The sequence below is a fragment of the Curvibacter microcysteis genome, assembly GCF_028649455.1.
GTDB classification, from domain to species: Bacteria; Pseudomonadota; Gammaproteobacteria; order Burkholderiales; family Burkholderiaceae_C; genus Curvibacter; species Curvibacter microcysteis.
The window spans coordinates 681,638-905,285 of sequence record NZ_JAQSIO010000001.1 but is presented as its reverse complement, the minus strand read 5'-3'; the positions used below and the strand labels follow the sequence as shown (position 1 = coordinate 905,285).

Below are 223,648 nucleotides of genomic sequence, written 5' to 3'. Positions count from 1 at the left end.
TCACGCTGCCCAGGGGGTCGTACATGTAGGCCCGGCCATAGTTGTTGACGCTTTGCGCCGGGCTGAACACGGCGGCATTGCTCAGGCGCGCGTCGTAGTAAGAGATGTAGAAGTAGCCGCCATTGCCCCAACTGCTGCCGTATTGGTTCTTCAACAAGAAGGCGCCATCGCCGGGTGGGCGGGTGCTGAACTGGCTGGCTGGGTAGTTGTCGTCCCAGCCGATCAGGGTGACCGCGTGGTTGGCGCTGGCCGGGGTGGCGGCTGTGTAGTAGTACGACGCCGTGCTGGCATTCCAGTGGGCTGAGTTGCTGCTGATGTACATGGCCACCGCGGCCGCGCCGTACTGCTGCAGGGCGTACTTCCAGTTGGTGTTGTCGGTGGCGTTGGCGCGCTCGGGCAGGTACATCACCTGCTGCACGTGCTGGCGCGGCGACAAACCGGCCACCGAGGTGGCCGCTGTGGAGGTGTAGGGGTCGTCGGACTCGAACACCGGGCCGGCGGCAAAGCCTTCGGTGTTGCCCCAGCGCGTGAGGTAGGCCGCCGTGATCTGCATGTTCCCGCCTTCACAGACGGGGAAGTCAAAACCGTGGCGGACGTTGATGTGGTTCTCGGAGTAGTCGTAGGCGCCGGCCTGGGTGGCCAGCATGGTGGATTCCAGCGAGCCCGTGGTGGCAAAGGCGTAGCAATCGCCGCAGGCGCCTTGGTTGCGCACCGGCGAGATCCAGCCCTGGGTGCGCAGGTCAAAACTGCTGGGGAAAGTGGCCTTGAGCACGCTGCCATCGGCGCTGGCCGCCTTGGTCTGCAGCAGGTTTTGCACCTGCGTGGGGATCTGGCCCGTCATGTGGCTGCTGTCCATCGGGGAGGGCACCCAACCGGTGCCCTGGCCCGTGGCGCCCTCGCTGGGCACCGTGGCCTGCTTCAGCGTCCGGGTCGATTGGTAGTTCAGCCAGTCCGAGTTGACGGGCGCCAGCGATTGCGCTGAGGCGCTGCTGGCCAGGGCGCTCAATACGGCCATGCCTGTGCAGGCCCAGAAAGACATATTGCGTTTCACTTCTCACTCCTCCGATACCTACAACATCTTATCAATTCACGATTGCTTGATAAGAGGCGTATTTGTTTATCATTTTGGAGTGTTGTGCGCGCACCGCCGTCCGATTCGGCGCTTGCACCACGCCCTGGGTCGCCTGCTCTTTAGCGCGCGTAGGGTGAGCTGCGGTGAAGCTTGACGATGGCTTCCTGGGTTTTGCCCTTCAGCGCATCGGCCAGGCTGTACTGGTCCAGGGCGGCGTAAAACGCCTCTTCACCCTGGGACAGCAGCCCTTTGAGCGTGCACTGGCCTCGCAGGACGCAGGGGGGCTCGGCGCAGTCGATCAGCTCGTGCGATCGTTCGAGGGCACGCACGAGTTGGCCCAGTCGGAACTGCTCAGCCGGCTGCGCCAGGCGCATGCCACCGCCTTTGCCCCGCACGTTGACCAACCAGCCCTGTTGCCCCATGAATTGCACCACCTTGGTCAGGTGGTTGTGCGAGACGTCGAAGCGCTCGGTGACCTCGGCAATCGTGATGGCCTGCGGTGGCTCGGCGTGGCAGAGGTACATCAGCACCCGCAGGCCGAGGTCTGTGAAGCGAGTGAGTTGCATGGCGCGGTCTCGTCGAGGGGGAGGGAAGGGCTTTGGAGCATACAACCTGTCGCCCACGTCCCGCGCCTGCTCCCTCGCGGCGCCCTCAAGCCGCCACGCCACCGGTCCCGAAGGCTTCTGCATGGATGCGTTCAGCGGCCACGCCCTGGTCCTTGAGGGCGTGGATCTGGGCGCTCATGAAGCCCTTTGGGCCGCACAGGTAGTAGTCGGCGTCCGGTGGCAGCAAGTCCTGCGCGGCCAGGTGTTGGAGGTCGAGGCGACCCAAGGCATCAGGTTGCGCAGACGCGGGCTCGGGCCGCTGCGCCTCATGAACCAACCAGGCCTGCGCGTTCGCCATGGCTTGCGTCAAGGCGCGCACTTGCGGGGCGAAGGCCTGCACGCCCGCATGGCGTGCCGCATGGACGAAGCGCAGCGGTCGCTGCGGTGCCGTGGCTTGCAAGTGGGCCAGCATGGCCATCATCGGGGTGATGCCCACACCGGCGCTGAGCAGCACCACCGGGGTTTGGCGATCGGTGTGCAGGAAGAAGTCACCCGCCGGCGGCGCCAGTTCAATCACATCACCGGCCTGGACGTGGTCGTGCAAGCGGTTGGACACCATGCCCGCAGGGCGGTCGGTATCGGCGGCTTCGCGCTTGACCGAGATGCGAAGGTGAGCGCGTCCGGGGGCGTCAGACAAGCTGTACTGCCGAGGCTGGCGGTAGCCCAGTTCAGGCACCAGCAGGCGAACCGACACGTACTGGCCCGGCCGGTAGCTGGGCACCTGGCCGCCGTCGGCGGGCACCAGTTCAAACGAGGTGATTTCTTCGCTCTCCGCGCGCTTGGTCTGCACGCGGAAGCTGCGCCAACCTGTCCAGCCCCCCGCTTGGCTGGCGGCTTGGTGGTAGCCCTGCTGCTCCAGGCCCATGAGCAAGTCGGCGAGTTGGCCATAGGCCGCCGCCCAGGCCTCGATCAACTCAGGCGTCGCGCCTTCGCCGAGCACCTCCGAAATCGAGGCCAGCAGGTGGCGCCCCACGATGGTGTAGTGCTCCGGGCGAATGCCCAGGCTGACGTGCTTGGCGGCGACGCGCTCCAACACCGGCATCAGCACCTCGGGGTGGTCGATGTGTTCCGCGTAGGCGGCCACGGCCATGGCCAGGGCTTCTTGCTGCGATCCGCCGCGTTGGTGCCCCTGGTTGAACACCTCCCGCAGTTCAGGGTTGTGCTGGAACATGCGCGCGTAAAAGTGCCGGGTGAGGGTCACGCCGTGCTCCTTGAGGACAGGGGCCGTGGCTTTGACGAGTTGGCGGGTGACTGTGTTCAGCATGAAGGTGCTCCTTAGTGGGTTAATAAGTGCATTTTAAATGCATCTATTAAGACGTGGCGAATTGAGGGGCATTTCAGGTCGTGTCAGGAGGGCGGCTTGCCGCCGAGCGGGGCGCGTGGGGCGCCCCGTGGCGGCCGGCCGGCAGGCGAGGCCCGCGCCTCGGGTGGCGCCAAGTCCCGGGCCGCGCGGCGGCAGGCTCAGAGGCTGAAGTCGTAGCCGATGGTGATGGGCGCGTGGTCCGAGAACTTCTCGTCTTTGTAGATGGCCTCGCTGCGGGCCGTGGCAGCCAACGCGGGCGTGGCCAGGTGGTAGTCCAGACGCCAGCCCACGTTCTTCGCATAGGCCTGGCCACGGTTGCTCCACCAGGTGTAGCAAGCGTCGGTGGTGTCAGGCTGCAGGCGGCGGTACACGTCGACCAGGCCGCCGGTGGCGGCGTCGTCGGCCAGCAGCTGGGTCATCCAGGCGCGCTCTTCGGGCAGGAAGCCGCTGTTCTTCTGGTTGCCCTTCCAGTTCTTCAGGTCAGCCTCTTGGTGCGCGATGTTGATGTCGCCACACAGGATGAAGTCGCGCTGTGCTTTGAGCGCCATCAGGTGCGGGTGCATCAGGGCCAGGAAGCGGAACTTGGCCTGCTGGCGCTCTTCCCCTGAGGAGCCGCTGGGGAAGTAGCTGCTGATGATGGAGCGCTTGTGGCTCGGGGTGTCAAAGCGCAGCTCGACGTAGCGGCCTTCGGCATCAAACTCAGGGGAGCCCAGGCCAATGACGACATCGCTGGGCTCGTGGCGGGTGTAGATGCCCACGCCCGAGTAGCCCTTTTTCTCGGCAAACTGGAAGTGTCCGGTCAAGCCCGCCAGGCTTTCGAAGCGGCCCGCCATGTCCGGCGCCTGGGCTTTGATTTCCTGCACGCAAATACAATCCGGCTGTGTGGCCGCAATCCAGGCTTCGACGCCCTTGGTGGTGGCTGAGCGGATGCCGTTGAGGTTGAGGCTGGTTAATTTGAACAAGGATTTCCCCATGGTGGTTGAGAGCGCGCAAGGGTCTGGAGCAGCAGCCGGACAAGACATGCTGGCACAGGAGTTTGTGCGGTTTTCGGTGGATTCGGGCGTCTTGCGCTTTGGCGAATTCAAGACCAAAGCCGGTCGACTGAGCCCGTATTTCTTCAATGCCGGTCTGTTTGACGACGGGGCCAAGCTGGGCAAACTGGCCGAATTCTATGCAAAACGCCTGCTGGAAAGCGGCATCGAGTTCGACATGATTTTTGGCCCCGCCTACAAGGGCATCCCGTTGGCAGCGGCCGTGGCCATTGAGCTGGCCCGCCTGGGCCGCAACGTGCCCTTTGCCTACAACCGCAAAGAGGCCAAGGACCATGGCGAAGGCGGCACCCTGGTGGGTGCGCCGCTGCAAGGCCGGGTGCTGATCGTCGACGACGTCATGTCGGCCGGCACCGCCGCCCGCGAGTCGATCGCCATCATCCGCTCTGCAGGCGCCACCCCGCACGCGGTGGCCCTGGCGCTGGACCGCCAAGAGAAAGCCACGGAAAACGGTCAGGACGTGGCGCACAGTGCTGTGCAATATGTCCGCCAGCAGCTCGGTTTGCAGGTTTGTGCGGTCGCCAAACTGGCAGACTTGCTACAGTATCTGAATGCAAAGGGTGACGGTGCTTTGGCCGCCGATCACGCCCGTGTGCTGGCTTACCGTGAGCGCTACGGAGTCGATGAAGGATAAAAGTGACTAAATGGGGTGGGACGTGTGCATGGCTGGGCCTGTGGGTAGGCATGGGCCTGCACATCGGTGTGGCTGCGCAAGGCATCTTCACCTGCACCGATGCGTCTGGCCGGCGCATCACCTCGGACCGCCCCATCCCTGAGTGCCAGGACCGTGAGCAGCGCGAGCTCAACCCCAGTGGCACCGTCAAGCGCAAGCTGGCGCCGGCCCTCACCGCCCAGGAGCGTGCCGCGGCCGAAGAACGCCAGCGCCTGCTGGATGAAGAGCAGGCGCGCCTGAGCGAGGAGCGCCGCCGCGACCGCGCCCTGGCTGCGCGCTACCCCAGCCAGGCCGCGCACGACAGCGAACGCATCGAAGCCCTCAAGCAAGTGGACTCGGTGGTGAAGATCGCGCAAAAGCGCATCGACGAATTGCGCGAGCAGCGCAAGGCCATCCAGGCCGAATTTGAGTTCTACCGCAAAGACCCCAGCAAGACGCCGCCGGCGCTGCGCCAGAAGTTGCAGGACAACCAGCAGGCCGAAGAGGCGCAAAACCGCTTCATTGCCGACCAGGCGCGTGAGAAAGACCGCATCAACCAGCGTTTTGACCAGGAGTTGAAGCGCCTGCAGCTGATCTGGGGGCCTGGCCAGCGCTGAGGCCCTGGGCAGGTTCAACACAGGGCAGGCTGAGCGCGCCATCCCCGCTTCGCGCAGGCGGGGACGGGCGGGGTCTGAGGGAGGGCCTCAGGCCAGCTTTTGCTTCAGCAGCTCGTTGACCTGGCCTGGGTTGGCCTTGCCTTTGCTGGCCTTCATGATCTGGCCGACCAGGGCGTTGAAGGCTTTTTCCTTGCCGGCCTTGTACTGGGCCACGTTGTCGGCGTTGGCGGCAATCACCTCGTCGATGATCTTTTCCAGCGCGCCGCTGTCGTTCATCTGCTTCAAGCCCTTGGCTTCGATGACGGCGTCGACCTCGGTCGCTTCACCGCTCCACAGCACCTCAAACACCTGCTTGGCGGCGTTGTTGGAGATGGTGCCGTCGGCAATGCGTGTGATCAGGGCCGCCAACTGGGTGGCGCTGACCGGGGCGGTTTCGATGCTGGCTTCGCTGCTGTTGAGCCGGCGTGAGACTTCGCCCATGACCCAGTTGCTGACCAGTTTGGCCTGGCCGCAGGCCTTGGCGGCGGCTTCAAAGTAGGCCGCCATGGCCTTGCTTTGGGTCAGCGTGGTGGCGTCGTATTCGGGCAGACCGTAGTCGGCCACAAAGCGGGCCGCCATGGTGCGCGGCAGTTCGGTCATCGCGGCCTTCACGCGCTGCACCCACTCGTCGGCAATCACCAGCGGGGGCAGGTCGGGGTCGGGGAAGTAGCGGTAGTCGGCCGCGTCTTCCTTGGTGCGCATGGCGCGCGTTTCGCCCGTGTCGGGGTCGAACAGCACGGTGGCCTGCTGGATGGCGTGGCCGTCTTCGATCTGCTCGATTTGCCAGCGCACCTCGTAGTCGATGGCCTGCTGCATGAACTTGAAGCTGTTCAGGTTCTTGATCTCGCGGCGCGTGCCCAGCGGCTCGCCCGGGCGGCGCACCGACACGTTGGCGTCGCAACGGAAGCTGCCTTCTTGCATGTTGCCGTCGCAGATGCCGATCCAGGTGACGATCTTGTGCAGCTCTTTGGCGTAGGCCACAGCCTCGTCGCTGGAGCGGATGTCGGGCTCGGTGACGATTTCCAGCAGCGGCGTGCCGGCGCGGTTCAGGTCAATGCCCGACTGGCCGATGAAGTCTTCATGCAGTGACTTGCCCGCGTCCTCTTCGAGGTGGGCGCGCACCAGGCGCACGGTTTTCTTCTCGTCACCCAAGAAGAACTCAACCTCGCCGCCGACCACGACCGGGATCTCGAACTGGCTGATCTGGTAGCCCTTGGGCAGGTCGGGGTAGAAGTAGTTCTTGCGCGCGAAGATGCTTTTGGGCGAGATGTGCGAGCCAATGGCCAGACCGAACTCAATGGCGCGTTCGACCGCACCCTTGTTCATCACCGGCAGCGTGCCGGGCAAGGCCAGGTCCACCGCGCAGGCCTGGGTGTTGGGCTCGGCACCAAAAGCAGTGGGGGCGCGGCTGAAGATCTTGCTCTGGGTCGAGAGTTGGGCATGGGTCTCGAAGCCGATCACGACTTCGTAGCCTTGCACGAGTTTGTTCTTGCTCATGGTCAGATGCCCTCCGGACGACGGAGGTGGAAATCGGTGGCTTGCTGGAAGCGGTGGGCGGCGTTGAGCAGCTTGGCCTCGCTGAAGTAGTTGCCGATCAGCTGCAGGCCCACGGGCAGGCCGCCTTCGCCAAAGCCGGCGGGCAGGCTCATGCCGGGCAGGCCAGCCAGCGAACCGGGCAGGGTGAAGATGTCGGCCAGGTAGTTGGCCACCGGGTCGGCGGATTTTTCGCCCAGCTTCCAGGCCACGGTCGGGGCCACGGGGCCGGCGATCACGTCGCAGCTCTTGAAGGCTTGCTGGAAGTCGTCGGCGATCATGCGGCGGATCTTCTGCGCCTGCAGGTAGTAGGCGTCGTAGTAGCCGTGCGACAGCACATAGGCGCCGATCATGATGCGGCGCTTGACCTCGTCGCCAAAGCCTTCGGCGCGGGTCTTCTTGTACATGTCGGTCAGGTCGCCATAGTCCTTGGCGCGGTGGCCGAACTTGACGCCGTCAAAGCGGCTCAGGTTCGAGCTGGCTTCCGCCGGGGCGATGATGTAGTAGACCGGGATCGACAGCTCGGTGCGCGGCAGCGCGATGGGCACCAGCTTGGCGCCGAGCTTTTCGTATTCCTTCAGCGCAGCGTCGACCGCGGCGCGCACGTCGGGTGCCAGGCCGTCGCCAAAGAACTCGGCCGGAATGCCGATGCGCAGGCCGTCGATCGAGTCGTTCAGGCCGCGGGCGAAGTTCTCGGCCGGCAGGTCCAGCGAGGTGGAGTCACGGTCCGGGTCAGGGCCGCACATGGCCGACAGCAGCAAAGCGCAGTCTTCGGCGCTGCGGGCCATCGGACCGGCTTGGTCCAGGCTGGAGGCAAAGGCCACCATGCCGTAGCGCGAGGCGCGGCCATAGGTGGGTTTGATGCCGGTGATGCCGCAAAAGCTGGCGGGCTGGCGGATCGAGCCGCCGGTGTCGGTGCCGGTCGCGGCCGGGGCCAGGCGCGCGGCCACGGCGGCGGCGCTGCCGCCCGAGGAGCCGCCAGGCACACGGTCGCTGGCCCAGGGGTTGCGCACCGGGGCGGGCGCGTCAAAGCCCAGTGGGGCCACGGCCGAGTTCTCGTTGGCCGAGCCCATGGCGAATTCGTCGCAGTTGAGCTTGCCCAGGGTCACGGCGCCGGCGTCGGCCAGGCGAGTCACCACGGTGGCGTCAAAGGGCGAACGGTAGCCGTCCAGCATCTTCGAGCCGGCGGTGCTGGCAAAGTTTTTTGTAACAAAAATATCTTTGTGTGCAATGGGCACGCCGTCCAAAGCCAGGGCTTCGCCGCGGCTGAGACGCTCGTCGGCGGCACGGGCCTGGGCCAGGGTGGCCTCTTCATTGAGGGCCACAAAAGCGCCCCATTGCGGCGCGGCTTGGATGCGGCCGAGGAAATGGGTGGCGGCTTCGACGGCGGAGACCTGGCGGTCGCGCAGTTGGCGGGCCAGCTCGGCCACGCTCAAGTCGTGCAGGTCAGAGGATGCGGGGGTCGTCATGCGGAGCGGTCCTTACTCGATCACCTTGGGCACCAGGAACAGGCCTCGCTCGACGGCAGGGGCGCTTTGCTGGTTGGCTTCGCGTTGGTTGGGCTCGCTGGCGATGTCTTCGCGCAGGCGCAGCGCCACGTCCTGGATGATGGCCACGGGGTGGGCCAGGGGCTCCAGACCGGTGGTGTCCACGGCACGCATTTTTTCGACGATGTCGAAAAAGCCATTCAGTTGAGTGAGCATTCGCTCACTTTCGGCGGGCTGGAGTTCCAGCCGGGCCAGATTGGCAATCCGGCCGATGTCCTGAGGGGTGAGGGCCATAAAAATTGAGCAGGGTAAAGCGCAGATAAAGCTGCATTCCCGAAGGGCCGGGAAGAGTTATTCACAGGGGATCGGGTATTATCCCGTCTTTGTCGCGTTACCCCCCCATGTGCGGGTAATTGAGCCAAAAAGAGCCAATTTTGACCCCGTAATAAAAGGCGACGGCGGGCCGAAGCGCAGGCCGTGCCTGAGAGGAATTTGAATGTTTGGAGCCTTCCGTCGGTACTTCTCCACCGACCTTGCCATCGATCTTGGCACCGCGAACACCCTGATTTTTGCCCGTGACAAAGGCATCGTCTTGGACGAACCGTCTGTGGTCGCGATCCGCCATGAAGGCGGCCCCCACGGCAAAAAAGTGATTCAGGCGGTCGGCCGCGAGGCCAAGGCCATGCTGGGTAAGGTGCCTGGCAACATCGAAGCCATCCGCCCGATGAAAGACGGCGTGATCGCCGACTTCGTGATCACCGAGCAGATGATCAAGCAGTTCATCAAGATGGTGCACCCGCGTACCCTGCTGAGCCCCAGCCCGCGCATCATCATCTGCGTGCCTTGCGGCTCGACCCAGGTCGAGCGCCGCGCCATCAAGGACGCGGCCGAAGCGGCTGGCGCCACCGCGGTGTACCTGATTGAAGAACCCATGGCCGCCGGCATTGGCGCCGGCCTGCCGGTGTCCGAGGCCAGCGGTTCGATGGTCGTGGACATCGGCGGCGGTACCACCGAAGTGGGTGTGATCTCGCTGGGCGGCATGGTCTACAAGGGCTCGGTCCGCGTGGGCGGCGACAAGTTCGACGAGGCCATCATCAACTACATCCGCCGCAACTACGGCATGTTGATCGGCGAGCCCACTGCAGAAGCCATCAAGAAGCAAATCGGTTCGGCCTTCCCCGGCTCCGAAGTGCGCGAGATGGAAGTCAAGGGCCGCAACCTCAGCGAAGGCGTGCCGCGCAGCTTCACCATCTCCAGCAACGAAGTGCTGGAAGCGCTGACCGACCCGCTGAACCAAATCGTCTCGGCCGTGAAGAACGCGCTCGAGCAAACCCCGCCAGAACTGGGCGCCGACATCGCCGACCGCGGCATGATGCTGACCGGTGGTGGCGCGCTGCTGCGCGACCTGGACCGCCTGCTGGCCGAAGAAACCGGTCTGCCGGTGTTGGTGGCCGAAGACCCGCTGACCTGTGTGGTGCGTGGCTGTGGCATTGCGCTGGAGCGCATGGACCGCCAGGGCAGCATCTTCACCAGCGAGTGAGGACGGCTTGATTCCGTGAGCCGGCTTGGCCTGACGTCAGCCGGCTTTTTTCAATTCTGGTGAACCTGGTTCAAGCTCCACATGCCTCTGGGAACCCTGGATCGCAACCCCCCCCCGTTTTTCAGGCAGGGGCCGTCGGCCTTGTCCCGGCTGCTGTTTTTCAGCGCCTTGTCGCTGTTCCTGATGGTGGCGGATGTGCGCTTCCACATCACCCAGCCGCTGCGCGGTCTGGTGGACACCGCGCTTTACCCTTTGCAATGGGTGGTGCTGCAGCCCGTGCGGGCCGCCCAGAACGCGGGCGAGTACTTCGAGTCCCTGCATGCGGCCCAGCAAATCGAGCAGGACGCGCGGCGCAGTTTGGCGCAGCAGTCGCAACGCGCCAACCAGGTTGAGCAATTGCTGCAGGAGAACGCCCGCTTGCGCGAGTTGCTGGCGCTGAGCGAACGCTTCAAGGCGGAAGGCCAGGCGGCTGAGGTGCTCTACGACGCACCCGATCCCTACACCCGCCGCATCGTCATCGACCGCGGTCAACTCAAGGGCGTGGCCCTGGGCTCGCCGGTGATCGATGAAGCCGGGGTGCTGGGCCAGGTCACGCGCGTGGACCCGCTGCTGTCCGAGGTGACCCTGGTGGTCGACCGCGACTTTGCCATTCCCGTGTTGAACACCCGCACCGGCGCGCGCAGCGTGGCCTATGGCGATCCGTTGGCAGGTGGCGGCGGGCTGGAGTTGCGCTACATGCCCGCCAACGCCGATGTGCAGGCCGGCGATTTGCTGTCCACCAGCGGTGTGGATGGCGTCTACCCGCCGGGCTTGCCGGTGGCCCGCGTGGACAAGGTGGAGCGCCGTGCCGACTCGGCCTTTGCGCGCATCCACTGCCTGCCCTTGGGCCTGGTGGCCGCCTCGCGCCATGTGATGGTGCTCAATCCTTTGGGCGGTCAAGTGCCGCCCCGACCCCAGCCCGAGCCGATGGCCTCGGGTCGCAAGGGAGGCCGCAAATGATCGGCAAAGCCAGTGGGCAGCAGCTGCTGCTGCCCGCCAACCCGGTGTTCATTTGGGGCTCGCTCTTGGTGGCCTTGATGGTCAACATGCTGCCCCTGGGGCGCATGCCCGGCATGCCCGATGTGCTGCTGGTGCTGATGATGTTCTGGTCCGTGCACCAGCCCGCGCGGGTGGGCATTGGCGCGGCCTTTGTGTTCGGCCTGATCATGGACGTGCACCAATCGGCCTTGTTGGGCCAGCATGCCTTGGCTTACTGCGGCATGTCCTTCTTGTTCTTGATGATGCAGCGTCGTTTGCTGTGGTTCAGCGTGGCCTCGCAGACCTTGCAGGTCCTGCCGCTGTTCCTGGCCGCGCATGTGCTGGAGGTGCTGTTGCGGGTGGCACTGGGCGGCATCTTCCCAGGCTTCTGGTTCTTGCTGGCCGCTGGGCTGGAGGTGGCGTTGTGGCCGCTGGTGTCCTGGGTCTTGCTGGCCCCACAGCGGCGTCCGCCTGATCGGGACGAAAACCGGCCGCTATGACCGAACTGCGCAACGTCGAGGTCGACCTGTGGCGCTTCCGCACCCGCGTGGTGGTGGCGGGCCTGCTGGTGCTGTTTTGCTTTGTGCTCTTGGCGTCGCGCCTGGTCTACCTGCAGGTCGTGCGCCACCAAGACCTGGCCGAGCAGGCCGAGAACAACCGCACGGCGGTGGTGCCCATCGTGCCCAACCGGGGCTTGATCGTGGACCGCAATGGTGTGGTGCTGGCGACCAACTACTCGGCCTACACCTTGGAGATCACGCCCTCGAAGGCGGGGCCGTTGGATGAAGTCATCGACGGCTTGGCTGGGGTGGTCGACATCCAGGCGCGTGACCGCCGGCGCTTCAAGAAGCTGGTGGACGAGTCCAAGAGCTTTGAGTCCCTGCCCATCCGCACCCGCTTGTCAGACGAAGAAGTGGCGCGCTTTGCGGCGCAGCGCTTTCGCTTCCCCGGTGTGGAGATCAAGGCGCGCCTGTTTCGCAACTACCCGTTTGGTCCGCTGGCCAGCCATGTGATTGGCTACATCGGCCGCATCAACCAAAAAGAAAAAGAAGACATCCAGGACTCTGACGACGAGAGCAATTACCGGGGCACCGAGTACATCGGCAAACTGGGTGTCGAGCAGAGTTTTGAGCGTCAGTTGCACGGCGTCACCGGTGTGGAACAGATGGAGACCTCCGCTGGCGGCCGCGCCGTGCGCCGCCTGGCCAGCCACCCGGCCACGCCTGGCAACACGGTCATGCTGTCCATCGACATCAAGCTGCAAAAGCTGGTGGAAGACCTGTTTGGCGACCGCCGTGGTGCCATGGTGGCCATGGACCCCAAGACCGGTGAGGTACTGGCCTTTGTCAGCAAGCCCACTTTTGACCCCAACCTGTTCGTGGACGGCATCGACCAGGAGAACTGGCAGGCGCTCAACGAGTCGCCAGACAAGCCCCTGCTCAACCGCGCCCTGCGCGGCACCTACCCGCCGGGCTCCACCTACAAGCCCTTCATGGCCTTGGCTGCCTTGGAAACAGGCAAGCGCACCCCGCAGCAGTCGATCAGCGACCCGGGGTTTTTCATGTTTGGCAACCACCGCTTCCGTGATGACAAGGAAGGCGGCCACGGCACGGTGGACATGTACAAGTCCATCGTCCAGTCGTGCGACACCTACTACTATATGTTGGCCAACGACATGGGCGTGGACCTGATCCATGACGAGTTGCAGAAGTTCGGCTTTGGTGCGCTGACGGGCATTGACATCTTTGGCGAGGTGCGCGGGATCCTGCCTTCCACCGAGTGGAAGCGCAACGCGTACAAGCGCCCCGAGCAAAAGCGCTGGTACGCGGGCGAGACCATCTCGCTGGGCATCGGCCAGGGCTACAACAACTTCACCATGCTGCAACTGGCCCTGGCCACCAGCGTGTTGGCCAACAACGGCGTGAAGATGAAGCCCCACCTGGTCAAGCAGGTGGTGGATGTGGTGAGCCGCGAGTCGCGCGACACCCTGCGTGAAATCAAGGCCGAGCAGATTGCCAAGGCCAGCAACATCGCCGTCATCAACAACGCCCTGGTGGGCGTGAACGTGGAAGGCACCGGCGCGGCCAGCTTCCGTGCTGCGGGCTATGTGGCGGCGGGCAAGACCGGTACCGCCCAGGTGGTGACGATCAAGCAAAACGAAAAGTACGACGCGGCCAAGATGTCCGAGCGCAACCGTGACCACGCGCTGTACATGGCATTTGCCCCGGCCGACGCGCCCAAGATCGCCTTGGCCATGGTGGTCGAGAACGCCGGTTTTGGTGGGGCCGCCGCGGCCCCCATTGCACGGCGCGTTTTTGACTACTGGCTGCTGCAGCAATACCCCAGCGAACAAGACATGGCCGCGGTGCAGGTCGGGCAGGCCCAACTGCCCCTGGGCACGCCGCGCAAGGTGTCCGAAGTGCCGGGCCTGCCCGACCTGGCGCAGGGCCAGTTGCCCGCCCGCCCCAGCGGCCGCTGAGGCCCGTGCGCGCTCAGCGCAAGAAGGCGTCGTAGCCCGTCTTCAGGATCAGCGCCGATACCACGGCGATGAAGACCCAGCGCACAAACCCCGCACCATGTTTGAGCGCCATGCGCGTGCCCAGCACGCTGCCCAGCACATTGGCCACCGCCAGCGGCAGGGCAAAGTGCCACCAGACATGGCCCTTGAGGCTGAACAGGATCAACGCTGCCAGGTTGGTGGCCGTGTTGAGCAGCTTGGCCGACGCCGAGGCGTTCAAAAAGTCGTAGCCCAGCCAGCGCACCAGCAAAAAGACAAAGAAACTGCCCGTGCCCGGCCCGAAAAATCCGTCGTAAAAGCCAATGCCCAGGCCCACGGTGCTGGCGGCCAGCACCTCGGCGCGGCCCTGGAAACGCGGCTGGTGGACTTGCCCCAGTTCTTTCTTGGCCAGGGTGTAAGCCAGCACGCCCAGCAGGATCAAGGGCAGCAATTGGCGCAAGAAGTTGGGCGACACGACCGTCACAGCCCAGGCGCCTGATCCCGCCCCAATGAAGCCTGCCGCCGCCGCCGGCAGCAAGGTGCCCCAGCGCAGCGACACCCGGCGTTGGTATTGCCAGGTGGCCATGGCCGTGCCCCAAATAGAGGCACTTTTGTTCACGCCAAACAGGGTGGCCGGGTGGGTGGTGGGGTAGGTCGCAAACAGGGCGGGCACCAGCACCAGGCCGCCGCCGCCCACGATCGAATCGATAAAACCAGCCAGCAGCGAGGCCAGCGAAACGAGTACAAAGTCCATGGGCGGGATTGTCGCATCCGGTCCGGGACGGGCCTGGTGCAGGGGCTGTCCTTCGGGAATCGCTTGCCACAAAGAAAAAAGGCGCCCAGATGGGCGCCTTTGTCAGGTAGCGGCAGCTTCTTCGAGCACCGTCCAGAAATCGTTCTGATTCTGAGTAATTTGTCTCCTCGATCCCCCGCCCTGCCGGGCAGCTGAGGCCCGTTGCGAGTGCATGAAATGTAACGCGGCGATTCATTTCGGTGCATTGGGGGTTTCCCTCCCCCCTGCCCCCGGGCGTGCGCAGCGCGGAGCTGCCCTGGCATGAGTCCTGCACCAGTTGGGTATGACTGACATGGATGGAGACGACATGACATTTCCAAGGCGCAAGGGACTTCGGCGGGTGGGGGGTCTGGCGCTGCTGGGGGCCGTGGGTCCTTTGGCGGCCCAGGTGAGCGCTCCCTTGACCCAGCCGGGCCTGGTGCCCGAGGCCTCTTTGCAGGCGGCGGACACGGCCTGGATGCTCAGCGCCACCGCGCTGGTGCTCATGATGACCTTGCCTGGCTTGGCGCTGTTCTACGCCGGCATGGTGCGGCGCAAGAACGTGATCAACACCTTGGCCAGCCTGGTGGCGGTGGCGGCCCTGGTCAGCCTGCTGTGGTTTGCGCTGGGCTATTCGCTGGCGTTCACGCCAGGCAGCCCCTGGATCGGTTCACTGAGTCGGGCTGGTTTTGCCGGCATGGACTACCTCAAGGGCAGTGCCCAGGTGGCCGTCAGCCACATTGCGCCCAATGTGCCCGAGTCGGTGTACGCCATGTTCCAGCTGACCTTTGCCATCATCACGCCCGCCCTGGTGGTGGGGGCGCTGGTGGAGCGCATGCGCTTTTCAGCCCTGCTGTGGTTCACCGGCCTGTGGTCGCTGTTGGTCTATGCCCCCGTGGCGCACTGGGTGTGGGAGCCCGGGGGCTGGCTGGCCCGTCTGGGCGCTTTGGACTTTGCCGGGGGGGCGGTGGTGCACATCAACGCCGGCGTGGCGGGCCTGGTGTGTGCCTATGTGCTGGGTCCCCGCCAGGGTTACGGGCGCGAGCCCTTCGAGCCCTACAACCTGGGCCTGACGATGGCGGGTACGGGCTTGCTGTGGGTGGGTTGGTTTGGCTTCAATGCGGGCTCGGCCGTGGCGGCCGACGGTCGGGCCGGTCTGGCCCTGCTGTGCACCCATTTGGCGGCAGCCACCGGGGCCCTGGCCTGGATGTTCGGCGAATGGGTGCGTCGGCGCCGGCCTTCGCTGCTGGGCCTGTGCTCGGGCGTGGTGGCTGGCCTGGTGGCGGTGACGCCGGCCTCGGGCTATGTCAGCCCGGCCTCGGCGGCCTTGATTGGGGCGGTCGCCGGCCTGGCCTGCTACTGGGGGGCTACGGGGCTCAAGCGTTGGCTGCGCGCGGACGATTCGCTCGATGTCTTTGGCGTGCACGGCGTGGGTGGGCTGGTCGGCAGCTTGCTGACGGGCTGGCTGGCCAATCCTTTGATCGGAGGCGCTTCCGGGCACTGGGTGGTGCAGGCTTTGGGGGCCGTGGCGGTCATGGCCTACAGCGCGGTCGGCACTTGGCTCGCGCTGAAGTTTGCCCATTTCATGGTGGGCTTGCGGGTCGATGAGGCCAGCGAGCAGCTGGGTCTGGACCAGGCCCAGCACCGCGAGCACCTGGGCTCTTGAGCTTGCGTCGCGCCCCTTGATTGAACCGGAGAAAGTGTCCATGTTGCCCAGCGAAAAATTGGCCATTGCCGCCCACCTGCATGTGCTGCTGCGCCGCAAGGTGGGCCGGGTGACCGACACCGAATGGATGGCGGGCAATGCCGAGTACGCGGCGGCCATGGTGCGCCTGGCGCGTCAGGCCGCAGCCGAGGGCGGTCATGCCGACGTGGCCGAATGGGCCGACAAGCTGGCCGCCGCCTGGAACATGGCGCCGCTGCGCAGCGTGCCGGGCGTGGTCGCGCCCCCAGCACCCGTGCCGGGCCGCATGGACCCCGCCGGGCCCGAGCCCGATGCGCCGCGCTACATCGGCGGTTTGCGCTGACGCTGAGCTGGGCTCAGGCCGCTGCGGTGATCCAGGCCGCCACCCGTTCGGCCATCATCAGCGTCGGGCTGTTGGTGTTGCCACTGGTGATGGTGGGCATGGCGCCCGCGTCCACCACGCGCAGCCCGGCCACAGTGCGGCGCGGCTGACCGGCCTCGCCTGCACCGTCGAACAGGCGCAGGCGCGAGTCCAGCACCGCCATGGGGTCGTCGGAGCGGCCCATTTTGGTGGTGCCCACCGGGTGAAAGATGGTGGTGGCGATGTCGCCGGCCAGGCGCGCCAGTTCGGCGTCTTCCTGGTATTGCGGCCCGGGCTTGAATTCTTCGGGGCGGTAGCGGGCCAAGGCGGGCTGGGCCACGATGCGCCGGGTCAGGCGCAGGCTGTCGACGGCCACCTGGCGGTCGTCGTCGGTGCTCAGGTAGTTGGGCGCGATGGCCGGCGCGTCTTCAAAGCGCGGGCTCTTGATCTGCACCGTGCCCCGGCTGCTGGGGTTGAGGTTGCAGACGCTGGCGGTGAAGGCGTTGAAGTTGTGCAGTGGCTCGCCAAAAGCGTCCAGGCTCAGGGGCTGGACGTGGTACTGCAGGTTGGGGTGGGCCAGATCGGGGCGGCTGCGCGTGAAAGCGCCGAGCTGGCTGGGGGCCATGCTCATGGGGCCGCTGCGCTTGAGCGCGTATTCCAGACCGATCATGGCCTTGCCCCAGAGGCTGTTGGCCAGGGTGTTGAGCGTCTTCACGCCTTCCACTTTGTACACGGTGCGGATCTGCAAATGGTCTTGCAGGTTTTGGCCCACGCCGGGCAGGTCGATCACGGGTTGGATGCCGCGGGCGTGCAGCAGATCGGCCGGGCCGATGCCCGACAGCTGCAGAATCTGCGGGCTGCCAATGCTGCCCGCGCACAGCAGCACTTCGGTGTTGGCATGGGCATTGACCATCTCGCTGCCGGTCCAGACCTGCACGCCGGTGCAGCGGCGGCTGCCGTCGGCCTGGGGCTCGATCAGCAGGCGGGCGACCTGGGCGCTGGTCCACATTTCAAAGTTGGCGCGGCCATAGCAGGTCGGGCGCAGAAAAGCCTTGGCTGTGTTCCAGCGCCAGCCGCTTTTTTGGTTCACTTCGAAGTAGCCCACGCCTTCGTTGCTGCCCTGGTTGAAGTCGTCGCTGGCCGGCACGCCCGCTTCTTGTGCGGCTTGGGCAAAGGCGTCCAGCACGTCCCAGCGCAGGCGCTGCTTTTCGACCCGCCATTCACCGGTGCTGCCCTGGCTGCGGTGGCCATGCCATTGGGCAAAGCCGTCGGGCGCCTGGCCTGGCGTGTCGAGCTTCCAGTGGTCTTCGTGCTTCATGAACTGGGGCAGGACCTGGTCCCAACGCCAGCTGTCGTCACCGGTCAGCTCGGCCCACTGCGCGTAGTCGCGCGCTTGGCCGCGCATGTAAATCATGCCGTTGATGCTGCTGCAGCCGCCCAGGGTCTTGCCACGCGGGTAGCGCAGGGTGCGTCCGTTCAGGCCGGCGGCGGCTTCGGTTTGGTAGAGCCAGTCGGTGCGGGGGTTGCCAATGCAGTACAGGTAGCCCACGGGGATGTGGATCCAGTGGTAGTCGTCGCGCCGGCCGGCCTCGATCAGCAGCACCCGCTTGCCCGGCAGGGCGCTCAGGCGGTTGGCCATCAAGGCCCCGGCGGTGCCGCCGCCGATCACGATGTAGTCGAAGCGCGTGTCGCTGGCGGGTTCGTGCGCTGGGGGCGGTGTGGGGCTCATCGGGCGGTCTCCAGGGGCTCGGTTTTATTTGCTCACCTCATCGCGAGGTGGGGGGCTTGGGCGGCAGTTTGCGCGACTTGAGCCGAGCGATCCAATGATTTCTTCAAAACTGTCTTATAAACAAGTCAAATACCTCTAGGGCTTGTTGTGTCCTTACCGCCTCTCCCCGACCCCCAGGTGCTGAAAGCTTTTTTGACCGTGGCGCGCGAAGGCAATGTGTCGCGTGCCGCCGAGCGCTTGCACCTGTCCCAACCCGCGGTCAGCCTGCAGCTCAAGGGCTTGGCCCAGGCCACTGGATTGACCTTGTTCACCCGCACCCCGCACGGCCTGGCCTTGACGCCCGATGGTGCCGCCTTGCTGCCGCAGGCCGAACGAGCCTTGGGCGGCTTGCAGGACTTTGCCCAGGCCGTGCAGCGTTTGCAGAGCACGGTGCGCGGCACCTTGCGCATTGGCACCATCCTCGACCCCGAGTTCACCCGGCTGGGGGCCTTCCTGAAAGCCCTGACCGAGACGGCACCGCAGATCCACACCGAGCTGCGCCAGGCCATGAGCGGTGATGTCCGGACCGATGTGGCGCGCCAGGCGCTGGACGTGGGCTTTGACCTGGATGTTCCGGGGGCCTCGGATGACGGGACGCTGGCCCGCCTGCGCCTGACCCGTTTCAGCTACCGGGTGTTGGCGCCAGCGGGCTGGGGTCCGCAGGTGCTGGGGCGTGACTGGAAGGGCTTGGCGGCCCTGCCGTGGCTGGCCACGCCCACTGCCTCGGTGCACCACCGTTTGCAGGCCCAGGTCTTTGGGCCGGGCTCGTTGAGCGGACTGGAGCCGCGCCGCGTGGCCTTGGTCGACCAAGAGGCGACCATGCTGGATCTGGTCCGTTCGGGCGTGGGTTTGAGCCTGGTGCGTGATTCGATTGCCATCCGCGAAAGCCAGGCCCGTGGCTTGGTGATCGCTGACATGGTGCAACTGGAATGTGAATTGGGTTTCTTGTTCGCGCCGGGACGACGAGCCGATCCGTTGGTCAGCAGCGCCTTGACTGCTCTGGCCAGCGTCTGGCCACCCATGGTTTGAGTTGGGATGGTTGTAAATGCCAATATCGTTTGATTACATTTACAGCGTCGGCCAGTCCTTGGATCGGGCGTCTCCACGCTAGCATCAGGGCCGCTTCCACCCACACCACAATGGCTTCACCTTGACCGACACTTCGCGCACTTCCCCCAGCCTGGTGCTGCGCACCACGCCCGATGGCCGCTGCGTCGTGCCACAGGGCGACTGGACTGCCGCGGCGCTGGCTGACCGTGCATCGGCCAAGGCTTTGCTGGCGCAGTTGGCGCATAGCCAGGGCTCGGGCGAACGACCCCAGCGCTGGGATCTGCGCGAAATGCAGCAACTTGACCATGTCGGGGCCCAGCTGCTCTGGCGCCAATGGGGCCAGCAATGGCCTGTCGAACTGGCCAGCACCGAGTTGCAGCAGCCCTTGCTGGAGCGCGTGGCGCGCCTGGCCTTGAGCCCTGAGGCCTTGGCGGCCGCCCAGCAGCGTCCCGGGGGCTGGCGTTCGTCGCTGGACCAACTCGGTGTGCGGGTGATCGAGGGGGTGGCCCACGCCAGCGACTACGTGCGCATGCAGGGGCAGTTGTTGATTGATCTGTGCCGGTGGGCCCGTTCGCCTCAAGACGGGCCTTGGCGCGATGTCTCCGGGCACCTCTACCAAATGGGCACCACGGCCTTGCCCATCACGGCCTTGGTGGGTTTTCTGATTGGCGTGGTGCTGGCCTACCTGATGTCGCTGCAATTGAGGCAGTTCGGGGCAGAGGCGTTCATCGTCAACATCCTGGGCATTTCGCTGATCCGTGAGTTGGGGCCGATGCTGGCGGCCATTTTGGTGGCGGGGCGTTCGGGCTCGTCGATCACGGCGCAGATTGGGGTCATGCGGGTCACGGAAGAGCTGGACGCCATGCGTGTCATGGGCATCTCTCACGGTTTTCGACTGGTCATGCCGCGCGCAGTGGCGCTGGCGATTGCCATGCCGCTGGTGTCGGTGTGGACCTCTTTGTGTTCGCTCGCCGGGGGCATGCTGGCCAGTGACCTGGCCCTGAACGTCACCCCCGCTTACTTCATGCAGGCCCTGCCGGCGGCGGTGGACCCCGCCAACCTGGTGCTGGCCACGGCCAAATCGGCGGTCTTTGGCGTCTTGATCGCGATGGTGGGCTGCCACTACGGTTTGCGCATCAAGCCCAACACCGAGAGCCTGGGCCAAGGCACCACTTCCTCGGTGGTCAGCGCCATCACGGTGGTGATCCTGGTCGACGCCTTGTTCGCCATCTTGTTCCGCGACGTGGGGATCTGAGCATGACCGAGACCAACCAGTCCCCGCCCCCGAGCAAGCTGCCGGCGAGCCCTGCCGTGGTCGAGATCCGGGGCCTGTGGACCCAGTTTGGCCCGCCCGAGCGCCCGGTGGTCATTCACCGCGACTTGGCGCTGACCATTGAGCGCGGCGAAATGGTGTCCTTGGTGGGTGGCTCCGGCACGGGCAAGACGGTGCTGCTGCGGCAAATTTTGGGACTCGAGCATCCTGCCCGCGGCACCGTCACGGTGCTCGGGCAGCCCGCTGCCCAATTGGGGCGCCAAGGCGCCGCCAGCCGGGTCGGCATGCTGTTCCAGCAAGGCGCTTTGTTTTCGGCCTTCAGCGTGCTGGAGAACATTGCGTTTCCCCTGCGCGAGCTGGGCACGCTGCCGGACGACTTGGTGCGCGCCGCCGCCTACGTCAAGTTGCAGATGGTGGGTCTGGGCCCGCAGCACGCCCACAAAAAGCCGTCCGACCTGTCGGGCGGCATGATCAAGCGGGTGGCGTTGGCGCGCGCGCTCATCATGGACCCGCCACTGCTGCTGCTCGACGAGCCGACGGCGGGTCTGGACCCCCATGCCTCCGATGAGTTTTGCGAACTGCTCCACTCCCTGCATGCCGAGTTGGGCGTGACCATGGTGATGGTGACCCATGACCTGGACACGCTGTTTGCCTTGTCGTCGCGGGTGGCGGTGCTGGCCGAGCAAAAAGTGCTGTTCAGCGGCCCGCCGACCGAGGTGGCGCGCATTCAACACCCCTTTATTCACGACTTTTTCCAGGGGGAGCGCGGACGTCGGGCCATGACCCCGGTGGCCGCTGAGGTCCCTGGCCTTGCCCCGTCTCAGCCCTGATTTGCCAAGGATACGCACATGGAAAACAAATCTCACGCCATGGCCGCTGGCACTTTTGTGTTGGTGGTCACCCTGATGCTGGTGTCGCTGGTGATCTGGCTGACCCGCGACAAGGGCAAGTACCAAAACTATGAGCTGTCCACCCGGGACGCCATCACCGGCCTGCAGCCCCAGGCGGCCGTGCGCTACAAGGGCGTGGGCGTGGGCAAGGTCACGAGCATCAGCTTTGACCACCAAGCCAAGGGCAATGTGTTGATCCGCATCCAAGTGGAGGACAAGACCCCTTTGGGGCCCACCACCTACGCTACCCTGGCCTACCAAGGTGTGACCGGTTTGGCCTATGTGTTGCTGGACGATGCGGGCGCCCCTCAGGCCCGGCAAGAGCCTGGAGAAGACGGCTTGCCGCGTCTGCCACTGGTGACTTCGCAGCTCGGCAAAATGACCGAGCAGGCCCCTGAGTTGCTGGCGCAGATCAACGAAGCCACGGTGCGCATCAACCAGACCTTGTCGGACGACAACCAAAAGCGTTTGTCGCTCCTGCTGAGCAACCTTGCCAAGGTGTCTGAGAACTCGGCCCAGCTCACGGCCAGCCTGAACCAGACGGTGCAGACCCGATTGGACCCGGCCCTGGCCGCGGTCCCGGCCTTGGCCCACGAGGCCACCGTCACCTTGAAAGGCCTTCAAGGCACGGCGACCGACCTCGGGCGCATGTCCAACGCGCTGACGCAGACGGCCCAGCGCCTGAACGACAAGGACGGCCCCATCGACCGCATTGCCCAGAGCGCCGACGCCTTCTCGCACGTGGTCGACACCTTGGGCTCGACCACCTTGCCGCGCGTCAACCGGGTGGCGGAGGACGCTTCGCGCACGGTGCGTCAGTTGGGGCGCACCGCGACCGGGCTCAATGACAACCCTCAGTCGCTGCTGTTTGGGGCGGGCCAGATGCTGCCAGGCCCAGGTGAACCCGGCTTCACCCCGCCGCCCGTGGTGGTTCGGCCCTGAGTCCCGTTTTAGGAGTACAGATCCATGTCTTTGATTTCTTGCTTGTCTGTCTTCGATCGTTCAGGAGCCCGGTCGGAGCGGCGTCGCGTGGGGGCTGTCGGGGGCTTGCTGTTGCTGAGCCTGCTGAGCGCCTGCTCGGTCATCCCCGAACGACCTGTGCGGCCCACCCAGTACGACTTCGGCCCGGGCCTGAGCACCGCCCCAGCCACCCCAGCCAAGGCCAAGCTGCCCGTGCTGGTGCTGGCTGACTTGGAGCCATCCGGCCTGTTGGACAGCTCCAGCCTGGTGCTTTACCGCCTGGGCTATACCGGTGACCAGCAACTTCGACCCTACGCCCAAGCCCGTTGGGCCCTGCCGCCAGCGCAACTGGTGCGCTTGCGTTTGCGCGATCTCCTGGGCACCCAGCATGCGGTCCTGAGCGCCACCGAAGGCGCGGCGCTGCAGCGCAGCCCGGACCAGCCCCTGCGCGTGCTGCGCCTGGAGCTGGAAGAGTTCAGCCAGGTGTTTGAGCGCGCCGACCAAAGTTCGGCCCTGGTGCGTTTGCGCGCCACCTTGCTGGACAACCGCGCGGCCGGTGAGACCTTGCTGGCCCAGCGGGTGTTTGTGGCGCGCCATCCGGCCAGCAGCCCCGATGCGGCGGGGGGTGTCCTGGCCCTGACCCAGGCCACCGATCAGCTGGCCCAGACGCTGGCGCAGTGGGTGGATGCCGTGCCCGCCAAGCCCTGAGTGGTGTGATCACCGTGGGCGGCCCTCGCGCCGCCCAGGCCAGGGATTCATTTTTTCAAATTTGAAGCTGAAATCCAGGTGTTGCGTCAACCAACGGTTGGTGCGCTCCGTTGAGTGGCAAAAATGCGGCCGGCTTGGGGCTGGACCGCTTGGTCTGTCGATCTCATCCGGGATCGATCACTCACAGGGAGCTTCATGTCACATCCAAAACCAGGGCCCGCGAGCGAGTCCACCCAGCCCTCGGCTGATCGGCCATCCCCCGGCCAGGAGTCCGCTCCGCCGGCCCCCGCTGCGGCGCCGCGCGCTCAGCCTGTCCCCCCCGCCTGGGCGCAAGCGGCCGTGGCTTGGCCCTTCAAGGCAGCACCGCCTCTGGCTCCTCGCTCCCGGCCCAAGTCCTGAGGGGCGCTGAGCGCGAGGCATTGCGCAGCGCCTGACCTGGATCAAGCGCAGCCCGTGGTGGGCGGCTTAAGCTGCGGCGCTTGCCGTACCCGGAGAACCGCATGACCCAGCTCGAATGGAGCGACGCGCTGTCGCTCGACCTCCCCCTCATGGATGACACCCACCGTGAGTTTGTCGACCTGCTTGCCGCGGTCCGCACAGCGCCCGACGCGGACTTGCTCCAGCACTGGCAGGGGTTGATTGAGCACACCGACGACCACTTTGGCCGTGAAGACCGCTGGATGCAGGACACCCGTTTTTCGTCCTCCAATTGCCACAGCGTGCAGCACAAGGTCGTCTTGCAGGTGATGCGCGAAGGTGCCGTGCGCGGTGCTGCCGGTGACCTGGCCCTGGTGCGTCAGATGGCGTCCGAATTGGCGATCTGGTTCCCCCAGCACGCGCAGACCATGGACGCCGCCTTGGCCTTGCACCTGCGCCGGGTCGGCTACGACCCTGAAACAGGGCAGGTGGCGTCTCCAGATGCTTTGCCTGGGGCGGTGATCCACGGTTGCGGCGGTGCCACCTGCTCCGACAGCCCGGAAGACGCGCTCGCTGCGCACTGAGGGCTTGCTGCTACCGCCGCAGCCAGGGGCGCCTGACGCGGAGGGGCATGAACTGGGACGGCCCCCCGGCTGATGCCGTCTCATGTGTAAAGTGATACTCTTCAATTTTCAAGTTTGGGAGTATCAAAATGAGTCTGGGTTTGGGGAGTTGGCGGTTTTTTCTGGCCATGCTGGTCGTCGTGTCGCACCTGTATGCGGACATGATCCATGGCCCGGCCGCGTATGCGGTGTGGGGCTTCTTTGTCCTCAGCGGCTACCTGATGACCTTTGTGCTCAGCCAGCGCTACGGCTTTGAAGCTGCAGGCCTCAAACGCTACGCCTTCAACCGGTTCTTGCGCATCTACCCGTCGTACGCGCTGGCTTCCTTGGCCGGCTTGGCGTTGTTGTGGTGGCTGGTTCGGCAGGGGGTCAACCCGGCTGGGCTGAACCCGCAGTTCCAGGTCCCGCAGGGCTGGCGCAACTGGCTGGCCGTCCTCACCATGAACCCCTGGCTGCCCGCACCGGGCCTGCCGGTCCCGGTGGCCGGTGCCCTGTTTGTCGAGGTCTGGGCCTATGCCCTGATGCCTTTGTTTGCGCGCAGCCGCAGCGCGGCTTGGCTGGGTTTGGCCGTGGCGTTCTTTGCCAATGTGCAGTTCGGCTTCTCCACCGATTCCTTTTTGCCCCGCTATGTGGGCTTCGCCACGGGGCTGATGCCGTTCGCGGCGGGCTCCCTGGTCTGCCATTACCGCGAGGCGTGGCAGCGCGGGGCCATGCCCCGGCTCAGCGTGTTGATCTGGTGCCTGCACGCGCTGTACTGGTTGCGTGACCCCTATTGGCCCTGGACTTATGGCCTGGGCTTGTCCGTGTTGTTGTCGGCCTGGGTGGTGCTGTCGCTGGCGCGCCGTGCCATGGGGACCACGGACAAGTGGCTGGGTGATGTGTCTTACCCGCTCTACCTGGTTCACACCACGGTGGGGGCTGTCTTTTTGCTGCGCTGGGGCACCGACCGGCCGCTGGACTTTGCCGTGGTGTCGGTGCTGGCCAGTTTGCTGGTGTCGGCGGTCTTTGTCTGGTGGATTGACCGGCCGCTGCAAAAACTCAAGCTGCCTGCCTGAGCGCCACATCGCATCGAGGGCAGGGCGGCGCCAGGACGGGGCCTCAGGCGACTCGGCGCGGAGGCGATAAAAAAGCCAGCAGGCTTGCGACCTGCTGGCTCCAAACTGGGCGTTTGAGGCGTTGGTTTAGAAACGCCAGCCCAGACCCACACCCACCAGCAGGGGGTCCACCTTGAAGGTCCCCAACTTGCTGCCAGCGGCGCTCACATCCGTACGGATGTAAACCTTCTTGATGTCGAAGTTGACATACATGTTCTTGCCCACGGGAATGTCCACACCAGCTTGCAGGGCCGGACCGAAGCTGTTGCTGTCCACGCTGACACCGGCGGGCAGCTTGATGCTGCTCAGGCGGGTGTAGTTGATACCGGCGCCGACGTAGGGCTTGAAGCCCGGAGCGTCGAAGTGGTATTGCAGGGTCAGGGTCGGCGGCAGGTGCTTGAACGAGCCAATGGCGGTGCCCTTGGAATACAGCGTTTGGCTTTGCGGCACCGTCAGGATCAACTCAGCGGCGATGTTCTTGTTGAAGAAATAGGTGAAGTCGACTTCAGGCAGCCACTTGTTGTTGGTCGACAGGCCCAGGCCGGTCGTATCGCCGTTCGACGCTTGAAGGTTCACGGCACGGGCGCGGACCAACCAAGGGCCTTCGGTTTGCTGGGCGAAGGCAGCGCCAGACATCAGGGCACACAGGGCGGCGACAGCCATCACTTGCTTTTTCATGGTCTTCTTTCTTACATCACCGGGGACGGCCCCCGTGACTTGATTAAAGTCTTTCCCCTCCTTGGTAGCCTTGCGTCAAGTCAAGTGATTTGGGCCTCCAAGACGGACCATGCATCCTGTTTGCGCTAGGTCAAAGTCAGGGGGCTTGACGCGGCCGGGCCGGGGGCCGGGGCCGCTGGGTGGCGCGCTGTTCAGGTGCCAAGCAACGCTGGGTTCGGTCGGGTGCGGGCACCGCTGGGGCTCTGGCCCAGGGTGAAGCTGGCCACGGTTTGGGTCAGTCGTTCGGCCTGCTCACGCAGGCTCTGGGCGGCCGCCGCAGACTCCTCCACCAGGGCGGCGTTTTGCTGCGTCATTTGGTCCAGTTGGCCGATGGCCTGGTTGACCAGGGCAATGCCCTGGGACTGTTCCCCGGAGGCGTTGGCGATGTCGCTGACCACCGTGGTCACGCGCTGCACGGCGCCCACAATGTCTTCCATGGTGCGGCCGGCCTCGTGCACCTGGCGGGTGCCGTCTTCCACGCGCTCCACGCTGCTGGTGATCAGGCCCTTGATCTCGCGCGCGGCCTCGGCACTGCGTTGCGCCAGGGTGCGCACCTCGCTGGCCACCACGGCAAAGCCCCGGCCTTGCTCGCCGGCGCGGGCGGCCTCGACCGCCGCGTTCAGCGCCAGGATGTTGGTTTGGAAGGCGATGCTGTCGATCAGGCCGGTGATGTCGGCGATGCGGCGTGAACTGGCGTTGATGGCTTCCATGGTGTTGACCACCTGGGACACCACGGCACCGCCGTGCGAGGCCACCTCGGTGGCGTGCGAAGCCAGCTCGCTGGCACTGCGTGCTGCTTCAGCGGTATGTTGCACATGGCCGGTCAATTGTTCGATCGACGAAGCGGTGCTTTGCAGGTTGGTCGCGGTCTGCTCGGTGCGCACCGAGAGGTCGTGGTTGCCGTTGGCGATTTCTGCGCTGGCCGTGGCGATGTTGTCCGCAGCCTGGCGGATGCCTTGGATCACCTGCGTCAGCGAGCCCTGCATGGTGCCCAGGGCCAGCAGCAGGTGGCGCGATTCGTCGCGGGTGTCAGGGGTCTGGTTCGCGTCGCTCAGGTGGGCGGGCAGGGGGCTCAGGTCACCCGAAGCCACTTGCTGTGCGACGCGCAGCGAGCGGCTCAAAGGGGCGGTGATGCTGCGCGTGATCAGCACCGAGCAGGTGACGCCGGCCGCCAGGCACAGCGCGCCCAAGAGCCACATGGCGTGGCGGGCACGGTCATTGGCCTCGCGGATCGGGGTGGCGGCCTGGTCCAGCGCGCTGCGCTGCATCTCCAGCAGGGCTTTGACGCGATCCACGTAACGCGTGGCCGTGGGCAGGAAGGTGGATTCAAGCAGCTTGTCCGCGTCGGCGGCCTGGCCGTCGCGCTTGAGCCGGATCACCTCGTCGCGGGCGGCAACGTAGGTCTTACGCAAATCCGAAATCTCGGCAAACAACTGCTTTTCGGCGTGGCTGACCATCAGGCCTTCGACCTGCTTCTGGATGGCGGTGGTGGCCGCCGCCGATTCTTTTTGCTCGGTCGCAAAAAAGGTGGCCAGCGAGGGGTCGCTGCTCTTAGCGATGGCGGTGGTGCGGCGCACTGCGCTGTGGATCAGGCGGTACCAGTCTGAAATCAGGCGCTCTTTGCTCAGGGGCTGGTCGATGATGGCTTGGGTGGCCTCGGTGGCGGTTTGCAGTTGCCAGTTGCCCAGGCCGGTGTTGAGCAAGGTGAGTGACAAAAGGAGGCCGAACCCGAGCGCGAGCCGGGTGCCGATGGAGAGTTTCTGCATGAAAAAGGGTCCTGGAGTCGAGGGCACAGGCCCTGGCAGGACTCGGTGAGCCAGGGGCGCAGCCGCGGGGGGCTGGCCTGTCTGCGGGGGCCTGAAAACGATTCTAGGGAGGGCTCTGGACCCGCGCTGGCCTGCTTGGGAGTTCCTTGACCAGCATCAATAAGCGGCCGCGGTGGGGCCGCCTTGCGTTGACTTCAGCGGCTGAGCAGGACCGGGAACAGCTTGCCCAGGCCGTCGGCCATCACCTCGACGGACAGGGCCGCCAGGATCAGGCCCATGAGCCGGGTCATCACGTTGATGCCGGTCTTGCCCAGGAAGCGGGCGATGGGCTCGGCCAGCGAAAAGCAGATGGCCGTGGCCACGGCGATCACCGCGCCGTAGCCGACCAGGGCGGCGTGCTGCCAGAAGCTGTGGGCTTTGTCCGCGTAGATCACCACAGTGGACATGGTGGCCGGGCCGGTGAGCAGCGGAATGGTCAGGGGCACGACCGCGATGGAGGCCCGCGCGGCGGCGTCATTGACCTCATCGGCATTGGACTTGGCTTCCGCTGGCTGGGCGTTGAGCATGTTGATCGAACCAATCAGCAGCAGGGTGCCGCCACCGACCTGAAAGCTTTGCAGCGAGATGCTGAAGAAGTCCAGGATCTGCAGGCCGAGGATGGCGCTGATGGCGATCACGGCGAAGGTGCTGAACGACGAAATCAGGATCGTGCGCTGGCGCTGGGCCGGCGTGAAGTCCTGGGTGTAATGAATGAAAAAGGGCACGATCGCCAAGGGATTGACGATGGCCAGCAGGGTCACGAGGGGTTTGAAATCCATGGGCGGCAGTCTCGCACACCACCAAGGCTTTGTGGCCCGTCGCGCTGAGGGGGCTGCTCAGGGCTTCCCCTCTGTGCAAATCAGGGCGGTTCAGGCGTTGGTGGGCGCTTGGGCTGGCCCATCGGCCACAGGCGCACCGGGGTGACGGCGCCGGAACATGCCATAGCCTTCCATGTGCAGCACCTGCTCGCCGTGCTGGTTGAACATGGCCCACTGGGTGCGCACCAGGCCCACGTCGGGGCGCTTGCTCATGGGGCGGCTTTCCAGCACGGAGTGGCGCAGGTTCAGCGTGTCGCCGGGGTAGACCGGCTTGAGCCATTTCACCGACTCCAGACCAGGCGAGCCCAGGCTGGCCGCTTCGTGCAGGAAGTTGGTCACCATCAGGCGCATCGCCATGGCGCAGGTGTGCCAGCCGCTGGCGCACAGGGCGCCAAAGACCGAGGCCTTGGCGGCTTCATCGTCCAGGTGGAAGGGTTGCGGGTCGAATTGGCCGGCAAAGGCCAGGATCTCCTCGCGCGTGGGGCTGATGCTGCCGAGGTCGCGTTGCGAGCCGACCTGCAGGTCTTCCCAGTAGTAGCGGATGGTGGGTGTGCTCATGGTGGCTTGGGTCGGTGGGCGGTTTCAACGGCCGCCAGAAACATCCAGCAGCGACATGGTGGTGTAGCTTGCCCCGTCGGACAGCAACCAGACAATCGCCTGCGCGACTTCGTCGGCCGTGCCGCCACGCTGCATGGGCACCAAATGGGCCAGGTCACGCACCCGGTCGGGCAGGCCCCCACTGGCGTGGATCTCGGTCTCGATCAGGCCCGGGCGCACCGCGTTGACGCGGATGCCCTCGGCCGCTACTTCCTTGGCCAGGCCCAGGGTGAAGGCGTCGATGGCCCCTTTGGCGGCGGCGTAGTCCACGTACTGGCCCGGTGAGCCCAGGCGGGCCGCGGCGCTGGACACGTTGACGATGGCACCCCCCTCTCCGCCGTGGCGCCGGCTCATGCGCCGCACCGCCTCGCGCGCGCAGATGAAGCTGCCCAGCACATTGATGTCGAACATGCGTTTCCAGCGTGCCACGCTCATGTCCTCGACCCGTGCGCTCACGTCCACCACCCCCGCGTTGTTGACCAGGGCGGTCAGCCGCCCGAGCTTGGCGTCGACTTTCTTGAACATGGCTTGCACCTGGCCCTCATCGGCCACATCGGCCTGCACCGCGATGGCGGTGCCGCCTTGGGCGCGGATCTGGCGCACCACCTCGTCGGCAGCCAGCGAGTGGGCGGTGTAGTTCACAGCCACCGCATAGCCCTGGGTGGCGGCCAGCAAAGCGGTGGCGGCGCCAATGCCTCGGCTGCCGCCGGTGACGAGCAAAACCTTGTCCATGTCCCGATCTCCTCTCAGGTAAGCTAATTCAGTTAGAAAGTGCCTTGTGTTGCGGGCGCTCAGATTGTGCGTCCTGCTGCCGACGGCTGCAGTGGGACCCCGGGCGCCTGGCCCCGGGTGAGGCGTGCGCCTCTTTCGTTTTATTTCCAAGGAGATGTTTCATGGGTCAATTCACCGATCTGAAGGCGGCCGACGGCCAGGTTTTTCCCGCGTACGTGGCGCAGCCGGCGGGCACGCCCAAGGGCGCCATCGTGGTGCTGCAAGAAATTTTTGGCGTGAACTCGCACATCCGCTCGGTGGCCGACGGCTATGCCGCCCAGGGCTATCTGGCGGTGGCTCCGGCCACCTTCCAGCGTGTGAAGTCGGGTGTCGAACTGGGCTACACCGAGGCCGACATGGGCGAAGGCTTTGGCCTGAAGACCGCTGTTGAAGCCTTGCCGGCACCGGGCGTGCTGCAAGACATCCAGGCGGCGATCGACTTTGCCGCGTCGGCCGGCAAAGTGGGCATCGTGGGCTATTGCTGGGGTGGCCTGCTGGTCTGGCGTTCGGCTGCTGAGCTGTCGGGCCTGAGCGCGGCTGTGGCGTACTACGGCGGCGGCGTCACCACCCCGGCCGAGGTGGCGCGCAGCCCCAAGGTGCCGGTGCTGGCCCATTTTGGTGATCAGGACCACTGGATCCCCCTCGACACGGTCGAGGCCTTCCGTGCAGCCCACCCCGAGGTGCAAACCCATGTTTACGCGGCCAACCACGGCTTCAACTGCGACCAGCGTGGCTCCTACGACGCCACGGCCGCCAAGACCGCGCTGGAGCGTTCGCTGGCTTTCTTCGCTCAGCACCTGGCTTGAGCTGAACCCGGGCCCAGGGCCCCTTTTCTGGGATGAGGTCTTGCCATGACGGTGTCTGAGTTCAGCTCCCCACGAGGTGTTGAGGGGTGCCCTGGGCTGTGGCGGCGCTGGGCCCGCGCGGCGGTCGGTGCCCTGGCCCTGCTCTCTGGGCTGGCGGGCGCAGCGGAGCCCGCGCCCTACCGGGGGCCTTTGTTCGACGCCCACCTGCACTACAACACCGAGGCCTGGGACGGCCGCCACGGCCCCCACCCGCCCTCCGACGTGGTGGATCGCCTGCGCCGCAATGGCGTGCAGGCTGTGCTGGCCAATTCGCGCCCGAACGCCGGTACCCTGACCCTGGCCGAGCACGCACCGATGCGCGAGGCGGGCATTCAGGTCGTGCCCTTCATCCGCCTTTACCGTCAGCGCGCCGATTACGACAACTGGTTTCGCGACGAGTCGATTTTTGAGATGGTGCGCGCGGAGTACGCGCGCGGCACTGCCGCGGGGCCCTATCGGGGCATTGGTGAGTTCCATCTGTATGACAGCGCCAACGCGCGGGGGCCGGTGGCCGTCAAGCTGATGGCCTGGGCCGAAGCTGAACGCATGACGGTGCTGGCCCATGTCGACGATGTGGCCATTGACCTGCTGATGGCGGCCACGCCTTCTGGGGGGCAGGCTTTGCAACTGATCTGGGCACACACCGGGATCGGTGGCAGTTCACCCGAACGGGTCGACGCCTTGTTCGCCCGTTACCCCCGGTTGCTGGGTGAACTGTCCTACCGGCCTGGCCTGACTTGCGCTGACGGGCAGTTGTGCCCGGCCTGGCGGGCCTTGATCCTCAAGTACCCAACGCGTTTCTTGATTGGTTCCGACACCTGGGTCAATGGCCGTTGGCAGCAGTACGACGAGTTGATGCAGGGCTACCGGCGCTGGCTTGGCGGCCTGCCCCAGGAAGTGGCCCGGCGCGTGGCTTGGGACAACGGCGCTGCGCTTTTCCTGTCGCCGCGCAGCGAGGGACGGCCATGAGTTGGTCTGCTGACGAGGTGCTGCCGCTGTTTCCGCTGCAGACCGTGCTGTTCCCGGGCGGGACCTTGCCGCTGCAGATTTTCGAGGTGCGCTACCTCGACATGGTGGGTCGCTGCCACCGTGAGGGCCTGCCTTTTGGCGTGGTCACCCTGACCCAGGGCCAGGAGGTGCAAGGGGCGCCGGACGGCGCTTCGGGTGAGGCCTTCGCCCCGGTCGGCACGTTGGCGCACATCGTGGCGCTGGAGCGTCCGCAGTCGGGCCTCTTGCGCATCCGTTGCGAGGGGGGGCAGCGCTTCCGGCTGGGGGGCTCCCAGCGGCTGACCCACGGCTTGTGGGTGGGGCAGGTGGCCGAGCAGCTGGCGCCCGATGCGCCAGTCGCAGTGCCGGACGATTTGCAGCACGTCTCGCGTGCGATGCAGGACGTGCTGACCCAATGGGCCGAAGAGGCCGCGCGCCAGGGCTTGAGCCAGGCCGATCTGCCCGTGCGCGCACCTTACCAACTGCAAGACTGCGGTTGGCTGGCCAACCGCTGGTGTGAGTTGCTGCCCTTGTTGGCGGTTCAGAAGCAGCAGCTGATGGCGCTGGACAACCCTTTCCTGCGCCTGGAGCTGGTGGCCGATGTGCTGGAGCGCGAGCACGGCTTGCCACGCGCCTGAGGCGCAGCCCGCCCGCGTCAGCGCTGGGTGCGGGCCAGGTACTGCTTGCGCCAGAAGACCAGGATCAGCGCCAGGGCGATCAAGCCCATGCTTCCCATGGCCCACCAAAAGCCACTTTGCCGGTGTATCAAGGGGATGAATTCGAAGTTCATGCCGAAGATGCCTGCGATCAGGTTCAGGGGCAGGAACACGGCGGTCAGCGCCGTCAGCGTGCGCATGATGTCGTTGGTGCGGTTGCTCTGCGCCGAAAAGTGCATCTGCACCGCCGTTTCGGCACTTTGCTCCAGGCGGCGCACATGGTGCACCACGCGCTCGATGTGTTCCAGCACGTCGCGGCTGCGCACTTTGAGCAGGTCGCGCTCGCGTTGCTCGGCCAGCGTCTGAGCGTCGGGCCAGGTTTCCAGGGCGTCGATCCAGTCTTGCACCGCCGCGCGCTGGTCTTCGCAAATCTCGTCCAGGTGGTGCAGGGCCAGGCGGGCTTGCAGCAAGGCGTTCCAGTTGTTGAAGCGGGTGCCAGGCTTGAGCAGGGCGCTTTGCCAGTGGTCCAGCTGGCGCGTCAGTTCGCGGCGCAGCTCCAAGTAGCCGTCCACCATCTGGTTGACCACGCGCAGCATCAGGTCGGCTGGGCTGGCGGGCAGGCGCGCACCGTTGGGCCGCGCCTCGGCGCTGGCGGCATTCAACAGGCGCGCGGCAAAGGCCTCGCGCACCGAGCAATCGGCGGGGTGCACGGTCAGCAGGACTTGGTCAAACAAGGCAAAGCCCACCGGGCTGGTGTCGATGCGGTGCAGCACCGGCGGGCCGCCCCGAAGCAGGCTGTTGGGGTTGGTGCTGGCGTCTGGGCGGGCGCCGGCTTCGCTGCCACGGGTGGCGAGGCGGCGGAACACCAGCAGGTCGTACTGCGAGGTGTAGTCGTAGTGCGAGGGCAGTTGGGCATTGAGCAGATCCGAGATGTGCAGGTCCACCAGCTGGATGCCGGTCAGGGCCAGCAGTGAGGCCTGGATCAGCCCCTGCTGCTGCTCAAATTCCGAGCGGGCACAGGCCATCCACACATAGCCTTTGTCCGGCACCTGCGTGGGCAGGGTGTCGGTTTCCGAGATGTTCGATCCCTGGATGGTGAAGATGCGCATGGGGTGTCCGGTGCGGTGCTCAGGCCAGGGCGGGCTGGGCCCGCCGCTGGGTTCATCAGGCCTTTTGCAGGGCGCGGGCCGCGTCGATGGCGAAGTAGGTCAGCACGCCATCGGCGCCGGCGCGCTTGAAGGCCAGCAGGCTTTCCAGCATCACCGCGTCGTGGTCCAACCAGCCGTTTTGGGCGGCGGCTTTGATCATGGCGTACTCGCCGCTGACTTGGTAAGCGAAGGTGGGCACATGGAACTGGTCCTTGACCCGGCGCACGATGTCCAGGTAGGGCATGCCCGGCTTGACCATCACCATGTCGGCGCCTTCGGCCAGGTCCATCGCCACTTCGCGCAGGGCCTCGTCGCTGTTGCCCGGGTCCATTTGGTAGACCTTTTTGTTGCTCTTGCCCAGGTTGGCGGCGGAGCCGACGGCGTCACGGAAGGGGCCGTAGAAGGCGCTGGCGTACTTGGCGCTGTAAGCCATGATGCGGGTGTGGATCAGGCCTTGGGCCTCCAGTTGTTCGCGGATGGCACCGATGCGGCCGTCCATCATGTCGCTGGGCGCCACGATGTCGACACCCGCCTGGGCTTGCACCAAAGCTTGGCCGACCAGCACTTCGGTGGTTTCGTCGTTGAGGATGTAGCCGTTGTCGTCGAGCAGGCCGTCTTGGCCGTGGCTGGTGTAGGGGTCGAGCGCCACGTCGGTCATGATGCCCAGTTCGGGCACCTCGCGCTTGAGGGCTTGCACCACGCGCGGGATCAGGCCGTCTGGGTTCAGTGCTTCCTTGCCGTCAGGCGTCTTCAGGGCGCTGTCGATGACCGGGAACAAGGCCATCACTGGAATGCCCAACTGGGCGCAGGTTTCGGCCTGGCGCAGCAGCAGGTCCAGGCTGAGCCGCTCCACGCCGGGCATGGAGCCCACCGCTTCGCGCCGGTTCTGGCCTTCATGCACGAACACCGGGTAGATCAGGTCGTGCGCGTTCAGGCGGTGTTCCCGCACCAAATTGCGGGTGAACTCATCGCGGCGCAGGCGGCGCGGGCGGTTGGCGGGGAAGGGCGTGGGGTGGAGGAGGGGTGTGCTCATCCGAAAATTGTGCCTCATCGCGTCCAGACCGGTAAGTGAGGTGCTGCACTGAATTGATCACAAATATCAGTTGATTTTCAAAGTGATCGATTGAATCTTAAAAAAATGTCTATTTTTTACTGTTCCAACGAGTAAACCTGCATTTTTTTCTTGAAATCACTTCCTCACTTTGCTAAATTACGTCTGGGCAGCTTGCTGCTCCCCGCTTTTCCTCCCTGAGCGGGTGCCTTGATGTGTGACAGCAAAAAGGCTTCCTAACCCAGCCCGATGGCTGGGTTTTTTTTTGCCCCTGGGCGAACGCGTGCTTCTTGGGGGCATGGCACCACGCGACTTGCCTGGGCCTGTTCAGGCCCTACACTGAGGCCATGCTCTGGATCAAAGCCCTACACATCGTCTTCGTGGCCAGCTGGTTTGCCGGCTTGTTCTACCTGCCTCGGATTTTTGTCAACTTGGCTCTGGTGCAAGAAGGCTCCATTGCCGAACGTGAGCGTTTGCTGCTGATGGCGCGCAAACTCCTGCGTTTCACCACCCTGTTGGCCGTGCCCGCCTTGGTCTTGGGTGCGGTGCTGTGGCTGGGCTACGGCATTGGTCGAGGCCCGGGCAACGGCTGGATGCATGCCAAGCTCTTGGTGGTCCTGCTGGCTGTGGGCTACCACCATGCTTGCGCGCGGCTGCTGGGCAAGCTGGTTTCAGGCCAAAGCCGTCGCAGCCATGTGTGGTTCCGCTGGTTCAATGAAGTTCCGGTGGTCTTGCTCTTGATTGCGGTGGTGCTTGTGGTGGTCAAGCCCTTCTGAGGCATGGGGCTGGTGTTGTGTCCGAACACAAAAGCTCCGCCTGGCCGCTGGCGCTTTTCTATGCCGCGCTGATTGTTTATGCCAGCCTCTACCCGTTTGGCGAGTGGCGCACCCAGGGCATCTCACCCCTTGCATTTTTGAGTGCTGCGCTGCCGCAGTATTGGACGGGCTTTGATGTGCTGTCCAATGCCGTGGGCTATGGGCCTCTGGGTTTTTTGATCACCTTGGGCGGTTTGCGCACGGGGCGCTCTCGGCCTGTGCTGCGGGCTTGGATCGCTGCCTTTTTGCTGTCTCTGGGCCTGGAGGCCTTGCAAAGTTACCTGCCTTCTCGTGTGCCCTCGAATGTGGATCTGGTGCTCAACGGGCTGGGTGGCGGACTGGGCGCGGTGCTGGCTTGGGGGCTGGAGAAACTCGGTGCGCTGGATCGCTGGAGCCGATTCCGGGCGCGTTGGTTCATGCCTGATGCGCGCGATGCCTTGGTCTTGCTGGCGCTGTGGCCTGTTGGTCTGCTGTTCCCTGCGGCTGTGCCGCTGGGTTTGGGGCAGGTCATGGAACGGGTCGAGGATGGCTTGGCCGATTGGTTGGCTGACACGCCTTTGCTCGATTGGCTGCCGGTGCGTGATGTGGAACTGCAACCCTTGATTCCCAGCGCAGAGTTGCTGTGCGTGGCCTTGGGCGCCTTGGTGCCTTGCTTGCTGGGTTACAGCATCATCCGGTCGGTGCCGCGTCGGCTGGCCTGGTTGGTGCTCGCCTTGGCGGTCGGTTTGGGCACCACGGCCTTGTCTGCGGCCTTGAGCTATGGTCCCAGCCACGCTTGGAGTTGGCTCAGCCTGCCTGTGCAATTGGGCCTGCTGCTGGCCTTGCTGCTGGCGGTGTCCATGCTGTGGCTCAGCCGGCGAGGCTGCGCCACTTTGTGCTTGCTGGCCTTGGGCATTCACTTGTCGGTGCTCAACCAGTCGCCCACCAGTGCGTACTTTGCGCAGACGCTGCAGACCTGGGAGCAGGGACGTTTCATCCGTTTCCATGGCTTGGCCCAGTGGGTGGGTTGGCTGTGGCCGTTCGCGGTGCTGGTGTACTTGGTGCATCGTCTGTCGCGTCGGGAAGTGGCGTCTTCTGAGGCACTGGGCGCGTCGGGCTCCTAGAATTGAGCCATGTCCGAACCCACACCCGATTCCCCCCGTCCCGCAGCGGCCACGCCGTCGACTTCGTATTACGAGCGGCATGTCTTCTTTTGCCTCAATGAGCGCAGCAATGGCGAAGACAGTTGCGCCAACCACCGAGCCCAGGAAGGCTTTGAGCGCTGCAAGGCCCAGGTCAAGGCCGCTGGCTTGGCAGGCCCTGGCAAGGTGCGCGTCAACAAGGCGGGCTGCCTGGACCGCTGTGCCGGCGGGCCGGTCGCCGTGGTGTACCCCGAGGCAGTTTGGTACACCTATGTGGATGCCAGCGACATTGACGAAATCGTCGAATCGCACCTCAAGAACGGTCAGGTGGTCGAGCGCTTGCTGACCCCGGCGCACCTGGGGCGCTGAGCCTCATCGCCGTCACTCCATCGCTGCGTGGGACGCGGCGAAGGGTTTTTTCTCTCTTTCTTCAAGCGCCGCCTTCCCGGCGTTCGCCCCAGGAACTTTTGCTGTGAACGCACAGACTTTGAAATTTGACTTGCAGGGACCAGCCGGTCGCATCGAGGGCCTGCGCGACGCCGCTGCCTTGAGTGAGGGCGAAACCCGCCGGGGCGTGGCCGTGATCGCCCACCCCCACCCGCTGTTCGGCGGCACCATGGACAACAAGGTGGTGCAGACCCTGGCCCGGGCCTTTGTGCAGAGCGGTTGGGACGCCGTGCGTTTCAACTTCCGAGGCGTGGGCGGCAGCGCGGGCGCATGGGACGAGGGGCGGGGGGAGGTTGACGACTTTCTGGCGGTTTTGAGTGAGCAGGCGGCCGAGGGGCCGATTGCCATCGCGGGCTTTTCGTTTGGTGCGTATGTTGCCAGCCATGCGTTGCAGGCCCAATGGGCCGCCCGTGAGGTGCAACGCGTGGTTTTGGTGGGCACGGCAGCCTCGCGCTTTCAGGTGGCTGCGTTGCCTGAGGCCGCCCATGAGCACACTCTGGTCCTGCATGGCGAGCAGGACGACACCGTGCCATTGAGCGCGGTGCTGGATTGGGCACGGCCCCAGGCCTTGCCGGTCACGGTGGTCCCCGGTGTGGGGCATTTCTTTCACGGACAATTGCCGTTGTTGAAAAACTGCGTGCTGCGGCACCTGCGCCCCTGAGGCGTGGGGCTGCATGGTCTGCGCTGGTTGAACTTTGTGCGTCTCGTGCAAGTCCGACGGCAGGCCTTGTGTTGCACTGGCGGTGCGGTCCTGACAGGGCGCGCCGCTTCTTTTTTTGCTCTCTGTTCCCACGGTCTTCCGACATGAAACGTTTCTTCAAGACGCTGCTGGCGTCTCTCTCCTTGGCGGCCACGCTCACGGTGTCGGCGCAGACGCCGCAAGTGCCCGAAATCGCGGCCAAATCCTACTTGTTGCTGGACGTCACGGCGCACCAGATCCTGGCGGAAAAGGACATCGACAGCCAAGTCGAGCCCGCATCGCTGACCAAATTGATGAGTGCCTACCTGGTGTTTGACGCTCTCAAATCCAAGAAGCTTGATCTCAAGCAGCGCTTGCCGGTGAGCGAGCGCGCCTGGAAGATGCCGGGCTCGCGCATGTTCATTGACCCCAAGATGCAGGTGCCGGTGGAAGACCTGATCAAGGGCATGATCGTGCAGTCAGGCAACGATGCCACCATGGCACTCGCCGAAGGCGTGGGTGGCACGGCCGAGCGCTTCATTGAAATGATGAATGCCCAAGCCAAGGCACTGGGCATGAAAAACACGGGCTACCGCAACCCCGAGGGCCTGACCGAGCCCGGTCACACCACGACTGCGCGCGACCTGAGCATCCTGGCCACTCGCCTGATGCAAGACTTCCCGGAGTACATCGCCTACTACGCCATCAAGCAATACCGCTACGAAGGAACGCCGGCCACCAATGCCAGCAACCGCAACCTGCTGTTGTTCCGTGACCCTTCGGTCGATGGCCTGAAGACGGGGCACACCAACGCGGCGGGCTATTGTTTGATCGCCACGGCCAAGCGCGACTTTCCGCTGGTGGGCTCGCGCCGCTTGCTGACCATCGTGCTGGGCACCAGCAGCGAGAACGCCCGCGCCAATGAAAGCCAGAAGCTGCTGAACTGGGGCTACACGGCCTACGAGGCGGTCAAGCTGTTTGACGCTGGCCAGGCGGTGGTCACCCCGGCTGTCTGGAAGGGGCAGACCAGCACCGCGCGCCTGGGCCGCAATGAAGCCATCGTTGTGGCGGTGCCTGCGGGCAGTGCCAGCAAGGTGCAAACCCAGGTCACCCGCCCAGATCCGCTGGTCGCCCCCTTCACCCAAGGCCAAGCCCTGGGTACCTTGAAGGTGACGTTGGCCGACCAGCCCCTGTTGGAGCTGCCTTTGCTGGCGCTGGACGGCGTCGCGCAGGCAGGGCTCATGGGCCGCGCCTGGGACTCGATCCGGCTTTGGATCAAGTAACTCCGGGGGCGGCGGGGTGTGGCGTGGCGCCATGCCTGCCTCGCGCTGTCAAGCAGGGCTTGCCCTCAAGGGGCTGTCCTGCTACAGTAGAAGGCTTTTCGGAATTTCCGAAGGGATACACATTCACGCAAGAAAAGTGTTTGGGAGCGTTTTGATAGGCGTTCTCGGGCGGCGTGGGGGCTTTAGGGTCTGCCACGGATCTCGCGTGTCACGGGTGTGTAGCCGAATTTGTCGGCGTTTTTGTAATTTTTAAACGTTTAGGGACGTTTCATGCCAACCATCAACCAGCTCGTGCGTCAGGGGCGCGAGGTCGAAAAGACCAAGTCCAAGAGCCCCGCGATGCAAAACTCTCCTCAGCGCCGTGGCGTGTGCACTCGCGTGTACACCACGACGCCTAAGAAGCCTAACTCCGCTCTGCGTAAGGTCGCCAAGGTGCGCCTGACCAACGGTTTTGAGGTCATTTCCTACATCGGCGGTGAAGGCCACAACCTGCAAGAACACAGCGTCGTGCTGGTTCGCGGCGGTCGTGTCAAGGACTTGCCCGGTGTGCGTTACCACATCGTGCGTGGCTCGCTCGACTTGCAAGGCGTGAAAGACCGCAAGCAGTCGCGCTCCAAGTACGGCGCCAAGCGCCCGAAGAAGGCCTAAGCAGTTTTCTGCCAGGTCGCGGTTTCATTGTTGCCGCAAAGCGTCATGGCTTTGAAAAACATCGGTGTTTGAATCGCCTGGCTGGCGGTGCAAACGTAGTGACCCGAAAGGTGCCGTGTTGGCGCTGGGTCGAGTAAGTGAGATGCCCCATGGCACTCGCGGTACCTGCAATGGTGCCAACTGAAGCATAGAGGTGAAGAAATGCCACGTCGTCGCGAAGTCCCTAAACGTGAAATCCTGCCGGACCCGAAGTTCGGTAATGTCGAGCTGTCCAAATTCATGAACGTGATCATGGAAGGCGGCAAGAAAGCTGTTGCAGAACGCATCATTTACGGTGCCCTGGAACTGATCGCCAAGAAGCATCCCGATAAGGACGCTCTGGAAGCCTTCACCGTTGCCATCAACAACGTGAAGCCCATGGTGGAAGTGAAGTCCCGCCGCGTTGGCGGTGCCAACTACCAAGTGCCGGTGGAAGTGCGCCCGGTCCGTCGTCTGGCTCTGTCCATGCGCTGGATCAAGGAAGCCGCTCGCAAGCGCGGTGAGAAGTCGATGGCCCAACGTCTGGCCAACGAACTGCTCGAAGCCACTGAAGGCCGTGGTGGTGCCATGAAGAAGCGTGATGAAGTTCACCGCATGGCCGAAGCCAACAAGGCTTTCAGCCACTTCCGCTTCTAAAAACAACTCAATCCCCTCGCGTTGTAGAGCCCGCCCTTGTGCGGGCTCTTAGCGATTAACGGAGAAATTCCATGTCCCGCAAGACCCCCATCGAGCGCTACCGCAACATCGGTATTTCCGCTCACATCGACGCCGGTAAGACCACCACGACCGAGCGTATCCTGTTCTATACCGGTGTGAACCACAAGATCGGTGAAGTGCATGATGGCGCAGCCACCATGGACTGGATGGAGCAGGAGCAGGAACGCGGCATCACGATCACGTCGGCTGCCACGACCTGCTTCTGGAAGGGCATGGACATGTCTTTCCCCGAGCACCGCATCAACATCATCGACACCCCCGGCCACGTGGACTTCACCATTGAAGTGGAACGTTCCATGCGCGTGCTGGACGGTGCTTGCATGGTTTACTGCGCTGTGGGCGGCGTTCAGCCCCAGTCGGAAACCGTGTGGCGTCAGGCCAACAAGTACAAAGTGCCGCGTCTGGCCTTTGTGAACAAGATGGACCGCACCGGTGCCAACTTCTTCAAGGTCGTGGACCAGATGAAGCTGCGCCTGAAGGCCAACCCCGTGCCCATCGTGATCCCCATCGGCGCTGAAGAAAACTTCAAGGGCGTTGTGGACCTGCGCAAGATGAAGGCCATCATCTGGGACGAAGCTTCGCAAGGCATGAAGTTCACCTTCGAAGAAATCCCGGCTGACCTGGTGGAAACCGCCAAGGAATGGCGCGAGAAGATGGTCGAAGCAGCTGCCGAATCGTCGGAAGAGCTGATGAACAAGTACCTTGAAGAAGGTGACCTGACCGAAGAAGAAATCACCCACGGTCTGCGCACCCGCGCCATCGCCTGCGAAATCCAGCCGATGCTGTGCGGTACCGCCTTCAAGAACAAGGGTGTTCAGCGCATGCTGGACGCCGTGATCGAACTCATGCCCTCCCCGGTGGACATTCCCCCGGTCACCGGCACCGATGAGTCCGAGCAGCCGGTCAGCCGCAAGGCCGACGACAACGAAAAGTTCTCGGCTCTGGCATTCAAGCTGATGACCGATCCGTTCGTGGGTCAGCTGACCTTCGTGCGCGTTTACTCGGGCGTTCTGAGCAAGGGCGACACCGTGTACAACCCGGTCAAGGGCCGCAAGGAGCGCATTGGCCGTATCGTTCAGATGCACGCCAACGAGCGTCAAGAAACGGACGAAATCCGCGCCGGCGACATCGCTGCTTGCGTGGGCCTGAAGGATGTGACCACCGGCGAAACCCTGTGCGATCCCGATGACATCGTCATGCTGGAACGCATGGTCTTCCCGGAGCCGGTGATTCGCCAGGCCGTGGAACCCAAGACCAAGGCCGACCAAGAAAAGATGGGCATTGCGCTGCAACGTCTGGCTTCGGAAGATCCTTCGTTCCGCGTCAACACCGACGAAGAATCGGGTCAAACCATCATCGCCGGCATGGGCGAGCTGCACTTGGAAATCATCGTTGACCGCATGAAGCGTGAATTCGGTGTGGAAGCCAACGTGGGCAAGCCCCAAGTGGCTTACCGCGAAACCATTCGCAAGCAAGTGGTCGACGTCGAAGGCAAGTTCGTTCGTCAGTCCGGTGGTAAGGGCCAATACGGTCACGTGGTGTTCACCGTCGAACCCAACGAAGTCGGCAAGGGCTTCGAGTTCGTCGACGCCATCAAGGGCGGTGTGGTGCCTCGCGAATACATCCCCGCAGTTGAGAAGGGTGTGATCGAAGCCCTGAACAACGGCGTGTTGGCTGGCTACCCGGTGGTCGACGTCAAGGTCACCCTGACCTTCGGTTCGTACCACGATGTGGACTCGAACGAAAACGCGTTCAAGATGGCCGCTATCTTTGGTTTCAAGGAAGGCTGCCGCAAGGCCAGCCCGGTGATCCTGGAGCCCATGATGGCTGTGGAAGTCGAAACGCCGGAAGACTACGCTGGTAACGTGATGGGCGATCTGTCCTCGCGTCGCGGCATGGTTCAAGGCATGGACGACATGGTCGGCGGCGGCAAGGCCATCAAGGCTGAAGTTCCGCTGTCGGAAATGTTCGGCTACTCGACCACCCTGCGCTCGATGTCGCAAGGTCGCGCCACCTACACGATGGAATTCAAGCACTACAGCGAAGCACCGCGTAACGTGGCTGAAGCCATCGTGGCTGCCCGCGCCAAGTAATTGACGCCCACCCCGAGCCTGCTGGCAGGCCTCGGGGTTTCCTCTTTTTGTCTGCGATTCGGTGCCCTCTTGTTCCCGTGCGAGAGGAATCAGCAACCGGATGCAGACGTAAAACCACACACGGGAATGCTCTTTTTGGAGAATTGAAAATGGCAAAAGGCAAGTTTGAACGTACCAAGCCGCACGTAAACGTCGGCACCATCGGTCACGTTGACCACGGCAAGACCACGCTGACGGCTGCTATCGCAACCGTTCTGGCAGCCAAGTTCGGCGGCGAAGCCAAGGCTTACGACCAGATCGACGCAGCGCCCGAAGAAAAGGCCCGCGGTATTACCATCAACACCGCTCACGTTGAGTACGAAACGGCCAACCGCCACTACGCTCACGTGGACTGCCCCGGCCACGCTGACTATGTGAAGAACATGATCACCGGCGCCGCTCAAATGGACGGCGCTATCTTGGTGTGCTCGGCTGCTGACGGCCCGATGCCCCAAACCCGCGAACACATCCTGCTGTCGCGTCAAGTGGGCGTGCCCTACATCATCGTGTTCCTGAACAAGGCTGACCTGGTGGATGACGCCGAGCTGCTGGAACTGGTGGAAATGGAAGTTCGCGAACTCCTGTCCAAGTACGACTTCCCTGGCGACGACACCCCGATCATCAAGGGTTCGGCACGTCTGGCGCTGGATGGCGACAAGGGCGAGCTGGGCGAAGGCGCCATCATGAAGCTGGCCGAAGCCCTGGACACCTACATCCCGACCCCGGAACGTGCTGTTGACGGCGCTTTCCTGATGCCCGTGGAAGACGTGTTCTCGATCTCGGGTCGCGGCACCGTGGTGACCGGCCGTATCGAGCGCGGCATCATCAAGGTTGGCGAAGAAATCGAAATCGTCGGTATCAAGCCCACCCTGAAGACCACCTGCACCGGCGTGGAAATGTTCCGCAAGCTGCTGGACCAAGGTCAAGCTGGCGACAACGTTGGTATCTTGCTGCGCGGCACGAAGCGCGAAGAAGTTGAGCGTGGTCAAGTGCTGTGCAAGCCCGGCTCGATCAAGCCCCACACCCACTTCACCGCCGAAGTGTACGTTCTGTCCAAGGACGAAGGTGGTCGTCACACGCCGTTCTTCAACAACTACCGTCCTCAGTTCTACTTCCGTACGACTGACGTGACTGGCGCCATCGAGCTGCCGGCCGACAAGGAAATGGTGATGCCTGGTGACAACGTGTCGATCACTGTGAAGCTGATCAACCCCATCGCCATGGAAGAAGGTCTGCGCTTCGCCATCCGCGAAGGCGGCAAGACCGTGGGTGCTGGTGTTGTGGCCACCATCATTGCGTAATTCTTTAAATCAAACTGGAGAATTACCATGTCCACGAAGCAAAAGATCCGCATCCGTCTGAAGGCATTCGACTACAAGCTCATCGACCAATCGGCCGCTGAGATTGTGGACACTGCCAAGCGCACCGGCGCCATCGTCAAGGGTCCCGTGCCCCTGCCGACCCGCATGAAGCGTTTCGACATTCTGCGTTCGCCCCACGTCAACAAGTCCAGCCGTGACCAGTTCGAAATCCGCACCCATCAACGCCTGATGGACATCGTGGATCCGACCGACAAGACGGTTGACGCTCTGATGAAGCTCGACCTGCCTGCTGGCGTCGACGTCGAAATCAAGCTGCAGTAAACCTTCCTCCACCCGCGTCAGCGGGTGTGTTGGTTGACCAAATAATGCGGACTTGCCCCAAAGGCAGGTTCGCGTTATACTTTTGGGCTCGGCTGTATTTGCAGTCGGGAATTTTTTAACTCTCTTTCACATACAAGCGCTGTGGCCAATTGAAGTCGCGGCGGTGGAAGTTTTGGAGAACTACATGAGTCTGAGCAACTCCCTCGGGTTGCTGGGCCGCAAGGTGGGCATGATGCGTCTGTTCACTGATGATGGGGATGCAATCCCTGTCACGGTGGTGGATGTGTCCAACAACCGCGTGACCCAGGTCAAATCCCAAGAGAATGACGGCTACGTCGCCCTGCAGGTGACGTTCGGCTCGCGCAAAGCATCGCGCGTGACCAAGCCCGTCGCTGGCCACCTTGCCAAGGCAGGTGTTGAAGCCGGTGAAATCATCCAGGAATTCCGCGTGACGGCCGACACCGCAGCCCAGTACCAAGCTGGCGCCAACGTGCCCGTGACTGCTGTGTTCGCTGTGGGCCAAAAAGTGGACGTGCAAGGCACGACCATCGGTAAGGGCTTCGCGGGCACCATCAAGCGTCACCACTTCGGTTCGCAACGTGCTTCCCACGGTAACAGCCGTTCGCACAACGTTCCGGGCTCCATCTCGATGGCGCAAGATCCGGGCCGCGTGTTTCCTGGTAAGCGCATGTCGGGCCACCTCGGCGTCGACCTCGTGACCACCCAAAACCTCGACGTGATTCGCATCGACGAAGCACGCCAACTGCTCTTGATCAAGGGCGCTGTTCCGGGCTCCAAGGGTGGCTTCGTGACGGTGCGTCCGGCCATCAAGGTCAAAGCATCCAAAGGAGCGAACTGATGCAGCTCGAACTCCTGAACGACCAAGGTCAAGCCGCTTCGAAGTTCGAAGTGCCTGAAACCGTGTTCGGTCGTGATTACAACGAAGACCTGATTCACCAGATCGTGGTGGCTTATCAAGCCAACGCCCGTCAAGGCACCCGCGCTCAAAAAGACCGTGAACAAGTCAAGCACTCGACCAAGAAGCCTTTCAAGCAAAAGGGTACCGGCCGCGCTCGTGCTGGTATGACTTCCTCGCCTCTGTGGCGTGGGGGCGGTCGTATTTTCCCGAACCTGCCGAACGAAAACTTCAGCCAGAAGATCAACAAGAAGATGTACCGCGCTGGTATGGCTTCGATCTTCTCGCAACTGGTTCGCGAAGGCCGCCTGGCTGTGGTGGACACCCTCAAGGTGGACGCTCCCAAGACCAAGCTGTTGGCTGACAAGTTCAAGGCCATGAACCTTGAATCGGTGATGGTGATTGCCGATGAAGTCGACGAAAACCTGTACCTTGCTTCGCGCAATCTGCCCAACGTGCTCGTCGTCGAAGCCCGTTACGCTGATCCGCTGTCGCTGGTTCATTACAAGAAAGTGCTCGTCACCAAGGGCGCAATCGACAAACTCAAGGAGATGTTCGCATGAGCACCGTGAAGTTTGACGAAGGCCGTCTGATGCAAGTTCTGGTCGCTCCCATCGTGTCTGAAAAAGCCACCATGGTTGCCGAGAAGTCCAATGCTGTGACGTTCAAAGTGCTGCAGGACGCTACCAAGTTTGAAATCAAGGCCGCTGTGGAATTGATGTTCAAGGTTGAAGTCAAGGGCGTGTCTGTGGTCAACACCAAAGGCAAGACCAAGCGTTTTGGCAAGTCCGTCGGCCGCCGCGACAACGTTCGCAAGGCTTATGTGACCCTGAAGCCCGGTCAAGAACTCAACCTCTCTGGGGAGGCTGCGTAATCATGGCTGTCATTAAGATGAAACCCACCTCGCCTGGCCAACGTGCCGTGGTGAAGGTGACGCGTGATCACCTGTACAAGGGTGCTCCGCACGCTGCTCTGCTGGAACCGCAATTCCAGAAGGCCGGCCGCAACAACAATGGTCACATCACCACCCGTCACAAGGGCGGTGGCCACAAGCACCACTACCGCGTGGTCGATTTCATCCGTAACAAGGATGGCATCCCCGCCAAGGTGGAACGCGTGGAATACGATCCGAACCGCACGGCTCACATTGCACTGCTGTGCTATGCCGACGGCGAGCGTCGTTACATCATTGCTCCCCGTGGTGTGGAAGCTGGCGCTACGCTGCTGAGCGGTTCGGAAGCCCCGATCCGCGCTGGCAACACGCTGCCGATCCGCAACATCCCGGTGGGTTCGACCATTCACGCGATTGAGCTGCAACCCGGTAAGGGCGCTCAAATTGCTCGCTCGGCTGGCTCCTCTGCCACCCTGTTGGCCCGTGAAGGCGTTTACGCTCAGGTTCGCCTGCGCTCCGGTGAAGTTCGCAAGATCCACATCGAGTGCCGCGCCACCATTGGTGAAGTCGCCAACGAAGAACACAGCCTGCGCCAACTGGGCAAGGCCGGTGTGAAGCGCTGGATGGGTATTCGCCCGACCGTTCGCGGTGTGGCCATGAACCCGATCGACCACCCGCACGGTGGTGGTGAAGGTCGTACCGGCGAAGGCCGTCACGCAGTCGATCCTTGGGGCAATCTGACCAAGGGTTACCGTACCCGTAACAACAAGCGCACTCAGGTCATGATCGTGTCGCGCCGTAAAAAGTAAGGGGTAACAAATGACTCGCTCTCTTAAAAAGGGTCCGTTTGTTGACCATCACCTGGTTGCCAAGGTCGAAAAGGCCGTTGCCAACAAGGACAAGAAGCCAATCAAGACCTGGTCGCGTCGCTCCATGGTTCTGCCCGATTTCATCGGTCTGACCATTGCCGTTCACAACGGCAAGCAACACGTGCCGGTGTACGTCACTGACCAGATGGTGGGCCACAAGCTGGGCGAATTCGCCCTGACGCGCACCTTCAAGGGTCACCCCGCGGACAAAAAAGTCCAGAAGAAATAAGGAATGACCATGGAAACACGTGCAGTCCTCCGGGGCGTCCGTCTGTCGGTCGATAAGGGCCGTCTGGTCGCCGATCTGATCCGTGGCAAGAAGGTGGATCAGGCTCTGAACATCCTGACGTTCACGCAGAAAAAAGCTGCTGGCATCGTCAAGAAGGTTCTTGAATCTGCCATTGCCAACGCCGAGCACAACGACGGCGCCGACATTGACGAACTCCGCGTCAAGACGATCTACGTTGAGCAAGGTGCCACGCTCAAGCGTTTCACCGCTCGCGCCAAGGGTCGCGGCAACCGCATCAGCAAACCCACGTGCCATGTGTACGTGACGGTTGGCAACTGAAAGGCTGGTCAGAAATATGGGACAGAAAATCCATCCTACTGGCTTCCGCCTGGCGGTCAGCCGTAACTGGGCCAGCCGCTGGTACGCGAGCAACCGTGACTTCGCCGGCATGCTGGCTGAAGACATCAAGGTTCGTGAGTACCTGAAGGCCAAGCTGAAGAATGCCGCTGTGTCGCGCATTCTGATCGAGCGCCCCGCCAAGAACGCTCGCATCACGATCTTCTCGGCTCGTCCGGGCGTCGTGATCGGCAAGAAGGGCGAAGACATCGAGAACCTGAAGAAGGAACTCGCTACTCGCCTGGGCGTGCCTGTTGCTGTGAACATCGAAGAAGTGCGCAAGCCTGAAATCGATGCCAAGCTGATCGCTGACTCGATCACCCAGCAGCTCGAAAAGCGCATCATGTTCCGCCGTGCCATGAAGCGCGCCATGCAAAACGCCATGCGTTTGGGCGCTCTGGGCATCAAGATCATGTCGTCGGGTCGTTTGAACGGCATTGAAATCGCTCGTTGCGAGTGGTACCGCGAAGGTCGCGTGCCGCTTCACACCCTGCGTGCCGACATCGACTACGGCTTCTCTGAAGCCAAGACCACCTACGGCGTCATTGGCGTCAAGGTCTGGGTTTACAAGGGTGACACGCTGGGTCGTAACGATCTGCCCGCCGTGACTGAACCCCGTGCTGAAGAAGAGCGTCGCCCGCGTGGCCCGCGTCGTGATGGCCGCCCAGGCGACCGTCCCGGTGCTGACCGTCGTGGTCCGCGTCGTCCGATCGGTGGCAACACCGCTCCGGCCGATGGCAGCGACAAGCCTGCTGAAGCCGGTGGTGCTGATGCTAAATCTGCCGTTAAGCGCGTCCGCAAGGTCACCGCGCCCGCTACAGCAGCGGACGGTAAAGGAGAATAACTATGCTGCAACCTGCTCGCCGCAAATACCGCAAGGAGCAAAAGGGTCGCAACACCGGTATTGCCACCCGAGGTAACTCGGTGGCTTTCGGTGACTTCGGCCTGAAGTCCACGGACCGTGGCCGTTTGACGGCCCGCCAGATCGAGGCTGCACGTCGTGCAATCTCCCGTCACGTGAAGCGTGGCGGCCGCATCTGGATCCGCGTGTTCCCCGACAAGCCAATTTCCCAAAAGCCTGCTGAAGTGCGTATGGGTAACGGTAAGGGTAACCCGGAGTACTACGTGGCTGAAATTCAGCCCGGCAAGGTGCTGTACGAAATCGTGGGCGTTCCCGAAGAACTCGCCCGTGAAGCGTTCCGTCTGGCCGCTGCAAAGCTGCCCCTGCGTACCACGTTCGTGGCCCGCTTGCTCGGCCAGTAATTCAGGAGAAATCGATATGACGAAAGCTGCTGAACTGCGCCAAAAAGACGTTGCCGGCCTGGAAGCTGAAGTGAAGTCCTTGCAAAAGGCCCACTTCGGTCTGCGTATGCAAAAAGCCACGCAACAACTCAACAACACGTCTACGCTGCGCACGACCCGTCGTGACATCGCACGTGCTAAGACCATCCTTGCTGAAAAGCAAGCCGCCAAGTAAGGAGCCCACATGACGGAAGCTAAAAAATCCCTCAAGCGCACCTTGATTGGCAAGGTTGTCAGCGCAAAGCGTAGCAAGACCGTGACCGTGCTGATCGAGCGCCGTGTGAAGCACGAGCTCTACGGCAAGATCGTCGGTAAGTCGAGCAAGTACCACGCCCATGATGAAAATGGCGACTACAAGCTGGGCGATGTGATCGAGATCACGGAAAGTCGTCCGATCTCCAAGACCAAGAACTGGGTTGCAACCCGTCTGGTTCAAAAGGCCTCCATCGTTTAAGTCTTCACCGACTTTGGCGACAAGCCCCTGAGAAACGACCCACAATGTGGGTCGTTTTTCTTTTTGGGCCTCGGTTTTTCGCTCAGGCCTGTTCACCCCCGCTGTTCAAGGAGCACACATGATCAAAGTTGGCGACAAGCTGCCCTCTACCACCCTGATGGAATACTCTGAAGTGGAGGGCGAAGGTTGCAGCATCGGCCCCAATGCGGTGGATGTGGCCAAGGCCACGGCGGGTAAAACCATTGCCTTGTTTGCATTGCCGGGCGCTTTCACGCCGACCTGCTCGGCCAAGCATGTGCCAGGTTACGTGGAACACGCCGAAGCGTTCAAGGCAGCGGGTGTGGATGAGATCTGGTGCCTGAGCGTTAACGACGCCTTCGTCATGGGCGCCTGGGCCCGTGATCAAAAGACCGATGGCAAGGTGCGCATGCTGGGCGACGGCAGCGCCGACTTCGCCAAAGCCACTGGCCTGACGTTGGACCTGACGGGCCGCGGCATGGGTGTGCGCAGCAACCGTTACTCGATGCTCGTCAAGGACGGCACCGTGGTCAGCCTGAATGTGGAAGGCCCGGGCAAGTTCGAAGTCAGCGACGCAGCCACCTTGCTGGCCCAAGCCAAGGCCTGATCGCCAAGGGGTGCTTCAGGTACCCCGCTCAAGCGGTGTCCATCTGTGGGTGGCACCGCTTTTTTCATGCCCGAGTCCGATCGGTTGGACGCAAGGCCGGGTCAGAACAGGTCGGCCTTCAGGTAGTGCGAACCCGCAATTGGGTTGTGGTAGTAGGGGGGAATCTCTTCAAACCCGAGTTCCGCATACAGGGCCCGTGCGGACTCCATGTCGTCGAGGGTGTCCAGCAACACGCTGGCGTATCCGGCTTGCCGAGCCGCATCCAGCACAGCTTCTGCCAGTTGCCTGCCCAAACCAAAGCGTCGGAATGCCTTGCGCACGTAAAGCCGCTTCATCTCAGCGGCATTGGGGTAATCGGCGGCATCCAAGGGGCGCAGGGCGCAGCAGCCTGCAACCTCCCCATCCACCAGAGCCAGCAGCAAGGTGCCGCGGGGCGCGGCATAGTCACCTGGCAGGTGGGCCAGTTCGTGCTCAAAGTTCTGGAAGCACAGATCGACCGCCAGGCTGTCGGCGTACTCGCGGAAGATTTCGCGCACCTGCATCAACTCGACCTGGCTGGTCGGGAGGGTGATCTGAACGTCGGTCGGGGTCACGGCAAGGAGGGGCTACAAAGTTGGCGACATTATCGACGCACAGCTCAGTGAGAGCATGGACGGGGCCGGTGGGTGGTCACGGGCCACTTCCGCGCCAGGTCTGGGGGCGTGATCAGGTCTGGGCCAGCAACTTCTCAATCAGCTGATGCAGTTCTGTGAAGTTGGGTTCACCGATGTAGCGCTTGACGATGTGCCCCTTTTTGTCGACCAGGTAGGACGTCGGTGTGAGTTGGACCTCACCCCAGGCTTTGGCAATCTGGCCCGTGTTGTCGATCGCGACTTGGAAGGGCAATTTGCGGGTTTGAGCAAAGTTCACCACATAGGCTGGGGGGTCGTAGCTCATGGCCACCGCCAGTGTGTTGTAGCCCTTGCTTTGGTACTTGTCGTAGGTGGCGATGATCTTCGGCATCTCTGCGACGCAGGTGGTGCAACTGGTGGCCCAGAAGTTGACCAGCGTGACCTTGCCTTGCAGGCTGGCGCTCGTTTCGCGGCTGCCATCGAGCAGCACGAAGGTCGATTCAGGCGCTGGCGTGGCCTGGGTGCTCCACCAAAAGGCACCCACCGCCAAGGCCAGACCCGCAGCGGCCGCGAGGGCCAGCGATGTTGTTTTTGCAGTCAAGGGGATCTCCACACAAGTCTTGAGTGTAATTCGAAGCCCTCGCCGGGCTCACGAAGGTGGTGCGGGCCCGGCAGGGAGGCGCCTTCAAGACGTCTCTGGGGTGGAGTCGGCGCGCTTACAAAAGTTCGGTAGGCCGGTCAATTGATGGTCGTCAACTGATCGGGCCATGGCCGGAGATCTCTCGACTGACCCGTGCCATGGCCTGTTGTTCCAACGGCGCGTCAATCGGACTTGCCCAGATCGCGAACCAACACGGCGGGCAGCTGCGCGTGCAAACTGCCGCGACTGATGCGGACCACGGCGCCATCCATCCAGCTGGCCATGGTCAGCGTGTGCTGTTCTGCGGTGATCTCCACCGTCGGAAACCGGCTGTCATGGGTGAGCAAGGTCTGGCGCAAGGTGTCCAGGGCTTCGCAGTTCAGCCGCTGGTCCACAATCAACATCTGCGGGCGGTCGCCGTCACAGGCGCGGCGGGCCCGCTCGGCGCTGATCACCGTGTCGACTTGCAAGCCGCTGGCGGCGCAGATCTGTTCGACGTCTTCCTGCAGGCCGATGTCAGCCGTCACCAGCAGCAGGCGCGGGCTGGTCAGCCCGCGCGCATGGCTGCTGGACCAGGACGAATCGGGGCTGCCTTGCAGCTCCATCGGCACGCTTTGCCCGAGTTGCTGCACGGTGCGTTTGAATTCCAGGCTCAGCGTCAGTTGCTGGTTGGATTCGTTGTGCTGAATGGGAATCTGGGCATGGGCGGCGGCCTCGACCAACAGCCACCAGCTCAAGCGATAGGGCTCAGGCTGGTGGGCGCTGTGGGGGCTGGAGTCAGACACGGTGGGGCGGGCCTTGAAACTCAGCAGCCCATGCGGTGGCCAACTGGGCAGTTCCAGTGTGACCGTGAGCCGGTAACCAGGACGGGCCATCCAAGACAGCGCTGCGTGCAGCAGGGTCTCCAACAGCCCGGGATCGATCAACACCTCCACCGGTTGCAGGCGGTGGACCAAATCCACCGCACGGCTTTGCAGCAGGCCTGCGTTGTCTGCGAGCGCCTGGCGCAGTCGGGCATCCAGGGCGACTTGCTCATGTGACTGCCGGATCGGGCTGTGCGCCAAGCGATCCAACAATTGGCTTTGGGTGGCGATGCGCCGGGCGGTGCCCAGGGAGGCCATCAAGGCAGTCACTTGCTGGCGTGAGAGTTTGCCGGTGCCCAGCAGGTGCTGAACGATGTGCTCCATCTCCAGCAGTGGCCCCGACAACTCGGCGCCAATCGACCCAGCCAGCAGGTATTCCGGGCGGGGCGAGGGCGTGGCGCCGGGTGAGGTGGGGCGCCCGTCGGGGCGGACAGAGTCAGAGGGGAGGGCCATGGGAGCGTTCAAAGACACCCTGGTTGGGCAGGCGGGGTCATGGGGCAATTTCCTGTCGAAAAGTCATTCGAGCCGAAAAGTGTCATTTTGTATCACTTGTGGATCGAACGGCGAACATGTTCGCAGGAGTTGCCTCACTCAGCGGGCACCGTCGGCGCAGCCCAACAGCAGCTCGATCAAGGCTTCAGGGGCGCTGACCATGGGGTCGTGGCCAGTGGCCAAATCGACACAGCGGGCCCCGGGTAACCAGGCGCCATCCCAGAAGCGGGCGTCGCGTACCCGCGTACGGATCACGTCGATGGTCGCCAGTGGGGGCTGGGTGCAATCGATGAAGGTCCTGGGGACTGAGGCCACGCGTTGTGGGTCGAACTGCAAGGGCGCTTCATAGGTATGCCCCGGATGGGGTGTCTGACGTCGCTTGACCCAGGCGTGGCGCTCGGCATCCAGGCCAAAAACCGCAGGATCGGGTGCTGGAAAGCTGTAGTGGGCATCTTGTTGGGCGGCTGCCAGGCGCGCCTCGCGGGTGGCGCGGGCATGGGTGCTGCTCCAACTCTCGCCCACTTTGGGCACCACCGCATCGACGTAAACCAGGTGCTTGAGCCTTTGGGGCATGCGGTCGGCCACAGCTGTACCGAGCATCCCGGCATAAGAGTGCACGGCCAGGACCACGTCCTGAAGCTCTTCGGCCTCCAGCGCATGCACCACATCCGCGATGTGCGTTTCCAAGGTGATGTTGGCGGACATCAGGTGGGCCCGTTCACCCACCCCCGTGAGGGTCACCGCGTGGGCGCGGTGACCCGCTCGGATCAAGCCTTCAGTGACGTGACGCCAGCACCAGGCACCATGCCAGGCGCCGTGAACAAGAAGAAAGTCAGCCATGCAAAAAAGGTCCTGATCTCGGTTGGCGGGGACTCCCCCCATGGAAGGCCCATGCACCATTGTGGTGGCAACCAGATAATGATGGCATGAGTTCATTATTGACAAAGACAAGCCCTCGCCAGGGGCGGGGGAGCGCCAGGTCTTGGGGGGTCATCATTTGCCTCGCTGGCCTGGCCTTGGGAGGCTGCAGCCCCGCCTTCAATTGGCGGGAGTTGCGGGTCGAGGAGGCGTCTTTGTCCCTGATGCTGCCCTGCAAGCCCGACCGGGGCCAGCGCAGTGTGTCCTTGGCGGGGCAGTCGGTGGAGATGAGCATGGTTGGGTGCGAGACTGGCGACGCCTTGCTGGCGCTGTCGCACATGCCTTGGCCAACAGGCCTGCCGGTGGGGGAAGCCTTGGCGCAGTGGCGCGCGGTGACCTTGCAGCATTTGGGGGCGGCGTCAGGGGGCGATGTGACGCAAGCCTTTGTGCCTCCTGGCGCCTTGGTCGTGCCACAGTCCGTGCGCCAACGGGTGCAGGGGCGACGATCCGATGGCAGCCCGGTACAGGCTCAGTTGGCTTGGTTTGCTCAGGTCGGCCCCCAGGGCACGCGCCTGTTTCAGGCCGCTTTTTACGCACCCAAGGTGCCCGCCGAGCCGGCGCAGACCTGGCTCGACAGTCTGCGTTTTCAGTGAGGTTGCAGTGCACCATCCTTTGCCCCGTGGGGCGGCCATTGTTGTCTTTTTTTCCTTTGCCTGTGCGTACTTTCTGTCAGCGCTGATCCGCGCCGTCACGGCCACGCTGTCACCCCTGCTGACGCAGGAATTTGCCTTGCAAGCGCGTGATCTGGGCTTGCTGGCGGGGGGCTACTTCTTGGGCTTTGCCGCGACCCAGTTGCCATTGGGCACTTGGCTCGACCGCCATGGTCCGCGCAAGGTGATTCTTTGCTTCTTGGCGGTAGCGGTGCTGGGGTGTGTGGCTTTCTCCGTGGCCACCAGTTTCACGGCCTTGATGGCGGCTCGGGTCTTGTGCGGTGTGGGGGTGAGTGCCTGTTTGATGGCCCCTTTGACCGGCTTCAGACGTTGGCTCACGCCTCAAGCCCAGTTGCGTGCCAACTCGTGGATGCTGATGACGGGTTCGTTGGGCATGGTGGCCTCGACCTTGCCCGTGCAACTGCTCCTGCCCTGGGTGGGTTGGCGTCCGCTGTTTTGGGGGCTGGCTGCCTTGACGGTCTTGGCCATGGGCTTGATCGCCTGGCGTGTGCCGGTCTGGTCCCGGGCATCGGTGGCTGCCGATGGCGAGGCCGAGGTGGCACCAGGCTATGCCGAGGTCTGGCGTCACCCCTATTTTCGACGCATGGTGCCGATTGGCTTTTGCAGCTATGGCGGCATGGTGGCCATGCAGACGCTGTGGGCTGGGCCCTGGATGGTGCGTGTCGCGGGCTACAGCCCGGCCGAGGCGGCCACTGGCTTGTTTGCCATCAACCTGTGCATGCTTTGCACGTTCTGGGCCTGGGGGCTGTTGACGCCCAGGTTGTTTGCCAGGGGCTGGACAGTGAACCGCCTCATCACCCATGGCCTGCCGGTGAGCCTGGGGGTGATGGCCTTGATCATCTTGTTGGGCGAGCAGGCCGGTGCCTGGGCCTGGGCCCTGTTCTGTGTCACGTCCACGTTCGTTTCATTGGCGCAACCGGCAGTGGCCATGGCCTTCCCGCCGGCGCTGGCGGGGCGGGCGCTGTCGGCCTACAACCTGGTGGTGTTCGCCGGGGTGTTTGTCGTGCAGTGGGGCATCGGGCTGGGGGTGGACCTGTTTGGCGGCCTGGGATGGTCCTCAAGCGCCTCATTCAGGGCGGCCATGGGGGTATTCCTGCTCTGTTCTGTCCTCAGCTACGCCTATTTCAGGCTGGCGAAAAGCCATAATGCAACGCGAGTACCGACCCCATGAGCAACAGCATCCTGATCATCGCCCACGCCCCCCTGGCTCACGCCCTGCGCCAGTGCGCGCTGCATGTCTTTCCGGACTGCGACCGCGACGTGGTGGCGGTGGATGTGCAACCCAATCTGTCACCCGACGAAACCCTGGCCACGGCGCGCATTGCCATGTCCACCCTGGCGCCGCGTGACATCTTGGTGCTGACCGATGTGTTTGGCGCCACCCCATGCAACGTCGCCCAGCGTCTGGTGGATGGCGTGCACTCGCGGCTGATCGCAGGCGTCAACCTGCCCATGCTGCTGCGCACGGTCACGTACCGGCACGAGTCTTTGGATGCGCTGGTGGCGCGCGCGGTCGTCGGGGGCACGCAGGGCGTGCTGCAGGTGGCCATCACGGCGCCGCAAAACCAGGCGAGGAGAAAAAATGATCAAAACCACCACGACCATCAGCAATAAGCTCGGCCTGCACGCGCGGGCCTCGGCCAAGCTCACCAAATTGGCGGGCAGCTTTCCCAGCGAAGTCTGGATTTCCAAAGGTGAACGCCGCGTGAATGCCAAGAGCATCATGGGCGTGATGATGTTGGCTGCCGGCATTGGCAGCCAAGTGCAACTCGAGACCGACGGCCCGCAGGAACAAGAGGCCATGGACGCCTTGTTGGCCTTGATCGCCGACAAGTTCGGCGAGGGCGAATGAGCCCACTGGGGCTGCGGTCCCGTTTCATCCACCCTCAAGGAAGCCCGGCATGACCTTCACCGTCCATGGACTCGCGGTCGCCCGTGGCATCGCCATTGGGCGTGCCGTGCTGGTTGCCTCCAGCCGCATCGATGTGGCGCATTACTTTATCGACCCTGCCCGGGTACCGGCCGAAATCGACCGCATCCGCGTGGCCCGCAATGCGGTGGTCGACGAGTTGCAGCGCCTTCAGCAAAGCGTCGCCCAGATGGGCCCCAACGAGGCGCCGCATGAGCTGACGGCCTTGCTCGACGTGCATCTGATGTTGTTGCAGGACGAGGCCCTGACCTCGGGCGTCAAGCACTGGGTGACCGAACGCCTGTACAACGCCGAGTGGGCGCTGACCACGCAGTTGGAGTTGATCGGCCGCCAGTTCGATGAGATGGAGGACGAGTACCTGCGTGAGCGAAAGGCCGACCTCGAGCAGGTGGTCGAGCGCGTGCTGCGCCACATGAAGGGGGCGGCATCGCCGGTCTCGCCGCCGCCGCCTTCGCCGCGCCGCGCCCAACAGGAATTGCTGCTGGACGACACGGTCGACGTGCCCTTGGTGCTGGTGGCGCATGACTTGTCGCCTGCCGACATGCTGCAGTTCAAGCAGAGCGTTTTCGCTGGCTTTGTCACCGATGTGGGGGGCAAAACCTCGCACACCGCCATCGTGGCGCGCAGCATGGACATCCCGGCGGTGGTCGGCGCGCGCAGTGCCAGCCAGTTGGTGCGCCAGGACGACTGGGTCATCATCGACGGCGACGCCGGCGTGATGATCGTCGACCCTTCGCCCATCATCCTGGCCGAGTACGGCTTCAAGCAGCGCCAGGGCGAACTTGAGCGCCAACGCCTGTCCCGGCTGCGCCACACCCCGGCCGTCACCATGGATGGCGAAAAAGTCGAGTTGTTGGCCAACATCGAGATGCCCGACGACGCCCCCGTGGCGCTGGCCGCGGGCGCTTTGGGCGTGGGCTTGTTCCGCAGCGAATTTCTGTTCATGGGGCGCCAGGGCAAGTTGCCTGGCGAAGAGGAGCAGTACCAGGCCTACCGCCGTGCGGTGGAAGGCATGCAAGGCTTGCCCGTCACCATCCGCACGGTGGACGTGGGGGCCGACAAGCCACTGGACCACACCCACCGCGATGATGCCCACCTGAACCCTGCGCTGGGCCTGCGTGCCATCCGCTGGAGCTTGGCCGACCCGGCCATGTTCCGCACCCAGTTGCGCGCCATTTTGCGGGCGGCCGCGCATGGCAAGGTCAAGCTCTTGATACCCATGCTGGCGCATGGCAGCGAGATCCGTCAGGCCCTGGCCCAGATCGACCTGGCGCGGGCCGAGCTGGACAACCTGGGGCAGGTCTACGGCCCCCTGCAGTTGGGCGCCATGATCGAGATCCCGGCCGCCGCCTTGTCGGTGCGCATGTTCCTGAAGTACTTCGACTTCCTGTCCATCGGCACCAACGATTTGATCCAGTACACCTTGGCCATTGACCGGGCCGACGAGTCGGTGGCCCACCTGTATGACCCCCTGCACCCTGCGGTGCTTCAGCTGGTAGCCGATACCCTGGACGCTTGCCGCGCCCTGGGCAAAGAGGTCAGCGTGTGCGGTGAAATGGCGGGGGATGTGAGCATGACCCGTTTGCTGCTGGGCCTGGGGCTGCGCAGCTTCTCCATGCACCCCTCGCAAATCCTGGCGGTCAAGCAAGAAGTCTTGCGCAGCGACACGCGCAAGCTGGGTCCGTGGGCCCAGACCGTGCTGCACAGCGACGAGCCGACGCAGCTGATGCCCAGCTGAGGCAGAACCCGCCAGGTGAAGGCTGGGCCGCACGGGCCCTTGCCTCCTTGGCAGGCGTCAGGCCTTGCCTTCGAGCACGTGGCCAGCTTGCTGGTCGGCGTGGTAGCTGGAACGCACCATGGCACCCACGGCTGCATGGCTGAAGCCCATTTTGTAGGCCTCGGTTTCAAACATCTTGAAGGCGTCCGGGTGCACGTAGCGGCGCACCGGCAGGTGGCTGTTGCTGGGCGCGAGGTACTGACCGATGGTCAGCATGTCAATGTGGTGCTCGCGCATGTCACGCATCACCTGCAGGATTTCTTCATCCGTTTCGCCCAGGCCGACCATGATGCCGCTCTTGGTTGGCACGTTGGGGTGCAGGGCCTTGAACTTCTTGAGCAGGTTCAGGCTGAAGGCGTAGTCCGAGCCAGGGCGCGCTTCCTTGTACAGACGCGGCACGGTCTCCAGGTTGTGGTTCATCACGTCGGGCGGCGCTGCCTTCAGGATCTCGAGGGCGCGGTCGTCGCGGCCGCGGAAGTCAGGCACCAAAATCTCAATTTGCGTGTCGGGCGACAGCGCGCGGGTCTGGCGAATGCACTCGACAAAGTGACCACTGCCGCCGTCGCGCAGGTCGTCGCGGTCCACGCTGGTGATGACCACGTACTTGAGCTTGAGCTTGGCAATCGTCTTGGCCAGATTCGCTGGCTCGTTGACATCCAGCGGGTCAGGGCGACCATGGCCCACGTCGCAGAAGGGGCAGCGGCGGGTGCATTTGTCGCCCATGATCATGAAAGTAGCTGTGCCCTTGCCAAAGCATTCGCCGATGTTGGGGCAGGAGGCCTCTTCACACACCGTGTGCAGCTGGCTTTCGCGCAGGATCTGCTTGATCTCGTAGAAGCGCGTGGTGGGCGAGCCGGCCTTGACGCGGATCCACTCGGGCTTCTTCAGCACCTCGGCCTGTTCGACCTTGACCGGAATGCGGGACAGCTTGGCCGCTGCCTTTTGCTTGGCCAAGGGGTTGTAGGCGTCGACCGCCTGTGCTTCACGTACGACTTCGTTGGTGCTCATCTGAATTACGGCGCGAGAAAGGTCTGGAGCTTCTGGCTCAGGACCGCTGCCGCGTCTTCCCAAGTGGATTGAACCCCGATTGTAGAAAGGTCCACGGTTTTCAAGCCTGCGTAGCCGCAAGGGTTGATGCGCTCGAAGGGCGACAGGTCCATCGCCACGTTCAGCGCCAGGCCGTGGTAAGTGCAGTGGCGGCTCACTTTGATCCCCAGCGCCGCGATTTTGCCCAGGCCCCGAAACGGGTCGTGGGCGGGCATGGGGCCACTCAGCGCGGCGTGGCTGAACGGGTCGTCCAGGCGCACATAAATGCCCGGGGCCCCGGCCACGCGGTGGCCGGTGACACCAAAGTGGATCAGCGTGCGCAGCACGGCCTCTTCGATGCGGTAGACGTACTCTTTGACGAAGTAGCCGCTGCGCCGCAGGTCGATCAGCGGGTAGGCGACCACTTGGCCGGGACCGTGGTAGGTCACCTGGCCACCGCGGTTGGTGGCTACCACGGGGATGTCGCCGGGAGCCAGCAAGTGGGTGGCTTGACCCGCCACGCCCTGCGTGAACACGGGGGGGTGCTCGCAGAGCCAGAGTTGGTCGGCTTGGGCTTCATCGCGCTCGGCGGTGAAGGCCTGCATGGCGGCCAGGGTGGGTTCGTAAGCCACCCGGCCCAGCACCTGGGCTTGCATGGGCGTGCCCATGTCAGAGCACGTATTTGGCCAGCGGGTGGGCGGTCAGCGCGCGGTACAGGTTGTCCAGTTGCTCGCGGCTGGTGGCGGTCACGGTCAGCGTCACGCTGAGGTACTTGCCGCCCGAACTGTCGCGCATCTGCACCCGGCTGATTTCGAAGCTGGGGTCGTGCTCGGTGGCAATCGCCGCCATGGTCTCGACAAAACCCTCGACCTTGGGGCCCATGACCTTGATCGGGAACAGGCTGGGGTATTCAATCAAGGACTCAGCGCCCTCGATAGGCACCGACGCTGCGGCAGGTGCTGGCGCCTTGGCCGTGGGCTCGGAAGCCGCCTTGGCGGCCTGGTAAGCCGCGTAAAGCTTTTGGTAGACAGGACCCGGCTGGCCCGAGCCCACGGGCTGACCATCCAGGCGCGTCACGGCCAACACTTCCTTGGTGGCGGAGGACAGCATCACTTCGTCAGCGGCCAGCAGTTCGGCATGGCTGATTTTGCGCAGCTCGAAGGGGATGCCCGCGTCCCGGCACAGGGTCTCAAGCAGGCCGTAGCGAATGCCTTCGAGCACCAGGTGGTCACGGGGGGCGCCCATCAATTGGCCGTCTTTGACCACCCACACATTGCTGGACGAGGCTTCGCTGAGGATGCCGTCACGCAGCAAAATGGTTTCGGTGGCGCCGGCTTCTACGCTGATCTGGCGTGCCAGCACGGCGGGCAGCAGACTCGTGCTTTTGATGTGGCCCTTTTTCCAGCGGAAATCGTCGGCCGTGACGCAGGCCACGCCCTGTGCACGGGCCGTGGCCGATTGGCTTTTGAGCGGGTTGATCATGGCGAACACGGTGGGCTTGACGCCTGGCGGAATGGCGTGGTCACGGGGGGCCACGCCGCGCGTGACCTGCAGGTACACCGTGTGATCGCTCTCGCGGGTGCTGGGGTTGCGTTGGATCAGGTTGTCCGCGATGTCACGCCACTCTTCCGCGGTGTGCGGGTTGGCCATCTGCACCTCGGCCAGTGATCGGCCAAGGCGCGCGATGTGTTCGTCAAAGCGGAACAGACGGCCACCATAAACCGGGATGACCTCGTAGATGCCGTCGCCAAAGATGAAGCCACGGTCAAGCACGCTGATGCGTGCATCTTGGAGGGCGGTATAGTCGCCGTTCAGAAAACAGAAGGTGTCTGGGAGTGCTTGCATGGGCAAATTATCAGCGCTGAAGGGCTGGGCCGCGCGGCGTCCCACTTGAACGCTTGGGTGGGTGTGCATTGCCGTCCCTCAGGTCACAACAGCTTTGACCCGCGTTCTTTTCGGGCGTGCGCGCTTTACATCCTTGGCTGCTCTGGGTTTTTACTTATAATCAACGGCTTTGCTGAAATTCAGGCTTGTAACCCTGGCGTAACCCAGAATGAACACAATCGCGCCAGGTTCTGAAGATGAGGTGGAAGAGTCTGATTTCAAGCCGCTGACTGCCGAAGAGGCGCAGCAGCTTCGTTCAAGAATCGTGCCAATCTCCTTGGGGCGGATCTTGCTGACTCAGGTCTTGGTGGGTGCTCTGGTGGCGTTGATCGCTTGGGGGCTCACTGGACGCTCGGTGGCCGCTTGGTCCGCCGCTTATGGCAGTTTGGCTGTGGTGATTCCCGCAGCACTTTTTGCCCGAGGGGTGCGCAAGCACATGGCGTCGACGAACCCGGGGGCTGCGGTGACCGGGTTGTTTGGATGGGAGCTCGTCAAGATTGTGCTGACGGTGGCTGCGCTGGCAGCTGCGCCCTGGGTGGTCCCAGGGTTGGTCTGGCTGGCCTTGTTGGCTGGCATGGTCTTGACGTTGAAGATGTACTGGTTTGCGCTGTGGCTGCAGACCAGGTCCGTGAAACCGAATTGACTGTTCGTTCGAAGAGTTAAAGGAAAGAGTTGAAAGATGAGTGCAGAACAACATGCCCCGACAGCGAGTGAGTACATCGTTCACCACTTGCAGCATTTGCAGAATGTCCCGCAGAAGGCCATCGTTGATTTCTCGGTTGTCAATTTCGACTCCATCGTGACCGCTGGCCTGCTCGGCATCGTGGCCGTGCTGCTGTTGCTGGTCGCTGCTCGCAAGGCCACCTCGGGTGTTCCCGGTCGCTTCCAGGCGGCCGTCGAAATCTTGGTTGAAATGGTGGACAACCAAGCCAAGGCCAACATTCACAGCGCCGAAAGTCGCAAGTTCATTGCGCCTCTGGGCCTGACCGTGTTTGTGTGGATTTTCCTCATGAACTTCATGGACATGCTGCCGGTTGACCTGTTGCCCGCGCTTTGGGGCAAGGCTTACGCTGCAGCCGGCCACGATCCTGAACACGCTTTCCTGCGCATCGTTCCAACCGCTGACCTTTCCACCACCCTGGGCCTGGCTTTTGCTGTCCTGGTGCTGCGTTTCTGGTACAGCGTCAAGATCAAGGGCGCTGGCGGCTGGGCCCACGAGCTGGTTTCGGCTCCCTTTGGCACCAGCAAGAACCCGATTTTTGCCCTCATCCTGGGCGTCGTGAACCTGCTCATGCAGGTGATTGAATACGTGGCCAACACCGTGTCCCATGGCATGCGGTTGTTCGGCAACATGTATGCAGGTGAACTGGTGTTCATGCTGATCGCGCTCATGGGCGGCGCAGCAGCACTGTCCCTGTCGGGTGTCTTGCTGCCGGTGGGCCACATCATTGCGGGCACCATCTGGACGCTGTTCCACATCCTGGTGATCACGTTGCAAGCCTTCATTTTCATGATGCTGGCACTGATCTACCTGGGTCAGGCACACAACGCCCACTGATTTTCTCGTTCTCGTTTTTTTCTTTCCTCAACCATCCGTATCTTTAAGGAGTCATCATGGAAAACATTCTCGGTCTCGTCGCTCTGGCTTGTGGTCTGATCGTTGGTCTGGGCGCTATCGGCGCTTCGATCGGCATCGCACTGATGGGTGGTAAGTTCCTCGAATCTTCCGCTCGCCAACCTGAGCTGATCAACGAACTGCAAACCAAGATGTTCATCTTGGCCGGTCTGATCGACGCCGCCTTCCTGATCGGTGTGGCTATCGCTCTGCTGTTCGCCTTCGCTAACCCGTTCGCTTCGACCTTCTTGGCCAACCTGCCCAAGTAATTCCCGTTCAACGCCACTCTAGAAAGGTGTTGCCGTGAGTATCAATGCGACCCTGTTCGTTCAGGCCATCGTATTCCTGATCTTGGTGTGGTTCACGATGAAATTCGTGTGGCCCCCGATCGCGAAGGCGTTGGATGAACGTGCCCAGAAAATCGCCGATGGTCTCGCTGCTGCCGACCGTGCCAAGACCGAACTCGCCGCTGCTGACCAGCGCGTGAAGAAGGAATTGGCCGCCGCCAGCAATGAAACTGCATCGCGTCTGGCTGATGCTGAGCGTCGTGCTCAGGCCATCATCGACGAGGCCAAGGCCCGTGCTACCGAAGAAGGCAACAAGCTGGTTGCCGCTGCCAAGGCAGAAGCTGAGCAGCAATCGGTCAAGGCCCGTGAGGCCCTGCGTGAGCAGGTTGCCGTGCTGGCCGTGAAGGGTGCTGAGCAAATCCTGCGCAAGGAAGTCGATGCCGGCGTTCACGCCGATCTGCTGAACCGCCTGAAGACCGAGCTGTAAGGAGCAACCATGGCTGAACTCGCCACCATTGCCCGTCCTTACGCCGAGGCCCTGTTCAAGGCCAGCACATCGACCGCTGGCGTTGACCTCAACGCCACGGCCGCTTGGCTGGACGAGCTGGCTGCGATTGCAGCCGACGCCCAGCTCAAGCAGTTTGCCGAGAGCCCCAAAGTCAGCGGCCAACAGGTTTTCGACCTGGTGGCTGGCCTGACCAAGTATGTGTTGCCCGACCAGGGCAAAAACTTCTTGCGCGCGGTGATCGACAACGGCCGGCTCCAAGCGCTGCCTGAAGTTGCTACCCAGTTCCGCAAACTGGTCAATGCCCAAAGCGGCTCGTCGGATGCCATCGTGTACAGCGCGTTCCCCGTGGACGGCGCTGCCCTGGCAGACCTCGCCGCCTCGCTCGAAAAGCGTTTTGCTCGCAAGCTCAATTTGACCGTTCAACTGGACAGCACCCTGATCGGTGGTATCCGTGTGGCGGTGGGCGACGAGGTGCTCGACACCTCGGTCAAAGCGCGTCTCGAACAAATGAAAGCGGCCCTGGCCGCGTGAACCGCGGCCTTGTGCCTCGGCTAAACCAAGAAAGAAGGAAAGAGTCATGCAACTCAATCCCGCAGAAATTTCTGAACTGATCAAGAGCCGCATCGAAGGGCTGGCTGGCAGCGCTGACATCCGCAACCAGGGCACCGTGGTGTCCGTGACCGACGGTATCGTTCGCGTGCACGGCCTGTCTGACGTGATGCAAGGCGAAATGCTCGAATTCCCGGCCAACAAGGATGGCGTGCCTTCCTTCGGCCTGGCCCTGAACCTCGAGCGCGACTCCGTCGGCGCCGTGATTTTGGGCGAGTACGAGCACATCTCCGAAGGCGACACCGTGAAGTGCACGGGCCGCATCTTGGAAGTGCCTGTTGGTCCCGAACTGATTGGCCGTGTGGTGAACGCCCTGGGTCAGCCTATCGACGGCAAGGGCCCGATCAACGCCAAGCTGACCGACGTGATCGAAAAGGTCGCGCCTGGTGTGATCGCCCGTGAATCCGTGAGCCAACCTCTGCAGACCGGCCTGAAGTCCATCGACTCCATGGTGCCCGTCGGCCGCGGCCAGCGCGAACTGATCATCGGTGACCGTCAGACCGGCAAGACCGCTGTTGCCATCGACGCGATCATCAACCAAAAGGGTCAAGGCGTTACCTGCGTGTACGTCGCGATCGGCCAAAAGGCTTCCTCCATCAAGAACGTTGTGCGTTCGCTGGAGCAAGCTGGCGCCATGGACTACACCATTGTGGTGGCGGCCTCGGCTTCTGAATCGGCTGCCATGCAGTACGTGTCGGCCTACTCGGGCTGCACGATGGGCGAATACTTCCGTGACCGCGGCGAAGACGCACTGATCGTTTATGACGATCTGTCCAAGCAAGCTGTGGCCTACCGTCAAGTGTCGCTGCTGCTGCGTCGTCCTCCAGGCCGCGAAGCGTTCCCTGGCGACGTGTTCTATCTCCACAGCCGTCTGCTCGAACGCGCCGCTCGCGTGAACGCCGACTACGTGGAAGCCTTCACCAAGGGCGAAGTCAAGGGCAAGACCGGTTCTTTGACCGCACTGCCTGTGATCGAAACCCAAGCCGGTGACGTGTCCGCTTTCGTTCCGACCAACGTGATCTCGATCACCGACGGCCAGATCTTCTTGGAAACCAGCCTGTTCAACGCCGGTATCCGCCCCGCCATCAACGCCGGTATCTCGGTGTCGCGCGTCGGTGGTGCCGCCCAGACCAAGCTGATCAAGAACCTGTCTGGTGGTATTCGTACCGACTTGGCCCAGTACCGTGAATTGGCTGCTTTTGCCCAGTTCGCCTCGGACCTCGACGAAGCCACCCGCAAGCAGCTGGACCGCGGCGCCCGCGTGACCGAACTGTTGAAGCAGGCTCAGTACAGCCCGCAATCCATCTCGCTGATGGGTGCCACGCTGTTCGCCGTCAACAAGGGTTACCTGGACGACATCGAGGTCAAGAAGGTTTTGGCCTTCGAACACGGTCTGCACCAGTTCCTGAAGACCAGCCATGCCGCCCTGCTCGCCAAGCTCGAGAAGGACAAGGCCATGGACAAGGACGCCGAAGCTGAATTGACCGCCGCCATTGGCGCGTTCAAGAAGTCGTTTGCCTAAAGCGCTCTAAAAGCACCCTTCAAACGCTTTAGGAGCACATATGGCAGCAGGCAAGGAAATACGCGGCAAGATCAAATCGGTGGAGAACACCAAGAAGATCACCAAGGCCATGGAAATGGTGGCCGCATCCAAGATGCGCAAGGCGCAGGACCGGATGCGTGCTGCCCGTCCTTACAGCGAAAAGATCCGCAACGTTGCCGCCAACCTCGGCCAGGCCAACCCGGAATACACGCACGCGTTCATGAAAGTGAACGACGCGAAAGCCGCTGGTGTGATCGTCATCACGACCGACAAGGGTCTGTGTGGCGGTATGAACACCAACGTGCTGCGTGCCGTGACGGCCAAGTTGCGCGACCTGCAAACCGCAGGCGTGTCGACCGAGGCAGTGGCAATCGGTAACAAGGGTCTGGGTTTCCTGAACCGTGTCGGCGCGAAAGTGGTTTCGCACGTCACGGGTCTGGGCGACACCCCGCATCTGGACAAGTTGATTGGCCCCGTGAAGGTGCTCTTGGATGCCTACGCAGAAGGTCGCATCAATGCGGTCTACCTGGGTTACACCAAGTTCATCAACACGATGAAGCAGGAATCGGTGCTGGAGCAGTTGCTGCCCCTGTCCGCCGCGACCCTGCAAGCCGAGAAGACCGAACATGGCTGGGATTACATCTACGAGCCCGACGCTCAGGCCGTCATTGACGACCTGCTCGTGCGCTACGTTGAATCCCTGATCTACCAGGCCGTGGCGGAAAACATGGCATCCGAACAGTCGGCGCGCATGGTGGCCATGAAGGCCGCGACCGACAACGCGGGCAGTGTCATTGGTGAGCTCAAGCTGGTCTACAACAAGACGCGTCAGGCAGCGATCACGAAAGAACTTTCGGAGATCGTGTCGGGTGCGGCGGCCGTCTGATCGCGCTCGCTTATCCGTCCTAACGGTTTAAAAATTTTTGGAGCAAAAAATGGCTCAAGTTCAAGGAAAAATTGTTCAGTGTATTGGCGCTGTGGTTGACGTGGAATTTCCGCGTGACCAGATGCCCAAGATCTACGACGCTCTCAAGCTCGAAGGTTCCACACTGACCCTGGAAGTTCAGCAACAGCTGGGCGACGGCGTGGTGCGTACCATTGCCCTGGGTTCGTCCGACGGTCTGCGTCGCGGCATCATGGTGACCAACACCCACGCGCCCATCACGGTGCCCGTCGGCAAGGCCACGCTGGGTCGCATCATGGACGTGCTGGGCGCGCCCATCGACGAACGCGGTCCTGTCAGCCAAGAGCTGACTGCCTCGATTCACCGCAAGGCCCCCGCTTATGACGAGCTGTCGCCTTCGCAAGAGCTGCTGGAAACCGGCATCAAGGTGATCGACTTGGTCTGCCCGTTCGCCAAGGGCGGCAAGGTGGGTCTGTTCGGTGGTGCCGGTGTGGGCAAGACCGTGAACATGATGGAACTCATCAACAACATCGCCAAGGCTCACTCGGGTCTGTCGGTGTTCGCTGGTGTGGGCGAGCGTACCCGTGAAGGGAACGACTTCTATCACGAAATGGCTGACTCCGGCGTGGTGAACCTCGAGAAGCTCGAGGACTCCAAGGTGGCCATGGTCTACGGTCAGATGAACGAGCCCCCGGGCAACCGTCTGCGCGTGGCCCTGACCGGTCTGACCATCGCGGAATCCTTCCGTGACGAAGGCCGTGACGTGCTGTTCTTCGTGGACAACATCTACCGCTACACGCTGGCCGGTACCGAAGTGTCCGCTCTGCTGGGTCGCATGCCTTCTGCCGTGGGTTATCAACCGACGCTGGCCGAAGAAATGGGCCGCCTGCAAGAACGCATCACCTCGACCAAGGTCGGTTCGATCACTTCCATCCAAGCCGTTTACGTGCCTGCCGATGACTTGACCGACCCGTCGCCTGCCACGACCTTCGCCCACTTGGATTCCACCGTGGTGCTGAGCCGTGACATCGCTGCCCTGGGTATCTACCCCGCTGTGGATCCGCTGGATTCGACCAGCCGCCAGCTGGACCCGAACGTGGTGGGTGAAGACCACTACAGCACGGCCCGCGCTGTGCAAGGCACGCTGCAACGCTACAAGGAACTGCGCGACATCATCGCCATTCTGGGCATGGACGAACTGGCACCGGAAGACAAGCTGGTGGTGGCCCGCGCTCGTAAGATCCAGCGTTTCCTGTCGCAGCCTTTCCACGTGGCTGAAGTGTTCACCGGCTCGCCTGGCAAGTACGTTCCGCTGTCGGAAACCATCCGTGGTTTCAAGATGATCGTGGCTGGTGAGTGCGATCACCTGCCCGAGCAGGCCTTCTACATGGTTGGCACCATCGACGAAGCCTTCGAAAAGGCCAAGAAGATTTAAGGCCCTCCGTGGCTGGTGGCGCAGGGGTTGTGAGGCCCTTTCGCTGCCGGCGCGGTCAAGCCTCAAGAAAGGATTGCCATGGCAACCATTCATGTTGACGTTGTGAGTGCCGAAGAGTCCATCTTCTCGGGTGAAGCCAAGTTTGTGGCGCTGCCTGGTGAAAATGGTGAACTCGGTATTCTGCCGGGCCACACGCCCCTCATCACCCGCATCAAGCCTGGCTCGGTGCGCATTGAGACGGCCAATGGCGGCGAAGAGTTCGTGTTCGTGGCCGGTGGCATTCTGGAAGTGCAACCGAACTGCGTGACCGTGCTGTCCGACACCGCCATCCGCGGCAAGGACCTGGACGAAGAAAAGGCCAACAAGGCCCGTGCAGCGGCCGAAGAGGCGATCAAGAACGCGAAGAGCGATCTGGACATCGCCAAGGCCCAATCCGAGCTGGCTGTCATGGCCGCTCAGATCGCCGCCCTGCGCAAGTTCCGCCAAAAGCGCTGAGCGCGCTCCTGAGTGACCGCTCTGCGGTGACTTCAGAACAAGCCCCTGACCTGCCGGTCCGGGGCTTTTTTCATGCTGGAGCACTGAGGTGCGCCCAAGGCGGGCCAGCCGTCTTGTAGGTCGATTTGGCGGCAGGATGGGCTTGGGTTGTTCGGTGGCCTTTCACCGCCAGGCGGCGCAGGTGCTGAAAGCACGGCAGAATCGACGACTCCGCACCTCCATCCCCTTTTGTTTGCCATGCCCAAAGCCAAATTTCAGGCCGCCACCGTGGGCGGCTCTGCAGACGAGACCGAAGCAGCTTTTTACGAGGCCTTGCAAACCGCCGACATCGGCTTGTTGATGTCCTGCTGGGCCGATGAAGATGACATTGTCTGCGTGCATCCCGGCGGGCCTCGCCTGGTGGGCGCTGGGGCCATTCGGGCCGCGTTTGAAATGTTGTTTGCCCAAGGTGCACTGGCGGTTCGCATTGAGCGCGTGCAGCGCGTGGACGCCCTGGCAAGCGCGGTGCACAGCGTCATTGAGCGCATCGAGGTGCTGACCGCATCTGGGCCGCGAGAGGCTTGGGTGGTGGCCACCAACGTGTACCACAAGACCGCCCAGGGTTGGCGGCTGGTGGCCCACCATGCCAGCCCAGGGTCGCCCCATGAAGCCCTGGTGGGCTCAGAGGGTCCGGCGGTGCTGCATTGAGGGCCTTGACCATGACCGAGACCCTTGCAGGGCAGGCCATCGCATGAACTACACCGCCCCTGCCTGGTTGCCTGGTGGCAATCTGCAAACCATTTGGCCCGCGCTTTTTTCTCGGCGTGTGATGGGGCCCGTGCCCCAGTACCGGCGTGAGCGCTGGGATACCCCTGATGGTGATTTTGTCGATGTGGATCATTTGCAGCCGCACGCTGGGCGCGCAGCGCCAGGCCCCGACGCGCCTCTCTTGGTGCTGTTTCATGGGCTGGAAGGCAGTTCACGCAGCCATTACGCCGAAGCCTTTGCCGAGTACGCGGGCGAGCGGGGCTGGGCCTATGCCGTGCCCCATTTCCGAGGCTGCAGTGGCGAGCTCAACCGTGGCCCGCGGGCCTACCACTCCGGCGACTTTGAAGAGATCGGCTGGATGCTGCAGCGCCTGCGCCGCGGGCGCGCAGGTCCCGTGATGGCGGTCGGGATCTCCTTGGGCGGCAACGCGCTTTTGCGCTGGGCCGAAGAAGCCGGCGACACCGCTGCCCAGACGGCGGCCAGTGTGGCGTCGGTTTGCTCTCCGATCGATCTCGCCGCCGGTGGCTGGGCCATTGGTCGTGGCTTCAATCGCCTGGTCTACACGCGCATGTTCCTCAACACCATGAAGCCCAAGGCGCTGCAGAAGCTGGCCCAGTTCCCTGGCTTGTTTGATGCCCAGGCGCTGCGTCACGCACGCGATCTGTACGAGTTCGACAACGTGTTCACTGCTCCCTTGCATGGCTACAAGAGCACCGAGGATTACTGGGCCCGAGGTTCGGCCAAACCCCATTTGCACCGCATACGCATCCCGGCTTTGGTGCTGAACGCCCGCAACGACCCCTTTGTCCCCGCCTGGTGCCTGCCGCATCAAAACGAAGTTGGCCCTTGTGTCACCCTCTGGCAACCGGCGCACGGTGGGCATGTGGGCTTTCCGCAAGGCCATCTTCCGGGCCATGTGCGCAGCATGCCCAATGCGGTTGGCCAATGGCTGGGCGCTCAAGCGGGCCATCTTTGACACACCACCGCAGGATTTTCCATGGATGACATCGTCCGACAAGCCATGGCCAAGTGGCCGAACGTGCCCGATTGTTATGGTTGGTTGGGCTTGGATGCGCGCGGTCAGTGGTACATGCGCGACGACCGTGCCCAGGCCCTCGGGCCGTTTGCCAGTGGGGTCGCTGGCGCGCGCGGCTCGCTGCTGCGGCATGAGAAATTGATCGACTTCATTCAGCGCAATTACGAGCCCGATGCGCAGGGGCAGTGGTACTTCCAGAATGGCCCCCAGCGGGTCTATGTGGAGCTCGAAGTCACCCCGTGGGTCTGGCGTGTGGGGGCTGATTGGCTGGTGACCAGCCACAGCGGCCGGCCCGCCCAGGTCCAGGCGTGCTTGCTCGACGAGCAGGGCCGGGTGTACCTGAACACCGACCTGGGCCTGGGTCTGGTGCACACCTTGGATGTGGGTTGGGTGGCTGAGGCGATTGAGCAGGGGGTGTGGTCGCTTCAGGAGGTGCAGGCGGTCGAACTTCCTGCGCGCTATGGCTATGTCATGAGCCCCGCTTCGCACACGCAGACGCCGTCGAACTGACCTCCAAAAGCAAATGCCGGTCAAGGACCGGCATTTGTCTTGGGTGGCCCCCACGCAGGCAGGGGCGGGGCTCGGGAGGCTTATTTGGCTTCAGGTGCTGCAGCCGGTGCCTTGGGTTCAACCAGGCTACCGCCGCTGCCATTGGCCATGTAGACCACGGCGCGGGCCACTTCCAGGTCGGAGAAATCTCCGCCGCCTTGGGCACCCATGGCGCCCTTGCCTTTGAGGGCCGAGGTCAGGAGGGCGTCCAGACCGGTCTTGATGCGAGGACCCCAAGCCGCGGCGTCGCCGACTTTGGGGGCGCCTGCAGCGCCCGTGGCGTGGCAGGCCGAGCATTGCGCCTTGAAGACTTCTTCGCCGGACTTCAGCGGACGGTTGGCGTCGCGGATTTCAACCGAACCCACTTTTTGCAGGCGCTCGGCGGTGGCTTTTTCAACGTTGACAGCACCCGCGGCGGGCTTGTTGCTGGAGGTGACATAGGCCACGAGGCCGATGATCACAAACACGGGGATCACAAAAGAGAAAAAGACCGCAACCAGCAGTTGCTTGGGGTTCTTGATCGGGCCGGTGTGGGCTTCTTCGTGGATGTCGCTCATGGCGTCCTCAATGTTGTGGTAGGGGCTGCAGGCTCAATTTTTGATTATAGCGAGGCAAGTACCGATCACAGACAGGGGCTTGCCCGGGTGCTGTTGCATCCGCGTCAAGGCGCCGCCGGGTCACTCACTTTGTGGGTCAGGCCACCGCCGCAGACCCGCTGCGGCGGCGCCCACCCCCGGGGGGCGGGGCCAGGCCTCATTGCTGGGCGCTGCTTGGGTCAACCACTTTGGCAGGCTTCCAGCGGCCGCCCAGGGCCTGGTACACCGTGACTTGGTTCTGCAAGCGGCTCAGTTGGGCTTGCAACAGCCGCTGGCGGCTTTCAAGCCAGTTGCGTTCGACACTGAGCCAGTCCAGGCGGCTGTTCACACCCGCCTCCAGGCCGAGCGAACTCAGCTTCAGCTGATCCAGGGTCGCCAGGTTTTGGATTTGGTAGGCCTCGAGTTGCTCAACGGCCGAACTGCGCCCCGCCAGCGCGTCAGCCACCTCGCGAAACGCGGACTGAATGGCCTTTTCATACTGCGCCACCGCCATGTCGCGGCTGACCTTGGCCGCATCCAGGTTGGCCTGGGTCTGCCCGGCGTTGAACAGCGGCAGGCTCACCTGGGGCGACAAGGTGAAGGTCTGTGCGCCGGACTTGAACAGCCCCGACAGCTGAGGGCTCATGCTGCCGACCCCCGCCGTCAGGCTGATGGTGGGAAAGAAGGCCGCGCGGGCGGCGCCAATGTTGGCGTTGGCGGCGATCAGGGCCTGTTCGGCCTGCGCGATGTCCGGGCGACGCTGCAACAAGGCCGAGGGCAGACCTGGCGCCAGGTCGGCAAACTGCACGGTGTTCAGCGCCGCAGCGTCGAGCAAGGTTTGCAGGGGGAACGGCTGAGCGCTGCCCAGCAGCAACTGCAGGGCGTTCTCGTCGGTTTGGCGCTGTCGCTCGCTTTGTGCCAAGCTGACCCGGGCGGACTGGGTTTGGGCCACGGCTTGCTGCAGCGCCTGGCGAGGCTGGGTGCCCAGCTCGACGCTGCGCGCCATGAGCCGTTCTGTGCTCTCCAAGTTGCGCAAGCTGTCGCGAGCCAGTTCCCGTTGAGCTTCGTCTGAGAGCAGGGTCAGCCACCCTGTGGCCACGTTGGCGATCAGGCTCAGCTGGGCGCTTTCAAGGGCTTGCTCGGTGCCCAGGTACTGGGCCAGCGCCTGCGCCTTCAGGCTGGACACGCGGCCAAAGAAGTCCAGCTCAAACGAGGTCACGGCCAGGCCGGCCGAGTAGTACGAGACCTGCTTGACGCCAGCGTCCCCCAAGGACATCGGGACGTGGGTGCCCCCGCCGGCGGCGTTCAACGCAGGCCATTGTTTGGACCGGCTGATCTGGAACTGGGTCCGCGCCTGTTCGATGTTCAGGGCGGTCACGCGCAGGTCGCGGTTGTTCTGCAGCGAGGTTCGGATCAGCGTCTGCAAGCCCGGGTCGCTGAAGTAGTCTGACCAGTGCTCCTGCTGCAGCTTGGCAGGGGCGCCGTGCTCCTCCGGCGCTGCGCTGCTGAGTCCCGGCCACTGCGCGGGCAGGGGGGCTGCAGGGCGTTGGTAGCTGGGAATGAAGCTGCAAGCGGCCAGCAGGCAGGGCAGGGCCAGCGCGCTCAGCCGGGCCGGTCTGGCCGGCCAGCCGGTGGCTCGGCGTTGGGTGGGCTCAGTCATGGGAGGCTCCCGAAGGGGTGGAGGGGGCCGGGGTTTGAGGCCCCCGGCGCTTGAAGAGGGTGCGCACCACCACAAAGAAGATGGGCACGAAGAAGACCGCCAAGGTGGTGCCGATCAGGATGCCACCCAGCACGCCGGTGCCGATCGCCCGCTGACTGGCCGAGCCCGCACCGCTGGCCATGGCCAAAGGCACCACGCCCAGCGCAAAGGCCAGCGAGGTCATGATGATGGGCCGAAAGCGCAGGCGCACCGCCTCCAGTGCGGACTCCACAATGCCCTTGCCGCTGGCTTGGGTGTCCTTGGCGTACTCCACGATCATGATCGCGTTCTTGGCCGACAGGCCAATGATGGTGATCAGGCCGACTTGGAAGTACACATCGTTGGCATAGGACCGCAGCAAGGTGGCCACCACCGTGCCCAGCAAGCCCAGTGGCACCACCATCAGGACCGAGATCGGGATGGTCCAGCTCTCATACAGGGCGGCCAGGCACAAGAACACCGCCAGCAAGGCAAAGCCATACAGCACCATGGATTGCGAGCCTGCTGAGTTTTCTTGCAAGGACTGGCCCGTCCATTCGTAGCCGAAGCCGGCTGGCAGCTCGGCCGCCAGGCGTTCCATCTCGGCCATGGCTTCGCCGGTGCTGTGACCGGGCGCCGAGTTGCCGCTGATGCGCACCGCGTCATAGCCGTTGTAGCGCACCGACTGCATGGGCCCGGTGGTCCAGCTGGTGGAGGCAAAGGTCGACAAGGGCACCAACTTGCCGGCGTTGCTGGGCACCAGGAACTCCAACAGGTTCTCACTCTGCATGCGGTAGGGCGCGTCGGCCTGCACCAGCACCCGTTGCATGCGCGCGTTGCTGGGGAAGTCGTTCACGTAGTCCGAACCCATCAAGGTCGACAGGGCGGTGTTGATGGTGGAAAAGCTCACCCCTTGGGCTTGGGCTTTTTGCCGATCAATGTGCAGCTGCAATTGGGGTGCATCATCCAGCCCATCCATCCGCACCTGCGACAGCAGCGGGCTCTTCATCGCCGCTCCCAGCAGTTGATCGCGGGCCGCGTTCAGCGCGGCGTGGCCTTTCCCGCTGCGGTCTTGCAAGCGGAAGGTGAAGCCCGTGGAGTTGCCCAACTCCGGAATCGGGGCTGGGCTCAGCGGCAGGATGAATGCGTCGCGCACGTTCAGCAAGGCGACAAAGGCGCGCTGCACCAAGGCCTGGGCCGAGTGTTCCGGCCCCAGTCGCTCCTTCCAGTCCTTGAGGGTCACAAAGGCCAGGCCCGCGTTTTGACCATTGCCCGAGAAGCTGTAGCCCAACACGCTGATCATGCTCTTGACCTCGGGCTGCTGCAGGATGAAGGACTCCATTTCCTGGACCACTTCCAGCGTGCGTTTGGCGGTGGCGCCGGGGGGCAGTTGGACGTTGACCATGATGTTGCCCTGGTCCTCATCGGGCAGGAACGACGTGGGCAGGCGTTCAAAGATCAACAAGGCCGCAGCGATGATGGCCACATAGATCACCAGGTAGCGCCCGGCCTTTTTCAGCAGGCGGGTGACCCAGCTCTCATAGCAGCCCGCCGTGCGCTCGAAGCTGCGGTTGAACCAGCCGAAGAAGCCCTTTTGCTTCTGTTCGCTGCCTGGGCTGACCGGTTTGAGCATCGAGCCGCACAGCGCCGGCGTGAGCGTCAGGGCCAGGAAGGCCGAGCACGCGATGGAGGACACCATCACCACCGAGAACTGGCGGTAGATGTTGCCCACCGAGCCACTGAAGAAAGCCAGCGGCACGAACACGGAGATCAACACCACGGTGATGCCCACGATCGCGCCAGAAATCTGACCCATGGCCTTGCGTGCCGCCTCGACTGGGGGCAGCCCCTCGTCGGCCATGATGCGCTCCACGGCTTCGACCACCACGATGGCGTCATCCACCACGATGCCAATCACCAGCACCATCGCGAACATGGTCAGCACATTGATCGACAGGCCCATCATCAGCATGGTGGTGAACCCGCCCAGCAGCGCCACAGGCACCACAATCGCCGGAATGATGGTGTAACGCACGTTCTGCAGGAACAGGAACATCACCACAAACACCAGCAGCAGGGCCTCGAACAGGGTCTCGGTGACCTCGCCAATCGAGATCTTGACGAAGGTCGAGGTGTCGTACGGCATGGCCCATTTCATGCCTTTGGGGAAGTAGCGTTCCAGCTCCTGCATCTTCTTGCGCACAGCGGTCGCGGTGGCCAGGGCATTGCCCTTGTTGGCCGGCTGCACGCCCAGACCCGAAGCCGGTTTGCCGTTGAGTCGAGCCGAGGTGGCGTAGCTGGCACCACCGATTTCCAAGCGCGCCACATCCTTCACCCGCACACTCGAGCCGTCTGGGTTGGCGCGCAGCACGATGTCGCCGAAGGCCTCGACCGAGGCCAACTGGCCGTCCACCAGCACCGTGGCCGAGATCTCCTGGGTCGGCACCTGGGGCAGGTCGCCGATCACCCCAGAGGCCACCTGCGCGTTTTGCGCCGCGATGGCTGAATTCACGTCGGCCGGCGACAGGCCATAGGACACCAGCTTGCTGGGGTTCAGCCAGATGCGCATGGCGTGCTCGGTCCCGAACTGCTGCACCTGACCAACGCCTTCGATGCGCTGGATCTCGGGCATCACATTGCGCGCCACGTAGTCGCCGATGTCGATCGGGTTGGTGTTGGGGTCATCTGATGACAGCATCAGGAACAACAGGAAGTTGTTCGAGGCCTTGGTCACCAGCACGCCTTGCTGATTGACCGCTGCAGGCAGGCGCGGTGTGGCTGCACTCAGTCGGTTTTGCACGTCCACCTGAGCCATGTCGGGGTCGATGCTGGGATCGAAGCTCAGGGTGATGGTGCCGGTGCCATTGGCTTGGGCCACCGACTCCATGTAGAGCATGCCGGTGGCGCCGTTCATTTGCTGCTCGATCACCGTGATGACACTGTTCTTGAGTGTCTCTGCCGACGCACCGGGGTAGGTGATGCTGAGCACCACGCTGGGTGGGGCCACGGGGGGGTATTGGGCGATCGGCAGTTGGGTGATCGAGACACAGCCCAGCACGACCACGAACAGGGCGATCACCCAGGCAAAAATCGGCCGGCTGATGAAGAAATTAGACATGGAATGCCGCTCCTCAGGACTTGGCCGCCGGGCTGGCGGCAGGCGCTGCCGGTTTGGACTCGGGGGCGTGCGCCGAGGGCGTGGCGCCCTTCCAAGGCACGGGCTTCACGGGCGCCTTGCCCCGTACTTTTTGGAAGCCGTCGACCATCACCTGTTCGCCGGGCTTGAGCCCGCCGAGCACCACCCATTGACCCGCCGACGTGCCACTGACCTGAACGGCCCGGGTGCTGACTTGGCCATCGGCGTCCACCACCATCACGGTGTTGCCGTTTTGCGTGCGCGTCACGGCCTGCTGGGGCAGCAGGATCGCCTCGCTCGCCTCTGCCTGCTCCAGGCGCACGCGGGCGTACAGGCCGGGCAGCAGCACCCGGTGGGGGTTGGGCACTTCGGCGCGCAGGGTGATCTGCCCGGAGCTGGCGTCCACCGTCACACCGGAGAAGAAGAGCTTGCCCGGCAAGGGGTACTCCGTACCGTCGGACAGCAGGATGCGCACGCTGGCGGCCTGGCTGCCAGGCACCCGCTTGAGCTGGCCTTGCGCCAGGCTGCGTTGCAGGCGCAGCACGTCATCGGCCGATTGGGTGAAGTTCACATACACCGGGTCGATTTGCTGCACCGTGGTCAGTGGCGTGACCTGGCCTTGCCCGACTAGTGCGCCTTCGGTGACCTGGGTCTGGCTCACCCGCCCCGCAATCGGTGAGCTGACGCTGGCATAGCCCAGGTTCAGCCGGGCGGTCTGCACATTGGCCCGTGCGCTGGCGACATCGGCCAGGCCCTGCTGCACGTTGAGCTGCGCGGTGACCAGCGCTTGTTGACTCACCGCGCCTTCGGCTGCCAGCGGTGTGTAGCGCTTGAGCACGTCCTGCGCCTGGGCCAGGGTGGCCTCGGCCTTCAGCAGGGCCGCGGCGGCATTGTCATAGGCCGCTTTGAAGGGTTCGGGGTCGATCTGGTAGAGCTGCTGTCCGGCCCGGACCTCCGTGCCTTCCACAAACAGCCGCTTTTGCAGCACCCCGGCGACACGCGCGGCAATGTTCGCGCTGCGGTAGGGCTCGATCCGGCCTGGCAGTTCGGTCTGCAAACCCACCGAAGCGGTTTGGGCAACGACCACACCCACTTCGGCGGGCGGCATGGCGGCATGGGGGGCTGGAGGGTGGCGATCGCAGCCGCTGATCAGGGCCGTCAGGCTCAGAGTGAGGGCCGCTCCGATCGAGGGGCTGGACCAGTGGGGTCGACGGTCTTGACGGTCGACAAAAGACGTAACAAGAGGCATGACTTTCCTTCCGAAATTCCGGGGGCAATGGGGTGCCTTCGGATCATCGGTGGGGGGTCATGTTGGCAAATGCAACAAAAGAAATGGCGGATCTTGTCTTTGTTTGCGTGTGTTTCGGGGTCGACGAAATGCGAACAAAGTTGTGCGAAGTGACCGCCGGTACAGTCGTCTGGTGGAGCGGGCCAGCCGCGTCGGGCGGCATTAACACATCGCTCGCCAGTGCTGCTGAGGGTCAGGCTTCGCCAATCGCCTGAGTCCGTCCGGCGGGCTGGTGGCGGGCCGTCGCCGGCCCGCTCCAGCTCAGCGCGTGGTCGGAGCCGCGGCCGTGGCCACCGCCTCGGTCCAGCCGCCGCCCAGCACCTTGTACAAGGTGACCTGGCTTTGCAGCTGGGCCAGGCGGGTCTGCACCAGGGATTGCTGGGTCGCGAACAGGGTGCGTTGCGCGTCCAGCAGGTCCAGGTAGCTGGCCACGCCGCTTTGGTAGCGCAGGTCGGCCAATTGCAGGCGTCGGCTGTCGGCCTTGGCTTGGGCTTCCAGGGCGCGCAGTTGGTCGCCCAGGGTGTCGCGCCCGGCCAGGGCGTCGGCCACTTCGCGGAAGGCGCTCTGGATGGCCTTCTCGTACTGCGCGACGGCGATGTCGCGCCCGGCCTTGGCTGAATCCAGCCCCGCCTGGTTGCGGCCTGCGTCAAACAGCGGCAGCACAATTTGCGGCGTGGGCGTGAAGCCCCAAGAGCCGTCCTTGAACAGGCCCGAGAGCTGCCCGCTGGCCGAGCCGTAACCCGCCGTCAACGAGATGCGCGGGAAGAAGGCCGCCCGCGCCGCGCCGATGTTGGCATTGGCCGCCAGCAGGGATTGCTCTGCCTGGCGGATGTCGGGGCGCGCCGTCAGCAGGTCCGAGGGCAAGCCCGCAGGCACGTCAGGCAGGCGGGTCTCGCTCAAGCCGGTGTGCATCAGGCTGTTGCTGACTTCGGCCGGCAGTGCTTGGCCCAGCAGCAGCACCAGGGCGTTTTCGTCCTGGGCACGCTGGCGCAGCAGCTGCACCTGGGTGGCGCGCGCGCTCTCGGCCAGCGACTCGGCCTGGCGCAGGTCCAGCTCCGAGGCGGCGCCGCTGTCAAAGCGCAGCCGGGTCAGGCGCACCGAGTCCTCACGCGAGGCCAGGGTCTGGCGCGTGAGGCTCAGCAGCTCCTGGTCGGCCTGCAGCGTCAGCCAGCCGTTGGCCACGCTGGCCACCAGGCTGATCTGGGCGCTCTTGCGCGCCTCGTCCGTGGCCAGGTACTGGGCCAGCGCCTGTTCCTTCAGGCTGGCGACGCGGCCAAAGAAGTCCAGCTCCCAGGCGCTGACTTGCAGGCCGGCGCTGTAGAGCTTGCTCACATTGCCGGCGCTGGTCAGGTTGCTGCTCAGGTTGCCGGCCAGGTTCAGTGTGGGGTACTGGTCCGCGCGCTTGATCTGGAAGGCGGCCTGAGCTTGCTGGATGTTGAGCACCGAGACCCGCAGGTCACGGTTATTGGCCAGGGCCAACTCGATCAACTGACGCAGGCGCGGGTCGCTGTAAAAGCGCGTCCAGGGCAACTCGGCGGCGCTGGTGCCGCTCGGGCTGGCCGAGGCCCCAGGCTGCACCCGCGGGAAGGTGGCTGCCGTTGGGTTGGCCGGGCGCTCGTAGCTCGGGATCATGCTGCAGCCGCCCAGCAGCAGGGCCAGGGCCAGTGCCGTGGGCGCGCTGCGCAGGGTGGAGCGCGACAGCGCTTGACGGGTCTTACTCATGGGAATGTCCTCCATCCGCCGCTTCGGCCACGCCAGCGTTCTTGGCGTGTTCGGCGTACATCTTGCGCTGGCGTTCGCTGCCCTTGAACAGGGTGCGCACCACCACGAAAAACACGGGCACAAAGAACACCGCCAGCACCGTGCCGGTGATCATGCCGCCCACCACGCCGGTGCCGATGGCGCGTTGGCTGGCCGAGCCCGCACCCGTGGCAATGGCCAGGGGCACCACGCCCAGCATGAAGGCCAGCGAGGTCATCACGATGGGGCGGAAGCGCAGGTGCGCGGCGGCCAGGGCCGACTCGATCACCCCGCGCCCTTGGGCTTGCAGGTCCTTGGCGAATTCGATGATCAAAATCGCGTTCTTCGCCGACAGGCCAATGATGGTGATCAGGCCCACCTGGAAGTACACGTCGTTCGAGTACGCCCGCAGCAAGGTGGCCAGCAGCACGCCCAGCACGCCCAGGGGCACAACAAGAATCACCGACAGCGGGATCGACCAGCTTTCATATAGCGCCGCCAGGCACAGGAACACGGCCAGCACGGCAAAGCCGTACAGGATCACGGCCTGCGAGCCGGCGAGCTTTTCTTCCCGCGACTGGCCCGTCCATTCATAGCCAAAGCCCGGGGGCAGTTGGGCGGCCAGCTTTTCCATCTCAGCCATGGCTTCACCGGTGCTGCGGCCTGGGGCCGTGCCACCGCTGATGCGCACGGCCGGGTAGCCGTTGTAGCGCACGGTTTGCATGGCGCCGTTGGCCCAGCGCGTGGTCGCGAAGGCCGACAGCGGCACCAAGCTGCCTTGGCTGTTGGCCACGCGCAGCTTGAGGATGTCCTCGGGCTGCATGCGGGCCGGCGCGTCGGCTTGTACCACCACGCGTTGCAGACGACCCTGGTTGGGGAAGTCGTTCACATAGCTCGACCCCAGCGCCGTGGAGATGGCCGAGTTGATGCTGTCAAAGGGCACGCCCAGGGCTTGCGCCTTGTCGCGGTCCACATCGATTTGCAATTGAGGCGCATCTTCCAGGCCATCCGGGCGCACCTGGGTCAGCACCTTGCTTTGCGAGGCCATGCCCAGCAACTGGTTGCGTGCGGCAATCAGCGCATCGTGGCCCTTGCCCGCGCGGTCCTGCAGCCGGAAGGTGAAGCCGGTGGCGTTGCCCAGTTCAGAAATGGGCGGGGGGCTCAGCGGGAAGATGAAGGCATCGCGGATGCCCATCAGGGCTCCGAAAGCGCGGCCGGCCAGGGCTTGCGCCGAGTGCTCTTCGCCATGGCGTTCGTCCCAGGGCTTGAGGGTCACAAAGCCCAGGGCCGCATTCTGGCCTTGGCCGGAGAAGCTGAAGCCCAGCACGCCGACCATGCTCTTGACCTCGGGCTGGTTCAGCACAAAGCCTTCGACTTGTTCCATCACGGCGCGGGTGCGCTCGATGGTGGCGCCCGGGGGCAGTTGCACGTTCACCAGCATCGTGCCCTGGTCTTCGTTGGGCAGGAAGGAGGTCGGCAGTCGGGTGTAGATCACGCCGGCGGCGGCCACGATGGCGAGGTAAATCACCATGTAGCGGCCCGCGCGCTTGAGCAGGCGGGCGACCCAGCCCTCGTAGCGCTTGGCGCCTCGGTTGAAGCTGCGGTTGAACCAGCCGAAGAAGCCCTTCTTTTCATGGTGAGCGGGATCCACGGGCTTGAGCAGCGAGGCGCACAGGGCCGGCGTCAGCGACAGGGCCAGGAAGGCCGAGAACGCGATCGACGACACCATCACCGCCGAGAACTGGCGGTAGATGTTGCCCACCGAACCACTGAAGAACGCCAGCGGCACGAACACCGAGATCAGCACCACGGTCACGCCGATGATGGCGCCCGAGATCTGGCCCATGGCCTTGCGCGTGGCCTCCAGCGGGGGCAGGCCTTCTTCACTCATGATGCGCTCGACGTTCTCCACCACCACGATGGCGTCGTCCACCACGATGCCGATCACCAGCACCATGCCGAACATGGTCAGCACGTTGATCGAGAAGCCCAGGGCCAGCAGCGTGGCAAAAGTGCCCAACAGGGCCACCGGCACCACGATGGTCGGGATCACGGTGTAGCGCCAGTTCTGCAGGAACAGGAACATCACCAGGAACACCAGCACCACGGCTTCGACCAGGGTTTCGGCCACCTGGCTCAGGGAGATCTTCACAAAGCCCGAGCTGTCGTACGGAATCGAGTACGACATCCCGGCCGGGAAGTAGCCCTGCAGTTGGTTCATCTTGGTCTTGACCGCGTTGGCAGCAGCCAACGCATTGCCAGAGGGCGTCAGCTGGACGCCGATGCCCGTGGCGGGCTTGCCGTTGAGTCGGGCCGAGGTGCCATAGGTTTGGGCCCCCAGTTCGATGCGGGCCACGTCCTTCAGGCGCACGGTGGAGCCATCGGCGTTGGCGCGCAGCACGATCTTGCCAAACTGCTCCACGTTGGCGAGCTGGCCTTGCACCACCACGGTGGCGGCAATGCCTTGACCCGTCACATTGGGCAGGTCGCCGATCGCGCCCGAGGACACCTGGGCGTTTTGCGCCTTGATGGCTGCGTTCACATCGGCGGGCGACAGGTTGAAGCCGGTCAGCTTGGCCGGGTCGATCCAGACGCGCATGGCGCGCTCCGTGCCGAACAGCTGAGCCTGACCAATGCCTGGCAGGCGTTGGATTTCCGGGATCACATTGCGCGAGGCGTAGTCGCCCAGCGCAATCGGGTCGTAGGCGCCGTTGTCCGAGGACAGCATGATGAACAGCAAGAAGTTGCTGCGCGACTTGTCCACCCGCACGCCTTGCTGCGTCACCGCGCTGGGCAGTCGGGGGGTGGCCCGCGAGAGGCGGTTTTGCACATCCACCTGGGCCAGGTCCGGGTTGGTGCCCGGCTCAAAGCTCAGGGTGATCGAGCCCGTGCCGTCGGCTTGGCTGACCGACTCCATGTAGATCAGCCCAGGAGAGCCGTTCATTTCGCGTTCGATCACGCTGATCACGCTGTCTTCCAGCGTTTGCGCCGAGGCGCCGGGGTAGCTCGTGTTGATCACCACCGACGGCGGGGCCACCGGGGGGTACTGCGAGATCGGGAGTTGGGTGATGGACACCCCGCCCAGGACCAGGATGAACAGTGCGATCACCCAGGCAAAAATGGGCCTGTCAATGAAGAACTTCGCCATGTGTCAGGCTCCTCAGGACTTGGCAGCCGGGGCGGCCGCAGCAGGGGCGGCAGCGGGCGCTGCGCTGCCCGGGGCCTTCCAAGGCACGGCCTTCACCGGGGCGTCGCCGCGCAGCTTCTGGAAGCCGTCGACCATCACTTGCTCGCCGGCCTTCAGGCCGTCCAGCACCACCCATTGGTTGCCCTTGCCCGTGGCCACCTTGACGGGGCGCGGGCTGACCTTGCCTTCAGGGCTGACCACCATCACCACATCGCCCTGGCCGCTGCGCGTCACCGCTTGCTGCGGCAAGGTGATGGCGTTGCTGGCCTGGGCTTGCTCCAGGCGCACACGTACGTACAAACCAGGCAGCAGCTGGCCACCGGGGTTGGGCACCTCGGCGCGCAGCGTGATCTGGCCGGTGCTGCTGTCCACCGTCAGGTCAGAGAACAAGAGCTTGCCTGCGCGCGGGTACTCGCTGCCGTCGTCCTGCACCAGGCGCACGCTGGCGGCTTCGGCACCGTTGGCGCGCTTGTACTGGCCTTGGGCCAAGGCCTGGCGCAGCTTCATGACTTCGGCGGCGGATTGGGTGAAGTTCACGTACAGCGGATCGATCTGCTGCACCACGGCCAATTGCGTGGCTTCGCTTTGGCCCACCAGGGCGCCCACGGTCACCAGCTCACGGCCGATGCGGCCCGAAATCGGGGCCGTCACGGTGGTGTAGCCCAGGTTGATCTTGGCGGTTTGCAGGGCGGCCTTGGCCGAGGCCACGTCGGCTTCGGCCTGCTTCTGGGCGGCTTCGGCGTTCACATAGTCCTGCTTGCTGATGGCATTGGCCTCGATCAGCGGCTTGTAGCGCGCCAATTGGGCGGCGGCTTGCATCAGGTTGGCTTCGGCCTTGGCCACGGCGGCCTGGGCACTGTCAAAGCTGGCCTTGTAGGGGGCGGCGTCGATTTGGAACAGCGCCTGGCCGGCCTTCACATCGCTGCCTTCGCGGAACAGGCGCTCTTGCAAGATGCCCGTGGCGCGTGCACGCACCTGGGCCACGCGGGAGGCTTCCAGGCGGCCCGGCAACTCGGTCACCAGACCGACATCGCCCGGGGTCACGGTCACCACGCCCACCTCGGCCGGGGGCGGGCCACCCGCGCCCCCAGGGCCTCCCTGGGCATTGGAAGGACCGCAGCCTGCCAGCACCGCACTCAGTGCAGCGGCCGCAGCCAAAAGGGTGAGCCGGGCCGGCAGCGGCTGGCGCAAGGGAACGGCCTGGGCCGCAGAGAGGGAGTCAGTCATGTCGGTTTTCCAGATTGGGTGGGTTTGCTGAGCGCACGCAGACGGTGTCAACGCACACTTTGTATTGACTGGTTAAAAAACGAAAGCAAAGTATACATACATCCATGAATGTATGATGTGAGCCTTAGGTAAATACCCCCACCGGAGACAGCCCATGGTCCGTCGCACCAAAGAAGATGCTCTTGCCACCCGGCACAGCTTGCTGGATGCCGCCGAGCACGTGTTCTCAGAAAAAGGCGTGTCGCGCAGCTCGCTCAATGACATAGCGGTCGCCGCTGGCACCACACGGGGCGCCATCTACTGGCACTTCAAGGACAAGGCAGACCTGTTCAACGCCATGATGGAACGCGTCACCTTGCCCATGGAAGAGGCGCTGGAGCAGATGGGCCGCGAGCCTGGCCGCGACCCCCTGGAGGACATGCGCCAGTCTGCGGTCGATGTGTTAAGGAAAATGGTCAATGACCCGGTCGTGCAGCGGGTCTTTGAGGTGGCCTCGTACAAGGTGGAGTACGTCGGGGACGCCTTGCCCATCAAGCAGCGCCACCTGGAAGCCCGCAACGGTTGCCTGGCCGAGATGACCCGCAGCCTGCAAGCCGCCGCCGACCTGCACCGCTGCGCACTGCCCATGCCCGCCGCCATGGCGGCACAAGGCCTGCACGCCATCGTGGATGGCTTGATCCAGAACTGGTTGCTGTCGCCCGGCGACTTTGATGTGGTCAGCACTGGACAGCAGGCAATCGACACATTCCTGGTGGGCCTGGGCTTCCCCAGGCCGGCCCCTCAAGCCCGCGCCCTCTGAGGCCAGGCCCATCCGAGCTCGGGCAGGGGGCGCCCGGCCAGGGGGCTTGCTGATGGCTCCGAGCCTGTTTTGGGTTGGGCGGCCTGGTCGCCGTGCCATAATCCGCCACTTGCCTACCGGCATCCGGTACGCGGCTGTAGCTCAGTGGATAGAGTATTGGCCTCCGAAGCCAAGGGTCGTGGGTTCGATCCCCGCCAGCCGCACCACCAACGTCCAAGCCCTTGATCTTCAAGGGCTTTTTCGTCTCTGGGCGGTCTTTCACGTCGCCATCCACCGCCGGCGAGTCTGGCACCTCCCCCCGCCGACAGCACCCCCCTCATTCACCCGCATGGTCACCCGGTTGGCCTGCGCGTCCCCCACCCACCCTCATGGCGCCTGACCTGCGCCCGGCGCAGCCGTTCCCTGGCCTGGTCGCGCTCATGCCGCGGGCATTTCACATGCACAGTGAATCGATACGCATCTGATTACTGATAAATATTATTTCAAATATTCTCAATATCATTTTTACATTTTATCTGCCGTTGAATCAAACGCGTACAAATGGAAATGTTGTTTTTGGCTAAGCTGCGCTGGCAATTGTTCAGCCAAGGCTGAACAAAAAGATGGCGTGGACTGAATGGCCTCGGTTGATTCAGTCGGCTGGCATCGATGGTTATGCAATGTTCGAGGAGAAACTATGCATTTGGCACCAAGAGAGCTGGATAAATTATTGATTCACACCCTGGCCATGATTGCCTTGCAGCGCAAGAGCAAGGGCCTGCCCTTGAATCACCCTGAAGCCGTGGCCGTCATCAGCGCGGCGGCGTTGGAGGGGGCACGAGAGGGCAAAACCGTGGAAGAGGTCATGACCCTGGCCAGCCAGGTCCTCACCCGTGCCGACGTCATGGAAGGCGTCGCCGACATGGTGCCTTTTGTTCAGGTGGAAGGCGTCTTCACCGACGGTAGCCGCCTGATCACGGTGCACACACCGATCCGCTGATCCCAGGAGCCCTCGATGAACACCCCCCAAGACCCTCTTCAAAACTGCCCCGTCGGTGGCGTGATATTGGCCAGTGGCGACCTCGAGATGAATCCGGGACGTCCTGTCACCACGCTCAAGGTGCGCAACACGGGCGACCGCCCGGTGCAGATCGGTTCGCATTTTCATTTTTTCGAGGTCAACGGCGACCTTGATTTTGATCGGGCACAAGCCTTTGGCAAGCGGCTTGATATTCCCGCAACGACGGCGGTTCGATTCGAGCCGGGCGACGAAAAAACCGTGAATCTGGTGCCTTATGCGGGCAGCGAACGCGTGATTGGTTTCAATAACCTGGTGGATGGCTGGGTCGGTAATGAGCACGATCACCCTTATCGCCCCCGTTTGGCCTTGGCCATGCATCGTTTGCAATTGGCTGGTTTCAAAAATACCCCTGACGCCTGACTTTTATAAAGGGTCTTTATGTCAAGAATTTCCCGACAACAAAATGCCGATCTGTTCGGCCCGACCACGGGTGACCGCATTCGCCTGGGCAATACCAGCTTGCTGGTGCAGATCGAGCAAGACCTGCGTGGCTATGGCGATGAGGCCGTGTACGGCGGCGGCAAAACCTTGCGCGACGGCATGGGTTTGGACAACCAACTCAGCAGCCGGGGCGGCGCCCCCGACCTATTGATCACCAATGTCACCATCCTGGATGCCCGTCTGGGCGTCATCAAGGCCGACGTGGGCATCAAGGACGGCAACATTTGTGGCATCGGCAAGGCGGGCAACCCGGCCACCATGCCTGGCATCACCCCCACCCTGGCCGTGGGCCCTGCCACCGATGTGATCTCGGGCGAGCACCTGATCCTGACCGCCGGCGGTATCGATACCCATGTGCACATGATCTCGCCCCAGCAGGCCCAGGCGGCCTTGTCGGGCGGCATCACCACGCTCATCGGTGGTGGCGTCGGCCCCACGGACGGCACCAACGGCACGACCATCACGGCCGGTCCCTGGAGCACCGAGATGATGATGCGCGCCTTCGACGGTCTGCCCGTGAACGTGGGCTTCACCGGCAAGGGCAACTCTTCGGGCGTGGCCACGCTGGTCGAGCAGGTCGAAGACGGTGCCATGGGCCTGAAGGTGCACGAGGACTGGGGCAGCACGCCAGGCTCGATCCGCGCGTCGCTCGAGGTGGCCGACGCCATGGACGTGCAGGTGTGCATCCACACCGACTCGCTCAACGAAGCTGGCTTTGTGGAGAACACCATCGCGGCCTTCGACGGCCGCACCATCCACACGTACCACACCGAAGGCGCAGGCGGTGGCCACGCGCCCGACATCATCCGTGTGGCGTCGCTGCAGAACGTGTTGCCCAGTTCGACCAATCCGACCCTGCCGTTCGGCGTCAACTCCCAGGCCGAGCTGTTCGACATGATCATGGTCTGCCACAACCTCAACCCCAAGATCCCCTCGGATGTCTCCTTTGCCGAGAGTCGGGTGCGGGTCGAGACGATTGCCGCCGAAAGCGTGCTGCAGGACCTGGGAGCGATCTCGATGATCTCCAGCGACTCGCAGGCCATGGGCCGCGTGGGCGAGAGCTTCACACGGGCCATCCAGACCGCCGACTTCATGAAAAAGGCGCACGGCCGGCTGGCCGAGGACACCGCCGACAACGACAACCAGCGCGTGCTGCGCTACCTGGCCAAGGTCACCATCAACCCCGCGATCACGCACGGGGTGAGCCACCTGATTGGTTCGGTCGAGGTGGGCAAATTCGCCGACCTGGTGCTGTGGGAGCCAGCCTTCTTTGGTGCCAAGCCCAAGTTTGTGATCAAGGGCGGGCTGATCGCCTGGGCCACGATGGGCGACCCGAACGCGTCGCTGCCCACGCCCCAGCCGGTGATCTATCGGCCCATGTATGGCGCTTTTGCGTCGGCCCTGCACCGCACCTGCCTGACCTTCACCTCGCGTGCAGCCCATGAGCGCGGCATTGCCCAACGCTACGGCCTGCAGCGGCGGGTCGAGCCGGTGCTCGGCACACGGGCCATCACCAAGGCCTCGATGGTGCGCAACAGCGCGACCCCCGAGATCGAGGTCAACCCCGAGACCTTCGCGGTGCGCGTCAACGGCGTCCACGCCACGGTGCCGCCCATCGAGACGGTGTCGCTGGGCCAGCTCTATTTCTTCAGTTGAGACCGCTTTCATGATCCTGATCCACGACATCCTGGGCCACAAAGACGACCCCCAGTGGGGGCCCCAACTCCAAGGCCAGACGACCGATCGCCTGCTGCTCAACCAATGGGATGCGCAAAAGAACCGGTTGCGCACCCACACCGAAAAGGGCCTGGAAATCGCCATCTCGCTGCCACGCACCACCTTCATGAAAGATGGCGACGTGCTGTACTTCAACCCCGAGACGGGGCAGGCGCTGGTCGTGGAGATCGCCTTGCGCGAAGTGCTGGTCATCGAGCTTGACCCCCACCTGGACATGAGCCCCGAGTTGCTCACGCGCACTTGCTTCGAACTGGGTCACGCGCTGGGCAACCAGCACTGGCCAGCCGTGGTCAAGGGCCATACCTTCTACGTCCCCCTGACCGTCGACCAGAAGGTGATGGGCTCGGTGATGCGCACCCACCAGTTCGAGCACATCCAGTACCGCTTCGTGCCGGGCTCGGAGGTGATCCGCTACTTGGCGCCGCACGAGTCGCGGCGGCTGTTTGCGGGGGCTGATTCGACGCCACATGTGCACTACGACCAGCTGGTGGCTGCCAGTGGCAGCGCACACGCGCACCCGCATGCCCACGGGGGTGACGAGCACACGCATGAGCACAGCCACGCGCATGGGCACGATCATGACCACGGTGACGGCGAGGGGCACCACCACGCCCCTGCGCCAGCCCTTCACGCACAGGCCTGAGCGGTGTCGGCTTCCCCTTTGAGTTTGCTGCTGCGCACGCTTCAGCTGGGCGACGGGACCTTTCCGGTGGGGGCGTTCACCTTCTCCAACGGCCTGGAGTCTGCGCTGCAAACCGGCGTGGTCACCGATGCCGCCAGCCTGAAGCGCTTTGTTCAGGGGGTGGCCTCGCAGAGTGCGGGCTTGGACGGGGTGGCCTTGCTGCACGCCCACCGCGCCGCGCGGGCCGCTGACCTGAGGCAGCTGCTGGTGGTGGACGAGGCCCTGATGATCCGGCGCGTGGGGCAGGAGCAGCGGCTCATGCTCACCCGCATGGGCAAGAAGCTCACCGAGCTGGGCGAGAGATTGGCCCCGGGCGCCTTGCCGGCCCAGTGGCTGCAGTGCATCCGTGACGGCAGCACGCCAGGCAGCTACCCCGTCAGTGCCGGTTTGTTGTTCGCCTCGCTCGAGGTGGCTGAGGCCGAGGCCTTTGCGGTTCACCACTACGGTGTGGTGTCCATGATGCTCGGGGCCGCTCTGCGCCTCATGAAGATCGATCACTACACCACCCAACAAATCGCCTTCGAACTGCATGGGGACATTGACGAGATCTACCAGCAGAAAGCGAACTGCGCGCTGGAAGACATGGCCAGCTTCTCCCCCGTGTTTGACGTGCTGGTGGCGCAGCACGAACAGGCCACGGTTCGAATGTTCATGAACTGAGTCGCCTCCCCGATTTCAAAACCATCCACAGCTACGACATGAAAAGAATCACCCGAATTGGCATCGGTGGCCCTGTGGGCTCCGGTAAGACCGCCATCATTGAAGCCATCACGCCCGTGTTGATCAACTTCGGCATCAAGATGCTGATCATCACCAACGACATCGTGACCACCGAGGACGCCAAGCATGTGCAGCGCACGCTCAAGGGCATCCTGGTGGAAGAGAAAATCATGGGGGTGGAAACCGGCGCGTGCCCGCACACGGCGGTGCGTGAAGACCCGTCCATGAACCTGGCGGCGGTGGAAGACATGGAGTCCCGTTTCCCCGAAACCGACGTGGTGCTGATCGAGTCCGGTGGGGACAACCTGACCCTGACTTTCAGCCCCGCGCTGGTCGACTTCTTCATCTATGTGATTGACGTGGCGGCCGGCGACAAAATCCCGCGCAAAAATGGCCCGGGTATTTCGCAGTCGGATATTTTGGTGATCAATAAGACCGACCTGGCCCCCTATGTGGGCGCCAGTTTGCAGGTCATGCATGACGACGCCACGATGATGCGCAAGACCAAGCCCTTCATCTTCACGAACTGCAAGACCGGTGAGGGGATCCACGAACTGGTGGCCCTGATTCACCAAATGAGCTTGTTCGACGTCCCGCTCAAGCAATGACCGCGGCACCCGCCTGGCAAACCAGCATCGCGCACATGGAGCGGCTGGCCGAGCTGGACAACTACCGCAGCCAGCCCGCCCAGATGCCGGCGGCGGCGCCAGGCAAGGTCGGACGGCTGCAACTGCGCTTTGAGCGCCGCCAGGGCCGCTCGGTGCTGGCCCACCTGCACCGCGTCAGCCCCTTGCTGGTCCAGCAAGCCCTGTACTGGGATGAGGCCATGCCCGAGCTGCCGATCTGCATGATCCTGTCGGTGGGGGGCGGCACCCTGCAGGGGGACCGGCTGAGCATCGAGGTCGACGTGGCCGCCGAGACCTGCGCCCATGTCACCACCCAGGGCGCGACGCGGCTGCACGCCATGGACGCCAACTACGCGCTGCAGGCGCAAAACCTGGCGCTGGGCCCCCGCGCTTACCTTGAATACCTGCCCGAGGTGGTGATCCCTTTCCGTGACACCCGCTATGCCAGCCAGACCCACGTGCTGATGGACGAAAGCGCCACGCTGGTGCTGAGTGAATTCGTGATGCCTGGCCGTGTGCACCATGCCGGCGGTGAGTGCTTCAAGTACCGCCAGCTCTCCTTCGGCGTGCGCGTGTTTCGGCCCGGCGGACGTGCGGTGTTCAGCGAAAAGATGCTCATCGACCCCGCCCTGCAGCCGCTGGCGCTGGAGAGCGTGATGCATGGCCTGCAAACCTTCGGCACCCTGCTGGTGCTGACCCCGCCCGACGTGGCGCAGCGCGTCCGCGCGCGGGCCCGCGTAGTGTGCGGTGTGGACCTGGCGGCGGGCCTGATCAGCGGGCTGTGCGATCTGCCGGGCCAGATCGGACTCCTGTTTCGAGTGGCCGGCCTGAGCAGCGAGCAGGTGCGTCAGCAGATCAGACAGTGCTGGCAGATCGCCCGCGAAGAGGCGGTCGGTCGAACCTTGCCCACCGAATTTGCATGGCGCTGACGGCGCTGAGGAGAACCTAATGACCCCCAATCCCTTCCTGGATTTCATGCGTGCGCTGCTCAAAGGGTTTGCGCAGGTGTTCTTCATGAACAACGCGCTCACCGGTCTGTTCTTTGTGGCCGCCATTGGCTTGGCCAGCCAGACCAGTGGCGACTGGACACCGTTCTGGGGTGGGCTGCTGGGTTGCGCAGCCTCTACGCTCGCTGCCCTGGTGATCGACCGTGCCAAGGACCCTTTGCACAGCGGCATGTACGGCTTCAACGGCGTGTTGCTGGGCATCGCCTTGCCCACCTTTGTGCAGGCCAACGCGCTGATGTGGGGTTTGATTGTGCTCGGCGCCGTGCTGACCACGGTCTTCGTCGACGCCCTGAGCAACATGCTCACCAAAACCTGGGACGTGGCGGTTTCGACCGGCCCCTTTGTGCTGACCACTTGGCTGTTGTTGCTGAGCGTGTCGGCCTTTGCCGGCCTGCACTTCAACAGCCCCGCAACGAGCGTCTTGCCTGTGCCCCATGCCGCCCACTGGGCTGACCTGACCCCCCTGCTGGCGGCGCAGGTGACGCTGCGCAACATCTCACAAGTCTTCTTGCTCAACAACGCCGGGAGCGGTTTGCTGATCCTGGCGGGGGTGGCGCTGGCGTCGCGTGGCGCGGCCCTCGCTGCGCTGTTGGGTGCCCTGCTGGCGCTGGTTTTTGCCACCGTCCTGGGCGCGGACCGCCAGGCTGTGCACAACGGCATGTACGGTTTCAGCGCGGTGCTCAGCGCCATGGCGGTGGCCGTGGTGTTCATCACGCCTTCGCGTCAATCCGCCGTGGTGGCCGGCTTGGCCGTGCTGTTCACGGTGATCATCCAAGGGGCGTTGAACAAATGGCTGGCGCCTTATGGCATCCCCAGCCTGACTGCGGCCTACCTGATCGCCATGTGGCTGTTCACCTTGCCCAAGATGGACTTGCTGATCCATCCTCACCAGCCCAATGCGAGCAGCTCTTTCGCCCGCCGCTGACCCGGGTGGGCCAGGCTCTGCAGGATGGGTTTGTCATGTCACCTGACTTCGGCACCTCCGCTGTGTTGTCTCTGATGCTGGCGTTCAGCCTGGGGGTTCGCCATGGCTTTGACACCGACCACCTGGTGGCCATCGACTCACTGACCCGGCTGCACTTTCAGGCCTATCCGCGTCTGGCGCCCTGGTGTGGGGTGTTCTTTTCCCTGGGGCATGGCTTCATTGTCTTGCTCATCGCCCTGGCCACCGACGTGTTGCGCGCGCATTGGAGCGCGCCCGACTGGCTGGTGTTGACGGGCAACGGCCTGTCCATTGGCTTCTTGTTTTTGCTCGGGTGGGCCAACCTGCGCCAGGTCTTGTTCCTGCCCTCGGCGGGCACGGGCCCTGACCCTGCGCCCGCCGCGCCTTGGTGGCTTGCGCGCCTCACCCAGCGCTTGCGCCACCCCCTGGCGGCCGGTCTGGTCGGCGCGCTGTTCGCGATTTCCTACGACACCGTGGGGCAGGCGGTCCTGTTTGGCAGCAGTGCATTGGCGGGCCCCACGGCGGCCCATCCGGTGGGGCTGGCGCTGGCGTTCTTGCTGGGCATGCTGTGCGTTGACGGTGCGGCTGGCTGGTGGATGAGTTCGCTGCTGTCTCGCCCCCATGGCAACGCGCGCCGCGTCAGCCGTAGCATGGGCCTGACCGTGGCCTTGATGAGCCTGGGCATGGCCACGCTGGGCGTGGCCCGCCAATGCTCCGGTGTGGTCGACGCCTGGGCCCAAGGCTCAGGCCTGTGGCTGAGCCTGGGCAGCTTGCTGCTGCTGACGGCCAGCTTTCTTTATGCGCGCCTCAGCACCCGGCCCGAGGCAGCAGGCCCTCACCCCTCCCGACAATGAACCTGCACACGCTGACCCAAGGGATTGCGCCCGCATTGCTTCTGGCTTGGCTCGGCCTCAGCCCGCCAGCGCTCGCCGCCCTGGGGGCCGGCGGTGTGATGGAGAACATCACCCTGCTGGCCCAGCCCTACACGGCGATTTTCGGCAGCGACGCCAAGCCGGGTTCGGCCAGCACCTTGAGTCCCCAAGAATGCCTGGACAAGGTCAAAAAGGAGTCCGAGGCGTTTGCCAAGGCCCAGTCCCGTGACCCGCATCCCCGCAGTGCGGCGACCACTGAAGCCAGCCAGCGCCAGACCTTGTACGACGGCATCCGCAACATGTGCCTGCAGCGTCTGGCGCTGGAGCACGAATTCGACGTGCTGCACCGCCAGGGTGCGGCGGCCGCTCACCATCCCCCAGCAGCCAAGCCTGCCGGCCCTGGCGCCGCTGACAGCAGCATCACCGTGCTCTACGGGCTGGAGGTGGACAACTACAAGCTCCGCCGGTCTTTGAGCAGTGCCGATGAATTGCTCAAGAAAAATGCCGCCCAGTTGCTGGCCCTGCAAAAGCAATTGCTGGCCGACCAGGAGGCTTTGCCCGCGTCCAGCCCAGCCCATGTCGCCACCGACAGCGCGGCGACCGAAGCGTCCTTGCGTGCCGATCTGGCCGCCAACCAGGCCCTCTTCCGGATCCGCCTCCATGAATTCCTGAAAGAGGCCCAGCAACAGGCGCGCAACAAGATCAAGGCCAACGACATCGCGTTGGCCGCCCTGCGCCCTCGGGTGACTTTCGATGAGGGCATGCTGCAGGGCATTCTTCAGTCGCAGCGGGACCGGCGTACCCAGCGCGCCAGCCTGCCAAGCCATGGCGCCCACCAGCGCTCGAGCGACAGCCCAAGCCCCCCGGACGCCATCGTCAGCAACCTGTTCTGGAACCAGTTGCTGAACCAATTCCAGGCGGACCTCGACAACAAAAACCAGCAGGTCTGGCAGTGGCGTTACGACCTGTACAACGCCACCGAACGCAGCCCGGAGGTGATCGGACGCCGACTGCAGGCGCAGGCCAGCGATTTGCAGGCCATCAATTTGACGGTCAACAGCCTGATGGATGGTGCCTTGTCGCGTGGCCCGGGCGCTGCCCACGTGGCGGGGCCAGGTGCGCCGCCAGCGATCAGTGCGGCGCTGTTGGATCAGCTCGTCAACACCCTGGCCTTGGTCAATGAGACGGAACAAAACATGAGCATCCTGCGCGATGAAATCAACCTCGCCCTGGAGAAGTTGGACCCCGCCAAGCGCCTGTTCGACCACCTGCTGCTGCAGGCCGACAGCGCATTGCGCCTGTTCTGGGACTTCAATCTGTTCACCCTGAAAGAGCAACTCAACGTGAACGGCCAGGATGTGGTCACCACCCAGAACATCACGGTGGGCAAGAGCCTGGGCGCCATCCTGGTGCTGCTCGTGGGCTACTTGATGGGCGCCTGGCTGCTGAGGCTGCTGCGCAAGCTGGCCATCCGTTCCCTGGGCGTGAGCGAGCGCGTGGCCAACCGGGTTTACCAAGGCGCCTTGGTGCTGATGGTCGCTACGCTGGTCGTGTTCTCACTGCACCTGGTGCACGTTCCCCTGAGCGTGTTCACCCTGTTTGGTGGGGTCTTGGCCGTGGGCTTGGGCTTTGGCGCGCAGAGCCTGGTCAAGAACCTGATCGGCGCCTTGATTCTGCAATTGACCCACCCCGCGCGGGTGGGCGACTACATCGTGGTCAACCAGCACTCGGGATTCATCAAGTCCATGGGTTGGCAGTTCTGCGTGGTCCGGGGCTTTGACGGGGACGAGTCCATCATTTCCAACATGGAAATGCTCAGTGGATCGCTGATCAACTGGACCTACCAAGACAAGAACATGCGGCGCACGGTGACGGTGGGGGTGGCCTATGGCTCTCCCGTGCAGCAGGTGATTGACCTTCTGCTGGCCACCGCCGCCGCCACCCCCGAGGCCCTCCAGGACCCCGCGCCCATGGTGTACTTCAATGAGTTCGGCGATTCGTCATTGACCTTCCAGTTGAAGTACTGGATCCGTCTGGAAAACAACAGCCCGTCCATCATCGACAGTGAAGTGCGTCACCGCATCAATGACGCGCTGAACGCGGCGGGCATTGTGATGGCCTTCCCGCAGCGTGACCTGCATGTGTACCAGGATCAACCGTTCAAGGTGGACTTGGTTTCGCCCCGCCGCGCCGCCTAGCACCACCGCCCACCGCCTTCCCCCGGCTGGTTGACCACCGTGCGAGCGGCACTTGTTTTGCGGGGGCGCTTTCCTGCCCACTCGCCGACAGGGCCTGCTGTCTGCTTAACTTTGGTCCGGTTCAGTCAGGTTGGACCCCACGCGCAGTGAGTCGTAAAACCGGTTGACCAGGCTGTACATAATGCCGCCGGCCCAGGCCATATTCAGTGAGCCTGAAATTCCCTCGAGTGCCGACAAGAGTTTGAAAGGGTCGTCCGGGAGGAAGTTGGCAAACCCCAGGGTGGAAAAGCAGGAGAACGAGAAAAACAGGCTGTGGTAAAAACTTTTGAAGGCTCCTATTTCCACATACAAGGCCGCCCACACCATGCTTTGAATGACCGCGCTGACAATCAGACTGGACATTGAAATGAACAAGCGTGCCGCTGCGTGGTAGATGCTGTGCCGCCCGCTGGCCAATTGGTCGCTGATGCGCTGGTGAATCAGAAATGTCACTAAGGTTTGCATCAGGACACCAAAGGCAAAAAGAATAACGCCCATGGTGATCTGGTTCAGAATATTAAGATCGTTCATTTTCAAGTTCCGATGGTCAGCTTCTTGATGGGCCTGGCTTGTCTATTCGAGTAACCCAGGCCTTGGATTTTCTTGGCCCAAATCCGGCTCTCTATTTTCCTGGGCGCTGCGTTTCCCATTGATGAGCGCGGCCTGCCAATTCATTAATTCATTGTGTGAATTGATAGAGGGGCGGCAAATTTGTAATCGATTGGAAACACTGACAAGGTCATGGCGCCATCGTGCGCGAGGCCTGCGCTGTGCCCGCCACCCCAACAGTGCGAAAGGCTGTGCGGTGTCAGTTGGGAGGGCGATCCAAGGTTGGGTTGGCCGGGGTTTTCCAGCAGTCCCTCGCTGTCGCGTGTCAGGCTGACTATGATTCCCTCCAACGCCTCAGCCTGACCCAGGTCAAGAAGGTGGTTCCCACGATGACCCCACCGCCCCTTTTCCCCATCCGCACCGAATGTCCACCGGGCGCCTGCAACTGCGGGCGCGACGCGCTGCTGCAAAACCCCAGTGGCGACTTGCGCGTGCTGCGCCTCACGCGAGAAGAAGAAAAGCGCCTGCTGCAGCGCCTGGAGAACCTCAGCAGCCTGGCCGAGCTGCGCCGCCTGGAGACCTTGATGGCGCAGCAGCTGGGCATCACGCTGAGCATCGAGTCCAGCCCGAATGGCGTGCGCAGCCTGCGCGGCATCCTGATCCTGGTCCATGAGCAACCCGGCCTGTGCCGCAAAACCCGCCAGGCCATCCCCGCCGCCATCAAGCAAAGCCTGGAGCGCCACCCCGAGATCGCGTTCGACTTGGTCGACGTGGGGGGCTTGTTTGAGGGGTTGTGAGGTCAGGGCGCCCCTGATCCATTCTTCTGGTGGGCGGCTGAATCTCCCCTGAGCCCTGCATCTGGGCCGACAGTTGCGCCATTCAATAGCCCATGGCCTTGTCGCTTGTGGTGCAACATTTGGGTTTTCGATGCCTGTGTCACCGAGAATCAGAGCCCTCAGCGACGCAGACCCGTGCGCGCTCGATGTCCACAGTCCAAGAAGCAAAGATACAAAGAAAGCGGAGGTTCTCCATGGCACTCGAAATTGAACGCAAGTTCAAGCTCAAGACCCCCTCGGTGCTCGACGGCCTGACCGGCGAACACTACCTGCAGGCCTACCTCGCGCGCGGCGCGGTGTTGTTGCGCGTGCGGGTGGCGGCCGAGCGTGCCTGGCTCACGCTCAAAAGCGCCCCCTTGAGCGCCACCACGCGCCAGGAATGGGAGTACCCCATCCCGGTCGCCGACGCGCTGCAAATGGCGCGTCAGCCCGGGGCCTATGCGCTGGAGAAGACCCGGTTCTTCATCGACTACAAGGGCCACACCTTCGAGGTGGACCGCTACCACGGTGGGCTGGAAGGCCTCTACACGGTGGAGGTCGAGATGGCGGCCGAACACACCCAGGTCGAACTGCCCGCCTGGGTGGGCGAAGAGCTTACCGGCCGCAAGGGCTGGGACAACGAATCGCTGGCGCGCAACGGCTGGCCCGAGGCCTGAGTCACTCGGCCACCGGCTCGTGGCAGGCGAAGGCGATCTTGTTGCCTTCGGGGTCGCGCACATAAGCACCGTAGTAATGCGCGTGGTACTGGGGGCGCAGGCCCGGCGGCCCTTCGCAGCGACCGCCCTGGGCCAGGGCCGTGGCGTGGGCTTGGTCCACCAGGCGGCGGCTGGCCGCGGCAAACGCCACCATTTGCCCATTGCCGGCGGCATGGGGCTGGCCATCGTGCGGGGTGCTGATCACGAACAAAGGCCGCTGGCCCCCGGCGCCGTGCCAGCCGGCCCAGGGCCGCTCAGCGTCGACAAAGCGCTGCGCCAGTCCCAGGCAGGCCAGCACCGGTTGGTAAAAAGCCAGCGCGCGCTCAAAGTCGCTCACGCCCATGAACACATGTGAAAACACGCTTGCTCCTTGTGGTTGGCTGAGGCTGGGGCTCAGGGCCCTTCAAAATTGACCAGCACGCCTTGCAACAGCTCATTGAGCTTCTGGATCTGCGAAGGCGTCAGGCCTTTGAAGCTGCGCAGAAAGATGTGGCGTGTGGCCAGTTGGATGCGCTCGATGGCGTCGCGCCCGGCCTGGGTCAGGGTCACCTCGGTCACCCGGCCGTCTTGCTGCGACGGCGCGGTGTCGAGCAGGCCTTCAGCCTTCATGCGGTAGACCGTCTTGGTCACGGTCGACAGCTTGGCAATCGCATGCAGCGAGATCTCCGAGATGCTGCTGGTGCCGTTTTCCTTGAGGATGAACAAAATGCGCCAGGTCGGGATGTCCATGCCCACCGCCTTGAGCGCGGTTTCCATTTCCTGGGTGTAGCTGCCATAGACCCGCGCGATCCAATAGAAAGGAAACTCTTCCTTGCGGAACTCGGGGCTGGCGGGGTCGTAACGGCTGAGTTGCTTCTTGGTGGCCATGGAGTGAGGGGGGGCCGCGGGGGGCGGCCGCCGGACAAATACGGCGCTGCACTGGCGCCGAACCGCCATGTTAACGCGCAGTCCCCTGGGGACGTCCGCCTGGCTTTCAGGCCGCCAGCTTGTCCTGGTGTCGGCTGTGCAGGCCCAGGTAGGTTTCGACGATGCGCGGGTCGTCGGCCAGCTCGGCCGCAGGGCCCTGCATCACCACGCGGCCCAGCTCCAGCACGTAGGCGCGGTCGGCCACCTTGAGGGCGGCGCGCGCGTTCTGTTCGACCAGCAGGATGGACACGCCCTGGCGGCGCAGCTGTTCGATGATGCGGAAGATGTCGCGCACGATCAGCGGTGCCAGGCCCAGGCTGGGCTCGTCCAGCATCAGCAGGCGCGGACGCCCCATCAGCGCGCGCCCCAGGGCCAGCATCTGGCGCTCGCCACCCGACAGCGTGGCCGCCAGCTGGCTGCGGCGCTCTTGCAGGCGCGGGAACAGTTCAAACACCTCTTGCAGTGCATGCTGGTGGTGGCTGCCGGCCTCGCGTCGGAAGCGGAAGGCGCCCAGGCGCAGGTTGTCTTCCACACTCATGCTGGCAAACAGCGCCCGGGTCTCGGGCACCAGGGCCAGACCGCGCGCCACGCGAGCGTTCACGCCGCCGTCGCTCAGGGCCTCACCTTGCAGTTGGATGCGGCCCTGACGGGCTGGGAGCACGCCCATCAGCGCGGCCAGCAAGGTGCTCTTGCCCGCGCCGTTGGGGCCGATGACGGTGACGATCTCTCCGGCTTGGACTGTCAGGCTGGCCTGCGTCAGGGCCTCGATCTTGCCGTAGGCCACGCTGAGGTTCTGCACCTCGAGCAGGGGCGCCGTGGCGGCGTTGGGGGCTGGGGTGGGGGCGTGTTCACTCATGCAGAAGCTCCGAGGTAGGCGTCGAGCACCTGGTCGTTTTGCTGGATGTCCTGGGGCAGGCCTTCGGCGATTTTTTCGCCGAACACCACCACCACGATGCGGTCCACCAGGTTCATCACAAAGTCCATGTCGTGTTCGACCAGCAGCACCGCCATGCCTTCGGCGCGCAGGCGTTGCAGCAGCTCGGCCAGGGCTTGCTTTTCCTGGTGGCGCAGGCCGGCGGCGGGCTCGTCCAGCAGCAGCACCGCCGGGTCGGCGCACAGGGCGCGGGCGATCTCCAGCAGGCGTTGCTGGCCCAGGGCCAGGTTGCCGGCTTCGGCATGGGCCAGCGCACCCAGGCCGACGCGGTCGAGCTGGCGCTGGGCCTCGGCCAGCAGCGCGTGCTCCTCGCGCCGGTCCAGGCGCAGGGCGCTGGGCAGCAGGCCTTGGCGGCCGCGCAGGTGCGCGCCGATGGCCACGTTCTCCAGCACGCTCATGCTGGGCAGCAGCTTGACGTGCTGGAAGGTGCGCGACAGGCCGGCCGCGGCGATGCGGCGCGCGCCCCAGCCGCGCACGTTCTGGCCGCAGAACTCGATCTCGCCCGAGCTCGGTTGGTCCACACAGGACAGCTGATTGAACAGCGTGCTCTTGCCCGCGCCATTGGGCCCGATGACGGCCAGGATCTCGCCCGCCTTCAGGTCCAGGTTCAGGTCGCGGTTGGCCACCAGGCCGCCAAAGCGCCGTGTCAGTCCGCGCACCTGCAGCACGGTCTGGCCGCGTGCGGGCAGGGTGCGGCGGGGCAGGGCGTCGACAGGCCCGCTGGCGGGGGCCACTGCAGGGCGGCGGCGGGGCCAGCGGCGCACCATCCAGCCCGCCAGGCCCCAGGGCGCGCGCTGCATCAGCAGCACGATCAGCACGCCAAACACGATCGCGTCGTAGCTGCCGCTGCTGCCCAGCAGCTTGGGCAGGCTGTCTTGCAGCAGGTCGCGCGCCAGCGTCACCACGCCGGCGCCCAGCACCGCGCCCCACAGCTGTCCGCTGCCGCCAATCAAGGCCATGAACAGGTAGTCGATGCCCGCGCCCAGGCTGAACGGCGCCGGGCTGACAAAGCGCTGGTTGCAGGCATACAGCCAGCCCGACACGCAGGCCAGCGCGGCCGACAGCATGAAGGCGGTGAGCTTGGCGCGGAACACCGGCACGCCCATGGAGTCCGCCATCGCCTGGCCGCCGTTGAGCGCGCGGATGGCGCGCCCGCTGCGCGAGTCCAGCAGGTTGTGCACCAGCAGCAGCGCGCCCAGCACGGTGACCCAGATCAGCACAAACATCTTCTCGGGCTTGTCCAGCAGCCAGGGGCCCACGCTGAGCGCGGGCAGGCCCGACAGCCCGGTGTGCGCGCCCAGCACCTCCAGCGTGCCAAACAGGTAGAACAGCGCCAGGCCCCAGCAAATCGTGCCCAGGGGCAAGAAGTGGCCGGACAGGCGCAGGGTCAGCGCGCCCAGCACGGCGGCGATCGCCAGCGTCAGCACCAGGCCCAGCAGCAGGGCGCTCCAGTGCGATCCCGCCAGTGGCTGCAGCCAGGCCGGCAGGCTGGGCACGGCACTCAGGTAAGCGCAGGTGTAGGCACCCAGGCCGACAAAGGCGGCCTGGCCGAAGCTGGTCATGCCGGCCACGCCGGTCAGCAGCACCAGGCCCAGGGTGGTCAGCGCGGCCAGGCCAATGTTGTTGGCCAGTGTGAGCTGAAAGCTGGGCAGCAAGGGCCCCAGCAGCACAAACAACAGCGCCAGCAAGGGCAGGGCCCAGCGGCGCCAGGCGCCGCCGTGCAAAGCCAGGGCCGACGCCATGCGGGCCTCGGTGGGTGGGGGCAGGGTGGCGCTCATGCGTCCTCCTCATGGTGGTGGGTGGCGAGCGAGCGCCACAGTAGAAACGGCAGGATCAGGGTGAACACAATCACCTCCTTGTAGGTGCTGGCCCAGAAGGTGGAATAGGCCTCGACCAGCCCCACGCCCAAGGCGCCCAGGGCCCCCACGGGGTAGCTGATCAGCCCGCCGACGACGGCGCCCACAAAGCCCTTGAGGCTGATGATGAAGCCGGAGTCGTAGTACAGCGTGGTCAGTGGCGCGATCAGCACCCCCGACAGCCCGCCCATGAAGGCGGCCACGCCAAAACTGGCCTGACCCGCCAGCGTGGGCGAAATGCCCATCAGCTCAGCGCCCAGCCGGTTCACCGCGGTGGCGCGCAGCGCCTTGCCGTACAGGCTGCGTTCAAAGAACAGGTACAGGCCGCCAATCAACAACAGCGACACCACCAGCACCCACAGGGTCTGGCCGTTCAGCGTCACCGGTCCCAGGCTCAGGCCTTCTTCCGAGAACGGCTGGGTGCGAGCGCCCTCGGCGCCAAACATCATCAGCGCCAGGCCGACCAGCACCACGTGCACCGCGATCGACACAATCAGCAGCACCAGCGAGTGCGCGGCCGCGATCGGGCGAAAGCACAGGTCGTACAGCAGCGGGCCCAGTGGCACCACCAGGGCCAGGGTGTAGAGCGCTTGCAAGCCCATGGGCCAGTCGGCCGAGCCAGGCAGGCGGCTGATCAGCCACAGGCCGGTGGTCAGTGCCGGCAGCACCAGGGCCGGACCAGCGAACAGGGCTCGGGCCAGCGCGTCGCCCCGGCGCCAGGCGCGCCAGCCGCGCAGCGCCCAGTGCAGGGCGGCCAGGGCCAGCAGCAGCCAGGCCAGGCGGGCGGTCTGCCCGGCTTGCAAGGCGGCCATGGTCATGGCGCCAAAGGTCACGAACTCGCCCTGCGGCACCAGCATGATGCGCGTGACGGTGAAGACCAGCACGATGGACAGGGCCAGCAGGGCGTAGATGGCGCCGCTGGTCATGCCGTCCTGGCCCAGCAGCATGGCGATTTGCAGATCCATCACGCAGGCCTCACTTCAGCAGCGTCCACTGACCGTTTTTCACGGTGATCAGCTCGCGCCCGCGTTCGTCAAAGCCGCTGTGGTCGGCGGCGCTCAGGTTGTACACGCCTTGCGTGGCGGGCAACTCGCGCACCTGCTCCAGGGCGTCGCGCAGCGCGCTGCGGAAGGCCGGTGTGCCGGGTTTGCCGCCCTTGAGCGCGGCCGGGATGGCGGCCTGCAGCAGCAGCCCAGCGTCGTACACATTGGCGCCAAAAGTGGCTGGCTTGCTGCCGTGGAGTTTTTCATAGGCCGCGACATAGGCGCTGGCGATCTTCTTGCTCGGGTTGCTGTCGCTCATCTGGTCCAGCACCAGCATGCCGCTGGCAGCCAGGATGGTGCCCTCGACCTTTTTGCCGCCCAGCTTCAGGAAGTCGGGCAGGGCCGCACCGTGGGTCTGGTAGACCTTGCCGCGGTAGCCCTGGTCAAACAAGGTGGTCTGCGGCAGCACCGAGGAGCTGCCTGGGGCCGCGATCAGCACCGCGTCGGGTTTGGCCGCCAGGGTCTTGAGCGACTGGGCGGTCAGCGAGGTGTCCTGGCGCTGAAAGCGCTCGGCCGACACCAGCTTGATGCCTGCCTGGGTGGCCATGCCTTCAAACACCTTGTGCCAGTTGTCGCCATAGGGGTCGGCGGTGCCGATGAAGCCCACCGTCTTGATGCCGGTCTGGCTCATTTGCTGCACCAGGGCGCGGGCAATCAGGTCGTCGTTCTGCGTGGTCTTGAAGACCCATTTTTTCTGCTCGGTCATCGGCAGCACCACGGCAGCGGTGCCCACCGGGGCAAACATGGGCACACCGGCCTCGGCCACGAACTGGATCACGCCCATGGCGTTGGGCGAGCCGCTGGGACCGATCAGCGCGTCCACCTTGTCCTCGTTGATCAGCTTCTTGATCGCCGACACCGAGGCCGTCGGGTCGCTGGCGTCGTCCAGGGCGATGTACTCGATGGTCTGGCCCGCCACTTTGGTCGGCAGCAAGGGCACGGTGTTCTTCTGGGGAATGCCCACCAGCGCAATGGGGCCGGTGGCCGAGGACACCACCCCCACCTTGATCTGGGCCTGGGCCAGGTGGCAGGCGGCCAGCAGGCTGCTCAACAAAAGGGGACGGACGAGGCAGGAAAGAGGCGACATGGTGGCGAACTCCGCGCGCTGCTCAGCGCAAGGGTGAAGAAAAAAACGAGGGTTTCCTCCGGACCCAAGCGCGCGGCAAGCGCAGGCAACCTGGGTTGATCCAGGTCAGCATTAATCATGCCAAATTCCATTAAATAAATTTTGCAAAAATCCATGAAATACAAGACCGGAATCGACCGCTCTTATCAGTGGGGTCGGGTTTCTTCTGGGGAAATTGGGTGCCTGATTTTTTCTGGTCGATTCGGTATGAATTGCAACCGCCTTGTCTGATAAGGCTTTATGAGGGGTTGCTGGGTGGATTTATCCACCAGCACGGTGCGGCTTGCCCCAAATCGGCGCCATTTTGATCTTTGTCAGCACCGGTTTTGCTCAGGCAAAGCAGTGGGTTAATTAATTGACTATTCACGTAATAAAAACTAACTTTGCGCCCTGAGTGACAGCCCTGGTTCGGGGCTTTCTCGAGGGCACACCGGCCGCCCGGCCCGCCCTCCCACCTCTGAACGGAAGGGCTTCATGAACATCGTTTCGCAACCTCTCTCGCTGGGCGCCGACGGGCCCGCCGTGATGGTCAAGGACACCTTGGATGTGGCCGGCTATGCCACCCGCGCCGGCAGCCGGGCCTTGGCCGACGCAGCGCCCGCCACCCGCCACGCCGAGGTGGTGCAGCGCCTGCTGGCGGCCGGCTGGCACCTCCGTGGCAAGACCCATTTGCACGAGCTGGCCTTTGGCACCACCGGCATCAACCCCTGGGCCGGCACACCGCTGAACTCGGGTTGGCCTGACCGCGTGCCGGGCGGCTCGTCCAGTGGTTCCGCCGCCGCCGTGGCCGCAGGGCTGGTCGGCGTGGCCCTGGGCACCGACACGGGCGGATCCATCCGGGTGCCCGCCGCCTGCTGCGGCGTGTTCGGCCTCAAGCCCACCTTTGGCCGCGTCAGCCGCGAAGGCGTGTTGCCGCGCCACAGCACGCTGGACTGCGTGGGGCCGCTGGCTGCGTCGATGCCCGAGCTGGTGGCGGCCATGCAGGTCATTGCGCCCGACTTTGGCGCGCTGCCCGCCTTGCCCGAGCGCCTGCGCATTGGCGTGCTCGATGTCCCCGCCCAGCCTGGCACCTGGCAGGCCGTCCACCAGGCCTTGCAAGCCAGCGGCGAGACCCTGCTGCTCGTCCACCTGCGCCGCTTTGCCGAGGCTTACCACGCAGGCCTGAGCGTCATCAATGTCGAAACCTGGAGCGCTTGCCAGGCCCTGGTCGAGACCGGCCTGGTCGCCCCCGACGTGGCCGCCCGCCTGCGCCACGCCAGCCGCACCGACGACATCGCCATCAAGGCCGCCGCCGCGGTGCGCCGCCTGTTTGCCGCCGACGTGGACCAGGCCCTGGCCGACTGCGATGTGCTGGCCCTGCCCACCTTGCCCGAGCCACCGCCGCGCCTGAGCCAGGCCGCCGACACCGGCGCTTCGGTCGGCATGACCGCCCTGGTGCGGCCCTTCAATTTGTCGGGTCACCCGGCCATCAGCCTGCCTTTGTGCAATGCGCAAGGCCTGCCCGTGGGCCTGCAACTGGTGGCCTTGCGCGGCGACGACGAGCGCCTGTGCGCCATCGCCCAGCGCCTGTCCGAACGCCTTCACCTCACCGCCATCACCAACGGAGTCCCCCATGCAGACTTTGAGCCCGCAACGCACTGACAGCCCCGCCGCCGTGCGCCCTGTGCTGCCCCCTGAGAAGCCGTCCCTGGACCTGCTGCTCAGCGACATCCGGCGCCGCCGCGCCGAGTTCAAGAAGCAGCGCTTTGTCTCGCCCGACATCGTCGACCGCTTCGTCGAACAGGGCGTTTACCGCGCCCTGGTGCCGCGTCGCTTTGGCGGCCTCGAAGAGTCGCCGCGCCAGTTCTGCGAGCGCGTCGAAACCATCGCCCAGGCCGACGGCTCGGCCGGCTGGGTGGCCAGCTTCGGCATGGCCGTGACCTACCTCGCGGCCCTGCCCAGCGAGACCTTCGCCGAGATCTACGCCCACTCGCCCGACGTGATTTTTGCCGGCGGCATCTTCCCGCCGCAGCGCGCGGCCCGGGTCGAGGGCGGCTTCGAGGTCAGCGGGCGCTGGTCCTTTGCCAGCGGCTGCATGGGCGCGCAGTGGATCGGTGTGGGCATCGCCCCCGCCGACGGTGAAAAGACCAGCCTGCCGCGCATGGCCGTGCTGCCGCGCCACCAGGTGCAGATCGAGCCCGCCTGGGACGTGGTGGGCCTGGCCGGCACCGGCAGCCACGACGTGCGGGTGGACCGCGTGCTCGTGCCCGAGGCCTGGACCTTTGTGCGGGGCAGTGCCTCGCGCCTGGACGAGCCCATGTTCCGCTACCCCACGCTGTCCTTTGCCGCGCAGGTGCTGTCGGTGGTCAGCCTGGGCATCGCCCGCGCCGCCATCGACGAGCTGCGCCAGATGGCCGGTGGCCGCGTCTCGGTGACGGGGGCGCCGCGCCTGGCCGACCGCCCGCAAGTGCAGATCGAAGTGGCCCGCGCCGACGCCCAATTGCGCGCTGCCCGCGCCTTCTTCTACGACGCCATCGACCAGGTCTGGGAGGCCTTGCTGCGCGGTGACACGCCCCAGCCCGAGCAGATCAGCCTGCTGCGCCTGTCGGCCACGCACGCCACCCGCGTCGGCGCCGAAGTGACGCGTGCCGTGCAGATGCAGACCGGCATGACCGGCGTCTACGAAAGCTGCCCGATTTCGCAGCAGGTCTGCGACAGCCTGGTGCTGACCCAGCACGCCTTCATGGGCGACATCACCTTCCAGAACGCAGGCGCCATGTTGCTGGGCCTGCCGCCCCTGCCCGGATACCTCTGAACCCCGCAAAGGACTTTTGCCATGAGCACCCCCACCCCCACCCCCACCAAGCCGCTGCGCACCCTGTTTTGCATCGGCGTGAACCAGAACTTCTTTGACGCCACGGCCGACGAGGCCAAGGCCGTCTGGCTGGCCTTTGGCCGCATGATGAATGGCATTGGCGAGCTGCCCGGTGTCCACGTCCTGGGCAACATGGACGACGACCAGTCCATGGTCGGTCCCTCGGTCGGCTGGCCCTGGACCTGCTACGTGCTGGCCGACGTGCCCGACCTGGCCACGGTGCACGCCGCCTGCAATTTGTTCCGCACCCTGCCGGTCGGGGACGGCGCCTACAAGCTCTGGAAGTACTGCCGCGTCGAGGCCCGTGTCGGCCGCGAACTGGTCGTGCCGCCCAGCGTGCAAGCCGCTGCCTGAGCCCGGGGCCCGCCATGTCTGCCGAAGCTGATCTGTTGGCGCTGAGCGCCCGCCTGGCTGCCCTGGAGGCGCGCGTGCAACGCGGCGACGACCAGCACGCCATCCGCGCCTGTGTCAACCGCTACATGGCGCTGTGCGACCGCCTCGACGCCGACACCGACCTGCCCGCGCTGCTGGACCTGTTCACCGAAGACGCGCTGTGGCGCGGCAAGGGCGCACGCTACGCCGTCAGCTTTGGCGGCTACCAGGGTCGCGCCGCCATCGGCGAGATGTTCAGCCGCTACATGCGCACGCCGCCGCACTTTGCGCTCAACGTGCACTTCCTGTGCTCTGAACTGATCGAGCCCGAGGGTGACCAGGCCCGCGCCAGCTGGGTCATGTTGCAGACCTCCACCTTCGCCAGTGGTGATTCGCACCTCAACGCCGCCGAGCTCAGCCTGCAACTGCAGCGCGGTGCCGACGGCCGCTGGCGCATCGCCTTGTTCGAGACCGAAAACCTGTTCAGCCGCCCGGTCAGCGCCTGGCGCGACGCCAGTGCCTTGCCCGTGCCGGCGGCCCAGGCGACGCCTTCCGCGGCCAGCGCGGCCTGACCCCCTGACCAACCCTTCCTCCACCCACTTCCGACACCCGCCATGAACGCCCCTGTCCAACCCGTCTTCTTTCAGCGCCCGGTGGGCGACCTGGTCCGCGAGGACCGCGCCCACACCTCGCTCTACACCGACCCCGCCATCTTCGAGCAGGAGATGGACCGCATCTTCCGCAACACCTGGGTCTGGGTCGCGCACGAGAGCGAAGTCGCCGAGCCCGGCAGCTTCAAGACCCACTTCGTGGGCCGCGAACCCGTCATCGTGGTGCGCGACCGCAAGCAGCAGATCCATGTGCTGCTGAACCGCTGCCGCCACCGCGCCGCCACCGTCTGCGAGCACAAGAAGGGCAAGACCGCCAGCTTCGTCTGCCCCTACCACGGCTGGAGCTACGCGCTCGACGGCTCGCTGCGCGGTGTGCCCAGCCCCGACAGCTACGGCCAGTGCCTGGACAAGGGCGACTACCCGCTGTTCGGCCTGCGCGTGGAGTCCTACGCCGGCATGATCTTCGCCACCTTCCGCGACGACATCGAGCCCCTGGCCGACTACCTGGGCCCGGCGCGCAAGTGGATGGACCTGTTCATGAAGCAGGGCGCGGGCTACCCCATCAAGGTCGGCGGCGAACACCGCTTCCGCTTCCCGGGCAACTGGAAGATCCAGCTCGAAAACACCACCGACGCCTACCACTTCCCGCTGGTGCACAAGTCCTTCCTGAGCTCGGTGGACGCGCAGACCGAGCGCATGCTCGACTTCGTGGGCGGCCCCGGCTTTGTCGAAGACCTGGGCAACGGCCACAGCGTGATGGTGATGATCCCCGAGCTGATCGACCTCGAGGACCACCTCGACGACCCCATCCCCGAGCGCTTTGCCGAGCTGGCCGCTGAACTGGCCGCCGAAGGCCACAGCGACGAGCAGGTGCGCCGCATCGTGCGCGCGGTTGGTGGCTCGGGCTTCAACCTCAACCTCTTCCCCAACATCGCCTGCTCGATGGCCTTCTTCCGGGTGCTGCAGCCCATGTCGGTCAACGAGACCGAAATCCACCACGCGGTGCTGACCATGCAAGGCGGCCCCGCCGCCGCCAACCGCGCCCGCCTGCGCCTGCACGAGCACTTCCAGGGCCCGATGGGCTTCGGCACCCCCGACGACTCCGAGGCCTGGGAGCGCGTGCAAAAGGGCGCGCAGGCCGGCAAGGACTTGTGGATTCTGCTCAACCGCGGCTTGCCCGGTGAACGCATCACCGAAGACGGTCGGGCCAGCGACGTGAGCGCCGAAACCGGCATGCGCGCGGCCTACCGCGAGTGGAAAAAACTGATGACCGCCTGAACCTGGAGACCCCGCGCATGAAGCTCGACCTATTGAACGCCGCCACCGCTTTTGTCTGGACCGAAGCGGACCTGCTGGACCACGCCGACTACGAGGCCTGGCTGTCCCTGTGGGCCGCCGACGGCCTCTACATCATCCCCATCGACCCGGCCACCAACGACTTTGCCAACACCCTGAACTACGCTTACGACGACGCCGAGATGCGCGTCAAACGCGTCAAGCGCCTGACCAGTGGCGAGTCCATCTCCACCAGCCCCGCCGCGCGCACCGTGCGCAGCGTGTCGCGCCTGCGCGTGCTGGCCCAGGACGGCGACCGCCTCACCCTGCGCGGCGCGCAGGAGCTCAGCGAGTTCCGCAAGGACACGCTGCGCCGCCATGTGGCCGACGTCACCTGGGTGCTGCAAGCCCGTGGTGACAGCTTTGTCATCCACAGCAAGGTGGTGCGCCTGATCAACTCCTCCGATGCGCTGACCAGCATCGGCTACATCCTGTGAGCGCCCCCACGTCGATCGCCCCGGTCGCCCTGATCACCGGGGCCGCCGCCGGCCTGGGCCAGATCATCGCGGCCGAGCTGCACGCCCACGGCTACCGCGTGGTGCTCAGCGACCGCCACGCCGAGGCCGCGGTGGCCGCCGCCGCCGCGCTCGACCCCAGCGGCCAGACGGCGCTGGGCCTGGCGCTGGACGTCAGCCACAAGAGCGACTTTGAAGCCGCGCTGGCCAGCACCCGCGCGCGCTGGGGCCAGCCCTCGGTGCTGGTCAACAACGCCGCGCTCACGTTGACCACGCCGCTGATGAGCATCAGCCCGGAGGAGTTCGAGCAGGTGCTGCGCATCAACCTGCGCGGCACCTTCCTGGGCTGCCAGGTGTTTGGCGCGGCCATGGCCGAAGCCGGCCACGGCCGCATCATCAACCTGGCCTCGCTGGCTGGGCAAAACGGGGGCACGGCCTCGGGCGCGCACTACGCCTCGTCCAAGGCCGGCATCCTGACCCTGACCAAGATCTTTGCGCGCGAACTGGCGGCGCGCGGCGTCACCGTCAACGCGGTGGCCCCAGGCCCGATGGAGCTGCCCTCGGTGCGCGCCGCCGTGCCGCCCGAGCGCCTGGAGCCGCTGATCAAGGCCATCCCCGTGCAGCGCCTGGGCAACCCGCAATTCGTCGCCCGCATGGTGCTGCTGCTGGCCAGCGCCGAAGCCGACTTCGCCACCGGCGCGGCCTGGGACTTCAACGGCGGCATCTTCATGCGCTGATTTTTGGGAGTGCACCTTCATGAGCTCTGAAACCCTCCACGTGGTGCTGCGGCACCGTGAACTGCAAGCCGGCCAGGTGCTGGTGCTGGAGCTGGCCGACGCGGCTGGTCAGGCCCTGCCACCCTTTGAGGCCGGGGCCCACATCGACCTGCACCTGCCCGGCGGCCTGTCGCGCCCGTACTCGCTGTGCGGCGACCCGCGCGAGCCCGGCCGCTACCGCCTGGGCGTGCTGCGCGACCCGGCTTCGCGCGGTGGCTCGGTGGCCGTGCACGAGCAGTTGAGCGAGGGCCAGGCCCTCACCATCAGCCGCCCGCGCAACCACTTCCCGCTGCAAGCCGGTGCCGCGCACAGCGTGCTGGCCGGGGGCGGCATCGGCATCACGCCGATGATCGCCATGGCCTGGGCGCTGCACGCCAGCGGCGCCTCGTTCGAGCTGCACTACTGCGCCCGCTCGCGCAGCCAGTGCGCCTTCCTGGACGAGCTGGCCCGCGCCCCTTGGGCCGAACGCGTGCAGCTGCACTTTGACGATGCCGAGCCCGCCCAGCGCCTGCAACCCGCCGCGCTGCTGGCCGGCGCCGTGGCCGGCACCCACCTCTATGTGTGCGGCCCCACCGGCTTCATGGACTGGGTCATGGCCGAGGCGCGCAGCGCGGGCCTCGCCGAGGCGCAGATCCACCGCGAGTACTTCGGTGCCGCCGTGCCGGCCCATGCCGCGGGCGACGCGCCCTTTGAGCTGGTGGCCCGGCGCAGCGGCAAAACCGTCACCGTGGCGCCGGGTCAGAGCATGGCCGAGGCTTTGCACAGCGTTGGCGTGCGCATCACCTTGTCGTGCGAACAAGGCGTGTGCGGCACCTGTGCCTGCGATGTGATCGAGGGCGAGCCGGAGCACCGCGACGCCTACTTCACCGACGAGGAAAAAGCCGCCAACGACCAGGTCCTGGTGTGCTGCTCGCGCGCCCGTTCGGCGCGCCTGGTGCTGGACCTCTGAGCCCCGGCGACGCTGCCTTCCCCACTGCCCCATCCACCTCAATTCAGGAGCCCACCATGGTGCCTCTTCAACAATTCCGCGACGGCATGTCCTTGCTGACCGGTGCCGTCACCATCATCACCACCGACGGCCCGGCCGGCCTGGCGGGCTTCACCGCGTCGGCGGTCTGCAGCGTCACCGACCAGCCCCCCACCTTGCTGGTGTGCATGAACCGCAACTCCTACGCGCACCCGTTTTTTGCCGGCAACGGGGTGCTCTGTGTCAACGTGCTGAGCGCGGCGCAGCAGCCGCTGTCGGCGGCCTTCGCGGACCGGGCCTTGAGCATGCCGCAGCGCTTTGAGCGCGCCTACTGGCAGCGCTTGCAAACCGGCTCGCCCGCCTTCGAGGACGCGCTGGTCAACTTCGATGGCCAGATCGTCGCCACCCACGAGGTGGGCACGCACAGCATCTTCTATGTCGAGCTGCGCGACATCCGCCAGCGCAACGACAACGCGCCGGCGCGGGGCCTGGCCTACTTCAACCGCCATTACCACCCGCTGGGTGTGGCGGCCTGAGCCATGAGCCTGCTGGAACCGGCTTTGGCCACCTCTTTTCCCGGTCCTTTCCCTGCCCGGGCCCGCATCACCATCGCGGGCGCTGGCGCCATCGGCTGCACCCTGGCCACACGCCTGGCGGCGGCCGGCCACCAGGTCAGCCTGCTGGCGCGTGGCAACACCTTGCGTGCAGTGCGCGAGCAGGGCCTGCGGCTGGACGACTTGAATGGCTGCACCCACGCTACCGTGCAGGCCGACGCTGCCCCAGTGTTTGGCGTGCAAGACCTGCTGTTCCTGTGCAGCAAGTCGCAGGACCTGCCGGACCTGGCCGCCAGCGTGGGCCCCTTGATCGGCCCGAACACGGTGATCGTGCCCACGCCCAATGGCGTGCCGTTTTGGTACTTCCACCGCGCGGGCGGTCGCTTTGACGGCCAGAGCGTGCGCGCGGTCGACCCACAAGGCGTGCTGCCGCGCCTGCTGCCCCTGGACCAGGTCATCGGCGCGGTGGTCTTCATCACCGCCGAGCTCAGCGCGCCCGCCCAGGTGCTGTCGCGCACCCCGCACCTGATGATGTTGGGCGAGCCCTCGGGCGCCATGAGCCCGCGCCTGCTGTGGCTGCGCGAGCTGCTGTCCGGCGCCGGCATCGAGGCACGCGCCCTGGAACGCATCCGCGACAAGCTGTGGACCAAGGTCATGGCCAACCTCACCTCCAACCCGCTGTCGGTGGTCACCGGCGCCACGCTGGAGGAGATCTACACCCAGCCCGCGCTGCTGGCCACCGTGCGCCAGGTGATGCACGAGGTCATGCTCACCGCCTGCGCCTACGGCGCTCGCCTGGACTTCGATCCGCAGGAGTTCCTGCGCCTGGGCGCAGGCATGGGGGCGGTGCGCACCTCCATGCTGCAGGACTACGAGCGCGGCCGCCCGCTGGAGCTGGCCGCCATCGGCGAGGCCGTGATCGAACTCGCCGAGCGCTACGAACTGCCCACCCCCGCCACGCGCTCCCTGCTGGCCCTGGCGCGCTGGCGTGGCGCCGAGCGCAGCCGCCTGGCGGCTTGAGACCGCCTTCCTTCCCGATCAATTCGCCCTCTCATTTTTGGAGCTTTCATGGACCTGACCCCGACCCCGCAGCAACTCCAGCCCGCCCACTGCAGCGACAGCGAATGGGCACTGCGCTGCCAGCTCGCCGACGCCTACCACCTGGTGGACTACTTCGGCTGGACCGAGACCATCTTCAACCACATCTCCGCGCGCATCCCTGGCAGCGACCACTACCTGGTCAACCCCTTCGGCCTCAACTACGACGAGGTCACGCCGGCCAACCTGCTCAAGGTGGACCTGGCGGGCCACAAGGTCGAGCCCTCGGTCTACGACGCCAACCCCGCTGGCTTTGCGCTGCACAGCGCCATCCACGGCGCGCGCGAGGACGTGCACTGCGTCATGCACACCCACACCACCGAGGTCTCGGCCATCGCCCTGAAGCGCGCGGGCTTCGGCCACGACGACTTCTACGGCGCCCAGCTCACGGGCCGTGTCGGTTACCACGCCTTCGAGGGCATCACCCTGTTCGCGGACGAGAAGTCGCGCATGTTGAGCAGTCTGGGTGACAAGCACATCCTGGTGCTGCGCAACCACGGCGTGGCCGTGTGCGAGCTGGACATTGCCCGCACCTTCTTCCTGCTCTGGACGGTGCAGCGCGCCGCCGAGATCCAGTGCGCCGCCGGGGCCCTGGCGGGCGACAACGTGGCCCTGCCCGGCGCGGTCAGCCAGCGTTGCGCCGACCTGACGGCGCAGCTGATCCGCGAGGACGGTTTTGCCGAGAAGTTCTTTGACGCCATGGTGCGTCAGATGCGCTCGCGCCAGGCACGGCGCGGCTGAGCGCCAGGCCAAGCCCAGGCTTGAGATGGCGGCGTTCAGGGGCCGTGGGCGCCCTGACGCTGAGGCTCAGGCGGGCACCGCCTCAGCCCGGCGCAGGGCCGCGGCGGCCACCTCCAGCGAGCGCAGGCGCAGGTCGGCGTCATACACATCGCTGACCAGCATGAACTCGTCCGCCTCGGTCAGCTCGGCCAGGCGGCTCAGGCCGGCGTGCACCGTGTCCGGCCCGCCCACCACGGCGGCGGCCAGGAAGTCGTCAATCGCGGCCCGCTCCTGTGGGTGCAACTGGGCGCGGTAGTTCGCCACCGGGGGCTGCAGGCGGCGCCGATCGCCCGTCAGGATGCCCAGCACGCGCTGGTAGGTGCTGCTGGCCAGGAATTCGGCCTCGTCGTCGGTCGGGGCCGCAATCAGCGGCACACCGACCACCACATAGGGTTTGGCCAGTGTGGGCGAGGGCTTGAACAAGCGCCGGTACAGGCCAATGGCCTGCAGCAGCTGGCGCGGCGCAAAGTGCGAGGCAAACGCATAGGGCAGGCCGCGCTCGGCCGCCAACTGGGCCGAGAACAGGCTCGAGCCCAGCAGCCAGATCGGCACGTTGGTGCCCGCGCCCGGCATGGCGATCAGGCGCTGGCCTGGCTGGGCGGGGCCCAGCAGGCGCTGCAGCTCGGCCACGTCGCGCGGAAAGTCTTCTTCGGTCTCCACCCGGTCGCGGCGCAGGGCGCGCATGGTCGGCCCGTCGGTGCCCGGCGCGCGGCCCAGGCCCAGGTCGATGCGCCCGGGGTACAACTCGGCCAGGGTGCCAAAGGCTTCGGCCACCACCAGGGGCGCGTGGTTGGGCAGCATCACCCCGCCCGAGCCGACGCGGATGCGCTGGGTGCCGCCCGCGATGTGGCCCACCAGCACGGCGGTGGCCGAGCTGGCAATGCCATTCATGTTGTGGTGTTCCGCCAGCCAGTAGCGTTTGAAGCCCAGGCTTTCGGCGTGCTGCGCAGTGCGCAGTGCCAGGGCCAGCGCGCCGGCCACGGTGCCGCCTTCGCGCACCGCCACCAGGTCGAGCATGGACAGGGCAATGTCTTGGAGTGCTTTCATGCGGCCCATTGTGCGACGCACGGCGCGCGCCCGCTGGCGCGGTGGCACAAAACCGGGTCGGGACCGGGTGGTTTGGGGTTTTGCTTGGTGATTTGTTCGGTTGATTTTCCAAAATACAAACAGTTATTCGGATTCATCCCTCGGAAGATAGCGGCATTGTCTGAATTTCTGGAAGCCTCGCCATGTCTGCCTTGCCCCCCACCGACCTGCCTTTTGCGCGTTTCACCCCCGGCCTGAACCCGGCTACCCCGCTGCGCGCGGCCATCACGTCGGCCTGGCGCCGGCCCGAGCCTGAGGCCCTGGCCGACCTGCTGCCGCAGGCGCGCTTGCCGCAGCCCTTGGCCCAGGCCACCCAGCAACTGGCGCAGCACCTGGCGCACCAGCTGCGCGAGCGCAAGCGGGCGGGTGGGCGCGCCGGCATCGTGCAAGGGCTGTTGCAGGAATACGCCCTGTCCTCGCAAGAAGGCGTGGCCCTGATGTGCCTGGCCGAGGCCTTGCTGCGCATCCCTGACGCGGCCACGCGCGACGCCCTGATCCGCGACAAGATCGCCAACGGCCAGTGGGCCACCCACCTGGGCAAGAGCCCCTCGCTGTTCGTCAACGCCGCCACCTGGGGCCTGTTGCTGACGGGCAAGCTGGTCGCCACGCACAGCGAAAGCGGCCTGGGCTCGGCCCTGGGGCGCCTGACCGCGAAGGGCGGCGAGCCCCTGATCCGCAAGGGCGTGGACATGGCCATGCGAATGATGGGCGAGCAGTTCGTCACCGGTGAAACCATTGGCCAGGCCCTGGTCAATGCGCGCCCGCTGGAGGCCCAGGGCTTTCGCTATTCCTACGACATGCTGGGCGAGGCGGCGCTCACCACCCACGACGCGCAGCGCTACCTGCGCGACTACGAGCAGGCCATCGACGCCATCGGCCAGGCCTCGGCCGGGCGCGGCATTTACGAAGGCCCGGGCATCTCCATCAAGCTCTCGGCCCTGCACCCGCGCTACCAGCGCGCCCAGGTGTCGCGTGTGATGGGCGAGCTGTACCCGGTGCTGCTGCGCCTGGCCTTGCAGGCGCGCCGCCACGACATCGGCCTGAACATCGACGCCGAAGAAGCCGACCGCCTGGAGCTGTCCTTGGACTTGCTCGAAAAGCTCTGCTTCGAGCCCGCCCTGGCTGGCTGGAACGGCATTGGCTTCGTCATCCAGGCCTACCAGAAGCGCTGTCCCTTTGTGATTGACCAGGTGCTGGACCTGGCGCGCCGCAGCGGCCACCGCCTGATGGTGCGCCTGGTCAAGGGCGCCTACTGGGACAGCGAGATCAAGCGCGCCCAGATCGACGGCCTGGACGGCTACCCGGTCTACACCCGCAAGGCCTACACCGACGTGTCCTACCTGGCCTGCGCGCGCAAGCTGCTGGCTGCGCCGGAGGCGGTCTACCCGCAGTTCGCCACCCACAACGCCCACACCCTGGCCGCCATCTACCAGATGGCCAACCCGGACACGTACCACAGCGCTCAGTACGAATTCCAGTGCCTGCACGGCATGGGCGAGCCCCTGTACGAGCAGGTGGTGGGCGCGGTGGCTGCCGGCAAGCTGGGTCGCCCCTGCCGCATCTACGCCCCGGTCGGCACGCACGAAACCCTGCTCGCCTACCTGGTGCGCCGCCTGCTCGAAAACGGCGCCAACACCTCGTTTGTGAACCGCATCGCCGACCACAGCCTGGCCCTGGAAGACCTGGTGCAAGACCCGGTCGAAGCGGTCGAGCAAATGGCTGAGCGTGAAGGCACGCTGGGCCTGCCGCACCCGGCCATCCCCTTGCCCCGCGAGCTGTACGGCACGGCGCGCCTGAACTCGCGCGGCCTGGACCTGGCCAACGACCAGCACCTGCAGGCCTTGCTGCAGCAGCTGCAGCAAAGCGCTGAGCAGCCCTGGCAGGCCGGCCCGCTGCTGGCGCAGGACGCCGCCCCCGGCCTGGCCCGCCCGCTCAGCAACCCCGCCGATGTGCGCGACCTGGTGGGCCTGGTGCAAGACGCCAGCACCGCCGACGTGGCCAGCGCCGTGGCCGCCGCCAGTGAGCAGGCGGCGGCCTGGGCCGCCACCCCACCCGCCGATCGCGCCACCGTGCTGGAGCGCGCCGCTGACTTGATGGAAGACGCGCTGCAACCCCTGATGGGCCTGCTCATCCGCGAGGCCGGCAAGACCTGCGCCAACGCCATCGCCGAGGTGCGCGAGGCGGTCGACTTCCTGCGCTTTTACGCCGCCCAGGCGCGGCGCGATTTCAGCCAACCCGGCCACAGCGCCCTGGGCCCGGTGGTCTGCATCAGCCCGTGGAACTTCCCGCTGGCGATCTTCGCCGGCCAGGTGGCTGCCGCCCTGGCCGCGGGCAACCCCGTGTTGGCCAAGCCCGCCGAGCAAACCCCGCTGGTCGCGGCCGAGGCCGTGCGCCTGCTGTGGCAGGCCGGCGTGCCGCGCGCGGCGGTGCAGCTCCTGCCCGGCCCCGGTGAGACCGTGGGCGCCCAGCTGGTGGCCGACGACCGCGTGCAAGCGGTCATGTTCACCGGCTCCACCGAGGTGGCGCGCCTGCTGCAAAAGAACCTGGCCGGTCGCCTCGGCGCCAGTGGCCAGCCCGTGCCCCTGATCGCCGAGACCGGCGGGCAAAATGCCATGATCGTGGACTCCTCGGCCCTGGTCGAGCAGGTGGTCAGCGACGTGGTGGCCTCGGCCTTTGACAGCGCGGGCCAGCGTTGCTCGGCCCTGCGCGTGCTGTGCGTGCAAGAAGAAGCCGCCGAGCGCGTGATCGAGATGCTGCAAGGTGCCATGGCCGAGTTGCGCCTGGGCCGCCCCGACGAGCTGGCGGTGGACGTGGGCCCGGTGATCGACGCCGAAGCCCAGTCCAACATCCAGCGACACATCGACACCCTGCGCCAGCGCGGCCGGCGCGTCTACCAGCAAGCCGGCGTGGGCCCGGCCCAGGCGACCCAGCAAGGCACTTTCGTGGCACCGACGCTGATCGAGCTGGACAGCCTGGCCGAGCTGGAGCGCGAAGTCTTCGGCCCCGTGCTGCACCTGGTGCGCTACCGCCGCCAGGACCTGCCGGCCCTGCTCGACCAGATCAACGCCACCGGCTACGGCCTGACCCTGGGCCTGCACACCCGCATCGACGAGACCATCGCCCGCGTGGTCGGCCACGCCCACGCCGGCAATGTGTACGTGAACCGCAACATGGTCGGCGCCGTGGTCGGCGTGCAGCCCTTTGGCGGCGAAGGCCTCTCGGGCACCGGCCCCAAGGCCGGCGGCCCGCTGTACCTGTACCGCCTGCTGGCCAGTCGCCCCGATGACGGCCCGGCCCGCACCTTTGTCCAGGAGGGCGAAGCTGGCGGCGGCGACCGCCCGGTCGGCCCGGGCAGCCCGCTGGCTGCTTTGCAGCAGTGGGCCACGGACCAGGGCCGCAGCGCCTTGGCCCAGGCCTGCAATCGGCTGGGCGCGCTGTCGCACAGCGGCTGCTCGCGCGTGCTGCGCGGCCCCACCGGTGAGCGCAACCTCTACACCTGGCTGCCGCGCGAGGCCGTGCTGTGCCTGGCCGACAGCGACGCCGACCGCCTGCTGCAACTGGCGGCCGTGCTGGCCGTGGGCAGCCAGGCCGTCTGGCCGGTGGCCGCTGAGGCCCAGCGCGCACGCTTGCCCGAAGCGGTGCAAGCCCGCATCACCTTGTGCACCGACTGGACCCAGGCGCAGCTGGCGTTTGACGCCGTGCTGCACCACGGTGAGCCCGAGGCCTTGCGCGCCGTCTGCGCCCGCCTGGCGGGTCGCCCTGGCCCCATCGTGGGCGTGACCGCGCTGCGCCCCGGCGATGCCCGGGTGCCGTTGGAGCGCCTGCTGATCGAGCGCGCCCTGAGCGTCAACACCGCGGCCGCGGGCGGCAATGCCAGCCTGATGACCATCGGCTGACACTCCCCGATCCGCCTGGCCCATCGCGGGCCTTTTGCCTGCCAAACGCCCCCTCGTGGGGCGTTTGGCTTTGGGCGCTGGCGCTGCACAGCGCGCCCGCCGTCCGCCCCAGGCAAACCCTGGCACAGCGGGCCTGTAAATTGCTTTACAGTCCCGCACTTCTCTGAAAAGATCCTTTCATGCACCCTTTTGAACCCGCCGCAGACTGGGCTGGCCGCTTTGCTGGCCTGCCGGTCTTGCAGTTGGTGGCCACCCAGGCGCCCAGCCTGCCGGCCGCGCTGCAGCGCATGGCGCGGGCGGTGCTGGCGCACCCGTTTCGGGCCGCCACCCTGAGCATTGAAGAGTTCGCCCGCGAGGTCGAGGTCTCGGTGGCCACGGCCAACCGCCTGGCCCGCGCGCTGGGCTTTGCCGGCTACCCGCAGTTCCGCGCCGAGCTGGCGCGTGGCTTTGAGTCCATCCTGGCGCCGGTCGAGGCCTTGCGCTCCAACCTGGCGCAGGCCGCCAGCACGGCCGAGACCATGGCCGCCTCGCTGCAAGAGACGCGCGACAACCTGGAGCGCACCCTGCAGGCCCTGCAAAGCCCGGCCTGCGAAGCGGCAGTCGAGCTGATCCTGGGGGCCGAGCAGGTGCTGAGCCTGGGTTGGGGCAGCAGCGCGTTTTTGGCCGGCCTGCTGCAGCACGAGCTGGAGCCTTATTGCGCCCTGGCCGGTTGCCTGGCCCAGGCCGGCGGGCCCTCGCACGCGGCGCGCCAGCTGTTCCGCCGTGGCCCGGCCGATTTGCTGATCGTGATGGCCTTTCCGCGCTATGTGGAAGACTCGATTGAACTCACCCGCCTGGCGCGCGAGCGCGGCATGAAGGTGCTGGCCCTGACCGACAAGCCCGCGTCGCCCCTGGTCCCCCTGGCCGACGTGGTGCTGTACGCCCACACCCAACGCCAGATGGCCGCCACGTCCAACGCCACCGCCCTGGCCCTGGTCGAGGCCCTGGTGGCCGCGGTGGCGCGGCGCACGGAAGGCGCGGTGGAGCGCCAACGCGAGCTGGCCCACAGCGTCATGCCCTGGCTGCACCTGGAGGTGGCGTCGGCCCCGCCGGCAGCGCGCCGCCGCCGCCTCAGCCCCGCCCCGGGCGAGGCCCCCCGATCCAACCCGCCGCCGCCCCAGGGCGAGCCGGCCCCCTGAAGGTTTGCACCCGTCCATGAGCTTGTCCGTTTCCTCCATGCCCTCTGCCCCGACCGGCCAGCGCGGCCCGGTGATCGCCCTGCACGGCGGCGCCGGCACCCTGACCCGCAGCGCCATCACCCCCGAGCAGCAGGCGCGCTACCGCAGCGCCCTGAACGACATCCTGCTGGCCGCCCAAGCCCTGCTGGCCCAGGGCGCCGACGCCCTGGACGTGGTGACCGAAGCCGTGCGCTTGCTCGAGGAATGTCCCTTGTTCAATGCCGGGCGCGGCGCGGTCTACACCGCCGACGCGCGCCATGAGCTGGACGCCTGCGTGATGCGCGGCAGCGACCTGGCCGCTGGCGCCGTGGCGGGCGTGACCCGCTTGCGCAACCCGGTGCTGGCGGCCCGCGCCGTGCTGGCCGCGGGTGCGCCGGTGCTGTTGATCGGCGAGGGGGCCGAGCACTTTGCCTTGGCGCGCGGCTGCGAGGCCGTGGCCCCCGACTGGTTCGACACCCCCGAACGCCTGGCCCAGCTGCGCACCGTGCAGGCCGCGCAGTCGGGCGCCACGCTGGACCACGACGCGCAAACCCAGCTGGCGGCCCAGCCCCCGGCACCGCTGGACGAGCGCGCCAAGTTCGGCACGGTGGGCGCGGTGGCGCTGGATCTGCAGGGCCACCTGGCGGCGGCCACCAGCACCGGCGGCGTGACCAACAAGCTGCCGGGTCGGGTCGGGGACTCGCCTCTGGTGGGCGCGGGCAACTACGCCAATGACCGCACCGTGGCCGTGTCCTGCACCGGCATGGGCGAGGCCTTCATGCGCGGCCTGGCGGCCTACGACGTGTCGGCCCTGGTCGAGTACGCGGGCCTGACGCTGCACGAGGCCACGCGCCGCGTGGTGATGGACAAGCTGCCCCCGCTGGGCGGGCGCGGCGGTCTGGTGGCGGTGGACGCGCAGGGCCAGATCGCCTTGCCCTTCAACACCGAGGGCATGTACCGGGGTTGGGCCCGACCGGGCCAGGCCCCGGTGGTGGCCATTTACGCTGACGAAGACGATCGGAGCCAGGCATGAACACCGCCCCCACCGCGCCGCGCCGCGTGCTCGAGGTGCAGGACCTGCGCGTGAGCTTTGCCACCGAGCAGGGCCGGCTGCAGGCCGTCAAGGGCTTGAACTTCCACGTCGACGCGGGCGAGACCCTGGCCATCGTGGGCGAGTCGGGCTCAGGCAAGTCGGTGTCCTCGCTGGCGCTGATGCGCCTGGTCGAGCAAGGCGGCGGCCAGATCGACCGCGGCCAGATGTGGCTGACCCGGCGCAACGGCGAGCGCGTCGACCTGGCCCAGGCCAGCGCGCGCCAGATGCGCGCTTTGCGCGGCGCCGACCTGGCCATGGTGTTCCAGGAGCCCATGACCAGCCTGAACCCGGTCTTCACCGTGGGCGAGCAGATCGCCGAATCCATTCGCCTGCACCAGGGCCTGGGCCGCCGCGCCGCGCTGGCCGAGGCCCTGCGCATGCTGGACCTGGTGCGCATCCCCGAGGCCAGGAACGTGCTGACCCGGCACCCGCACCAGCTCTCGGGCGGCATGCGCCAGCGCGTGATGATCGCCATGGCCCTGGCCTGCAAACCGGCCTTGTTGATTGCCGACGAGCCCACCACCGCGCTCGACGTGACCATCCAGGCCCAGATCCTGACCCTTATCCAGCAGCTGCAGCGCGAGCTGGCCATGGGCGTGATCTTCATCACCCACGACATGGGCGTGGTGGCCGAAGTGGCCGACCGCGTGCTGGTCATGTACCGCGGTGACAAGGTCGAAGACGGCGACTGCCGCGACCTGTTTGCGCGCCCTCAGCAGCCCTACACCCGCGCCCTGATGGCCGCCGTGCCGCGCCTGGGCGCCATGCAGGGCCGCGACCTGCCGGCGCGCTTTGCCCTGCCGTCCCAGGCGGGTGGCCAGGACGACCAGGTGGCCGCCCTGGGCGTGAGCGACACGGTGCGCCACAACGAGCCCCCGGTGCTGCAGGTGGAAGGCCTGGTGACCCGTTTCCCGCTGCGTGGCGGCTGGCTGGGCCGGGTCACGCGCCAGGTGCATGCGGTGGAGCAGCTCAACTTCTCGCTGCAGGCGGGCGAGACCCTGTCGCTGGTCGGTGAGTCGGGGTGTGGCAAGTCCACCACCGGGCGATCGCTGGCGCGTTTGCTGGCCTTTGACGCGGGCCGCGTGCAGGTGGCGGGGCGCGACATCGCCGGCCTGGAGGGTCAGGCCTTGCAGGCGCTGCGGCGCGACATCCAGTTTGTCTTCCAGGACCCGTTTGCCTCGCTGGACCCGCGCCTGACGGTGGGCTTTTCCGTCATGGAGCCCATCTTGCTGCACGGCCTGGCCACGCGCGACGAGGCCCAGCAGCGCGTGCAGTGGCTGCTGCAGAAAGTGGGCCTGCCGCCCGAGGCCGCGCACCGCTACCCGCATGAGTTCTCCGGCGGGCAACGCCAGCGCATTGCGATCGCGCGCGCCCTGGCGCTCAACCCCAAGGTGGTGATCGCGGACGAGGCGGTGTCGGCGCTGGACGTGTCGATCCGCGCGCAAATCATCAACCTGCTGCTGGATTTGCAGCAGGAGTTCGGCATCGCGTTCTTGTTCATCTCGCACGACATGGCGGTGGTCGAGCGCATCAGCCACCGCGTGGCCGTGATGTACCTGGGCCAGATCGTGGAGATCGGCCCGCGCCGCGCCGTGTTCGAGAACCCGCAGCACGCCTACACGCGCCGACTGATGGCCGCCGTGCCCCTGGCCGACCCCAGCCAGCGCCGCGTGCGCGAACTGCTCAGCGACGACATCCCCAGCCCCATCCGCGCCCTGGGCGACCCCCCGCAGGTGGCGCCCCTGGTGGCCGTGGGGCCGGGCCATTTTGTGGCGCGCCACCCGGTGGGTGGGGCCTACTGAGGCGCTGGGCCCGCTGCTGACTTGATCGATGCTTTACCCCGTCCCTTGAATTCTGGCTTTTCAACTTTCACAGGAGTGTTGTCATGAAACTGCGTTTGAATCACCTCGCTGCCGCACTGGCGCTGGCAGGGCTGTCGGTGTCCTCGGCCCACGCGTCCAAGGACGTGGTCGTGGCGCTCTACTCGAGCTTCACCACCACCGACCCCTATGACGCCAACGACACCATCTCGCAGGCGGTGGCCAAGTCCTTCTACCAAGGGCTCTACAGCTTCGACAAGGACATGAACATGGTGCCCGTGCTGGCCGAGAGCCACACCGTGACCAAGGATGGCCTGAGCTACACCATCAAGCTCAAGAAGGGCATCAAGTTCCACGACGGCACTGACTTCAATGCCGAAGCCGTCAAGGTCACGTTTGACCGCGTGACCAACCCCGACAACAAGCTCAAGCGCTACAACCTCTACAAGAACATCGCCAAGACCGAGGTGGTCGACCCGGCCACCGTGCGCTTCACGCTCAAAGAGCCCTTCTCGCCCTTCATCAACACCCTGGCCCACCCCTCGGGCGTGATCATCTCGCCCGCGGCGCTGGCCAAGTACGGCAACAAGGGCATCGCGCAAAACCCGGTGGGCACCGGCCCCTTCAAGTTCGTCGAGTGGAAAGCCACGGACTACCTCAAGGTGGCCAAGTTCGACGGCTACTGGAAGAAGGGCTACCCCAAGGTGGACAGCATCACCTGGCGCCCCGTGGTGGACAACAACACCCGCGCCGCGATGATGCAGACCAACGAAGCGCACTTTGCCTTCACCCTGCCGCCCGAAGCGGTGGAAACGCTGTCCAAGAAGCCCAGCCTGGAAGTGACGCAAGGCCCGTCCATCGTGCAGCGCTACATCTCCTTCAATATGCAGCAAAAGCCCTTCGACAACCCGAAGGTGCGCCAGGCGCTGAACTACGCCATCAACAAGGAGGCGCTGGCCAAGGTGGCTTTCTCGGGCTATGCCGACCCCATGGACTCGGTGGCGCCCAAGGGCGTGGAGTACTCGACCAAGCTCGGCCCCTGGCCCTACGACCCCAAGAAGGCGCGCGAGCTGCTGAAGGAAGCGGGCTACCCCAACGGCTTTGAGAGCACGCTGTGGAGCGCCTACAACCACACCACGGCGCAAAAGGTGATCCAGTTCGTGCAGCAGCAGCTGGGCCAGGTCGGCGTCAAGGTGCAGGTGCAGGCGCTCGAAGCCGGCCAACGGGTGGAGCGCGTGGAAAGCGCGCAAGACCCGGCCACCGCCCCGGTGCGCATGTACTACGTGGGCTGGTCCTCGTCGACGGGCGAAGCCGACTGGGCGCTGCGCCCGCTGCTGGCCTCGGAGTCCTTCCCGCCGCGTTTGTTCAACACCGCGTACTACAAGAACGAGGTGGTGGACCGCAACATCGCCAAGGCGCTGAACACCACCGACAAGGCCGAGAAGACCAAGCTCTACGCCGAAGCGCAGCAGCAGATCTGGAAGGACGCGCCCTGGGCCTTCTTGGTGACCGAGCGCTCGCTGTCGGTGCGCGCACGCAACCTGGCGGGCTTCTATGTGATGCCCGACTGGAACTTCAACTTCGATGAGATCGAATTGAAATGATGACCCCCACGGTCGCGCACTTCGTGTCGCTCCCTGCCCCCCAAGGGGGCCCCGGCCGCCTTGGGGCGGCCCGGCGGCGGCCGGAGGTGACCCCCAAGGTCTGTGACCCCCACGGTCGCGCACTGCGTGTCGCTCCCTGCCCCCCAAGGGGGCCGCAGGCCGCCTTCGGGCGGCCGGGCGGCGGCCTGGCACGCCCTCGCGCCTGGGGCTTGCCTGCGCGTCGAGGCCCCCGTCGGTTGGTCGAGGGGCCCGTGCGGAGGGGCCCGCCTGGCGGGCCATGCCTTGGACGTGCTCGGACCCGTTTGGCGCTTTTGTTTGAGCTGAAGAATCCATGATCCATTACCTTTTCAAGCGCCTGCTGGGCCTGTTGCCGACGCTGCTGATCGTGGCGGTGCTGGTGTTTTCGTTCGTGCACTTGCTGCCGGGCGATCCGGCGCGGCTGGCGGCGGGGCCCGAGGCAGGGCCTGAGACGGTCGAACTGGTGCGCCAGGACCTGGGCCTGGACTTGCCTTTGCCGCAGCAGTTTCTGCGCTTTTTCAGCCACGCGCTGCAAGGCGATTTCGGCACCTCGATCCGCAGCAAGCGGCCGGTGGCCACCGAGATCGCCGAGCGCTTTGCGCCCACGTTCTGGCTCACTGTGGCGGCCATGGTGTGGTCGGTGGCGCTGGGCCTGGTGCTGGGCATGGTGTCGGCCGTGTGGCGCAACCGCTGGCCCGACCGCCTGGGCATGACGCTGGCGGTGTCGGGCATCTCGTTCCCGTCTTTTGCGCTGGGCATGCTGCTGATGCAGTTTTTCTCGGTTCAGCTGGGTTGGCTGCCGACCGTGGGCGCGGACAGCTGGCGCCATTACATCCTGCCTTCGCTGACGCTGGGGGCCGGCGTGGCGGCGGTGATGGCGCGCTTCACGCGCAGCTCCTTCATCGACATCCTCAAAGAAGACTATGTGCGCACCGCGCGCGCCAAAGGCCTGGGTGAGCTGACCGTGGTGGTCAAGCACGGGCTGCGCAACGCGCTGATCCCGGTGGTCACCATGATGGGCCTGCAGTTCGGCTTCCTGCTGGGCGGCTCCATCGTGGTCGAGGTGGTCTTCAACTGGCCCGGCATGGGCCGCCTGCTGGTGGACGCGGTGGAGATGCGCGACTACCCGGTGATCCAGGCCCTGGTGCTGCTGTTTTCGCTCGAGTTCATCCTCATCAATCTGGCGGTGGATTTGCTCTACGCCCTCATCAACCCGACCATCCGCTTCAAATGACACAAGAGTCTTCCCGCCCCTCCGTGGCCGTGCCGGTGGCCGAGCGGGTGCGCACCCCGGCGGCCGAGTTCTGGCGCCAGTTCAAACGCCAACGCGTGGCTCTGGTGGCCGGCGTGGTGGTGCTGCTGCTGGTGCTGATGGCCGTGCTGGCGCCCTGGCTGGTGCCCTATGACGCCGAGGGCTTTTTCGACTACGACGCGCTCAACAGCCCGCCCAGCGCCGCGCACTGGTTTGGCGTGGACGCGCTGGGCCGTGACATCTTCAGCCGCATCCTGATGGGCGCGCGGATCTCGCTCACGGCGGGCTTTGTCTCGGTCGCCGTGGGCGCCGTGGTGGGCACCCTGCTGGGCCTGCTGGCAGGCTATTACGAGGGCTGGTGGGACCGCATCGTGATGCGCATGTCCGACGTGCTGTTTGCCTTCCCGGGCATCTTGCTGGCGATCGGCATCGTGGCCATTCTGGGCAGCGGCATGATCAACGTGATCGTGGCCGTGGCGGTGTTCAGCGTGCCCGCGTTTGCCCGCCTGGTGCGGGGCAATGTGCTGTCGCTCAAGCACCAGACCTACATCGAAGCGGTGCGCTCGATCGGCGCGCCGGACTCGGTCATCATGCTGCGCCACCTGCTGCCGGGCACGGTGTCGTCGGTGGTGGTGTACCTGACCATGCGCATTGGCACCTCCATCATCACCGCGGCCAGCCTGTCCTTCCTGGGCCTGGGCGCGCAGCCGCCCACGCCCGAGTGGGGTGCCATGCTCAACGAGGCGCGCGCCGACATGCTCAACGCGCCGCACATTGCGCTCTTCCCCAGCCTGGCGATCTTTGTCACCGTGCTGGCGTTCAACCTGCTGGGCGACGGCCTGCGCGACGCGCTGGACCCCAAGCTCGACCGGGGTTGAGTCCCATGGCCCGCAGCGCCTTGGGCGCGCCCCAGGTCGGCCGCCTGCCCAGTGGCCCGCTGGACGCCATCACCGACGTGGCGGGCGTGGCCCTGGGCCATGTCACCTTGTCCGAGGGCGCGGTGCAGACCGGCGCCACCGTGCTGCTGCCGGCCCCGGGCGATTTGTTTTTGCACAAGTTGCCGGCCGGGCTGGCCGTCATCAACGGCTTTGGCAAAAGCGCTGGCCTGATGCAGGTGCAGGAGCTGGGCCAGATCGAGTCGCCCATCGCCCTGGTCAGCACCTTCGCGGTGGGCACGGCCAGCACGGCCCTGATCCGCGACGCCATGGCGCAGCAGCCCGAGCTGGCGCGCAGCCTGCCCACGCTCAACCCGCTGGTGTTCGAGTGCAACGACGGCTGGCTCAATGATGCGCGCGCCCTGGCCTTGCAAGAGGCCCATGTGTGGCAGGCCCTGCAGGCCGCGCGCGATGCCGGCGCAGGCCGCCACTTTGAGCAGGGCGCGGTGGGCGCGGGGCGCGGCATGTCTTGCCATGGGCTCAAGGGCGGCGTGGGCAGCGCTTCGCGCCGCCTGGTCTGGCAGGGCCAGACCTTCACGCTGGGCGCTTTGGTGCTGGCCAACCAGGGCCGGCCCGAGGCGCTGACCGTGGCCGGCCAGTGCATCGGCCCGGGGCTGCAGGCGCGCATCGCGCGCACCGAAGCGGCGGGCCCGGAGCGCGGCTCCATCATCATCGTGCTGGCCACCGACGCGCCCTTGGACGCGCGCCAGTTGCAGCGCGTGGCGCGGCGCTCGGCGGCGGGCCTGGCCCGCACCGGCTCGGACTACGGCCACGGCAGTGGCGATGTGGCGCTGGCGTTTTCCACCGCCTACCGGCTGCCGCAGCGCGCCGACGAGGCCATGCCCTGTGTCACCCTGCTGCACGAGAGCGCACTCGACGGCTTCTTCCAGGCCGCCGCCGAAGCCACCGAGCAAGCCATCCTGCACGCGCTGTGGGCCGCCCAGCCCGTGAGCGGGCGCGACGGCCACCACCGCCACGCCCTGACCACCGTGGCGCCCGAGCTGCTGAGCCTGCCGCCAGCGGCCTGGCCGGCTGTTTTTTCTGACGCCTGAAGCGAGTTCTGAACCATGTCCTCTTCTCCCCGCATCCTGATTTCCATGGACATCGAAGGCGTGGCCGGTGTCTGGCGGCCCGAGCAGACCCAGGCCGGCCAGAGCGAGTACGAGCGCGCCCGGCGCTGGATGACGCAAGAGGCCAACGCCGCCATCCGGGGCGCGTGGGCGGGCGGGGCCGGCGCGGTGCTGGTGAACGACTCGCATGGCCACTTTGGCAACCTGCTGGCCGACGAGCTGGACCCGCGCGCCGAGCTGATCCAGGGCAAGCCGCGCCGCCTGGGCATGATGGCGGGCGTGGACCAGGCCATCGACGGCGTGTTGATGATTGGCTGGCACGCGCGCGCCAAAACCACCGGCGTGCTGGCCCACACCAGCAACAGCTTTGCCTTTGCCCGCGTCTGGCTGGGCGGCTTGGAGCTGGGTGAGGTCGGCCTGTACGGCGCCCTGGCCGGCGAGCTGGGCGTGCCGGTGCTGCTGGTCAGCGGTTGCGATGTGATGGCCCCCGAAGCCCAGGCCCTGGGGCCCGACGTGGCAGTGCTGGGCGTGAAGTGGTCCGAGGGCGCCCGCAGCGGGCGCTCCCTGTCACCCGAGGCCGCGCGCCAGTTGATCGAACAAAGCAGCCAGGCCGCGGTGCAGCGCTGCGCGGCGGGCCAGGCGCCGGCCCCGTGGCGCCCGCAGTGGGCGCAGGCCGACGCCAGCGCTGGCTTGCAGCTGCGTGTGCAATGCCAGACGCCGGCCCTGGCCGATGTGTTTGCGCTGTGGCCGCACCTGCAGCGTGAGTCGGCCGACACGGTCAGCCTGCGCTGCGCCAGCGTGCAGGACGCGGTGCGCAGCCTGAACGCCCTGGGCGCCATGTCCAGCGTCTTGCGCTGAGCCGGCCCTGGCGGCTTGGTCTGCCGTGGGGCTTGGGATGGGTTGGGCGGGGTGGGCTGGCGTTAGCCGGCCCTTGACCCGTCACCGGGGCAGCAGGCCCAGGAAGTGGTCCAGCATCATGAAGTGGTCGTCAAAAAACTGGTCTTCCAGCCCGGCCAGGTCGGCGACCGGCACCCACAAGGCCTCGCGCGCATCGTCGTCGCCTTGAACGGCGGGCAGGGGGCGCTGGCCCAGGTCAAAGTGGTGTGCGTGGGTGATGGTGCGCCCGCGCTGGCTGCGCTCGGGCGCGTCCAGCACCACCACGCCACGCAAGGCGGCCGCCAGCTCGGCCTCGGGCAGGCCGAGCCGGGTTTCTTCTTGCAGCTCGCGCAGGGCCGATTGCAGCAAAGTGTCGTCCTGTTCCAGAAAGCCGCCGGGCACGGCCAGCAGGCCCAGGCCGGGCGCGCGGCCGCGCCGGATCAGCAACACATGGCTGGCGCAAAGAACCACCGCGTCGACGGTCACGAACACGGGCGGGTAGGGCGCCACCGCCCACAGCTCCCGGTGTTGGCGCAGGGCCCGCCATTCGGTGCGCAAGGCCTCGTAGTGACCTTGGCCATGCCACTCGCGCAGGCCGTGCAGCACGGCGGCGGGCCACTGGGCGCTCAGGCGGTTCAGGGCTTGCAGGCCGTTGTCGGTGTTGAACCAGGCGTCACGCAGCGCTGCGGCGTTCGGCGCCTGTGCCGGGGGCAGGGCGGCAGCGTCCAGCACGGGGCTGTCGGCCAGGGCCTGGCGGCACAGGGCGTGCACGCGCTCGCCTGGGCTTGGCAGCACCAGCAGCAGCTCGGCGGCCGGGGTGGACTGGGTCAGGCGGGCCAGGCCCGCGCGCCAGTCGGCCTGCCCGCGCGCCGCGTCAGGCCCTTCGCGCAGCGGCAGAAAGCGCAGCCGGGTGCGATCGCGTTCGGGCAGGGCGGCCAGGATCAGGTCGGCGCGCTCCCCCCAGCTCAGGGGCTGGCGCGGGCTGCGCGCCTGGTAGGCGCCACCCAGGCCCACGACCACCTGGCGCGCGTGTTGTAGCGCGCATTGAATCAAGGCGATGTCGGCCACCGTGGGCGGTTGGTAGTGGCCACAGCACACGGCCCAGGCGGCGCTGCGGGTGGGGCGTGGGGTGATGGCGGGGACGGTGGGGCTCACCGGGGTGGGGGCAGTCATGGGGGGATTGTGCCGCTGCCGGTGGGCGCTGGCACGGGCCCCTCAGCGCAGCGCCTGGGGGGATGGGGTGCGGATGCGCACGGTCTTGGCGGCGCCCACGATGGTGCCGCCGGGGCCGCGCAAAGGGGTCACGGACACCGTCACATCGACCGGGTGGCCGTCGCGGTGGAGCCGGGTGGTGTGCAGGGCCTCGATGGGGTCGCCGCGCTGCAGGCGGTCGATGATGTGCTGCTCTTCATGGAGCCGGTCGGCAGGCAGCAGCAGGGCGATGTTGCGGCCGAGCATTTCTTGTTCGGTGTAGCCAAACAGGCGCTCGGCGCCGAGGTTCCAGCTGGTGATCTGGCCGTCGAGTTGTTTGCCAATGATGGCAACGTGAGGGTCTTCGTGCTGCCCGGTGGGCACGCGGTTGGCGCGTTGCAGCGCGCCCGCTCCCAGGGTCAAGGGGGCCAGCTCGGTCACGGGCCCCTGCCAGAGGCGCACCCGGTTGCGGCCACTGCGCTTGGCCTCGTACAAGACCTCGTCGGCGCGGGCCACGGCGGGCTCCAGGTGCTCATCGGGCAGCATCTCGGCCACGCCAATCGACACGGTGACCCGCACCTCGCCGCTGGGCAGGGCGATCGGTGTGCTGCCAATGCGCTCGCGCAGGGACTCGGCCACCAGGCGGGCACCTTCGCGTGGCGTGGAGGGCAGCCAGACCAGGAATTCCTCGCCCCCCCAACGCGCCACGCGGTCGGCGCTGCGCACGCCATCCAGCAGGCGACGCGCCACGGTCTTGAGCACTTCGTCACCCGCCAGGTGGCCCAGTTCGTCGTTGATGGCTTTGAAATGGTCCAGGTCCAGCAGCAGCACCGAGGAGCTGCGTTCGCGGTCCTTGCCCAGTTGCTGCTGCTGACCATTGATGGAGCGCCGGTTCAGCAGCCCGGTCAGCGGGTCCTGCTGGGCTTCGCGGGCCAACTGGCTTTGCTGGTCGGCCTGCACCACCACCGCGCTGAGCAGGGTGGCCAGCGAGTCGAACAGGCCCATGCCCAGCTGCTGGAAGTAGTCCTCCCGGTCGGCGTAGAAAACCACCATGCCCCGGCGGTCCGTGCTGTCTGCGCGCAGCGGCAGGCCCAGCACCGAGCGCAGGCCGTGCACTTGGTAGGCGCGCCGCCAGGGCCCGTAGGGCGAGTCGGCGGTGATGTTGTGGCTGACCGGCTGGTCGCGCTTGAGCAGGCGGAAGGCGGGGCCGGATTCGGTCAGCGGGCTGCGCTCCAGGGCCACGCCGTCGAGGTAGCTGCGCGCGGGGCCGCACACGTTGCGGGGTTCGATCTGCTGCACGTCGGGTGGGCCGGCCCAGCTCCAGGCCAGGCGCACATGGGGGGCCGAGCGCAGCAGGGCGTCGAACACCCAGCGAATGCTCTCGTCCGGGTCGAGCCGGTGGGTCAGCAAATGGGCGCAGGCCTGCAGCAAGGCCTCGGCCAACGCGGTGGGCTCGGCGCGCAGGTCCGGGCTGTTGTGCCTGAGCCCGTGTCCGCTGGTGCGCTTGAATAAATCCGACAGCTTCATGGGGTGCGGGACTTTCTGGCCTGGAGGCCCCGAGGCGGAGCGCAATGGCGGCCTATTTTGGGCATGAATCCACGGATTGCCAACGCAGATGGCGGGCTCCGAACACTTGGGACGAATCCTTGGCGCCTCGCCGAGCTGGAGGGCTGTGCCACAATCCCGGCCTTCTTTTTTCTGAAAGGGCCGGCGGCTTCGCGGCGGGCCCGGTTGAGCACGTTCCTCATGGCAAGCATTCTTCCCGGCGCATTGGGCATTGATTTCGGCACCTCCAACTCGGCTGTGGCCTGGGCCCATGGGCGCGAGGACGCCCGCCTCATGCAACTGGAGGGCCAGGCCACGACCTTGCCCACCGCTTTGTTCTTCAATGCCGAAGACAAGACCGTGCATTACGGGCGCGACGCCCTGAGCTGCTACCTGGCCGAGACCGAGGGCCGTTTGATGCGCTCGCTCAAAAGCCTGTTGGGCAGCCCGCTGCTGCTCGAAAAGACGGCCGTCAACAGCGAGCAGATCAGCTTTCAGGACATCATCGCGCGCTTTCTGGCCGAGCTGGTGCGCCGCGCCGAGCAGCAGTTGGGCGGGTTGCCCAGCCAGCTGGTGCTGGGCCGGCCGGTGCATTTTGTCGACGACGACCCCGAGCGCGACCAACTGGCGCAGGACATGCTGCTGCAAGCCGCTGCGCACTGCGGCTTTCGCGACGTGGGGTTCCAACTGGAGCCCATCGCCGCCGCCCTGGACTACGAGCGTCGCCTGAGCGCCGAGACCCTGGTGCTGGTGGTGGACATCGGCGGCGGCACCTCCGACTTCACCGTGGTGCGCCTGGGCCCGCAGCGCGTGGCCCTGGCCGAGCGCCACAGCGACATCCTGGCCACCACCGGCGTGCACATTGGCGGCACCGACTACGACCAGCGCCTGAACCTGGAGCAGGTCATGCCCTTGCTGGGCTACCGCCACCTGGGCCCCAAGGGCCGCGAGGTGCCAAGCCGGGTGTTTTTTGACCTGGCCACCTGGCATTTGATCCACTGGCAGCAAACGCCCAAAGCGGTGCGCGAGGCGCTAGAACTGCGCGTGGACTACCGTGACGCCCAACTGCACCAGCGCCTGATGACGGTGCTGCGCGAGCGCTTTGGTCACCGCCTGGCCAACGGCGTGGAGCAGGCCAAGATCGGCTGCTCCAGTGGCCAGGGCCCGCAGACGATTGACCTGTCGCTGATCGAGGCCGGCCTGAACGCCAGCCTGTCGCCGCAAGATCTGGCCGACCACCTGCAAAGCCTGTTGGCCCAGGTGGTGGTATGTGCCTTGGAATGTGTGCAGCGTGCCGGTTTGCAGCCGCAGCAGCTGGGGGCCGTGTACCTGACCGGGGGCTCTTCAGCCCTGAAGCCCTTCCAGCAGGCCTTGGCCGAGGCCTTCCCAGGGGTGCCCTTGGTCGAAGGCGATTTGTTTGGCGGTGTGGCGTCGGGCCTGGCCTACGGCCACACGCGCTGAACCGGGGCAGGCACCCGGCACCGCGGTGCGGGCCGGCGAAGGGGCCTGCGGCCCGGCTTGCTTGGATCAGTTGGGCAGCAGAATCACTTCGACGCGACGGGCCTCGGCTGGGCTGCCGCTGCCGGTGCTGAGCTCGGGCTTGCGCAGTTCGATCACTTCTTCCTTGGCGCCCAGGGCCTTGAGCACTTCGCGCACGGCCAAGGCGCGTTGCTTGGCCAGTTCGGCGTTTTGCTCGGCGGCGCCGCTGTCATCGTGGAAGCCCGAAATGGCGGCGCGGCGACCGGCGGCCAGGGCCTGCACCACCTCGGCCAGGGCCTGTTGGGCGCCTTCGGCCACGTCAGCGCTGTTGCTGGCGAAGAAGAAGGTCACCACGCCGTTGTCCACCTTGATGGCCGCCACTTCCTCCGCGCCTGGAGCCGCCACCTCAACGATGGCTTCTGCTGGGGCCGCAGCCGTGTCGGGGCGCAGGCGTTGCACCACCACCGAACCCACCACCGTGCCCACCACCAACACCAGCAAAATGGTGAGGAAACCCAGGGCAAAGCGGGATTGGCTGTCGTTGTCTTGGCTGTTGGACATGAAAAATGCTCCGTTGTTTTAAAAAAGTAGGGACCGTTGCCGGCCAAACCCGAAATCATAAACAAGGCGCAGGGGGCTGAGGCTGGCGTGTGTCGCTGGGGCGGGGCGTTCGCTCAGCCGTCCAGCGGCAGGTCGGCTTTTTTGAGGGTGCGCAGCACGAAGCGAGACTGGCTGTGGCGGATGCCTTTGATCTTGTAGAGGCGCTCGCGCAGGAATCGCTCGTAGTCGCGCGTGTCGCGCACGGCCACGCGCAGCAGGTAGTCGTACTCGCCGGAGACCAGATGGGCTTCGATCACCTCGGGGATGGCGGCCAGCACCTCGCCAAATTTTTCCAGGGTGTTGTCCGAGTGGCTGTCCAGCGTGACCTGGACCAGCACCGTTTCGTTCAGGCCCAGGGCTTGTGGGTTCAGGCGCACGGTGTAGCCCTCGATCACGCCGCTGTCCTCCAGCTTGCGGATGCGGCCCCAGCAGGGCGAGGGGCTCAGCCCCACCGCCTGCCCAATGTCGTGCAGGCTGGTGCGCGAATCCGCTTGCAGCACCTGAAGGATTTTTCGGTCTATTTTGTCCATTCCGAGAATTAAACTGCAAATTTCCGTTTTAAAGAATTTTGTTCTGAATGAGCTGGATTCTGTCGAAAGAACAAAAGATTGTTCGGGGCCCGCGCTGGCAAACTTCTGGGCATGGAAGGCGGCTTACCGGCTGCCCAGGTTCAGAAGATCCCCCGCTGGTTACCCCCGGCGGGGGCACTTCCGGCCCCGTGCCCAGGGCGCACGATCACCAAGGTGCCTCGCAACAGTGGCGCAAAAGTTGCATGGATTGCAGGCAGATTCAGAAATAATAGCTGGATCGCGTTCTTGTCCCACTTTGGAGTCGCCCCATGGACCGCCTGCAGTCAATGAAGGTTTTTCAGGCCGTCGTCAGCGAAGGCGGCTTTGCCGCGGCGGCGCGCAAGATGGACCTGTCCCCCGCTGTGGTGACCCGCCTGGTGGAAGACCTGGAGCAGCACCTGGGCACCCGGCTGTTGCAGCGCACGACCCGCAAAAACGCTTTGACCGAAGCGGGCACCGCCTACCTGGCGCGGCTGCGCGTGATCTTGAGCGACATCGAAGAGGCTGAGGCCTCGATGCGCGCCCACACCCAGGAGGTGGCCGGCCTGCTGCGCATCCAGGCCCAGCCGGTGATGGCGGTGCACATCCTGGCGCCGCAGGTGGCGGAGTTCCGCCGGCTCTACCCCCGCGTGTCCTTGGACATCCACACCAGTTCGACCAGCGATTTGACGATCGAGGACTTTGACCTGACCCTGGTGGGGGCGGGCAGCGAGTTCGACGCCAATGTGATCGCGCGGCCCATCGTGTCCAGCGTGGGCATCGTCTGCGCCTCGCCGCGCTACCTGCGCGCCGCGGGCACTTTGCGGGAGCCCGAAGACCTGCGTCGCCACGCCTGTTTGCGCCTGCGCATGCCCTCGGTGCGTCCTGGGGTGTGGCGCTTGATGAACCCCGACGATGGGGACCGCGCGCTGGAGGTGCAGGTCGAGCCCGCCCTGGTGGTGGACCACACCGACACCGTTTTGCAAGCGGCCATCAGCGGCGCGGGTGTGTGCTCCCTGCCCATGGACTTGGCGGCCCCGTACCTGCGCAATGGGCAGTTGCGCCGCGTGCTGTCACCCTGGATCACCGCCCGCTTCACCTTGTACGCGGCCATGCCCAGCCGCAAGTTCGTGCCCGCGCGCACTCGGGCCTTCCTGGACTTCATCATTGAGCGCACGCGCTGGATGCTGGCCGAGGCCGAGCGCACCTGGCCGTCCCCGTCCCTGGCGCCCCAGTTGGTGGCGCCGGAAGGGGCCTGCCCACCCTGTCCGCCTTGCCCCTCGCAGGCGGCGGCTGACGTGGGTGACCCCCAGCCAGACGCCCTGCTGGCACCACCGGCCGCGCTGGCCCCTCAGCCGACCCCGGAGGCGGCCTCGGAAGCGCCGGCCAAGCGCCCGCGGGGCCGCCCTGCAGCGCGTCGACCGGCCCCCAAGGCTTGAGGGGGCGCCGCCTCTGCGGCTTGGGGTGACCTGATCAATCCTCTGTGTCCTGCCCGCGTTTGAGCGTCAGGGCCTGTTGATACAGCTCGTTTTTGGAGCCGCCGGTGATCTCCGCGCACAGGCGCACGGCGGTCTTGAGCGGCAATTCCGCCAGCAGCAGCTGCAGCACCCGCAGATCCTGCCCATCGTCGGCCGCGGCGACCTCGGGTGGATGGATCAGCACCGCGAACTCGCCGCGTGTGCGTTGGGCTTGGGCCGCCAGCCAGGCGGACAGGTCCTGGGCGGGCACGGTGGCCACTTCTTCAAACTGCTTGGTCAGCTCGCGCCCCAGGGTCACGCGGCGCGGGCCCAGCACGGCCAGGGCGCGGGCCAGGTCCTCGATGCGGTGCGGCGCCTCCAGCAGCACCACCGCGCGGGTCTCGCCAGCCAGCACTTGCACGGCGCTGTCGCGCTCGCCCGCTTTGGTGGGCAGGAAGCCGGCAAACACAAACCCCGAGGGCAGCCCCGCTTGGGGCGTCACGCCCGCCACCGACAGCAAGGTGGTGACGCTGCTGGCGCCGGGCAGGGGCACCACCCGCAGGCCGGCGGCCTGCACGGCGCGCACCAGGCGGGCGCCGGGGTCGCTGACGGCGGGCGTGCCCGCGTCGCTGGCGTAGGCGATGCGCTCACCGCGTTGCAGGCGCTCGATCACCTGGCTGGCGGCTTCGGCCTCGTTGTGCTGGTGCACGGCCATCAATTGGGCGCCGGGGCGGTCAATGCCGTAGGCGCGCAGCAGGCTTTGGGTGTGGCGGGTGTCTTCGCAGGCCACGGCATCCACCAGTTCAAGCACGTGAAGCGCCCGCAGAGTCATGTCGGCCAGGTTGCCGATGGGCGTGGCCACCACATACAGGGTGCCTTTCGGATAATGCTGCGGGGCCGCCGCGTCGCGGGCGGCCGACAGGGCGGAAGCAAAAGAAGCGCTCAATGGGAATCCTCGGAAAAAAACCGGCCAGTGGTACCGTCACCCCCCCTGCCGCCCGGCCCACCACCCGGGCCTTGGGCGCGGCGGCGGAGCAGCGGGCTTTGCAGCACCTGCAGGCGGCAGGCCTGCGCCTGCTGGAGCGCAATTATCGGACGCCTGGGCGCGGCGGTGGCGAGATCGACCTGATCATGCGTGCACCCGACGGCACCCTGGTGTTTGTCGAGGTGCGCCAGCGCCGCAGCAGCGCCCACGGTGGCGCGGCCGCCAGCGTGGGGGCGGTCAAGCGCTCGCGCCTGGTCTTTGCCGCCCGCCATTACCTGATGCGCCTGCGCACACCGCCGCCCTGCCGTTTTGACGTGGTGACGGTGGAGGGCGAGGCGCCAGGCACCGTCCAGTGGTTGAAAGCGGCCTTTGATGCGGGCTAAAACCCTTCATCCCGCGTGCGTTGCCGTCCGGAACCCACTCTGGTGCGGGGGTATCATCGGCGCCCATGCTCGAGCAACGCATCCAACAGCACTTCATTGACAGCGCCGACCTCAAATACCAGTCGGCGCAGACCTTAAGCAAACCCATCGCCGCCGCAGTGCAGGCCGTGATGGCTTGCGTCACCAGCGGCTGCAAGGTACTGGTCTGCGGCAATGGGGCTTCGAACGCCCTGGCCCAGCATTTGGCGGCAGGCTTTGTGGGCCAGTTCGAACGCGAGCGCCCCGAGTTGGCCGCGCTGGCTTTGAGCACCGACGGTGCAGGCCTGTCGGCGCAGGCTGAGACCGATGGCCGCCAATTGTTTGCGCGCCAGGTGCGCGCCCTGGGCCTGGCCGGTGACGTGCTGCTGGTGCTGTCGGCCGATGGCCAGTCGCCCAGCGTGCTGGCCGCGATCGAGGCAGCGCACGAGCGTGACATGACCGTGCTGGCCTTGACGGGCCGCGGTGGTGGCCTGGTCGGCCCTTTGTTGCGCGAAACCGACGTTCATATCTGCGTGCCACACGAGCGTGTCGCACGGGTCCAGGAGGTTCACCTCCTGGTGCTGCATTGCATCTGCGACGGCGTGGATGCGCAATTACTGGGTGAACAGGAGCTTCTCACATGAATTCATCTTTCAAACGGCTGACATGGGCGGCGTTGACGGCGGCGGCTTTGGCCAGCCAGCTCACGGGCTGCTTCCCGCTGGTCGCGGGTGGTGCGGTCATGACGGGTTTCGTGGCCACGGACCGGCGCACCTCGGGCGCCCAGGTCGAGGACGAGGGCATTGAGCTGCGCGCGGTCAACCGGGTGCACGAAGCCCTGGGCGACGGCGTGCACCTCAACGTCACAAGCTACAACCGCCAGGTGCTGCTGACCGGCGAGGCCACCACGGCCGAGGCCAAGCAAAAGGTCGAGCAGATCGTGTCGCGGGTCGAAAATGTGCGCGGCGTGCACAATGAGATGGTTGTCGGCCTGCCCAGCAGCCTGAGCGATCGGTCCAATGACGCGCTGATTTCGGGCAAAGTCAAGGCCAGTTTGGTCGATGCGCGCGATTTGATCTCAAATGCATTTAAAGTAGTGACTGAGCGTCGTGTGGTCTACTTGATGGGCCGCGTGACCCAGCGCGAAGCCAACCGCGCCACCGAAATCGCCCGGGGCGTGGACGGTGTGCAGAAGGTGGTCCGTGTGTTTGAAGTGATTTCCGAAGAAGAGCTGAAGCGCCAGTTGCCATCGCAGCCTGACAAGGCTGAGGCGGCACAGGTCAAGAACGGTAGCTGAGCCGTCGTTTCAAGATTGATATGCGCCCAACCGCCGCCCCGCAAGGGTCGGCGGTTTTTTTTCGCCTCGGCGCCTGCCCGGGGAGGGTGGCAACAGAGGCTCAGCCCACGCAGCGGCCGTCGACAAACACCTTCAATTCGCCAGGCTGGAAGGCGACCCAGGCCTCGTCCAGGGTCAGCGGCGCGGTGACCACGATGGCGGCCCGGTCGCCCGCGGCGGTGCAGGTGCTGAAATCCATGCTCAGGTCTTCATCGGCCAGGGTGGCCTGGCTGAAGGGGAAGCCGCGCTCCAGGTAGTGCAGGTGGGTGGAGGCGTGGGCCCAAAGGGCTTCGCCATTGGACAGCATGAAGTTGAACGTGCCATGGCGTGCGATGCGCGGCGCCAGCTCCTTCAGCGTGAGCGTCAGTTCGGCCACCGAAGGCACGTTGGCGTGGGACTTGGCCAGCTCCTGCATGATCCAGCAAAACGCCAGTTCACTGTCGGTGTTGCCCACCGGCTTGAAGTGGCCGTGCAGGCGCGGGTTGAAGTCTTTCAGGTCGCCGTTGTGGGCAAACACCCAGTAGCGGCCCCACAGTTCGCGCACGAAAGGGTGGCAGTTCTGCAGGTTGACGGCCCCCTGCGTGGCTTTGCGGATGTGGGCGATGACGTTGCGGCTTTTGATCGGGTAGCTGCGGATCAGCTGGGCCACCGCCGAGTGGGCGGCCGGCTCATGGTCGACAAAGTGGCGCAGGCCGCGGCCTTCAAAAAAGGCGATGCCCCAGCCGTCGCTGTGCTGGTCGGTCACGCCACCGCGTTGCGAAAAGCCCGAAAACGAAAAGGTGACGTCGGTTGGCACGTTGCAATTCATGCCCAGCAGTTGGCACATGGTTCAGGTCTCCGGCTTGGGGGCGGGGCGGGGAGCATCGCCCCCCTTGAGTTGCCAGGCGGCTGCCAGGGCCAGCAGGCACAGGCCCGCCAGCATGACAAAGGCTTCGTCAAAAGCGGCCAGGCGCGCCGGGCTGGTTTGCAGCTGGCTCAGCGAGTCGCCATGGGCGGCCAGGCGCCACTCGAGCACGATGCCACACAGGCTGACCCCAGCGGCGCCGCCGAGCATGCGCAAGAAGTTGATGGTGCTGGCGCCTTGCGGGATCAGCGCCTTGTCCAGCGGCCGCATGGCGCCCAGGTTGAGCGAGGGCAGGATGAAGCCCAGGCCGATGCGGCCCAGCACGGCCAGCAGCACCAGCACCCACAGGCCGGATTGCAGGTCGATCAGCAGCATCAGCGCAAAAGAGGCGGCCAGCAGGGCCAGGCCAATGCTGACCAGCAGGTAGGTTGGTTGTCGGTCGGCCAGGCGCCCGACGCCCGCGATGGTGACGGCCAGCACCAGGCCGGCGGGCAGCAAGATGGTGCCCACATGCGAGGCCGTGATGTGCAGGCCCAGTTGCATGAACACCGGCAGCAAGTAAGTGGAGCCGAACAGGGCGGTGCCGTAGATCACGGCCACCACGCTGCCCATGGCGAATTGGCGGTAGTTGAACAGCGACAGGTTCATCAGCGGCTCGCCGCCTTGGCGCAGCACGCGGCGCTCCCACCCAATGAAGGCAATCAAGGACAGCAAGGCGCCGCTCAACAGCAGGGCCGCCTGGGTGGGTGTGCCGCCGCGCAGGTCCACCAGGCCATTGAGCAGGCACAGCGTGCCGATGCTGCCCAGCAGCAGGCCGCGCCAGTCCAGCGCCGCGCCATGGCGGTTGGCCACCACGCCGCCTGGTGCGGTGCGTGGCACAAAGCGCTGCGCCATCCACAGCGAGGCCAGGCAAAAAGGCACCACCATGAAAAAGATGGAGCGCCACCCAAACAGGTCGACCAGGATGCCCCCGATGCTGGGGCCGATGGCGGGGGCCAGCACCACGCCCATGCCAAAGATGCCGCTCGCGCGGCCCTGCTCATGGGGCTCGAAGGCGCGCAAGATGATGATGGCGGGGATGGGCTGCACGATGCCGGCGGCCAGGCCTTCGGTCACGCGCGCGGCCAGCACCAGCGAGTACAGGTCGGCAAAACCGCCCACCACGCCCCCCAACAGCAACAGCGCCACGGCACCCGAGTAGGTGCGTCGGTAGCCGTAGCGGGCCAGCAGCCAGGGCGTGGTCAGCATCGACACGGTCATGGCGACCATGAAGCCGGAGCTGACCCACTGCGCGCGCTCCTGGCCCAGTGCGAAATGGTGGCTCATGTCGGGGATGGCCACGTTGACGATGGTCGAGGACATGATCGACGCCATCGTGCCGATCATCACCGACAGCAAGAGCAGCCAGCGGTACCGCTCCCCATAGCGCTCGCGCAGCTCGCGTGCGTGCTGCTCGTCGTTCTGGGGGGCGGGGCTGGGTGGGCTCATGGGCGGTGGTGTCAATCAGCTGCGCGGTTCAGACCAGAGCTGGCCGCCGGTGGCCCAGTTTTCGCGCTTGATGTCGGTGATGATGATGTCCACCGATTCGGGCGCGCCACCCAGGATCTCGACCGACACGCGGGTGATTTCCGCCACGAGCTTCTTCTTTTGCTCGATGGTGCGGCCTTCCATCATTTCGACGTGGTACGTAGGCATGTCACAACTCCAGTTCAGATGCAGGAAAAACAAGAATCATAGAAGGATTGGCAGGCCCCAGCCGACCTGCGGGCGCAGACCTGGTGCCGCGATGGCGTCAGGCGGGGGGTGTGGTGCCGCAAGGCACCGTGGTGGGAAGGTCAGCGCCGGCGCAGCGCGCACAAATGCAGCGCAGGCCCCGCTCGGCATCAGGCAGTTGGGCCAGCACCGACTCCGGGATGGCGGTGCGCATGCACCAGCAGGTCTCGGGCGCAGCGCCCAGGGCGATCGCGCAGCCATTGGCGCCGCCGCACAAGGGGCAGCGGGTGGTGTCGGTGGGAGCGCTCATCGGGCCAGATTTTGCCGCAAGCCCGCCGGGCCCAGGGGGCGGCCATGAAAAAAGGCACCCGCAGGTGCCTTGTTCTGGGGCCTCCAGTCACCGGCCGTGGCCGGGGGCTGTGGGCGCGGGGGCTCAGGCGCCGGCCTTCACCTTCAGGCGCCAGGCGTGCAGCAGGGGCTCGGTGTAGCCGCTGGGCTGCACCAGGCCCTTGAAGACCAGGTCCAGGGCCGCTTGCATGGCGGCGCCTTGCGGGTGGGCGACCAGGCTCTTGTACAGCGGGTCACCGGCGTTTTGCTGGTCCACCACCGCGGCCATGCGCTCGAAGGAGGCGCGCACCTGGGCTTCGCTGACCACACCGTGCAGGAGCCAGTTGGCGATGTGCTGGCTGCTGATGCGCAGCGTGGCACGGTCTTCCATCAGGCCCACGTTGTGGATGTCGGGCACCTTGGAGCAGCCCACGCCCTGGTCGACCCAACGCACCACGTAGCCCAGGATGCCTTGCACGTTGTTGTCGATTTCTTGTTGCTTCTCGGTCTCGCTCCAGTGGGCTTGTGCGGCCACGGGAATGGTCAGCAGCTTGTCCATCAGGGCTTCGGCGCTTTCTTGCGATTGCTCGATGCCGGCTTGCACTTCGGCCACATTGATTTGCTGGTAGTGCAGGGCGTGCAGGGTGGCGGCGGTGGGCGAGGGCACCCAGGCGGTGTTGGCGCCGGCCTTGGGGTGGCCGATCTTTTGCTCCAGCATGGCGGCCATCAGGTCCGGCATGGCCCACATGCCCTTGCCGATCTGGGCGCGGCCGCGCAGGCCGGCTTGCAGACCGATCAGCACGTTGCGGCGCTCGTAAGCAGCGATCCAGGCGCTGCCCTTGATGTCACCCTTGCGCATCATCGGGCCAGCGTGCATGGCGGTGTGCATTTCGTCGCCGGTGCGGTCCAGGAAGCCGGTGTTGATGAAGGCCACGCGGCTGGCAGCGGCGCCAATGCAGGCCTTGAGGTTGACGCTGGTGCGGCGTTCTTCGTCCATGATGCCCAGCTTGACGGTGCTGGCGGGCAGGCCCAGCAGGGTTTCGACGCGGCCGAACAGCTCGCTGGCGAAGGCCACTTCGGCCGGGCCGTGCATCTTGGGCTTGACGATGTAGACGCTGCCGGTGCGGCTGTTGCGGATGCCGTTGGCCCCGTGGCCTTGCAGGTCGTGCAGGGCGATGGCGGTGGTGATGACCGCGTCCATGATGCCTTCTGGGATTTCCAGGCCCTTGCCGTACAGGATGGCCGGGTTGGTCATCAGGTGGCCCACGTTGCGCAGGAACATCAGCGAGCGGCCATGCAGGCGCAGCTCACCGCCTTGGGGCGCGGTGTAGACGCGGTCCGGGTTCAGGCCACGGGTGAAGGTCTTGCCACCCTTGCTCACCTCTTCGGTCAGCGTGCCCTTGAGGATGCCCAGCCAGTTGCCATAGGCCAGCACCTTGTCGTCGGCGTCGACCACGGCCACCGAGTCTTCGAGGTCGAGGATGGTGGACAGCGCAGCTTCGAGCACCAGATCGCTGACGCCGGCCGCGTCGGACTGGCCGATCGGGGTGCTGCGGTTGATCTGCAGGTCCAGGTGGTTGCCGTTGTGCTTGAGCAGCACCGAGCTGGGCGCAGCGGCCTCACCTTGGTAGCCGACAAAGCGGGCCGGGTCTTGCAGGCCGGTTTCGCTGCCGTCGAGCAGCTTGACGCGCAGCTGGCCGTTGACCACGGCGTAGCCCGCCGCGTCCTTGTGCGAGCCTTGCGCCAGCGGGGCGGATTGGTCCAGCACCTGGCGGGCGAAGGCAATCACCTTGGCGCCACGCACCGGGTTGTAGCCCTTGCCTTTGTCGGCGCCATCGGTTTCAGGGATGGCGTCGGTGCCGTACAGGGCGTCGTACAGGCTGCCCCAGCGGGCGTTGGCGGCGTTCAGGGCGTAGCGGGCGTTCAGGATGGGCACCACCAGCTGCGGGCCCGCTTGCTGGGCCAGTTCGGCGTCCACGTTGACGGTGCTGGCGCTGACCTGTTCAGGCGCACTGACCAGGTAACCGATCTTTTCCAGGAAGGCGCGGTAGGCCGGCATGTCGGTGATGGGGCCGGGGTGGGCTTGGTGCCAGCCGTCGAGTTCGGTCTGCAGGCGGTCGCGTTCGGTCAGCAGGGCGATGTTCTTGGGCGCCAGGTCGCTGACGATCTGGTCAAAGCCTTGCCAGAAGGCAGCCTGCGCCACGCCGGTGCCGGGCAGCACTTGGTCGTTGACGAAGTTGTACAGCGAGGTGGCGACTTGCAGGCCGTGAACCTGGGTGCGTGCGGTCATGGTGAGGTCCTTGTGTGAAAGGTGGATCAGAAAAGCATCAAAGCAAAAATCGGGGGCGCTGGGATGGCGTTCTCAGCCCGCCGGGAAAAAATCAAGCACCTCGCGCAGGCTGCTGCCCGTGCGGCTGGGTGCGGGGCCAATCTGTTCGGGCGGCAGGCCTTGGCGGTTCACCCACAGCGTGGTGTAGCCAAACCAGGTGGCGCCCAGGGCGTCCCAGCCATTGCTGCTGACGAACAGGGTGTCGCGCGCGGCCACGCCGCTGTGTTGGGGGCCCAGCGCGTAGCAGTCGGGGTGGGGCTTGTAGCGGCGCACCGTGTCCACGCTGATCAGGTGGTCCAGCCAGGGCTCCAGGCCGGCGCTGCGCACGGCCACGGCCAGCATCTCGGGGTCGCCGTTGGACAGGATGCCGGTGCACACGCCGCGCTCTTTCAGGGTCTTGAGCACGTCGCGTGTCTCCGGAAAGGTGCTCAGCGCCCGGTATTGGTTCATGAACTGCTGTTCGCGCACCGGGGGCAGCGCCAGGCCCAGGCGGGCGGCGGCGTAGCGCAGGGCCGCCTGGGTCAGGCTCCAGAAGGCTTGGTAGTGCGCGCCCTGGTCGCTGGCGCTGGCCAGGTGGGTGTATTCAATTTGCTTGTCGCGCCACAGCCGGCTCAAGGCCAGGCCCTGGCCGGGGTAGAGCTGCTCGGCCAGCAGGGCCACGCTGTCCACGTCAAACAGCGTGCCATAGGCGTCGAACAACACCGCTTGGGGGGCGTTGTGGGCGGCAGGGGCTCGGCGTTTGTCCATGGCTCCACTTTATTTGATACTTGCCTGGTGATTAATCCATTGTCGTGTGATTTATCTGTGACAAAAACAGGGGTAATTCTTGGGTATGGCCCAGGCGTTTGGTGTGCCCTCGGCAGGCCATGCGGGCTGGGTGCAGGGTGGCTTGGTGCTGAAAACGGGCGCAGCAGGCACTTGAAGGGGTGAATCACTCCTTTTTTTGACCCTAATGAGGGTGAACTTGGCTTGAGCTTTTACTTTTTAAGACTTAATCTGCGCGCATGGACAAACTCAAGCAGATGGAGTCATTCGTCTCGGTGGCGACCCGCGGCAGCCTGACGGCCGCGGCCAACGCCGAAGGCGTGGCCCCGGCGATCATGGGCCGGCGCCTGGATGCGCTCGAAGAGCGCCTGGGCGTGAAACTGCTCATGCGCACCACGCGGCGCATCACGTTGACGCACGAGGGCAGCGCCTTCTTGGAGGACTGCCAGCGCCTGCTGGCCGATGTGGCCAATGCGGAGGCCAGCGTCAGCGCGGGGGGGGTCAAGGCCAGCGGCCATTTGCGCATCACCGCGCCGGCGGGCTTTGGTCGCCGCCATGTGGCCCCCTTGGTGCCTTTGTTCCGCGAGTTGCACCCCGAGGTGACGATTTCACTCAACCTCAGCGACCGCGTGGTGGACCTGGCCGGCGAGGGCTATGACTGCGCGGTGCGGGTGGGCGACCTGCCGGATTCTTCCTTGGTCAGCGTGCGCCTGGCCGACAACCGCCGCCTGTGCGTGGCCACCCCGTCCTACCTGCAAAGCCACGGCGTGCCGCGCCACCCCTCGGAGCTGTCGCGCTTTGACTGCCTGACCTTGTCCAGTGACGCCTCGCAGACCCGGGGCTGGGCCTTTCGCCTGCCCAAGGATGACGGCCATGAGCTGATCCACCTGAAACCTGGCGGTCCGCTGGACTGCTCGGATGGGCAAGTGCTGCACGGCTGGTGCCTGGCCGGCTTTGGCATCGCCTGGCGCAGCACCTGGGAGGTGGAGGCCGAAATTGCCGAGGGCCGGCTCAGCACCGTGCTCGACGAATTTGCCGCGCCGCCGAACGGCATCTACGCGGTCTTCCCCCAGCGCAAGCACCTGCCGCTGCGGGTGCGCCTGTGGATTGATTTCCTCAAGCACAATTACGGCCAGCCCGGTTTCTGGAAGGCCTCCTGAGCGCCTCCCTGGTCCCCTTGGACCAGCCTCGATCTTGCCGCCGGGCGCGAAAGACCGTCCGATGACCCTCGAAGCCCTGTTGGCCAGCCTGCACCTGCTGGCCATGTTGACCCTGGTGGTGTTCCTCGCCAGCCAGGCTGCGCTGTGCCGCCCCGAGTGGCTGAACGCGGCGGTGCTCGAGCGCCTGCCCCGCCTGCACCTGATCTATGGCCTGGCGGCCTTGCTGATGTTGTTGACGGGCGCGGCCCGGGTGTTCCTGGGCATCAAGGGCCTGGCCTGGTACGGCACCCAGCCCTTGCTGCACCTGAAGATCACCTTGTTTGTGCTGATGAGCCTGATGGCCTTGCCCACCGGGCGGGCGTTTCGCCGCTGGCGTGACACCTGCCGGGCCACCGGCGCCCTGCCCGACGCGGCCGAGCAGCGTCGCGTGCGCCGTTGGGTGATGGTGCAGGCCCACCTGTTCCCGGTGATCCCCGTGATCGCCGTGTTCTGGGCCCGAGGCTGGTGAGCCGCGCATGAGCAAGTCCCTGGTGTTGTGCGCGGACGACTACGCGCTGCATGAAGGCGTGTCGCAAGGCATCCTGTCCCTGATCGAGGCCGGGCGTTTGAGCGCCACCAGCGCCATGACCTTGTCGCCGCGCTGGGCGGAGGACGCGCGCGCCCTGGCGCCTTGGCGCGGCCGGGTGGACGTGGGCCTGCACCTGGACTGGACCAGCCACTTCGCCGTGGCTGCCGGCCACGGCGCTGGCTTGGGGGCGGTGATGCGCCGCGCGCTCTGGCCAGGCCATGCCGTGGCGGCGGCGCGCACCTGCATCGAACGGCAGCTGCAGGCCTTTGAAGACCACTGGGGTGCCGCGCCCGACCACGTGGACGGGCACCAGCACGTGCAGCAGTTTGCCGGTCTGCGCCAGGCCCTGGTGGCCGTGCTGGCCGAGCGCTACCCCGCGGGCCAGCGCCCCTACCTGCGCGTTTCACGCCCGGTGCCGGGGCAGGGCGGGCTCAAGGGGCGCATCATCTCGGCCATGGGGGCGCAGCGCTTGCAGCAGCAGGCGCAAGCGCAGGGCATGGCCTGTTCGCCCTGGTTGTCGGGCATCGATGACTTCCAGGGCGATGTGGCCACCTATGCCGGCCGCATGGCCACCTGGCTGGCGCAGGCGCCTGAGGGCACGCTCTTGATGTGCCACCCCGCCTCCCGCCCCGCGCCTGACGACGAGATCGCCGCCGCCCGCGTGCGTGAATGGACTTACCTCAGCAGCCCGGCTTTTGCCGAGGCGCTGCACCAGGCCGATGTGCGCCTGGTCACCGGGCGGGTGTTGTACGCCCGCCCGCAATGAACCCCCTTGCAAGGTCGACGCTGTGACTGAAAGACAAAAATCCTGGGCCTCGCTGGGGGCTGTTTGGGTGCTGCTGCTGGTGCTGGCCGCACTGCGCCCCATGGCCGTGCCCGACGAAGGCCGTTACGGCGAAATTGGCCGCTGGATGCTGCAAAGCGGCGACTGGCTGGTGCCGCGCCTCAATGGCATCCCTTTCTTCCACAAGCCCCCGCTGCTGCATTGGGTCAACGCCAGCCTGATGGCGGCGCTGGGCGCCCAAGTGTGGGTGGCTCGGCTGGGGCCGGCCTTGCACGCTGGGCTGATGTTGCTGGCGCTGTACTTGTCGGTGCGCCGCATGGACTTTGGGGCCGGCGAGCGCGCTGAGAGTTTGGCGCGCCGCGCTGCCCTGATGCTGGGCAGCAGCCTAGCGTTTTTGATTGGCGGTCAGTACATCAACCACGACATGCTGGTGGCGGGCTGGATCGGCGTGGCCATCTGGGCCTTTGCCGCGGCCTTCGTGGGCTCGGACTCGGGCGGCCGTGCGGACCGGGGCCCCTGGGTGCCACGCCCCGGCCTGGCTTTGCTGGGCTTTGCCGCCTGTGGCCTGGGTGTGCTGAGCAAGGGCTTGATTGGCCTGGTGCTGCCGGGCCTGGTCTTGTTCGTCTGGCTGTTGTGGACGCGCCAGTTCCGCAAGGTGCTGTACCTGCCCTGGCTGCGCGGACTGCTGTTGTTTGCCCTGATTGCCGTGCCCTGGTTTATGCTGGCCGAGCGCCGCGCGCCTGGTTTGCTGGCCTACCTGTTTGGTGATCAGCAGTTCAACCGCTACACCGCGACCACGTTCAACAACGGTCGCCCCTGGTGGTTTTACGTGGCGGGCTTGTTCCTGCTGCTCTTTCCCTGGGCCTTTTTCGCGCTGCAACCGCTGGTGGCCCGCGGCTTCAAGCGCCCCCATGCCGAGCCACCGCTGACCCCGGCGGCGCGGGTCTGGGTGGCGCTGGCCTGGATCTGGTTGGTGGCCATCATTGGCTTTTTCTCGGTGCCGCATTCCAAGCTGATTGGCTATGCCTTGCCGGTCATGCCCGCCCTGGCCTTTTTGGCCGCGCTGGGCTTTGAGCAAGGCCTGGGCCGCTGGCGCCATGCCGAGCGCTTGTTCAAGGCCTTGCTGGTGTTGGCCGTGGGCGTGGCCCTGGCCGTCAACCTGGCGGCCACGCGCTACACCGAGCGCCGGGGCACGGCCGACATCGCCGCCGTGCTGGCTTGCCAAATGGGCCCGCAGGACACGGTGCTGGCCGCTGGAGACTTCCCCTACGACCTGCCTTTCCTGGTCCGATTGCCGCAGGCCATGGTGGTGGTGCAGGACTGGGACCATGAGCGCCAATCGGCCAAGGACAACTGGCGTCGTGAGTTGTTTGAAGGTGCCAATTTCGATGCCCAGGCCGGCCAGCGTTTGCAGGGCTTGGACGCGCTGACCCAGGCCGCGGGCCAAGCCGGTCAGTGGTTGGTGGCCCCCAATGACCAGGCCGTGAGCGGTTTTGAGCGGGTGCTGCGCGGCCAGTCCTGGACGCTGTACCGCAGCCCCAGCACCCAGGCGGGGGCGGGGCTGGCCAGTTGCCGGCGTTGAAGGGGACCCAAGGGGGCAGCCGCCCCGCGGTGGCCGGGGGGCCTCAGGCCTCCGGGCCCGCCGGCGGCAGGCCTTGGCCGTGGCGACCCTTGAGCAAGTAGGTGGGGCGGCGCTTGACCTCTTCATAGATGCGGCCGATGTACTCGGCCAGCACCCCAATGGACAGGATCTGGATCCCACTGAGCAGCATCATGCCGGCCGCCAGCGTGGCGTAGCCGGGCACATCGATGCCGTAAACAAAGTACGAAATGACCACCCACAGGCCATAGCTCAGCGACGCCAGCGAGATCAGCAGGCCCAGCAGGGCCAGCGTGCGCAAGGGCACGGAGGAAAAAGCCACCAGGCCGGTCAGGGCCAGAGAGGCGGCGCCGCGCAGGCCAAAGCTGCTCTGGCCGTCCGTGCGGGGCAGGGGTTCGTATTCCAGGGCGGTGCTGTTGAAACCCACCCAGGCGTACAAGCCCTTCATGAAGCGGTTGCGCTCGGGCAGGCTCTTGATGGCGGCCACCACGGCCCGGTCCATCAGGCGGAAGTCGCCCGCATTGGGCGGAATCTTGACCCGGTTGTTGTGGTTGACCAGCCAGTAAAACACCCCGGCCAGCTTGGCGTGCAGGCGGGTCTGGTCGTCTCGCGTCTTGCGCACGGCATAGACCACGTCCATGCCCTGGCGCCAGCGGGCCAGCATCTGGCCGATCAACTCCACCGGGTGTTGGCCGTCAGAGTCCATCAGCACCACCACCTCGCCACGCGCCGCTTCCATGCCGGCGGTGAGCGCGGCCTCTTTGCCAAAGTTGCGTGACAGGTCGAGCAGCACGACTTCGGGGTGCTGACGCGTGAGCTCGATCGCGGCGGCGGCGGTCTGGTCGCGGCTGCCGTCGTTGATGATCACCACCTCAACCTGCGGGGAAAGGGTTTTGAGCGCGGCCAGCACCTGGGGCACAAAACGCCCCAGGTTGCCGGCTTCGTTGTACGCCGGCATGACGCAGGAAATGGAGGGGGTGGAATCGGTGCGGTCGGCCATGCGGAGATTATCGGCCAGCCGGGCCGACCGGTGGCGCGGGCCGGCCCGGCTGGGCAGGGTCACGCCTTGGGCTTGCGCAGGCATTCCTGCATGAAGGCTTTGCGTTCTGACCCCGGCTTGCCCGTCGCCTTGAACTGGGCGCTGCACTCGCCCATGCGGTTGCGTTGTTTTTGGGCGGGGGCGCTGGCGGGTGCGGTGCTGGCCTCGGCGGGTGCTTTGGCGTCTTTGGCGGCGGGGCTGTCTTTGGCCTGCCCCGTGCCGGGGTTCAGCAGCAAAACCAGCCCCAGGGCGCCCAGCGCCATCCAGGGGTTGAATGGGCTGCGGCGGCTGGGGGCCGGCGTCGCTGGCAGGGGGGGTGTGAAGACGGGGTGCATGGGAAGCCTCCTTGGATACTGCGCTGCAGCGGCGCCGACCCCCGCCTGCCGAGGGCCTGTCACACCGCTGCTGAGCCGCATTCGACGACGGAATGGACGGCTTGGGGTGGCCATGTGACCAGGGTTCGCCGCCGTTCGGGCACCGGCCCGTAAAATCGCGCCATGCTCTCTGTCAAACACGATTTGCTCGCCGCGCTGGCCGCCGAGCTCGAAAAACTCTCCCCCGGTGCCGCAGCCAAGGCTGTGTTCGAGTCGCCCAAGGTGGCGGCCCACGGCGATTTCGCCTGCACGGCGGCCATGCAATTGGCCAAGCCGCTCAAACTCAACCCGCGCCAAGTGGCCGAAACCCTCAAGACCAGCCTGCTGGCCACGCCAGCCTGGAGCCAGTGGGTGGACGCGATCGAGATCGCCGGCCCTGGCTTTCTCAACGTGCGCCTGAAGCCTGCCGCCAAGCAAGAGGTGGTGCGTGAAGTGCTGCAAGCCGGTGAGAAGTTCGGCTGGCAGGCGCCCCGCCAGGAGCGCGTGCTGGTCGAGTTCGTCTCGGCCAACCCCACCGGCCCGTTGCACGTGGGCCACGGCCGCCAGGCCGCATTGGGTGACGCCATCTGCAACCTGTTCCAGACCCAGGGCTGGGACGTGTGGCGCGAGTTCTACTACAACGATGCCGGCGTGCAAATCCAGACCCTGGCCAACAGCACCCAGTGCCGCGCCAAGGGCCTCAAGCCCGGTGACGCCGGCTGGCCTGAGTCGGCCTACAACGGCGACTACATCGGCGACATCGCCACCGACTTCTTGGCCGGCAAGACCGTCAAGTCCGATGACCGCGAGTTCACCGGCAGCGGCGACGCGGACGACCTGGACGGCATCCGTCAGTTTGCCGTGGCTTACCTGCGCCACGAACAGGATTTGGACCTGAAGGCCTTCCAGGTCAAATTTGACAACTACTACCTGGAGTCCAGCCTCTACACCAGCGGCCGGGTGGAAGCCACGGTCAACAAGCTGATCGAGGCCGGCAAGACTTACGAGCAAGACAGCGCGCTGTGGCTCAAGTCCACCGACTACGGCGACGACAAAGACCGCGTGATGCGCAAGACCGACGGCACGTTCACCTACTTCGTGCCCGACGTGGCCTACCACATCACCAAGTTCGAGCGCGGCTTTGGCAAGGTGGTCAACATCCAGGGCACCGACCACCACGGCACCATCGCGCGGGTGCGCGCGGGCCTGCAGGCGGCGGGTGTGGGCATTCCTGAGGGCTACCCGGACTACGTGCTGCACACCATGGTGCGCGTCATGCGCGGCGGCGAAGAGGTCAAGATCTCCAAGCGCGCCGGCAGCTACGTCACCCTGCGCGACCTGATCGAGTGGACCAGCAAGGACGCGGTGCGCTTCTTCCTGCTGTCGCGCAAGCCCGACACCGAGTACATCTTCGACATCGACTTGGCCCTGGCCCAGAACAACGACAACCCGGTGTACTACGTGCAGTACGCGCACGCCCGCATCTGCTCGGTGCTCAACGCCTGGGGCGGTGATGTCGCCTCGCTGGCCCAGGTGGACCTGTCGCCGCTCGAAGGGCCGCAAGCCCAGGCCTTGATGCTGCAACTGGCCAAGTACCCTGAGATGCTGACTGCCGCTGCCTTGGATTTTGCCCCGCACGATGTGACTTTTTACCTGCGCGAGCTCGCTTCCAGCTACCACAGCTACTACGATGCCGAACGCATCCTGGTGGACGACGAACAGGTCAAGCTGGCGCGGCTGGCCCTGGTCGCCGCCACCGCCCGGGTGCTGCACAATGGCTTGGCAGTGCTGGGGGTTTCGGCACCGCAAAAAATGTGAACTGACGCATCATGAAAAGACAATTCGGCGGGACCTTCCTCGGTCTGGTGATCGGGGTGGTGTTGGGTTTGGGCGCGGCCTTGGCCGTGGCGGTGTATGTCACCAAGGTACCGGTGCCCTTCCTGAACAAGGGCCAGACCCGCTCGGCCGACCAAGACGCCGCCGAAGCCCGTAAAAACAAGGACTGGGACCCCAACTCCCCGCTGTACGGCAAGAACCCGGTGCGTCCGGGGGCGGCTGGCAGCGTGGGCGGCGACAACGCCCCGGCCGATGCGTCGGCCTCGTCGGACAAATCTGCGGACAAGTCCGCAGACCGCCCCAACAAGGCCAGCGACAAGGCAGAGAAAGCCGATAAGGCGGACAAGGCCTCAGACAAGTCCAGCGAGAAAACCGCGGACAAATCGTCGGACAAGCCCGATGTGAAGCCCGTCACCAAGGGCTCGGACACCAAGCCGGTGTCGGCAGACCCGCTGGGCGATCTGGCGCGCGCCAAGTCGGGTGGATCGACTTCGGGCAGTGCGTCGTCCAGCAGTTCGGGTGTCGACCCCTTCGACTATTACGTGCAAGTGGGCGCCTACCGCACGAATGAGGATGCCGAAGGCCAGAAAGCCAAGTTGGCCATGATGGGCTGGGAAGCCCGCGTGACCGAACGCGAGCAAGCGGGCCGCACCGTGTTCCGCGTGCGCGTGGGGCCGTTTGGCAAGCGTGACGATGCCGATCGCATCAAAGAAAAACTGGAAGGCGCTGGCCTGGACACCACCTTGGTTCGGGTGCAGCGCTGAGGAAGTGGTGCCGGCCACTGAACTTTTTGCCGGCACTCCTTTCTGACGGAGCAGACCCTTTTATGAGAGGCTTTTTTGATGAAACGTCGTGATTTTTCGCTGGCCCTGGCGGCCGGTTCCGCCACCGCCAGCGGCTTGCTGACGGCCCTGCCAGCCCAGGCCCAAACGGCTTTCAAGCCCGGCAAAGACTATGTGGCCCTGAGCAGCCGCGCTCCGGTGGATGCCCCGGCTGACCGCGTGGAAGTGATTGAGTTCTTCTCTTACAACTGCCCGCACTGCGCCCATTTCGAGCCCGAACTCGAAGCCTGGCTCAAGAAGCTGCCCAAGGACGTGTCGTTCCGCCGTGTGCCCGTGCCCTTCCTTGCCGATTTCGAGCCCAAGCAGCGCCTGTACTACGCGCTCGAAGCCATGGGCAAAGTCGACGAGTTGCAATTTAAGGTGTTCAACGCGCTGCACACCGAGCGCCTGAAGGTGATTGGCGACGAGGCCATCATCGACTGGGTGGTCAAGCAAGGCGTGGACAAGGCCAAGTTCCTGGAGTATTTCAAGTCCTTCTCGATCACCGGCAAGGCCACGCGAGCCAAGCAGATCGTCGATGCGTACAAGCTCGATGGCGTGCCCGCCATGGGCATTGCAGGCCGCTACATCACCGACGGCACCATGGCCGGCAGCATGACCCGCGCCCTGCAAATCACCGACGCCCTGATCGCTGAGGCCCGCAAGAGCCGCTGAGGCTCCCGCGCCCGCTGACCCCGAAAGCCCGCCTTGTGCGGGCTTTTTCTTGGCCGCAGGGGCGATCCTGAGGCACAGCCCGGTACAATCGTTTGCAAGAAACGTGCCTTATGAAACCTGCATTCCTCCCCTCTTTGCTGCTGATCCTGGCCTGCCTGGCTGCGCCCATGGCCTGGGCTGAACGCGCAGACCGTGGCAAGCCCATGAACATCGAGTCGGACAACCTGCGTCATGACGACCTCAAGCAAGTCAGCGTGTTCACGGGGCGGGTCATCATGACCAAGGGCACCATCGTGATCCGCGGCGCGCGCCTGGATGTGCGCCAAGACGCCGAGGGCTACCAGTACGGCGTGGTGTTCGCTGAGCCTGGTCAGCGCGCCTTTTACCGGCAAAAGCGCGATGGCGGCGAGGAATACATCGAAGGCGAAGGCGAGACCATTGAATACGATGGCCGCGCCGACAACGTCAAATTCATCAAGCGTGGCGAATTGCGTCGCTACCGTGGCAACACCCTCAACGACCAGGTCACGGGTGATGTGATCGTTTACGACAACGTCACCGACGTGTTCACGGTCGATGGCATCAAGCAGGCCCGCAACGTGGTGCCCAGCCCAGCCGCCCCCGGCGAGCGGGTGCGTGCCATGCTGTCGCCGCGGGGCCCGGCTGCCGATGCGGCGGCGCCCCCGGTCGACGCCGGTGGGCCTCGGCCTGTGCTGCGGTCGACCAACGGCATGGAGGGCTCCAAGCCTTGAACGCTCCTGTCGTGAACGCGCCTGAGGCTGCTGTCAGCCGCCTGGAAGCGCGCCACCTGCGCAAGGCCTATGGCAGCCGCAAGGTGGTCAAAGACGTGTCCTTGTCCGTGAACAAGGGCGAAGTCGTGGGTTTGCTGGGCCCCAACGGTGCGGGCAAGACCACTTCGTTTTACATGATCGTCGGGCTGGTGCGTTCTGACGCGGGCGAGATCCTCATGGACGGCCAACAGGTGGGCCACATGCCCATCCACCGCCGTTCTCGCCTGGGCCTGAGCTACCTGCCCCAAGAGGCTTCGATCTTCCGCAAGCTCACCGTGGCCGAAAACGTGCAGGCTGTGTTGGAGTTGCAGCAGGACGAGTCGGGCGCGCCCTTGAGCAAAGCCGCTATTGCGGAGCGCCTGGAGGCCTTGCTGCAGGACCTGCGTGTGGACCACCTGCGTGACTCGCCGGCTCTGGCTTTGTCCGGCGGTGAACGGCGGCGGGTCGAGATCGCCCGCGCCCTGGCGACGCAGCCGCGCTTCATCTTGTTGGATGAGCCCTTTGCCGGCATCGACCCCATCGCGGTGATCGAAATCCAGCGCATCGTCGGCTTTCTCAAGTCGCGCGGCATCGGTGTCTTGATCACCGACCACAACGTGCGCGAGACGCTGGGCATTTGCGACCACGCGTTCATCATCAGCGATGGCCATGTGCTGGCCAAAGGCACCCCGTCCGAGATCGTGGAGAACGCCGATGTTCGGCGCGTCTACCTCGGTGAGCATTTCCGAATGTGAGCATGAAACAGGGCCTTTCCTTACGCGTTTCGCAGCATCTGGCGCTCACGCCGCAATTGCAGCAATCGATCCGGCTGCTGCAGCTGTCCACCCTGGAATTGAGCCAGGAAGTCGAGCAGATGCTCGACGAAAACCCATTCCTTGAGCTCAGCAGCGAAGAAGCTGCGCGCGAGGAATTCGGCCTGACCCAGGCCGACACCCCCGCGCGCGACGAAGAGACCAGCTTTGAAGAGTCCGCCGCCGTTCTGCCCAAAGACAGCCTCACCCCGAGCGAAAGTCCCACCAGCAGCGAAGCCGAGGTGTCCTCCAGCGTGGGCGACGACGATCCGAGCTGGGAGGGGGATGGCCAGGTCGATTTGGCGCCCGATGACAGCGAATGGGGCAGCGATGCGCCCCCCAGCCGCAATAACCTCGGTGAAGACGGAGAGGTGGACGCCACCGAGCTGGCCCGCAGCCAGGAGTCCCTGCAGCAGTTCCTGCACCGCCAGGCCTTGGCGCTGCGCTTGTCTGTCGAAGACTCAGCGGCGCTGCGCTTCCTGATTGAATCGCTCAATGACGACGGTTACCTGGAAGACCCGCTCGAGGAGTTGGCCCGCGGCTTGGCTGGCGACGACGAGGAGCAGGTCGAAGAGCTGGTACATCACTTCACCGTGGCCTTGCGGCTGCTGCAAACCCTGGAGCCTGTGGGGGTGGGGGCGCGCGATCTGCGTGAATGCCTGAGTTTGCAATTGCGACAGTTGCGGCAAGATGATGGCGGTATCGATGGCATTGGTCCTGAAATCCTGGAGGTTGCGCTCAAATTGTGTGTGCAGCCCCTGGAGCTGGTGGCGCGCCGAGACGTCAAGCGCCTGCAGCAGCTTTGTGCCGAGAGTGATGAGCGCATCCGCGCCGCCCTGACCCTTCTGACCCGCCTGGAACCCAAGCCAGGGCGACGTTTTGTCGATGTGGAGCGCAACATCATCGTGCCCGACGTCATCGTCACCAAGGTGGGGCGGGGTCCCCAGGTGCGCTTCCGGGTTCAACTCAACACCGAGGTCATGCCGCGCCTGAAAGTGCATGACATCTATGCCAGCGCCCTGCGCGCCCACAAGGGCGAAGGCCACGCCGCACTGCAGCAGCGACTGCAAGAGGCTCGTTGGTTCATCAAGAACATACAGCAGCGTTTTGACACCATCTTGCGCGTATCCAACGCCATCGTGGAGCGACAAAAGAACTTCTTCGTCCACGGTGAGCTGGCCATGCGGCCCTTGGTGCTGCGTGAAATTGCCGATGAACTGGGTCTGCACGAGTCCACCATCAGCCGCGTCACCACCGCCAAGTACATGGGCACGCCGTTTGGCACTTTCGAGTTGAAGTATTTCTTCGGCTCCGCGCTGGGCACTGAAACCGGCGGGAATGCCTCCAGCACGGCAGTGCGCGCCTTGATCAAGCAGTTCGTGGCCTCGGAAAGCAGCAAGAAGCCCTTGTCTGACAACCAGATTTCGGAAATGCTCAAGGAACAGGGCATTGAATGTGCGCGCCGCACCGTGGCGAAATACCGCGAGGCCTTGCGCATCGCCCCCGCCAACCTGAGAAAAGCCCTCTGAACTTGCCCGTTCTGCGGGCCGGGGCTGTGGCTCCGGCTTGTGGTTCGCGCGGGAGTGAATACCGTGAATCAATTGCAACTGTTTATGCCCTGCGCCGCCGGCGTGGAAGGCTTTTTGGCCGATGAGGTGCACCGCATCACCGGCCTGACCGGGCAAGACCTGCTCACCGGGCGCGGTGGCGTCCTGGCCCGGGCCTCTTGGCGAGATGCCATGAAGCTCAACCTGCACAGCCGCCTGACCCAACGCGTGCTGGTGCAGCTCTCGCACACGCCTTACCGCAGCGAGCGTGACCTGTACGAGGCCGCCAGCCAGGTCGCCTGGGAAATCTGGTTCACGACCAAGCAAAGCTTCAAGGTCGAGATCACCGCCCAGCACAGCCCGCTGACCAGTCTCAATTTCGCGGCCTTGAAGGTCAAGGACGCGATCGCTGATCGCTTTCGTCACAAGACCGGTGTTCGCCCTGATGTGAACACCCAGTGGCCCGATGTGCGAATTTACGTGCACTTGACCACCGATACAGCCACGCTCTATATCGACACTTCGGGTGAGCCCCTGTTCAAGCGAGGCTGGCGTGAGGACAAGGGCGATGCCCCGCTGAAGGAGACCCTGGCGGCTGCCATGATCGCCGCCAGTGGCTGGGACCCGCTGGGCGACCAGCCTTTGCCCTTGTACGACCCCTGCTGCGGCAGCGGCACCATCGCCATCGAGGCCGCGCAAATGGCCTGCAACATGGCGGCTGGCGCCCAGCGTCGATTTGCCTTTGAAAAGTTGCTGCCTTTCCAGGGTCACGTCTGGGACGTGCTCTTGCAACAAGCGCAGGCCGAGGAGCGTGCCCCCACCGTGCCGATTTTTGGTAGCGACGTGGCCTTCCGCATGGTTGACTTTGCCCAGCGCAATGCCGAGCGCGCAGGTGTTGCCCACGCCGTGCAACTGCGCGGCGGCGACGCCTTGCAGCGCATGCCGCCTTGCGACGGATCGGGTGTCATGCTGCTCAACCCGCCCTATGGCGAGCGCATCGAGGCCGCAGGCGTGGCCGGGCGCCGAGCCCAGGATCGAGGCGACACCTCGCTGGAGCGTGGCCCGCGCCAAGGCCGTGAGACGGCGCAGACCGAGGACGGCGGCGAGTTTTTTTCGCAACTGGCCAGCCACTGGAAGAAGAATTACGCAGGCTGGCAGGCCTGGATGTTGACCCCTGACCTCAAGCTGCCCAGCCTGATGCGTTTGAAAGAATCACGCCGCGTGCCCATGTGGAACGGCCCCATCGAGTGCCGCCTGTTCCGCTTTGACATGGTTCAGGGGCGGGTGCGTGACAAGGCCCCGGTCGCTGCGGGCGACAAACCGGCGTCTGCACAAGGCTGACGCGTGAACGCGCATCACACAGACACGGGACCGGCGGCGCCCCCTCCGGAGGCCCCATCTGCGCACCTGCCGCTCCAGTCGGCCCGGCTGACCCCGGTCACGGTGGTCATCGACACCAATGTGGTGCTCGACACCTTTGTCTTTGCGGACCCCACCTCGCGGCCCTTGCGCCAAGGGCTGGAGGCGGGGCGTTACCGCTGGGTCGCCACGGCGGCCATGCGGGATGAATTGCAGCGCGTTCTGGCCTACCCGCAAATCGTGCGCCGACTGGCTTTTTACGGCCTGACCGCCGAGTTTGTGTTGGCGTCTTTCGACCGCCATGTGGCCTGCGTTCCCGAGGCGGACAAAGCCCCCTGGACCTGCAAAGACCCCGATGACCAGAAGTTCATCGATTTGGCCGTTGCCTACCCAGGCTACCTGCTGAGCAAGGACCAAGCCGTCCTTTGCATGCAAAAACGTTTGGCCAGCGCCCAGGTGCATGTCCAGCGGCATCTGCTGCCAGAAACACCGTTGGTCTAAGTTCGCTACCTCAGGTCGCAAAGCGACGCACCTTCAGACACTTTTTACGTCTTGTTTGTGCAAAAGTGAACCGTCAAAAAAAGGGGGGGCCGCCCCCTCCAACATGATTTAAAGCCAAAGCGGCGTTCGCAGGGATGCAGAACGCATTGGGGGGTCATCACCGCCCATGCTGTCGACCATGGGGGGCGACAGTCCGCTTACCTCAGATTGGTCCAGCCAAGGCTTTTGCATGAAACCAACGACACCTGCGCGGCATAGCGCGCCACCACGTCCTTTTGAAACCAGGTCCCACATCAGACGGCCACGGTGGCCAGGTCAGGTGGTGAACCATGTTTGAGGTGACCCAACGCGTTCATGACTTCACTTTACAGGTCTATTCCTCCATGGGGGTGGGGACGGCCTTGGCCTATGAGGCCGGGAAGCAGAGCCGTGTCATTTCCCGCAAGGCCGGCGATTTGATTTGGCGCACTGGCGCTCCCATCACCCACTGGCATCACATCATTGACGGTATCGTGGCCGAGCAGGTGACCATGGACCAGGGGCTCAGCTACCCCTTGGCCTTGCACGGCCGGGGCAGCTCCTTTGCCAAACACGATTTGCTCGGTGACGGCCGCGCCCAGGTCGACTACCTGGCGGTCACCGATGTGGAGCTGCTGACCTTGCCAGCCCATGCTTATTTGGCTTTGTTGCGCAGTGACTCCGGATTCGCCCAGCATTTGGTCACCTTGCTGTCGGCCGAGATTCGTCAGCAGAACAACCATTTGATCGTCAACAAATGCAGCAACTCTGCTTTGCGGGTGATTGGGGGGCTGGCTTTGTGTGCCGAGGGGTTGTGCAACCCCGTGTCTGGCGGGGCGCCTCACTTCATGCGGGCCAACAGCTTGCTGCTGCCTCTGTCGCAGCAGATGATTGCCCGCTTGTGCGGGGTGTCGCGCACCTTGTTCTCCGAGTACATCGGCCAGTTGGAGCGGGGCAACTGGGTGCGCTTGCAATACCGAGGTGTGGAGCTGCAACAGCTCGACGCCTGGCGCGGCCTGTTCCTGCGCTTGCACAGCCAACAGGTCTGGCGCCGCAACCCCTCGGTCAATGCCTTGCTTGGGTTGTTGAGCGACTGCGCCGAAGCGGCCAATGCCCCTTACGCAGCCTGAGTGGAGGGGGCCGCCCCGGCGGCCGCGTCGGTGGGTGCGGGCAGGGCCGCAAAACTGTGGGGGTTGGCCAGCGGCCAGTAGTCACGGAAGACGCGGCTGAGGCCATCCACAGGCCCCAGCAGGGCGCCTGCAGGCAGGTCCAACACCAGCTGACTCAAGGGGCGGACCTCGGTGTCCGAGACCCGGCGCACGATGTGGTGGGTGCTGATGTCGCGTGGGTGCTGCAGGCCTGCGGCCTGCACGAGCTCCTGCAGCGCATGCAAGGTGCTGTTGTGGAAGTTCTTCACCCGGGTGGCCTTGTCGGGCACCACCAGAGCCTGCTGGCGAATCGGGTCCTGGGTGGCGACGCCGGTCGGGCAGTTGCCGCTGTGGCAGGTCTGGGCTTGCAGGCAGCCCAAGGCCATCATGAAGCCGCGCGCCGAGTTGCACCAATCGGCGCCCAAGGCCATCAAGCGCGCCACGTCAAAGGCGGTGACCACCTTGCCCGCGCAGCCCAGGTGGATGCGGTCGCGCAGGTTCACGCCTTTGAGCGTGTTGTGCACGAGCAGCAGCCCCTCCTGCAGGGGCGTGCCGACATGGTCGCTGAACTCGACGGGCGCCGCGCCGGTGCCGCCTTCGGCGCCATCGACCACGATGAAATCGGGCGTGATGCCTGTCACCTGCATGGCCTTGACCATGGCAAACCACTCCCAGGGGTGGCCGATGCACAGCTTGAAGCCGGTGGGTTTGCCGCCGCTGAGTTCGCGCAAGCGGGCCAGAAACTGCATCATTTCGACGGGCGTGGAGAAGGCCGAGTGAGCGGCTGGCGACACACAGCTTTCCCCCACGGGCACACCGCGTGCCGCAGCGATTTCAGGGGTGACCTTGGGGCCGGGCAGCACCCCGCCGTGTCCGGGCTTGGCGCCTTGGCTCATCTTGAGCTCGATCATCTTGACCTGCGGGTCGCGCGCGTTCTCGCTGAAGCGCTCGGCGTTGAAGCTGCCGTCGGGGTTGCGACAGCCAAAGTAGCCCGAGCCAATTTCCCAGATCAGGTCGCCGCCGTGCACCCGGTGGTGTTGCGAGATCGACCCCTCGCCGGTGTCGTGGGCGAAACCGCCCAGTCGCGCGCCCTGGTTCAGCGCCAAGATGGCATTGGCCGACAGCGCGCCAAAGCTCATGGCGGAGATGTTGAACACACTGGCGCTGTAGGGCTGGGCCGTGTCTGGTCCGATGGTGATGCGAAAGTCATGCGACGCCAGCGTGGTGGGCGCCACCGAATGGTTGATCCATTCATAGCCATGCTGGCCCACATCGAGCAAGGTGCCGAAAGGGCGGTTGTCGGGCTCGCTTTTCGCACGTTGGTAGACCAAGGATCGCTGTGCCCGCGAGAAAGGTGCCGCCTCGCTGTCACTCTCGATGAAGTATTGGCGGATTTCCGGACGGATGTACTCCAGCAAGAAGCGCAAGTGACCGATGACCGGGTAATTCCGCAAGACCGAGTGCTGGGTTTGCCGCAAGTCATACAAGCCCAACACCACCAGTGCCGCCAACACCAGGGCCAAGCCCCCGCCTTGGCCAAAGCCGACCCACGTGAACAGGCTCAACATGAGGCCGAAGACGCACAGACCCAGGGCGGTGTATCGCACCGGGTAGATGGCATTGAGCTGCTTCAACATAGCTTCTCCTGAACGAGGACGGGGTTGGGCATGGCTTGGGCGGTTCAGGCCCGGTAAACTGCGGCACCGTGGCGGCAGGCCGCGAGCGCTGGCACTGCGCCCCATCATAGGGGCTGGCGGGCCTCCACTCTGCCGCAGACTCCACCCCCTATTGAAGCGCAACAGCGCTGTCCACCATGTCCGAATTGACCCCTGTTGACACCCCAGAAGCCGAAGAGTCGGCGGTTTACCCTGTGCCTGGCGAGCGCCTGCCGCCCCCGGCCTACGACGAACTGGACGCCATCCTGGACGACCTGCGCAGCCGCGAAGAAGAAATCCCCCAGTGGGAGTTCTGTGAAGGCTTCATGGCCGCCGTGATCTGCAACCGCCGCCCTCTGTCGCCCGCCGAGTACCTGCCCATGTTGTTGGGTGACGGCATCACTGCCGAAGAGACCGATGCCGACGGCATCCCCGCCTTGCCCGCGTTTGCCGATGCCGCTCAGCAAGCGCGCTTCATCAGCCTGTGGCAAGCCCGCTGGAACGAAGTGCAGACCGCTTTGGACACCAAGGTCGACAACCTGGGCGACGAGCGCTGCTACGAGCCTGAGGTGATGGACATGCGTGGCGCCATTGCCACCCTGAGCGAAGAAGAACTGGCCGAGATGGGCGACCAAGAAGTCCCTTCGTTTGGCCAGATCTGGGCCTTGGGCTTCATGTTCGCCGTGGAAAACTGGCCCGAGGATTGGGCTGCTCCGCGCGACAAGGAAGCCGCCGAGTGGCTGGACGATGCCCTGACCCGCATCGTCACCTTGACCGAGGACGACACCGGCAAGCCAGAGCTGTCGATGTTCTCCGAAGACGGCCCGCCCAGCCTGAGCCAAGCCCGACTGGATGCATTTGGTGACGCCATCTGGGCGGTCTACGACCTGCGTCAACTCTGGAAGAGCTTCGGCCCGCGCGTGGAAACCCTGCGCAAGGAAGCCGAACCCGGTCGCAACGACCCCTGCCCCTGCGGCAGTGGCAAGAAGTACAAGAAATGCCACGGCGCTTGATGCGCGCCTGGGCCTTGAATTGAGACACCAGAAAACGGCGCCCCAGGGCGCCGTTGTTGTTGTCAGGGCTGGAAGAAATCGAGCAGCGTCTGGGCGGTGAGCGCGTGCTTTTCTTCAGGAATGAAGTGCCCCGCCGCGACCGCCTGGCCGGTGACCGTGCCCGCGCACTGGGCCTGCCACAGGGCCAGCGGCTGGAACAGGCGGTTCACCACGCCACGCTCGCCCCACAGCACATGCAGGTCGCAGGCGATGCGTTCGCCGCGCGCGCGGCTGGCGCGGTCGTGCTCCAGGTCGATGCCAGCGCTGGCGCGGTAGTCCTCGCAGGCCCCGTGAAGGGACTCGGGCTGGCCAAAGCAGCGCTCGTACTCGGCCAGTGCCTCGGGCTCGATCCAGTCCAGGCCCTGGCTGCCCCAGCCACCCAGGGCGCTGTGCAGCCAGTCGCGCGCCATGGCTGGCGTGCTGCCGATCAGGCGCTCGGGCAAGGGGCTGGGCTGGATCAGGAAGAACCAGTGGTAGTAAGCCCGCGCAAAGGCCATGTCCGTGGCCTCGTACATGTCCAACGTGGGGGCAATGTCGATCAGGCACAGCTTTCGCACGCGCTGCGGGTGGTCCAGGGCCAGCCGGTGTGCCACGCGACCGCCTCGGTCGTGGCCACAGACCTGGAACTGGGGCAAGCCCAGGGCGTCCATGACGTCGACCAGGTCCTGGGCCAGCGCGCGCTTGCTGTAGTTGGCGTGGTCGGCTTCCCCCACGGGTTTGGAGGAGTCACCATAACCCCGCAGGTCGGGCATCACCAGGTGGAAGTGCGGGGCCAGTTGCTGAGCCACGCGGTGCCAAATGGCATGGGTCTGAGGAAAGCCGTGCACCAACAGCAGGGCCGGGCCTTGGCGGTTGCCGCCCTGGCGCAGGTGAATCTCGGCGCCCCGGGTGCGGATGCGTTGCTCTTCAAAGCCTTGGAACCAGGTCATGGTGCGTCCTTCAAACAAGAGGCGTCAGGGCGGGGGCTCAGGCGGGGGGAAGGGCCAGGAATTTGCGCAGGTTGCCGGCAGCGGTGCTGCGCACCTTGCGCTTGAGCGAGGGCGACCAGCCCAACAGCAGGCCGGGCAGGCCCAGGGCCTGGCGAGACCAGCGCCAGAAGCTGAAACGGTCGCGGTGGCGCAGGATCAGCCCCGCCTCGTTGAAGGTGAATTCAGCGTCGATGATGTTGTGCACGCGCCGGCCGGTGGCGCTGAAGGTGTAATGCGCTTCCCAATGGGCGCGGCCTTGTGAGCCTTCGGCCTGCAGATCGCGGAACTCCAGCTTCCAGTTCGCGGCCCCGCTTTTGCGGGTGGCCGAACAGAGCATGCGCCACATGCCGGCCACCTCGTCGCGACCGCGCAGAGAAAAGGCTTCGTCATCGAACTGGGCGTCGGCGGCATAGCACTCGGCCATGGTGGCGTGGTCCAGTTGGCTGAAAGCGGTGTAGAAGCGTTGAAGGGTGTCGCTGGGGCGCTGGGGCATGCGGGCTCCAAAAGAAAGAAGAGACTGACTCAATGGCGCCAGATGCTACACCGGCTGGTTGTACGGGGCTGTCGCCTGCAGGGCGGTCAGCGGCCCAGAAGGACTGAGGTGGGCGGGGCGTCTGGCGCTTCAGGCCTGGCCAGCCAGGTCCAGCAGGCGCTGCAAGGCGTGGGCCACGGTGGCGGCGCGCACGGCAGCGCGGTCGCCCTCAAAGTGCCGCATTTCGCTGTGCACAGCAATCGGAGCGCCGGGGCCACCGCGGCGTTGGCCAAAGCCAAACCAGACCGTGCCCACGGGCTTGGCCGCGCTGCCGCCGCCTGGCCCGGCCACGCCGGTGACTGCCACACTCAGTTGGGCTGGTGCGTGGCGCAGCGCGCCTTCGGCCATGGCGCGGGCCACCGCCTCGCTGACGGCGCCGTGGCGCTCGATCAGCTCGGCGGGCACGCCCAGGGACTCGGTTTTGGCGGCGTTGGAGTAAGTGACAAAGCCGCGCTCAAACCAGTCGCTTGAGCCCGCCAGATCGGTGCAGGTGGCCGCGATCAGGCCGCCAGTGCAGCTCTCGGCAGTGACCAGTTTCCACTGCTGCTGGCGCAGCAAGTCAGCCAAAGCGGTGCAGGAACTCATGCGAAAAACCTCCACAAGGCGATGAGCAGCAGGGTGCAGAAGGCGGCCACCAGGTCGTCGAACAGAATGCCAAAGCCGCCCTTGGGGCCAAAGCCATGCCACAAATTGTCGGCCCAGCCCACCGGGCCCGGCTTGACCGCATCAAAGAAGCGAAACAGCGCGAAAGCCACCAGTTGGCCGCTCAGGCTGGCCGGCGTGATCAGCCACAACACGGCCCAGAAGGCGACCACCTCGTCCCAGACGATGTTGCCCGGGTCCAGGGTGTTGAGGTGGCGTGCTGTGACGGTGCAGGCCCACCAGCCCACCAGGGTGGAGGCCAGCAGCAGCGCGCCGATCTCGCCCGGGCTGAGCCAGCGCTGCAGCAAGCCAAACGCCGCCCAGGCCCACAGCGTGCCCGCGGTGCCTGGTGCCACCGGGCTGAGCCCGGAACCAAAGCCCATGGCGATCACATGGGCCGGGTGCGACCACATGAAGCGGGCGCTTGGGCGCACGCGGGGGCGGGGCAGGGGCGGGTTGGCGCTGGCCAGGGTCGGTTCAGGCGGGAGGCTGGTGTTCATGGGGCGGGCGAGGTGGCATGGGGCTGCATCTGCTGGAACCATTCGCTCCAATAGTCGATGCAGGCCTGGATTTTGGGCAAGCGGTGGCGCTGCGGCATCAGCATGGCGTAGATCGGGAAGTGCTGCACATCGACCCAGTCCTCCAGCACCGGCTGCAGCCGGCCCTGGGCCACCAGGGGAGCGGCGATCAAGGTGTTGCAGCGGCAAATGCCCAGGTCGTGCAGCACCATGGTCATCATGATGCCGGTGGAATTGGCCCGGTAGTGGCCTTGCACCGGCAACTCGGTGGCTTGGCCGTCGATGATGAAAGGCCAGCGGTTCAGGTGCATGGCCGCGCTGTTGGTGATCAGGCGGTGCGCGGCCAGTTCGTCAGGGTGCTGGGGCCGGCCAAAACGCGCCAGGTAGCTGGGGCTGGCGTAGAGGGCGCGGCCGTGGTGGCCGATTTCTCGCGCCACCATGGATTCGCTGTGCGGTGCACCCGTGCGCAAGGTGATGTCCACGCCTTCTTGGGCCATGTCGATCAGGCGGTCGTCCGAGTGCAGCTCGATCTGCAGGCGCGGGTGGCGCGCCGACAGGCCGACCAGGCTGGGCACGATGATGAAGTGGCCCAGGGCAGGGCTGACCGCCACCTGCACGCTGCCACTGACCTCGCGGGTCTGGCTGGCGAATTCAGCCTCCAGTTCTTCCAGCGTGCCGGTGATGCGCTGGCAGTAGCCCAAAAAAGTCTGGCCCTCGTCGGTCAGTGACAGGCCCTGGGTGGAGCGCAGGACCAGTCGCACGCCGCATTGCTTTTCAATGCGGCTGAGCGAGCGGGAGATCTGGCTCACCGGCACCTGGCGCTCGCGCGCCACCGCCGACAGCGTGCCGCGGGTGGCCACGCGCACGAACAAAGCCATGTCATCAAAGTCGAGGTCTTTCACCCGCCCGATGTTAGCGGTCTGGCGGGCTGGGCGGACCCACGCAGGGCGTCGAAGGGTTTTGCAGCGCCTGCAAAACGGGTTTGCTGTGCGTGCTGTTTCGCGCGGTGGGACTTGTGCCTACAGTGGCCGCAGATAAAAAAGGCCTTGCGCCTACCCAGGAGACCCATGCCCAGCCTGCACCTCAAAGTCGCCCCACTGCAAAACCCCGAGCGCTACCGCAGCCTGGCGCGGGCCTTGACCGAGCTCAGCGCCCGTGTGCTGCAGTTGCCGGCCGAGACGGTGGTGGTGTTGATCGACGACCTGCCCGCCGCCCGCTGGTATGTGGGGGGCGAAGCCGTTGAGCGCCCGACGGCGCAGCTCGACATCACCTTGAACCAGGGCAGCAGCAGCCCGGCCCAGCGTGCCGACTTCATTGAACAGGCTTTCCAGGAGTTGCAGCGCCAGCTGGCCTATGGCGGCCCCTTGGAGCGCATGAGCCATGTGCTGGTGCATGAATTGCCGCCCAGCCATTGGGGCGCTGGGGGGCACACGGAGGTCGAAAGTCCGCGCGCGTCCCAGCCAGCGCTCACTTGAAGTGATCGAAAGCCTGGTCCTGGCGTTGCAGCAGTCGGCCTTGTGCGTCGCGCAGCCGCAGGCCGGGCTCGGCTTCGATGCGGCCAATGCGGGTCACCGGGGTCTGGCTGTGCGCACTGGCGGCTTGCACCGCCTCGCGGGCGTTGGCGGGGGCGGTGAAGACCAACTCATAGTCATCCCCACCGGCCAGCACGAAGCCCAGGGCCTGGTCCGCGTCCAGTGCGTGGCGGGCGGCGATCAGGCCCAGCGCGGCGTCTGTGTCGATGCAGGCCCCAACCCCGGAGCGGCGCAGGATGTGGCCCAGGTCTCCGATCAGGCCATCGCTCACGTCGGCGGCGGCGCTGGCCACCCCGCGCAGGGCCTGGCCCAGGGCGACGCGGGGGCTGGGGGTTTCCATGCGCGCGCGCGCTGCTTCAAACACCTCGGCCGGGACGCTCAGCTGGCCTCGGAACACTTCCAGCGCCAGGCGGGCGTCGCCCAATTGACCGCTCACATACAGGTCGTCACCGACTTGGGCCCCGCTGCGCAGCAGAGCCTGGCTGCGTCCACCTTGCAATGGCACCTCACCAAACACCGTGATGCACAGGTTCAGCGGGCCTTGGGTGGTGTCGCCGCCAATCAACTCGCAGCCATGGGCGTCGGCCAGGGCCAGCAGACCGCGTGAAAAAGGTTCCAGCCACTGTGCGTCAGCGCGCGGCAGGGCCAGCGCCAGGGTGAAGGCCACCGGCGTGGCACCGCAGGCGGCCAGGTCGCTGAGGTTCACGGCCAGGGCCTTGTGGCCCAGGCGCTCGGGCGCGACGGTGCTCAAAAAGTGCCGGCCTTCCACCAGCATGTCGCTGGAGATGGCCAGAGCGGTCCCGGGAGAGGGCTGAACCAGGGCGCAATCGTCACCAACCCCCAGCAGGGTGGGGCCCCCGGGACGGGGCGGGCGTGTGAAAAAACGTGCGATCAGGTCAAACTCACCCATGGGGATTCCTCTTGAGGGCCCAAGCATAAGGGCTGCCGCACACGGGGCGAGGCGCGCAGCCTGTGACGGATCGCTCTTGGGCGCTCAGACCCGGGGTTGGGGGCTTATCCCTCATTTGTGGGATGGTCATCAGGGGGAATATTTTTTAACATTCGGCCCATGCTTGCGTATCAGGCTACCCGTCAAAAGGGGCTTCTGCGCCAAGCAACCGTGTTAGCTGTCACACAAGACGACGTTGGTATGCGGCTTTGCCGCCAGGGAAATAAGAAGAGATCCAGGGTCAACAAGGCGCGTCTCCCATGTTCTTGAGATGAGCAAAGGGATGGGAGGCGTGGGAGACGCGTCCTTTTTGAGTCCTGAGGTCCGCTGCCGCGGCGGACCATTCCCCCAATGTGCCACCCCTTTTTCGGCCCGGCCTGCGCCGGGCTTTTCAACGCACCGACATCACCCGGCGGACCAAATCCACCTGCCGGTGCAGGTTTTGTTTGGCCAAGGCGCTTTTGACCTGGCTGCGCACGGTGTGAATCGACAGGTCGGTCATCTGGGCGATTCGCTTGAGCGGATGGCCCTCCGTCAACAGCACAGCGACCCGGGCTTCCGCCGGTGTCAGTTGCAGGGTGGCGCAGATTTTGGCCAGGAAATCGCTGCGGTCGAGCAGGCTGGCGATCGAGTCGGGTGGCGACTGAGGAGCTTGCGGCCACAGTTGCCGGGCGGCCATGACGCGCTCAGTCACGTTTTCCACCTGGGACATGATGGAGTCGACTTGGCCTTGCGGCTGGGTCATGGCCGAGTTGAACCACACCGTGTGCAAGATCGCGCCATCGTGTTGAACCAGGGTGAGTTCCGCCCGGTTTTGCAGTTCTTGGCCGCTGCGCAGGCGTTTCAGGGCTGCGTCCAGCGGGCCCTGGGCCTGGCTTTGCTGGAGCAACTCGGGCAAGGCGCGTCCCCGAACCTGATCCAGTGACCAGCCAAACCATTGGCTGGCCCGCGAGGAGCAGTGCAGCAGGGTCAGATCGGCGTCCATTTCCAGCACCCCCAAGGGGCTGTTTTCCATGTGGGATGCCAGTCGTTGGTTGGCCACGCGCAGGGCGTCTGCCGTCACCTTCAATTCATGCACCCGCAGGGCCACGTTGACGATGCCAATGACATTGCCCTCTTCATCGTGCCAAGGGCTCAGGCTGATGTTGTGCCAGCTGGGCACACCCAGGGCGTCGGGCACTTGACGCTGGTAGTGCACGACCTCGCCTTGCAGCACCCGATCGAGGTGAGCCTGCAGCGGCGCCATGTGGTCTGGGCCGTACAAGGTGAGCAGGCTTTGGCCAGCCATCTCTCCAGGCGTGCGTTGAAACCAACGGGCGTAGGCGGCATTGGTGTAGACCAAGCACAGTTCAAGGTCCACCACCGCCACAGGTGCGCTGAGGTCGTGGGTGATCAGCGCCTCGACCAAGGAGGCGGACAGCAGCGCGGGCCGCGGTGGTTTAGCGTTCAAAACTGGGGCGGTCATGGCTTCTGGGGCCGCTCACCCCCAACGGGTCAGCGGCGTGTACCTTGCCGCCTATTGTGCCCGCAGGCCAAGTCGCCTTCTCCCTCGTGGCACAGAACGCATGCACGATTTGTCAGTGGGCTGATTCAATGGGTGACTGAGCTGTCAGCGCGGCACAAAGAAACTGGCGGGCGCTTGGCGCAGGCGGGTCCAGATGGCTTGGCGGATGCGCTGGCGCTCCAAGCCGCCGACGCTCTGGGCGCGCAAAGCCAGTCGGAAGGCCAGGTAAAAACTGACCGCCAGGTTCAGGGGCCCAATCGCCAGCAGACCGGCCACGGCCCACCAGAAGTCAGCGCTGCCCAGTGCGGCCCAGCCCAGCGTGGCCGCGGCGGCACTGACCTGACCGGTGGACAGGGTGACGTGCCTCACTTCCAGGCCCAGACCAAAAAAGCCCGCAAAGGCTGGCACCAGGCCCAGCATCAAGCCCAGCGAGATGTTGGCTGCCAGGCCTGATACGTTGCGCCGCAACCATTGGCCCCAGCGCTGCGCGCGCGCCGCCCCCAGCCATTGGGTGAAGCGCGGGTTGTAGCTCAGGGCTGAATCCAGACGCTGCAGCACAAACCAGTTCTCGACCCAGCCCGCGATGATGCTGGAGGCAAACAACAGCACCCCGGTGAAGGCGGCAAACAAAGCGGTGGGGCCGAGCAGGCTCAAGTCGTGCAGGGTTTGCCGTGCATGGGCCTCGTCCACCATGGGGCGCAGGCCCGCCGCATGCAGGGTGGCACAGATCAGCAGCACCGCCGGGATCACCAGGCCCAGGTTGCCAATGATGGCGGCGATCTGGGAGCGCAGCAGGTGGGCCACCTCGTCGACGAAGGTGTCCACCGAGTCGGGGGCACTCATGTCCTTGAGCTTGGCCGCCATGGCGGGTGCCGTGACGGCGGGTTGTTTGGTGGCCACCGTCCAGTGCAGCAGCATGACGATGACAAAAGACAGTGCGTAGCTCAGGCCCGAGGCCAAGCCGCCCCAGAACGCAGACAAGCCCAGCGCATAGATGCTGAATTTGGCCCAGGTGGTGAAGGCCAGCACCAGGCCTCCGCCGGCGGCGGTGCGCAGCATCTCACGGTACTCGGCCGCATCGCGGGTGATGTAGTGCTCGCCGCTTTCTGCGCTGCGCTCGGCCACTTTGGCGGCCGTGAGTTGCGAGCTGGCCGCGATCAGGGCGCGCACGCTGCGGCCCTCTTGGCTGACCAGCACCAGGCGGGCCAACAAGCGGGTGGTGTCTTCGGTGGGGGTGCTGCTTTGCAGGCAGCTGAGCAGCTCGCGGATGCGCCGCACCCGTTCGCGCAGCTGGCGCAGGCGGAACACGATGCCCACCGAGATGCCGTGCTCTTCCAGGTGGGTGTAGACCGTTTGGGCGGCCCGACGGCAGGCGTCGAGTTGTTGCCGCAGCACATCGGCCGCGGCCAGGGCGACCGGACTTCGCGGTCCCTCGCTCAGCACGGCTTGGCGCAGGCGTTCAAAGTGGGCTGGCAGTTCGTGAAAAGGCCGATCGCGCTGCGCTTGCTCGGACATGCGCTGGCGGATCTCAGAGGCAAAGCCCGTTGCGCTGACCTGGCCGACGCTGTAGGTCAGGGCGTCCAGCAGCAAGCGCTGGCCGAGGCTGGTGGGGGCTTGGTCTGGCGCGCTTGGGGCCGGAGGGGGGAAGAGCAGGGTTTGCACGCGCAGCAGGGTGTCGCTGTCGAGTGCGCGCAGCCACTCGGCGTCAAAGGGACTGGGCAGCAGCAGCTCGAACAGCTCGGCCAGGTCGGTTGTCTCTGGCGTGCGCGGCAGGAGCTTTTTACGCAGGCGGTTGCCCAATTCACTCATGAAGGCGTTGTGCGGGGCAAAGCCGTGGTCGGCCAGCAGCGCAGTGGCGTCCACCGCATCCATGAAGCGGCGCCACCAAAGCTGCCATTGGGCCTGCCATTCGGGACGCAACTGCACCGCGTCCAGCAGCAGGCGCACCCGAGCGACGGCCGCCTGGGTGTCCTCACCCTGCCCGCGCACCCATTGCAGCATGCTGATCAGCCACAGGTGGCGCTGCACCAGCGAGGCATGCGGGTTCAACGAGTCCAGAAGTTGGGGCAGGTCGGGCAGGTGTTGCTTCATCGATCAGAAAAAAGGGGGGAAGGGTTGTAAGGTCCCCAGTTCAGTGCAGCACCCGGGCCGGCGTGTGGGGTCCGGCTTGTGCTTCGAGCACGAACAGGGGGATGGGGGCGTCAAAGCGCTCGCCGTCTTCGGCCACAAAAAAGTAGCTGCCGCGCATGGTGCCACTGGGGGTGCGCAGGCGGCAGCCGCTGGTGTATTGGAAGGATTCACCCGGTTTCAGCAGCGGTTGTTGGCCCACCACGCCCAGGCCTTTGACCTCTTCGCAGTGGCCGCGCGCGTCATTGATCAGCCAGTGCCGAGAGATCAGTTGCGCGGCCACCTCGCCGGTGTTGGTGACGGTCACGGTGTAGGCGAAGCCGTGCAGCGACTGCTCGGGATGGGACTGGTCGGCCAGGTACTGGGGCTCGACGACGATGCTGATCTGGTATTTGCTGGACATGGGCGTCAGGAAAGTGGAGAGTCAAAGCGGCTCTGAAGTTCCCGCATTCTGGCATTCAGCGCCGCATCGCGGGCAAGGGGCGCTGAAATCGACCTTCTCGCGGGTCAGGCTGCTCAGGGCCTTCCCGTCCAGCCCTTCCCGGTGCCGTGGGGCTGCTGCGACAATGTCGGGCATGAAGACCTCCGCCCCCACCCCCTATCGCATTGCTCCTTCCATTCTGTCGGCCGACTTTGCTCGGTTGGGAGAGGAAGTGCGCCATGTCATCGCCGCCGGTGCCGACTGGATTCACTTCGACGTCATGGACAACCATTACGTGCCGAACCTGACCTTCGGACCGATGATTTGCCAGGCGCTCAAGCCGCATGCCAAGACCCCCGAGGGCCAGGCCGTGCCGATCGACGTGCACCTGATGATCCAGCCGGTGGACGCGCTGGCTGCTGCCTTTGCCGAGGCTGGTGCCGACTACATCAGCTTCCACCCCGACGCCTCGGGCCATGTTCATCGCAGCATCCAGGCCATCAAGAGCAAGGGCGTGAAGGCGGGCTTGGTGTTCAACCCGGCACAGCCGCTCGACGTGCTGGACTGGGTGATTGAGGACCTGGACCTGATCCTCTTGATGAGCGTCAACCCGGGTTTTGGTGGTCAGAGCTTCATTGACTCCACCCTGCGCAAGATCGAGGCCGTGCGCCGTCGCATCGACGCGTCGGGCAAGGACATCCGCCTGGAAGTGGATGGCGGCATCAAGACCGACAACATCGCCCGCGTCGCCGCGGCGGGGGCGGACACCTTCGTCGCGGGCAGCGCGATTTTTGGCCAGCCCAGCTACCAGAGCGTGATCGAGGCCATGCGCAGCCAGCTGGCTGACGTGGCGCGCTGAACGACGGGCGCCGCTGTGGCGCTCAAGCGGCCTGAGGCGGCAGGCGCCGGCCCCGGGCGTCGATCACCGCTTCGCCATCTTCTTTGTTGAAGGCCCCTTGCTGCGGCTGGGGCAGCAAGTCCAGCACGGCTTCGGAAGGCCGGCACAGCCGAGTCCCCAGGGGCGTGACCACCAGGGGGCGGTTGATCAAGATCGGGTGCGCCACCATGAAGCCAAGCAAGTCTTCATCGCTCCAGTGGGCTTGGCCCAAGCCCAGCTCGTCGTAAGGCGTGCCTTTCTGGCGCAGCAAGGCCCGCACGGGCTCGCCGGTGGCGGCCACCAGCGCGCGCAGTTCGTCCAGGCTCGGTGGGGTTTCCAGGTACAGCACCACACGGGGCTCTTCGCCGCTGTTGCGGATCAGGGCCAGGGTGTTGCGCGAGGTGCCGCACTTCGGGTTGTGGTAAATCGTGATGTCACTCATGGGGGCTCTGGGCCCATGGACGGGCCTGTTGACAAGAGAAGGGTGGGGCGCACTGCCAAGCGCAAAGCGCTATTTTGCGGCGAGTGTGGGTTGACCTGGCTGCTGCCAGAATCGGGGCCTCTTTCAATTCTTGACGCCATGCAGCCCAACGCCCTCTCCCTGACCCCCTTGCCTTTGGATGCCGTGATCCTGGACCTCGACGGCACCATGGTGGACACCCTGGGCGATTTTGCCCAGGCCCTGAATCGCATGCTGGCCGACTTGTCCCTGCCCTCCATCGCACCTGAGCTGATTGTCAACATGGTCGGCAAGGGCTCCGAACACCTGCTGCGCACGGTGCTGGGCCAGGTCTTGAGTCGTTCCCAAGGCCTGCAAGAGGCCGGCCTGACCGAGCGGGTCGAGGCTTTGTTTCCTGCGGCCTGGACACGCTACCAAGCCCATTACCTGGACATCAACGGTCAGTTCGCCACCGTTTACCCGGGTGTCGTGCAGGGCCTGGAGGCCTTGCGTCACCGGGGACTGGCCCTGGCCTGCCTGACCAACAAGCCCTTGGCCTTTGCCAGACCTTTGTTGGAGGCCAAGGGCTTGATCACTTACTTCAGCCACGTCTTTGGTGGTGACTCTTTTGAGCGCAAAAAGCCCGATCCGCAGCCGCTGCTGGGCACTTGCGCCGCGCTGGGCACGGTCCCGGCGCGCACCGTGATGGTGGGGGATTCCAGCAACGATGCCCAGGCTGCGCATGCCGCGGGTTGCCCGGTCTGGCTGGTGACCTATGGCTACAACCATGGCCAGCCCATCCGGGCGGTGGCTGCCGACGCGTTTTTGGACTCTCTGGCTGAATTGGCCTGAGCCTTGGGCAGGGCGGCTGCCCTTAGAACGAGGTCCAGTCCTGTTCTGAACTCGCGCTGGGAGATGCCGGGCGCGGCGGCGGTGTGCTGGTTTTGGCGCTGGCGCTGGCTGTTTGGCGGCGCTCCGGACCGGCATAGGGCGTGGCCGGGGGCTGCGGCGAGCGGGTGGCCCGCTGTGCCTTGACCTCCACGGTGGGCAAGGCCTTCGCACCGAGCTTGAACACCGCGACGGCGTCCACCAGTTGCTGGGATTGTTGGCGCAGGCTGGCGGCGGCGGCGGCCGATTGCTCCACCAAGGCGGCGTTTTGCTGGGTGCTGTGGTCCATCTGCACCACAGCCTCTCCGACTTGGGACAGGCCTTCGCTTTGTTCCGAGCTGGCGGTGCTGATCTCAGCCACGATGACCGTCACGCGTTGGATCGCCTGCACCACTTCGCTCATGGTGTGACCCGCTCGGTCGACCAAATTGGAGCCCCGCTCGACCCGCTCCACGCTGGCGTGGATCAGTGCTTTGATTTCCTTGGCTGCTTCTGCACTGCGCTGGGCCAGCGAGCGCACTTCGGCCGCCACCACTGCAAACCCGCGACCCTGTTCCCCGGCGCGGGCCGCTTCCACGGCCGCGTTCAGGGCCAGGATGTTGGTTTGGAAGGCAATGCTGTCAATGACGCCGATGATGTCCGCGATCTTGCGCGAGCTGTCGTTGATGCCTTTCATGGTCTCCACCACCTCGGCCACCACCTCCCCCCCTTGTGCCGCCACCTGCGAGGCCTGCTGCGCCAATTGGTTGGCGTTGCGGGCACTGTCGGCATTGGTCTTCACGGTGGACTCCAACTCCTCCATGGAAGCGGCGGTTTCCTCCAACGCGGAGGCCTGCTGCTCGGTGCGCGCTGACAGGTCATGGTTGCCCTGCGCCATCTCGGCGCTGGTCTCGGCCACGCTCTGGGCATTGCTTCGCACCTCACTGACCAAACTGGCCAAGCGTGCCTGCATCCCGCCCAGCACTTGCAGCAATTGCCCAGTTTCGTCGCGACCGCTGCTCATTGGCTGGCTCGACAGGTCGCCCTGTGAAATGGCGGTGGCCAGCATCACCGCCTGCCCCACCGGTTGGGTCACCGAGCGGGTGATGATCCACGCCAGCAGCATGCTGGCCATGACGGACACCAGGGCGCCTGTGGCCAGGCCATAGAGGCTGGTGTCGGCTTGTTGCAAGGTGCGGCTCAACTCGCTCTGGAGACTGCCGTCCAGCATCGATTTGAGTTGCTGGATCTCGGCCTCGTAGGCCTGGAAGTCACTGCGCAATCGGGAGTCCACCAAGGCGGCGACTTCTTCGCCGGCCTGCTGGCGTTGGCGCAGGTCGTTTCGAGTGCTTTGGTAGTCCTTGCGGCGGCTCAGGGCTTTTTCGTAGCGCTGTTGCTCATCGGCGCCCACCAGCTGGCTTTTCACCGCTTCGATGCGCTGCGTTTGCAGTCCCACCACGGTTTGCGTATCACGCTGGAGTTGCTCCAGGTAGGCCTTGTTGTCGGCTTTGAAGCTGGCCTCGGTGCGCAGCCAGTTCATTTGCGTGTCGTTGAGCCACTCTTGAACCAGTTTTTGCCGCGTCAGCTCGACGGTCGCCAGTTGGGTGTTGGACGTTTTCAGAACCTGAATGCGGCTCATGCCCAGTGCGGTGACCAGCCCCACCAGCAAAAGCATCACACCAAAGGCCAGGCCCAGTCGGAATCCGAGTTTCAAGTCAGTCAAACGCATCGACGCTCCCCTCGTTCCAGCGAGCGAGCTGGACTCTTGAAGCGAAATGTAACCTTTTATCCCTACAGACTCCAAGTGGCATTTTGGGACAAGGCGCCGCGACATGGCCTGCGGCGCTGGCGCCCGCGCCGCAGGCGAGGTGCTTCAGGCGTGGCGGCGGTCGCTGCTGCTGGGGGCTCGACGCTCCGGACCTTCGTACGGCGGGCTGGGCGGGATGCCGGAGCGGGTGGCACGGCGGGCGCTCACCTCCACGGACCGACCCGCGCTGGACGCGCCCAGGGTGAAGGCCGACACCGCCTCGACCAACTGGCCCGCTTGGGTGCGCAGGCTGGCGGCGGCGGCCGCCGACTGCTCCACCAAGGCCGCGTTTTGCTGCGTGGCCTGGTCCATCTGCGTGACCGCCTCGCCCACTTGCGACACACCCGCGCTTTGCTCGGAACTGGCCGCGCTGATCTCGCCCATGATGTCGGTCACGCGCCGGATGGCGCTCACCACCTCGGTCATGGTGGTCCCCGCCCGGTCCACCAGGGCGGTGCCTTGTTCGACCCGCTCCACGCTGGCACCGATCAGGGTCTTGATCTCCCGCGCTGCTTCGGCGCTGCGCCCAGCCAGGCTGCGCACCTCGCTGGCCACCACCGCGAAACCCCGGCCTTGTTCACCGGCGCGGGCGGCTTCCACGGCTGCATTCAGGGCCAGGATGTTGGTCTGGAAGGCGATGCCATCGATCACGCCGATGATGTCGGCGATCTTGCGTGAGCTGTCGTTGATGCCCTTCATGGTGCTGACCACCTCGGCCACCACTTCGCCGCCCTGGGTGGCGACGTTGGAGGCGTTCAACGCCAGCTGGTTGGCGGAGCGCGCGTTGTCCGCGTTTTGCTTGACGGTGGAGCCCAGCTCTTCCATCGATGCGGCGGTCTCTTCGAGTGCAGAAGCCTGCTGCTCGGTGCGGGCGGACAGGTCGTTGTTGCCTTGGGCGATTTCGGCGCTCGCGGTGGCCACGCCGTCGGCGTTTTGGCGCACTTCGCCCACCAGGGCGGCCAGGCGTTGCTGCATTTCGCTCAGGGCATGGAGCAGTTGGCCGGTTTCATCTTGTCCGCCAGTGGCGATGTGAACCGATAAATCGCCATGGGCGATCGCGGTGGCGGCGTCCACCGCTTCTTGCACGGGGCGGGTGATGGAGCGCGTGACCGCCCAGGCCAGAAAAGCGCCCAGGGCCACGGCCACGGCGGCTGCGCCCAACAGAAGGGTGCGACTGAGCGTGCTCAAGGCTTTGTTTTTGTCCATGCTCTGGGCCAGTTGCTCGGTCATGCGTTGGTGCAAGCCATCGAGCACTTTGAGGTAGGCATCGGCCATGGGGCGCAACTGGCTGTCGATCATGGCGCTGATGTCTTCGCCCATGGATTGGAGCTTCTGCAGCTCAGCGCGCTTGATTCGGTAGGCGTCGCGCACCTTGCCAATGTCTTCCATCACGGCCTTGCTGCTGTCATCCTGCATCAGCTCTTCCAGGCGCTTGATCTTTTTGGCAGTGCCCACGGAGGTGGCCTCGATGTCTTTTTTCAGGCGTTCGATGTACACCACGTCGACACCGCGCAGTTGCGCTTCGGTACGCACCCAGTTCACCCGTATGTCGGTCGCCCAGTCGTTGACCAGGGCTTGCTGTTCCAGGTCCACGGTGGCCACGCGCTCAGAAGCCTCCTGCAATACCCCAATGCGTTGCACGCCGATCACCGCGACCAGCACGGTGATCACCAGGATGACCGCAAAGGCGGTGGCCAGGCGGTATCCAATTTTGATCTGGTTGAAGTTCATGGGTGGGGTTGGCTCAATAAGGTCGGGAACAAGGCAAAAGGGGCGACGGCATCAGGGGGCTGAACACGGGCGCCGGTGATCTTGCACGGCGCTAAGACGGGTGACTTTGACATGCCTCAGTTTCCATCCTTGCCCAGCAAGGCGTCTTTGAGCTTGCCGTCTGCCGGCGCCGGACCCAGCCAGATGCGCAGCAGGGCGTTGAAGAATTCTGCCTCACGAAAGGGGGCGCCCTGCACCTGGCCCCGCACGGTCAGCACCGTGCCTGTGTCGGGCAGCCAGTCGATGGTGAAGTTGTCGCCCGCCTGGAGTTTCTTCAACTCGGCAAACACCTCACCCATGCGGATCAGTCCGGGCACCAGCCGGGACATCTCACCTTTGGGGGCATTGTCTTCAACGCCACGCGTGAACAACTTGCCCAGCTCATTGGCATCGATGTCGCGCAGCATCGTGATGCTGATGCGTTTGGGGCCGGCTGTGGCCAGAACGGCATCTGCCGTCTGGGCTTTGTGCCCCAAGTAAAGGCCCATGGCGTAGACCTTGAAAACGGCTTTGTAGCGAACACCTGCGCCATTGAGCTGAAGCGCGCTCCCATTGAGCTCAAGCGGGTCCTTGAAATGCACGCCTTGCAGCGTGACAGGGGCGCCTTGCCCCCTCAGGGGCAAGCACAGCAGGATGCTCAGGGGCAGACAACAAAAAAAACGAAGAGGGGTCATAAAGCCATCGCGGCAGATGAAAAGATTGTTTTGTGGCGCCCTGGGGTCTTGCGTTACTGTTTAGTCTGCGCTAGTCGTCTTCTGTTTGACAAGGGGGTTTTCGATGGGCCCTCCTGCAGCCCAGGGGTCGTGAGGGGGCACATCTGGTGGCCTGGCATCAGGGCGGCCGCAGGGGTGGCCAGGTTTGCTACACTGGGCGCCAATGTTCATTCACCGCACTTTCATCACAGGTTGCAGCGACCGGGGAGCCTGGCCCTGGCGCAAGCCTGTTCACGTGCACCACTGACAGCATGTCCGGGCAGCGCCGGCATGCGCCCGGGGGCCCTTTGTCTGGGTCCATCTCGAGAATGAACGCGGCACCTTTCCTTTGAACTGCGGTGCCGCCTGAGCTGGAGGCTCTTTGCCGTGATCACCGAACTTGAATTCAAAAGCCTTGCCTTGCAGGGCTACAACCGCATTCCCCTCATCGCTGAGGCGTTTGCCGACCTGGAAACCCCCCTGTCCCTGTACCTGAAGCTGGCGCATTCACGCGACGGCGGCAAGCTCAGCTTCTTGCTGGAGTCGGTGGTGGGCGGTGAACGTTTTGGTCGCTACAGCTTCATCGGCCTGCCGGCGCGCACCCTGGTGCGGGCCAGCGGTTTTGGCGATCAGGCCAAGACCGAGGTGGTGCGCGATGGCGTGGTCATTGAGACCGCCCAGGGCAACCCGTTGGACTTCATTGCCAGCTACCAAAAGCGCTTCAAAGTGGCCCTGCGCCCGGGCTTGCCGCGTTTTTGCGGCGGCCTGGCCGGGTACTTTGGCTACGACGCGGTGCGCTATGTCGAGCGCAAGCTCGAGAAAACCTGCCCGCCCGACACCTTGGGCACCCCTGACATCCTGCTGCTGCAGTGCGAAGAGTTGGCCGTGATCGACAACCTGTCGGGCAAGCTCTACCTCATCGTCTACGCCGATCCCGCCACGCCTGAAGCCTTTGCCAATGCCAAGAAGCGTCTGCGTGACTTGAAAGATCAGCTCAAGTACTCGGTCAGCGCGCCGGTGGTCAAGGCCACGCAAAGCTATCCGGCCGAGCGCGACTTTGCCAAGGCCGACTACCTGGCGGCGGTCGACCGCGCCAAGGAGCTGATCGCCGCGGGTGACTTCATGCAGGTGCAGGTGGGTCAGCGCATCAAGAAGCGGTACACCGAAAGCCCGCTGTCCTTGTACCGCGCGCTGCGCTCGCTCAACCCCTCGCCCTACATGTACTACTACCACTTTGGGGATTTCCATGTGGTGGGGGCCTCGCCCGAGATCCTGGTGCGTCAGGAGCGCGTCGAGGTCGATGGTGTGGCGGAACAGAAGGTGACGATCCGCCCGCTGGCCGGCACCCGCCCGCGTGGCGCCACGCCCGACAAGGACAAGGCCACCGAAGTCGAGCTGATCAACGACCCCAAGGAGCGTGCCGAGCATGTGATGCTGATCGACCTGGCGCGCAACGACATCGGCCGCATCGCCAAGACCGGCAGCGTCAAGGTGACCGAGGCCTTCGCCGTGGAGCGCTACAGCCATGTGATGCACATCGTGAGTAATGTCGAAGGGACCCTGCTCGACGGCATGGACGCCATCGATGTGCTCAAGGCCACCTTCCCGGCCGGCACTCTGACCGGCGCCCCCAAGGTGCACGCCATGGAACTGATCGACCAGCTTGAGCCGACCAAGCGCGGCCTGTACGGCGGCGCCTGTGGCTACATCAGCTACGCCGGCGACATGGACGTGGCCATTGCCATCCGCACCGGCATCATCAAGGACCAGATGCTCTATGTGCAGGCGGCGGCCGGCGTGGTGGCGGACTCGGTGCCCGAGATGGAATGGAGAGAAACCGAACACAAGGCGCGCGCGTTGTTGCGCGCTGCTGAACTCGTTGAAGAAGGCCTGGAGTGAACGCCATGACGCAAAAAATCAAACTCCTCATGGTGGACAACTACGATTCGTTCACCTTCAACATCGTGCAGTATTTTGGTGAGTTGGGTGCGGAAGTCGAGGTCTTCCGCAACGATGAGATCACGTTGGAAGGCATTGCGGCGCGCGCGCCCGACCGCCTGGTGATTTCGCCTGGTCCGTGCTCACCCGCCGAGGCAGGCATCTCGGTGGCGGCGATCCAGCACTTTGCAGGCAAGCTGCCGATCCTGGGCGTGTGCCTGGGTCACCAGGCGATTGGCGCCGCCCTGGGGGGCAAGATCATCCGCGCCCAGCAACTCATGCACGGCAAGACCAGCGTCATCACGACCACGCAAGAGGGCGTGTTTGCCGGCCTGCCCGAGCAGTTCACCGTCAACCGCTACCACTCGCTGGCCATCGAACGCAGCAGCTGCCCGGCCGATCTGAAGGTCACCGCCTGGACCGAGGACGGCGAGATCATGGGCGTGCGCCACCGCTCGCTGGACATCGAGGGCGTGCAGTTCCACCCCGAGTCCATCCTCACCGAGCACGGCCACGCCATGCTGAAGAACTTCCTGGTGCGTCCGTGATGGACTGGCAAACCCTCTGGCTGTTCATGGCCGCGGGTTGGTTGCTCAACCTGACGCCGGGGCCCGATGTGCTCTACATCGTGTCCCACTCGCTCAGGTCCGGACTGCGCGCCGGCGTGGTGGCGGGTTTGGGAATCACAGCAGGCTGCTTTGTGCACATCGCGGCCGCCGCCATTGGCGTTGGGGCCTTGCTGTCGGCATCGGGCACGGCGTTCACCGTGCTCAAGTGGGTGGGGGCCGCCTACCTGATGTGGATGGGTGTGCGCATGCTGCTGTCGCGACCTGCCTCGGGGGCTGGTTCGACGCCGGTGATCTCGGTCGGGCAGGGGGGGGCGGCAGAGCCACTGAGCAAGGTGTTCCTGGGCGGCTTTTGGACCAATGTGCTCAACCCCAAGGTGGCCTTGTTTTTTCTGGCCTTTGTGCCGCAATTCATCGCCCCCGGCACCGACAACAAAGCCTTGGCTTTTGTGCTGCTGGGCACCTTGTTCAATGTGAACGCGATTCCCATCAACATCGGCTGGGCTGCGGTGGCCACCTGGATGGCGCGCCGCATGGACGTGGTGCAGCACCGCCTGCAGGTGCTGGACCGCGTGGCTGGCGCTTTGTTCATCGGCTTTGGTTTGAAATTGGCTTTGTCGGACCGGCCCGTGCCTTGAGCGCGTCGGTCCCTTGAACTCTGGAGACATTTGCATGCCCATCACCCCCCAGGAAGCGCTTCAGCGCACCATCGAACACCGCGAGATCTTCCACGACGAGATGCTCAAGATCGTGCGCTTGATCATGAGCGGCGAGCTGTCGCCCGTGATGACGGCGGCCTTGATCACCGGTCTGCGTGTCAAGAAGGAAACCATTGGCGAAATCACTGCCGCGGCCCAAGTGATGCGTGAGTTCTCGACCAAGGTCCATGTGGCTGACAAGACCCACCTGGTCGACATCGTCGGCACCGGTGGCGACGGCTCGCACACGTTCAACATCAGCACCTGCTCGATGTTTGTGGCCGCTGCCGCGGGCGCCAAGGTCAGCAAACACGGTGGACGCAGTGTGTCCAGCAAGTCGGGCAGTGCGGACGTGCTGGAGGCCCTGGGCGTCAACATCAACCTGCCGCCAGAGGCGATCTCGCGCTGCATCGAGCAAACTGGCATCGGCTTCATGTTCGCGCCCAACCACCACCCGGCCATGAAGAACGTGGCGGCGGTGCGCAAAGAGCTGGGCGTGCGCACCATCTTCAACATCCTGGGCCCGCTGACCAACCCGGCGAGTGCACCCAACATCCTGATGGGGGTGTTCCACTCCGATCTGGTGGGCATCCAAGTGCGTGCCTTGCAGCGCCTGGGGGCGGAGCACGCGGTGGTCGTCTATGGCCGAGACGGCATGGACGAGGTCAGTCTGGGCGCGGCCACCCTGGTGGGCGAGTTGCACAACGGCCAGGTGCGCGAGTACGAAATCCACCCTGAAGACTTTGATCTGCCCATGGCCAGCAACCGTGCGCTGAAGGTGGACACGCCCGAGCAGTCGCGCGACTTGCTGTTGGCCGTGCTGGACAACAGCGAGGACCCTGCCGTGCGCGCCGCTCGCGATATCGTGCTGCTCAACGCCGGTGTGGCGCTTTATGCTGCCAACGTCGCGCCCAGCATGGCCGATGGGGTGAAGCTGGCCCGCGCGGCTTTGGCCAGTGGCGCCGCCAAGCAAAGCCTGTCGGCTTTGGTGGCTGCCAGCCAATCCTTGAGCCCCACCCAGGCTTGAGTATGAGCCCATGGCATGAACCAGCCGGCTGGATTGCCCTGGGTATGCCTGTTCTGTTCCTGGTGGGGGCTTGGAGGCCCGAACCAGGCGTTTCTGAAGATTTGAAAATGGCTCCTGAAGCCCGCCCAAAATGAGTGACATCCTCAACAAAATCGTGGCTGTGAAGCACGAAGAACTCGCCGCCAGCCTCAAGAAGGTGCCGCTTGCGGCCATGCGGGCCGACGCCGAGAGCCGTGTGCTCACGCGCGACTTCGTCGGCGCTTTGCGCCAGAAGATCGCTGCAGGCCAAGCCGCTGTGATTGCCGAGGTCAAGAAGGCCAGCCCCTCCAAGGGCGTGATTCGCGCTGACTTCATCCCTGCCGACATCGCCCAGAGCTACGCCGAGCATGGTGCGGCCTGCCTGTCCGTGCTGACTGACAAGCAGTTTTTTCAGGGCAGCGTGGACTTTCTCAAGCAAGCCCGCGCCTCATGCGCCTTGCCGGTCTTGCGCAAGGATTTCCTGATTGACGCCTACCAGGTCTACGAGGCCCGGGCCATGGGTGCCGATGCGATTTTGCTGATCGCCGCCTGTCTGGATGACGCCCAAATGGCCGACTTCGAGGCCATTGCCCGCAGCCTGGACATGGCGGTGCTGGTCGAGGTGCATGACCGCGCCGAGTTGGAGCGCGCCCTGCGCCTGAAGACCCCCTTGGTAGGCATCAACAACCGCAACCTGCGCACCTTCGAAGTGACGCTGGACACCACCCTGGGCATGCTGGCCGATGTCCCGGCTGACCGCTTGCTGGTCACCGAATCGGGCATCCTGGCGCCGGCCGATGTGGCCCGCATGCGCGAAGCCAACGTCCACGCCTTTTTGGTCGGCGAGGCTTTCATGCGGGCACCAGACCCGGGTGAGGCCCTGGCCCGTTTGTTCGCTTGATCCGAGGCGTTGATCATGTCACGCCCGACGTCTGATCTGGGTTTGGAGTCGACCGCAGCGGCGGCCGATCAGTTGCTCCATGCAGACCCTAGCCAGTGGCCTGTCGCGCCCGCCTGGGCGGATTTGGTGGCCGGCTTTTTTGCCCAGGCGGAAGGGAAGCGCTTGCTGGCCTTTTTGCAGCAGCGTCTGGACCAGGGCGCGGTGGTGTTTCCGCCCCAGCCCCTGCGCGCCTTGCAACTGACGCCACCCGAGCAGGTTCGGGTCGTGATCCTGGGGCAAGACCCTTACCATGGACGGCATCAGGCGGAAGGCTTGGCTTTTTCGGTGGCGCCTGGCGTGCCCGTTCCACCCTCGCTGCGCAATATTTTCAAAGAATTGCAACGCGATCTGGGCACTCCTTTTCCAGCCTTCCCCGTGCCCGGAGGCAGCCTGGCGTCCTGGGCCCGGCAAGGCGTGTTGTTGCTCAACACCTGCCTGACGGTGGAGGAGGGTCAGCCGGCCAGCCACGCCGGTCGGGGTTGGGAGCGTTTGACGGACGCAGTCATCCAGCACGTGGCGCAAGGGCCGCGGCCGGTGGTCTTCATGCTTTGGGGTGCCCACGCGCAGAGCAAGCGCCCCATGATCGATGCTGAGCGCCACTTGGTGCTGACGGCCAACCATCCCTCGCCCTTGTCGGCCTTGCGGCCGCCGCTCCCTTTCATCGGTTGTGGGCACTTCTCACAGGCACGGGCTTGGCGTGACCAGCAGGCGTCGGCGGGTTCGGCGCTATGAACTTGGCATGGCCTCTGGCTTGAGGGGCCGCCTTAAAATTTTCGACGCCAAGCAAAAAAACTGCACGAGAAGCCGGATGGTCTCGAAATTCGGGTCATAATAGCGGTCTTGCAAATTCTTTTCGGAAGTTTGCAGCTCGAAATAAACGTAGTTCAAGCCTTAAAATTTGTGCTATAATTCGAGATTCGCCGGAGGGGTGCCCGAGTGGCTAAAGGGGGCAGACTGTAAATCTGTTGGCTAACGCCTACGCTGGTTCGAATCCAGCCTCCTCCACCAGCGATTGAATTGATGTGTGTGGCGACCGGAATGCTGCGCGAGGTGATGCCTTGAACTGTCTTGTCATTGCTTTGGCGGGAGTAGTTCAATGGTAGAACCCTAGCCTTCCAAGCTAATGACGCGGGTTCGATTCCCGTCTCCCGCTCCACAGTCGGTTCGAGTTGAGTTAGATTTTTGAAGTCCGCTGGACGGTCTTCAGATGCCCATGTGGCTCAGTGGTAGAGCACTCCCTTGGTAAGGGAGAGGTCGCGGGTCCGATTCCCGCCATGGGCACCACGTTCTTTTGCGTCTCCTGTCAGGAGGCGCTTTGACCCTCGTTGTGTTGATTTAGGTAATTTTTTTCGGAGTCGAAAAAATGGCAAAAGGCAAGTTTGAACGTACCAAGCCGCACGTAAACGTCGGCACCATCGGTCACGTTGACCACGGCAAGACCACGCTGACGGCTGCTATCGCAACCGTTCTGGCAGCCAAGTTCGGCGGCGAAGCCAAGGCTTACGACCAGATCGACGCAGCGCCCGAAGAAAAGGCCCGCGGTATTACCATCAACACCGCTCACGTTGAGTACGAAACGGCCAACCGCCACTACGCTCACGTGGACTGCCCCGGCCACGCTGACTATGTGAAGAACATGATCACCGGCGCCGCTCAAATGGACGGCGCTATCTTGGTGTGCTCGGCTGCTGACGGCCCGATGCCCCAAACCCGCGAACACATCCTGCTGTCGCGTCAAGTGGGCGTGCCCTACATCATCGTGTTCCTGAACAAGGCTGACCTGGTGGATGACGCCGAGCTGCTGGAACTGGTGGAAATGGAAGTTCGCGAACTCCTGTCCAAGTACGACTTCCCTGGCGACGACACCCCGATCATCAAGGGTTCGGCACGTCTGGCGCTGGATGGCGACAAGGGCGAGCTGGGCGAAGGCGCCATCATGAAGCTGGCCGAAGCCCTGGACACCTACATCCCGACCCCGGAACGTGCTGTTGACGGCGCTTTCCTGATGCCCGTGGAAGACGTGTTCTCGATCTCGGGTCGCGGCACCGTGGTGACCGGCCGTATCGAGCGCGGCATCATCAAGGTTGGCGAAGAAATCGAAATCGTCGGTATCAAGCCCACCCTGAAGACCACCTGCACCGGCGTGGAAATGTTCCGCAAGCTGCTGGACCAAGGTCAAGCTGGCGACAACGTTGGTATCTTGCTGCGCGGCACGAAGCGCGAAGAAGTTGAGCGTGGTCAAGTGCTGTGCAAGCCCGGCTCGATCAAGCCCCACACCCACTTCACCGCCGAAGTGTACGTTCTGTCCAAGGACGAAGGTGGTCGTCACACGCCGTTCTTCAACAACTACCGTCCTCAGTTCTACTTCCGTACGACTGACGTGACTGGCGCCATCGAGCTGCCGGCCGACAAGGAAATGGTGATGCCTGGTGACAACGTGTCGATCACTGTGAAGCTGATCAACCCCATCGCCATGGAAGAAGGTCTGCGCTTCGCCATCCGCGAAGGCGGCAAGACCGTGGGTGCTGGTGTTGTGGCCACCATCATTGCCTAATTGATACGGAGGGGTATAGCTCAATTGGCAGAGCGTCGGTCTCCAAAACCGAAGGTTGTAGGTTCGATTCCTACTGCCCCTGCCACCTGAAGGTGGCAACCCAAAAGCCCGTCAAGACCTGACGGGCTTCGGTGTCTCAGGACACGCAACATATTTGAAGCGGGAACCAGCCCATCATGGCAACTTCACAGGTTGAAACCGTCAATGCCGGGGCCGATAAGGCCAAGATCGCGGCTGCAAGTGCTTTGGTGCTTGCAGCCTTGGTGGCGTTTTATCTGCTGTCGCGTCAAGGCGCTTTGGCTCAGTGGGCTGCCCTGATCGTCGGCCTGGCTGCGGCTGTCGCCGTGTTTCTGACCTCAGAGCCGGGTCGCCAATTGGTGGCCTTCGGTCGCGAGGCGGTGCGCGAAGTGCGCAAGGTGGTCTGGCCCACCCGCAAAGAAGCCATGCAGATCACGGCCTACGTGTTTGCTTTTGTGGTCGTCATGGCTTTGTTCCTCTGGTTCACTGACAAAACCCTGGAATGGTTGTTCTACGACTTGATTCTGGGTTGGAAGAAATAATGACTGACGCTGTTGACAACACCGCAGGCGAAGCGGCTGCGGCGCCCGTGAATCCAGACCTGCGCTGGTACGTGGTGCATGCCTATTCGGGTATGGAAAAGGCTGTTGAACGCAACATCCTGGAGCGCATCAACCGCGCCGGCATGCAGCACAAGTTTGGTCGCATCTTGGTTCCCACCGAAGAAGTGGTGGAGATGAAGAACGGTCAGCGCAAGACCACTGAACGTCGCTTCTTCCCCGGTTATGTGCTGGTGGAGATGGTGATGGACGATGAGTCCTGGCATTTGGTCAAGCACACCAACAAAGTCACTGGCTTTGTGGGTGGCGCCAAGAACCGCCCTGCTCCGATCTCCGAAGCCGAAGTGCAGAAGATCGTGAGTCAGATGCAAGAAGGCACCGATAAGCCACGTCACAAGGTTGAGTTCGAAGTTGGCGAACTGGTGCGTGTCAAGGAAGGCCCATTCACCGACTTCAACGGCTCGGTGGAAGAAGTCAATTACGAAAAGAGCAAGGTTCGCGTGTCGGTGACCATCTTCGGTCGCGCCACCCCTGTCGAGCTCGAGTTCACCCAGGTCGAAAAAACCTGAGTCCACTCCCCCTTTGGCCGGTTCGCCGGTTGTTGTGTCACCCGACTCGGCACAGCGTCAAAACTCAGAGTCGTTAACCCCGGGAAGCTGCGCTGCTTCATGTTGAACAGCGTCGCGTTTGACCCGCAAGGAGTAAAGCATGGCGAAAAAAATCGTCGGTTTTGTGAAGCTGCAAGTGCCAGCTGGCAAGGCCAACCCGTCCCCCCCGATCGGCCCGGCACTGGGTCAACGTGGCCTGAACATCATGGAATTCTGCAAGGCGTTCAACGCCCAGACCCAAGGTGTTGAGCCCGGCCTGCCGCTGCCGGTGGTGATCACCGCGTTCGCTGACAAGAGCTTCACCTTCATCATCAAGACGCCCCCGGCGACCACCTTGATCAAGAAGGCCATCAAGCTGGACAAGGGTTCGCCCCGTCCGCACAGCGACAAGGTCGGCAAGATCACCCGTGCTCAGCTCGAAGAGATCGCCAAGACCAAGATGAAGGACATGAACGCTGCCAGCGTTGATGCCGCCATTCGTACCATTGCCGGTTCCGCACGCTCGATGGGCGTGACGGTGGAAGGTCTGTGATGACTAAGCTCACCAAAAAAGCAAAAGCCCTGCAAGGCAAGGTTGACAGCAACAAGCTGTACCCCCTGACTGACGCCATCACCCTGGTGAAGGATTGCGCAACTGCCAAGTTCGATGAATCCATCGACGTGGCTGTGCAACTCGGCGTTGACGCCAAGAAGTCGGACCAAGTGGTTCGTGGCGCTGTCGTGCTGCCCAACGGCACCGGCAAGACCAAGCGCGTGGCTGTGTTCGCCCAAGGCGCCAAGGCTGAAGAAGCCAAGGCTGCTGGCGCTGACGTGGTCGGCATGGACGATCTGGCTGCCATGGTCAAGGCGGGCGACATGCCCTTCGACGTCGTGATCGCTGCCCCTGACGCCATGCGCGTTGTGGGTACCCTGGGTCAAATCCTGGGCCCGCGCGGTCTGATGCCTAACCCGAAGGTTGGCACCGTGACCCCCGATGTCGCCACGGCTGTGAAGAACGCCAAGGCTGGTCAAGTGCAATTCCGCGTCGACAAGGCCGGCATCATCCACTCGACCATCGGCCGTCGCTCGTTCGACACCGACAAGCTGCAAGCCAACCTGGCAGCTCTGGTGGACGCTCTGAACAAGGCCAAGCCGGCAACCAGCAAGGGTGTTTACCTGCGCAAGGTGGCTGTGTCCTCGACCATGGGCGTGGGCGTTCGCGTCGACACCCAATCCATCGCAGCTTAATCGCTCGATCGAAGAAATCGTCAGGGGGCGCAAGCCCTCTGGTGTGGTGGGCCCTGATGGCTGCAAAGCTGTCAGGGGCCATCCAAGACCGCTGGTGTGCACGCCGCAAGGCAGGCACTTAATACCCGAGGGGCCAGCGCAGATGGCGATCCCGCTGCAGATGGAAATTTTCCAAAACAGTTGGTCGCTGCACTAAGGCGCGTTGCGGGTTCCGACCCAAAACGCATTTTGAAGGAGTAGACCTTGAGTCTGAATCGCAGTGAGAAAGAAGCGGTCATTTCCGAAGTGACCAGCCTCGCCGCTAAAGCTCAAACGCTCGTGATCGCGGAATACCGTGGCATCACGGTCGCCGACATGACCAAACTGCGCGTCGATGCACGCAGCAAGGGTGTGACCCTGAGTGTTCTGAAGAACACCCTGGCACGCCGTGCTGTGGCTGGTACCCAGTTCGACATCGTCGCCGACCAGATGACCGGTCCGCTGATCTATGGCTTCTCTGAAGACGCTGTGGCCGCCGCTAAGGTGGTGGCCGATTTCGCGAAGACCAACGACAAGTTGGTGATTCGCGGTGGCGCCATCGGAGGCAAGGCCCTGGATGTGAACGGCGTTAAGCAACTGTCCAGCATTCCGTCGAAGGACGTGCTGTTGGCCCAGTTGTGCGGCTTGTTGATGTCCCCCATCTCCCGTACCGCTGTGGTGCTGGGTGCTCTGGCGGCCAAAAAGGGCGAAGGCGCAACCGAGGAAGTGGCAGTTGCCGCTACCGAAGAAGTGGCTGCTGCTTGAGCGCGCAGTCACCTGTTAACCAATTGTTAGGAATTTAAAAATGGCATTCGATAAAGACGCATTTCTGACCGCTCTCGACAGCATGACGGTCCTCGAACTCAACGACCTGGTCAAGGCCATCGAAGAGAAGTTTGGCGTGAGCGCTGCCGCCATGGCCGCTCCCGCTGCTGGTGGTGGCGCTGCCGCCCCGGCCGCTGAAGAAAAGACCGAGTTCAACGTTGTGCTGCTGGAAGCCGGCGCCAACAAGGTGTCCGTCATCAAGGCCGTGCGCGAAATCACCGGCCTGGGTCTGAAGGAAGCCAAGGACCTGGTCGACGGCGCTCCCAAGGCCGTCAAGGAAGGCATTGCCAAGGCCGACGCCGAAGCTGCCAAGAAGAAGCTGGAAGAAGCTGGCGCCAAGGTCGAACTCAAGTAATTGGGTCTCGCTCAGAGGCTGGAGTGCTCTAAAAGGCCTCCAGCCTTTGGTGCTTCTTGGATCAATCCAAGCAGAGCACACCCAAAAGGCGCACAGTGGCGCCTTCTGAGTGTTTTCTGACCCCGACAGCAGAAGACGCCTTGGTTCGGGCGATGTGCAATGCATCGCCGTCAGCCATGGTTGGTAGTGGCCAACCGCCAAGTCTCGCCCGAGTGTGCCCCAGCGTGCGCCACCGAGCGTTTCCCATCGTCGAAGACCCAGGACTCATGTCTTTGCCCGGAGATTTCATGGCCCAAACATCCACGTACAGCTACACCGAACGCAAGCGAATTCGCAAGTCTTTCGGCAGCCGCGACAGCGTGCTCGAAGTGCCTTACCTGCTGCAGATGCAAAAGGACGCCTACACCGCGTTCCTGCAAGCAGATCGTGCCCCCCAAAAACGGACTGCTGAAGGCTTGCAAGCTGCTTTCGAAGCCGCTTTCCCAATCGTCTCGCACAATGGTTTTGTCGAGATGAAGTTTGTCGAGTACAACCTCGCCAAGCCGGCTTTTGATGTGCGTGAGTGCCAGACCCGTGGCCTGACTTTCGCCTCCGCCGTGCGCGCCAAGGTGCAACTGATCATTTACGACCGCGAGTCTTCGAGCGCGCAGTCCAAGGTGGTCAAGGAAGTCAAGGAACAGGAGGTCTACATGGGCGAAGTGCCCCTGATGACCGACAAGGGTTCCTTCATCATCAACGGCACGGAACGCGTGATCGTGTCCCAGCTGCACCGCTCGCCGGGCGTGTTCTTTGAACACGACAAGGGCAAGACCCACAGCTCGGGCAAGTTGCTGTTCTCGGCCCGCGTGATTCCTTACCGTGGCTCTTGGCTCGACTTTGAATTCGATCCCAAGGACCTGCTGTACTTCCGTGTTGACCGCCGCCGCAAGATGCCGGTCACCACGCTGCTCAAGGCCATTGGCCTGAACCCTGAGTCGATCCTGGCGAACTTCTTCGTCAACGACAACTTCCGTCTGATGGACAGCGGCGCGCACATGGAGTTCGTGTCCGAACGCCTGCGCGGCGAAGTGGCCCGTTTCGACATCACCGACAAGTCGGGCAAGGTCGTCGTCGCCAAGGACAAGCGCATCACCGCGCGCCACACCCGCGAGCTCGAGCAATCGGGCACCACCCACGTCAGCGTTCCGGAAGATTTCCTGATCGGCCGCGTGGTGGCACGCAACATCGTCGATGGCGACACCGGCGAAATCATTGCCAAGGCCAACGATGAGCTGACCGAAGTGCTGCTGAAGAAGCTGCGCAGCGCCGGCATCCAAGACCTGCAGTGCATCTACACCAACGAGCTGGACCAAGGTCCGTACATCTCGCAAACCCTGCGCACTGACGAAACCACCGACGAGTTCGCTGCCCGTGTGGCCATCTACCGCATGATGCGCCCTGGTGAGCCGCCGACGGAAGACGCTGTGCAAGCGCTGTTCCAGCGTCTGTTCTACAACCCGGACACCTACGACCTGTCGCGCGTGGGCCGCATGAAGTTCAACGCCAAGATTGGCCGCGAAGAATCCACCGGTCCGATGGTACTGACCAACGAAGACATCTTGGCCGTGGTCAAGATCTTGGTCGACCTGCGCAACGGCAATGGCGAAGTCGATGACATCGACCACTTGGGCAACCGCCGCGTGCGTTGCGTCGGCGAACTGGCTGAGAACCAATACCGCACCGGTCTGGCTCGCATCGAGAAGGCCGTCAAGGAACGTCTGGGTCAGGCTGAACAAGAGCCGCTGATGCCGCACGACCTGATCAACTCCAAGCCGATTTCTGCGGCCCTCAAGGAGTTCTTCGGCGCCTCGCAGCTGTCGCAGTTCATGGACCAGACCAACCCGCTGGCCGAAATCACTCACAAGCGCCGCGTCTCGGCCCTGGGCCCGGGCGGTTTGACCCGCGAACGTGCCGGCTTCGAAGTGCGTGACGTGCACGTGACCCACTACGGTCGCGTTTGCCCAATCGAAACGCCTGAAGGCCCGAACATTGGTCTGATCAACTCGCTGGCTCTGTACGCCCGCCTCAACGAGTACGGTTTCATTGAAACCCCGTACCGCCGTGTGGTGGATGGCAAGGTGACCGACCAGATCGATTACCTGTCGGCCATCGAAGAAGGCAAGTACGTGATCGCCCAGGCCAACGCCACCCTGGACAAGGATGGCCGCCTGACCGGTGACCTGGTGTCGGCCCGTGAAAAGGGTGAATCCACCTTGCTGAGCGCCGAACGCGTGCAGTACATGGACGTGTCGCCGGCCCAGATCGTGTCGGTGGCGGCCTCGCTGGTTCCCTTCCTCGAACACGATGATGCGAACCGCGCTTTGATGGGTGCCAACATGTCGCGTCAGGCCGTGCCTGTGCTGCGTCCCGAAAAGCCGATGGTCGGCACCGGGATCGAGCGCGTGGCCGCGGTGGACTCGGGCACCGTCGTCACCGCCAACCGCGGTGGTGTGGTCGACTACGTCGACGCCACCCGCATCGTGATCCGTGTCAATGACGCGGAAGCGGTGGCTGGTGAAGTCGGTGTGGACATCTACAACCTGATCAAGTACCAACGTTCCAACCAGAACACCAACATCCACCAGCGTCCCATCGTCAAGCGTGGCGACAAGCTGGCCAAGGGTGATGTGATTGCTGACGGCGCGTCGACCGACCTGGGCGAAATCGCCATCGGTCAGAACATGCTGATCGCCTTCATGCCCTGGAACGGCTACAACTTCGAAGACTCGATCCTGATCTCCGAACGCGTGGTGGCCGACGACCGCTACACCTCGATCCACATCGAGGAACTGGTGGTCATGGCCCGTGACACGAAGCTGGGTGCTGAAGAAATCACGCGCGACATTCCGAACCTGTCGGAACAGCAACTGAACCGTCTGGACGAGTCCGGCATCATCTACGTGGGTGCTGAAGTGCAACCCGGCGACGTGCTGGTGGGCAAGGTCACGCCGAAGGGCGAAACCACCCTCACGCCTGAAGAGAAGCTGCTGCGCGCCATCTTCGGTGAGAAGGCTTCCGACGTGAAGGACACCTCGCTGCGTGTGGACCAAGGTTCGCAAGGCACCGTCATCGACGTGCAGGTGTTCACCCGCGAAGGCATCGTGCGCGACAAGCGCGCTCAGCAGATCATCGACGATGAACTCAAGCGCTTCCGCCTCGACCTGAACGACCAGCTGCGCATCGTCGAGGCTGACGCCTTTGACCGTATCGAGAAGCTGCTGACTGGCCGTGTCGCCAATGGCGGCCCGCAAAAGCTGTCCAAGGGCACCAAGCTCGACAAGGCTTACCTGAGCTCGGTCGAGAAGTTCCACTGGTTCGACATCCGTCCGGCCGAGGACGAAGTCGCGACCCAGCTCGAGTCCATCAAGAACTCGCTGGAGCAAACCCGCCACAGCTTTGACCTCGCTTTTGAAGAAAAGCGCAAGAAGTTGACCCAAGGCGACGAGCTGCCCGCTGGCGTGCTGAAGATGGTCAAGGTCTACCTGGCCGTCAAGCGTCGCCTGCAGCCAGGTGACAAGATGGCCGGCCGTCACGGTAACAAGGGTGTGGTGTCCAAGATCGTTCCGGTCGAAGACATGCCTTACATGGCCGACGGCACCCCTGCCGACATCGTTCTGAACCCGCTGGGCGTGCCTTCGCGGATGAACGTGGGTCAGGTGCTGGAAGTTCACTTGGGCTGGGCCGGCAAGGGCATTGGCCAGCGCATCGGCAACATGCTGCAAGCTGAAAGCCGCTTGGCTGAGCTGCGCAAGTTCTTCGAAGAGCTGTACAACGCACATGGCCGCAAGGAAGACCTGTCGCAATTGAGCGACGAGGACGTCATCGAGATGGCCGAGAACCTGAAGACTGGCGTGCCTTTCGCCAGCCCGGTGTTCGACGGTGCTGCCGAAGAAGACATCCGCGCCATGCTCAAGCTGGCTTACCCGGACGACATCGCTGCCGCCAAGGGTCTGACCGCTGCACGCACCCAGGCCAACCTGATCGACGGCCGCACGGGTGAACCGTTCGAGCGTCCGACCACCATCGGCTACATGCACTTCTTGAAGCTCCACCACTTGGTCGACGACAAGATGCACGCTCGCTCCACGGGTCCGTACTCGCTGGTGACGCAACAACCGCTGGGCGGCAAGGCCCAGTTCGGTGGTCAGCGTTTCGGTGAAATGGAAGTGTGGGCGCTGGAAGCTTACGGCGCCGCTTACGTGCTGCAGGAAATGCTCACCGTGAAGTCCGATGACGTGCAAGGTCGTACCAAGGTGTACGAAAGCATCGTCAAGGGCGAACACGCCATCGAAGCCGGCATGCCGGAATCGTTCAATGTGCTGGTCAAGGAAATCCGTTCCCTGGGCCTGGACATCGAGCTCGAACGTTCTTAATTTGAAAGGGAAAGAGTCACATGAAATCGCTACTCGACCTGTTCAAGCAATTCACGCCTGACGAGCATTTCGATGCCATCCGCATCGGCATGGCCTCGCCCGAGAAGATCCGTTCCTGGTCTTTCGGTGAGGTGAAGAAGCCCGAAACCATCAACTACCGCACCTTCAAGCCCGAACGTGACGGCCTGTTCTGCGCCAAGATTTTTGGTCCCATCAAGGACTATGAATGCCTGTGCGGCAAGTACAAGCGCCTCAAGCACCGCGGTGTGATCTGCGAGAAGTGCGGCGTTGAAGTCACGCAAACCAAGGTGCGTCGCGAACGCATGGGTCACATCGACCTGGCCGCGCCTTGCGCCCACATCTGGTTCCTGAAGTCGCTGCCGTCGCGTCTGGGCCTGGTGCTCGACATGACCCTGCGCGACATCGAACGCGTGCTGTACTTTGAAGCCTACGTGGTGACCGACCCCGGCATGACCCCGCTGAAGAAGTTCAGCATCATGAGCGAGGACGATTACGAAGCCAAGCGCAAGGAATACGGCGACGAATTCATCGCCAAGATGGGCGCTGAAGGCATCAAGGACCTGCTGGAATCGATTGAAATCGACTCCGAAATCGAACGCCTGCGCGGCGATCTGACCGGCTCCGAAGTCAAGGTCAAGAAGAACGCCAAGCGCCTGAAGGTGCTCGAAGCCTTCAAGAAGTCTGGCATCAAGCCGGGCTGGATGGTGCTCGAAGTGCTGCCCGTGCTGCCGCCGGACCTGCGTCCGCTGGTGCCGCTGGACGGTGGCCGTTTCGCCACCTCCGACCTGAACGACCTGTACCGCCGCGTCATCAACCGCAACAGCCGTCTGCGCCGTCTGCTCGAGTTGAAGGCTCCGGAAATCATCGCCCGCAACGAAAAGCGGATGCTGCAAGAAGCCGTGGACAGCTTGCTGGACAACGGCCGCCGCGGCAAGGCCATGACCGGCGCCAACAAGCGTGCTCTCAAGTCGCTGGCCGACATGATCAAGGGCAAGAGCGGTCGTTTCCGTCAGAACTTGCTGGGCAAGCGCGTCGACTACTCGGGTCGTTCGGTCATTACCGTGGGCCCAACCCTGAAGCTGCATCAGTGCGGTCTGCCCAAGCTGATGGCACTGGAGCTGTTCAAGCCTTTCATCTTCTCGCGTCTCGAAGCCATGGGCATCGCGACCACCATCAAGGCCGCGAAGAAGGAAGTTGAATCTGGCACCCCCGTGGTGTGGGACATCCTTGAAGAAGTCATCAAGGAACACCCGATCATGCTCAACCGGGCGCCGACGCTGCACCGACTGGGCATCCAAGCTTTCGAGCCGATCCTGATCGAAGGCAAGGCCATCCAACTGCACCCACTGGTTTGCGCGGCCTTCAACGCCGACTTCGACGGTGACCAGATGGCTGTTCACGTCCCGCTGTCGGTGGAAGCGCAAATGGAAGCCCGCACCTTGATGCTGGCCTCCAACAACGTGCTGTTCCCGGCCTCGGGTGAGCCCTCCATCGTTCCTTCGCAAGACGTGGTGCTGGGTCTGTACTACACGACCCGCGACCGCATCAACGCCAAGGGCGAAGGCCTGGTGTTCTCCGACACCCATGAAGTGCAACGTGCTTTCGACGCCGGCCAGGTGGACCTGACCGCCCGCGTCACCGTGCGGATCACCGAGTGGAACAAGGACAAGGCCACTGGCGAATTCGTGCCCGACACCAAGCTGGTGGAAACCACCGCTGGCCGCGCGCTGCTGTCTGAAATCCTGCCCAAGGGCCTGCCTTTTGCCAACATCAACAAGGCGCTCAAGAAGAAGGAAATCTCCAAGCTGATCAACGTGTCCTTCCGCAAGTGCGGTCTGAAGGAAACGGTGGTCTTCGCGGACAAGCTGCTGCAAAACGGTTTCCGTCTGGCCACCCGCGCCGGCATCTCGATCTGCATCGACGACATGTTGGTGCCGCCAGAAAAGCACGGCATCATCGAGCGCTCCGAAAAGGAAGTGAAGGAGATCGAACAGCAGTACGTCTCCGGTCTCGTGACCTCGGGCGAGCGCTACAACAAGGTCGTGGACATCTGGGGCAAGGCCGGTGACGAAGTCTCCAAGGTCATGATGGCCCAGTTGGCCAAGCAAAAGACCATTGACCGCCACGGCAAGGAAGTCGATCAGGAATCGTTCAACTCGATTTACATGATGGCCGACTCCGGCGCCCGCGGTTCCGCAGCGCAGATTCGCCAGTTGGCCGGTATGCGGGGCCTGATGGCCAAGCCTGACGGCTCGATCATTGAGACCCCCATCACGGCGAACTTCCGTGAAGGTCTGAACGTGTTGCAGTACTTCATCTCCACCCACGGTGCCCGTAAGGGTCTGGCGGATACGGCGTTGAAGACGGCCAACTCGGGTTACCTGACCCGTCGTCTGGTCGACGTGACGCAGGACTTGGTCGTGACCGAGGACGATTGCGGCACCAACAATGGTTCGCTGATGCGCGCCATCGTTGAAGGCGGTGAAGTGATCGAATCGCTGCGCGACCGTATCCTCGGTCGCACCGCAGCCGACGATGTGCTGCACCCCGAAACCCGCGTGGTGCTGGCCAAGGCCGGCCAGATGCTGGACGAAGACCTCATCGAAGAACTCGAAGCCGCTGGCGTCGACGAAGTGAAGGTGCGTACGGCTCTGATCTGCGAAACCCGCTATGGCCTGTGCGCCAAGTGCTACGGTCGCGACTTGGGCCGCGGCGGCCTGATCAACCTCGGCGAAGCCGTGGGTGTGATCGCTGCCCAGTCCATCGGTGAGCCGGGTACCCAGCTGACCATGCGGACCTTCCACATCGGTGGTGCCGCTTCGCGCGCTGCCATCGCCTCCAGCGTGGAAGCCAAGTCCAACGGCATCATCGGCTTCAATGCCACGATGCGTTATGTGAGCAACACCAAGGGTGAACTGGTGGTGATTGCACGTTCGGGTGAAATCATCATCCAGGACGAGCATGGTCGCGAACGCGAACGCCACAAGGTGCCTTACGGCGCGATCTTGGCCATCAAGGCCGATCAAACCATCAAGGCCGGCACCATCTTGGCCAACTGGGATCCGCTGACCCGCCCGATCATCACCGAGTTCGCCGGTCAGGTGAAGTTCGAGAACGTCGAAGAAGGTCTGACCGTGGCCAAGCAGGTCGACGAAGTGACCGGTCTGTCCACCCTGGTGGTGATCGATCCGAAGCGTCGTGGCTCCGCCAAGGTCGTGCGTCCGCAAGTGAAGCTGATCGACGCGCAGAACCAAGAAGTCAAGATCCCGGGTACCGATCACTCGGTGACCATTGGCTTCCAAGTCGGCGCTCTGATTCAGGTGCGCGACGGCCAAGACGTGGGCCCAGGCGAAGTGCTGGCCCGTATCCCGGTCGAAGGTCAAAAGACCCGCGACATTACCGGGGGTCTGCCGCGTGTGGCCGAGCTGTTCGAAGCCCGTACGCCGAAGGACAAGGGCACCCTGGCCGAAATGACCGGTACCGTGTCGTTCGGTAAGGAAACCAAGGGCAAGGTCCGCTTGCAGATCACCGATCCGGAAGGCCGCGTGTTCGAAGAACTCGTGCCCAAGGAAAAGAACATCTTGGTGCACGAAGGCCAGGTGGTGAACAAGGGCGAATCGATTGTGGACGGCCCGGCCGACCCGCAAGACATCCTGCGTTTGCTGGGCATGGAAGAACTGGCTCGCTACATCGTGGACGAAGTGCAGGACGTGTACCGCTTGCAAGGCGTGAAGATCAACGACAAGCACATCGAGGTGATCGTTCGCCAGATGCTGCGCCGCGTCGTGGTCGAAAACACCGGCGAGTCGAACTACATTGCTGGCGAACAAGTGGAACGTTCGGAAATCCTGAACACCAACGAAGCGCTGCAACGTGAAGACAAGGTGCCTGCGACCTACACGAACTTGCTGCTGGGGATCACCAAGGCCTCGCTGTCCACCGACTCGTTCATCTCCGCGGCTTCCTTCCAGGAAACCACCCGCGTGTTGACCGAAGCGGCCATCATGGGCAAGCGCGACGAGCTGCGTGGCCTGAAGGAAAACGTGATCGTGGGTCGTCTGATCCCGGCCGGTACCGGTTTGGCATACCACCAAGCACGCAAGGCCAAGGACGCCATGGACGAGGCCGAGCGCCGCGCCATCTCCGAAGCCGAAGCCGCCGACTTGGCTGCCAGCCAGGAGTCCACCTCTGAAGAAGGCGCTGCCACCGAGTAAATTCGGCGGTTAACGCTTTCTCAGCCTGGCGCCCCAGGCCCGTCACATGATGGGTCTGGGGCGTTTTTCATCGGACAATGCTTTTTGTGACCACTGGAGAGCCCGTCATGTCCTGGGGCGATGTGCTTGAATGGCCGATTGGGGTCTGGATCACCGCAGCGCTGCTGCTGTTCTGGGCCGTCGGTGCTTACAACCGGCTGGTGCGCCTGCGCGCCTCGGCCGTGCAGGCTTTCAGCCTGCTGGAGTCGCAGTGGTTGCGGCACTTGGCCTGGATCGACGTGCAGGCCGGCCCGGTGCCCAGTGATGCCGGCCCCCAACCCGCGGCAGGCGACTGGACGGTGGTGCAACCCGCCATGGCCCAGTTCCGCGCCTGCTTGCACGCTGCCAAAGCCGCTCCGCTGAACGCCGAACGCTTAGGTGCTTTGTCCTCGGCATGGTCCGTGCTGCTCATGGCCATCCGCCAAACGCTCAGCCCTGACGAGTCAGGGGCGCTGCGGGTGCCAGAATGGCTGGTTCCCCAGTGGGACCAGATGATGCGACAGGACCAGGCTGCGGTGGAGGTGTTCAACGTGGCCATTACCCAATACAACGAGGCCGTCCGCCAGTTTCCCGCCCTGATCCTGGCCCGGGTGTTTGCTTACCGGCTGGCCCGCCCCCTATGACAAGAGATCAACAGACCATGACCGCTTCAACCGGCTCCCGTACCGGTGACTACGCCGACGCCGTTCCCCTGTGGCAGCAGTTGCAGGCCGTGGCCCAGGCCCTGGCCGATGTGCGTGCTGGGGCCTCGGCCACCACGGCCCTGGAAGCCGTGCCCTCGGCGCTGCGCCCGGGCGTGCAGGCCCTGCTGTTCCATGTGCTGCGCTGGCTGGGTCAGGCCGAGGCCCTGCGCCGCAAGCTGGCCCCGCGCAACCCGCCGCCCGTGGCCGATGCCCTGCTGTGCACCGCTTTGGCCCTGGGCTGGCGCGAGGCCGATGCCCCCTACGAAATGTTCACCCTGGTCGACCAGGCGGTGGAAGCGGCCAAGCGCACCCCTGCCACGCGCCCACAATCGGCGTTCATCAACGCCTGCCTGCGCCGCTTCTTGCGCGAGCGCGAGGCCTTGGTCGAGGCCACGGCGCGCGAGCCCATGGCGCAATGGAACCACCCGCGCTGGTGGATCGACCGGCTGCGCCAGGACCACCCCCGTCACTGGCAGGAGATCTTGCGCACCAACGCCACCCAGGCACCCATGACCCTGCGCGTCAACGAGCGCCAGACCACCGTGAGTGACTACCTCGCGCGCCTGGCCGCTCAAGGCATCGACGCCCTAGCGCTGGGCGGGCAGGCCGTGATGCTGTGGCAAGCTCGCCCGGTGCAGGACGTGCCCGGTTTTGCCGACGGCGTGGTGTCGGTGCAGGACGCGGGGGCCCAACTGGCCGCCCCCCTGCTGTTGGGCGAGTTGACGCCACCGCAGGGGCGGCCTCTGCGTCTGCTGGACGCCTGTGCCGCCCCGGGCGGCAAAACCGCCCATTTGCTGGAACTGGCCGAGGCCGAAGTCACCGCACTGGACATCGACCCCAAGCGCTGCGAACGCATCCACCAAAACCTGGAGCGCCTGCAGTTGCAAGCCCGGGTGGTGGCGGCCGATGCCCGTGACCTGGACCAATGGTGGCCCGTGAATGGTCAGCGTGAGTTGTTTGACGGCATCTTGCTCGACGCGCCCTGCACGGCTTCGGGCATCGTGCGCCGCCACCCCGATGTGCGTTGGCTGCGCCGTGAGAGCGATATCGGCCAACTGGCCGTGATTCAAGCCGCCCTGCTGTCGCTGCTTTGGCCTTTGGTCCGGCCGGGGGGGCGTCTGCTGTATTGCACCTGCTCGGTGTTCAAGGCCGAGGGCGAGCAGCAGATTCAAACGTTTCTTGCACACAACACTGATGCGGTATTACGGCCATCGCCTGGGCATTTAATCCCCCGCACGGCGCGCAAGGGGGACGCTGTCCGGGACAATGGGCACCGTGACTTCGACGGATTTTTCTACGCCTTGCTCGAAAAACGCGCAGATTGACCGCTTCGTCTTTCTCGCGGGATGGCTGCTGGCCGTCTGCTTGCTGATCGGCCTGCGCCCAGCGTGGGCCGACACGCCCGACATTGAAGTGACCCAAATGAGGGTCGAGCGCAGCGAAGAAGGGCTGTTCCTGTCCGCCTTGCTGCGCTTCGAGTTGCCTCAGTTGGTCAACGATGCAGCCGTCAAAGGCATACCCCTGTACTTCGTCGCGGAAGCCGAGGTGCTGCGCGACCGCTGGTACTGGTACGACAGGCAGGTGGCCAGCGCATCGCGCTACATGCGGCTGGCCTACCAGCCGTTGACCCGGCGCTGGCGCCTGCAGGTGGCCCCCACCCCCATCACCAATTCTGGTTTGGGCGTGAGCTTGGCCCAAAGCTTTGAAGAGTTGGAAGATGCGCTGGCCGCCGTGCAGCGCATCTCGCGCTGGAAGATCGCCGAGCCCAGCGAAATCGATGGCGAAGCCAAACACAACATCAATCTGCGCTTCAGACTGGACGTGTCTCAACTGCCCCGGCCCTTCCAGCTGGGGGTGACCGGACGCACGGACTGGAACTTGGCCACCAGCCGCAACCAGCGCTTGAGCCTGGAGCCCGCCAAGTGAGCGTGACCCCGGCCCAGCGCATTGACCGGCACTCGCTGTTCAGCTCGCGCACCGCCCGCTGGACCGTCGGCCTGGGCATCGCCACCATGGTGGTCACCGGCATCGTGCTGCTGTTCCTGCTGACCCAGGCCACCAACAACCGCGACCTCTACGAGCGCAATTACCTGCGCCTGTTTGTCATCAACCTGGTGGTGGCCAGCGCCTTGCTCGCCGCCATCTTGTGGATCGCGCTGCGGCTTTACCAGCGCCTGCGCCGAGGGCGTTTTGGCAGCCGCCTGTTGGTCAAGTTGGCCGCTATTTTTGCCCTGGTCGGCTTCGTGCCGGGCATGCTGATCTATGTGGTGTCCTACCAATTTGTCTCACGCTCGATCGAGAGCTGGTTTGACGTCAAGGTCGAAGGTGCCTTGGATGCAGGGGTCAGCTTGGGGCGGGCCACCTTGGATACCTTGGCCAACGACCTGGCCAACAAGACCCGTGCGGCGGGCAACCAGCTGACCGATGTGCCCGACGCCACCGCCGGCCTGGTGCTGGAAAAAATCCGCGACCAACTGGGGGCCAGTGACGTGGTGCTCTGGGGCGCCTCTGGCCAACTGGTGGCCAGCGTGGGCCAGTCCCGGTTTCAGCTCAACCCCGAGCGCCCCTCGGTACAGGTCATCCGCAACGTGCGCAAACAGCGCGCCCTGGCCCAGATCGAAGGCCTGGACGACCCCGGCAACCCCGCGGCCCTGAGCAACGCCCGCATCCGAGCCATGGCCCTGGTCAGCAGTTCCAGCCTGGGCTTGTTGTCCGAAGCCCGCTTTTTGCAGGTGTCCGTGCCCCTGCCGCCGACCCTGGTCGCCAACGCCATGGCGGTGCAGGAAGCCAACCGCGAGTACCAAGAACGCGCCCTGGCCCGCGTGGGCCTGCGCCGCATGTACATCGGCACCTTGACCTTGAGCCTCTTCCTGGCGGTGTTTGGTGCCGTGCTCTTGGCCGTGCTGCTGGGCAACCAGCTGGCGCGTCCGCTGCTGGTGCTGGCCGAAGGCGTGCGCGAAGTGGCCGCTGGCAACCTCAGCCCCAAAGCCGTCTTGCAAGGCAAGGACGAGCTGGGGGGCCTGACCCGATCTTTTGCGGACATGACCCAGCAGCTGGCCGATGCGCGCGCGACGGTCGAGAAAAGCATGCGCCAGGTCAGCACGGCGCGCGCCAACCTGCAGACCATCCTCGACAACCTGACGGCAGGCGTGATCGTGCTGGACGGGCAGGGCAGCATCCAGTCCTCCAACCCCGGCGCCACCCGCATCCTGAAGGTGCCGCTGGCCGCTTATGAGGGGCGCCCCTTGTCGGCCATTCCTGGGCTGGAAGGTTTTGCCGCCCGGGTGCAAAACCAGTTTGATGCGTTCTTGGGCGAAAACGCCCTGCAGCATGGGCTGGACCACTGGCAGCAGTCCTTTGAGTTGCCCGACGGACAAACCGGCGCCTCGTCCACCATGATCACCTTGGTGGCGCGCGGCGCCGAGCTGCCGGGCGCCGCCCGCCTGCTGGTGTTTGACGACATCTCCGAAATCGTGTCGGCCCAGCGCGCCCAGGCCTGGGGCGAAGTGGCGCGCCGTTTGGCGCACGAGATCAAAAACCCACTCACGCCCATCCAACTGTCTGCCGAGCGCCTGGAGATGAAGCTGGCGGGCAAAGTCGCCGCGCCCGAGCAGGCCATCGTCACCAAGTCGGTCAAAACCATCGTCGATCAAGTCGACGCCATGAAGCGCCTGGTCAACGAGTTCCGTGACTACGCGCGCCTGCCTGCGGCCGAGCTCAAGCCGTTGGACCTCAACACCCTGGTGCAAGACATCTTGCAGCTCTACAGCCCCGAGAACGCCGACGTGCCCGTGCACGTTGAACTGGATCCGCGCTGCCCGCCAGTGCTGGGCGACGCCCAGCAACTGCGCCAGGTCGTGCACAACCTGCTGCAAAACGCGCAGGACGCCACCGAAGGCAGCCGCGAAGACAGCGATGTACCGGCCGTGGAAATCCGCACGCGCTGGAGCGAAAGCACCCAGCGCGTGCGCCTGATCGTGCGCGACCACGGCACTGGCTTTCCCGAGCACATCCTCAAACGGGCCTTTGAGCCCTACGTCACCACCAAATCCAAAGGCACCGGCCTGGGACTTGCTGTGGTGAAGAAAATCGCTGACGAGCACGGCGCGCGCATTGATCTGTCCAACCACTTGCGTGGCGACAAAATTGCGGGGGCCCAAGTGTCGCTATCATTCGCCACTGCACAGGCCCGTGTGGCCTGAGGCGCAAGCGCCCTTCGTCTCCTCTCTCCTGGAATCGCAATCTTTTAATCATGGCAAACATACTGGTGGTCGACGACGAGTTGGGCATTCGCGATCTGCTGTCCGAAATTCTCAACGATGAGGGCCACAACGTCGAGTTGGCAGAAAACGCCTCGCAAGCGCGCAATGCCCGCCAACGTGACGAATTTGACCTGGTGCTGCTCGACATCTGGATGCCCGACACCGACGGCGTCAGCCTGCTCAAGGAATGGGCGGCTGGCGGCCTGCTGTCCATGCCGGTGATCATGATGAGCGGCCACGCGACCATCGACACCGCCGTTGAAGCCACCCGCATCGGTGCCTTCTCGTTTCTGGAAAAACCCATCACCCTGCAAAAGCTGCTCAAGGCGGTGGAGCAGGGCCTGGCCCGCCATCAGCTGCGCAAGACCGCGCCCGCCGCCCCCAGCCTGCCCGAGCCCCGTGTCGAGCCCGCGCCCGCGCCGGTGCTGCCGGTCAGCGAGGCGCCATCCCAAGCCCAGCAGCTGTTTGATCTGGACAAGCCCCTTCGCGAAGCGCGTGACGGCTTCGAGAAGGCCTACTTTGAATTCCATCTCGCGCAGGAAAACGGCTCCATGACCCGCGTGGCCGAGAAGACCGGCCTGGAGCGCACCCACCTGTACCGCAAGCTGCGCCAACTGGGGGTCGACCTCTCGCGCAGCAAAAGAAATGCGATTTAAACGAACTTCTTGCGCGGACCCCAAAAAACTGGTTATAATTTAAGTCTTGCAGGCCTGGTAGCTCAGTTGGTAGAGCAGCGGATTGAAAATCCGCGTGTCGGTGGTTCGATTCCGCCCCAGGCCACCAGAATTTAAGCGCCCCAGCACTCGAAAGAGCCTGGGGCGTTTCGCATTGGAGCGCTCGCGTTCCCGGTAGCCCGAAGTCGCCGTTGGCGGTGGGCTCGGTTGCAACGCAGGGGTTCAACGCAGGGTGTTGCTGTCGCTTCTTCCCGAGCCAGGAGGCGCTGGCCGGGACGGATTCTTCTTGCGGTCGCAGCCCCCATGAGCGGATCCACCTGGCCCTCAGCCCGCCACCCTCGCGCTTTCCGCTGCCCCCACCACCACGCGCTCGCTGCGCGCCTCCATCATCCTGGGCAGGTTGCCCTCAATCCAGTCCGCCAGGTCTTCCACCCGCAGGCCCACCTCCTGGCCCAGCGGGGTCAGCGAGTACTCGACGTGGGGCGGCACCACGGGGTAGGACACGCGCAGCACCAGGCCATCGCTCTCCAGCCACTGCAGGGTCTGGGCCAGCATTTTTTCGCTCACGCCGTTGATCTTGCGGCGCAACTCGCTGAAGCGGTGCGTCTTGCGCAGCAGCGCGACCAGCACCAGCACGCCCCAGCGGCTGGTGACGTGGCGCAGCACCTCCCGCGACGGGCACGCTTCGGCAAACAAGTTGCCGCGCTCCAGCCCCTCGGCCAGTGAACGGGGGCGGATGGGGCCCACGGCCCGGGGTTCGTCTGGATTTTGCATCGCTTACCTTTTGGTGCGTACTTGTAAAAAGTTAGTGCTTACCAAATGATAGTGCTTGTCTTCATTCAACGCATTAGGAATTCACACCATGATCGTCGTCACCGGCGCCTCGGGCCAACTGGGCCAACTCGTCATCCAGGCTTTGCTGCGCCAAGTGCCTGCCTCGCAAATCGTCGCCGCCGTGCGCCAACCCGCCAAGGCGACGGACCTCGCCGCCCTGGGCGTGCAGGTGCGCCAGGCCGATTACACCCAGCCTGCCACCTTGGATGCGGCATTCCAGGGGGCTGAAAAGGTGCTGCTGATTTCGTCCAGCGAGGTGGGGCAGCGCACCGTGCAGCACCATAACGTGATCGATGCGGCCCAGCGTGCGGGTGTCCAGTTGCTGGCTTACACCAGCCTGCTGCGCGCCGACAGTTCACCGCTGGGTTTGGCTGCCGAGCACCAGGCCACCGAGGCCTATCTGAAGTCGGTGGGCCTGCCCCATGTGCTGTTGCGCAATGGCTGGTACACCGAGAACTACCTGGCCAGCGTGCCGCCGGCCTTGCAGCATGGCGCTTTCATTGGCAGCGCGGGCGAAGGCCGCATCGCGTCGGCCGCTCGGGTGGACTACGCCGAAGCCGCCGCCCGTGTGCTGACCTTGCCAGACCAGGCCGGTCGGGTCTATGAGTTGGCGGGCGACACGTCCTACACCCTGGCTGAGTTCGCCGCCGAACTCAGTCGCCAGTCGGGCAAGACCATCCCTTACATCAACCTGCCGGAAGCGGAATACCAAAAGGCTTTGGTGGGTGCGGGGCTGCCTGAGGGGCTGGCCAGCCTGTTGGCGGATTCGGATGCCGGGGCCGCCCAGGGCGCTTTGTTCGATGAGGGTCGCCAGCTCAGCGCTTTGCTGGGTCGCCCAACGGCATCATTGGCCTCCTTGGTGGAAGCTGCCTTGGCTTGAGGGCTTGGCTCACCCTGCCGCTGGGTGGAGGGAGATTGGGGCGCCTGGCGCCCCAGCGCCGTCCCGATGGGGCGGCTCAGGCCGCCTGAAACCCGGCCCGGCTCTTGGGGGGGCTGGCTTTGGGGAATTTGCCGTGGGGCAGGGCGTGCAGGCGGTGGAACAAGCGCCGGCAATACCCGGTGATGCCCAGGCATTTGTTGATCTCTTCCACGGGCAGTGGGCCTGACACCACCACGATGTCGTTGGCAATGTCCACGGCACCGGCCGCGCGCAGACGGCGTCGGGCCCCAGTGGCCCAGGACTGGATGCGTGTGGGGCTGCCGTGTTGGTGCAATTCGCCGGTGTGGCGGTCAAAGGCGATGGCCACCGTGTCGGTCTTGAGCCTAAAGCGCCGCTCACCCGTGAACGGGCTGGGCGCTTCGGTCATGTCGTACAGGTAGTAGCTGCCGGATTTGAGTTGGTATTGCAGGTCCATGGGTGTGTCCTCGTGCCCCGATTGTGGTCGGGGCACCGCGAGGGCAAGAGCCGGAAAACGGGCCTAAAACCCCCGGTTATCCAGGGCGTCCAGGCCGTTGGGGCACTGTCTTTGCGCTAGGTTTTTCGTAGCAGGTCTCAGAGATCGGGTTCAGAAGTCGACCAGGCTCAGGCCGACGCTGAACACCACGCGGCGCCGGTTGTAGTCCAGCAGGCTGTCGCCGTAGCCGCTGAACAGCTGGGTGTGCAGGCGCAGCCCGCTCTTGCCGCCGGCCTCCGGCCCATTGCCCAGGGCGCGCAGCCATTCCAGCCGCACCGAGCCGCGGGCTTGCGAGCCCAGCGAGTGCCGCACCGTTGCGCCCAAGGTGTTGTCTGGGCTGGGGTGGTAGTAGACCGTGGCTTCGCCGCGGCCCACGTAGTTGCTGATGCCCGGGTTGTCGTCGCTGTTGGCGCTTTCATTGATGCGGCGCCACAGGCGGCCTTGCACGCGCCAGCGCGTGTCCAGCTCAGCCCCGCTCATGAGGTAGTAGCGGTTCCAGCTGCGCGACAGCGGCAGGCTTTGGCCGTTGGACTGGTGCGCCAGGCCCACGCCGGTGTAGCGCCAGCGCCAGCCGCCGGGCAGGGCTGCATCGGTGGGGTAGACATACATCACCTCAGGCTCGTGGTCGGTGCTGCGGAAGGGGCGCGACAGCTGCGGCGTGAACAGCTGCCAATACGACTGCTGGGTGTAGCCAAACCACAGCGAGTCCTTGAGCGTGGGGTGACCTTGTGTCAGCAGGCCTTGGGCGATCTTGGTGCGCACCGACAGCTGCAGGCGGGTTTCGGTGCGTTTGTACTCGACCGGCGCGCTTTGGGTGTGGCCGGCGCTGGGCGAGCTGGGCTGGGTGTTCACGCTGTCCGACATGATCAAGGCCAAGCTGATGGGCCGGTAGCCGCGGATGCCAAAAGTACCGCAGTCGCTGCCGTTCTCAAGCTCCCAAAAGCGCGAGGTTTCGGTGTACTGGCGGTCCTGGCAGCCGGCTTCGGTGCCCACGCTGATCAGGCGTGTGGCGGGCAAAGTGGTGTCCACCGGGCGGGTGTCAGGCTGCTGGCTGGCCAAGGCCCCGGGCGACACGGTCAGTTCACGTGCCGCGGGGGGCGTCGCGCTGGGCGCCAGCGCCGCAGCGGAACCAGGAATGGCGCCAGGCAGCGCCGCCGCTTGGGCCCAGTCGTCAAAACAGGCCAGGCGCGCGGCGGGGTCGTTGGCCAGGGCTCGGCAGGCCTGCCAACCGGTGGCTGGGGCCGCGGCCGCGCTTGGCTTGGGGGCGGCTGGGGTGGGGCTGCTTTGGGCCAGGGCGGGGGCGCCGGGCAGGGCGATCAGCAGACCGGCCACCAGGGCCGTGGTGCGCGCTGCGCTGTGCGCTTGTCCGCGCAGGCGGCTGATCAGGCGACTCAATCGGCCAGTTTGCGCAACACGAACTGGCGTGTTGAGGGGGTTTTGTCGGAAGTCCATGTGCCTTTGATTTCCCGGCCGCAGCGCTGCTCTGTCACGGTGCCCAGCCAGGTGGCTGAGATGTTGCGGCCGTTGTCTGATTCTTCGAGGGTGAAGTCGCCATTGTCCACATCACCGCTCAGCCAGACGCGTTGACCGTCTCTCTGCATCACGCCGCGCACGCTGCCGGGCAGTTCAGGGTGGCGCTCCAGCAACAAAGTGATGGGCGTGGGGGCGCCGGGGCTGAACTCGGCGCGCCAAAGCCCGTACAGGTCGCTGGGCTGCCAATCCTCCAGGCTGGGGCAGCGGCTGGGGGCGCTGGGCGGCGGTGGGGGCGGCGGGGCGTCGGCCCACGTGGCCAGCGACGCCAGGCCGCAGGCCCACCAGCACGCCATACCCAGGCGGCGCAGGCATCTTGAAAAGAAGGTGTCATTCATGGCAGTGGGCAGTGGGCAGTGGGCAATGCAACAGGTCTGGGGCCGGTCTGTCCCACCGCTTGGGCGGGCTCGGGGCGCGTAGCTTAGCGTGAGTCGAAAGCGCCCGCGCCGGGCTCAGCCCCCGGAGGACTGGGCAGCGCTGGCCGCGCGCTTGGCAAACTCAGCGCGCAAGGCTTTGAGCTTTTCGCGTGGGTCTTCCTTGACGGTGTTCTGGTCCAGGGCCATTTCAGCGATGAAGCGGCTGGGCAGGGCGGCCACCATCTCGCGGCCTTTCTTGCGCCGCCGGGTCCAGCTCACGGCCAACGTGCGTTGGGCGCGGGTGATGCCCACGTACATCAGGCGGCGCTCTTCCTGCAGACGCAGGGCCAGGCTCTCGCCGCTGACCTCGCTGCCGGGCTCCTGGTCCATCTTGAAGGGCAGGATGTTTTCGTTCACGCCGACCAGCATCACATGCGGCCACTCCAGGCCTTTGGAGGCGTGCAGGGTCGACAAGGTGACCACGTCCTGGTCTTGCTCGCGCTCGCTGATGGTGGACAGCAGGGCAATGGTCTGGGCGACTTCAAGCAGGTTCTTCACCTCGCGCGTGGTGCTGACCCCGGCGGCGTCGTCGATCTGGCCGCCGCAGCGGCCCGACATCCAGTCGCAGAACTCCAGTACGTTGGTCCAGCGCGTGGCGGCGGCTTTTTCGCTGTCCTCGTTGTCGTACAGATGCTGCTCGTAGCCAATCTCTTTGAGGAAGTCGAGCAAGAAGGTGCGTGCGTCTTCGGCGCCCAGGGTCTGGCGGGCGCGGTATTCGAGGTCGTTCACATAACGGCCAAACTCTTGCAGGCTGCCGCTGGCGCGTGCCGGCAACACGTTTTGCAGCGAGGCGCTGAACAGCGACTCGAACAGGCTCAGCTTGTACTGGCTCGCGTACACGCCCAACTGGCCGAGCGTGGTGTGGCCGATGCCGCGCTTGGGGGTGGTGATGGCGCGCAGGAAGGCGGGGTCGTCGTCGTTGTTGATCCACAGCCGGAACCAGGCACACAAGTCCTTGATTTCGGCGCGGTCAAAAAAGCTCTGGCCGCCCGACACCTTGTACGGGATTTGCGCACGACGCAGCGCCTGCTCAAACATGCGCGCCTGGTGGTTGGCGCGGTAGAGGATGGCGAAGTCCTTCAGGTCCTTCCACTTCGAGGTGGCACGCAGGCTCTGGATGCGGGCCACGGCGCGCTCGGCCTCGTGTTCTTCGTTGTCGGCGTCGACCACGCGCACCGGCTCGCCTTCGCCGAGTTCCGAGAACAGGGTCTTCGGGAACAGCTTGGGGTTGGGCTGGATCACGTTGTTGGCCGCGCGCAGGATGGCCGAGGTGGAGCGGTAGTTCTGCTCCAGCTTGATCACCTTCAGGTCCGGGAAGTCCACCGGCAGCTTGCGCAGGTTGTCCAGCGTGGCGCCGCGCCAGCCGTAGATGGACTGGTCGTCGTCGCCCACGGCGGTGAAGCGGCCGCGCTGGCCCACCAGGGCCTTGAGCACTTCGTACTGGGTGGCGTTGGTGTCCTGGTACTCGTCGACCAGCACATGGCCCAGCATTTTTTGCCACTTTTCGCGCACCTCGGCGTGGTCGCGCAGCAGCTTCAGCGGCATGCCGATCAGGTCGTCAAAGTCCACGCTTTGGTAGGCCGTCAGGCGCTCTTCGTAGCGGGCCATGATCTCGGCGATCACGCGCTCGTGGTCGTTCTCGGCCTGGGCCATGGCCTGGGACGCGTTCAGGCCCTGGTTCTTCCAGGCGCTGATGGTCCATTGCCACTGGCGGGCGGTGGCCATGTCGGGGCTGCCGCCACAGTCCTTGAGGATGCCGGTCACGTCGTCCGCGTCCAGGATGCTGAACTGGGGCTTGAGGCCCAGCACCGCGCCATCCTCGCGCATCAGGCGCACGCCCAGGGCGTGGAAGGTGCAGATCACGATGTCCTTGGCCTTGCGCCCGATCAGGCCCTTGGCGCGCTCGCGCATTTCCGCCGCGGCCTTGTTCGTGAAGGTGATGGCCGCGATGCGCTTGGGGTCCAGGCCGGAATCGATCAGGTGCGCGATCTTCATCGTGATCACGCGCGTCTTGCCCGAGCCCGCGCCGGCCAGCACCAAGCAAGGGCCTTGCACGTAATTCACAGCTTCAAGTTGGGCGATGTTCAGACCGGCGGACATGGGATGGGCGAGATGGGCGGCGCCTGTGGGTGGGCCGAGGGGGGACGGGGAGGCAATGCGGCCCGCAATGATAGCGGCTGCCGCTGTCGGGCTCGCTGCGACAACGCTTGTCGAGCGGACGCGTGATGGCCGGGGGCTCCTGGCCATGTGTTCCCTGAACCACTTTCCACGGAGACCTTTGCCCATGCGTTTTCCTTCTCACCTTGGCCAAGCCAGCCACTGGCTCTTGGCTACCGGCACCACCTTGTGCATGCTGCTCAGCCTGGGGGCTTGCTCTGACTCGGGCGCCGCCAGCGCCGATGGCTCCCCGCCGCCGACCACGTCAAGCCAGATCGGCGACTACCCCGCAGGCTCAGGGGTGTGGCGGGGTTATCTGGCCCCTTCGGCCTGGCCTGACAGCCTGGCCTTGCTGCCCCCACCACCCGTGACTGGCTTGCCACCCTACTTGGCCGACCAATACGCCTTTGAGAGCACGCGCGCCGCAGAGAAGGGTGCACGGGGCGAGGTGGCGAAACAAGACGCCGACTTGAGTTTTCCCCATGCGCCCAACCAGTTCGCCTGCGCTTTGGGCATGGACATCCAGGCCGATCGAAGCCCCCATCTGAATGCCTTGCTGCGTCGCACCTTTGCCGATGCGGGCCTGGCCACCTACAAGGCCAAGAACTACTACAACCGCGTGCGCCCCTTTGTCGTCAACAAGACCAGCACCTGCCTGCCCTCCAGCGATGCAGCCTTGGCCAAGGACGGCTCTTACCCCTCGGGCCACACGGCGATTGGCTGGACCTGGGCGCTGCTCTTGTCCGAGGTCTCGCCTGAGCGCACCAACGCCCTGTTGCAGCGCGGGCTGGCCTTTGGTCAAAGCCGGGTGGTCTGTGGTGCCCACTGGCAAAGCGATGTGGACAACGGGCGTTTGGTCGCCGCCGGCGTCGTGGCGCGTTTGCACAGCGATGCGGTGTTCCGCGCGCAAATGGCCTTGGCCCAGCAGGAGGTGGCCGTGCTGCGCCAAACCGTGACGGCCAGCACCCGCGACTGTGCCGCCGAAGCGGCAGCGCTGGGCACGGGCGCAGGCACCGGCGCCGCCTCGGGAGGCAGTGACACCCCGGCCTTGCCGCCCAGTTTGCTTTCCCCGAGCGCCACTTCTGCGACCACACGCTGACGCGCCCCGGGCAGGAGGCCGTCCTGCCCGCGTCGCCTGGGCCCGGCGTACCGGGCCTGCGGCGCCAGCAGCTCCGCGCCACCGGCGGCAGAATAGCGGCTTCACCTGCCCTGTTCACCCCGGCGCCGGGCTTCCGGCTGAAAGCGTCCCCGCGTGCTGTCGATCCTGCTGGTCACCTTCCCCTTTTTTGCCTTGGTCCTGTGCGGCTACCTCGCCGCGCGGCGGCGCATGCTGCCGCTGGAGGCCATACCCGGCCTCAACACCTTCGTGCTGTTCTTCGCCCTGCCTTGCATGCTGTACCGCTTTGGCGCCAGCACGCCGCTGGCGCAGTTGCTCGATGCGAGCCTGTTTTTCGTCTACCTGCTGTGCGCTTTGTTGATGTTGGCGTGGACGGTGCTCAGCACCCGAAACCGTCACAGGGGCGGTCCGGTGGGCTGGAACGACGCCGCCTTTGGCGCGCTGGTGGCGGCTTTCCCGAACACCGGCTTCATGGGCGTGCCCTTGCTGGTGGCCTTGTTGGGCGCGGCGGCGGCGGGGCCGGCCATCGTGACGATCACGGTGGACCTGGTGATCACCTCCTCGCTGTGCATCGCCTTGTCCCGCCTGGACGGAGCCGACAAGCACGGCGCAGGCCAGGCCTTGCGCAACGCCTTCAAAGGCATGGTGGCCAACCCCATGCCCTGGTCGATTTTGCTGGGTGGCGCGGCCTCGGCAGCCAGTTTCAGCCTGCCCGCACCGGTGCAGAAAACCGTGTCCTTGCTGGCCGATGCGGCCTCCCCCGTGGCCTTGTTCACCATTGGCGCGGTGTTGGCGCGGTCACAGATGCTGTCCTCGCGCCATGCCCTGCCCGTGCGCGGCTGGGGTGATGTGCCCCGGATTGCGCTCTACAAACTGGTGCTGCACCCACTGCTCGTGTGGGGTGTGGGGCGCCTGGCCATGGCCGCCGGCTGGCCGCTGGATCCGTTTGCGCTGACCGTGGTGGTGCTGGTGGCGGCCCTGCCCAGTGCCAGCAATGTGTCCATGCTGGCCGAGCGTTTTGACGCCGACACCGGCCGCGTGGCGCGCATCATCTTGATCTCCACGGCCGCGGCCTTTGTCAGTTTTTCAGCCGCTGTCGCGCTGCTGACCTGAGCTCAACCCTTCAATTGGGTTTCCACTTTGCTGGCGCGGTCGCCGGGGGCCGGGTGGCTGGAGAACATGCTGTTCTCACCGCCGCCCAAGTCCTGCAGCTTGCGCAGCGCGCTGGCGGCCGCAGTGAGGTTGTAATTGTGTTTCTGCATGAAGCGCACCGAGTAGGCGTCCGCGTCGCTCTCCTGGCTTTGTGAGAACTGGGCGTGGATCAGCTTTTCGGCCAAACCGCCCAAAGCCGATTGGCTGATCACCACGGCGGCCGTGTTGCCGGAGGCGGCCATCGCGTCGCGGGCAGCGGAGGTGGCGTAGGCGGTCTGCAAAGCCTTCTTGCTGTGGCCCAGTTTCACATGCGCGATCTCGTGCCCAATGACAAAGCGCAATTCGTCGTCACTCATCTTGTCCATCAGGCCGCTGTAGACGCGCACTGTGCCATCGGCCATCGCGAAGGCGTTCACATCCGGGGTGAGGTAGACCTTGAAGTTGAGTTTCAGCCCATCCTCGTTCTGCAGTCCGGCCACCACTTTGCCCAGGCGCACGGCATAGGGCGAGCCCGCTGGAGCGACCTTGTTGCGTTTGTCCTCGCTGGCGCTGACCTGTCGGGCCACATCGGCGACTTCGGCGTCGCTCAGCGTGGCGGCTTTGACGCCTTTGCTGGCGGCATCGATGGCGCTGCCGAGGTCAAAGGCCTCGGACAGGCCGGTGTGGAGGGTCAGGGTGACGGCCAGGGCCGTGCCCAGCCAAGCAGTGAATTTCATTTGGAGTGCTCCCGAGAATCTTCTTGTGTGCGCCGCGTCAAGCCCGAAGCGCCTTCGCCGAAGGCCCGCGTCGCCTGCGCAGTGTCATCGCCTGCAGGGACTGGCAGATCAGGCTTTTTCGATTTGAAATGCCTGTAACTTCTCTGGGGTATCGAGTGGCGCCGATCCGGGTTTCGGTGGCTCAAATGAGCAGCGGATCCACATCCACCGCCCAGCGGATCAGGCCTTTGTGCTCGGGCGCGGCGCGGGTGGCGTGCAGCACGGCTTGCCACTGCGCCAGAAAGCGTTGCAGGGCGGCCCGCGAGGGCGATTCGATCAGCATCTGGGCGCGCTCGATGTTGGCCACGCGCTGAATCGTCATGGGCACGGCCGAGAAGCGAAACACCTGGCTGGCCCCCTCCAGCTCGGCGCCGGCCGCGCTGGCGCTGTTCAGAAAACCTTGCGCCACCGCCTGGGTGCGCGCTTCCGCACGCACCAGGGCCTGGAAGGAAAACGGCGGCATGCCGGCCTGCTCGCGCTCTTCGAGCTGGGCCTGAGCAAAGGCCGGGTAGTCGTGGGTCTTGAGCGCCTCGAACAGCGGGTGCGTGGGGTAGAAGGTCTGCACCCACATCTCGCCTTCGCTTTTTTGCGCACTGACAAAGGCCGCGTCGCGCCCGGCCCGGCCGGCCGCCTGCATGAGCAGGGCAAACAGGCGTTCGGGCGCACGGAAGTCGCTGGAGAACAGCGCGCCGTCCGGGTTGATGGCCGCCACCAGGGTGACCCGGCGGAAGTCGTGTCCCTTGGCGATCATCTGGGTGCCGACCAGCACGTCGACCTCGCCCCCGTGGACTTGGGCCAACTGGCTCTCCAGGGCGCCCTTGGCCCGGGTGCTGTCGGCGTCGATGCGGGCGATGCGCGCGGGCTGGCCGTCGGGGCGCAAGGTCTCGCTCATCAGCTCGGCCAGTTGCTCCTCCAAGCGCTCCGTGCCCCGGCCCAGCGGCGCGATGTCCAGGTTGCCGCAGTCCGGGCAGGCGCGCGGCACCGCCTGGGTGAAGCCGCAGTGGTGGCAGCGCAGGGTGCGGTCAATGCGGTGGAAGACGCGGAAGGCGCTGCAATGCGGGCACTCGCTTTTCCAGCCGCAGTCATTGCAGTGCAGCACCGGGGCGTAGCCGCGCCGGTTCAAAAAGACCATCACCTGCTCGCCGCGCGCCACGCGCTCTTGCATGGCGCTCACCAACTGGGGCGAGAACACCGTGCCCTTGCTTTGCCGGTTCATGTCCACGCGGCGCACCCGGGGCAGGCCGGCGTCGGCGGCCGCCCCCACCCGGGTGGGCATGAGCAGGCGCTGGTACCGCCCGCCCTCGGCGCTGGGCCGGCTGTGGTGCCAACTCTCCAGCGAGGGCGTGGCGGAGCCCAGCAGCACCTTGGCCCCTTCTTGCTGGCCCCGGTACACGGCCAGGTCGCGCGCCGAGTAGCGCGCCCCTTCTTGTTGCTTGTAGCTGGGGTCGTGTTCCTCGTCCACGATGATCAGTTGCAAGCCGGGCATGGACGCAAAGATCGACATGCGGGTGCCCAGCACCATGCGCGCCTGGCCGCTGTGGGCGGCCAGCCAGCTCTTCAGGCGCTGGGCCGGGGTCATGCCACTGTGCATCGACACCACGGCCTGGACGCCCCAGCGCGGCGCAAAGCGGGCCTGAAAGCGCTCTTCCAACTGGGGGGTGAGGTTGATCTCGGGCACCATGATCAGGGCCTGTGCGCTCGGGTCGCGCTCCAGCAGGGCCTGCACGGCGTGCAGGTAGACCTCGGTCTTGCCGCTGCCCGTGGCGCCAAACAGCAAAAACGGGCCTGGGTGCTGTTCAAGCTGTGCGCAGACCTCGGCCTGTTCGGCGGTCAGCGCCAGGCCCGCTGGCGTTGGTGTGGCGGGGTCGGGGGCGGCCGCCTGGGGGCGCTTCAGGCGCCGCGCCAGTTGCTCCGGTCCCAATTCGCGCAACTGGGGCGGCAGCGAGGCCAGCGCTACCTCGCCGAGCGAGCGCTGGTAGTAACGCGACGCAAAGCTCACCAGGCGCATCCAGGCGGGCCCCAGCGGGGGCAAGCCGGCCAGCACACCGGCGACTGGGCGCTCGGTCACGCCCTCGGTGTCCAGGTCCTGCTCGGCCACCGGCCACACCACGCCCAGGGTTTCACGTTTGCCCAGGGGCACCCGCACCAAGGTGCCCGGGGGCAGGGCCTCGGGGCTTTGGTAGGTGAGGGGGCCAGACAGGCCGCTGTGCGCGGGCGTCTGGACCACGACGGCAAGCCGGTGATGCATGGGCTGGCATTGTGCGTCAGCGGCGCGCTTGTGCCCGCCACGGGGAGGGGATCTGTTCAGGGGATGCGCGCTGAGTGCTGGATTTGGCAGCTTGGCGCCAAGTGTTCAGCATTTCTGTGGATAACTTTGTTGATAGAGTGTCTCGACACAGACAAAAGCCTTGTGTGACAAGGGCTTGGCTGATTTGCTTAAAAATTGATCATCCAACTTAAGTCTATATGAATCAACAACTTATCGGGATTCAGTAGCACTTTGGCTCGCGTTTTTGTCGGTTCCGCCACCTTCAACCAGGCCAGCGAATTTTGTGCATAAGTAAGCGCGCCGCGAATTCGCCCATGCACCAAATTGGACTTGGACTTGTCCCGCCCCTTGCACAAGCTGTCCACAGACTTGTCCGCTTCAGGTGGCTTGGTGGCAATGTGTGCCAAGTGCTTGATTCCACTGGGAAATTCACACCATCCCGGGTTTCTGTGGATAACTTTGGGGATAGCCAGGCGGGTTGCAGGCCAAATCCTTGTCTCCCTTGGCCTCTGACAGATTGCTTATTTATTGGGCAGTGTTTGATTTCTATATAAATCAACAACTTAGCGGTGCTTCAAAACCTTCCCTGTGAAAAAACCGCTGCAGGTGTTTGGAAAACCTAGGGGCGTGCTTCTGTGCATAACTGAGGCGGCCCGGGCGCCACTTTGGACGGCGAACCGGTGCCTCGCGTTCGTCGGGTGCTGACACGCTGACCCAGCGGGCTAGAGAGGTGACCGATGGGCGCCACGCCGACGCTAAGTCCTTGATTTTGAGGGGGATTTACGGAAATTCACAAAAGCTGTGGATAACTTTGTTGACATCTGCCCCTGAGCCGCGCGCAAGCCTTGTCCCACAAGGCTTTTCTTAGATTGCCTGGAAAATCGGCAAAAACAAATAGTCATATAAATCAATGACTTAGAGTTCTCTCGGTGTTTGCGTCTGGCGCTGGGACCGTGGTGCACCGCACCAGAAAAATTGTGCACAAGTCTCTTGACGTGCTCTTGATTTTGGGCTTTGGCCGACCCCGGCAGGCGTCAAGAGGCACGAAAAAACCGCCAGCGGCCGTGGCCGGTGGCGGTGTTCGGTGCAGGCTGGGCCTGTGGGCCCACGGGACTCAGCCGCCGCGCAGGCGGCGCGAATGGGTGTGCACGGCTTCGACCAGGGCCGCCACATGCTCCGGCGGGGTGTACTGGCTGATGCCGTGGCCCAAGTTGAAGATGTGGGTCGGGCCGGTGGTGCTGGGGTCCAGGTGCGGGGTGCCAAAGCTGTCCAGCACGCGCGCCACCTCGGTGGCGATCTGGGCCGGCGGGGCAAACAGCACATTGGGGTCGATGTTGCCCTGCAAGGCCTTGCCCGGGCCTCCCACGGCGCCGCCCACGCGGGCGCGGGCCTGGCCCAGGTTCACCGTCCAGTCCAGGCCCAGCACCTCGCAGTCCAGGGCGGCCATGTTGTCCAGCCACAGGCCGCCGCCCTTGGTGAACACAATGCGCGGGATGGCCACGCCGTCGTGTTCGCGCTTGAGTTGCTTGAGCACGCGCTCGGTGTAGGCCAGACTGAACTGCTGGAAGGCGCCGTCGGCCAGCACCCCACCCCAGCTGTCGAAAATCATCACCGCTTGCGCGCCGGCTTCGATCTGGGCGTTCAGGTAGGCGGCCACCGAGTCGGCGTTGACCTCTAGCATGCGGTGCATCAGGTCGGGGCGGCTGTACAGCATGGACTTGACCAGGCGGTAGTCGTCGCTGCCCTTGCCTTCGACCATGTAGCAGGCCAGGGTCCAGGGGCTGCCCGAGAAACCAATCAGCGGCACGCGGCCGTTCAGGGCGCGGCGGATGCTGGTCACGGCGTCGAACACATAGCGCAGGCGGTCCATGTCGGGCACCTCGAGCGCGGCCACAGCGGCTTCATCGCGCACCGGGCTGGCAAAGCGCGGGCCCTCGCCCTGCGCGAAAGACAGGCCCAGGCCCATGGCGTCGGGCACGGTCAGGATGTCGGAGAACAGGATGGCCGCGTCCAAGGCATAACGCTCCAGCGGCTGCAACGTGACCTCGGTGGCGTAGTCGGTGTTGGTCGCCAGGCCCATGAAGCTGCCAGCCTTGGCCCGGGTGGCCACGTACTCCGGCAGGTAGCGGCCAGCTTGGCGCATCAGCCACAGCGGCGTGTGGTCCGTGGCCTGGCGCCAGCAGGCGCGCAAGAAGGTGTCGTTTTGCAGCGGCGCAAAGCGGCTGCTGGTGGCGGTGGTGGGGGCGGCAGAGGTGCTCATCCTGCGATTGTCGCAGCAGCGCCCGGGGCTGGCCCTGGCGCTTTCTTGCACCAAGTCAGGCGATGCGCATTTTGTCGCTGCCCTGCACCGCTGGGTCGACCTGGCCGCGGTGCCGGTTTGGCTGGGCTTCAGGCCGGCGGCAGCGCCTGGGTCAGCCACTGTGCCACGGTGGCGGTGTCGGTGGGGCGCACCAGGCGGCCGGTTTCCTGCCCATCGACCAGCGCGATCAAGGTCGGCCAGAGCTTCACGGCAAAAGACCGGCCCAGGGGGCGCCCACTGCCGTCTTCCACCAACTGGTGGCGCAGCCCGGGGCGGGCGGCCAGGGCCTCGATCACCGGGCCTTGCGCGGCCTGGCAGTGGGCACACCAGTCGGTGCCAAACTGCAGCAGCGTGGCGCCAGGCCAGGTGTCGACATCCGCCCGGCTGGGGGCTTGGGGGGAATAGCGCAGTTCAGCGGTCATGGTGGGCACGGGGGGGAGAAGGACTCAGGTGTTGGGCAGGGCCAGGGCTTGGCGCACCTCGCCCACGCTCAGCAGTTCGGACAGCACCACGGGCGCTTGGCCCGGGCGCAGCACCACATAAACCGGCACCCCGCTGCGGCCCAGGGCCTTCAGGGCCTGGGTGATGGTGGGGTCTTGCCGGGTCCAGTCGGCGCGCAGCAAGGCCACGCGCTGATCGGCCATGTCTTTCAGCAGGGCCGGGTTGGCCAGCGTGCCGCGTTTGTTGACCTGGCAGGTCACGCACCAGGCCGCGGTGAAGTCGATGAACACGGGCCGCCCCTCGGCCAACAGCGCCTGGGCGCGCGCTTCGGACCAGGGGGACCAACCGGATTCGGCGGAGGGGCTGGCGCTGCCCACCGGGGCTTCGGGCGCCAGGTTGAGGTTGGGCCCCAGCACCCAAGCCAGCCACAGCAGCAAGGCGGCGCACAGCCCGCTCAAGTACAGGCGGCTGCGGCCCGGGCGGTTCAGGGCCCAGGCCAGGGCGCTCAGGGCCACCAGCAGGCCCAGCAGCGAGCCCGCGCCATCGATGCCACTTTGCTGGCCCAGCACCCAGACCAGCCAGGCCACGGTGCCAAACATGGGAAAAGCCATCAACTGGCGGAAGGTCTCCATCCAGGCTCCAGGCCTGGGCAGGCGCTGGGCCAGGACCTGGCTCAGGCCAGGCAGCACCGCCACGGCCAGGTAGGGCAGGGCCATGCCCAGACCCAGGGCGACAAAAATCGCCAAGGCCTGGGCGGCCGGCAAGGCCACCGCAAAGCCCAGCGAGGCGCCCATGAAAGGCGCGGTGCAGGGCGAGGCAATGGCCACTGCCAACACGCCCGACAGCGCGGCGTCCGCCACCGGGTGACGTGCCTGGGCACTGGCCAGTCGGCTGGGCAGCCAGGCGCCGAACTCGAACAGGCCGGCCAAGTTGAGGCCGATCACGGTGAACAGCGCGGCCAGCGCCGCCACCACCCAGGGCGACTGCAGCTGAAAGCCCCAACCCAGCTGCGCGCCGCCAGCGCGCAAAGCCAGCATCAGGGCGCCCAGGGCGGCAAAGGACAGCACCACGCCGCCGGTGTAGGCCAGGCCTTGCAGGCGCAGGGCGCGCGCGCCCTCGGCACCGCTGTGGCGCGAAAAGCTCAGCAGCTTGATGGCCAGCACCGGGAACACGCAGGGCATGAGGTTGAGCACCAAGCCGCCGACCAGCGCGCCCAGCAAGGCCAAGGCCCAGGCCAGGGCGCCTACCGGCGTGGCTGCTGGGTCGGAAGGGGCGGCCGTGTTGGCGGCCGACTGGTTGGCCGCCAGGGCGGCGCTGAGCGCGGGCGACACCGTGCTGGCGGCGGCCACGGCGGGCCACTCGCCTTGCACGCTCACCTGGGCGCGGTAGGCCACGCCGCCGGCTTGCGGGCTGGGCAACACCAGACCGAGCTGGCCGGGGCTGCTGCTGCGCTGCGCCGACAGCGGGACCTCGGCGGTCCAGACCGCACCGTCCCAGCGCGCGGCGCTGGGCGCGGCAATGTCCAGCACTTCGGGTTCTTCAGGGAACAGCGTCAGTGGCTGGCCGCGCCAGGTGGCTGGCAGGCCGGCGATGCGCACGCTCAAGGTCTGGCCGTCCACGCGGGCGCTGTGCGGGCCGCTCAAGGCCTGGGGCAGGGCGGCGCGGGCGGCCGCAAAAGCCGGGGCCTGGGCCGCCGTGGAGCCGGCCACGGGCAGGTCCAGCGCCAGGTCGGCTTGTTCGGGAATGCATTCCTGGCGGCACACCAGCCACTCGGCGTGCAGGCGGATGGGCACCGCGCCGCCCTGGGCCTGCCAGTGGCGCGCGACCTGCACCGGCACCGGCAACAACACCGTGCCTTCGTACCCCAGGTTGGCCAATTGGCCGATGCGGATCTTGTGCGGCACCGGCCATTCAATCTCGCCGGCACTCAGGCCGGCAGGCAGCTGCCAGCTCAGTTGGGTGGGCAGGCCGGAGTCGCCAGGGTTCTTCCAGTAGGTGTGCCAGCCGGGCTGGTGGGTGATGCTCAGGCCCAGCCACAGCGGCTGGCCTGGCCCCACGCCCTGGGGTGCCAGGGCCACCAGTTCGGCTTGCACACGGGGGGTGGTCACGCTGGCGCTGGCGGCGTTTTGGAGGGCGCGGGCCGGGCTGTGGGCGCCGGGGCGCAGGTCCAGCTGGGCCACGGCGGGGGCGGTCAACAGCCAGGCGCTCAGGGCCAGGGCGGTGCCCAGGGGGGCGCCACGCAGCCGTGCGCGGAGCCGATCAAACAAGGTGGTGTGGGGCATGGGCTGGGTGGGAGCGTGCAGGCGCGGGGAAGTTCCAGCGCCCTCAGGGCGCGAAACCCAGCACCACACGGCGCGACTGGGCGCTTTTCTTTTCAATCTTGGTGACCACCACGGCGCCGATCTCGGCGGTGTTGGCCACATGGGTGCCACCACAAGGCTGCAGGTCCACGGCCAGGTCACTGCCGGGCAGGGCGGCGATGTGGATGGTGCGCACCTGGCCGCTGCCCCGGGGCGGCTGCACCGACATGCTTTTGACCAGGGCCGGGTTGGCGTCGAGTTCGGCGTCGCTGACCGCGCCCACCGTCACGGGCAACGCGGCCGCCACCAGGCGGGCCAGGCCCGCGTTGAGCACGTCTTTGTCCAGCGGCTCGGTCATGTGGAAGTCCAGCCGCGCTGCGTCGGCCGTGATGGAGCAGCCGTTCACGGGTTGCGCCACCAGGTGGCACAGCAAGTGGGTGCTGGTGTGAAAGCGCATCAGCCGGTGGCGGCGGGCCCAGTCAAGGCGTGCCGTCACGCCCTGCCCCCGCTGCAGTTGCGCCAGCAGCGCCTCCTGGCCGGGTGCGGGCACATGCACGATGTCGGCGGTGGGCTGGCCTTGTTCATCCTTGACCTTGCGCGTGTCGGCAATCAGCAATTCGCTTCCATCCGCCAACACCAGCCAGCCGCTGTCGCCGGCCTGGCCGCCGCCCAGGGGGTAGAACACCGTGCGGTCCAGCACCACGCCGGCCTCGCTGAGGGCGGTCACGGTGGCGCGGCACTCTGGCAGCGTGGCATCTTGGCGAAACAGGTCTTGGGTCATGGCGTCGATGGTAGCGAAGCCGGCGCCGGCCCGCTCCCGTCCAGGCCCATGCCCGACTGCTGGCAGCGCTGGGCCAGGGCCTCGATCAGGGCGCGCACCCGCGCTGGCACAAAGCGGTTGCTGGGCAGCACCGCGTACAGCGGCATGGTGAGGCCCTGCCAGTCGGGCAGCACGCGCACCAGGGCGCCACTGGCCAGGTCGGCGTGCAGGTCGACCTCGCTCTTGCAGACCAGGCCGTGGCCGGCCAGGGCCCAGCGGTGGGCGATCTCGGCGTCGTCGGCGCTGCGGCGGCCGTGCACGCGCACGCTCAGGCTCTCGCGCCCGTCGCTGCGGGTGAAGGGCCACTGCAGCAGGCGCCGCCCGCGCACCACAAAGCTCAGGCATTCATGTTGGCTCAGTTCGCTGGGGTGTCGCGGTGTGCCGTGGCGCGCGAGGTAGCTGGGCGCGGCGCACAGCACGCGGCGGGTGGTCAGCAGGCGCCGCGCCACCAGGCGCGAGTCGTCCAGCTCGCCGTAGCGCAAGGCCAGGTCGACCTGGTCGCGCACCACATCGCTGAGGCTGTCGCTGACGGCCAGCTGCAGCTCCACCCCGGGGTGGGCGGCGAGGAAGTCGTCCAGCCAGTCCAGCAGCACGCGCCGGGTCAGGTCGCTGGGCGCTGCCAGGCGCACCGTGCCCATCAGCTGCGCATCACCTTCGCGCAACTGGGCCTGGCCTTCGTCCAGCAGGTCCAGCGCACGGCGCGCATAGGCCGTGAACAGCTCCCCTTCGGCGGTGATGCGCATGCTGCGCGTGCTGCGCTCGAACAGGCGTGCTCCGAGCCGGGCTTCCAGCTTCTTGAGCGCGGCGCTGGCGGCGGCCGGGCTGGTGTGCAGGCGCGCCGCGCTGGCGGTCAGGCTGCCCGTCTCGGCACAGGCCAGGGCCACACGCAGCTCGTCCAGATTTTCAAGTTTCATTTGAAACTGATGCCTTTTTAAAGAGGTTTATCTGAAATTCGAGAAGAATTAGATTCTCCTTCATCAACCCGTTTTCATTTCTTGATTGCCATTTGAAGGACTGCCATGAGCGCTGCTGCCCCTCTGACCACCATGCAAGCCGTGGGCTACCACCAGCCCCTGCCCATCGACCACCCCGAGGCCCTGCTCGACCTGCGTCTGCCCGCGCCCCAGGCCGCCGACCTGGACCCGCACGACCTGCTGGTGGCGGTCTCTGCGGTGTCGGTCAACCCCGTGGACACCAAGGTGCGGCGCAGCCGAGCACCCAGCGCCGGCCAGGCCGAGGTGCTGGGCTGGGACGCGGTGGGCACGGTGCAGTCCGTGGGCTCGGCGGTCAGCCTGTTCCAGCCGGGCGACCGGGTCTGGTACGCGGGCAGCATCGTGCGTCCGGGCAGCAATGCCCAGCTGCAGCGCGTGGACGAGCGCATCACGGCCCACGCGCCGCGCACGCTGACTGATGCCCAGGCCGCAGCTTTGCCGCTGACGGCCATCACCGCCTGGGAGCTGCTGTTTGATCGCCTGGGCGTGCCCTTGCAGGCCGATGCGCGCGGGGGCGAGGGGCAGACCTTGCTGATCGTGGGCGCGGCCGGTGGCGTGGGCTCCATCCTGATCCAGCTGGCGCGCCAGCTCACCGGTTTGACCGTGGTGGCCACGGCCTCGCGCCCCGACACCCAGTCATGGTGCCTCGCGCTGGGGGCTCACCACGTGATCGACCACCACCAGCCGTGGGGCCCGCAGCTGCAGGCGGCTGGCATCGGCCCGGTGCAGCGGGCGGCTTCGCTGACCCACACCGGCCAGCATGTGGCGCACATCATCGAGGCCCTGGCGCCGCAGGGCCAACTGGCCTTGATTGACGACTTCGAGCCCGGCGCGGTGGACTTGATGGCCTTCAAGGCCAAGTGCCTGAGCCTGCACTGGGAGCTGATGTTCACGCGCAGCCGCTTTGGCACGCCAGACATGGTCGAACAGCACCGCTTGCTGCAGCGTGTCAGCGACTTGGTCGATGCGGGCCGCCTGCGCAGCACCGAGGGCGAACACATGGGCCCCATCAACGCCAGCAACCTGCGCCGCGCCCACGCCTGGATCGAGTCCGGTCAGGCGCGCGGCAAGGTGGTGCTGCAGGGCTGGACCTGAGGCGGCAGCCTCAAGCGGGGGGCGGCGGTCGGCTCACCGCGTCGCTGGGCTCGCCGCCTGGGGGCGCGGCGGGCGGCGCTGAAAAGAACTCATAGCGGTTGCGGCCCGCGCGTTTGGCCCGGTACATGGCGATGTCGGCGTGCTTCATCAGGCGCTCCACCGTGCTGCCGTCGTCCGGGTACAAGGCCAGGCCCAGGCTGATGGACACCGTGATGGTCTGACCGGCCACGTGGCAGGGCTGGGCCACCTGGGCCAGCACTTTGTCGGCCACGGCGGCCAGGTCCTGGGCCGAGTCGACCTGGCCGATCAGCACCACAAACTCGTCGCCGCCCAGTCGGCAAATGGTGTCGCACTGGCGCAGCGTGGTTTGCAGGCGGCGCGCCACGGTGCGCAGCAACTCGTCACCGGCGGCATGGCCCAGCGAGTCGTTGACCTCCTTGAAGTGGTCCAGGTCCAGGAACATCACCCCAAACTGCCCGCCCACGCGCTGGCTGTGTTCGCAGGCCTGCTCGATGCGGTCTTGCAGCAGCACGCGGTTGGGCAGGTCGGTCAGGGCGTCGTGGTGAGCCAGGTGGGCCATGCGCTGGGCCATGGCGCGCGCTTCACGCACGTCCTGAAATACCATCACCGCGCCCATCAGCCGACCTTCGCGTCCGAAGATCGGTGCCACCGAATCCTGAATGGGGTGCAAGGCCCCATGGGCGCCTTTCAGCAAGGCGGTGCTGGGCAGGCCGGACACGCGCTGCTCGCGCAGGCAGCGTTGTACCGGGCTGTCGATCCGTTGCTGCGTGTCTTGGTCCAGCAGCACGATCACTTCGTCAAACAGGCGGCCGCGCAAGGCCTCGGCCGGGCTGCCCAGCAGCTTGGCCGCCACCGGGTTGAGGTACTGGACCCGGCCCTCCGGGTCACAGGCCACCACGCCGTCGCCGATCGAGTGCAGGGTCACTTCGGTGAATTCGCGCTCGGCGGCGAACAAGGCCAGGCGTTGTTGCTCGGTCACGTCCTCGATCACGGCCAAGGCTCGGCTGGGTTCGCCCAGGGCATCGCGCTCCCACACCGCGGACAAGCGGGCCTCGATGAGTTCGCCTTGGGCCGTGAGCCACTGGCAGGGCTCGTCCTGGCAAACGCCAGTGCGGCGCAGGGTGGGCAGCACCACGTCATGCATGCGCTGGGCCGACACGGCCGGCATGAAGCGGGTGAAGGGCTGCTGCAGCACCTCGGGCCCTTGTCGGCCCAGTTTCTCCAGCCACAGGTCGCTGGCGCTGACCAGGCGGCCATCGGGCAAAAATGACATCAGCAAGGCGGGCGTGTGGGTGTAGAGGTTGCGAAAGCGCTGCTCGCTCGCGCGCAGCTCCCGCAGGCCGTGGCGGTAGCCCTCCATGGCGGTGGCCAGCAGAATCGGCGGCACGATCACGGCCAGGATGGGCAGGTAAAACAGCACGTGTTGCCAATGCAGCGTGGTGGGCGGCGCCACCAGCAGGCCCAGGCCGATCTGGGTGCCAGTCAGCACCGAGGTCATCAGGTTGGCGATGGCGGTCAAGGCCAGGCCCTGGCGCAAGGCGATCAGCGCCAGCGGCAGGGCGATGTAGACAAAGGGGTAGGGCACGGCCAGGGGCACGACCAGCGACACCCCCGCGCTCAGCAGCAGCAGCGACACCGCCTCCAAGCGGCGCCCGGGCCGCAGCAAGGGGGCGTCCCGGCGGTGCAGCAGCACCAGCACCAGGGGCAGCAAGGAGATGCCGCCGATCAGCCCCCCCTCCAGCCACCGCGGCCATAAATAGGCAAAGTCTTGCTCACTGGCGCAGGCCAGCAAGGCCGCCCCCACGACCGAGCCCAGCAGGGCCGGTGCCACCCCGGCCAGCAGCAGCGCCTTGGCCAGCAGGGTCGGGCTGCGCAGCAGCTCGGGCCAGCGCGTGACCCGCTGCACCGCCCAGGCGGCCAGAGCGGTCTCCAGCAGGTTGGCCGGCACAAAACACAGGGCCGGGAGCAGGGCGTCACCGAGCGCCAGGTTCACCGCGACATTGGCGGCCATCATCAAGGGCAGCATCAGCAACCAGTCGCGGTGGGGCCGATGCGCCAGCGCCCAGGCACCAGCGAGGTTGGCGTACCAAAGGGTGGCCACGCTGCCGGGCAGTCGGGAGATTTCAATGCCCATGAAGGCCAGCGACGCATACAGCGCAGCGGCCCCCAAGGCCGCGAGGCCCAGGGGCCATTGGGCGACAGGGTGGCCCGATGCTGCCCGCGTCTGCTCGGTGTTGCGGTCAGGCTTCATCGGAGGCGGCCCCACGCGATCGCCACCAGGCCAGTGCCAGTCCCAGCAGGGCCAGGCCGGCCAGGCTCAAGCCCAGCCGGGTCAACCAGCGCACCCGAGCGTCTTCGCCGCCTTGCTGGCGGCCCTCCAGCCAGCGCTGGCGCATGGCTTTGCGTTGTGTTTCGGGCAATTGGCGCAGGGCGTTTTCGAGCCGCTCACCGATGTCCGGGCGGGACTTCAGAAACGCAAAACTCAAGGGGTATTCGAAGCCGATGTTGGCGTGCACCTGCAGGTTGCCCAGGCCCAAGCGGTCGGCTGCGAAGTAGACGCTGGCCACATCGGCCACCACGGCGCTGACCAGTCCCAGCTGCAGTTGCTGCAGGCTTTGGGCGTCGTCGGCCAGGGCCACCCATTGCACCTCGGGGTATTTTTCGCGCACAAAGGCTTCGACGGCATACCCCCGGCCCACCGCCACACGCTGGCCTTTGAAGTCGGGCAGGCCGGGCTGCCGGGCCATGGGCAAGGTCACCAGCACGGCGGGCACCGTGGCGTAGGACCGGGTGAAGCCCAGCCACTGGGCCCGCTCCGGGGTGGGGCGCAGCGAG

The 223,648-nt window shown here is 65.2% G+C and carries 214 protein-coding genes, 6 tRNA genes and 1 pseudogene (2 of these 221 cut by a window edge); 141 read left to right on the top strand and 80 right to left on the bottom strand.

The annotated features are described in order from the left end of the window. From PSQ39_RS04060 to PSQ39_RS04045, 4 genes are all read right to left on the bottom strand, one after another. Window positions 1-1,051 carry the 5' portion of a C1 family peptidase gene (locus PSQ39_RS04060; RefSeq protein ID WP_273925346.1) on the bottom strand. The gene continues 872 nt to the left of window position 1, outside the view, so the window shows 1,051 of its 1,923 coding nt (coding positions 1-1,051); it begins with the start codon at window positions 1,049-1,051; its stop codon lies off the left edge, out of view. Between the two features lie 140 nt (window positions 1,052-1,191). After that, window positions 1,192-1,638 carry an Rrf2 family transcriptional regulator gene (locus PSQ39_RS04055; protein WP_273925344.1) on the bottom strand — a complete coding sequence of 149 codons (447 nt, stop codon included), beginning with the start codon at window positions 1,636-1,638 and terminating at the stop codon, window positions 1,192-1,194. A gap of 85 nt (window positions 1,639-1,723) precedes the next feature. Continuing rightward, window positions 1,724-2,941: an NO-inducible flavohemoprotein gene (gene hmpA / locus PSQ39_RS04050; protein WP_409241981.1), complete on the bottom strand. Its 1,218-nt coding sequence runs from the start codon at window positions 2,939-2,941 to the stop codon at window positions 1,724-1,726. 197 nt (window positions 2,942-3,138) lie between these two features. After that, window positions 3,139-3,942 (bottom strand): exodeoxyribonuclease III, encoded by an 804-nt coding sequence (locus PSQ39_RS04045; protein WP_273925343.1) that lies wholly within the window; start codon window positions 3,940-3,942, stop codon window positions 3,139-3,141. A gap of 10 nt (window positions 3,943-3,952) precedes the next feature. On the opposite strand from PSQ39_RS04045, the gene pyrE reads away from it, so the two are divergent. Both pyrE and PSQ39_RS04035 read left to right on the top strand, forming a co-directional pair. After that, window positions 3,953-4,663 (top strand): orotate phosphoribosyltransferase, encoded by a 711-nt coding sequence (pyrE, locus tag PSQ39_RS04040; RefSeq protein WP_273925342.1) that lies wholly within the window; start codon window positions 3,953-3,955, stop codon window positions 4,661-4,663. 50 nt (window positions 4,664-4,713) lie between these two features. Further along, window positions 4,714-5,298 (top strand): DUF4124 domain-containing protein, encoded by a 585-nt coding sequence (locus tag PSQ39_RS04035; RefSeq protein WP_273925341.1) that lies wholly within the window; start codon window positions 4,714-4,716, stop codon window positions 5,296-5,298. An 87-nt stretch (window positions 5,299-5,385) separates the two neighbouring features. Here the strand turns inward: PSQ39_RS04035 and gatB are convergent, their stop codons facing one another. From gatB to gatC, 3 genes are read right to left on the bottom strand one after another with little or no spacing between them, the layout of a single operon-like run. Then, complete coding sequence (gene gatB / locus PSQ39_RS04030) at window positions 5,386-6,834, bottom strand: Asp-tRNA(Asn)/Glu-tRNA(Gln) amidotransferase subunit GatB (RefSeq protein WP_273925340.1); 1,449 nt, start codon at window positions 6,832-6,834, stop codon at window positions 5,386-5,388. 2 nt (window positions 6,835-6,836) lie between these two features. Beyond that, complete coding sequence (gatA, locus tag PSQ39_RS04025) at window positions 6,837-8,339, bottom strand: Asp-tRNA(Asn)/Glu-tRNA(Gln) amidotransferase subunit GatA (RefSeq protein ID WP_273925339.1); 1,503 nt, start codon at window positions 8,337-8,339, stop codon at window positions 6,837-6,839. Window positions 8,340-8,351: 12 nt separating this feature from the next. Beyond that, window positions 8,352-8,651 (bottom strand): Asp-tRNA(Asn)/Glu-tRNA(Gln) amidotransferase subunit GatC, encoded by a 300-nt coding sequence (gene gatC / locus PSQ39_RS04020; protein ID WP_273925338.1) that lies wholly within the window; start codon window positions 8,649-8,651, stop codon window positions 8,352-8,354. 202 nt (window positions 8,652-8,853) lie between these two features. On the opposite strand from gatC, the gene PSQ39_RS04015 reads away from it, so the two are divergent. The 4 genes from PSQ39_RS04015 to mrdA all read left to right on the top strand — a co-directional run bounded on the left by PSQ39_RS04015 (window position 8,854) and on the right by mrdA (window position 13,393). Continuing rightward, a complete protein-coding gene (locus tag PSQ39_RS04015; protein WP_273925337.1) occupies window positions 8,854-9,897 on the top strand; it encodes a rod shape-determining protein in 1,044 nt (347 codons plus the stop codon). Window positions 9,898-9,978: 81 nt separating this feature from the next. Further along, window positions 9,979-10,896 carry a rod shape-determining protein MreC gene (gene mreC, locus PSQ39_RS04010; RefSeq protein ID WP_273925336.1) on the top strand — a complete coding sequence of 306 codons (918 nt, stop codon included), beginning with the start codon at window positions 9,979-9,981 and terminating at the stop codon, window positions 10,894-10,896. Continuing rightward, entirely contained in the window at window positions 10,893-11,414 is a 522-nt protein-coding gene (mreD, locus tag PSQ39_RS04005) for a rod shape-determining protein MreD (RefSeq protein WP_273925335.1), read from the top strand. The genes mreC and mreD overlap by 4 nt, the downstream gene beginning before the upstream one ends. Beyond that, window positions 11,411-13,393: a penicillin-binding protein 2 gene (mrdA, locus tag PSQ39_RS04000; RefSeq protein WP_273925334.1), complete on the top strand. Its 1,983-nt coding sequence runs from the start codon at window positions 11,411-11,413 to the stop codon at window positions 13,391-13,393. The genes mreD and mrdA overlap by 4 nt, the downstream gene beginning before the upstream one ends. A gap of 13 nt (window positions 13,394-13,406) precedes the next feature. Here the strand turns inward: mrdA and PSQ39_RS03995 are convergent, their stop codons facing one another. Next, window positions 13,407-14,165, bottom strand: coding sequence for a sulfite exporter TauE/SafE family protein (locus tag PSQ39_RS03995; protein ID WP_273925332.1), 759 nt, complete (start codon window positions 14,163-14,165; stop codon window positions 13,407-13,409). A gap of 346 nt (window positions 14,166-14,511) precedes the next feature. Between PSQ39_RS03995 and PSQ39_RS03990 the strand changes: the two genes are divergently transcribed. After that, a complete protein-coding gene (locus PSQ39_RS03990; RefSeq protein ID WP_409241980.1) occupies window positions 14,512-15,849 on the top strand; it encodes an ammonium transporter in 1,338 nt (445 codons plus the stop codon). Window positions 15,850-15,889: 40 nt separating this feature from the next. Next, window positions 15,890-16,210, top strand: coding sequence for a hypothetical protein (locus PSQ39_RS03985; protein ID WP_273925331.1), 321 nt, complete (start codon window positions 15,890-15,892; stop codon window positions 16,208-16,210). A 13-nt stretch (window positions 16,211-16,223) separates the two neighbouring features. Here PSQ39_RS03985 and PSQ39_RS03980 read toward each other — a convergent pair whose 3' ends face one another. Next, a complete protein-coding gene (locus PSQ39_RS03980; protein ID WP_273925330.1) occupies window positions 16,224-17,957 on the bottom strand; it encodes a GMC family oxidoreductase in 1,734 nt (577 codons plus the stop codon). 177 nt (window positions 17,958-18,134) lie between these two features. Between PSQ39_RS03980 and PSQ39_RS03975 the strand changes: the two genes are divergently transcribed. From PSQ39_RS03975 to PSQ39_RS03945, 7 genes are all read left to right on the top strand, one after another. Then, the gene (locus PSQ39_RS03975; protein ID WP_273925329.1) at window positions 18,135-19,025 is read left to right on the top strand and encodes a LysR family transcriptional regulator; all 891 of its coding nucleotides are present in this window, start codon (window positions 18,135-18,137) and stop codon (window positions 19,023-19,025) included. A gap of 121 nt (window positions 19,026-19,146) precedes the next feature. Next, window positions 19,147-20,301 carry an MlaE family ABC transporter permease gene (locus PSQ39_RS03970; protein WP_409241979.1) on the top strand — a complete coding sequence of 385 codons (1,155 nt, stop codon included), beginning with the start codon at window positions 19,147-19,149 and terminating at the stop codon, window positions 20,299-20,301. A gap of 2 nt (window positions 20,302-20,303) precedes the next feature. Beyond that, window positions 20,304-21,149 (top strand): ABC transporter ATP-binding protein, encoded by an 846-nt coding sequence (locus PSQ39_RS03965; RefSeq protein WP_273925328.1) that lies wholly within the window; start codon window positions 20,304-20,306, stop codon window positions 21,147-21,149. A gap of 18 nt (window positions 21,150-21,167) precedes the next feature. Continuing rightward, window positions 21,168-22,151 carry an MlaD family protein gene (locus PSQ39_RS03960; protein WP_273925327.1) on the top strand — a complete coding sequence of 328 codons (984 nt, stop codon included), beginning with the start codon at window positions 21,168-21,170 and terminating at the stop codon, window positions 22,149-22,151. A 24-nt stretch (window positions 22,152-22,175) separates the two neighbouring features. After that, window positions 22,176-22,877: an ABC-type transport auxiliary lipoprotein family protein gene (locus tag PSQ39_RS03955; RefSeq protein ID WP_273925324.1), complete on the top strand. Its 702-nt coding sequence runs from the start codon at window positions 22,176-22,178 to the stop codon at window positions 22,875-22,877. 500 nt (window positions 22,878-23,377) lie between these two features. Next, complete coding sequence (locus tag PSQ39_RS03950; RefSeq protein ID WP_273925323.1) at window positions 23,378-23,878, top strand: hemerythrin domain-containing protein; 501 nt, start codon at window positions 23,378-23,380, stop codon at window positions 23,876-23,878. A 128-nt stretch (window positions 23,879-24,006) separates the two neighbouring features. Beyond that, window positions 24,007-24,972, top strand: a complete 966-nt coding sequence (locus tag PSQ39_RS03945) for an acyltransferase family protein (protein ID WP_273925322.1) — start codon at window positions 24,007-24,009, stop codon at window positions 24,970-24,972. 126 nt (window positions 24,973-25,098) lie between these two features. Here PSQ39_RS03945 and PSQ39_RS03940 read toward each other — a convergent pair whose 3' ends face one another. The 5 genes from PSQ39_RS03940 to PSQ39_RS03920 form a co-directional block, all read right to left on the bottom strand. Further along, complete coding sequence (locus tag PSQ39_RS03940) at window positions 25,099-25,689, bottom strand: OmpW/AlkL family protein (RefSeq protein ID WP_273925320.1); 591 nt, start codon at window positions 25,687-25,689, stop codon at window positions 25,099-25,101. Between the two features lie 191 nt (window positions 25,690-25,880). Then, complete coding sequence (locus PSQ39_RS03935) at window positions 25,881-27,494, bottom strand: methyl-accepting chemotaxis protein (protein ID WP_273925319.1); 1,614 nt, start codon at window positions 27,492-27,494, stop codon at window positions 25,881-25,883. A 194-nt stretch (window positions 27,495-27,688) separates the two neighbouring features. Next, window positions 27,689-28,312 (bottom strand): MarC family protein, encoded by a 624-nt coding sequence (locus PSQ39_RS03930; protein ID WP_273925317.1) that lies wholly within the window; start codon window positions 28,310-28,312, stop codon window positions 27,689-27,691. Between the two features lie 90 nt (window positions 28,313-28,402). After that, window positions 28,403-28,909: a MaoC family dehydratase gene (locus PSQ39_RS03925; protein ID WP_273925315.1), complete on the bottom strand. Its 507-nt coding sequence runs from the start codon at window positions 28,907-28,909 to the stop codon at window positions 28,403-28,405. A 24-nt stretch (window positions 28,910-28,933) separates the two neighbouring features. After that, window positions 28,934-29,680, bottom strand: a complete 747-nt coding sequence (locus PSQ39_RS03920) for an SDR family oxidoreductase (RefSeq protein ID WP_273925314.1) — start codon at window positions 29,678-29,680, stop codon at window positions 28,934-28,936. A gap of 161 nt (window positions 29,681-29,841) precedes the next feature. On the opposite strand from PSQ39_RS03920, the gene PSQ39_RS03915 reads away from it, so the two are divergent. The 3 genes from PSQ39_RS03915 to PSQ39_RS03905 are packed head-to-tail and all read left to right on the top strand — an operon-like array spanning window position 29,842 to window position 32,189. Next, window positions 29,842-30,525, top strand: coding sequence for a dienelactone hydrolase family protein (locus PSQ39_RS03915; protein WP_273925312.1), 684 nt, complete (start codon window positions 29,842-29,844; stop codon window positions 30,523-30,525). A 45-nt stretch (window positions 30,526-30,570) separates the two neighbouring features. Next, window positions 30,571-31,533, top strand: a complete 963-nt coding sequence (locus tag PSQ39_RS03910; protein WP_273925311.1) for an amidohydrolase — start codon at window positions 30,571-30,573, stop codon at window positions 31,531-31,533. Continuing rightward, window positions 31,530-32,189, top strand: coding sequence for an LON peptidase substrate-binding domain-containing protein (locus tag PSQ39_RS03905; RefSeq protein ID WP_273925309.1), 660 nt, complete (start codon window positions 31,530-31,532; stop codon window positions 32,187-32,189). The genes PSQ39_RS03910 and PSQ39_RS03905 overlap by 4 nt, the downstream gene beginning before the upstream one ends. Before the next feature lie 17 nt (window positions 32,190-32,206). Here PSQ39_RS03905 and PSQ39_RS03900 read toward each other — a convergent pair whose 3' ends face one another. Next, window positions 32,207-33,316, bottom strand: a complete 1,110-nt coding sequence (locus tag PSQ39_RS03900; protein ID WP_273925308.1) for a magnesium transporter CorA family protein — start codon at window positions 33,314-33,316, stop codon at window positions 32,207-32,209. A 55-nt stretch (window positions 33,317-33,371) separates the two neighbouring features. Next, the gene (gene hemB / locus PSQ39_RS03895) at window positions 33,372-34,388 is read right to left on the bottom strand and encodes a porphobilinogen synthase (RefSeq protein WP_273925306.1); all 1,017 of its coding nucleotides are present in this window, start codon (window positions 34,386-34,388) and stop codon (window positions 33,372-33,374) included. Window positions 34,389-34,753: 365 nt separating this feature from the next. On the opposite strand from hemB, the gene PSQ39_RS03890 reads away from it, so the two are divergent. From PSQ39_RS03890 to PSQ39_RS03790, 21 genes are all read left to right on the top strand, one after another. Next, window positions 34,754-35,182, top strand: coding sequence for a CopD family protein (locus tag PSQ39_RS03890; protein ID WP_273925304.1), 429 nt, complete (start codon window positions 34,754-34,756; stop codon window positions 35,180-35,182). Window positions 35,183-35,199: 17 nt separating this feature from the next. Then, entirely contained in the window at window positions 35,200-36,324 is a 1,125-nt protein-coding gene (locus PSQ39_RS03885) for a VanZ family protein (protein ID WP_273925302.1), read from the top strand. Between the two features lie 9 nt (window positions 36,325-36,333). Then, window positions 36,334-36,711 carry a (2Fe-2S) ferredoxin domain-containing protein gene (locus PSQ39_RS03880; protein ID WP_273925301.1) on the top strand — a complete coding sequence of 126 codons (378 nt, stop codon included), beginning with the start codon at window positions 36,334-36,336 and terminating at the stop codon, window positions 36,709-36,711. Window positions 36,712-36,814: 103 nt separating this feature from the next. After that, the gene (locus PSQ39_RS03875; protein WP_273925299.1) at window positions 36,815-37,450 is read left to right on the top strand and encodes an alpha/beta hydrolase; all 636 of its coding nucleotides are present in this window, start codon (window positions 36,815-36,817) and stop codon (window positions 37,448-37,450) included. Window positions 37,451-37,593: 143 nt separating this feature from the next. After that, window positions 37,594-38,751, top strand: a complete 1,158-nt coding sequence (locus PSQ39_RS03870) for a D-alanyl-D-alanine carboxypeptidase family protein (protein ID WP_273925298.1) — start codon at window positions 37,594-37,596, stop codon at window positions 38,749-38,751. 270 nt (window positions 38,752-39,021) lie between these two features. Beyond that, window positions 39,022-39,399, top strand: coding sequence for a 30S ribosomal protein S12 (gene rpsL / locus PSQ39_RS03865; RefSeq protein WP_017759704.1), 378 nt, complete (start codon window positions 39,022-39,024; stop codon window positions 39,397-39,399). Window positions 39,400-39,600: 201 nt separating this feature from the next. Next, the gene (gene rpsG / locus PSQ39_RS03860) at window positions 39,601-40,074 is read left to right on the top strand and encodes a 30S ribosomal protein S7 (RefSeq protein ID WP_273925288.1); all 474 of its coding nucleotides are present in this window, start codon (window positions 39,601-39,603) and stop codon (window positions 40,072-40,074) included. Window positions 40,075-40,145: 71 nt separating this feature from the next. Next, window positions 40,146-42,248 (top strand): elongation factor G, encoded by a 2,103-nt coding sequence (gene fusA, locus PSQ39_RS03855; protein ID WP_273925287.1) that lies wholly within the window; start codon window positions 40,146-40,148, stop codon window positions 42,246-42,248. A gap of 149 nt (window positions 42,249-42,397) precedes the next feature. After that, a complete protein-coding gene (gene tuf, locus PSQ39_RS03850; RefSeq protein ID WP_273925132.1) occupies window positions 42,398-43,588 on the top strand; it encodes an elongation factor Tu in 1,191 nt (396 codons plus the stop codon). Between the two features lie 27 nt (window positions 43,589-43,615). Next, window positions 43,616-43,930 (top strand): 30S ribosomal protein S10, encoded by a 315-nt coding sequence (gene rpsJ, locus PSQ39_RS03845; RefSeq protein WP_137895643.1) that lies wholly within the window; start codon window positions 43,616-43,618, stop codon window positions 43,928-43,930. A 184-nt stretch (window positions 43,931-44,114) separates the two neighbouring features. Continuing rightward, entirely contained in the window at window positions 44,115-44,789 is a 675-nt protein-coding gene (rplC, locus tag PSQ39_RS03840) for a 50S ribosomal protein L3 (protein ID WP_273925284.1), read from the top strand. After that, complete coding sequence (gene rplD / locus PSQ39_RS03835; RefSeq protein WP_273925282.1) at window positions 44,789-45,409, top strand: 50S ribosomal protein L4; 621 nt, start codon at window positions 44,789-44,791, stop codon at window positions 45,407-45,409. The genes rplC and rplD overlap by 1 nt, the downstream gene beginning before the upstream one ends. Continuing rightward, a complete protein-coding gene (gene rplW / locus PSQ39_RS03830) occupies window positions 45,406-45,720 on the top strand; it encodes a 50S ribosomal protein L23 (protein ID WP_273925281.1) in 315 nt (104 codons plus the stop codon). Before rplD ends, rplW begins: the two co-directional genes overlap by 4 nt. Window positions 45,721-45,722: 2 nt before the next feature. Beyond that, window positions 45,723-46,547, top strand: coding sequence for a 50S ribosomal protein L2 (rplB, locus tag PSQ39_RS03825; RefSeq protein ID WP_273925280.1), 825 nt, complete (start codon window positions 45,723-45,725; stop codon window positions 46,545-46,547). Between the two features lie 10 nt (window positions 46,548-46,557). Then, window positions 46,558-46,836 (top strand): 30S ribosomal protein S19, encoded by a 279-nt coding sequence (gene rpsS / locus PSQ39_RS03820; RefSeq protein ID WP_273925279.1) that lies wholly within the window; start codon window positions 46,558-46,560, stop codon window positions 46,834-46,836. Between the two features lie 9 nt (window positions 46,837-46,845). Then, window positions 46,846-47,175: a 50S ribosomal protein L22 gene (gene rplV, locus PSQ39_RS03815; RefSeq protein WP_019575642.1), complete on the top strand. Its 330-nt coding sequence runs from the start codon at window positions 46,846-46,848 to the stop codon at window positions 47,173-47,175. A 16-nt stretch (window positions 47,176-47,191) separates the two neighbouring features. After that, complete coding sequence (gene rpsC, locus PSQ39_RS03810) at window positions 47,192-48,076, top strand: 30S ribosomal protein S3 (RefSeq protein WP_273925276.1); 885 nt, start codon at window positions 47,192-47,194, stop codon at window positions 48,074-48,076. 2 nt (window positions 48,077-48,078) lie between these two features. Beyond that, complete coding sequence (gene rplP / locus PSQ39_RS03805) at window positions 48,079-48,495, top strand: 50S ribosomal protein L16 (protein WP_273925274.1); 417 nt, start codon at window positions 48,079-48,081, stop codon at window positions 48,493-48,495. A gap of 16 nt (window positions 48,496-48,511) precedes the next feature. Further along, entirely contained in the window at window positions 48,512-48,709 is a 198-nt protein-coding gene (gene rpmC, locus PSQ39_RS03800; RefSeq protein WP_273925273.1) for a 50S ribosomal protein L29, read from the top strand. Window positions 48,710-48,718: 9 nt separating this feature from the next. Beyond that, window positions 48,719-48,988: a 30S ribosomal protein S17 gene (gene rpsQ, locus PSQ39_RS03795; RefSeq protein WP_273925271.1), complete on the top strand. Its 270-nt coding sequence runs from the start codon at window positions 48,719-48,721 to the stop codon at window positions 48,986-48,988. Between the two features lie 118 nt (window positions 48,989-49,106). Next, window positions 49,107-49,613, top strand: coding sequence for a peroxiredoxin (locus tag PSQ39_RS03790; RefSeq protein WP_273925270.1), 507 nt, complete (start codon window positions 49,107-49,109; stop codon window positions 49,611-49,613). Between the two features lie 101 nt (window positions 49,614-49,714). On the opposite strand, the gene PSQ39_RS03785 is transcribed toward PSQ39_RS03790, so the two are convergent. The 4 genes from PSQ39_RS03785 to PSQ39_RS03770 all read right to left on the bottom strand — a co-directional run bounded on the left by PSQ39_RS03785 (window position 49,715) and on the right by PSQ39_RS03770 (window position 53,059). Continuing rightward, window positions 49,715-50,155, bottom strand: coding sequence for a GNAT family N-acetyltransferase (locus PSQ39_RS03785; protein WP_273925627.1), 441 nt, complete (start codon window positions 50,153-50,155; stop codon window positions 49,715-49,717). A 163-nt stretch (window positions 50,156-50,318) separates the two neighbouring features. Continuing rightward, the gene (locus tag PSQ39_RS03780; RefSeq protein ID WP_409241978.1) at window positions 50,319-50,825 is read right to left on the bottom strand and encodes a TlpA family protein disulfide reductase; all 507 of its coding nucleotides are present in this window, start codon (window positions 50,823-50,825) and stop codon (window positions 50,319-50,321) included. A 221-nt stretch (window positions 50,826-51,046) separates the two neighbouring features. Beyond that, complete coding sequence (locus PSQ39_RS03775; RefSeq protein WP_273925268.1) at window positions 51,047-52,180, bottom strand: hypothetical protein; 1,134 nt, start codon at window positions 52,178-52,180, stop codon at window positions 51,047-51,049. Between the two features lie 138 nt (window positions 52,181-52,318). After that, window positions 52,319-53,059: an alpha/beta fold hydrolase gene (locus PSQ39_RS03770; protein WP_273925267.1), complete on the bottom strand. Its 741-nt coding sequence runs from the start codon at window positions 53,057-53,059 to the stop codon at window positions 52,319-52,321. A gap of 233 nt (window positions 53,060-53,292) precedes the next feature. On the opposite strand from PSQ39_RS03770, the gene PSQ39_RS03765 reads away from it, so the two are divergent. The 5 genes from PSQ39_RS03765 to ptsP are packed head-to-tail and all read left to right on the top strand — an operon-like array spanning window position 53,293 to window position 57,476. Next, a complete protein-coding gene (locus PSQ39_RS03765) occupies window positions 53,293-53,730 on the top strand; it encodes a hypothetical protein (protein WP_409241977.1) in 438 nt (145 codons plus the stop codon). A 7-nt stretch (window positions 53,731-53,737) separates the two neighbouring features. After that, on the top strand, window positions 53,738-54,979 hold the full coding sequence (locus PSQ39_RS03760; protein ID WP_273925265.1) for an MFS transporter: 1,242 nt from the start codon (window positions 53,738-53,740) through the stop codon (window positions 54,977-54,979). Next, entirely contained in the window at window positions 54,976-55,422 is a 447-nt protein-coding gene (locus tag PSQ39_RS03755) for a PTS sugar transporter subunit IIA (RefSeq protein WP_273925264.1), read from the top strand. Before PSQ39_RS03760 ends, PSQ39_RS03755 begins: the two co-directional genes overlap by 4 nt. Next, a complete protein-coding gene (locus PSQ39_RS03750; RefSeq protein ID WP_273925263.1) occupies window positions 55,391-55,660 on the top strand; it encodes an HPr family phosphocarrier protein in 270 nt (89 codons plus the stop codon). Before PSQ39_RS03755 ends, PSQ39_RS03750 begins: the two co-directional genes overlap by 32 nt. 49 nt (window positions 55,661-55,709) lie before the next feature. After that, window positions 55,710-57,476, top strand: coding sequence for a phosphoenolpyruvate--protein phosphotransferase (gene ptsP / locus PSQ39_RS03745; protein WP_273925262.1), 1,767 nt, complete (start codon window positions 55,710-55,712; stop codon window positions 57,474-57,476). A 57-nt stretch (window positions 57,477-57,533) separates the two neighbouring features. Here ptsP and lipA read toward each other — a convergent pair whose 3' ends face one another. From lipA to PSQ39_RS03725, 4 genes and pseudogenes are all read right to left on the bottom strand, one after another. Next, the gene (gene lipA, locus PSQ39_RS03740) at window positions 57,534-58,523 is read right to left on the bottom strand and encodes a lipoyl synthase (protein WP_273925261.1); all 990 of its coding nucleotides are present in this window, start codon (window positions 58,521-58,523) and stop codon (window positions 57,534-57,536) included. Window positions 58,524-58,528: 5 nt separating this feature from the next. Then, on the bottom strand, window positions 58,529-59,197 hold the full coding sequence (gene lipB / locus PSQ39_RS03735; RefSeq protein WP_409241991.1) for a lipoyl(octanoyl) transferase LipB: 669 nt from the start codon (window positions 59,195-59,197) through the stop codon (window positions 58,529-58,531). Between the two features lie 13 nt (window positions 59,198-59,210). Continuing rightward, window positions 59,211-59,483: a YbeD family protein gene (locus tag PSQ39_RS03730; protein ID WP_273925624.1), complete on the bottom strand. Its 273-nt coding sequence runs from the start codon at window positions 59,481-59,483 to the stop codon at window positions 59,211-59,213. 42 nt (window positions 59,484-59,525) lie between these two features. Further along, window positions 59,526-60,386: pseudogene (locus PSQ39_RS03725) on the bottom strand (D-amino acid aminotransferase); the annotation flags it as partial. Between the two features lie 208 nt (window positions 60,387-60,594). Between PSQ39_RS03725 and PSQ39_RS03720 the strand changes: the two are divergent. The 12 genes from PSQ39_RS03720 (at window position 60,595) to PSQ39_RS03665 (ending at window position 70,114) form a co-directional block, all read left to right on the top strand. Further along, a complete protein-coding gene (locus tag PSQ39_RS03720; RefSeq protein ID WP_273925259.1) occupies window positions 60,595-61,068 on the top strand; it encodes an ATP synthase subunit I in 474 nt (157 codons plus the stop codon). Window positions 61,069-61,104: 36 nt separating this feature from the next. Beyond that, entirely contained in the window at window positions 61,105-61,983 is an 879-nt protein-coding gene (gene atpB / locus PSQ39_RS03715; protein WP_273925257.1) for a F0F1 ATP synthase subunit A, read from the top strand. 56 nt (window positions 61,984-62,039) lie between these two features. Continuing rightward, window positions 62,040-62,309 carry a F0F1 ATP synthase subunit C gene (gene atpE, locus PSQ39_RS03710; RefSeq protein WP_007847749.1) on the top strand — a complete coding sequence of 90 codons (270 nt, stop codon included), beginning with the start codon at window positions 62,040-62,042 and terminating at the stop codon, window positions 62,307-62,309. A 34-nt stretch (window positions 62,310-62,343) separates the two neighbouring features. Then, entirely contained in the window at window positions 62,344-62,814 is a 471-nt protein-coding gene (locus tag PSQ39_RS03705) for a F0F1 ATP synthase subunit B (protein WP_273925250.1), read from the top strand. 9 nt (window positions 62,815-62,823) lie between these two features. After that, a complete protein-coding gene (locus PSQ39_RS03700; RefSeq protein WP_273925249.1) occupies window positions 62,824-63,366 on the top strand; it encodes a F0F1 ATP synthase subunit delta in 543 nt (180 codons plus the stop codon). A gap of 46 nt (window positions 63,367-63,412) precedes the next feature. Then, the gene (gene atpA / locus PSQ39_RS03695) at window positions 63,413-64,966 is read left to right on the top strand and encodes a F0F1 ATP synthase subunit alpha (RefSeq protein WP_273925248.1); all 1,554 of its coding nucleotides are present in this window, start codon (window positions 63,413-63,415) and stop codon (window positions 64,964-64,966) included. Between the two features lie 40 nt (window positions 64,967-65,006). Then, a complete protein-coding gene (gene atpG, locus PSQ39_RS03690; protein WP_273925246.1) occupies window positions 65,007-65,873 on the top strand; it encodes a F0F1 ATP synthase subunit gamma in 867 nt (288 codons plus the stop codon). Window positions 65,874-65,922: 49 nt separating this feature from the next. After that, entirely contained in the window at window positions 65,923-67,326 is a 1,404-nt protein-coding gene (gene atpD / locus PSQ39_RS03685) for a F0F1 ATP synthase subunit beta (protein ID WP_273925244.1), read from the top strand. A gap of 78 nt (window positions 67,327-67,404) precedes the next feature. Continuing rightward, window positions 67,405-67,821, top strand: coding sequence for a F0F1 ATP synthase subunit epsilon (locus PSQ39_RS03680; RefSeq protein WP_273925243.1), 417 nt, complete (start codon window positions 67,405-67,407; stop codon window positions 67,819-67,821). A gap of 237 nt (window positions 67,822-68,058) precedes the next feature. Further along, window positions 68,059-68,508, top strand: coding sequence for a YybH family protein (locus tag PSQ39_RS03675; protein ID WP_273925242.1), 450 nt, complete (start codon window positions 68,059-68,061; stop codon window positions 68,506-68,508). 43 nt (window positions 68,509-68,551) lie between these two features. Then, window positions 68,552-69,544, top strand: coding sequence for a YheT family hydrolase (locus PSQ39_RS03670; RefSeq protein ID WP_273925240.1), 993 nt, complete (start codon window positions 68,552-68,554; stop codon window positions 69,542-69,544). 21 nt (window positions 69,545-69,565) lie between these two features. Then, on the top strand, window positions 69,566-70,114 hold the full coding sequence (locus tag PSQ39_RS03665; protein ID WP_273925239.1) for a DUF2946 family protein: 549 nt from the start codon (window positions 69,566-69,568) through the stop codon (window positions 70,112-70,114). Window positions 70,115-70,194: 80 nt separating this feature from the next. On the opposite strand, the gene PSQ39_RS03660 is transcribed toward PSQ39_RS03665, so the two are convergent. From PSQ39_RS03660 to PSQ39_RS03630, 7 genes are all read right to left on the bottom strand, one after another. Continuing rightward, on the bottom strand, window positions 70,195-70,710 hold the full coding sequence (locus tag PSQ39_RS03660; protein ID WP_273925238.1) for a c-type cytochrome: 516 nt from the start codon (window positions 70,708-70,710) through the stop codon (window positions 70,195-70,197). A gap of 196 nt (window positions 70,711-70,906) precedes the next feature. Further along, entirely contained in the window at window positions 70,907-72,388 is a 1,482-nt protein-coding gene (locus tag PSQ39_RS03655; protein WP_273925237.1) for an efflux transporter outer membrane subunit, read from the bottom strand. Beyond that, the gene (locus tag PSQ39_RS03650) at window positions 72,381-75,524 is read right to left on the bottom strand and encodes an efflux RND transporter permease subunit (RefSeq protein ID WP_273925236.1); all 3,144 of its coding nucleotides are present in this window, start codon (window positions 75,522-75,524) and stop codon (window positions 72,381-72,383) included. Before PSQ39_RS03650 ends, PSQ39_RS03655 begins: the two co-directional genes overlap by 8 nt. A gap of 13 nt (window positions 75,525-75,537) precedes the next feature. After that, window positions 75,538-76,791, bottom strand: coding sequence for an efflux RND transporter periplasmic adaptor subunit (locus PSQ39_RS03645; RefSeq protein ID WP_273925233.1), 1,254 nt, complete (start codon window positions 76,789-76,791; stop codon window positions 75,538-75,540). Window positions 76,792-77,091: 300 nt separating this feature from the next. Continuing rightward, window positions 77,092-78,552, bottom strand: coding sequence for an efflux transporter outer membrane subunit (locus PSQ39_RS03640; protein WP_273925232.1), 1,461 nt, complete (start codon window positions 78,550-78,552; stop codon window positions 77,092-77,094). After that, window positions 78,545-81,718, bottom strand: a complete 3,174-nt coding sequence (locus PSQ39_RS03635; RefSeq protein ID WP_273925231.1) for an efflux RND transporter permease subunit — start codon at window positions 81,716-81,718, stop codon at window positions 78,545-78,547. Before PSQ39_RS03635 ends, PSQ39_RS03640 begins: the two co-directional genes overlap by 8 nt. 12 nt (window positions 81,719-81,730) lie before the next feature. Continuing rightward, complete coding sequence (locus PSQ39_RS03630) at window positions 81,731-82,984, bottom strand: efflux RND transporter periplasmic adaptor subunit (RefSeq protein WP_273925230.1); 1,254 nt, start codon at window positions 82,982-82,984, stop codon at window positions 81,731-81,733. Window positions 82,985-83,138: 154 nt separating this feature from the next. Here PSQ39_RS03630 and PSQ39_RS03625 point away from each other — a divergent pair, with 154 nt between their 5' ends. The 12 genes from PSQ39_RS03625 (at window position 83,139) to PSQ39_RS03570 (ending at window position 94,069) form a co-directional block, all read left to right on the top strand. After that, complete coding sequence (locus tag PSQ39_RS03625; protein ID WP_273925228.1) at window positions 83,139-83,783, top strand: TetR family transcriptional regulator; 645 nt, start codon at window positions 83,139-83,141, stop codon at window positions 83,781-83,783. A gap of 130 nt (window positions 83,784-83,913) precedes the next feature. After that, window positions 83,914-83,989 (top strand) — tRNA-Arg (locus PSQ39_RS03620). 470 nt (window positions 83,990-84,459) lie between these two features. Then, window positions 84,460-84,762: an urease subunit gamma gene (locus PSQ39_RS03615; protein ID WP_273925227.1), complete on the top strand. Its 303-nt coding sequence runs from the start codon at window positions 84,460-84,462 to the stop codon at window positions 84,760-84,762. Between the two features lie 15 nt (window positions 84,763-84,777). Next, a complete protein-coding gene (gene ureB / locus PSQ39_RS03610) occupies window positions 84,778-85,203 on the top strand; it encodes an urease subunit beta (RefSeq protein ID WP_273925226.1) in 426 nt (141 codons plus the stop codon). Between the two features lie 18 nt (window positions 85,204-85,221). Next, window positions 85,222-86,940, top strand: coding sequence for an urease subunit alpha (locus tag PSQ39_RS03605; protein WP_273925224.1), 1,719 nt, complete (start codon window positions 85,222-85,224; stop codon window positions 86,938-86,940). Window positions 86,941-86,950: 10 nt separating this feature from the next. Beyond that, on the top strand, window positions 86,951-87,664 hold the full coding sequence (locus tag PSQ39_RS03600; protein WP_273925223.1) for an urease accessory protein UreE: 714 nt from the start codon (window positions 86,951-86,953) through the stop codon (window positions 87,662-87,664). Between the two features lie 3 nt (window positions 87,665-87,667). Continuing rightward, window positions 87,668-88,363, top strand: coding sequence for an urease accessory protein UreF (locus tag PSQ39_RS03595; protein ID WP_273925222.1), 696 nt, complete (start codon window positions 87,668-87,670; stop codon window positions 88,361-88,363). A gap of 38 nt (window positions 88,364-88,401) precedes the next feature. Beyond that, entirely contained in the window at window positions 88,402-89,031 is a 630-nt protein-coding gene (ureG, locus tag PSQ39_RS03590; RefSeq protein WP_273925221.1) for an urease accessory protein UreG, read from the top strand. Further along, the gene (locus PSQ39_RS03585) at window positions 89,028-89,978 is read left to right on the top strand and encodes an urease accessory protein UreD (RefSeq protein ID WP_273925220.1); all 951 of its coding nucleotides are present in this window, start codon (window positions 89,028-89,030) and stop codon (window positions 89,976-89,978) included. The genes ureG and PSQ39_RS03585 overlap by 4 nt, the downstream gene beginning before the upstream one ends. A 19-nt stretch (window positions 89,979-89,997) precedes the next feature. After that, complete coding sequence (locus PSQ39_RS03580) at window positions 89,998-90,981, top strand: urea transporter (protein WP_273925218.1); 984 nt, start codon at window positions 89,998-90,000, stop codon at window positions 90,979-90,981. Window positions 90,982-91,016: 35 nt separating this feature from the next. After that, window positions 91,017-91,853, top strand: a complete 837-nt coding sequence (locus PSQ39_RS03575) for a HoxN/HupN/NixA family nickel/cobalt transporter (RefSeq protein WP_273925217.1) — start codon at window positions 91,017-91,019, stop codon at window positions 91,851-91,853. Then, the gene (locus PSQ39_RS03570) at window positions 91,850-94,069 is read left to right on the top strand and encodes a mechanosensitive ion channel family protein (RefSeq protein WP_273925216.1); all 2,220 of its coding nucleotides are present in this window, start codon (window positions 91,850-91,852) and stop codon (window positions 94,067-94,069) included. The genes PSQ39_RS03575 and PSQ39_RS03570 overlap by 4 nt, the downstream gene beginning before the upstream one ends. A 105-nt stretch (window positions 94,070-94,174) precedes the next feature. Here the strand turns inward: PSQ39_RS03570 and PSQ39_RS03565 are convergent, their stop codons facing one another. Then, window positions 94,175-94,639, bottom strand: a complete 465-nt coding sequence (locus tag PSQ39_RS03565; protein ID WP_273925215.1) for an ion channel — start codon at window positions 94,637-94,639, stop codon at window positions 94,175-94,177. 407 nt (window positions 94,640-95,046) lie between these two features. Here PSQ39_RS03565 and PSQ39_RS03560 point away from each other — a divergent pair, with 407 nt between their 5' ends. Next, on the top strand, window positions 95,047-95,454 hold the full coding sequence (locus PSQ39_RS03560) for a hypothetical protein (protein ID WP_273925214.1): 408 nt from the start codon (window positions 95,047-95,049) through the stop codon (window positions 95,452-95,454). 233 nt (window positions 95,455-95,687) lie between these two features. Then, window positions 95,688-96,149 (top strand): CYTH domain-containing protein, encoded by a 462-nt coding sequence (locus tag PSQ39_RS03555; protein ID WP_273925213.1) that lies wholly within the window; start codon window positions 95,688-95,690, stop codon window positions 96,147-96,149. Between the two features lies 1 nt (window position 96,150). On the opposite strand, the gene PSQ39_RS03550 is transcribed toward PSQ39_RS03555, so the two are convergent. From PSQ39_RS03550 to PSQ39_RS03525, 6 genes are all read right to left on the bottom strand, one after another. After that, window positions 96,151-96,549: a VOC family protein gene (locus PSQ39_RS03550; protein ID WP_273925212.1), complete on the bottom strand. Its 399-nt coding sequence runs from the start codon at window positions 96,547-96,549 to the stop codon at window positions 96,151-96,153. A gap of 32 nt (window positions 96,550-96,581) precedes the next feature. Next, complete coding sequence (locus tag PSQ39_RS03545; protein WP_273925211.1) at window positions 96,582-97,055, bottom strand: MarR family winged helix-turn-helix transcriptional regulator; 474 nt, start codon at window positions 97,053-97,055, stop codon at window positions 96,582-96,584. A 106-nt stretch (window positions 97,056-97,161) separates the two neighbouring features. Further along, the gene (locus tag PSQ39_RS03540; RefSeq protein ID WP_273925210.1) at window positions 97,162-97,950 is read right to left on the bottom strand and encodes an ABC transporter ATP-binding protein; all 789 of its coding nucleotides are present in this window, start codon (window positions 97,948-97,950) and stop codon (window positions 97,162-97,164) included. Next, complete coding sequence (locus PSQ39_RS03535; protein ID WP_409241976.1) at window positions 97,947-99,806, bottom strand: branched-chain amino acid ABC transporter ATP-binding protein/permease; 1,860 nt, start codon at window positions 99,804-99,806, stop codon at window positions 97,947-97,949. Before PSQ39_RS03535 ends, PSQ39_RS03540 begins: the two co-directional genes overlap by 4 nt. Continuing rightward, window positions 99,803-100,849 carry a branched-chain amino acid ABC transporter permease gene (locus PSQ39_RS03530; protein WP_273925209.1) on the bottom strand — a complete coding sequence of 349 codons (1,047 nt, stop codon included), beginning with the start codon at window positions 100,847-100,849 and terminating at the stop codon, window positions 99,803-99,805. The genes PSQ39_RS03535 and PSQ39_RS03530 overlap by 4 nt, the downstream gene beginning before the upstream one ends. 10 nt (window positions 100,850-100,859) lie before the next feature. After that, on the bottom strand, window positions 100,860-102,014 hold the full coding sequence (locus PSQ39_RS03525) for an ABC transporter substrate-binding protein (protein ID WP_273925208.1): 1,155 nt from the start codon (window positions 102,012-102,014) through the stop codon (window positions 100,860-100,862). Between the two features lie 513 nt (window positions 102,015-102,527). Here PSQ39_RS03525 and PSQ39_RS03520 point away from each other — a divergent pair. From PSQ39_RS03520 to PSQ39_RS03470, 11 genes are read left to right on the top strand one after another with little or no spacing between them, the layout of a single operon-like run. Further along, window positions 102,528-103,694, top strand: a complete 1,167-nt coding sequence (locus PSQ39_RS03520; RefSeq protein ID WP_273925206.1) for an amidase — start codon at window positions 102,528-102,530, stop codon at window positions 103,692-103,694. Beyond that, a complete protein-coding gene (locus PSQ39_RS03515; protein ID WP_273925205.1) occupies window positions 103,666-104,847 on the top strand; it encodes an acyl-CoA dehydrogenase family protein in 1,182 nt (393 codons plus the stop codon). The genes PSQ39_RS03520 and PSQ39_RS03515 overlap by 29 nt, the downstream gene beginning before the upstream one ends. A 21-nt stretch (window positions 104,848-104,868) precedes the next feature. After that, window positions 104,869-105,261, top strand: a complete 393-nt coding sequence (locus tag PSQ39_RS03510; protein ID WP_273925204.1) for an IacB protein — start codon at window positions 104,869-104,871, stop codon at window positions 105,259-105,261. Window positions 105,262-105,275: 14 nt separating this feature from the next. Continuing rightward, on the top strand, window positions 105,276-105,851 hold the full coding sequence (locus PSQ39_RS03505) for a nuclear transport factor 2 family protein (RefSeq protein ID WP_273925203.1): 576 nt from the start codon (window positions 105,276-105,278) through the stop codon (window positions 105,849-105,851). 42 nt (window positions 105,852-105,893) lie between these two features. Beyond that, on the top strand, window positions 105,894-107,168 hold the full coding sequence (locus PSQ39_RS03500; RefSeq protein WP_273925202.1) for an aromatic ring-hydroxylating oxygenase subunit alpha: 1,275 nt from the start codon (window positions 105,894-105,896) through the stop codon (window positions 107,166-107,168). 17 nt (window positions 107,169-107,185) lie between these two features. After that, a complete protein-coding gene (locus PSQ39_RS03495) occupies window positions 107,186-107,662 on the top strand; it encodes an aromatic-ring-hydroxylating dioxygenase subunit beta (protein ID WP_273925201.1) in 477 nt (158 codons plus the stop codon). Further along, on the top strand, window positions 107,659-108,417 hold the full coding sequence (locus tag PSQ39_RS03490) for an SDR family NAD(P)-dependent oxidoreductase (protein ID WP_273925200.1): 759 nt from the start codon (window positions 107,659-107,661) through the stop codon (window positions 108,415-108,417). Before PSQ39_RS03495 ends, PSQ39_RS03490 begins: the two co-directional genes overlap by 4 nt. 19 nt (window positions 108,418-108,436) lie before the next feature. Further along, window positions 108,437-109,405 carry a PDR/VanB family oxidoreductase gene (locus tag PSQ39_RS03485; RefSeq protein ID WP_273925199.1) on the top strand — a complete coding sequence of 323 codons (969 nt, stop codon included), beginning with the start codon at window positions 108,437-108,439 and terminating at the stop codon, window positions 109,403-109,405. A gap of 56 nt (window positions 109,406-109,461) precedes the next feature. After that, entirely contained in the window at window positions 109,462-109,959 is a 498-nt protein-coding gene (locus PSQ39_RS03480) for a flavin reductase (protein ID WP_273925198.1), read from the top strand. A gap of 3 nt (window positions 109,960-109,962) precedes the next feature. After that, on the top strand, window positions 109,963-110,997 hold the full coding sequence (locus tag PSQ39_RS03475) for a ketopantoate reductase family protein (protein ID WP_273925197.1): 1,035 nt from the start codon (window positions 109,963-109,965) through the stop codon (window positions 110,995-110,997). Between the two features lie 48 nt (window positions 110,998-111,045). Next, the gene (locus tag PSQ39_RS03470; protein WP_273925196.1) at window positions 111,046-111,816 is read left to right on the top strand and encodes a class II aldolase/adducin family protein; all 771 of its coding nucleotides are present in this window, start codon (window positions 111,046-111,048) and stop codon (window positions 111,814-111,816) included. 66 nt (window positions 111,817-111,882) lie between these two features. On the opposite strand, the gene PSQ39_RS03465 is transcribed toward PSQ39_RS03470, so the two are convergent. Continuing rightward, entirely contained in the window at window positions 111,883-112,911 is a 1,029-nt protein-coding gene (locus PSQ39_RS03465; protein WP_273925622.1) for an LLM class flavin-dependent oxidoreductase, read from the bottom strand. 173 nt (window positions 112,912-113,084) lie between these two features. Between PSQ39_RS03465 and putA the strand changes: the two genes are divergently transcribed. The 9 genes from putA (at window position 113,085) to PSQ39_RS03420 (ending at window position 126,683) form a co-directional block, all read left to right on the top strand. After that, window positions 113,085-116,837, top strand: a complete 3,753-nt coding sequence (gene putA / locus PSQ39_RS03460) for a trifunctional transcriptional regulator/proline dehydrogenase/L-glutamate gamma-semialdehyde dehydrogenase (protein ID WP_273925195.1) — start codon at window positions 113,085-113,087, stop codon at window positions 116,835-116,837. A 179-nt stretch (window positions 116,838-117,016) separates the two neighbouring features. Next, window positions 117,017-118,015, top strand: a complete 999-nt coding sequence (locus PSQ39_RS03455; protein ID WP_273925194.1) for a MurR/RpiR family transcriptional regulator — start codon at window positions 117,017-117,019, stop codon at window positions 118,013-118,015. A 16-nt stretch (window positions 118,016-118,031) separates the two neighbouring features. After that, entirely contained in the window at window positions 118,032-119,066 is a 1,035-nt protein-coding gene (locus PSQ39_RS03450) for an isoaspartyl peptidase/L-asparaginase family protein (protein ID WP_273925193.1), read from the top strand. Further along, window positions 119,063-120,928 carry a dipeptide ABC transporter ATP-binding protein gene (locus PSQ39_RS03445; RefSeq protein WP_273925192.1) on the top strand — a complete coding sequence of 622 codons (1,866 nt, stop codon included), beginning with the start codon at window positions 119,063-119,065 and terminating at the stop codon, window positions 120,926-120,928. Before PSQ39_RS03450 ends, PSQ39_RS03445 begins: the two co-directional genes overlap by 4 nt. Window positions 120,929-121,011: 83 nt before the next feature. Beyond that, on the top strand, window positions 121,012-122,550 hold the full coding sequence (gsiB, locus tag PSQ39_RS03440) for a glutathione ABC transporter substrate-binding protein GsiB (RefSeq protein ID WP_273925191.1): 1,539 nt from the start codon (window positions 121,012-121,014) through the stop codon (window positions 122,548-122,550). A 331-nt stretch (window positions 122,551-122,881) separates the two neighbouring features. Then, window positions 122,882-123,802 carry a glutathione ABC transporter permease GsiC gene (gene gsiC / locus PSQ39_RS03435; protein WP_273925190.1) on the top strand — a complete coding sequence of 307 codons (921 nt, stop codon included), beginning with the start codon at window positions 122,882-122,884 and terminating at the stop codon, window positions 123,800-123,802. After that, window positions 123,799-124,698 (top strand): glutathione ABC transporter permease GsiD, encoded by a 900-nt coding sequence (gene gsiD / locus PSQ39_RS03430; protein WP_273925189.1) that lies wholly within the window; start codon window positions 123,799-123,801, stop codon window positions 124,696-124,698. The genes gsiC and gsiD overlap by 4 nt, the downstream gene beginning before the upstream one ends. Before the next feature lie 5 nt (window positions 124,699-124,703). Further along, window positions 124,704-125,807: a DmpA family aminopeptidase gene (locus PSQ39_RS03425; RefSeq protein ID WP_273925188.1), complete on the top strand. Its 1,104-nt coding sequence runs from the start codon at window positions 124,704-124,706 to the stop codon at window positions 125,805-125,807. 15 nt (window positions 125,808-125,822) lie between these two features. Then, entirely contained in the window at window positions 125,823-126,683 is an 861-nt protein-coding gene (locus PSQ39_RS03420) for a M55 family metallopeptidase (RefSeq protein ID WP_273925187.1), read from the top strand. 81 nt (window positions 126,684-126,764) lie between these two features. Here PSQ39_RS03420 and PSQ39_RS03415 read toward each other — a convergent pair whose 3' ends face one another. Further along, window positions 126,765-127,874, bottom strand: a complete 1,110-nt coding sequence (locus PSQ39_RS03415; RefSeq protein WP_273925186.1) for an NUDIX domain-containing protein — start codon at window positions 127,872-127,874, stop codon at window positions 126,765-126,767. A 42-nt stretch (window positions 127,875-127,916) separates the two neighbouring features. After that, on the bottom strand, window positions 127,917-129,419 hold the full coding sequence (locus tag PSQ39_RS03410; protein WP_273925185.1) for a diguanylate cyclase: 1,503 nt from the start codon (window positions 129,417-129,419) through the stop codon (window positions 127,917-127,919). Window positions 129,420-129,638: 219 nt separating this feature from the next. On the opposite strand from PSQ39_RS03410, the gene PSQ39_RS03405 reads away from it, so the two are divergent. Beyond that, on the top strand, window positions 129,639-130,898 hold the full coding sequence (locus PSQ39_RS03405; protein WP_273925184.1) for an Hsp70 family protein: 1,260 nt from the start codon (window positions 129,639-129,641) through the stop codon (window positions 130,896-130,898). Between the two features lie 66 nt (window positions 130,899-130,964). Here PSQ39_RS03405 and PSQ39_RS03400 read toward each other — a convergent pair whose 3' ends face one another. Together PSQ39_RS03400 and PSQ39_RS03395 are read right to left on the bottom strand one after the other, a co-directional pair. Next, entirely contained in the window at window positions 130,965-131,477 is a 513-nt protein-coding gene (locus tag PSQ39_RS03400) for an OmpA family protein (protein WP_273925183.1), read from the bottom strand. A 113-nt stretch (window positions 131,478-131,590) separates the two neighbouring features. After that, window positions 131,591-132,046, bottom strand: coding sequence for an Lrp/AsnC family transcriptional regulator (locus tag PSQ39_RS03395; protein ID WP_273925182.1), 456 nt, complete (start codon window positions 132,044-132,046; stop codon window positions 131,591-131,593). Window positions 132,047-132,354: 308 nt separating this feature from the next. Between PSQ39_RS03395 and PSQ39_RS03390 the strand changes: the two genes are divergently transcribed. Then, window positions 132,355-133,503 carry a LysR family transcriptional regulator gene (locus tag PSQ39_RS03390; RefSeq protein ID WP_337961921.1) on the top strand — a complete coding sequence of 383 codons (1,149 nt, stop codon included), beginning with the start codon at window positions 132,355-132,357 and terminating at the stop codon, window positions 133,501-133,503. A 34-nt stretch (window positions 133,504-133,537) separates the two neighbouring features. On the opposite strand, the gene rsmI is transcribed toward PSQ39_RS03390, so the two are convergent. Next, the gene (rsmI, locus tag PSQ39_RS03385; RefSeq protein ID WP_273925181.1) at window positions 133,538-134,467 is read right to left on the bottom strand and encodes a 16S rRNA (cytidine(1402)-2'-O)-methyltransferase; all 930 of its coding nucleotides are present in this window, start codon (window positions 134,465-134,467) and stop codon (window positions 133,538-133,540) included. Here rsmI and PSQ39_RS03380 point away from each other — a divergent pair. From PSQ39_RS03380 to PSQ39_RS03370, 3 genes are all read left to right on the top strand, one after another. Further along, complete coding sequence (locus tag PSQ39_RS03380; RefSeq protein WP_273925180.1) at window positions 134,467-134,889, top strand: YraN family protein; 423 nt, start codon at window positions 134,467-134,469, stop codon at window positions 134,887-134,889. The two genes, rsmI and PSQ39_RS03380, sit on opposite strands and share 1 nt — an antisense overlap. Window positions 134,890-134,954: 65 nt before the next feature. Next, window positions 134,955-135,551, top strand: a complete 597-nt coding sequence (locus PSQ39_RS03375) for an SIS domain-containing protein (protein ID WP_273925179.1) — start codon at window positions 134,955-134,957, stop codon at window positions 135,549-135,551. After that, entirely contained in the window at window positions 135,548-136,204 is a 657-nt protein-coding gene (locus tag PSQ39_RS03370) for a BON domain-containing protein (protein ID WP_273925178.1), read from the top strand. The genes PSQ39_RS03375 and PSQ39_RS03370 overlap by 4 nt, the downstream gene beginning before the upstream one ends. A gap of 100 nt (window positions 136,205-136,304) precedes the next feature. On the opposite strand, the gene PSQ39_RS03365 is transcribed toward PSQ39_RS03370, so the two are convergent. From PSQ39_RS03365 to PSQ39_RS03340, 6 genes are all read right to left on the bottom strand, one after another. Then, window positions 136,305-137,069 (bottom strand): class II glutamine amidotransferase, encoded by a 765-nt coding sequence (locus PSQ39_RS03365; RefSeq protein WP_273925177.1) that lies wholly within the window; start codon window positions 137,067-137,069, stop codon window positions 136,305-136,307. A gap of 3 nt (window positions 137,070-137,072) precedes the next feature. After that, the gene (locus PSQ39_RS03360; protein ID WP_273925176.1) at window positions 137,073-138,575 is read right to left on the bottom strand and encodes an MFS transporter; all 1,503 of its coding nucleotides are present in this window, start codon (window positions 138,573-138,575) and stop codon (window positions 137,073-137,075) included. A 15-nt stretch (window positions 138,576-138,590) separates the two neighbouring features. Then, the gene (locus tag PSQ39_RS03355) at window positions 138,591-138,782 is read right to left on the bottom strand and encodes a 4-oxalocrotonate tautomerase (RefSeq protein ID WP_273925175.1); all 192 of its coding nucleotides are present in this window, start codon (window positions 138,780-138,782) and stop codon (window positions 138,591-138,593) included. A 97-nt stretch (window positions 138,783-138,879) separates the two neighbouring features. Then, window positions 138,880-139,110, bottom strand: a complete 231-nt coding sequence (locus PSQ39_RS03350) for a cysteine-rich CWC family protein (protein ID WP_273925174.1) — start codon at window positions 139,108-139,110, stop codon at window positions 138,880-138,882. Window positions 139,111-139,233: 123 nt separating this feature from the next. Further along, entirely contained in the window at window positions 139,234-141,417 is a 2,184-nt protein-coding gene (locus tag PSQ39_RS03345; RefSeq protein WP_273925173.1) for a malate synthase G, read from the bottom strand. A 72-nt stretch (window positions 141,418-141,489) separates the two neighbouring features. Continuing rightward, window positions 141,490-142,203 (bottom strand): haloacid dehalogenase type II, encoded by a 714-nt coding sequence (locus tag PSQ39_RS03340; protein ID WP_273925172.1) that lies wholly within the window; start codon window positions 142,201-142,203, stop codon window positions 141,490-141,492. A 257-nt stretch (window positions 142,204-142,460) separates the two neighbouring features. On the opposite strand from PSQ39_RS03340, the gene PSQ39_RS03335 reads away from it, so the two are divergent. The 4 genes from PSQ39_RS03335 to PSQ39_RS03320 all read left to right on the top strand — a co-directional run bounded on the left by PSQ39_RS03335 (window position 142,461) and on the right by PSQ39_RS03320 (window position 146,315). Further along, entirely contained in the window at window positions 142,461-143,381 is a 921-nt protein-coding gene (locus PSQ39_RS03335; protein WP_273925171.1) for a LysR family transcriptional regulator, read from the top strand. A 61-nt stretch (window positions 143,382-143,442) separates the two neighbouring features. Next, window positions 143,443-143,889, top strand: a complete 447-nt coding sequence (locus tag PSQ39_RS03330; RefSeq protein ID WP_273925170.1) for a DUF2214 family protein — start codon at window positions 143,443-143,445, stop codon at window positions 143,887-143,889. Window positions 143,890-143,896: 7 nt separating this feature from the next. Continuing rightward, window positions 143,897-144,715 (top strand): ChbG/HpnK family deacetylase, encoded by an 819-nt coding sequence (locus tag PSQ39_RS03325; RefSeq protein ID WP_273925169.1) that lies wholly within the window; start codon window positions 143,897-143,899, stop codon window positions 144,713-144,715. Window positions 144,716-144,737: 22 nt separating this feature from the next. Continuing rightward, window positions 144,738-146,315: an ArnT family glycosyltransferase gene (locus tag PSQ39_RS03320; protein ID WP_273925168.1), complete on the top strand. Its 1,578-nt coding sequence runs from the start codon at window positions 144,738-144,740 to the stop codon at window positions 146,313-146,315. Window positions 146,316-146,358: 43 nt separating this feature from the next. Here PSQ39_RS03320 and PSQ39_RS03315 read toward each other — a convergent pair whose 3' ends face one another. After that, window positions 146,359-147,417, bottom strand: a complete 1,059-nt coding sequence (locus tag PSQ39_RS03315; protein WP_273925167.1) for a glycosyltransferase family 2 protein — start codon at window positions 147,415-147,417, stop codon at window positions 146,359-146,361. Next, complete coding sequence (locus PSQ39_RS03310; RefSeq protein WP_273925166.1) at window positions 147,393-147,707, bottom strand: PsiF family protein; 315 nt, start codon at window positions 147,705-147,707, stop codon at window positions 147,393-147,395. Before PSQ39_RS03310 ends, PSQ39_RS03315 begins: the two co-directional genes overlap by 25 nt. 162 nt (window positions 147,708-147,869) lie before the next feature. On the opposite strand from PSQ39_RS03310, the gene argS reads away from it, so the two are divergent. From argS to PSQ39_RS03265, 9 genes are all read left to right on the top strand, one after another. Further along, the gene (gene argS, locus PSQ39_RS03305; protein WP_273925165.1) at window positions 147,870-149,543 is read left to right on the top strand and encodes an arginine--tRNA ligase; all 1,674 of its coding nucleotides are present in this window, start codon (window positions 147,870-147,872) and stop codon (window positions 149,541-149,543) included. 8 nt (window positions 149,544-149,551) lie between these two features. Continuing rightward, window positions 149,552-150,325, top strand: coding sequence for an SPOR domain-containing protein (locus tag PSQ39_RS03300; protein ID WP_273925621.1), 774 nt, complete (start codon window positions 149,552-149,554; stop codon window positions 150,323-150,325). Between the two features lie 78 nt (window positions 150,326-150,403). Continuing rightward, window positions 150,404-151,057, top strand: a complete 654-nt coding sequence (locus PSQ39_RS03295; protein ID WP_273925164.1) for a thiol:disulfide interchange protein DsbA/DsbL — start codon at window positions 150,404-150,406, stop codon at window positions 151,055-151,057. 110 nt (window positions 151,058-151,167) lie between these two features. Next, window positions 151,168-151,809: a lipopolysaccharide transport periplasmic protein LptA gene (lptA, locus tag PSQ39_RS03290; RefSeq protein ID WP_273925163.1), complete on the top strand. Its 642-nt coding sequence runs from the start codon at window positions 151,168-151,170 to the stop codon at window positions 151,807-151,809. After that, the gene (lptB, locus tag PSQ39_RS03285) at window positions 151,806-152,582 is read left to right on the top strand and encodes an LPS export ABC transporter ATP-binding protein (RefSeq protein WP_273925162.1); all 777 of its coding nucleotides are present in this window, start codon (window positions 151,806-151,808) and stop codon (window positions 152,580-152,582) included. Before lptA ends, lptB begins: the two co-directional genes overlap by 4 nt. Window positions 152,583-152,584: 2 nt before the next feature. Continuing rightward, a complete protein-coding gene (locus tag PSQ39_RS03280) occupies window positions 152,585-154,168 on the top strand; it encodes an RNA polymerase factor sigma-54 (protein ID WP_273925161.1) in 1,584 nt (527 codons plus the stop codon). 63 nt (window positions 154,169-154,231) lie between these two features. Next, window positions 154,232-155,527, top strand: coding sequence for a THUMP domain-containing class I SAM-dependent RNA methyltransferase (locus PSQ39_RS03275; protein ID WP_273925160.1), 1,296 nt, complete (start codon window positions 154,232-154,234; stop codon window positions 155,525-155,527). 87 nt (window positions 155,528-155,614) lie between these two features. Next, window positions 155,615-156,046 (top strand): putative toxin-antitoxin system toxin component, PIN family, encoded by a 432-nt coding sequence (locus tag PSQ39_RS03270; protein WP_273925620.1) that lies wholly within the window; start codon window positions 155,615-155,617, stop codon window positions 156,044-156,046. A 329-nt stretch (window positions 156,047-156,375) separates the two neighbouring features. Then, window positions 156,376-157,194 (top strand): Crp/Fnr family transcriptional regulator, encoded by an 819-nt coding sequence (locus tag PSQ39_RS03265; protein WP_273925159.1) that lies wholly within the window; start codon window positions 156,376-156,378, stop codon window positions 157,192-157,194. On the opposite strand, the gene PSQ39_RS03260 is transcribed toward PSQ39_RS03265, so the two are convergent. Next, on the bottom strand, window positions 157,182-158,849 hold the full coding sequence (locus PSQ39_RS03260; RefSeq protein ID WP_273925157.1) for an FMN-binding glutamate synthase family protein: 1,668 nt from the start codon (window positions 158,847-158,849) through the stop codon (window positions 157,182-157,184). The genes PSQ39_RS03265 and PSQ39_RS03260 overlap by 13 nt on opposite strands. Before the next feature lie 176 nt (window positions 158,850-159,025). Here PSQ39_RS03260 and PSQ39_RS03255 point away from each other — a divergent pair, with 176 nt between their 5' ends. Beyond that, a complete protein-coding gene (locus PSQ39_RS03255) occupies window positions 159,026-159,880 on the top strand; it encodes a UPF0149 family protein (protein WP_273925156.1) in 855 nt (284 codons plus the stop codon). 62 nt (window positions 159,881-159,942) lie between these two features. Here the strand turns inward: PSQ39_RS03255 and PSQ39_RS03250 are convergent, their stop codons facing one another. From PSQ39_RS03250 to PSQ39_RS03230, 5 genes are all read right to left on the bottom strand, one after another. Further along, window positions 159,943-160,848 (bottom strand): alpha/beta fold hydrolase, encoded by a 906-nt coding sequence (locus PSQ39_RS03250; RefSeq protein ID WP_273925155.1) that lies wholly within the window; start codon window positions 160,846-160,848, stop codon window positions 159,943-159,945. Window positions 160,849-160,885: 37 nt separating this feature from the next. Further along, the gene (locus tag PSQ39_RS03245) at window positions 160,886-161,380 is read right to left on the bottom strand and encodes a nuclear transport factor 2 family protein (protein ID WP_273925154.1); all 495 of its coding nucleotides are present in this window, start codon (window positions 161,378-161,380) and stop codon (window positions 160,886-160,888) included. Window positions 161,381-161,509: 129 nt separating this feature from the next. Further along, the gene (locus PSQ39_RS03240) at window positions 161,510-162,004 is read right to left on the bottom strand and encodes a CinA family protein (protein ID WP_273925153.1); all 495 of its coding nucleotides are present in this window, start codon (window positions 162,002-162,004) and stop codon (window positions 161,510-161,512) included. Beyond that, window positions 162,001-162,561: a phosphatidylglycerophosphatase A family protein gene (locus PSQ39_RS03235; protein WP_273925152.1), complete on the bottom strand. Its 561-nt coding sequence runs from the start codon at window positions 162,559-162,561 to the stop codon at window positions 162,001-162,003. The genes PSQ39_RS03240 and PSQ39_RS03235 overlap by 4 nt, the downstream gene beginning before the upstream one ends. Then, window positions 162,558-163,481, bottom strand: a complete 924-nt coding sequence (locus tag PSQ39_RS03230; RefSeq protein WP_273925151.1) for a LysR family transcriptional regulator — start codon at window positions 163,479-163,481, stop codon at window positions 162,558-162,560. The genes PSQ39_RS03235 and PSQ39_RS03230 overlap by 4 nt, the downstream gene beginning before the upstream one ends. Window positions 163,482-163,646: 165 nt before the next feature. Between PSQ39_RS03230 and PSQ39_RS03225 the strand changes: the two genes are divergently transcribed. Next, window positions 163,647-164,054 carry a tautomerase family protein gene (locus tag PSQ39_RS03225; RefSeq protein WP_273925149.1) on the top strand — a complete coding sequence of 136 codons (408 nt, stop codon included), beginning with the start codon at window positions 163,647-163,649 and terminating at the stop codon, window positions 164,052-164,054. On the opposite strand, the gene thiL is transcribed toward PSQ39_RS03225, so the two are convergent. From thiL to apaG, 4 genes are all read right to left on the bottom strand, one after another. After that, window positions 164,047-165,021: a thiamine-phosphate kinase gene (thiL, locus tag PSQ39_RS03220; RefSeq protein ID WP_273925148.1), complete on the bottom strand. Its 975-nt coding sequence runs from the start codon at window positions 165,019-165,021 to the stop codon at window positions 164,047-164,049. The genes PSQ39_RS03225 and thiL overlap by 8 nt on opposite strands. Window positions 165,022-165,451: 430 nt before the next feature. Next, complete coding sequence (locus tag PSQ39_RS03215; protein WP_273925147.1) at window positions 165,452-166,525, bottom strand: PAS domain-containing protein; 1,074 nt, start codon at window positions 166,523-166,525, stop codon at window positions 165,452-165,454. 144 nt (window positions 166,526-166,669) lie between these two features. Then, window positions 166,670-168,655, bottom strand: a complete 1,986-nt coding sequence (locus PSQ39_RS03210; RefSeq protein WP_273925146.1) for a site-specific recombinase — start codon at window positions 168,653-168,655, stop codon at window positions 166,670-166,672. Window positions 168,656-168,695: 40 nt separating this feature from the next. After that, entirely contained in the window at window positions 168,696-169,094 is a 399-nt protein-coding gene (gene apaG, locus PSQ39_RS03205; RefSeq protein ID WP_273925145.1) for a Co2+/Mg2+ efflux protein ApaG, read from the bottom strand. Between the two features lie 172 nt (window positions 169,095-169,266). Here apaG and rpe point away from each other — a divergent pair, with 172 nt between their 5' ends. Then, on the top strand, window positions 169,267-169,971 hold the full coding sequence (rpe, locus tag PSQ39_RS03200) for a ribulose-phosphate 3-epimerase (RefSeq protein WP_273925144.1): 705 nt from the start codon (window positions 169,267-169,269) through the stop codon (window positions 169,969-169,971). A gap of 22 nt (window positions 169,972-169,993) precedes the next feature. On the opposite strand, the gene arsC is transcribed toward rpe, so the two are convergent. After that, window positions 169,994-170,431 carry an arsenate reductase (glutaredoxin) gene (arsC, locus tag PSQ39_RS03195; protein ID WP_273925143.1) on the bottom strand — a complete coding sequence of 146 codons (438 nt, stop codon included), beginning with the start codon at window positions 170,429-170,431 and terminating at the stop codon, window positions 169,994-169,996. A 138-nt stretch (window positions 170,432-170,569) separates the two neighbouring features. Between arsC and gph the strand changes: the two genes are divergently transcribed. After that, window positions 170,570-171,280, top strand: a complete 711-nt coding sequence (gph, locus tag PSQ39_RS03190; RefSeq protein WP_273925142.1) for a phosphoglycolate phosphatase — start codon at window positions 170,570-170,572, stop codon at window positions 171,278-171,280. A 22-nt stretch (window positions 171,281-171,302) separates the two neighbouring features. Here gph and PSQ39_RS03185 read toward each other — a convergent pair whose 3' ends face one another. The 3 genes from PSQ39_RS03185 to PSQ39_RS03175 all read right to left on the bottom strand — a co-directional run bounded on the left by PSQ39_RS03185 (window position 171,303) and on the right by PSQ39_RS03175 (window position 175,546). Beyond that, entirely contained in the window at window positions 171,303-173,009 is a 1,707-nt protein-coding gene (locus tag PSQ39_RS03185; protein WP_273925141.1) for a methyl-accepting chemotaxis protein, read from the bottom strand. A 159-nt stretch (window positions 173,010-173,168) separates the two neighbouring features. Then, window positions 173,169-174,833, bottom strand: a complete 1,665-nt coding sequence (locus PSQ39_RS03180) for a methyl-accepting chemotaxis protein (RefSeq protein ID WP_273925140.1) — start codon at window positions 174,831-174,833, stop codon at window positions 173,169-173,171. Between the two features lie 116 nt (window positions 174,834-174,949). Continuing rightward, on the bottom strand, window positions 174,950-175,546 hold the full coding sequence (locus PSQ39_RS03175; protein ID WP_273925139.1) for a chalcone isomerase family protein: 597 nt from the start codon (window positions 175,544-175,546) through the stop codon (window positions 174,950-174,952). Window positions 175,547-175,951: 405 nt separating this feature from the next. On the opposite strand from PSQ39_RS03175, the gene trpE reads away from it, so the two are divergent. From trpE to PSQ39_RS03050, 25 genes are all read left to right on the top strand, one after another. Then, complete coding sequence (trpE, locus tag PSQ39_RS03170) at window positions 175,952-177,463, top strand: anthranilate synthase component I (protein ID WP_273925138.1); 1,512 nt, start codon at window positions 175,952-175,954, stop codon at window positions 177,461-177,463. Between the two features lie 5 nt (window positions 177,464-177,468). Continuing rightward, the gene (locus PSQ39_RS03165) at window positions 177,469-178,050 is read left to right on the top strand and encodes an anthranilate synthase component II (protein ID WP_273925137.1); all 582 of its coding nucleotides are present in this window, start codon (window positions 177,469-177,471) and stop codon (window positions 178,048-178,050) included. Then, a complete protein-coding gene (locus tag PSQ39_RS03160) occupies window positions 178,050-178,706 on the top strand; it encodes a LysE family translocator (protein ID WP_273925136.1) in 657 nt (218 codons plus the stop codon). The genes PSQ39_RS03165 and PSQ39_RS03160 overlap by 1 nt, the downstream gene beginning before the upstream one ends. Before the next feature lie 34 nt (window positions 178,707-178,740). Further along, on the top strand, window positions 178,741-179,793 hold the full coding sequence (gene trpD / locus PSQ39_RS03155; RefSeq protein ID WP_273925135.1) for an anthranilate phosphoribosyltransferase: 1,053 nt from the start codon (window positions 178,741-178,743) through the stop codon (window positions 179,791-179,793). Between the two features lie 130 nt (window positions 179,794-179,923). After that, on the top strand, window positions 179,924-180,712 hold the full coding sequence (gene trpC, locus PSQ39_RS03150) for an indole-3-glycerol phosphate synthase TrpC (RefSeq protein ID WP_273925134.1): 789 nt from the start codon (window positions 179,924-179,926) through the stop codon (window positions 180,710-180,712). Between the two features lie 15 nt (window positions 180,713-180,727). Beyond that, a complete protein-coding gene (locus PSQ39_RS03145) occupies window positions 180,728-181,483 on the top strand; it encodes a uracil-DNA glycosylase (RefSeq protein WP_273925133.1) in 756 nt (251 codons plus the stop codon). A 190-nt stretch (window positions 181,484-181,673) separates the two neighbouring features. Next, window positions 181,674-181,759, top strand: a tRNA-Tyr gene (locus tag PSQ39_RS03140). 74 nt (window positions 181,760-181,833) lie between these two features. Next, a tRNA-Gly gene (locus PSQ39_RS03135) sits at window positions 181,834-181,907 on the top strand. 53 nt (window positions 181,908-181,960) lie between these two features. Continuing rightward, window positions 181,961-182,035, top strand: a tRNA-Thr gene (locus PSQ39_RS03130). A gap of 79 nt (window positions 182,036-182,114) precedes the next feature. Further along, window positions 182,115-183,305: an elongation factor Tu gene (gene tuf, locus PSQ39_RS03125; protein ID WP_273925132.1), complete on the top strand. Its 1,191-nt coding sequence runs from the start codon at window positions 182,115-182,117 to the stop codon at window positions 183,303-183,305. A 9-nt stretch (window positions 183,306-183,314) separates the two neighbouring features. Beyond that, window positions 183,315-183,390, top strand: a tRNA-Trp gene (locus tag PSQ39_RS03120). A gap of 91 nt (window positions 183,391-183,481) precedes the next feature. Then, window positions 183,482-183,865, top strand: a complete 384-nt coding sequence (gene secE, locus PSQ39_RS03115; RefSeq protein WP_273925131.1) for a preprotein translocase subunit SecE — start codon at window positions 183,482-183,484, stop codon at window positions 183,863-183,865. Beyond that, window positions 183,865-184,452 (top strand): transcription termination/antitermination protein NusG, encoded by a 588-nt coding sequence (gene nusG / locus PSQ39_RS03110; RefSeq protein WP_273925129.1) that lies wholly within the window; start codon window positions 183,865-183,867, stop codon window positions 184,450-184,452. The genes secE and nusG overlap by 1 nt, the downstream gene beginning before the upstream one ends. Window positions 184,453-184,591: 139 nt before the next feature. Beyond that, on the top strand, window positions 184,592-185,023 hold the full coding sequence (gene rplK / locus PSQ39_RS03105; RefSeq protein WP_273925128.1) for a 50S ribosomal protein L11: 432 nt from the start codon (window positions 184,592-184,594) through the stop codon (window positions 185,021-185,023). Beyond that, the gene (gene rplA / locus PSQ39_RS03100; RefSeq protein WP_273925126.1) at window positions 185,023-185,718 is read left to right on the top strand and encodes a 50S ribosomal protein L1; all 696 of its coding nucleotides are present in this window, start codon (window positions 185,023-185,025) and stop codon (window positions 185,716-185,718) included. The genes rplK and rplA overlap by 1 nt, the downstream gene beginning before the upstream one ends. 243 nt (window positions 185,719-185,961) lie before the next feature. Beyond that, window positions 185,962-186,501: a 50S ribosomal protein L10 gene (rplJ, locus tag PSQ39_RS03095; protein WP_273925125.1), complete on the top strand. Its 540-nt coding sequence runs from the start codon at window positions 185,962-185,964 to the stop codon at window positions 186,499-186,501. Window positions 186,502-186,541: 40 nt separating this feature from the next. Further along, window positions 186,542-186,916 (top strand): 50S ribosomal protein L7/L12, encoded by a 375-nt coding sequence (gene rplL / locus PSQ39_RS03090; protein WP_273925124.1) that lies wholly within the window; start codon window positions 186,542-186,544, stop codon window positions 186,914-186,916. 287 nt (window positions 186,917-187,203) lie between these two features. Continuing rightward, a complete protein-coding gene (gene rpoB, locus PSQ39_RS03085) occupies window positions 187,204-191,328 on the top strand; it encodes a DNA-directed RNA polymerase subunit beta (RefSeq protein WP_273925123.1) in 4,125 nt (1,374 codons plus the stop codon). 20 nt (window positions 191,329-191,348) lie between these two features. Then, window positions 191,349-195,563 carry a DNA-directed RNA polymerase subunit beta' gene (gene rpoC, locus PSQ39_RS03080; protein WP_273925122.1) on the top strand — a complete coding sequence of 1,405 codons (4,215 nt, stop codon included), beginning with the start codon at window positions 191,349-191,351 and terminating at the stop codon, window positions 195,561-195,563. 107 nt (window positions 195,564-195,670) lie between these two features. After that, a complete protein-coding gene (locus PSQ39_RS03075) occupies window positions 195,671-196,225 on the top strand; it encodes a LemA family protein (RefSeq protein WP_273925121.1) in 555 nt (184 codons plus the stop codon). A 17-nt stretch (window positions 196,226-196,242) separates the two neighbouring features. Next, on the top strand, window positions 196,243-197,610 hold the full coding sequence (gene rsmB / locus PSQ39_RS03070) for a 16S rRNA (cytosine(967)-C(5))-methyltransferase RsmB (protein ID WP_273925120.1): 1,368 nt from the start codon (window positions 196,243-196,245) through the stop codon (window positions 197,608-197,610). Further along, window positions 197,561-198,211, top strand: coding sequence for a DUF4390 domain-containing protein (locus PSQ39_RS03065; protein ID WP_409241975.1), 651 nt, complete (start codon window positions 197,561-197,563; stop codon window positions 198,209-198,211). Before rsmB ends, PSQ39_RS03065 begins: the two co-directional genes overlap by 50 nt. Further along, window positions 198,208-200,487, top strand: coding sequence for a sensor histidine kinase (locus PSQ39_RS03060; protein ID WP_273925118.1), 2,280 nt, complete (start codon window positions 198,208-198,210; stop codon window positions 200,485-200,487). Before PSQ39_RS03065 ends, PSQ39_RS03060 begins: the two co-directional genes overlap by 4 nt. Before the next feature lie 50 nt (window positions 200,488-200,537). Next, window positions 200,538-201,203: a response regulator gene (locus PSQ39_RS03055; protein WP_273925117.1), complete on the top strand. Its 666-nt coding sequence runs from the start codon at window positions 200,538-200,540 to the stop codon at window positions 201,201-201,203. A 51-nt stretch (window positions 201,204-201,254) separates the two neighbouring features. Further along, window positions 201,255-201,330: transfer RNA gene (locus tag PSQ39_RS03050), tRNA-Phe, on the top strand. A gap of 215 nt (window positions 201,331-201,545) precedes the next feature. Here the strand turns inward: PSQ39_RS03050 and PSQ39_RS03045 are convergent. Further along, a complete protein-coding gene (locus PSQ39_RS03045) occupies window positions 201,546-201,995 on the bottom strand; it encodes a winged helix-turn-helix transcriptional regulator (protein WP_273925116.1) in 450 nt (149 codons plus the stop codon). 88 nt (window positions 201,996-202,083) lie between these two features. On the opposite strand from PSQ39_RS03045, the gene PSQ39_RS03040 reads away from it, so the two are divergent. After that, window positions 202,084-202,935: an SDR family oxidoreductase gene (locus PSQ39_RS03040; protein WP_273925115.1), complete on the top strand. Its 852-nt coding sequence runs from the start codon at window positions 202,084-202,086 to the stop codon at window positions 202,933-202,935. A gap of 76 nt (window positions 202,936-203,011) precedes the next feature. Here PSQ39_RS03040 and PSQ39_RS03035 read toward each other — a convergent pair whose 3' ends face one another. The 4 genes from PSQ39_RS03035 to PSQ39_RS03020 all read right to left on the bottom strand — a co-directional run bounded on the left by PSQ39_RS03035 (window position 203,012) and on the right by PSQ39_RS03020 (window position 207,495). After that, window positions 203,012-203,410 carry a hypothetical protein gene (locus PSQ39_RS03035; protein WP_273925114.1) on the bottom strand — a complete coding sequence of 133 codons (399 nt, stop codon included), beginning with the start codon at window positions 203,408-203,410 and terminating at the stop codon, window positions 203,012-203,014. 150 nt (window positions 203,411-203,560) lie between these two features. Continuing rightward, window positions 203,561-204,901 (bottom strand): phospholipase A, encoded by a 1,341-nt coding sequence (locus PSQ39_RS03030; protein WP_409241974.1) that lies wholly within the window; start codon window positions 204,899-204,901, stop codon window positions 203,561-203,563. Then, the gene (locus PSQ39_RS03025) at window positions 204,841-205,317 is read right to left on the bottom strand and encodes a hypothetical protein (RefSeq protein ID WP_273925113.1); all 477 of its coding nucleotides are present in this window, start codon (window positions 205,315-205,317) and stop codon (window positions 204,841-204,843) included. The genes PSQ39_RS03030 and PSQ39_RS03025 overlap by 61 nt, the downstream gene beginning before the upstream one ends. A 114-nt stretch (window positions 205,318-205,431) precedes the next feature. Further along, window positions 205,432-207,495, bottom strand: coding sequence for an ATP-dependent helicase (locus tag PSQ39_RS03020; RefSeq protein ID WP_273925112.1), 2,064 nt, complete (start codon window positions 207,493-207,495; stop codon window positions 205,432-205,434). Between the two features lie 184 nt (window positions 207,496-207,679). Here PSQ39_RS03020 and PSQ39_RS03015 point away from each other — a divergent pair, with 184 nt between their 5' ends. Both PSQ39_RS03015 and PSQ39_RS03010 read left to right on the top strand, forming a co-directional pair. Then, a complete protein-coding gene (locus PSQ39_RS03015) occupies window positions 207,680-208,651 on the top strand; it encodes an acid phosphatase (protein ID WP_273925111.1) in 972 nt (323 codons plus the stop codon). A 153-nt stretch (window positions 208,652-208,804) separates the two neighbouring features. Further along, window positions 208,805-209,782: an AEC family transporter gene (locus PSQ39_RS03010; RefSeq protein ID WP_273925110.1), complete on the top strand. Its 978-nt coding sequence runs from the start codon at window positions 208,805-208,807 to the stop codon at window positions 209,780-209,782. 2 nt (window positions 209,783-209,784) lie between these two features. Here the strand turns inward: PSQ39_RS03010 and PSQ39_RS03005 are convergent, their stop codons facing one another. From PSQ39_RS03005 to PSQ39_RS02975, 7 genes are all read right to left on the bottom strand, one after another. After that, window positions 209,785-210,537: a M48 family metallopeptidase gene (locus PSQ39_RS03005; protein WP_273925109.1), complete on the bottom strand. Its 753-nt coding sequence runs from the start codon at window positions 210,535-210,537 to the stop codon at window positions 209,785-209,787. A gap of 181 nt (window positions 210,538-210,718) precedes the next feature. Next, on the bottom strand, window positions 210,719-212,824 hold the full coding sequence (gene priA, locus PSQ39_RS03000) for a replication restart helicase PriA (protein ID WP_273925108.1): 2,106 nt from the start codon (window positions 212,822-212,824) through the stop codon (window positions 210,719-210,721). 1,135 nt (window positions 212,825-213,959) lie between these two features. Further along, a complete protein-coding gene (gene hemE, locus PSQ39_RS02995; protein WP_273925107.1) occupies window positions 213,960-215,105 on the bottom strand; it encodes a uroporphyrinogen decarboxylase in 1,146 nt (381 codons plus the stop codon). Between the two features lie 128 nt (window positions 215,106-215,233). Further along, window positions 215,234-215,566: a thioredoxin family protein gene (locus tag PSQ39_RS02990; protein ID WP_273925106.1), complete on the bottom strand. Its 333-nt coding sequence runs from the start codon at window positions 215,564-215,566 to the stop codon at window positions 215,234-215,236. Window positions 215,567-215,590: 24 nt separating this feature from the next. Next, the gene (locus PSQ39_RS02985; RefSeq protein WP_273925105.1) at window positions 215,591-217,867 is read right to left on the bottom strand and encodes a protein-disulfide reductase DsbD family protein; all 2,277 of its coding nucleotides are present in this window, start codon (window positions 217,865-217,867) and stop codon (window positions 215,591-215,593) included. Window positions 217,868-217,910: 43 nt separating this feature from the next. Continuing rightward, the gene (locus PSQ39_RS02980; RefSeq protein ID WP_273925103.1) at window positions 217,911-218,666 is read right to left on the bottom strand and encodes an alanyl-tRNA editing protein; all 756 of its coding nucleotides are present in this window, start codon (window positions 218,664-218,666) and stop codon (window positions 217,911-217,913) included. Next, window positions 218,663-219,619, bottom strand: a complete 957-nt coding sequence (locus PSQ39_RS02975; protein WP_273925102.1) for a LysR family transcriptional regulator — start codon at window positions 219,617-219,619, stop codon at window positions 218,663-218,665. The genes PSQ39_RS02980 and PSQ39_RS02975 overlap by 4 nt, the downstream gene beginning before the upstream one ends. A 132-nt stretch (window positions 219,620-219,751) precedes the next feature. Between PSQ39_RS02975 and PSQ39_RS02970 the strand changes: the two genes are divergently transcribed. Further along, on the top strand, window positions 219,752-220,792 hold the full coding sequence (locus PSQ39_RS02970; protein WP_273925618.1) for a zinc-binding alcohol dehydrogenase family protein: 1,041 nt from the start codon (window positions 219,752-219,754) through the stop codon (window positions 220,790-220,792). Window positions 220,793-220,802: 10 nt separating this feature from the next. On the opposite strand, the gene PSQ39_RS02965 is transcribed toward PSQ39_RS02970, so the two are convergent. Continuing rightward, window positions 220,803-223,064 carry a diguanylate cyclase domain-containing protein gene (locus PSQ39_RS02965; RefSeq protein ID WP_273925101.1) on the bottom strand — a complete coding sequence of 754 codons (2,262 nt, stop codon included), beginning with the start codon at window positions 223,062-223,064 and terminating at the stop codon, window positions 220,803-220,805. Then, window positions 223,054-223,648: the 3' portion of a transporter substrate-binding domain-containing protein gene (locus tag PSQ39_RS02960; protein ID WP_273925100.1), read on the bottom strand. It continues 275 nt past the right edge of the window; the window shows 595 of its 870 coding nt (coding positions 276-870); the start codon falls outside the window, past its right edge — the gene reads right to left on this strand; the stop codon is at window positions 223,054-223,056. The genes PSQ39_RS02965 and PSQ39_RS02960 overlap by 11 nt, the downstream gene beginning before the upstream one ends.

Coding starts and splice junctions, on each gene's coding strand:
- PSQ39_RS04055 (WP_273925344.1), bottom strand. CDS start 1,638: ATGCAACTCACTCGCTTCACAGACCTCGGCCTGCGGGTGCTGATGTAC.
- hmpA (WP_409241981.1), bottom strand. CDS start 2,941: ATGCTGAACACAGTCACCCGCCAACTCGTCAAAGCCACGGCCCCTGTC.
- pyrE (WP_273925342.1), top strand. CDS start 3,953: ATGGTGGTTGAGAGCGCGCAAGGGTCTGGAGCAGCAGCCGGACAAGAC.
- PSQ39_RS04035 (WP_273925341.1), top strand. CDS start 4,714: ATGGGCCTGCACATCGGTGTGGCTGCGCAAGGCATCTTCACCTGCACC.
- gatB (WP_273925340.1), bottom strand. CDS start 6,834: ATGAGCAAGAACAAACTCGTGCAAGGCTACGAAGTCGTGATCGGCTTC.
- gatA (WP_273925339.1), bottom strand. CDS start 8,339: ATGACGACCCCCGCATCCTCTGACCTGCACGACTTGAGCGTGGCCGAG.
- gatC (WP_273925338.1), bottom strand. CDS start 8,651: ATGGCCCTCACCCCTCAGGACATCGGCCGGATTGCCAATCTGGCCCGG.
- PSQ39_RS04015 (WP_273925337.1), top strand. CDS start 8,854: ATGTTTGGAGCCTTCCGTCGGTACTTCTCCACCGACCTTGCCATCGAT.
- mreC (WP_273925336.1), top strand. CDS start 9,979: ATGCCTCTGGGAACCCTGGATCGCAACCCCCCCCCGTTTTTCAGGCAG.
- mreD (WP_273925335.1), top strand. CDS start 10,893: ATGATCGGCAAAGCCAGTGGGCAGCAGCTGCTGCTGCCCGCCAACCCG.
- mrdA (WP_273925334.1), top strand. CDS start 11,411: ATGACCGAACTGCGCAACGTCGAGGTCGACCTGTGGCGCTTCCGCACC.
- PSQ39_RS03995 (WP_273925332.1), bottom strand. CDS start 14,165: ATGGACTTTGTACTCGTTTCGCTGGCCTCGCTGCTGGCTGGTTTTATC.
- PSQ39_RS03990 (WP_409241980.1), top strand. CDS start 14,512: ATGACATTTCCAAGGCGCAAGGGACTTCGGCGGGTGGGGGGTCTGGCG.
- PSQ39_RS03985 (WP_273925331.1), top strand. CDS start 15,890: ATGTTGCCCAGCGAAAAATTGGCCATTGCCGCCCACCTGCATGTGCTG.
- PSQ39_RS03980 (WP_273925330.1), bottom strand. CDS start 17,957: ATGAGCCCCACACCGCCCCCAGCGCACGAACCCGCCAGCGACACGCGC.
- PSQ39_RS03965 (WP_273925328.1), top strand. CDS start 20,304: ATGACCGAGACCAACCAGTCCCCGCCCCCGAGCAAGCTGCCGGCGAGC.
- PSQ39_RS03960 (WP_273925327.1), top strand. CDS start 21,168: ATGGAAAACAAATCTCACGCCATGGCCGCTGGCACTTTTGTGTTGGTG.
- PSQ39_RS03955 (WP_273925324.1), top strand. CDS start 22,176: ATGTCTTTGATTTCTTGCTTGTCTGTCTTCGATCGTTCAGGAGCCCGG.
- PSQ39_RS03950 (WP_273925323.1), top strand. CDS start 23,378: ATGACCCAGCTCGAATGGAGCGACGCGCTGTCGCTCGACCTCCCCCTC.
- PSQ39_RS03945 (WP_273925322.1), top strand. CDS start 24,007: ATGAGTCTGGGTTTGGGGAGTTGGCGGTTTTTTCTGGCCATGCTGGTC.
- PSQ39_RS03940 (WP_273925320.1), bottom strand. CDS start 25,689: ATGAAAAAGCAAGTGATGGCTGTCGCCGCCCTGTGTGCCCTGATGTCT.
- PSQ39_RS03935 (WP_273925319.1), bottom strand. CDS start 27,494: ATGCAGAAACTCTCCATCGGCACCCGGCTCGCGCTCGGGTTCGGCCTC.
- PSQ39_RS03930 (WP_273925317.1), bottom strand. CDS start 28,312: ATGGATTTCAAACCCCTCGTGACCCTGCTGGCCATCGTCAATCCCTTG.
- PSQ39_RS03925 (WP_273925315.1), bottom strand. CDS start 28,909: ATGAGCACACCCACCATCCGCTACTACTGGGAAGACCTGCAGGTCGGC.
- PSQ39_RS03920 (WP_273925314.1), bottom strand. CDS start 29,680: ATGGACAAGGTTTTGCTCGTCACCGGCGGCAGCCGAGGCATTGGCGCC.
- PSQ39_RS03915 (WP_273925312.1), top strand. CDS start 29,842: ATGGGTCAATTCACCGATCTGAAGGCGGCCGACGGCCAGGTTTTTCCC.
- PSQ39_RS03910 (WP_273925311.1), top strand. CDS start 30,571: ATGACGGTGTCTGAGTTCAGCTCCCCACGAGGTGTTGAGGGGTGCCCT.
- PSQ39_RS03905 (WP_273925309.1), top strand. CDS start 31,530: ATGAGTTGGTCTGCTGACGAGGTGCTGCCGCTGTTTCCGCTGCAGACC.
- PSQ39_RS03900 (WP_273925308.1), bottom strand. CDS start 33,316: ATGCGCATCTTCACCATCCAGGGATCGAACATCTCGGAAACCGACACC.
- hemB (WP_273925306.1), bottom strand. CDS start 34,388: ATGAGCACACCCCTCCTCCACCCCACGCCCTTCCCCGCCAACCGCCCG.
- PSQ39_RS03890 (WP_273925304.1), top strand. CDS start 34,754: ATGCTCTGGATCAAAGCCCTACACATCGTCTTCGTGGCCAGCTGGTTT.
- PSQ39_RS03880 (WP_273925301.1), top strand. CDS start 36,334: ATGTCCGAACCCACACCCGATTCCCCCCGTCCCGCAGCGGCCACGCCG.
- PSQ39_RS03870 (WP_273925298.1), top strand. CDS start 37,594: ATGAAACGTTTCTTCAAGACGCTGCTGGCGTCTCTCTCCTTGGCGGCC.
- rpsL (WP_017759704.1), top strand. CDS start 39,022: ATGCCAACCATCAACCAGCTCGTGCGTCAGGGGCGCGAGGTCGAAAAG.
- rpsG (WP_273925288.1), top strand. CDS start 39,601: ATGCCACGTCGTCGCGAAGTCCCTAAACGTGAAATCCTGCCGGACCCG.
- fusA (WP_273925287.1), top strand. CDS start 40,146: ATGTCCCGCAAGACCCCCATCGAGCGCTACCGCAACATCGGTATTTCC.
- tuf (WP_273925132.1), top strand. CDS start 42,398: ATGGCAAAAGGCAAGTTTGAACGTACCAAGCCGCACGTAAACGTCGGC.
- rpsJ (WP_137895643.1), top strand. CDS start 43,616: ATGTCCACGAAGCAAAAGATCCGCATCCGTCTGAAGGCATTCGACTAC.
- rplC (WP_273925284.1), top strand. CDS start 44,115: ATGAGTCTGAGCAACTCCCTCGGGTTGCTGGGCCGCAAGGTGGGCATG.
- rplD (WP_273925282.1), top strand. CDS start 44,789: ATGCAGCTCGAACTCCTGAACGACCAAGGTCAAGCCGCTTCGAAGTTC.
- rplW (WP_273925281.1), top strand. CDS start 45,406: ATGAGCACCGTGAAGTTTGACGAAGGCCGTCTGATGCAAGTTCTGGTC.
- rplB (WP_273925280.1), top strand. CDS start 45,723: ATGGCTGTCATTAAGATGAAACCCACCTCGCCTGGCCAACGTGCCGTG.
- rpsS (WP_273925279.1), top strand. CDS start 46,558: ATGACTCGCTCTCTTAAAAAGGGTCCGTTTGTTGACCATCACCTGGTT.
- rplV (WP_019575642.1), top strand. CDS start 46,846: ATGGAAACACGTGCAGTCCTCCGGGGCGTCCGTCTGTCGGTCGATAAG.
- rpsC (WP_273925276.1), top strand. CDS start 47,192: ATGGGACAGAAAATCCATCCTACTGGCTTCCGCCTGGCGGTCAGCCGT.
- rplP (WP_273925274.1), top strand. CDS start 48,079: ATGCTGCAACCTGCTCGCCGCAAATACCGCAAGGAGCAAAAGGGTCGC.
- rpmC (WP_273925273.1), top strand. CDS start 48,512: ATGACGAAAGCTGCTGAACTGCGCCAAAAAGACGTTGCCGGCCTGGAA.
- rpsQ (WP_273925271.1), top strand. CDS start 48,719: ATGACGGAAGCTAAAAAATCCCTCAAGCGCACCTTGATTGGCAAGGTT.
- PSQ39_RS03790 (WP_273925270.1), top strand. CDS start 49,107: ATGATCAAAGTTGGCGACAAGCTGCCCTCTACCACCCTGATGGAATAC.
- PSQ39_RS03785 (WP_273925627.1), bottom strand. CDS start 50,155: ATGCAGGTGCGCGAAATCTTCCGCGAGTACGCCGACAGCCTGGCGGTC.
- PSQ39_RS03775 (WP_273925268.1), bottom strand. CDS start 52,180: ATGGCCCTCCCCTCTGACTCTGTCCGCCCCGACGGGCGCCCCACCTCA.
- PSQ39_RS03770 (WP_273925267.1), bottom strand. CDS start 53,059: ATGGCTGACTTTCTTCTTGTTCACGGCGCCTGGCATGGTGCCTGGTGC.
- PSQ39_RS03755 (WP_273925264.1), top strand. CDS start 54,976: ATGAGCAACAGCATCCTGATCATCGCCCACGCCCCCCTGGCTCACGCC.
- PSQ39_RS03750 (WP_273925263.1), top strand. CDS start 55,391: ATGATCAAAACCACCACGACCATCAGCAATAAGCTCGGCCTGCACGCG.
- ptsP (WP_273925262.1), top strand. CDS start 55,710: ATGACCTTCACCGTCCATGGACTCGCGGTCGCCCGTGGCATCGCCATT.
- lipA (WP_273925261.1), bottom strand. CDS start 58,523: ATGAGCACCAACGAAGTCGTACGTGAAGCACAGGCGGTCGACGCCTAC.
- lipB (WP_409241991.1), bottom strand. CDS start 59,197: ATGCAAGCCCAGGTGCTGGGCCGGGTGGCTTACGAACCCACCCTGGCC.
- PSQ39_RS03720 (WP_273925259.1), top strand. CDS start 60,595: ATGAACACAATCGCGCCAGGTTCTGAAGATGAGGTGGAAGAGTCTGAT.
- atpB (WP_273925257.1), top strand. CDS start 61,105: ATGAGTGCAGAACAACATGCCCCGACAGCGAGTGAGTACATCGTTCAC.
- atpE (WP_007847749.1), top strand. CDS start 62,040: ATGGAAAACATTCTCGGTCTCGTCGCTCTGGCTTGTGGTCTGATCGTT.
- PSQ39_RS03700 (WP_273925249.1), top strand. CDS start 62,824: ATGGCTGAACTCGCCACCATTGCCCGTCCTTACGCCGAGGCCCTGTTC.
- atpA (WP_273925248.1), top strand. CDS start 63,413: ATGCAACTCAATCCCGCAGAAATTTCTGAACTGATCAAGAGCCGCATC.
- atpG (WP_273925246.1), top strand. CDS start 65,007: ATGGCAGCAGGCAAGGAAATACGCGGCAAGATCAAATCGGTGGAGAAC.
- atpD (WP_273925244.1), top strand. CDS start 65,923: ATGGCTCAAGTTCAAGGAAAAATTGTTCAGTGTATTGGCGCTGTGGTT.
- PSQ39_RS03680 (WP_273925243.1), top strand. CDS start 67,405: ATGGCAACCATTCATGTTGACGTTGTGAGTGCCGAAGAGTCCATCTTC.
- PSQ39_RS03675 (WP_273925242.1), top strand. CDS start 68,059: ATGCCCAAAGCCAAATTTCAGGCCGCCACCGTGGGCGGCTCTGCAGAC.
- PSQ39_RS03670 (WP_273925240.1), top strand. CDS start 68,552: ATGAACTACACCGCCCCTGCCTGGTTGCCTGGTGGCAATCTGCAAACC.
- PSQ39_RS03665 (WP_273925239.1), top strand. CDS start 69,566: ATGGATGACATCGTCCGACAAGCCATGGCCAAGTGGCCGAACGTGCCC.
- PSQ39_RS03660 (WP_273925238.1), bottom strand. CDS start 70,710: ATGAGCGACATCCACGAAGAAGCCCACACCGGCCCGATCAAGAACCCC.
- PSQ39_RS03655 (WP_273925237.1), bottom strand. CDS start 72,388: ATGACTGAGCCCACCCAACGCCGAGCCACCGGCTGGCCGGCCAGACCG.
- PSQ39_RS03650 (WP_273925236.1), bottom strand. CDS start 75,524: ATGTCTAATTTCTTCATCAGCCGGCCGATTTTTGCCTGGGTGATCGCC.
- PSQ39_RS03645 (WP_273925233.1), bottom strand. CDS start 76,791: ATGCCTCTTGTTACGTCTTTTGTCGACCGTCAAGACCGTCGACCCCAC.
- PSQ39_RS03640 (WP_273925232.1), bottom strand. CDS start 78,552: ATGAGTAAGACCCGTCAAGCGCTGTCGCGCTCCACCCTGCGCAGCGCG.
- PSQ39_RS03635 (WP_273925231.1), bottom strand. CDS start 81,718: ATGGCGAAGTTCTTCATTGACAGGCCCATTTTTGCCTGGGTGATCGCA.
- PSQ39_RS03630 (WP_273925230.1), bottom strand. CDS start 82,984: ATGACTGACTCCCTCTCTGCGGCCCAGGCCGTTCCCTTGCGCCAGCCG.
- PSQ39_RS03625 (WP_273925228.1), top strand. CDS start 83,139: ATGGTCCGTCGCACCAAAGAAGATGCTCTTGCCACCCGGCACAGCTTG.
- PSQ39_RS03615 (WP_273925227.1), top strand. CDS start 84,460: ATGCATTTGGCACCAAGAGAGCTGGATAAATTATTGATTCACACCCTG.
- ureB (WP_273925226.1), top strand. CDS start 84,778: ATGAACACCCCCCAAGACCCTCTTCAAAACTGCCCCGTCGGTGGCGTG.
- PSQ39_RS03605 (WP_273925224.1), top strand. CDS start 85,222: ATGTCAAGAATTTCCCGACAACAAAATGCCGATCTGTTCGGCCCGACC.
- PSQ39_RS03600 (WP_273925223.1), top strand. CDS start 86,951: ATGATCCTGATCCACGACATCCTGGGCCACAAAGACGACCCCCAGTGG.
- ureG (WP_273925221.1), top strand. CDS start 88,402: ATGAAAAGAATCACCCGAATTGGCATCGGTGGCCCTGTGGGCTCCGGT.
- PSQ39_RS03585 (WP_273925220.1), top strand. CDS start 89,028: ATGACCGCGGCACCCGCCTGGCAAACCAGCATCGCGCACATGGAGCGG.
- PSQ39_RS03580 (WP_273925218.1), top strand. CDS start 89,998: ATGACCCCCAATCCCTTCCTGGATTTCATGCGTGCGCTGCTCAAAGGG.
- PSQ39_RS03575 (WP_273925217.1), top strand. CDS start 91,017: ATGTCACCTGACTTCGGCACCTCCGCTGTGTTGTCTCTGATGCTGGCG.
- PSQ39_RS03570 (WP_273925216.1), top strand. CDS start 91,850: ATGAACCTGCACACGCTGACCCAAGGGATTGCGCCCGCATTGCTTCTG.
- PSQ39_RS03565 (WP_273925215.1), bottom strand. CDS start 94,639: ATGAACGATCTTAATATTCTGAACCAGATCACCATGGGCGTTATTCTT.
- PSQ39_RS03560 (WP_273925214.1), top strand. CDS start 95,047: ATGACCCCACCGCCCCTTTTCCCCATCCGCACCGAATGTCCACCGGGC.
- PSQ39_RS03555 (WP_273925213.1), top strand. CDS start 95,688: ATGGCACTCGAAATTGAACGCAAGTTCAAGCTCAAGACCCCCTCGGTG.
- PSQ39_RS03545 (WP_273925211.1), bottom strand. CDS start 97,055: ATGGCCACCAAGAAGCAACTCAGCCGTTACGACCCCGCCAGCCCCGAG.
- PSQ39_RS03540 (WP_273925210.1), bottom strand. CDS start 97,950: ATGAGTGAACACGCCCCCACCCCAGCCCCCAACGCCGCCACGGCGCCC.
- PSQ39_RS03535 (WP_409241976.1), bottom strand. CDS start 99,806: ATGAGCGCCACCCTGCCCCCACCCACCGAGGCCCGCATGGCGTCGGCC.
- PSQ39_RS03530 (WP_273925209.1), bottom strand. CDS start 100,849: ATGGATCTGCAAATCGCCATGCTGCTGGGCCAGGACGGCATGACCAGC.
- PSQ39_RS03525 (WP_273925208.1), bottom strand. CDS start 102,014: ATGTCGCCTCTTTCCTGCCTCGTCCGTCCCCTTTTGTTGAGCAGCCTG.
- PSQ39_RS03520 (WP_273925206.1), top strand. CDS start 102,528: ATGAACATCGTTTCGCAACCTCTCTCGCTGGGCGCCGACGGGCCCGCC.
- PSQ39_RS03515 (WP_273925205.1), top strand. CDS start 103,666: ATGCAGACTTTGAGCCCGCAACGCACTGACAGCCCCGCCGCCGTGCGC.
- PSQ39_RS03510 (WP_273925204.1), top strand. CDS start 104,869: ATGAGCACCCCCACCCCCACCCCCACCAAGCCGCTGCGCACCCTGTTT.
- PSQ39_RS03505 (WP_273925203.1), top strand. CDS start 105,276: ATGTCTGCCGAAGCTGATCTGTTGGCGCTGAGCGCCCGCCTGGCTGCC.
- PSQ39_RS03500 (WP_273925202.1), top strand. CDS start 105,894: ATGAACGCCCCTGTCCAACCCGTCTTCTTTCAGCGCCCGGTGGGCGAC.
- PSQ39_RS03495 (WP_273925201.1), top strand. CDS start 107,186: ATGAAGCTCGACCTATTGAACGCCGCCACCGCTTTTGTCTGGACCGAA.
- PSQ39_RS03485 (WP_273925199.1), top strand. CDS start 108,437: ATGAGCTCTGAAACCCTCCACGTGGTGCTGCGGCACCGTGAACTGCAA.
- PSQ39_RS03480 (WP_273925198.1), top strand. CDS start 109,462: ATGGTGCCTCTTCAACAATTCCGCGACGGCATGTCCTTGCTGACCGGT.
- PSQ39_RS03475 (WP_273925197.1), top strand. CDS start 109,963: ATGAGCCTGCTGGAACCGGCTTTGGCCACCTCTTTTCCCGGTCCTTTC.
- PSQ39_RS03470 (WP_273925196.1), top strand. CDS start 111,046: ATGGACCTGACCCCGACCCCGCAGCAACTCCAGCCCGCCCACTGCAGC.
- PSQ39_RS03465 (WP_273925622.1), bottom strand. CDS start 112,911: ATGGGCCGCATGAAAGCACTCCAAGACATTGCCCTGTCCATGCTCGAC.
- putA (WP_273925195.1), top strand. CDS start 113,085: ATGTCTGCCTTGCCCCCCACCGACCTGCCTTTTGCGCGTTTCACCCCC.
- PSQ39_RS03455 (WP_273925194.1), top strand. CDS start 117,017: ATGCACCCTTTTGAACCCGCCGCAGACTGGGCTGGCCGCTTTGCTGGC.
- PSQ39_RS03450 (WP_273925193.1), top strand. CDS start 118,032: ATGAGCTTGTCCGTTTCCTCCATGCCCTCTGCCCCGACCGGCCAGCGC.
- PSQ39_RS03445 (WP_273925192.1), top strand. CDS start 119,063: ATGAACACCGCCCCCACCGCGCCGCGCCGCGTGCTCGAGGTGCAGGAC.
- gsiB (WP_273925191.1), top strand. CDS start 121,012: ATGAAACTGCGTTTGAATCACCTCGCTGCCGCACTGGCGCTGGCAGGG.
- gsiC (WP_273925190.1), top strand. CDS start 122,882: ATGATCCATTACCTTTTCAAGCGCCTGCTGGGCCTGTTGCCGACGCTG.
- gsiD (WP_273925189.1), top strand. CDS start 123,799: ATGACACAAGAGTCTTCCCGCCCCTCCGTGGCCGTGCCGGTGGCCGAG.
- PSQ39_RS03425 (WP_273925188.1), top strand. CDS start 124,704: ATGGCCCGCAGCGCCTTGGGCGCGCCCCAGGTCGGCCGCCTGCCCAGT.
- PSQ39_RS03420 (WP_273925187.1), top strand. CDS start 125,823: ATGTCCTCTTCTCCCCGCATCCTGATTTCCATGGACATCGAAGGCGTG.
- PSQ39_RS03415 (WP_273925186.1), bottom strand. CDS start 127,874: ATGACTGCCCCCACCCCGGTGAGCCCCACCGTCCCCGCCATCACCCCA.
- PSQ39_RS03410 (WP_273925185.1), bottom strand. CDS start 129,419: ATGAAGCTGTCGGATTTATTCAAGCGCACCAGCGGACACGGGCTCAGG.
- PSQ39_RS03405 (WP_273925184.1), top strand. CDS start 129,639: ATGGCAAGCATTCTTCCCGGCGCATTGGGCATTGATTTCGGCACCTCC.
- PSQ39_RS03400 (WP_273925183.1), bottom strand. CDS start 131,477: ATGTCCAACAGCCAAGACAACGACAGCCAATCCCGCTTTGCCCTGGGT.
- PSQ39_RS03395 (WP_273925182.1), bottom strand. CDS start 132,046: ATGGACAAAATAGACCGAAAAATCCTTCAGGTGCTGCAAGCGGATTCG.
- PSQ39_RS03390 (WP_337961921.1), top strand. CDS start 132,355: ATGGACCGCCTGCAGTCAATGAAGGTTTTTCAGGCCGTCGTCAGCGAA.
- PSQ39_RS03380 (WP_273925180.1), top strand. CDS start 134,467: ATGGGAATCCTCGGAAAAAAACCGGCCAGTGGTACCGTCACCCCCCCT.
- PSQ39_RS03375 (WP_273925179.1), top strand. CDS start 134,955: ATGCTCGAGCAACGCATCCAACAGCACTTCATTGACAGCGCCGACCTC.
- PSQ39_RS03370 (WP_273925178.1), top strand. CDS start 135,548: ATGAATTCATCTTTCAAACGGCTGACATGGGCGGCGTTGACGGCGGCG.
- PSQ39_RS03365 (WP_273925177.1), bottom strand. CDS start 137,069: ATGTGCCAACTGCTGGGCATGAATTGCAACGTGCCAACCGACGTCACC.
- PSQ39_RS03360 (WP_273925176.1), bottom strand. CDS start 138,575: ATGAGCCCACCCAGCCCCGCCCCCCAGAACGACGAGCAGCACGCACGC.
- PSQ39_RS03355 (WP_273925175.1), bottom strand. CDS start 138,782: ATGCCTACGTACCACGTCGAAATGATGGAAGGCCGCACCATCGAGCAA.
- PSQ39_RS03350 (WP_273925174.1), bottom strand. CDS start 139,110: ATGAGCGCTCCCACCGACACCACCCGCTGCCCCTTGTGCGGCGGCGCC.
- PSQ39_RS03345 (WP_273925173.1), bottom strand. CDS start 141,417: ATGACCGCACGCACCCAGGTTCACGGCCTGCAAGTCGCCACCTCGCTG.
- PSQ39_RS03340 (WP_273925172.1), bottom strand. CDS start 142,203: ATGGACAAACGCCGAGCCCCTGCCGCCCACAACGCCCCCCAAGCGGTG.
- PSQ39_RS03335 (WP_273925171.1), top strand. CDS start 142,461: ATGGACAAACTCAAGCAGATGGAGTCATTCGTCTCGGTGGCGACCCGC.
- PSQ39_RS03330 (WP_273925170.1), top strand. CDS start 143,443: ATGACCCTCGAAGCCCTGTTGGCCAGCCTGCACCTGCTGGCCATGTTG.
- PSQ39_RS03325 (WP_273925169.1), top strand. CDS start 143,897: ATGAGCAAGTCCCTGGTGTTGTGCGCGGACGACTACGCGCTGCATGAA.
- PSQ39_RS03315 (WP_273925167.1), bottom strand. CDS start 147,417: ATGCCTGCGCAAGCCCAAGGCGTGACCCTGCCCAGCCGGGCCGGCCCG.
- PSQ39_RS03310 (WP_273925166.1), bottom strand. CDS start 147,707: ATGCACCCCGTCTTCACACCCCCCCTGCCAGCGACGCCGGCCCCCAGC.
- argS (WP_273925165.1), top strand. CDS start 147,870: ATGCTCTCTGTCAAACACGATTTGCTCGCCGCGCTGGCCGCCGAGCTC.
- PSQ39_RS03295 (WP_273925164.1), top strand. CDS start 150,404: ATGAAACGTCGTGATTTTTCGCTGGCCCTGGCGGCCGGTTCCGCCACC.
- lptA (WP_273925163.1), top strand. CDS start 151,168: ATGAAACCTGCATTCCTCCCCTCTTTGCTGCTGATCCTGGCCTGCCTG.
- PSQ39_RS03280 (WP_273925161.1), top strand. CDS start 152,585: ATGAAACAGGGCCTTTCCTTACGCGTTTCGCAGCATCTGGCGCTCACG.
- PSQ39_RS03265 (WP_273925159.1), top strand. CDS start 156,376: ATGTTTGAGGTGACCCAACGCGTTCATGACTTCACTTTACAGGTCTAT.
- PSQ39_RS03260 (WP_273925157.1), bottom strand. CDS start 158,849: ATGTTGAAGCAGCTCAATGCCATCTACCCGGTGCGATACACCGCCCTG.
- PSQ39_RS03255 (WP_273925156.1), top strand. CDS start 159,026: ATGTCCGAATTGACCCCTGTTGACACCCCAGAAGCCGAAGAGTCGGCG.
- PSQ39_RS03250 (WP_273925155.1), bottom strand. CDS start 160,848: ATGACCTGGTTCCAAGGCTTTGAAGAGCAACGCATCCGCACCCGGGGC.
- PSQ39_RS03245 (WP_273925154.1), bottom strand. CDS start 161,380: ATGCCCCAGCGCCCCAGCGACACCCTTCAACGCTTCTACACCGCTTTC.
- PSQ39_RS03240 (WP_273925153.1), bottom strand. CDS start 162,004: ATGAGTTCCTGCACCGCTTTGGCTGACTTGCTGCGCCAGCAGCAGTGG.
- PSQ39_RS03235 (WP_273925152.1), bottom strand. CDS start 162,561: ATGAACACCAGCCTCCCGCCTGAACCGACCCTGGCCAGCGCCAACCCG.
- PSQ39_RS03225 (WP_273925149.1), top strand. CDS start 163,647: ATGCCCAGCCTGCACCTCAAAGTCGCCCCACTGCAAAACCCCGAGCGC.
- thiL (WP_273925148.1), bottom strand. CDS start 165,021: ATGGGTGAGTTTGACCTGATCGCACGTTTTTTCACACGCCCGCCCCGT.
- PSQ39_RS03215 (WP_273925147.1), bottom strand. CDS start 166,525: ATGACCGCCCCAGTTTTGAACGCTAAACCACCGCGGCCCGCGCTGCTG.
- PSQ39_RS03210 (WP_273925146.1), bottom strand. CDS start 168,655: ATGAAGCAACACCTGCCCGACCTGCCCCAACTTCTGGACTCGTTGAAC.
- apaG (WP_273925145.1), bottom strand. CDS start 169,094: ATGTCCAGCAAATACCAGATCAGCATCGTCGTCGAGCCCCAGTACCTG.
- rpe (WP_273925144.1), top strand. CDS start 169,267: ATGAAGACCTCCGCCCCCACCCCCTATCGCATTGCTCCTTCCATTCTG.
- arsC (WP_273925143.1), bottom strand. CDS start 170,431: ATGAGTGACATCACGATTTACCACAACCCGAAGTGCGGCACCTCGCGC.
- gph (WP_273925142.1), top strand. CDS start 170,570: ATGCAGCCCAACGCCCTCTCCCTGACCCCCTTGCCTTTGGATGCCGTG.
- PSQ39_RS03180 (WP_273925140.1), bottom strand. CDS start 174,833: ATGAACTTCAACCAGATCAAAATTGGATACCGCCTGGCCACCGCCTTT.
- PSQ39_RS03175 (WP_273925139.1), bottom strand. CDS start 175,546: ATGACCCCTCTTCGTTTTTTTTGTTGTCTGCCCCTGAGCATCCTGCTG.
- PSQ39_RS03165 (WP_273925137.1), top strand. CDS start 177,469: ATGACGCAAAAAATCAAACTCCTCATGGTGGACAACTACGATTCGTTC.
- PSQ39_RS03160 (WP_273925136.1), top strand. CDS start 178,050: ATGGACTGGCAAACCCTCTGGCTGTTCATGGCCGCGGGTTGGTTGCTC.
- trpD (WP_273925135.1), top strand. CDS start 178,741: ATGCCCATCACCCCCCAGGAAGCGCTTCAGCGCACCATCGAACACCGC.
- trpC (WP_273925134.1), top strand. CDS start 179,924: ATGAGTGACATCCTCAACAAAATCGTGGCTGTGAAGCACGAAGAACTC.
- PSQ39_RS03145 (WP_273925133.1), top strand. CDS start 180,728: ATGTCACGCCCGACGTCTGATCTGGGTTTGGAGTCGACCGCAGCGGCG.
- tuf (WP_273925132.1), top strand. CDS start 182,115: ATGGCAAAAGGCAAGTTTGAACGTACCAAGCCGCACGTAAACGTCGGC.
- secE (WP_273925131.1), top strand. CDS start 183,482: ATGGCAACTTCACAGGTTGAAACCGTCAATGCCGGGGCCGATAAGGCC.
- nusG (WP_273925129.1), top strand. CDS start 183,865: ATGACTGACGCTGTTGACAACACCGCAGGCGAAGCGGCTGCGGCGCCC.
- rplK (WP_273925128.1), top strand. CDS start 184,592: ATGGCGAAAAAAATCGTCGGTTTTGTGAAGCTGCAAGTGCCAGCTGGC.
- rplA (WP_273925126.1), top strand. CDS start 185,023: ATGACTAAGCTCACCAAAAAAGCAAAAGCCCTGCAAGGCAAGGTTGAC.
- rplL (WP_273925124.1), top strand. CDS start 186,542: ATGGCATTCGATAAAGACGCATTTCTGACCGCTCTCGACAGCATGACG.
- rpoB (WP_273925123.1), top strand. CDS start 187,204: ATGGCCCAAACATCCACGTACAGCTACACCGAACGCAAGCGAATTCGC.
- rpoC (WP_273925122.1), top strand. CDS start 191,349: ATGAAATCGCTACTCGACCTGTTCAAGCAATTCACGCCTGACGAGCAT.
- PSQ39_RS03075 (WP_273925121.1), top strand. CDS start 195,671: ATGTCCTGGGGCGATGTGCTTGAATGGCCGATTGGGGTCTGGATCACC.
- rsmB (WP_273925120.1), top strand. CDS start 196,243: ATGACCGCTTCAACCGGCTCCCGTACCGGTGACTACGCCGACGCCGTT.
- PSQ39_RS03055 (WP_273925117.1), top strand. CDS start 200,538: ATGGCAAACATACTGGTGGTCGACGACGAGTTGGGCATTCGCGATCTG.
- PSQ39_RS03045 (WP_273925116.1), bottom strand. CDS start 201,995: ATGCAAAATCCAGACGAACCCCGGGCCGTGGGCCCCATCCGCCCCCGT.
- PSQ39_RS03040 (WP_273925115.1), top strand. CDS start 202,084: ATGATCGTCGTCACCGGCGCCTCGGGCCAACTGGGCCAACTCGTCATC.
- PSQ39_RS03035 (WP_273925114.1), bottom strand. CDS start 203,410: ATGGACCTGCAATACCAACTCAAATCCGGCAGCTACTACCTGTACGAC.
- PSQ39_RS03030 (WP_409241974.1), bottom strand. CDS start 204,901: ATGGACTTCCGACAAAACCCCCTCAACACGCCAGTTCGTGTTGCGCAA.
- PSQ39_RS03025 (WP_273925113.1), bottom strand. CDS start 205,317: ATGAATGACACCTTCTTTTCAAGATGCCTGCGCCGCCTGGGTATGGCG.
- PSQ39_RS03020 (WP_273925112.1), bottom strand. CDS start 207,495: ATGTCCGCCGGTCTGAACATCGCCCAACTTGAAGCTGTGAATTACGTG.
- PSQ39_RS03015 (WP_273925111.1), top strand. CDS start 207,680: ATGCGTTTTCCTTCTCACCTTGGCCAAGCCAGCCACTGGCTCTTGGCT.
- PSQ39_RS03005 (WP_273925109.1), bottom strand. CDS start 210,537: ATGAAATTCACTGCTTGGCTGGGCACGGCCCTGGCCGTCACCCTGACC.
- priA (WP_273925108.1), bottom strand. CDS start 212,824: ATGCATCACCGGCTTGCCGTCGTGGTCCAGACGCCCGCGCACAGCGGC.
- hemE (WP_273925107.1), bottom strand. CDS start 215,105: ATGAGCACCTCTGCCGCCCCCACCACCGCCACCAGCAGCCGCTTTGCG.
- PSQ39_RS02990 (WP_273925106.1), bottom strand. CDS start 215,566: ATGACCGCTGAACTGCGCTATTCCCCCCAAGCCCCCAGCCGGGCGGAT.
- PSQ39_RS02985 (WP_273925105.1), bottom strand. CDS start 217,867: ATGCCCCACACCACCTTGTTTGATCGGCTCCGCGCACGGCTGCGTGGC.
- PSQ39_RS02980 (WP_273925103.1), bottom strand. CDS start 218,666: ATGACCCAAGACCTGTTTCGCCAAGATGCCACGCTGCCAGAGTGCCGC.
- PSQ39_RS02975 (WP_273925102.1), bottom strand. CDS start 219,619: ATGAAACTTGAAAATCTGGACGAGCTGCGTGTGGCCCTGGCCTGTGCC.
- PSQ39_RS02970 (WP_273925618.1), top strand. CDS start 219,752: ATGCAAGCCGTGGGCTACCACCAGCCCCTGCCCATCGACCACCCCGAG.
- PSQ39_RS02965 (WP_273925101.1), bottom strand. CDS start 223,064: ATGAAGCCTGACCGCAACACCGAGCAGACGCGGGCAGCATCGGGCCAC.